Origin of the sequence: Qipengyuania gaetbuli, assembly GCF_009827315.1 — a bacterium.
In the GTDB taxonomy this organism is placed as follows: domain Bacteria; phylum Pseudomonadota; class Alphaproteobacteria; order Sphingomonadales; family Sphingomonadaceae; genus Qipengyuania; species Qipengyuania gaetbuli.
This window is the reverse complement of sequence record NZ_WTYF01000004.1, coordinates 840,122-1,063,744: the sequence shown is the minus strand read 5'-3', so window position 1 is coordinate 1,063,744 and position 223,623 is coordinate 840,122. Positions and strand designations below refer to the sequence as shown.

231 protein-coding genes, 5 tRNA genes, 1 other RNA gene and 1 pseudogene (2 of these 238 only partly in view) are annotated in these 223,623 nt (G+C 64.5%); 128 read left to right on the top strand and 110 right to left on the bottom strand.

Going from position 1 to position 223,623, the window contains the following annotated elements; genetic code table 11:
- Together purQ and purS are read right to left on the bottom strand one after the other, a co-directional pair.
- Positions 1-167: the 5' portion of a phosphoribosylformylglycinamidine synthase subunit PurQ gene (purQ, locus tag GRI42_RS07655; RefSeq protein ID WP_160607735.1), read on the bottom strand. Its footprint begins 511 nt before the window's first position; only the first 167 of its 678 coding nucleotides appear in the window; it begins with the start codon at positions 165-167; its stop codon lies off the left edge, out of view.
- A complete protein-coding gene (gene purS / locus GRI42_RS07650) occupies positions 167-400 on the bottom strand; it encodes a phosphoribosylformylglycinamidine synthase subunit PurS (RefSeq protein ID WP_160607733.1) in 234 nt (77 codons plus the stop codon). Before purS ends, purQ begins: the two co-directional genes overlap by 1 nt.
- Positions 401-684: 284 nt before the next feature.
- Here purS and GRI42_RS07645 point away from each other — a divergent pair, with 284 nt between their 5' ends.
- The gene (locus tag GRI42_RS07645; protein ID WP_160607731.1) at positions 685-2,919 is read left to right on the top strand and encodes a TonB-dependent receptor; all 2,235 of its coding nucleotides are present in this window, start codon (positions 685-687) and stop codon (positions 2,917-2,919) included.
- 85 nt (positions 2,920-3,004) lie between these two features.
- Positions 3,005-3,898, top strand: coding sequence for a diacylglycerol/lipid kinase family protein (locus GRI42_RS07640; protein WP_234033901.1), 894 nt, complete (start codon positions 3,005-3,007; stop codon positions 3,896-3,898).
- A gap of 4 nt (positions 3,899-3,902) precedes the next feature.
- Here GRI42_RS07640 and purC read toward each other — a convergent pair whose 3' ends face one another.
- Positions 3,903-4,709: a phosphoribosylaminoimidazolesuccinocarboxamide synthase gene (purC, locus tag GRI42_RS07635; RefSeq protein ID WP_160607729.1), complete on the bottom strand. Its 807-nt coding sequence runs from the start codon at positions 4,707-4,709 to the stop codon at positions 3,903-3,905.
- A 148-nt stretch (positions 4,710-4,857) separates the two neighbouring features.
- Here purC and GRI42_RS07630 point away from each other — a divergent pair, with 148 nt between their 5' ends.
- Positions 4,858-5,445: a GNAT family N-acetyltransferase gene (locus GRI42_RS07630; protein WP_160607727.1), complete on the top strand. Its 588-nt coding sequence runs from the start codon at positions 4,858-4,860 to the stop codon at positions 5,443-5,445.
- Here the strand turns inward: GRI42_RS07630 and GRI42_RS07625 are convergent.
- Entirely contained in the window at positions 5,442-6,749 is a 1,308-nt protein-coding gene (locus GRI42_RS07625) for a cation:proton antiporter (protein WP_160607725.1), read from the bottom strand. The genes GRI42_RS07630 and GRI42_RS07625 overlap by 4 nt on opposite strands.
- A gap of 76 nt (positions 6,750-6,825) precedes the next feature.
- Between GRI42_RS07625 and GRI42_RS07620 the strand changes: the two genes are divergently transcribed.
- Positions 6,826-7,707 carry a hypothetical protein gene (locus GRI42_RS07620; protein WP_160607723.1) on the top strand — a complete coding sequence of 294 codons (882 nt, stop codon included), beginning with the start codon at positions 6,826-6,828 and terminating at the stop codon, positions 7,705-7,707.
- Positions 7,708-7,715: 8 nt separating this feature from the next.
- On the opposite strand, the gene GRI42_RS07615 is transcribed toward GRI42_RS07620, so the two are convergent.
- The 5 genes from GRI42_RS07615 to infA (GRI42_RS07595) form a co-directional block, all read right to left on the bottom strand.
- A tRNA-Phe gene (locus GRI42_RS07615) sits at positions 7,716-7,791 on the bottom strand.
- 88 nt (positions 7,792-7,879) lie between these two features.
- Entirely contained in the window at positions 7,880-8,068 is a 189-nt protein-coding gene (gene yacG / locus GRI42_RS07610) for a DNA gyrase inhibitor YacG (RefSeq protein ID WP_160607721.1), read from the bottom strand.
- A complete protein-coding gene (locus GRI42_RS07605) occupies positions 8,061-9,011 on the bottom strand; it encodes a ribonuclease E/G family protein (protein WP_160607719.1) in 951 nt (316 codons plus the stop codon). Before GRI42_RS07605 ends, yacG begins: the two co-directional genes overlap by 8 nt.
- Positions 9,004-9,579, bottom strand: a complete 576-nt coding sequence (locus tag GRI42_RS07600) for a Maf family protein (RefSeq protein ID WP_160607717.1) — start codon at positions 9,577-9,579, stop codon at positions 9,004-9,006. Before GRI42_RS07600 ends, GRI42_RS07605 begins: the two co-directional genes overlap by 8 nt.
- A gap of 6 nt (positions 9,580-9,585) precedes the next feature.
- Complete coding sequence (infA, locus tag GRI42_RS07595; RefSeq protein ID WP_047806247.1) at positions 9,586-9,831, bottom strand: translation initiation factor IF-1; 246 nt, start codon at positions 9,829-9,831, stop codon at positions 9,586-9,588.
- A gap of 269 nt (positions 9,832-10,100) precedes the next feature.
- On the opposite strand from infA (GRI42_RS07595), the gene GRI42_RS07590 reads away from it, so the two are divergent.
- A complete protein-coding gene (locus GRI42_RS07590; RefSeq protein WP_160607715.1) occupies positions 10,101-12,785 on the top strand; it encodes a TonB-dependent receptor plug domain-containing protein in 2,685 nt (894 codons plus the stop codon).
- Between the two features lie 19 nt (positions 12,786-12,804).
- Here GRI42_RS07590 and GRI42_RS07585 read toward each other — a convergent pair whose 3' ends face one another.
- The 4 genes from GRI42_RS07585 to GRI42_RS07570 all read right to left on the bottom strand — a co-directional run bounded on the left by GRI42_RS07585 (position 12,805) and on the right by GRI42_RS07570 (position 17,796).
- Entirely contained in the window at positions 12,805-13,593 is a 789-nt protein-coding gene (locus tag GRI42_RS07585; RefSeq protein ID WP_325065310.1) for an esterase/lipase family protein, read from the bottom strand.
- Positions 13,590-15,179: a WS/DGAT/MGAT family O-acyltransferase gene (locus tag GRI42_RS07580; protein WP_160607713.1), complete on the bottom strand. Its 1,590-nt coding sequence runs from the start codon at positions 15,177-15,179 to the stop codon at positions 13,590-13,592. The genes GRI42_RS07585 and GRI42_RS07580 overlap by 4 nt, the downstream gene beginning before the upstream one ends.
- Positions 15,180-15,336: 157 nt before the next feature.
- The gene (locus GRI42_RS07575; RefSeq protein WP_199800532.1) at positions 15,337-16,461 is read right to left on the bottom strand and encodes a BaiN/RdsA family NAD(P)/FAD-dependent oxidoreductase; all 1,125 of its coding nucleotides are present in this window, start codon (positions 16,459-16,461) and stop codon (positions 15,337-15,339) included.
- 51 nt (positions 16,462-16,512) lie between these two features.
- Entirely contained in the window at positions 16,513-17,796 is a 1,284-nt protein-coding gene (locus tag GRI42_RS07570; protein ID WP_160607709.1) for an APC family permease, read from the bottom strand.
- Positions 17,797-17,876: 80 nt separating this feature from the next.
- Here GRI42_RS07570 and uvrC point away from each other — a divergent pair, with 80 nt between their 5' ends.
- The 3 genes from uvrC (at position 17,877) to GRI42_RS07555 (ending at position 21,410) form a co-directional block, all read left to right on the top strand.
- Positions 17,877-19,835, top strand: coding sequence for an excinuclease ABC subunit UvrC (gene uvrC / locus GRI42_RS07565; RefSeq protein WP_160607707.1), 1,959 nt, complete (start codon positions 17,877-17,879; stop codon positions 19,833-19,835).
- Entirely contained in the window at positions 19,822-20,505 is a 684-nt protein-coding gene (locus GRI42_RS07560) for a VTT domain-containing protein (RefSeq protein WP_160607705.1), read from the top strand. The genes uvrC and GRI42_RS07560 overlap by 14 nt, the downstream gene beginning before the upstream one ends.
- 86 nt (positions 20,506-20,591) lie before the next feature.
- The gene (locus tag GRI42_RS07555) at positions 20,592-21,410 is read left to right on the top strand and encodes a universal stress protein (protein WP_160607703.1); all 819 of its coding nucleotides are present in this window, start codon (positions 20,592-20,594) and stop codon (positions 21,408-21,410) included.
- 30 nt (positions 21,411-21,440) lie between these two features.
- Here the strand turns inward: GRI42_RS07555 and GRI42_RS07550 are convergent, their stop codons facing one another.
- From GRI42_RS07550 to hisG, 7 genes are all read right to left on the bottom strand, one after another.
- A complete protein-coding gene (locus GRI42_RS07550) occupies positions 21,441-23,270 on the bottom strand; it encodes a DEAD/DEAH box helicase (protein ID WP_160607701.1) in 1,830 nt (609 codons plus the stop codon).
- A gap of 324 nt (positions 23,271-23,594) precedes the next feature.
- The gene (locus tag GRI42_RS07545) at positions 23,595-24,509 is read right to left on the bottom strand and encodes an acyl-CoA thioesterase (RefSeq protein ID WP_160607699.1); all 915 of its coding nucleotides are present in this window, start codon (positions 24,507-24,509) and stop codon (positions 23,595-23,597) included.
- A gap of 112 nt (positions 24,510-24,621) precedes the next feature.
- Positions 24,622-26,778 carry a sodium-translocating pyrophosphatase gene (locus GRI42_RS07540; RefSeq protein WP_160607697.1) on the bottom strand — a complete coding sequence of 719 codons (2,157 nt, stop codon included), beginning with the start codon at positions 26,776-26,778 and terminating at the stop codon, positions 24,622-24,624.
- A 145-nt stretch (positions 26,779-26,923) separates the two neighbouring features.
- On the bottom strand, positions 26,924-27,760 hold the full coding sequence (gene thiL / locus GRI42_RS07535; RefSeq protein WP_160609133.1) for a thiamine-phosphate kinase: 837 nt from the start codon (positions 27,758-27,760) through the stop codon (positions 26,924-26,926).
- Positions 27,761-27,783: 23 nt separating this feature from the next.
- Positions 27,784-28,236, bottom strand: a complete 453-nt coding sequence (gene nusB, locus GRI42_RS07530) for a transcription antitermination factor NusB (protein WP_160607695.1) — start codon at positions 28,234-28,236, stop codon at positions 27,784-27,786.
- The gene (gene hisD / locus GRI42_RS07525) at positions 28,233-29,522 is read right to left on the bottom strand and encodes a histidinol dehydrogenase (RefSeq protein ID WP_160607693.1); all 1,290 of its coding nucleotides are present in this window, start codon (positions 29,520-29,522) and stop codon (positions 28,233-28,235) included. The genes nusB and hisD overlap by 4 nt, the downstream gene beginning before the upstream one ends.
- Positions 29,522-30,175 (bottom strand): ATP phosphoribosyltransferase, encoded by a 654-nt coding sequence (hisG, locus tag GRI42_RS07520; RefSeq protein ID WP_160607691.1) that lies wholly within the window; start codon positions 30,173-30,175, stop codon positions 29,522-29,524. Before hisG ends, hisD begins: the two co-directional genes overlap by 1 nt.
- A 44-nt stretch (positions 30,176-30,219) precedes the next feature.
- Between hisG and GRI42_RS07515 the strand changes: the two genes are divergently transcribed.
- Entirely contained in the window at positions 30,220-31,287 is a 1,068-nt protein-coding gene (locus tag GRI42_RS07515; RefSeq protein ID WP_160607689.1) for a DUF2332 domain-containing protein, read from the top strand.
- Here the strand turns inward: GRI42_RS07515 and GRI42_RS07510 are convergent.
- From GRI42_RS07510 to GRI42_RS07495, 4 genes are read right to left on the bottom strand one after another with little or no spacing between them, the layout of a single operon-like run.
- A complete protein-coding gene (locus GRI42_RS07510) occupies positions 31,284-32,186 on the bottom strand; it encodes an alpha/beta fold hydrolase (RefSeq protein ID WP_160607687.1) in 903 nt (300 codons plus the stop codon). The genes GRI42_RS07515 and GRI42_RS07510 overlap by 4 nt on opposite strands.
- Positions 32,186-33,001, bottom strand: coding sequence for an SDR family NAD(P)-dependent oxidoreductase (locus GRI42_RS07505; RefSeq protein ID WP_160607685.1), 816 nt, complete (start codon positions 32,999-33,001; stop codon positions 32,186-32,188). The genes GRI42_RS07510 and GRI42_RS07505 overlap by 1 nt, the downstream gene beginning before the upstream one ends.
- Positions 33,002-33,011: 10 nt before the next feature.
- Positions 33,012-33,902: a pirin family protein gene (locus GRI42_RS07500; protein ID WP_160607683.1), complete on the bottom strand. Its 891-nt coding sequence runs from the start codon at positions 33,900-33,902 to the stop codon at positions 33,012-33,014.
- A 9-nt stretch (positions 33,903-33,911) separates the two neighbouring features.
- A complete protein-coding gene (locus GRI42_RS07495) occupies positions 33,912-34,184 on the bottom strand; it encodes a BolA family protein (protein ID WP_160607681.1) in 273 nt (90 codons plus the stop codon).
- Positions 34,185-34,244: 60 nt separating this feature from the next.
- On the opposite strand from GRI42_RS07495, the gene GRI42_RS07490 reads away from it, so the two are divergent.
- Complete coding sequence (locus GRI42_RS07490) at positions 34,245-34,838, top strand: DnaJ domain-containing protein (protein ID WP_160607679.1); 594 nt, start codon at positions 34,245-34,247, stop codon at positions 34,836-34,838.
- Here the strand turns inward: GRI42_RS07490 and GRI42_RS07485 are convergent, their stop codons facing one another.
- From GRI42_RS07485 to GRI42_RS07465, 5 genes are read right to left on the bottom strand one after another with little or no spacing between them, the layout of a single operon-like run.
- On the bottom strand, positions 34,839-35,279 hold the full coding sequence (locus tag GRI42_RS07485; protein ID WP_160607677.1) for an SRPBCC family protein: 441 nt from the start codon (positions 35,277-35,279) through the stop codon (positions 34,839-34,841).
- Position 35,280: 1 nt separating this feature from the next.
- Entirely contained in the window at positions 35,281-35,766 is a 486-nt protein-coding gene (locus GRI42_RS07480) for a VOC family protein (protein WP_160607675.1), read from the bottom strand.
- Positions 35,759-36,397, bottom strand: coding sequence for a glutathione S-transferase family protein (locus GRI42_RS07475; RefSeq protein WP_160607673.1), 639 nt, complete (start codon positions 36,395-36,397; stop codon positions 35,759-35,761). Before GRI42_RS07475 ends, GRI42_RS07480 begins: the two co-directional genes overlap by 8 nt.
- Positions 36,398-36,400: 3 nt before the next feature.
- A complete protein-coding gene (locus GRI42_RS07470; RefSeq protein ID WP_160607671.1) occupies positions 36,401-37,186 on the bottom strand; it encodes a VOC family protein in 786 nt (261 codons plus the stop codon).
- A 1-nt stretch (position 37,187) separates the two neighbouring features.
- Complete coding sequence (locus tag GRI42_RS07465) at positions 37,188-37,559, bottom strand: DUF1428 domain-containing protein (RefSeq protein ID WP_160607669.1); 372 nt, start codon at positions 37,557-37,559, stop codon at positions 37,188-37,190.
- A 76-nt stretch (positions 37,560-37,635) separates the two neighbouring features.
- On the opposite strand from GRI42_RS07465, the gene GRI42_RS07460 reads away from it, so the two are divergent.
- Positions 37,636-38,319 (top strand): winged helix-turn-helix transcriptional regulator, encoded by a 684-nt coding sequence (locus GRI42_RS07460; RefSeq protein ID WP_160607667.1) that lies wholly within the window; start codon positions 37,636-37,638, stop codon positions 38,317-38,319.
- A 9-nt stretch (positions 38,320-38,328) separates the two neighbouring features.
- On the opposite strand, the gene GRI42_RS07455 is transcribed toward GRI42_RS07460, so the two are convergent.
- Positions 38,329-39,174 (bottom strand): oxygenase MpaB family protein, encoded by an 846-nt coding sequence (locus tag GRI42_RS07455; RefSeq protein WP_160607665.1) that lies wholly within the window; start codon positions 39,172-39,174, stop codon positions 38,329-38,331.
- A 55-nt stretch (positions 39,175-39,229) separates the two neighbouring features.
- Between GRI42_RS07455 and cobS the strand changes: the two genes are divergently transcribed.
- Together cobS and GRI42_RS07445 are read left to right on the top strand one after the other, a co-directional pair.
- On the top strand, positions 39,230-40,222 hold the full coding sequence (gene cobS, locus GRI42_RS07450) for a cobaltochelatase subunit CobS (RefSeq protein ID WP_199800441.1): 993 nt from the start codon (positions 39,230-39,232) through the stop codon (positions 40,220-40,222).
- Between the two features lie 49 nt (positions 40,223-40,271).
- Entirely contained in the window at positions 40,272-42,461 is a 2,190-nt protein-coding gene (locus tag GRI42_RS07445; protein ID WP_160607663.1) for a transglycosylase domain-containing protein, read from the top strand.
- Here GRI42_RS07445 and GRI42_RS07440 read toward each other — a convergent pair.
- Positions 42,458-42,874: a PaaI family thioesterase gene (locus tag GRI42_RS07440; RefSeq protein ID WP_160607661.1), complete on the bottom strand. Its 417-nt coding sequence runs from the start codon at positions 42,872-42,874 to the stop codon at positions 42,458-42,460. The genes GRI42_RS07445 and GRI42_RS07440 overlap by 4 nt on opposite strands.
- Positions 42,864-43,325: a PaaI family thioesterase gene (locus tag GRI42_RS07435; protein ID WP_160609131.1), complete on the bottom strand. Its 462-nt coding sequence runs from the start codon at positions 43,323-43,325 to the stop codon at positions 42,864-42,866. Before GRI42_RS07435 ends, GRI42_RS07440 begins: the two co-directional genes overlap by 11 nt.
- 138 nt (positions 43,326-43,463) lie before the next feature.
- Here GRI42_RS07435 and GRI42_RS13830 point away from each other — a divergent pair, with 138 nt between their 5' ends.
- From GRI42_RS13830 to GRI42_RS07425, 3 genes are read left to right on the top strand one after another with little or no spacing between them, the layout of a single operon-like run.
- The gene (locus GRI42_RS13830) at positions 43,464-43,625 is read left to right on the top strand and encodes a hypothetical protein (protein ID WP_170290007.1); all 162 of its coding nucleotides are present in this window, start codon (positions 43,464-43,466) and stop codon (positions 43,623-43,625) included.
- Between the two features lie 15 nt (positions 43,626-43,640).
- Positions 43,641-44,426: a hypothetical protein gene (locus GRI42_RS07430; RefSeq protein ID WP_160607659.1), complete on the top strand. Its 786-nt coding sequence runs from the start codon at positions 43,641-43,643 to the stop codon at positions 44,424-44,426.
- Positions 44,426-44,842 carry a hypothetical protein gene (locus GRI42_RS07425; protein ID WP_160607657.1) on the top strand — a complete coding sequence of 139 codons (417 nt, stop codon included), beginning with the start codon at positions 44,426-44,428 and terminating at the stop codon, positions 44,840-44,842. The genes GRI42_RS07430 and GRI42_RS07425 overlap by 1 nt, the downstream gene beginning before the upstream one ends.
- Here GRI42_RS07425 and GRI42_RS07420 read toward each other — a convergent pair.
- From GRI42_RS07420 to pyrE, 9 genes are read right to left on the bottom strand one after another with little or no spacing between them, the layout of a single operon-like run.
- The gene (locus GRI42_RS07420; RefSeq protein ID WP_160607656.1) at positions 44,820-44,960 is read right to left on the bottom strand and encodes a hypothetical protein; all 141 of its coding nucleotides are present in this window, start codon (positions 44,958-44,960) and stop codon (positions 44,820-44,822) included. The genes GRI42_RS07425 and GRI42_RS07420 overlap by 23 nt on opposite strands.
- An 18-nt stretch (positions 44,961-44,978) precedes the next feature.
- Entirely contained in the window at positions 44,979-45,464 is a 486-nt protein-coding gene (gene ruvX / locus GRI42_RS07415; RefSeq protein WP_160607655.1) for a Holliday junction resolvase RuvX, read from the bottom strand.
- Positions 45,443-46,684, bottom strand: coding sequence for a DUF3089 domain-containing protein (locus tag GRI42_RS07410; RefSeq protein WP_160607654.1), 1,242 nt, complete (start codon positions 46,682-46,684; stop codon positions 45,443-45,445). The genes ruvX and GRI42_RS07410 overlap by 22 nt, the downstream gene beginning before the upstream one ends.
- A 1-nt stretch (position 46,685) precedes the next feature.
- The gene (locus GRI42_RS07405; RefSeq protein ID WP_160607653.1) at positions 46,686-47,801 is read right to left on the bottom strand and encodes an AI-2E family transporter; all 1,116 of its coding nucleotides are present in this window, start codon (positions 47,799-47,801) and stop codon (positions 46,686-46,688) included.
- Positions 47,802-48,674 carry a signal peptidase I gene (gene lepB / locus GRI42_RS07400; RefSeq protein ID WP_234033899.1) on the bottom strand — a complete coding sequence of 291 codons (873 nt, stop codon included), beginning with the start codon at positions 48,672-48,674 and terminating at the stop codon, positions 47,802-47,804.
- Positions 48,671-49,072 carry a holo-ACP synthase gene (gene acpS, locus GRI42_RS07395; protein WP_160607651.1) on the bottom strand — a complete coding sequence of 134 codons (402 nt, stop codon included), beginning with the start codon at positions 49,070-49,072 and terminating at the stop codon, positions 48,671-48,673. Before acpS ends, lepB begins: the two co-directional genes overlap by 4 nt.
- Positions 49,069-49,341: a hypothetical protein gene (locus GRI42_RS07390; protein WP_160607650.1), complete on the bottom strand. Its 273-nt coding sequence runs from the start codon at positions 49,339-49,341 to the stop codon at positions 49,069-49,071. The genes acpS and GRI42_RS07390 overlap by 4 nt, the downstream gene beginning before the upstream one ends.
- Positions 49,338-50,078, bottom strand: a complete 741-nt coding sequence (locus GRI42_RS07385) for a pyridoxine 5'-phosphate synthase (protein ID WP_160607649.1) — start codon at positions 50,076-50,078, stop codon at positions 49,338-49,340. The genes GRI42_RS07390 and GRI42_RS07385 overlap by 4 nt, the downstream gene beginning before the upstream one ends.
- On the bottom strand, positions 50,075-50,656 hold the full coding sequence (gene pyrE / locus GRI42_RS07380; protein WP_160607648.1) for an orotate phosphoribosyltransferase: 582 nt from the start codon (positions 50,654-50,656) through the stop codon (positions 50,075-50,077). Before pyrE ends, GRI42_RS07385 begins: the two co-directional genes overlap by 4 nt.
- 200 nt (positions 50,657-50,856) lie before the next feature.
- Here pyrE and coxB point away from each other — a divergent pair, with 200 nt between their 5' ends.
- From coxB to GRI42_RS07310, 14 genes are all read left to right on the top strand, one after another.
- On the top strand, positions 50,857-51,936 hold the full coding sequence (coxB, locus tag GRI42_RS07375; RefSeq protein WP_234033897.1) for a cytochrome c oxidase subunit II: 1,080 nt from the start codon (positions 50,857-50,859) through the stop codon (positions 51,934-51,936).
- Positions 51,937-51,989: 53 nt separating this feature from the next.
- Entirely contained in the window at positions 51,990-53,705 is a 1,716-nt protein-coding gene (gene ctaD, locus GRI42_RS07370; protein ID WP_160607647.1) for a cytochrome c oxidase subunit I, read from the top strand.
- 76 nt (positions 53,706-53,781) lie between these two features.
- Positions 53,782-54,747 (top strand): alpha/beta fold hydrolase, encoded by a 966-nt coding sequence (locus GRI42_RS07365; RefSeq protein WP_234033895.1) that lies wholly within the window; start codon positions 53,782-53,784, stop codon positions 54,745-54,747.
- A 48-nt stretch (positions 54,748-54,795) separates the two neighbouring features.
- Entirely contained in the window at positions 54,796-55,713 is a 918-nt protein-coding gene (locus tag GRI42_RS07360; RefSeq protein ID WP_160607646.1) for a heme o synthase, read from the top strand.
- Between the two features lie 124 nt (positions 55,714-55,837).
- Positions 55,838-56,410 carry a cytochrome c oxidase assembly protein gene (locus tag GRI42_RS07355; RefSeq protein WP_160607645.1) on the top strand — a complete coding sequence of 191 codons (573 nt, stop codon included), beginning with the start codon at positions 55,838-55,840 and terminating at the stop codon, positions 56,408-56,410.
- Between the two features lie 66 nt (positions 56,411-56,476).
- Positions 56,477-57,298, top strand: a complete 822-nt coding sequence (locus GRI42_RS07350) for a cytochrome c oxidase subunit 3 (RefSeq protein WP_160607644.1) — start codon at positions 56,477-56,479, stop codon at positions 57,296-57,298.
- A gap of 83 nt (positions 57,299-57,381) precedes the next feature.
- A complete protein-coding gene (locus GRI42_RS07345; protein ID WP_160607643.1) occupies positions 57,382-57,969 on the top strand; it encodes an SURF1 family cytochrome oxidase biogenesis protein in 588 nt (195 codons plus the stop codon).
- Positions 57,970-58,020: 51 nt separating this feature from the next.
- Positions 58,021-59,412, top strand: coding sequence for a threonine synthase (gene thrC / locus GRI42_RS07340; protein WP_160607642.1), 1,392 nt, complete (start codon positions 58,021-58,023; stop codon positions 59,410-59,412).
- Complete coding sequence (locus GRI42_RS07335; RefSeq protein ID WP_160607641.1) at positions 59,412-60,302, top strand: class I SAM-dependent methyltransferase; 891 nt, start codon at positions 59,412-59,414, stop codon at positions 60,300-60,302. The genes thrC and GRI42_RS07335 overlap by 1 nt, the downstream gene beginning before the upstream one ends.
- A gap of 9 nt (positions 60,303-60,311) precedes the next feature.
- Complete coding sequence (locus tag GRI42_RS07330) at positions 60,312-60,686, top strand: dihydroneopterin aldolase (protein ID WP_160607640.1); 375 nt, start codon at positions 60,312-60,314, stop codon at positions 60,684-60,686.
- Positions 60,683-60,988 carry a Rossmann fold domain-containing protein gene (locus GRI42_RS07325; RefSeq protein WP_160607639.1) on the top strand — a complete coding sequence of 102 codons (306 nt, stop codon included), beginning with the start codon at positions 60,683-60,685 and terminating at the stop codon, positions 60,986-60,988. The genes GRI42_RS07330 and GRI42_RS07325 overlap by 4 nt, the downstream gene beginning before the upstream one ends.
- Positions 60,985-61,227: a MoaD/ThiS family protein gene (locus GRI42_RS07320; RefSeq protein WP_160607638.1), complete on the top strand. Its 243-nt coding sequence runs from the start codon at positions 60,985-60,987 to the stop codon at positions 61,225-61,227. The genes GRI42_RS07325 and GRI42_RS07320 overlap by 4 nt, the downstream gene beginning before the upstream one ends.
- A complete protein-coding gene (locus GRI42_RS07315) occupies positions 61,220-61,687 on the top strand; it encodes a molybdenum cofactor biosynthesis protein MoaE (protein WP_325065309.1) in 468 nt (155 codons plus the stop codon). The genes GRI42_RS07320 and GRI42_RS07315 overlap by 8 nt, the downstream gene beginning before the upstream one ends.
- A 76-nt stretch (positions 61,688-61,763) precedes the next feature.
- Entirely contained in the window at positions 61,764-62,189 is a 426-nt protein-coding gene (locus GRI42_RS07310) for a hypothetical protein (RefSeq protein WP_160607637.1), read from the top strand.
- A gap of 57 nt (positions 62,190-62,246) precedes the next feature.
- On the opposite strand, the gene GRI42_RS07305 is transcribed toward GRI42_RS07310, so the two are convergent.
- Entirely contained in the window at positions 62,247-62,753 is a 507-nt protein-coding gene (locus GRI42_RS07305; protein WP_160607636.1) for a hypothetical protein, read from the bottom strand.
- A 189-nt stretch (positions 62,754-62,942) separates the two neighbouring features.
- Here GRI42_RS07305 and rplU point away from each other — a divergent pair, with 189 nt between their 5' ends.
- The 3 genes from rplU (at position 62,943) to GRI42_RS07290 (ending at position 64,466) form a co-directional block, all read left to right on the top strand.
- Entirely contained in the window at positions 62,943-63,437 is a 495-nt protein-coding gene (gene rplU / locus GRI42_RS07300) for a 50S ribosomal protein L21 (RefSeq protein WP_160607635.1), read from the top strand.
- A gap of 12 nt (positions 63,438-63,449) precedes the next feature.
- Positions 63,450-63,719 carry a 50S ribosomal protein L27 gene (gene rpmA, locus GRI42_RS07295; RefSeq protein ID WP_160607634.1) on the top strand — a complete coding sequence of 90 codons (270 nt, stop codon included), beginning with the start codon at positions 63,450-63,452 and terminating at the stop codon, positions 63,717-63,719.
- 207 nt (positions 63,720-63,926) lie between these two features.
- Positions 63,927-64,466, top strand: coding sequence for a GNAT family N-acetyltransferase (locus GRI42_RS07290; protein ID WP_160607633.1), 540 nt, complete (start codon positions 63,927-63,929; stop codon positions 64,464-64,466).
- A gap of 58 nt (positions 64,467-64,524) precedes the next feature.
- Here GRI42_RS07290 and GRI42_RS07285 read toward each other — a convergent pair whose 3' ends face one another.
- Complete coding sequence (locus GRI42_RS07285) at positions 64,525-65,403, bottom strand: metal-dependent hydrolase (RefSeq protein WP_199800440.1); 879 nt, start codon at positions 65,401-65,403, stop codon at positions 64,525-64,527.
- A gap of 115 nt (positions 65,404-65,518) precedes the next feature.
- On the opposite strand from GRI42_RS07285, the gene GRI42_RS07280 reads away from it, so the two are divergent.
- Positions 65,519-66,118, top strand: coding sequence for a TetR/AcrR family transcriptional regulator (locus GRI42_RS07280; RefSeq protein ID WP_160607632.1), 600 nt, complete (start codon positions 65,519-65,521; stop codon positions 66,116-66,118).
- On the opposite strand, the gene GRI42_RS07275 is transcribed toward GRI42_RS07280, so the two are convergent.
- Positions 66,119-67,213, bottom strand: a complete 1,095-nt coding sequence (locus GRI42_RS07275; RefSeq protein WP_160607631.1) for a S41 family peptidase — start codon at positions 67,211-67,213, stop codon at positions 66,119-66,121.
- Between the two features lie 69 nt (positions 67,214-67,282).
- Entirely contained in the window at positions 67,283-68,020 is a 738-nt protein-coding gene (gene ygfZ / locus GRI42_RS07270) for a CAF17-like 4Fe-4S cluster assembly/insertion protein YgfZ (protein ID WP_160607630.1), read from the bottom strand.
- Positions 68,021-68,058: 38 nt separating this feature from the next.
- On the opposite strand from ygfZ, the gene pyrC reads away from it, so the two are divergent.
- Positions 68,059-69,096, top strand: a complete 1,038-nt coding sequence (gene pyrC, locus GRI42_RS07265; protein ID WP_160609126.1) for a dihydroorotase — start codon at positions 68,059-68,061, stop codon at positions 69,094-69,096.
- Here the strand turns inward: pyrC and rarD are convergent.
- Positions 69,074-69,976, bottom strand: a complete 903-nt coding sequence (rarD, locus tag GRI42_RS07260; protein WP_160607629.1) for an EamA family transporter RarD — start codon at positions 69,974-69,976, stop codon at positions 69,074-69,076. The two genes, pyrC and rarD, sit on opposite strands and share 23 nt — an antisense overlap.
- 193 nt (positions 69,977-70,169) lie before the next feature.
- Between rarD and GRI42_RS07255 the strand changes: the two genes are divergently transcribed.
- Positions 70,170-70,655, top strand: coding sequence for a glycine zipper 2TM domain-containing protein (locus GRI42_RS07255; RefSeq protein ID WP_170290006.1), 486 nt, complete (start codon positions 70,170-70,172; stop codon positions 70,653-70,655).
- Positions 70,656-70,878: 223 nt separating this feature from the next.
- Positions 70,879-71,604, top strand: a complete 726-nt coding sequence (locus GRI42_RS07250; protein ID WP_160607628.1) for a hypothetical protein — start codon at positions 70,879-70,881, stop codon at positions 71,602-71,604.
- Positions 71,605-71,614: 10 nt separating this feature from the next.
- On the opposite strand, the gene astD is transcribed toward GRI42_RS07250, so the two are convergent.
- The gene (gene astD, locus GRI42_RS07245) at positions 71,615-73,030 is read right to left on the bottom strand and encodes a succinylglutamate-semialdehyde dehydrogenase (RefSeq protein WP_407692156.1); all 1,416 of its coding nucleotides are present in this window, start codon (positions 73,028-73,030) and stop codon (positions 71,615-71,617) included.
- Between the two features lie 76 nt (positions 73,031-73,106).
- Positions 73,107-74,519, bottom strand: coding sequence for a protein adenylyltransferase SelO family protein (locus GRI42_RS07240; RefSeq protein ID WP_160607627.1), 1,413 nt, complete (start codon positions 74,517-74,519; stop codon positions 73,107-73,109).
- An 80-nt stretch (positions 74,520-74,599) separates the two neighbouring features.
- Between GRI42_RS07240 and GRI42_RS07235 the strand changes: the two genes are divergently transcribed.
- The 5 genes from GRI42_RS07235 to GRI42_RS07215 all read left to right on the top strand — a co-directional run bounded on the left by GRI42_RS07235 (position 74,600) and on the right by GRI42_RS07215 (position 80,312).
- Positions 74,600-75,466: an alpha/beta fold hydrolase gene (locus GRI42_RS07235; RefSeq protein WP_160607626.1), complete on the top strand. Its 867-nt coding sequence runs from the start codon at positions 74,600-74,602 to the stop codon at positions 75,464-75,466.
- Complete coding sequence (locus GRI42_RS07230) at positions 75,463-76,608, top strand: glycosyltransferase family 4 protein (protein WP_160607625.1); 1,146 nt, start codon at positions 75,463-75,465, stop codon at positions 76,606-76,608. Before GRI42_RS07235 ends, GRI42_RS07230 begins: the two co-directional genes overlap by 4 nt.
- A gap of 136 nt (positions 76,609-76,744) precedes the next feature.
- The gene (locus GRI42_RS07225) at positions 76,745-77,530 is read left to right on the top strand and encodes a tetratricopeptide repeat protein (RefSeq protein WP_160607624.1); all 786 of its coding nucleotides are present in this window, start codon (positions 76,745-76,747) and stop codon (positions 77,528-77,530) included.
- A 13-nt stretch (positions 77,531-77,543) separates the two neighbouring features.
- The gene (locus GRI42_RS07220; RefSeq protein WP_407692155.1) at positions 77,544-78,902 is read left to right on the top strand and encodes an outer membrane protein assembly factor BamB family protein; all 1,359 of its coding nucleotides are present in this window, start codon (positions 77,544-77,546) and stop codon (positions 78,900-78,902) included.
- 51 nt (positions 78,903-78,953) lie between these two features.
- On the top strand, positions 78,954-80,312 hold the full coding sequence (locus GRI42_RS07215) for a methyltransferase family protein (RefSeq protein ID WP_160607622.1): 1,359 nt from the start codon (positions 78,954-78,956) through the stop codon (positions 80,310-80,312).
- Position 80,313: 1 nt separating this feature from the next.
- Here the strand turns inward: GRI42_RS07215 and GRI42_RS07210 are convergent, their stop codons facing one another.
- Genes GRI42_RS07210 through GRI42_RS07200 form a run of 3 tightly spaced genes read right to left on the bottom strand, consistent with a single transcriptional unit; the run spans position 80,314 to position 82,799 of the window.
- Positions 80,314-80,616 (bottom strand): putative quinol monooxygenase, encoded by a 303-nt coding sequence (locus tag GRI42_RS07210; RefSeq protein ID WP_160607621.1) that lies wholly within the window; start codon positions 80,614-80,616, stop codon positions 80,314-80,316.
- Between the two features lie 16 nt (positions 80,617-80,632).
- Positions 80,633-82,003, bottom strand: a complete 1,371-nt coding sequence (locus tag GRI42_RS07205) for a glutamate--cysteine ligase (protein ID WP_160607620.1) — start codon at positions 82,001-82,003, stop codon at positions 80,633-80,635.
- Between the two features lie 40 nt (positions 82,004-82,043).
- Positions 82,044-82,799, bottom strand: coding sequence for a 16S rRNA (uracil(1498)-N(3))-methyltransferase (locus GRI42_RS07200; protein ID WP_160607619.1), 756 nt, complete (start codon positions 82,797-82,799; stop codon positions 82,044-82,046).
- A 39-nt stretch (positions 82,800-82,838) separates the two neighbouring features.
- On the opposite strand from GRI42_RS07200, the gene ubiA reads away from it, so the two are divergent.
- From ubiA to GRI42_RS07165, 7 genes are all read left to right on the top strand, one after another.
- Positions 82,839-83,759, top strand: coding sequence for a 4-hydroxybenzoate octaprenyltransferase (ubiA, locus tag GRI42_RS07195; RefSeq protein WP_160607618.1), 921 nt, complete (start codon positions 82,839-82,841; stop codon positions 83,757-83,759).
- 80 nt (positions 83,760-83,839) lie between these two features.
- A complete protein-coding gene (gene fsa / locus GRI42_RS07190) occupies positions 83,840-84,499 on the top strand; it encodes a fructose-6-phosphate aldolase (RefSeq protein ID WP_160607617.1) in 660 nt (219 codons plus the stop codon).
- A gap of 10 nt (positions 84,500-84,509) precedes the next feature.
- Positions 84,510-86,336 (top strand): cobaltochelatase subunit CobT, encoded by a 1,827-nt coding sequence (cobT, locus tag GRI42_RS07185; RefSeq protein ID WP_160607616.1) that lies wholly within the window; start codon positions 84,510-84,512, stop codon positions 86,334-86,336.
- On the top strand, positions 86,337-86,609 hold the full coding sequence (locus GRI42_RS07180; protein WP_160607615.1) for a hypothetical protein: 273 nt from the start codon (positions 86,337-86,339) through the stop codon (positions 86,607-86,609).
- The gene (locus GRI42_RS07175; RefSeq protein WP_160607614.1) at positions 86,606-87,280 is read left to right on the top strand and encodes a nitroreductase; all 675 of its coding nucleotides are present in this window, start codon (positions 86,606-86,608) and stop codon (positions 87,278-87,280) included. Before GRI42_RS07180 ends, GRI42_RS07175 begins: the two co-directional genes overlap by 4 nt.
- Positions 87,281-87,306: 26 nt before the next feature.
- A complete protein-coding gene (gene cysS / locus GRI42_RS07170; protein WP_160607613.1) occupies positions 87,307-88,806 on the top strand; it encodes a cysteine--tRNA ligase in 1,500 nt (499 codons plus the stop codon).
- 41 nt (positions 88,807-88,847) lie between these two features.
- A complete protein-coding gene (locus tag GRI42_RS07165; RefSeq protein ID WP_160607612.1) occupies positions 88,848-89,786 on the top strand; it encodes a D-2-hydroxyacid dehydrogenase in 939 nt (312 codons plus the stop codon).
- Here GRI42_RS07165 and GRI42_RS07160 read toward each other — a convergent pair whose 3' ends face one another.
- Both GRI42_RS07160 and GRI42_RS07155 read right to left on the bottom strand, forming a co-directional pair.
- The gene (locus tag GRI42_RS07160) at positions 89,787-90,146 is read right to left on the bottom strand and encodes a hypothetical protein (protein WP_226698998.1); all 360 of its coding nucleotides are present in this window, start codon (positions 90,144-90,146) and stop codon (positions 89,787-89,789) included.
- Positions 90,136-90,348: a hypothetical protein gene (locus GRI42_RS07155; RefSeq protein WP_160607611.1), complete on the bottom strand. Its 213-nt coding sequence runs from the start codon at positions 90,346-90,348 to the stop codon at positions 90,136-90,138. The genes GRI42_RS07160 and GRI42_RS07155 overlap by 11 nt, the downstream gene beginning before the upstream one ends.
- Before the next feature lie 188 nt (positions 90,349-90,536).
- Here GRI42_RS07155 and GRI42_RS07150 point away from each other — a divergent pair, with 188 nt between their 5' ends.
- From GRI42_RS07150 to GRI42_RS07140, 3 genes are all read left to right on the top strand, one after another.
- Positions 90,537-91,166, top strand: coding sequence for a S24 family peptidase (locus GRI42_RS07150; protein WP_160607610.1), 630 nt, complete (start codon positions 90,537-90,539; stop codon positions 91,164-91,166).
- A gap of 69 nt (positions 91,167-91,235) precedes the next feature.
- Complete coding sequence (locus GRI42_RS07145) at positions 91,236-91,907, top strand: hypothetical protein (protein WP_160607609.1); 672 nt, start codon at positions 91,236-91,238, stop codon at positions 91,905-91,907.
- Between the two features lie 229 nt (positions 91,908-92,136).
- The gene (locus GRI42_RS07140; RefSeq protein ID WP_160607608.1) at positions 92,137-92,565 is read left to right on the top strand and encodes a hypothetical protein; all 429 of its coding nucleotides are present in this window, start codon (positions 92,137-92,139) and stop codon (positions 92,563-92,565) included.
- A 6-nt stretch (positions 92,566-92,571) separates the two neighbouring features.
- Here GRI42_RS07140 and GRI42_RS07135 read toward each other — a convergent pair whose 3' ends face one another.
- Positions 92,572-93,102, bottom strand: a complete 531-nt coding sequence (locus GRI42_RS07135; protein ID WP_160607607.1) for a hypothetical protein — start codon at positions 93,100-93,102, stop codon at positions 92,572-92,574.
- A 165-nt stretch (positions 93,103-93,267) separates the two neighbouring features.
- Here GRI42_RS07135 and GRI42_RS07130 point away from each other — a divergent pair, with 165 nt between their 5' ends.
- The gene (locus GRI42_RS07130; RefSeq protein ID WP_160609122.1) at positions 93,268-93,909 is read left to right on the top strand and encodes an MBL fold metallo-hydrolase; all 642 of its coding nucleotides are present in this window, start codon (positions 93,268-93,270) and stop codon (positions 93,907-93,909) included.
- On the opposite strand, the gene GRI42_RS07125 is transcribed toward GRI42_RS07130, so the two are convergent.
- On the bottom strand, positions 93,906-94,304 hold the full coding sequence (locus GRI42_RS07125) for an MAPEG family protein (RefSeq protein WP_199800439.1): 399 nt from the start codon (positions 94,302-94,304) through the stop codon (positions 93,906-93,908). The two genes, GRI42_RS07130 and GRI42_RS07125, sit on opposite strands and share 4 nt — an antisense overlap.
- Before the next feature lie 243 nt (positions 94,305-94,547).
- Here GRI42_RS07125 and rpmF point away from each other — a divergent pair, with 243 nt between their 5' ends.
- The 5 genes from rpmF to GRI42_RS07100 all read left to right on the top strand — a co-directional run bounded on the left by rpmF (position 94,548) and on the right by GRI42_RS07100 (position 97,540).
- On the top strand, positions 94,548-94,727 hold the full coding sequence (rpmF, locus tag GRI42_RS07120) for a 50S ribosomal protein L32 (protein WP_160607606.1): 180 nt from the start codon (positions 94,548-94,550) through the stop codon (positions 94,725-94,727).
- 27 nt (positions 94,728-94,754) lie between these two features.
- Positions 94,755-95,792 carry a phosphate acyltransferase PlsX gene (plsX, locus tag GRI42_RS07115; RefSeq protein WP_160607605.1) on the top strand — a complete coding sequence of 346 codons (1,038 nt, stop codon included), beginning with the start codon at positions 94,755-94,757 and terminating at the stop codon, positions 95,790-95,792.
- On the top strand, positions 95,789-96,754 hold the full coding sequence (locus GRI42_RS07110) for a beta-ketoacyl-ACP synthase III (RefSeq protein ID WP_160607604.1): 966 nt from the start codon (positions 95,789-95,791) through the stop codon (positions 96,752-96,754). The genes plsX and GRI42_RS07110 overlap by 4 nt, the downstream gene beginning before the upstream one ends.
- Positions 96,755-96,858: 104 nt before the next feature.
- Positions 96,859-97,158 (top strand): integration host factor subunit alpha, encoded by a 300-nt coding sequence (locus GRI42_RS07105; RefSeq protein WP_199800526.1) that lies wholly within the window; start codon positions 96,859-96,861, stop codon positions 97,156-97,158.
- A 16-nt stretch (positions 97,159-97,174) separates the two neighbouring features.
- A complete protein-coding gene (locus GRI42_RS07100; RefSeq protein WP_160607603.1) occupies positions 97,175-97,540 on the top strand; it encodes a MerR family transcriptional regulator in 366 nt (121 codons plus the stop codon).
- 9 nt (positions 97,541-97,549) lie between these two features.
- On the opposite strand, the gene chrA is transcribed toward GRI42_RS07100, so the two are convergent.
- The 7 genes from chrA to GRI42_RS07065 all read right to left on the bottom strand — a co-directional run bounded on the left by chrA (position 97,550) and on the right by GRI42_RS07065 (position 106,639).
- A complete protein-coding gene (gene chrA / locus GRI42_RS07095) occupies positions 97,550-98,857 on the bottom strand; it encodes a chromate efflux transporter (RefSeq protein ID WP_160607602.1) in 1,308 nt (435 codons plus the stop codon).
- A 24-nt stretch (positions 98,858-98,881) separates the two neighbouring features.
- Positions 98,882-100,255 (bottom strand): M24 family metallopeptidase, encoded by a 1,374-nt coding sequence (locus tag GRI42_RS07090; RefSeq protein WP_234033892.1) that lies wholly within the window; start codon positions 100,253-100,255, stop codon positions 98,882-98,884.
- A 53-nt stretch (positions 100,256-100,308) separates the two neighbouring features.
- Positions 100,309-101,013, bottom strand: a complete 705-nt coding sequence (locus GRI42_RS07085) for a VIT1/CCC1 transporter family protein (RefSeq protein WP_160607601.1) — start codon at positions 101,011-101,013, stop codon at positions 100,309-100,311.
- A gap of 37 nt (positions 101,014-101,050) precedes the next feature.
- Entirely contained in the window at positions 101,051-104,473 is a 3,423-nt protein-coding gene (locus GRI42_RS07080; RefSeq protein WP_160607600.1) for a chromosome segregation SMC family protein, read from the bottom strand.
- 27 nt (positions 104,474-104,500) lie between these two features.
- On the bottom strand, positions 104,501-105,244 hold the full coding sequence (locus tag GRI42_RS07075; protein ID WP_160607599.1) for a thioredoxin domain-containing protein: 744 nt from the start codon (positions 105,242-105,244) through the stop codon (positions 104,501-104,503).
- A 116-nt stretch (positions 105,245-105,360) separates the two neighbouring features.
- Positions 105,361-106,083 carry a thioredoxin domain-containing protein gene (locus GRI42_RS07070; protein WP_160607598.1) on the bottom strand — a complete coding sequence of 241 codons (723 nt, stop codon included), beginning with the start codon at positions 106,081-106,083 and terminating at the stop codon, positions 105,361-105,363.
- Between the two features lies 1 nt (position 106,084).
- Positions 106,085-106,639: a DUF721 domain-containing protein gene (locus tag GRI42_RS07065; protein ID WP_160607597.1), complete on the bottom strand. Its 555-nt coding sequence runs from the start codon at positions 106,637-106,639 to the stop codon at positions 106,085-106,087.
- A gap of 14 nt (positions 106,640-106,653) precedes the next feature.
- Between GRI42_RS07065 and GRI42_RS07060 the strand changes: the two genes are divergently transcribed.
- Complete coding sequence (locus GRI42_RS07060; protein ID WP_160607596.1) at positions 106,654-107,652, top strand: A/G-specific adenine glycosylase; 999 nt, start codon at positions 106,654-106,656, stop codon at positions 107,650-107,652.
- On the opposite strand, the gene GRI42_RS07055 is transcribed toward GRI42_RS07060, so the two are convergent.
- On the bottom strand, positions 107,649-107,870 hold the full coding sequence (locus GRI42_RS07055) for a hypothetical protein (RefSeq protein ID WP_160607595.1): 222 nt from the start codon (positions 107,868-107,870) through the stop codon (positions 107,649-107,651). The genes GRI42_RS07060 and GRI42_RS07055 overlap by 4 nt on opposite strands.
- Positions 107,871-107,981: 111 nt before the next feature.
- Between GRI42_RS07055 and GRI42_RS07050 the strand changes: the two genes are divergently transcribed.
- The 9 genes from GRI42_RS07050 to GRI42_RS07010 all read left to right on the top strand — a co-directional run bounded on the left by GRI42_RS07050 (position 107,982) and on the right by GRI42_RS07010 (position 118,229).
- Complete coding sequence (locus tag GRI42_RS07050; protein ID WP_160607594.1) at positions 107,982-109,286, top strand: serine hydrolase domain-containing protein; 1,305 nt, start codon at positions 107,982-107,984, stop codon at positions 109,284-109,286.
- A gap of 6 nt (positions 109,287-109,292) precedes the next feature.
- Positions 109,293-110,150: an NAD(+) diphosphatase gene (gene nudC, locus GRI42_RS07045; RefSeq protein ID WP_160607593.1), complete on the top strand. Its 858-nt coding sequence runs from the start codon at positions 109,293-109,295 to the stop codon at positions 110,148-110,150.
- A complete protein-coding gene (locus GRI42_RS07040; RefSeq protein WP_160607592.1) occupies positions 110,147-110,833 on the top strand; it encodes a DsbA family oxidoreductase in 687 nt (228 codons plus the stop codon). Before nudC ends, GRI42_RS07040 begins: the two co-directional genes overlap by 4 nt.
- 173 nt (positions 110,834-111,006) lie before the next feature.
- On the top strand, positions 111,007-111,546 hold the full coding sequence (locus GRI42_RS07035) for a DUF4402 domain-containing protein (protein WP_160607591.1): 540 nt from the start codon (positions 111,007-111,009) through the stop codon (positions 111,544-111,546).
- 40 nt (positions 111,547-111,586) lie between these two features.
- Complete coding sequence (locus tag GRI42_RS07030) at positions 111,587-112,075, top strand: DUF4402 domain-containing protein (protein ID WP_160607590.1); 489 nt, start codon at positions 111,587-111,589, stop codon at positions 112,073-112,075.
- Positions 112,076-112,215: 140 nt separating this feature from the next.
- Positions 112,216-112,716 carry a DUF4402 domain-containing protein gene (locus GRI42_RS07025; RefSeq protein WP_160607589.1) on the top strand — a complete coding sequence of 167 codons (501 nt, stop codon included), beginning with the start codon at positions 112,216-112,218 and terminating at the stop codon, positions 112,714-112,716.
- A 63-nt stretch (positions 112,717-112,779) separates the two neighbouring features.
- Positions 112,780-113,304, top strand: a complete 525-nt coding sequence (locus GRI42_RS07020) for a DUF4402 domain-containing protein (protein ID WP_160607588.1) — start codon at positions 112,780-112,782, stop codon at positions 113,302-113,304.
- Positions 113,305-113,364: 60 nt separating this feature from the next.
- A complete protein-coding gene (locus GRI42_RS07015; protein ID WP_160607587.1) occupies positions 113,365-114,297 on the top strand; it encodes a fimbrial biogenesis chaperone in 933 nt (310 codons plus the stop codon).
- Positions 114,294-118,229: a carboxypeptidase-like regulatory domain-containing protein gene (locus GRI42_RS07010; RefSeq protein ID WP_160607586.1), complete on the top strand. Its 3,936-nt coding sequence runs from the start codon at positions 114,294-114,296 to the stop codon at positions 118,227-118,229. Before GRI42_RS07015 ends, GRI42_RS07010 begins: the two co-directional genes overlap by 4 nt.
- Before the next feature lie 183 nt (positions 118,230-118,412).
- On the opposite strand, the gene GRI42_RS14195 is transcribed toward GRI42_RS07010, so the two are convergent.
- The 5 genes from GRI42_RS14195 to mgtE form a co-directional block, all read right to left on the bottom strand.
- The gene (locus GRI42_RS14195; protein ID WP_160607585.1) at positions 118,413-118,577 is read right to left on the bottom strand and encodes an MbcA/ParS/Xre antitoxin family protein; all 165 of its coding nucleotides are present in this window, start codon (positions 118,575-118,577) and stop codon (positions 118,413-118,415) included.
- Between the two features lie 300 nt (positions 118,578-118,877).
- Positions 118,878-119,108 (bottom strand): hypothetical protein, encoded by a 231-nt coding sequence (locus tag GRI42_RS07000; RefSeq protein ID WP_160607584.1) that lies wholly within the window; start codon positions 119,106-119,108, stop codon positions 118,878-118,880.
- Between the two features lie 252 nt (positions 119,109-119,360).
- The gene (gene infA / locus GRI42_RS06995; RefSeq protein WP_160607583.1) at positions 119,361-119,627 is read right to left on the bottom strand and encodes a translation initiation factor IF-1; all 267 of its coding nucleotides are present in this window, start codon (positions 119,625-119,627) and stop codon (positions 119,361-119,363) included.
- A 239-nt stretch (positions 119,628-119,866) separates the two neighbouring features.
- The gene (locus tag GRI42_RS06990; protein WP_160607582.1) at positions 119,867-120,256 is read right to left on the bottom strand and encodes a DUF1489 family protein; all 390 of its coding nucleotides are present in this window, start codon (positions 120,254-120,256) and stop codon (positions 119,867-119,869) included.
- 207 nt (positions 120,257-120,463) lie between these two features.
- Positions 120,464-121,912 (bottom strand): magnesium transporter, encoded by a 1,449-nt coding sequence (gene mgtE / locus GRI42_RS06985; protein ID WP_160607581.1) that lies wholly within the window; start codon positions 121,910-121,912, stop codon positions 120,464-120,466.
- Positions 121,913-122,013: 101 nt separating this feature from the next.
- On the opposite strand from mgtE, the gene GRI42_RS06980 reads away from it, so the two are divergent.
- The 3 genes from GRI42_RS06980 (at position 122,014) to miaB (ending at position 124,856) form a co-directional block, all read left to right on the top strand.
- Complete coding sequence (locus tag GRI42_RS06980) at positions 122,014-122,475, top strand: peptidylprolyl isomerase (protein WP_160607580.1); 462 nt, start codon at positions 122,014-122,016, stop codon at positions 122,473-122,475.
- A 193-nt stretch (positions 122,476-122,668) separates the two neighbouring features.
- Positions 122,669-123,445, top strand: a complete 777-nt coding sequence (locus tag GRI42_RS14140) for a GNAT family N-acetyltransferase (RefSeq protein ID WP_160607579.1) — start codon at positions 122,669-122,671, stop codon at positions 123,443-123,445.
- Positions 123,446-123,515: 70 nt separating this feature from the next.
- Positions 123,516-124,856, top strand: coding sequence for a tRNA (N6-isopentenyl adenosine(37)-C2)-methylthiotransferase MiaB (gene miaB, locus GRI42_RS06970; RefSeq protein ID WP_160607578.1), 1,341 nt, complete (start codon positions 123,516-123,518; stop codon positions 124,854-124,856).
- Here miaB and GRI42_RS06965 read toward each other — a convergent pair.
- The gene (locus GRI42_RS06965; RefSeq protein ID WP_160607577.1) at positions 124,845-125,411 is read right to left on the bottom strand and encodes a hypothetical protein; all 567 of its coding nucleotides are present in this window, start codon (positions 125,409-125,411) and stop codon (positions 124,845-124,847) included. The two genes, miaB and GRI42_RS06965, sit on opposite strands and share 12 nt — an antisense overlap.
- Before the next feature lie 145 nt (positions 125,412-125,556).
- Here GRI42_RS06965 and GRI42_RS06960 point away from each other — a divergent pair, with 145 nt between their 5' ends.
- The 4 genes from GRI42_RS06960 to GRI42_RS06945 all read left to right on the top strand — a co-directional run bounded on the left by GRI42_RS06960 (position 125,557) and on the right by GRI42_RS06945 (position 129,037).
- Positions 125,557-126,588 carry a PhoH family protein gene (locus GRI42_RS06960; protein WP_234033890.1) on the top strand — a complete coding sequence of 344 codons (1,032 nt, stop codon included), beginning with the start codon at positions 125,557-125,559 and terminating at the stop codon, positions 126,586-126,588.
- A gap of 67 nt (positions 126,589-126,655) precedes the next feature.
- Positions 126,656-127,144 (top strand): rRNA maturation RNase YbeY, encoded by a 489-nt coding sequence (ybeY, locus tag GRI42_RS06955; RefSeq protein ID WP_160609117.1) that lies wholly within the window; start codon positions 126,656-126,658, stop codon positions 127,142-127,144.
- 17 nt (positions 127,145-127,161) lie between these two features.
- On the top strand, positions 127,162-128,082 hold the full coding sequence (locus tag GRI42_RS06950) for a hemolysin family protein (protein ID WP_160607576.1): 921 nt from the start codon (positions 127,162-127,164) through the stop codon (positions 128,080-128,082).
- Positions 128,083-128,152: 70 nt separating this feature from the next.
- Positions 128,153-129,037 carry a LysR substrate-binding domain-containing protein gene (locus tag GRI42_RS06945; RefSeq protein WP_160607575.1) on the top strand — a complete coding sequence of 295 codons (885 nt, stop codon included), beginning with the start codon at positions 128,153-128,155 and terminating at the stop codon, positions 129,035-129,037.
- Here the strand turns inward: GRI42_RS06945 and GRI42_RS06940 are convergent.
- The 7 genes from GRI42_RS06940 to GRI42_RS06910 all read right to left on the bottom strand — a co-directional run bounded on the left by GRI42_RS06940 (position 129,034) and on the right by GRI42_RS06910 (position 133,283).
- Entirely contained in the window at positions 129,034-129,936 is a 903-nt protein-coding gene (locus GRI42_RS06940; protein WP_160607574.1) for a lysophospholipid acyltransferase family protein, read from the bottom strand. The two genes, GRI42_RS06945 and GRI42_RS06940, sit on opposite strands and share 4 nt — an antisense overlap.
- Positions 129,908-130,330 (bottom strand): Fur family transcriptional regulator, encoded by a 423-nt coding sequence (locus GRI42_RS06935; RefSeq protein WP_090482542.1) that lies wholly within the window; start codon positions 130,328-130,330, stop codon positions 129,908-129,910. The genes GRI42_RS06940 and GRI42_RS06935 overlap by 29 nt, the downstream gene beginning before the upstream one ends.
- A 72-nt stretch (positions 130,331-130,402) precedes the next feature.
- Positions 130,403-130,840, bottom strand: coding sequence for a MucR family transcriptional regulator (locus GRI42_RS06930; protein ID WP_160607573.1), 438 nt, complete (start codon positions 130,838-130,840; stop codon positions 130,403-130,405).
- Between the two features lie 119 nt (positions 130,841-130,959).
- Positions 130,960-131,412, bottom strand: coding sequence for a GNAT family N-acetyltransferase (locus GRI42_RS06925; protein ID WP_234033889.1), 453 nt, complete (start codon positions 131,410-131,412; stop codon positions 130,960-130,962).
- On the bottom strand, positions 131,409-132,023 hold the full coding sequence (tsaB, locus tag GRI42_RS06920) for a tRNA (adenosine(37)-N6)-threonylcarbamoyltransferase complex dimerization subunit type 1 TsaB (RefSeq protein WP_160607572.1): 615 nt from the start codon (positions 132,021-132,023) through the stop codon (positions 131,409-131,411). The genes GRI42_RS06925 and tsaB overlap by 4 nt, the downstream gene beginning before the upstream one ends.
- Positions 132,024-132,060: 37 nt before the next feature.
- On the bottom strand, positions 132,061-132,669 hold the full coding sequence (locus tag GRI42_RS06915; protein ID WP_160607571.1) for a malonic semialdehyde reductase: 609 nt from the start codon (positions 132,667-132,669) through the stop codon (positions 132,061-132,063).
- Between the two features lie 32 nt (positions 132,670-132,701).
- Entirely contained in the window at positions 132,702-133,283 is a 582-nt protein-coding gene (locus tag GRI42_RS06910; protein ID WP_160609115.1) for a NifU family protein, read from the bottom strand.
- A gap of 98 nt (positions 133,284-133,381) precedes the next feature.
- On the opposite strand from GRI42_RS06910, the gene GRI42_RS06905 reads away from it, so the two are divergent.
- The 9 genes from GRI42_RS06905 (at position 133,382) to GRI42_RS06865 (ending at position 146,044) form a co-directional block, all read left to right on the top strand.
- On the top strand, positions 133,382-136,312 hold the full coding sequence (locus GRI42_RS06905) for a M16 family metallopeptidase (RefSeq protein WP_160607570.1): 2,931 nt from the start codon (positions 133,382-133,384) through the stop codon (positions 136,310-136,312).
- Positions 136,313-136,422: 110 nt separating this feature from the next.
- A complete protein-coding gene (locus GRI42_RS06900; RefSeq protein ID WP_160607569.1) occupies positions 136,423-137,796 on the top strand; it encodes a class II 3-deoxy-7-phosphoheptulonate synthase in 1,374 nt (457 codons plus the stop codon).
- Between the two features lie 227 nt (positions 137,797-138,023).
- Positions 138,024-138,995: a GGDEF domain-containing protein gene (locus tag GRI42_RS06895; RefSeq protein WP_160607568.1), complete on the top strand. Its 972-nt coding sequence runs from the start codon at positions 138,024-138,026 to the stop codon at positions 138,993-138,995.
- Between the two features lie 153 nt (positions 138,996-139,148).
- Positions 139,149-140,378, top strand: a complete 1,230-nt coding sequence (gene egtB, locus GRI42_RS06890) for an ergothioneine biosynthesis protein EgtB (protein WP_325065342.1) — start codon at positions 139,149-139,151, stop codon at positions 140,376-140,378.
- Positions 140,375-141,373, top strand: coding sequence for an L-histidine N(alpha)-methyltransferase (egtD, locus tag GRI42_RS06885; protein ID WP_160607567.1), 999 nt, complete (start codon positions 140,375-140,377; stop codon positions 141,371-141,373). Before egtB ends, egtD begins: the two co-directional genes overlap by 4 nt.
- A gap of 41 nt (positions 141,374-141,414) precedes the next feature.
- Complete coding sequence (locus tag GRI42_RS06880; protein ID WP_160607566.1) at positions 141,415-142,074, top strand: retropepsin-like aspartic protease family protein; 660 nt, start codon at positions 141,415-141,417, stop codon at positions 142,072-142,074.
- A gap of 40 nt (positions 142,075-142,114) precedes the next feature.
- On the top strand, positions 142,115-142,864 hold the full coding sequence (gene otsB / locus GRI42_RS06875; protein ID WP_160607565.1) for a trehalose-phosphatase: 750 nt from the start codon (positions 142,115-142,117) through the stop codon (positions 142,862-142,864).
- Positions 142,843-144,645, top strand: coding sequence for a glycoside hydrolase family 15 protein (locus tag GRI42_RS06870; RefSeq protein ID WP_325065308.1), 1,803 nt, complete (start codon positions 142,843-142,845; stop codon positions 144,643-144,645). Before otsB ends, GRI42_RS06870 begins: the two co-directional genes overlap by 22 nt.
- Before the next feature lies 1 nt (position 144,646).
- The gene (locus GRI42_RS06865; RefSeq protein ID WP_160607563.1) at positions 144,647-146,044 is read left to right on the top strand and encodes an alpha,alpha-trehalose-phosphate synthase (UDP-forming); all 1,398 of its coding nucleotides are present in this window, start codon (positions 144,647-144,649) and stop codon (positions 146,042-146,044) included.
- Here the strand turns inward: GRI42_RS06865 and GRI42_RS06860 are convergent.
- Positions 146,041-146,499, bottom strand: a complete 459-nt coding sequence (locus GRI42_RS06860; RefSeq protein ID WP_160607562.1) for a response regulator — start codon at positions 146,497-146,499, stop codon at positions 146,041-146,043. The two genes, GRI42_RS06865 and GRI42_RS06860, sit on opposite strands and share 4 nt — an antisense overlap.
- A 138-nt stretch (positions 146,500-146,637) precedes the next feature.
- On the opposite strand from GRI42_RS06860, the gene GRI42_RS06855 reads away from it, so the two are divergent.
- Positions 146,638-147,417: a tyrosine-protein phosphatase gene (locus GRI42_RS06855; protein WP_160607561.1), complete on the top strand. Its 780-nt coding sequence runs from the start codon at positions 146,638-146,640 to the stop codon at positions 147,415-147,417.
- A 65-nt stretch (positions 147,418-147,482) separates the two neighbouring features.
- Positions 147,483-148,448 (top strand): thioredoxin-disulfide reductase, encoded by a 966-nt coding sequence (gene trxB, locus GRI42_RS06850; RefSeq protein WP_160607560.1) that lies wholly within the window; start codon positions 147,483-147,485, stop codon positions 148,446-148,448.
- 24 nt (positions 148,449-148,472) lie between these two features.
- Here trxB and GRI42_RS06845 read toward each other — a convergent pair whose 3' ends face one another.
- The 3 genes from GRI42_RS06845 to GRI42_RS06835 are packed head-to-tail and all read right to left on the bottom strand — an operon-like array spanning position 148,473 to position 150,419.
- Positions 148,473-148,925 carry an MAPEG family protein gene (locus GRI42_RS06845; RefSeq protein WP_160607559.1) on the bottom strand — a complete coding sequence of 151 codons (453 nt, stop codon included), beginning with the start codon at positions 148,923-148,925 and terminating at the stop codon, positions 148,473-148,475.
- Positions 148,926-148,936: 11 nt separating this feature from the next.
- Positions 148,937-149,368, bottom strand: a complete 432-nt coding sequence (locus GRI42_RS06840; protein ID WP_160607558.1) for an MAPEG family protein — start codon at positions 149,366-149,368, stop codon at positions 148,937-148,939.
- A 55-nt stretch (positions 149,369-149,423) separates the two neighbouring features.
- Entirely contained in the window at positions 149,424-150,419 is a 996-nt protein-coding gene (locus tag GRI42_RS06835) for a threonine ammonia-lyase (protein ID WP_160607557.1), read from the bottom strand.
- Between the two features lie 204 nt (positions 150,420-150,623).
- On the opposite strand from GRI42_RS06835, the gene GRI42_RS06830 reads away from it, so the two are divergent.
- From GRI42_RS06830 to GRI42_RS06810, 5 genes are all read left to right on the top strand, one after another.
- Positions 150,624-151,835: a saccharopine dehydrogenase family protein gene (locus GRI42_RS06830; RefSeq protein WP_160607556.1), complete on the top strand. Its 1,212-nt coding sequence runs from the start codon at positions 150,624-150,626 to the stop codon at positions 151,833-151,835.
- 190 nt (positions 151,836-152,025) lie between these two features.
- Positions 152,026-152,721 carry a hypothetical protein gene (locus GRI42_RS06825; RefSeq protein WP_160607555.1) on the top strand — a complete coding sequence of 232 codons (696 nt, stop codon included), beginning with the start codon at positions 152,026-152,028 and terminating at the stop codon, positions 152,719-152,721.
- 11 nt (positions 152,722-152,732) lie between these two features.
- The gene (locus tag GRI42_RS06820) at positions 152,733-153,365 is read left to right on the top strand and encodes a hypothetical protein (protein ID WP_160607554.1); all 633 of its coding nucleotides are present in this window, start codon (positions 152,733-152,735) and stop codon (positions 153,363-153,365) included.
- Positions 153,366-153,469: 104 nt separating this feature from the next.
- Positions 153,470-154,450, top strand: coding sequence for a peptidyl-alpha-hydroxyglycine alpha-amidating lyase family protein (locus tag GRI42_RS06815; RefSeq protein ID WP_160607553.1), 981 nt, complete (start codon positions 153,470-153,472; stop codon positions 154,448-154,450).
- 40 nt (positions 154,451-154,490) lie between these two features.
- Positions 154,491-155,669 (top strand): carboxynorspermidine decarboxylase, encoded by a 1,179-nt coding sequence (locus tag GRI42_RS06810; protein ID WP_160607552.1) that lies wholly within the window; start codon positions 154,491-154,493, stop codon positions 155,667-155,669.
- Positions 155,670-155,756: 87 nt separating this feature from the next.
- Here the strand turns inward: GRI42_RS06810 and GRI42_RS06805 are convergent, their stop codons facing one another.
- Positions 155,757-156,314, bottom strand: coding sequence for a hypothetical protein (locus GRI42_RS06805; RefSeq protein ID WP_160607551.1), 558 nt, complete (start codon positions 156,312-156,314; stop codon positions 155,757-155,759).
- A 446-nt stretch (positions 156,315-156,760) separates the two neighbouring features.
- Here GRI42_RS06805 and GRI42_RS06800 point away from each other — a divergent pair, with 446 nt between their 5' ends.
- The 3 genes from GRI42_RS06800 (at position 156,761) to GRI42_RS06790 (ending at position 162,505) form a co-directional block, all read left to right on the top strand.
- On the top strand, positions 156,761-158,035 hold the full coding sequence (locus GRI42_RS06800; RefSeq protein WP_234033887.1) for a surface lipoprotein assembly modifier: 1,275 nt from the start codon (positions 156,761-156,763) through the stop codon (positions 158,033-158,035).
- 36 nt (positions 158,036-158,071) lie between these two features.
- Positions 158,072-160,789, top strand: a complete 2,718-nt coding sequence (locus GRI42_RS06795; RefSeq protein WP_160607550.1) for a transferrin-binding protein-like solute binding protein — start codon at positions 158,072-158,074, stop codon at positions 160,787-160,789.
- A gap of 87 nt (positions 160,790-160,876) precedes the next feature.
- Complete coding sequence (locus GRI42_RS06790; RefSeq protein ID WP_160607549.1) at positions 160,877-162,505, top strand: lysine--tRNA ligase; 1,629 nt, start codon at positions 160,877-160,879, stop codon at positions 162,503-162,505.
- A 4-nt stretch (positions 162,506-162,509) separates the two neighbouring features.
- On the opposite strand, the gene GRI42_RS06785 is transcribed toward GRI42_RS06790, so the two are convergent.
- Positions 162,510-163,178 carry a prolyl hydroxylase family protein gene (locus tag GRI42_RS06785; protein WP_160607548.1) on the bottom strand — a complete coding sequence of 223 codons (669 nt, stop codon included), beginning with the start codon at positions 163,176-163,178 and terminating at the stop codon, positions 162,510-162,512.
- A gap of 98 nt (positions 163,179-163,276) precedes the next feature.
- Here GRI42_RS06785 and GRI42_RS06780 point away from each other — a divergent pair, with 98 nt between their 5' ends.
- On the top strand, positions 163,277-163,834 hold the full coding sequence (locus tag GRI42_RS06780) for a cytochrome b (RefSeq protein WP_160607547.1): 558 nt from the start codon (positions 163,277-163,279) through the stop codon (positions 163,832-163,834).
- A gap of 88 nt (positions 163,835-163,922) precedes the next feature.
- Here GRI42_RS06780 and GRI42_RS06775 read toward each other — a convergent pair whose 3' ends face one another.
- Entirely contained in the window at positions 163,923-164,900 is a 978-nt protein-coding gene (locus GRI42_RS06775) for an RcnB family protein (RefSeq protein WP_234033885.1), read from the bottom strand.
- A 187-nt stretch (positions 164,901-165,087) separates the two neighbouring features.
- On the opposite strand from GRI42_RS06775, the gene GRI42_RS06770 reads away from it, so the two are divergent.
- Positions 165,088-165,657, top strand: coding sequence for a PNPOx family protein (locus GRI42_RS06770; protein WP_234033884.1), 570 nt, complete (start codon positions 165,088-165,090; stop codon positions 165,655-165,657).
- Here the strand turns inward: GRI42_RS06770 and GRI42_RS06765 are convergent.
- Together GRI42_RS06765 and ettA are read right to left on the bottom strand one after the other, a co-directional pair.
- Positions 165,647-167,455, bottom strand: coding sequence for a sensor domain-containing diguanylate cyclase (locus tag GRI42_RS06765; RefSeq protein ID WP_160607546.1), 1,809 nt, complete (start codon positions 167,453-167,455; stop codon positions 165,647-165,649). The genes GRI42_RS06770 and GRI42_RS06765 overlap by 11 nt on opposite strands.
- 49 nt (positions 167,456-167,504) lie before the next feature.
- On the bottom strand, positions 167,505-169,178 hold the full coding sequence (ettA, locus tag GRI42_RS06760; RefSeq protein ID WP_160607545.1) for an energy-dependent translational throttle protein EttA: 1,674 nt from the start codon (positions 169,176-169,178) through the stop codon (positions 167,505-167,507).
- 125 nt (positions 169,179-169,303) lie between these two features.
- Between ettA and GRI42_RS06755 the strand changes: the two genes are divergently transcribed.
- The 4 genes from GRI42_RS06755 (at position 169,304) to GRI42_RS06740 (ending at position 174,182) form a co-directional block, all read left to right on the top strand.
- Positions 169,304-170,479 carry a glycosyltransferase gene (locus tag GRI42_RS06755; RefSeq protein WP_160607544.1) on the top strand — a complete coding sequence of 392 codons (1,176 nt, stop codon included), beginning with the start codon at positions 169,304-169,306 and terminating at the stop codon, positions 170,477-170,479.
- A complete protein-coding gene (locus tag GRI42_RS06750) occupies positions 170,476-171,474 on the top strand; it encodes a UDP-glucuronic acid decarboxylase family protein (protein WP_160607543.1) in 999 nt (332 codons plus the stop codon). Before GRI42_RS06755 ends, GRI42_RS06750 begins: the two co-directional genes overlap by 4 nt.
- 38 nt (positions 171,475-171,512) lie before the next feature.
- Positions 171,513-172,868 (top strand): M20/M25/M40 family metallo-hydrolase, encoded by a 1,356-nt coding sequence (locus GRI42_RS06745; RefSeq protein WP_160607542.1) that lies wholly within the window; start codon positions 171,513-171,515, stop codon positions 172,866-172,868.
- A 105-nt stretch (positions 172,869-172,973) separates the two neighbouring features.
- Positions 172,974-174,182, top strand: a complete 1,209-nt coding sequence (locus tag GRI42_RS06740; RefSeq protein WP_160607541.1) for a GGDEF domain-containing protein — start codon at positions 172,974-172,976, stop codon at positions 174,180-174,182.
- Here the strand turns inward: GRI42_RS06740 and GRI42_RS06735 are convergent.
- The 5 genes from GRI42_RS06735 to GRI42_RS06715 form a co-directional block, all read right to left on the bottom strand.
- On the bottom strand, positions 174,179-175,459 hold the full coding sequence (locus GRI42_RS06735; protein WP_234033882.1) for an MATE family efflux transporter: 1,281 nt from the start codon (positions 175,457-175,459) through the stop codon (positions 174,179-174,181). The two genes, GRI42_RS06740 and GRI42_RS06735, sit on opposite strands and share 4 nt — an antisense overlap.
- Positions 175,460-175,553: 94 nt before the next feature.
- Positions 175,554-175,630, bottom strand: a tRNA-Pro gene (locus GRI42_RS06730).
- A 34-nt stretch (positions 175,631-175,664) separates the two neighbouring features.
- A tRNA-Ile gene (locus GRI42_RS06725) sits at positions 175,665-175,741 on the bottom strand.
- Between the two features lie 60 nt (positions 175,742-175,801).
- Entirely contained in the window at positions 175,802-176,803 is a 1,002-nt protein-coding gene (locus tag GRI42_RS06720) for a polysaccharide deacetylase family protein (RefSeq protein WP_160607539.1), read from the bottom strand.
- Positions 176,804-176,859: 56 nt separating this feature from the next.
- Entirely contained in the window at positions 176,860-178,632 is a 1,773-nt protein-coding gene (locus GRI42_RS06715; protein WP_160607538.1) for a sensor histidine kinase, read from the bottom strand.
- Positions 178,633-178,853: 221 nt separating this feature from the next.
- Here GRI42_RS06715 and GRI42_RS06710 point away from each other — a divergent pair, with 221 nt between their 5' ends.
- Together GRI42_RS06710 and GRI42_RS06705 are read left to right on the top strand one after the other, a co-directional pair.
- Positions 178,854-179,318 carry an Lrp/AsnC family transcriptional regulator gene (locus GRI42_RS06710; protein WP_160607537.1) on the top strand — a complete coding sequence of 155 codons (465 nt, stop codon included), beginning with the start codon at positions 178,854-178,856 and terminating at the stop codon, positions 179,316-179,318.
- A complete protein-coding gene (locus GRI42_RS06705) occupies positions 179,315-179,734 on the top strand; it encodes a GFA family protein (RefSeq protein ID WP_160607536.1) in 420 nt (139 codons plus the stop codon). The genes GRI42_RS06710 and GRI42_RS06705 overlap by 4 nt, the downstream gene beginning before the upstream one ends.
- Here the strand turns inward: GRI42_RS06705 and GRI42_RS06700 are convergent.
- From GRI42_RS06700 to GRI42_RS06680, 5 genes are all read right to left on the bottom strand, one after another.
- Positions 179,721-180,137, bottom strand: a complete 417-nt coding sequence (locus tag GRI42_RS06700; RefSeq protein ID WP_160607535.1) for a DUF7079 family protein — start codon at positions 180,135-180,137, stop codon at positions 179,721-179,723. The two genes, GRI42_RS06705 and GRI42_RS06700, sit on opposite strands and share 14 nt — an antisense overlap.
- Entirely contained in the window at positions 180,113-181,462 is a 1,350-nt protein-coding gene (gene accC / locus GRI42_RS06695) for an acetyl-CoA carboxylase biotin carboxylase subunit (protein ID WP_160607534.1), read from the bottom strand. Before accC ends, GRI42_RS06700 begins: the two co-directional genes overlap by 25 nt.
- A gap of 8 nt (positions 181,463-181,470) precedes the next feature.
- A complete protein-coding gene (gene accB / locus GRI42_RS06690) occupies positions 181,471-181,959 on the bottom strand; it encodes an acetyl-CoA carboxylase biotin carboxyl carrier protein (protein WP_160607533.1) in 489 nt (162 codons plus the stop codon).
- Between the two features lie 75 nt (positions 181,960-182,034).
- Positions 182,035-182,469, bottom strand: coding sequence for a type II 3-dehydroquinate dehydratase (locus GRI42_RS06685; protein ID WP_160607532.1), 435 nt, complete (start codon positions 182,467-182,469; stop codon positions 182,035-182,037).
- A 98-nt stretch (positions 182,470-182,567) separates the two neighbouring features.
- Positions 182,568-182,981: a holin family protein gene (locus tag GRI42_RS06680; RefSeq protein ID WP_160607531.1), complete on the bottom strand. Its 414-nt coding sequence runs from the start codon at positions 182,979-182,981 to the stop codon at positions 182,568-182,570.
- A gap of 350 nt (positions 182,982-183,331) precedes the next feature.
- Here GRI42_RS06680 and GRI42_RS13965 point away from each other — a divergent pair.
- A pseudogene (locus GRI42_RS13965) lies at positions 183,332-183,490 on the top strand (integrase); the annotation flags it as partial.
- Positions 183,491-183,659: 169 nt separating this feature from the next.
- Here the strand turns inward: GRI42_RS13965 and GRI42_RS06670 are convergent.
- Both GRI42_RS06670 and GRI42_RS06665 read right to left on the bottom strand, forming a co-directional pair.
- Complete coding sequence (locus GRI42_RS06670) at positions 183,660-184,697, bottom strand: sensor domain-containing diguanylate cyclase (RefSeq protein ID WP_160607530.1); 1,038 nt, start codon at positions 184,695-184,697, stop codon at positions 183,660-183,662.
- 1 nt (position 184,698) lies between these two features.
- Positions 184,699-184,920, bottom strand: a complete 222-nt coding sequence (locus GRI42_RS06665) for a hypothetical protein (RefSeq protein ID WP_160607529.1) — start codon at positions 184,918-184,920, stop codon at positions 184,699-184,701.
- Positions 184,921-185,447: 527 nt separating this feature from the next.
- Between GRI42_RS06665 and GRI42_RS14135 the strand changes: the two genes are divergently transcribed.
- Positions 185,448-187,277, top strand: coding sequence for an EAL domain-containing protein (locus GRI42_RS14135; RefSeq protein WP_160607528.1), 1,830 nt, complete (start codon positions 185,448-185,450; stop codon positions 187,275-187,277).
- Between the two features lie 16 nt (positions 187,278-187,293).
- Here the strand turns inward: GRI42_RS14135 and GRI42_RS06655 are convergent, their stop codons facing one another.
- Entirely contained in the window at positions 187,294-189,993 is a 2,700-nt protein-coding gene (locus tag GRI42_RS06655; RefSeq protein ID WP_160607527.1) for a hybrid sensor histidine kinase/response regulator, read from the bottom strand.
- Positions 189,994-190,596: 603 nt separating this feature from the next.
- Between GRI42_RS06655 and GRI42_RS06650 the strand changes: the two genes are divergently transcribed.
- From GRI42_RS06650 to GRI42_RS06635, 4 genes are all read left to right on the top strand, one after another.
- Positions 190,597-191,511, top strand: a complete 915-nt coding sequence (locus GRI42_RS06650) for a hypothetical protein (protein WP_160607526.1) — start codon at positions 190,597-190,599, stop codon at positions 191,509-191,511.
- A 203-nt stretch (positions 191,512-191,714) separates the two neighbouring features.
- The gene (locus GRI42_RS06645; protein WP_160607525.1) at positions 191,715-192,353 is read left to right on the top strand and encodes a PilZ domain-containing protein; all 639 of its coding nucleotides are present in this window, start codon (positions 191,715-191,717) and stop codon (positions 192,351-192,353) included.
- A 3-nt stretch (positions 192,354-192,356) separates the two neighbouring features.
- Positions 192,357-192,872: a DUF4402 domain-containing protein gene (locus GRI42_RS06640; RefSeq protein WP_234033880.1), complete on the top strand. Its 516-nt coding sequence runs from the start codon at positions 192,357-192,359 to the stop codon at positions 192,870-192,872.
- A gap of 97 nt (positions 192,873-192,969) precedes the next feature.
- Positions 192,970-193,716 (top strand): trypsin-like peptidase domain-containing protein, encoded by a 747-nt coding sequence (locus GRI42_RS06635; protein WP_160607523.1) that lies wholly within the window; start codon positions 192,970-192,972, stop codon positions 193,714-193,716.
- 1 nt (position 193,717) lies between these two features.
- Here GRI42_RS06635 and GRI42_RS06630 read toward each other — a convergent pair whose 3' ends face one another.
- The 3 genes from GRI42_RS06630 to GRI42_RS06620 all read right to left on the bottom strand — a co-directional run bounded on the left by GRI42_RS06630 (position 193,718) and on the right by GRI42_RS06620 (position 195,124).
- Positions 193,718-194,152, bottom strand: a complete 435-nt coding sequence (locus GRI42_RS06630) for a hypothetical protein (RefSeq protein WP_160607522.1) — start codon at positions 194,150-194,152, stop codon at positions 193,718-193,720.
- Positions 194,153-194,235: 83 nt separating this feature from the next.
- Entirely contained in the window at positions 194,236-194,805 is a 570-nt protein-coding gene (locus GRI42_RS06625) for a hypothetical protein (protein WP_234033878.1), read from the bottom strand.
- Positions 194,806-195,047: 242 nt separating this feature from the next.
- Positions 195,048-195,124 (bottom strand) — tRNA-Pro (locus GRI42_RS06620).
- A gap of 199 nt (positions 195,125-195,323) precedes the next feature.
- On the opposite strand from GRI42_RS06620, the gene yajC reads away from it, so the two are divergent.
- Genes yajC through secF form a run of 3 tightly spaced genes read left to right on the top strand, consistent with a single transcriptional unit; the run spans position 195,324 to position 198,257 of the window.
- Positions 195,324-195,650: a preprotein translocase subunit YajC gene (gene yajC / locus GRI42_RS06615; RefSeq protein ID WP_160607520.1), complete on the top strand. Its 327-nt coding sequence runs from the start codon at positions 195,324-195,326 to the stop codon at positions 195,648-195,650.
- A 25-nt stretch (positions 195,651-195,675) separates the two neighbouring features.
- Positions 195,676-197,268 (top strand): protein translocase subunit SecD, encoded by a 1,593-nt coding sequence (gene secD / locus GRI42_RS06610; RefSeq protein WP_160607519.1) that lies wholly within the window; start codon positions 195,676-195,678, stop codon positions 197,266-197,268.
- An 11-nt stretch (positions 197,269-197,279) separates the two neighbouring features.
- Positions 197,280-198,257 carry a protein translocase subunit SecF gene (gene secF, locus GRI42_RS06605; RefSeq protein ID WP_160607518.1) on the top strand — a complete coding sequence of 326 codons (978 nt, stop codon included), beginning with the start codon at positions 197,280-197,282 and terminating at the stop codon, positions 198,255-198,257.
- On the opposite strand, the gene GRI42_RS06600 is transcribed toward secF, so the two are convergent.
- Complete coding sequence (locus GRI42_RS06600) at positions 198,254-199,450, bottom strand: glycosyltransferase (protein ID WP_160607517.1); 1,197 nt, start codon at positions 199,448-199,450, stop codon at positions 198,254-198,256. The genes secF and GRI42_RS06600 overlap by 4 nt on opposite strands.
- The gene (locus GRI42_RS06595) at positions 199,447-200,019 is read right to left on the bottom strand and encodes a helix-turn-helix transcriptional regulator (RefSeq protein WP_160607516.1); all 573 of its coding nucleotides are present in this window, start codon (positions 200,017-200,019) and stop codon (positions 199,447-199,449) included. Before GRI42_RS06595 ends, GRI42_RS06600 begins: the two co-directional genes overlap by 4 nt.
- Positions 200,020-200,109: 90 nt before the next feature.
- Between GRI42_RS06595 and GRI42_RS06590 the strand changes: the two genes are divergently transcribed.
- Positions 200,110-200,583, top strand: a complete 474-nt coding sequence (locus GRI42_RS06590) for a DUF6456 domain-containing protein (RefSeq protein WP_160607515.1) — start codon at positions 200,110-200,112, stop codon at positions 200,581-200,583.
- On the opposite strand, the gene GRI42_RS06585 is transcribed toward GRI42_RS06590, so the two are convergent.
- Genes GRI42_RS06585 through GRI42_RS06575 form a run of 3 tightly spaced genes read right to left on the bottom strand, consistent with a single transcriptional unit; the run spans position 200,568 to position 204,565 of the window.
- Positions 200,568-201,146 (bottom strand): uracil-DNA glycosylase family protein, encoded by a 579-nt coding sequence (locus GRI42_RS06585; RefSeq protein WP_170290005.1) that lies wholly within the window; start codon positions 201,144-201,146, stop codon positions 200,568-200,570. The two genes, GRI42_RS06590 and GRI42_RS06585, sit on opposite strands and share 16 nt — an antisense overlap.
- Positions 201,143-202,948, bottom strand: coding sequence for an ABC-F family ATP-binding cassette domain-containing protein (locus GRI42_RS06580; RefSeq protein ID WP_160607514.1), 1,806 nt, complete (start codon positions 202,946-202,948; stop codon positions 201,143-201,145). The genes GRI42_RS06585 and GRI42_RS06580 overlap by 4 nt, the downstream gene beginning before the upstream one ends.
- Positions 202,949-202,990: 42 nt before the next feature.
- Positions 202,991-204,565 carry an amidohydrolase family protein gene (locus tag GRI42_RS06575; protein ID WP_160607513.1) on the bottom strand — a complete coding sequence of 525 codons (1,575 nt, stop codon included), beginning with the start codon at positions 204,563-204,565 and terminating at the stop codon, positions 202,991-202,993.
- 130 nt (positions 204,566-204,695) lie between these two features.
- Between GRI42_RS06575 and GRI42_RS06570 the strand changes: the two genes are divergently transcribed.
- The 4 genes from GRI42_RS06570 to GRI42_RS06555 all read left to right on the top strand — a co-directional run bounded on the left by GRI42_RS06570 (position 204,696) and on the right by GRI42_RS06555 (position 208,010).
- The gene (locus GRI42_RS06570; protein ID WP_160607512.1) at positions 204,696-205,421 is read left to right on the top strand and encodes an SIMPL domain-containing protein; all 726 of its coding nucleotides are present in this window, start codon (positions 204,696-204,698) and stop codon (positions 205,419-205,421) included.
- 62 nt (positions 205,422-205,483) lie between these two features.
- A complete protein-coding gene (locus GRI42_RS06565; protein ID WP_160607511.1) occupies positions 205,484-205,789 on the top strand; it encodes a PepSY domain-containing protein in 306 nt (101 codons plus the stop codon).
- A gap of 81 nt (positions 205,790-205,870) precedes the next feature.
- Positions 205,871-206,548 (top strand): response regulator transcription factor, encoded by a 678-nt coding sequence (locus tag GRI42_RS06560; RefSeq protein ID WP_160607510.1) that lies wholly within the window; start codon positions 205,871-205,873, stop codon positions 206,546-206,548.
- A gap of 121 nt (positions 206,549-206,669) precedes the next feature.
- Positions 206,670-208,010 (top strand): sensor histidine kinase, encoded by a 1,341-nt coding sequence (locus GRI42_RS06555; RefSeq protein ID WP_160609109.1) that lies wholly within the window; start codon positions 206,670-206,672, stop codon positions 208,008-208,010.
- On the opposite strand, the gene GRI42_RS06550 is transcribed toward GRI42_RS06555, so the two are convergent.
- Positions 208,007-208,303 carry a chorismate mutase gene (locus GRI42_RS06550; RefSeq protein WP_160607509.1) on the bottom strand — a complete coding sequence of 99 codons (297 nt, stop codon included), beginning with the start codon at positions 208,301-208,303 and terminating at the stop codon, positions 208,007-208,009. The two genes, GRI42_RS06555 and GRI42_RS06550, sit on opposite strands and share 4 nt — an antisense overlap.
- Positions 208,304-208,369: 66 nt before the next feature.
- On the opposite strand from GRI42_RS06550, the gene GRI42_RS06545 reads away from it, so the two are divergent.
- Entirely contained in the window at positions 208,370-209,386 is a 1,017-nt protein-coding gene (locus GRI42_RS06545) for a polyprenyl synthetase family protein (RefSeq protein ID WP_160607508.1), read from the top strand.
- A 63-nt stretch (positions 209,387-209,449) separates the two neighbouring features.
- On the opposite strand, the gene GRI42_RS06540 is transcribed toward GRI42_RS06545, so the two are convergent.
- Positions 209,450-210,256, bottom strand: a complete 807-nt coding sequence (locus tag GRI42_RS06540) for a hypothetical protein (RefSeq protein WP_160607507.1) — start codon at positions 210,254-210,256, stop codon at positions 209,450-209,452.
- A gap of 229 nt (positions 210,257-210,485) precedes the next feature.
- On the opposite strand from GRI42_RS06540, the gene hrpB reads away from it, so the two are divergent.
- From hrpB to GRI42_RS06500, 8 genes are all read left to right on the top strand, one after another.
- Entirely contained in the window at positions 210,486-212,912 is a 2,427-nt protein-coding gene (hrpB, locus tag GRI42_RS06535; RefSeq protein WP_160607506.1) for an ATP-dependent helicase HrpB, read from the top strand.
- 18 nt (positions 212,913-212,930) lie between these two features.
- The gene (locus GRI42_RS06530) at positions 212,931-213,209 is read left to right on the top strand and encodes an ETC complex I subunit (RefSeq protein ID WP_160607505.1); all 279 of its coding nucleotides are present in this window, start codon (positions 212,931-212,933) and stop codon (positions 213,207-213,209) included.
- A 95-nt stretch (positions 213,210-213,304) separates the two neighbouring features.
- Complete coding sequence (locus GRI42_RS06525; RefSeq protein ID WP_160607504.1) at positions 213,305-214,381, top strand: hypothetical protein; 1,077 nt, start codon at positions 213,305-213,307, stop codon at positions 214,379-214,381.
- Between the two features lie 50 nt (positions 214,382-214,431).
- Positions 214,432-214,526, top strand: an RNA gene (ffs, locus tag GRI42_RS06520) — signal recognition particle sRNA small type.
- 61 nt (positions 214,527-214,587) lie between these two features.
- Positions 214,588-216,414, top strand: coding sequence for a DNA polymerase III subunit gamma/tau (locus GRI42_RS06515; RefSeq protein ID WP_160607503.1), 1,827 nt, complete (start codon positions 214,588-214,590; stop codon positions 216,412-216,414).
- Positions 216,411-216,749, top strand: coding sequence for a YbaB/EbfC family nucleoid-associated protein (locus GRI42_RS06510; protein WP_160607502.1), 339 nt, complete (start codon positions 216,411-216,413; stop codon positions 216,747-216,749). Before GRI42_RS06515 ends, GRI42_RS06510 begins: the two co-directional genes overlap by 4 nt.
- A 147-nt stretch (positions 216,750-216,896) precedes the next feature.
- Positions 216,897-219,293 carry an endopeptidase La gene (lon, locus tag GRI42_RS06505; RefSeq protein ID WP_160607501.1) on the top strand — a complete coding sequence of 799 codons (2,397 nt, stop codon included), beginning with the start codon at positions 216,897-216,899 and terminating at the stop codon, positions 219,291-219,293.
- 245 nt (positions 219,294-219,538) lie between these two features.
- Positions 219,539-219,811 (top strand): HU family DNA-binding protein, encoded by a 273-nt coding sequence (locus tag GRI42_RS06500; RefSeq protein WP_061922727.1) that lies wholly within the window; start codon positions 219,539-219,541, stop codon positions 219,809-219,811.
- A gap of 85 nt (positions 219,812-219,896) precedes the next feature.
- Here GRI42_RS06500 and GRI42_RS06495 read toward each other — a convergent pair whose 3' ends face one another.
- Together GRI42_RS06495 and rlmB are read right to left on the bottom strand one after the other, a co-directional pair.
- Positions 219,897-220,757, bottom strand: coding sequence for a hypothetical protein (locus GRI42_RS06495; protein WP_160607500.1), 861 nt, complete (start codon positions 220,755-220,757; stop codon positions 219,897-219,899).
- A 19-nt stretch (positions 220,758-220,776) separates the two neighbouring features.
- The gene (gene rlmB, locus GRI42_RS06490) at positions 220,777-221,568 is read right to left on the bottom strand and encodes a 23S rRNA (guanosine(2251)-2'-O)-methyltransferase RlmB (RefSeq protein WP_160607499.1); all 792 of its coding nucleotides are present in this window, start codon (positions 221,566-221,568) and stop codon (positions 220,777-220,779) included.
- Positions 221,569-221,721: 153 nt separating this feature from the next.
- On the opposite strand from rlmB, the gene GRI42_RS06485 reads away from it, so the two are divergent.
- The 3 genes from GRI42_RS06485 to GRI42_RS06475 form a co-directional block, all read left to right on the top strand.
- Positions 221,722-221,807 (top strand) — tRNA-Tyr (locus GRI42_RS06485).
- Between the two features lie 71 nt (positions 221,808-221,878).
- Positions 221,879-223,021 (top strand): beta-ketoacyl-ACP synthase III, encoded by a 1,143-nt coding sequence (locus tag GRI42_RS06480; protein ID WP_160607498.1) that lies wholly within the window; start codon positions 221,879-221,881, stop codon positions 223,019-223,021.
- A gap of 40 nt (positions 223,022-223,061) precedes the next feature.
- On the top strand, positions 223,062-223,623 hold the 5' portion of the coding sequence (locus GRI42_RS06475) for a phosphatidylserine decarboxylase (RefSeq protein WP_160607497.1). It continues 188 nt past the right edge of the window; 562 of the gene's 750 nt are visible here — the first part of the coding sequence; the start codon lies at positions 223,062-223,064; its stop codon lies beyond the right edge, outside the window.

Genomic DNA, 223,623 nt, shown 5'->3' with positions numbered 1-223,623 from the left:
TAGGAAAAGCCGCCCGGCAGGGCGATGAAGTCCAGCCCGTCGGGCAATTGGGCATCACCGTGCCACACGCGGTGCGGGGCGGTGCCGGAAACCTGTTCGATCGCAACCGCCATGTCGCGGTCGCAGTTGGAACCGGGAAAGGTGATGACGGCTGCGCGGAAGGCCATCAGTCGAGCTTCTCGATGCGGTAATTCTCGATCACCGTGTTGGCGAGCAGCTTCTCGCACATCTCGGTCAGCGCTTCGTCGCTGGTGCCGTCGGCAAGGTCGAGATCGATCGTGCGGCCCACGCGCGCATCTTCGACGCCGGAAAAGCCAAGCCCTTCAAGGGCGTGGTGGACGGCGCGACCCTGCGGGTCGAGCACGCCGGGCTTGAGGCTGACGAGGACACGGACTTTCATGGGCGGCGCCTTTGATAGCTTGGGGTTGAAGCTTGCGCGCGCCTATGCCGCGAGTGCGCGCGAAGGGCAAGCCGCAGACGAAAGGCGAGCGGGGACAGCGGCTTACCTGCAGGTGACCTGAAAACGGACTGTCACCGCATTGCAACATCATTCCAGAACCGCGCAATTCCGCGCCTTTCCGATTCGAAAAGCGCGACATTTCGGCTACAGGGCGCGGGTCAATTCCCCAACTCCATCCCACCAATCCGCGCGCAGGAACGCTTCGGGCCAAAAGGATCATCCCCATGATTGACCGCTCCCTTACTCTCCGCCTCCTTTCTGCCAGCACGCTGGCTCTCGCCCTTGCTCAGCCCGCGATGGCTCAGGACGTCGACAGCTCCGACACCGAAGCGACCGGTGCCGAAGAAGCCGAAAACGGCCAGCTCGACATGATCGTCGTGACCGCCAACCGCCGCGAGGAAAACCTGCAGGACGTCGCCGTTTCGGCTGCCATCCTGTCGGCCGACGCGACCCGCACCATCTTCGACGCCGGCGCCGACGTTACCGCGCTGGCCGGCCGCGTCCCCGGCCTGTTCGTCGAAAGCTCGAACGGCCGTGCGGCTCCGCGCTTCTACATCCGCGGCCTCGGCAACACCGACTTCGACCTTGCTGCCTCGCAGCCGGTTTCGGTCGTCATGGACGACGTCGTCCTTGAAAACGTCACGCTCAAGAGCTTCCCGATCTTCGACGTCGAGCGCGTGGAAGTCCTGCGCGGCCCGCAGGGCACGCTGTTCGGCCGCAACACCCCGGCAGGCATCGTCAAGATCGACACCGTCAAGCCGGGCGACGAATTCACCGTCAACGGATCGGCCAGCGTCGGCAGCTTCGGTTCGGTTTCGATCGACGGCGGCCTGACCATCCCGATCGCACCGGGCCTCGCCTCGCTGCGCCTGTCGGGCATGTGGCAGCAGCGCGACGACTGGGTGGACAACGGCTTCACCGGTGAAGAGGACGCCTACGGCGCCTACGCCGACATCGCCGCACGCGCCCAGCTGCTGATCACCCCGACCGATCGCCTGTCGATCCTCGGCAGCTACTCGATCCGCGATCTCGACGGCACCTCGACGCTGTTCCGCGCCAACATCCTCGGCCCGGGCAACAACGAGCTGAACGACAATTACGACCGCGACACCGTGTTCTTCGACGCGGGCGGCGGCAACCAGGCCGAATACAAGGCCGAGATCATCACCGGCAAGGTAAACTACGAAGCCGATCTCGCCACCTTCACCTCGATCACCAGCTTCGCTTCGAGCGAAGGTTCGAGCCGCGGCGACATCGACGGCGGCTTCGGTGCCAGCTTCCTGCCGGTCATGGGCCCGGGCTTCATCCCGTTCCCGTCGGACACGCGCGATTCGATCGAGCTCGACCAGTTCACGCAGGAAGTCCGCCTTGCCAGCAATGGCGGCGGTGCTTTCGAATGGCAGGTCGGTGGTTTCTACTTCGACAGCGACTTCGACGTGACCACGGTCGGCTTCGACTTCCCGCCGTCCGTCACCGTCAACCACACCAACGAGAGCTGGGCCGTGTTCGGCCAGGTTTCCTCGCAGGTGACCGACACGATCAAGCTGACCGGCGGTCTGCGCTACACCGACGACCAGAAGGACTTCGTCGTCCTCGAAGGTGCCGCACCGCAGCCGCGTTCGGTCCAGGATGACCGGATCAGCTGGGATCTCGCCGCATTCGTCGACGTGAGCGCCGATGCCAGCGTCTTCGCCCGGGTAGCCAGCGGTTTCCGCGCTCCGACGATCCAGGGCCGCGACGTGGCCTTCTTCGCACCGCCGTCGATCGCGACGAGCGAGAAGATCATGAGCTACGAAGTCGGCTTCAAGTCCGAACTGGCCGACCGCCGCGTCCGCCTGAACGGTGCCGCCTACTTCTACAACATCGAGGACCCGCAGTTCTCCGCCGTCGGCGGTGCTGGCAACCTCGTGCAGCTCGTCAATGCGGCGGACGGTCGCGGTTGGGGCTTCGAGCTCGACAGCGCGTTCCAGATCACGCCGAATTTCCTCGTTACGGCCGGTGCCAGCTACAACAACACCGAAATCCGTGACGAGAACCTGGCCGTCGGCATCTGCGCCCAATGCACGGTGCTCGACCCGATCGCGAACATCGGCGGCACCGACCGCGCGCTGGTGGACGGCAACCCGTTCCCCAACGCACCGGAATGGATTGCCGACGTCACCGCACGCTATGCCGTGCCGGTCGGCAGCGTCGGCGAAATCTTCGCCTACACCGACTGGACCTACCAGGGCGAAACCAGCTTCTTCCTCTACGACAGCGCCGAATACGTTGTCGACAACCAGATCGAAGGCGGTCTGCGCATCGGTTACGCCAAGCGTGACGGAACGCTGGAAGTCGCTCTCTTCGCCCGCAACATCACCGACGCGGACAATGTGAAGGGCGGTATCGACTTCAACAACAACACCGGCTTCGTGAACGATCCGCGCGTGATCGGCCTGTCGGTGCGCTTCGAGCACTAAGTTCGGCGCCACACGAAACGAACGGGGCCGGGAGGGGAAACCTTCCCGGCCCTTTTTCGTGGCGGGCCAGAAACTTCGGCCCTAGATGAGAGCGCAGATGACCGCGCTCGACCTCGTCTACAATCCCGTATCGGGCAGCTTCAGCCAAGGGCATCTCGACGCGCTGGCGGCGGCGCTGCAAGCCGAGGGCTTTAGCGTCACGCCGATGCCGACGACCGCGCAGGGAGCCCAGCTATCGGGCAGCGCGGAAGTGATTTGCGTCCATGGCGGTGACGGGACCTTGCGTGACACGGTGCAGGCGCTCGGTGACAAGGCCGGGGATGTGCCGCTCTGCGTTGCGCCATCGGGCACGATCAATCTCGTCGCGCGTGAGCTCGGCTATGCCCGCAAGCCCGGGAAATTTGCCGCCGAACTGCGCGCGGCATGGGATCGCGGAAGCGACAGCTGGGTCCATTCGCCGCTCTACACGCTTGGCGAGATGCCGGTCGTGTCCTGCCTCTCCATCGGGCCCGACAGCCATGCGGTCGCGAGGGTGGACGGCAAGCTGAAGAAGCGTATCGGGCGCTATGCCTATGTCGTCGCGCTGGCCCAGCAGATGCGTGACTGGCCGCGCGATACCATGACCATCAGCGGCGAACTGGCGGGCGGGGAGAGTTTCGAATACGAGGCGGAGGCTGCCATCGTCAGCCATGCAGCGCTCTATGCCGGTCCGTTCAGGGTCAGCCCGCAGGCGGCACTCGCCGCGGATTCGGTGGAGCTGATCACGCTCACCCGCTCCACGCGGCTCGGGACGATCGCTCTCAGCCTGGCGGTCATGCTGCGCCTGCCGGTCGCGCGGCTTGGCATTGCGGAAATCCGGTCCTGCCGCCGCATCGCCTTCGACCGCTGCGTGACCCCCGTGCAGGTCGACGGGGATCACATGCCCGATTGCGCCTTCGCCATCGGGCCCAGCGGCATGACGCTGCGCTACGTGGTGTAGCGGGTTACTTCTTGGCTGGTTTCGGCGGCGTGCGCAGGCGGCCGCGATGCGCGTTCATGTCGAGCACTTCGCCCGGACCGGCATCGTCGTTCTGCAGCAGGCCGAGACGGCGCGCGACTTCCTGGTAGGCTTCGCTCTCGCCGCCAAGGTCGCGGCGGAAGCGGTCCTTGTCGAGCTTTTCGCCGGTGTTGATGTCCCACAGGCGGCAGCCGTCGGGGCTGATTTCGTCGGCGAGGATGACGCGGCTGTAATCGCCGTCCCAGATGCGGCCGAATTCCAGCTTGAAGTCTATCAGGCGGATGTCGATCGCGCTGAACATGCCGCACAGGAAGTCGTTGATGCGGATCGCCATCGACGACATGTCCTGCATTTCTTCATGGCTGCACCAGTTGAAGCAGGCGATTTCCTCTTCGGAAACCTTCGGGTCGCCGAGGCCGTCGTCCTTGTAGCAATATTCGATCAGCGTGTGCGGCAGCAGTTCGCCTTCCTCGATACCGAGGCGCTGACTGAGCGAGCCGGCAGCGACATTGCGCACGACCACTTCGAGCGGAATGATTTCCACCTGGCGGACCAGCTGTTCGCGCATGTTAAGGCGGCGGATGAAGTGGGTCGGGATGCCGATGTGCGACAGGCGCGTGAAGACATACTCGCTGATGCGGTTGTTGATAACGCCCTTGCCGTTGATCGTGCCCTTCTTCTGGGCGTTGAAGGCGGTAGCGTCATCCTTGAAATACTGGATGATCGTGCCCGGTTCCGGACCTTCGTAGAGGATCTTGGCCTTGCCTTCGTAGATCTGGCGGCGACGTGACATGGGCGATTTCCTTCGCGCTCAAAAAACCGTCGCCCCGGCAGCGGAATCGGGTGCGTCCGCTTGGTCCGGGGCGTTCGCTTGGCGCATACAGAAGCGCGCGCGCGAAAGCAATTGCGGGGACGCCCCGGCCCCGATAGCCCCCCGAGACATGACGATCGGGATACGAACCCTTGCCGGTCCGGAACTGGCTGCGGCGCTGGACGCGTTGGCGGACCTGCGGATCGAGGTGTTCGCGGAGTGGCCCTATCTCTACGACGGCGATGCTGCCTACGAACGCGAATACCTCGGGGAATTCGCAGCAGAAAAAGGCTCGGTCCTGGTGGCGGCCATGGACGGGGACCGCATCGTCGGGGCGGCCACCGCTTCCCCGATGACCGGCCAGAAGCCCGAGTTTCGCCGTCCGTTCGAGGCGCTGGGGTACGATACCTCCAACCTGTTCTATTTCGGCGAAAGCGTGCTGTTGCCCGCCTATCGCGGCAAGGGCATCGGTCATGCCTTCTTCGACCGCCGCGAAGCCGCAGCGCGCGACTATGGTGCAACGCATGCGACCTTTTGCGCAGTGGTGCGGAGCGAGGACGATACCCGTCGCCCGCCCGGCCACAGGCCGCTCGACCCTTTCTGGCGGGCCCGCGGTTACGAGAAAGTGGAAGGCCTCACCACCAGCTTCCACTGGAAGGAACCCGGCAGCGCGGGCGAGGTCGCCCACACGATGCAGGTCTGGATGGCAGGGCTCTAGTGGCGGGTCGGCGCGGGCGCGTCCTCTACCGCGGGGGCGTGGTCGGCCTTCAGGTTCTCGATCAGGCGCCCGAGCGTGGCGCGCTGGACGAGCACGCTGAACAGGACTGCGGCAAAGGTCGCGGCAAGGATCAGGTCGCGCGTCTCGCCAGCGGGTAGCGACAGGGCGAGCGCGATCGAAATACCGCCGCGCAGGCCGCCCCACCACAGGACGCGTCCCGCGCCCTTGTCCTGCAGGCGGGCCGCCGGGATCGCCTTGGTCGACACGAAAATCCCGACCGCGCGCGCGGCCAGCGTCAGCGGAATTGCGGCAAGGCCGAAGACCACCGCATCGGCGCCGGCGACCAGTACGATCATCTCCAGCCCGATCAGGAGGAAGAGGATGGAGTTGAGCAGCTCGTCCACCAGCTCCCAAAACTTGAGGACATAGTCTCGTGTCACGTCGCTCATGGCGAAGGTAACGCCCTGGTTGCCGATCAGCAGGCCGGCGACGGCCATCGCCAGCGGTCCGGAAATGTGGAGATAGCTGCACAGCGCATAGCTGCCCATGACCACGGCGAGCGTGATCAGCACCTCAAGCGTGTATTCGTCCATCCCGGCCAGCGCCCGGTATCCGACATAGCCCGCAACCAGCCCGACCAGCACGCCGCCGCCCGCCTCGATCGCGAACAGCCGCGCACCTTCCGCGATGCTGAAATCCGCGCCCGTAACTGCCGCCCCCAGCAGGATGATGAAGACCACGATGCCCACGCCGTCGTTGAAAAGGCTTTCGCCTGCCACCGCGCTTTGCAGCGATTGGGGGACGTTCTCCTCCTTGAGCACGCCGAGGACGGAGACGGGATCGGTGGGGGCAATCAGCGCGCCGAAGACGAAATACCAGATCGGCGCGATGGGCAGGGCGAGCAGGGTCCCCACACCCCACATGGCAAGCCCGACCAGCACGGTCGAGATGATCACGCCCACGGTCGACAGGAGCAGCACCGGCAGCCAAGCAACCTTCAATCGGGCAAGGTCGACGTGAAGCGCGCCGGCGAACAGCAGGAAGCTCAGCATTCCCTGCAGCAACGTATCGGTGAAATTGAGCTGGCGCAGCGTATCGGCCACCCAGTCATCCAGCGTGATGCCCGGGATGAAGGCGTTGGCGACCATCAGCGTTATCGCGGCGAGCGCCCCCATCACCGTCAGTCCGATGACGTGCGGCAGGCGGACAAAGTGGTGGTTGAACCAGCCCAGCAGGGCGCTCGCCACCACGAGGAGGGCGGCGATTTCGAAGGGGTTTAGCGCGGCGCTGGCTGTTTCATGCATGACCGGGGGGATAGCGCGGCGCAAAGCGAAGGTGAAGCTTGCGCGATTTCACGCACTTGGGCAGCTTCGGACGAGAATGACCTATCGCTATCGCCATTCCGGCCTCGCCGTGGCCTCGCAGCTGGAATTGCCTGAATGGGCGGCTTTCCAGGCGGAGTTCGACGCGCCGGACGTGCAAATCGTCATCGACGATGCACCGTGTCCCGACTGCCCTACCGATGGCAGCGCTGCGATTGAGGGGGACACGATGCGTTTCGCCATCGATGGCATCGGGGGCTGGCAGGTCGAGGGCGGACACACCTTGCGCCTCCACCCCGGAATGACCACCGACCCCCGCGAGCTGCGCCTGTTTACTTTGGGCAGCGCATGGGGGGCGCTCGGCTACCAGCGCGAGCTGGCCATGTGGCACGGCAGTGCGGTTGCGTGCAGCGGACGGGCGTTCCTGTTCTGCGGCGAGGCCGGGGCAGGCAAGAGCACCATGGCAGGCGCGCTGCTGGCACGCGGCGCGGCGCTGGTGGCCGACGATCTCAGCCGGGTAGAGCCGGGGGCCATCCACCCTTCCAGCGCGCGTATCAAGCTGTGGGGCGAGGCGATCGAGCGGTTCGGCTGGCAGGAACGCGTGATCCAGCGCGATTACCTGCGCGACGACAAGTTCCATTGTTCCGCTCCCAATCACCTCGCGGGGGAACAGGCCGTGCCGCTTGGCGGGATCGTCGTTCTCGAACGGGCGGACGGTTTAGCACTGGACCGCCTCGTCGGCAGTGCGGCGCTGCGCGAGGTGCTGCGCGGGACGCTCTACCGGCCAGAAATGCTCGAAGCGATGGGCCGCTGGGCCGAGCAGGGATCGCTGGCAGCGCAGATCGTGGCGCAGGTGCCGGTATGGCGGCTACGCAGGCCGAAGGACTACGCCGCGCTGGACGCGGTTTGCGAAGCGGTCGAGGCGCTCTGGCTGGAATAGGGAAGGTGTGGTGCCCGGGGACGGATTCGAACCGCCGACACTGCGATTTTCAGTCGCATGCTCTACCAACTGAGCTACCCGGGCTCCCTTTCGCCGGGGCCACGCATGGGCCGCTCCAGCGGTTGGAGTGCGCGCCTATGGCGAAGGCAGGCGCGCTTGGCAAGGGCCTAAATCAGTCCTTTTCGCCGCCCGTGACCTCGGCAGCGATTTCCTCGGGCAGTGCGGGCCGTCCGGGCACCGCGTAGCCATCGCCGAACCACTGTGCGAGGTCGCGGTCGCGGCAGCGGCTGGAACAGAAGGGTGCGTGTTCCTCGACCCGCGGCTTGCGGCAGATCGGGCAGGGTTTGGCGGCTCTAGTCATGACCCACGATCTGGGCAGCGCCTGCTTCGATGGCAAGGCCGGGATCGGTCTCTATCCGCAGCGGGCGGCCCGTCCGGCGCTCCAGTTCAGTGATCCATTCGTCGCTGATTTTCGCTTTCAGCGCGGGATGCACGGTCAGCAGAGTAACGCCTGCCCCCTCGACTCGCTCTGCCCGGCGCAGCGCCATGCGTGCCGCCATGCCGGTGCGCGAGCTAGCTAAGCGGTGCAGCAGCGAGGGTCCTTCCAGTCGGGCGACGAGCTGGACCAAGCCAAAGCCGTTCATCGCCGTGCGTTCGTGTGGCCGGTCCGCCAGCACGTTTTCGAGCAGGCTGTCCACCGCCTTGCGGTCGGCCTTCGCTTCGAGCGTGGGGAAGTCGATGCCGATTGAGCCGCCGAGGTCGAAGCGCGGCAAGGCCTCGCCAAGCGCCCGTGCGGCGCGCAAGGCGAGTTCCCGTGGAGGCAGATCGCCGTCGACGTCGACCACGGTCATCGCTGGGGTCACGGAGAACAGCAGCGAGCCGCCGTCGAAATCGATCTCGCCGCGCGAAGCCTCTGCCCAGACCTCTTCCCACAGGCCTGCTGGGAAACGATGGACCTTTTTGCCGATGGAGAACGCATCATCGGCCGCAGCGGTGACCGCTTCTGGCGGCCGCGCGGCTGGCAGTTTCAGCCGGCCGCGCTCGGCGATGGCGCCGCGTGTGATGACGGCGGAAAGGCTCGCACCTTCGCTTGCGCTCTGGGGCAGCCGGTCGAGCAGGATCTCGCGGCCGTCAGCCAGCGTCCCGGTCCCGCGGGTGCCGCGTTTCGTGGTGAGCTTTGCCGTGACCTGCTGGCCGGCATGAAGTTCGCCCGGCCAGCGTAGCTTTGCAGCCAGAACCCGGTCGCCTTCGACGAGGATCGCGCGGGTCTCGCCGATCCCGTCCTCGACCAGCCATTCAGGCAATGGGGAACCCCGCGGCCTTCAGCAGCGCACGCGTTTCGTAGAGCGGCAGGCCCACGACACCCGAATGGCTGCCCTGGATGCGGCTGATGAGGCCTTCTGCAATGCCCTGGATGGCATAGCCGCCCGCCTTGCCGTCCCATTCGCCGCTGGCGATGTAGGCGTCGATCTCGTCGGCGGAGAGGCGCTTGAACTGGACGATGGTCTCGCTCAGCCGCTCGCGAACCGCTCCGTCGGGCGCGCGCAGGGCGATCGCGGACAGCACGCGGTGGCGACGCCCGGACAGCAGTTCGAGGCACTGGCGCGCCGTCGCCTCGTCCTCGGCCTTGGGCAGGATCCGCCTGCCGGCCGCGACAACCGTATCTCCGGCAAGCACGAAGCCGTCGGGCGAAGCGGCAGCTTCCGCCTTTTCGCGGGCCATGCGCTTGGCATAGTCGCGGGGCAGTTCGCCCCTGGCAGGCGTCTCGTCGATATCGGCAGGGGCGATGGCATCCGGCGTCACGCCCAGCCGCGCGATCAGTTCGCGGCGGCGCGGGCTGGCGGAGGCTAATATGAGAGTGGGCTGGCCCACGCGGTCTTACTGGGGGCCGGGGCCGCCGCGTCCGGGCATGAAGCGGTAGGTGATACGCGCCTTGGTCAGGTCGTAGGGCGTCAGTTCGCACAGGACCTCGTCACCGACGAGCACGCGGATACGGTTCTTGCGCATCTTGCCGGCGGTGTGGCCGAGCACTTCGTGGCCGTTCTCGAGTTCGACGCGGAACATGGCGTTGGGCAGCAGTTCGACCACCTTGCCGCGCATTTCGAGAAGTTCTTCCTTGGCCATTACTATCCTTAGCTGATGCAGTTCGTCGAGTTGTGTCGCGCGCCCATAGCGTCAGGCGGGATAAAAGGGAAGCTTTAGGCATTGAGCCAAGCATCGCACTCCTGCGACAAACCGATACAGGGTGGCCGCTTGCGCGTCCGCCCTCTTCCGGTAGGTGCCGTAGGGGGGTTGGCTTGGACTGCATACTGGATAAACCCTTGATAACACTTCGCGCACGTACTTCGCTGCCGGCTCTTGCGCTTGCCCTTTCGCTGAGCGGCGTTCCCGCCATGGCGGAAGAACAGGACCCGCGGGCCCAGCCGCAGCCGGACATGGAAGAGATGGCCGTGCCGCCTTCGGCTTCGGACACCATCGTCGTGGAAGGCACGCGAATCCGCGGCCAGCTGTTCGTTGAGGAAAAACCGATCGCGGAATTCAGCGAGCAGGACATCGCCGCATTCGGTGCCAGCTCCATCGCCGACGTGATTGCGGCCATCGAGCCGGCGACCAGCAGCGGGGCGCGCAGCAGCCGCGGCGGCGGCCAGCCGGTCTTCCTCATCAACGGTATCCGCGTGTCCAGCTTCCGCGAATTTCGCAGCTATCCGCCCGAAGCGGTGCAGAAGGTAGAGGTCTTCCCCGAGGAAACGGCGCAGCGCTTCGGCTATTCGGCCGACCAGCGCGTGGTGAACATCATCCTCAAGCCCAATTTCCAGAGCGTGAGCGCGGAAGTCGAATACGAGGGGCCCGATCGCGGCGGCTTCACCCGCAACGAGCAGGAACTGACCTATCTGCGTATCGGCGAGAAAGGTCGCCTCAATTTCAACCTCGACTTCGAGGATTCGAGCCTCCTGACCGAGGCCGAGCGCGGCCTGACCGTCGATGGCGGTTTCCCGGGCGAGGAACAGTTCCGCAGCCTGCGCGCCGACACGATGAGCGGCGAAGGCACGATCAATTACGCCCGCGCTTTCGTCGAGAGCGGTCTGTCGCTGAGCCTCAACGGCACTTACAACCATTCCGAAAGCCTCAGCCTGTCGGGCCTGTCGAATGACGGGACCGTCCCGCTGGAGCGTCGCGGCGACGTCGACACGATCTCGGTCGGCGGCACGCTCTCGCGCCCCATCGGCGACTGGAACGCGGTCTTCACCAACGACACGGTGCGTTCGCTTTCCACGACGGAAATCGATCGCTTCGACGGCAGCGGCTTCGATGTCGCGGAAAGCCGGACCTGGACCATCGCCAACGACCTTACGCTTACCGGCTATCCGATCGCGCTTCCGGCAGGCGATATCAGCGTCACCTTCAAGACTGGCGTCGACTGGCGGCAGATCGCCAGCGAGGACACCCGGTCGGCGACCGATATCGAACTGACCCGTCGCCGGTTCGATGCGAACACCACGTTGTCCGTTCCCATCGCGGAACGCGGCGGCGCATGGGGTGCGATCGGCGGCGTCAGCCTGAGCCTTAGCTCGGGCATCGAAGACCTGTCGGACTTCGGCACGCTGGCGAATTGGAGCGCGGGCATCAACTGGCAGCCGACCGATACGCTGGGCTTCAGCGCCACGCGCATCTGGCGCGAAGTGGCACCCAGCCTGACCTCGCTCGGCAGCCCCCGCATCGACGAATTCAACGTGCCGGTGTTCGATTACGCCACTGGCGACACGGTGCTGGCGACACTGGTCACCGGAGGCAATCCCGACCTTCGTGCCGAAACCCAGGCCGACTGGAAATTCAGCGCCAACTGGGAACTGCCCTTTTGGGAAAATGCCCGCCTGCAGGCCGATTACGGCATCAACCGCTCGCGCGACGTGACGGCGTCACCGGGCTTCAGCGCGGCCTTCGAGGAAGCTTTCCCCGACCGCGTGACCCGCGGCACCGCGGGTGAACTGCTCGCCATCGATCGCCGTCCACTGACGCTTTACGAGACCCGCAGCCGGGTGCTGTCCTTCGGGCTCAACACGCGCGGCGAGATCGGCAAGACGCCCGAACGTCCCGAACGCGGTGCCCAGGGCAATGGCGGTCCGCCGCAGGGTCGCCCGGGCGGCCCGGGCGGCGGCCCGGGCATGGGCTTCGATCCCGCTCGCATGGAAGCGATGCGCGAGACTTTCTGCAAGGCGCCGGAAGGCGAAACGCCCGACCTGTCGGCCATCCCGGAAATGTTCCGCTCGCGCCTGCTCGATGCCAATGGCAATCCGGACCCGGAAAAGATCGCCGCGGCCCGTGCACGCTTCTGCGGGGCGGAGGCCGACCAGCGCAGCCAGCAGTTTACTGCGATGCGCGAGGCGATCTGCGCCGAACCGCCCAAGCTCGACGGCCTGCCCGAAGAGGTTCTCGCCCGCCTGAAGGACGAGAATGGCGAGATCGACCCCGAAAAGGTCAAGGCGATGCGCGAGAGGATGTGTTCGGCACAGGCCGCGCAGGGTGAAGGTCAGCCGCAGCAGGGCGGCCCGCGCCGTGGCGGCGGCGGCTTCGGTCGCTTCGGCGGCGATCCGTCGGATACGCGTCCGCGCTATTTCCTCAGCCTCAACCATAATATCGTGCTCGAAAACGAGGTCCTGCTGGCAGAGAACGGCCCGCTGTTCGACCAGCTGGCTGGCGATGTCCTTGGCGGCGGCGCGATTTCGCAGCATTCCTCGCGTCTCGAAGGAGGCCTGTTCTGGCAGGGCTACGGCCTGCGCCTGACCGGTCGCTATATCGGCGAGGCGGAACTGCTGGGCGGTGACTTGCCCGGTTCGAGCGACCTGTTCTTCTCGGACCTGGCGACCTTCGACATCCGCCTGTTTGCCGACCTCGGCGAAGTCTTCAAGAAAGAGGATGGCTGGATGAAGGGCCTGCGCGTGTCTGTGCTGGCCGACAACGTGTTCGACGCTCGCCGCACCGTGACCGACGAGAACGGCGATACGCCGCGCGCTTACGACCCGCTGCGGATCGACCCTGTCGGCCGCTACCTCGGCGTGGATATCCGCAAGGCCTTCTGACCCGCGGGCGCGTCCTGCCTCATTGCAGGGCGCGCTGCGGGAACAGCAGGCGGGCCCAGAGCGGGGCGGAGAAGGGCTTCCATTCTCCCTCCGCCTGGGCCAGCCGGTCGGCGATGGCGTAGACTGCGGCCGGGTTCACCCCGAGGCCGCAATGGCTGGCGAGCACTTCGATGTTCTCGCAATCCTCGCGCCCGCAGCGCTGGACCGAACCGCGCCAGTGCACCACGCCGTCGCTCCGCGTGAGGATCGAGGTCGTGGGGACGGGCGGAGCCTCTGCCAGTTTCTGGAAATTGCCGCCCTTCATCACTTCGGGCTCGCGCCCGTTCAGATATTCGAACAGGCGGCGGGCATTGGTGTGGTTGCGATCGTCTGAAATCGGGCTGCCGAGGCTGATGACGAGCCGCACCTTGTCGGGCGACAGCTTCGCAAGTTCACGGGCGAAAACGCCGCCAAGGCTCCAGCCGACGATGCTGATCGGGCGGCCGGTGCGATCATGCACCTCGTCGACACAGGCCATCATCGCTTCGATGCGGGCCTGGTCCACGCGGACGTTGCGGCCCAGGTTCCAGCCTGCGCAGTCGTAACCGAGATCGCAAAGCAGCCGGCGCAGCGGCGCGGTCGAATAGTCGGACGCCATGAAGCCCGGCAGTACCAGCACGCCGTGACCGTCGCCGCGGGGCAGCGCGTTCATCAGCGGCCGCAGGGCATAGAAGCTGGCCAGCTCGCTCATCGCGCGGCCAGGTTCGGCTAGCGTCAGCAGGCGGCTGGGCGGACGCGCATCGATCTGCGCGGCGGTTGCAGTGGTCACGATTTGGTTGTTCCTTTCCCCTTAGGGGCAGCCTTCTTACGGCTGGCGACCCCCTTTGTGCCCGTCTTCGCTTTCGAAGCGGGCGCCTTCTTCGTTGCAGTGGCCTTTTTGGCCGGAGCCCGCTTCTTGGCGGCAGGCTTCTTCGCTTCCGCCTTTTTCGGGGCGGGGTTCTTCGCCGCATCGCGCAGTTCCTCGTAGGATGCGCGGATGCATTCGACGTAGAATTCAGGATCGGGCATCATTTCCCGGTCCGCGGTAAAGGCGATCGTCGCCTCGTCGGTATAGGACTGGACGACATGGCCGAGGCCAAGGCCGTCGGTCAGGCACAGGAGCCCCATCATGCTCTGCATCTTTGCGCCGGCCGAATAGATCGGGATCGGCGGTCCCGGCACATTGGTCACCACGGTCGAGAAGATCGGCCCGACACCGCGGTTGGCAAGGCTGAGGCGGCTGTAGAGCTGCGCGCCGAGCGCCATGAACAGCGCGGGGCTGGCCTTGCTCATCTCGGTCATGTTGCGCGCGCCCATGGCGTCGGTCATGGCCTTGGAATTGACCGTGCGGTCATGACAGAACTGCAACCGTTCGATGGGGTCGGCGATATGCGTACCGAGCGGCGCGATCATCGCGGCCACCTGGTTGCCCATCGTGTCCTTCTCGCCCTTGGAACGGACCGAGATCGGCGCCATGGCCGTCAGCGTTTTCTTGGGCAGTTCCTTCTTGTCTTCGAGATAGCGCCGCATCGCGCCGCCGATGATGGCGAGGAACACGTCGTTGACCTTGGCGCCTTCGACCAGCGTGCGGATCGCCTTTACCTCTGCCAGCGGGACGCTGATGCCTTCGACCACGCGGTGGGGCGAGATCTTGCGATTGAAGCGGGTCTTGGGCGCGATCATCTCGGTCGAGACGTCGAATTCCTTGGCTGCCAGCCCTTTCAGCGCCTTGGCGAGGCCGGGCGCGGCCTTGGCGGCGACCTCGATCTGCTTCAGCGGATTGGTGATCGCATTCATGTAGCTGCGGCCGAGCAGTTCAACCGGATTTGGCAGCTTTTCGGGCTTCCATGTGTCGGGCGTGGACGGCGGAGGTTCGTCGGGGCGCAGCGTGTGCGTCGCTTCCATCAGGTCGATCCCGCTCATCCCGTCGATGGCGGCATGATGGACCTTGGTGATGTAGGCATAGCTGCCCTTGGCCAGTCCCTCGATCCCGTCGAGCCCTTCGACCACGGTGAATTCCCACGGCGGGCGGCTGAGGTCGAGCGGGCGGGAGAAGACGCGCGCCGCCTGGATGCACAGCTGCCGCCAGTCGCCCGGCTTGGGGAGGGCAATGTGGCGGACGTGATATTCGAGGTCGAAGTCCGGATCCTCGATCCAGTAGGGGTAATCGAGGTCGAAGGGCACGCGCACGAGGCGCTGGCGCATCGTCTTGGACAGTTGCAGGCGGCTTTCGATGAAGCCGAGGATATCCTTGAAACGCACGAAACCGCCGGGCGCGGTGCTGGGATCGTAAATCAGGATCGAGCCGATGTGCATCGGCGAATTGCGCGTTTCCAGCGCAACGAAACTGGCATCCATGCCCTGCAATTGCTGCATAGGGTCCTTTCCGCGCTACCGCTCCGCCAAATTGGGCGAAGGACAGCATCTCCCACGATCGCCCCGCTTTTTGCGGGTGCGAAGAGAGGAAGCTATCACAAAGCGGGGTCCGGTCAACTTGCCGCCCCGGTCAAACCCTTCCGCTAGGGCAGGAGTGTCACAGTGCCTCGGCTGCGGCCACGCCGCTCGCCCAGGCCCACTGGAAGTTGTAGCCGCCCAGCCAGCCCGTCACATCGACCGCCTCGCCGATGGCGAAGAGGCCGGGAATGCGCTTTGTTTCCATGGTCTTGGAGGACAGTTCCGCAGTCGAGATGCCGCCCACAGTCACTTCTGCCTTGGCGAAGCCCTCGGTGCCGTTGGGGTGGAACGTCCAACGCTTCAGCCGCTCCTGCGCTGCCCTCAGCGCCTTGTCGCTCGCATTGCCGAGTTCGGTTTCGATCCCCAGCTTTTCTGCAAGGATGTCCGCGAGGCGGTCCGGCAATGCATCCCGCAACAGCGAACGCAGGGTCGCGCGCGGCGCATCTCGCTTCGCATCGAGCAGCCAGTCGCCCTGCCGGTCGGGCAGGAAATCGATGACCACAGGATCGCCCGGCTTCCAGTAGGACGAGGCCTGCAGGATCGCCGGACCGGACAACCCGCGGTGGGTAAACAGCGCCGCTTCGGGAAAACTGGCCTTGCCCGCAGTGGCGACGACCGGCGCGGATACGCCCGAAATCTCGCGGAACAGCACTTCCTCACCGCCCAGCGTCAGCGGGACGAGGGCGGGGCGCGGTTCCACCACCTTGAGGCCGAACTGGCGAGCGAGGTCATAGGCAAAGCCGGTCGCACCCATCTTGGGAATGGAGGGGCCGCCCGTCGCAATGACGAGGCTCGGCGCGATGGCCACCTGCCCGCTGGCCATGACCGCGAACCGTTCCCCGTCACGCTCGACCGCGGTCACCTCGGCATTGCAGCGTATGTCGACGAGGCCCTTGGCGCATTCCTCCAGCAGCATCTCGACGATCTGCTTCGACGATCCGTCGCAGAACAGCTGGCCGAGCGTCTTTTCGTGCCAGGCAATGCCGTAGCTTTCGACCAGTTCGAGGAAGTCGCGCGGCGTGTATCGGGCGAGCGCCGACTTGGCGAAATGCGGGTTGGAGGACAGGTAGTTGGCCGGCCCCGCACCGATATTGGTGAAATTGCACCGGCCGCCGCCCGAAATCAGGATCTTCTTGCCGGGCTTCTCCGCCTTCTCGAGCACAAGCACGCGGCGCCCGCGCTGGCCTGCACGCGCGGCGCACATCAGCCCGGCCGCGCCTGCGCCGAGGATTATCGCATCGTAGGTTTCGGACACTCAGGCCTCGTCGAGCGGATATTCCGGCTTCTGGCGCGCGGCGATGAAGTAGAGCAGCGTGCCGGCTGCGAAGAAGCCTCCCAGCACCATCCACGACTGCGCCTGCGCCTGAGAGGCGATGAACAGCGAACTGCCGACAGCCACGATGACGCAGAACAGGTGTAAAGGCACGATCCGCCCCTCGCGATGTTCGAGCGCCGGAAGGGCGAGGCTGGTCACGATATAGGTGATCAGCCGGACAAGCGTGCCGGCCACGGCCAGCACCTCGAAGCCTTCCCAAAGGCCGAACAGCACGGCCAGCGCGCCGTAGAACAGGATCGCGTTGGATGGGGTGAGAAAGCGCGGGTGCACATATTCGAACCAGCGCGGCAGCATGCCCCTTTCGGCCATGCCGTACATCAGGCGCGGCTGCGCGACCCCGCTGGCGAAATTGTTCGCACCGATGCTGAAGCTGGCGGCAATCACGATGGCAAGCGATCCGGCCTGCCCCATCGAAGCCCCGGCAGAACCGGCCAGCGCGTTGTTCTCGCCTGCGAATTCAGGGCCGATCAGGATGAAGGCCCAGATGACCGCCATGTAGATCAGCGTTACGCCCGATACCATGAAGATTATCGAGCGCGGCACGTCGCGCTTGGGGTCCTTGAACTCGCCAGCTGCCTCGACCACGCCTTCGAAGCCGATGAAGGCGTAGAAGGTGAGCAGGATGACGCTTTCCACCGCGCTGAATTCCGGCAGGGTCACCGCGCCCAGCTCGCCCCCGGCAAAGAATGCGGACAGGACAAGCGCGCCCAGCGGCAGCAGCTTGATCGCGGTCATGACGCCCAGCGTACCGACCGATGCGCGCATGCCGTAAAGGTTGATGATGGTGATGATCGCAAGGCCCACCGCCACTGCCAAGGGCGCGATCACCGGATCGTCGAGGCCGGGGAAGAGCGCGGCGAGATAGGCCACCATGACGTGCATGTTGGCTGCAGCGGTCACGATCGCGCTGGCATAGCGCGCCCAGCCGGCCTGGAAGCCGACGAAGCGCCCGAACGCCGCTTCGCCATAAAGGACCGAACCGCCGCTGTGTTCGAACCGGCTCGCCATCCAGGCGTAGCACAGGGCCAGCGGCAGGAAGAGGATCCCGCCGATCAGCATCATCCACGGCGCGAAATTGCCGACCGCGGCGACCAGCACTGCGGGCAGGGCGAAGATGCCCGCCCCGATCATGCCATTGAGGGGAAACAGTGAAGTGCCCCAGAAGCCCACCGTACGCGGCGGCGCGATTTTCTGTCCGTTCATGCCGGGGGGATGGCGCGAAACGCGGCTTTGCACAAGCAGGCCTTTGCCTAAGCGGCAATGGCGCACTATCTGAAGGCCCCATGTCGCGCAGCAAGGCCGGATCCCCCAACGACCCGAGAGGCAAGGAGCGGTTCCACGAGGAACGCGCGACCAAGGTCGTGGCCAGCGCCCAGCCGGACCTCGAAGCGGGGATTACGGCGATCCGCGAAACGGTGAGGACACTCAAGCCGCGGCCGGGCGTCTACCGGATGCTCGATACGCGCGGCGACGTACTTTACGTCGGCAAGGCCCGCAGCCTGAAGGCGCGCGTTGCCAATTACACTCAGGTGAAGGGGCTTTCGAACCGGCTCCAGCGCATGGTCAGCCAGTGCCGCGCGATGGAAATCGTGGTCACCAACTCGGAAGCCGAGGCGCTGCTGCTCGAAGCGCAGCTGATCAAGCGCTACCGTCCGCCGTTCAACGTGCTGCTGCGCGACGACAAGAGCTTCCCCTTCATCCTGCTGCGGGCCGACCATGCCTTCCCGCGCATCCAGAAGCATCGCGGCGCGCGGCGCGCCAAGGGCAATTACTACGGCCCCTTCGCCAGCGCCGGATCGGTCAACAAGACGCTTAACGCGCTGCAGAAACTGTTCCTGCTGAGGAGCTGCACCGACAGCTTCTTCAACAATCGCGACCGGCCCTGCCTGCTCTACCAGATCAAGCGGTGTTCGGCCCCCTGCGTCGGCCGCATCGACGAGAAGGGCTATGACGCCCTCGTGCAGGAAGCGAAGGACTTCCTGTCGGGTAAGTCGGGCGCGGTGCAGGCCAATATCGAAAAGCAGATGGCGAAGGCGGCCGAGGACCTCGATTTCGAGACTGCCGCCATCCTGCGCGACCGGCTGCGCGCGGCGACTTTCATCCAAGGGTCACAGGCGATCAATGCCAGCGGCGTGGGCGATGCCGATGTTTTCGCGCTGGCGGCCAAGGGCGGGCAGATCGGCGTCCAAGCCTTCTTCATCCGCGGCGGGCAGAACTGGGGGCATCGCGCCTTCTTCCCGCGCAACACCGGCGACCTCGACCACGAGGAGGTGCTGGCCGACGTGCTGCTGCAATTTTACGAGGAAGTGCCGCCGCCGCGCACGATCCTCGTCGACCGCGAGCTGGCCGAGCAGGAACTGATCGCCGAGGCGCTGGCGGAAAAGGCGGGCCACGTGGTCGCCATCTCGATCCCGCAGCGCGGCGACCGCCGCAAGCTGATGCAGCAGGCGCAGCGCAATGCGGTCGAGGCGCTCGACCGGCGGCTGGCCGAAAGCGGCACCAAGGCCAAAATCCTGCGCGAACTCGCCGAATTCCTCGAGCTGGACGAGGTGCCGCAGCGCATCGAGGTTTACGACAACAGCCATATCCAGGGCGACAAGGCGCTGGGCGCGATGGTCGTCGCCAGCCCCGAAGGCTTCGAGAAGGGCCAGTACCGCAAGTTCAACATCAAGACCGCGCAGACAAATGACGATTTCGGCATGATGCGCGAGGTCATGGCACGCCGTTTCCGCAACCTGGCCGAAAACCCCGACGGCGATGCGGGCAAAAAGAACAGCCACGAGACGGTCTGGCCCGACCTCGTCCTGATCGACGGCGGCAAGGGGCAGATGTCCTCCGTGCGCGACACGCTGGAAGAGATGGGGATCGAGAACGTTCCGCTGATCGCCATCGCCAAGGGCCCGCACCACGGGCGCGAAGGGCGCGAGGTGTTCCATTTCCCCGACGGGCGCGAGAAGACGCTGCCGGTCAATTCGCAGCTGCTGTTCTACCTCCAGACCCTGCGCGACGAGGTCCACCGCTATGCCATCGGGGCCCACCGCGCCAAGCGCAGCCGCGCGATTACCGCATCGCCGCTGGACGAGATCCCGGGCATCGGCCCGTCGCGCAAGCGGGCGCTGCTGCTGCACTTCGGAACTGCGGGCAAGGTCCGTGCCGCCGCGCTCGACGATCTGAAGCGCGCGCCCGGCATTTCGGACAGCGTCGCGCGGCAGATCTACGATTTCTACCATGCCGGCGGATAGGGACGGGGGCACGGGCACGCTGCGCCGCTGGTTGCGGCTGGTCGGCCTAGCCTTTGTGCTGTTCGTCCTGCCGATGCTGCTGGTCTGGCCGCTGGCAAGCTTCCTCGTCGAACAGGCCGCCGAACTCGGTTCGGTCAGCCCTGCGGCCGCCTTTTCTCTGGTCGTAGGTTTACTGGGCCTCGATGCCGTCGCGATGATTCCGCACGGGCTTATCGGCGCACTCGCGGGAACGGCGCTGTCGTGGCCGCTCGCGGCCTTCGCCACGTGGTGCGGCATCATGCTGGCAAGCTGCATCAACTACGCCATCGGCCGCTTTGCCGGTCGTCCCCTAGCCCGCCGGGTGGTGGGCGAGGCCGACCTTGCCGCAGCAGAGGCGCGCGCCGGCAGCCTGTCCGGCCTGATCCTCTTCGGAACGCGGCCCGTGCCGGTGGTCGGCGAGGTGGTGCTGGTCGCGGCAGGCATCGCGCGTTTTCCGTTCCGCCGGTTCCTGCTGTCGGTCGGTCTTGCCAATGCGCTGCTGGCACCGCTCTACGCGGGTCTGCCCGTCCTGCTGGCCGATGCGGACCCCGAGCGACTGCTTACCGTGGCGACGCTCGGCATCCCGCTGTTGTCGCTCGCTGCCTATGGCGTGATACGGCTGGTGCGGCGCCAGATTGATGCAGGTCAATGAGGCTGCGGCACTCCATGCTATAATAAAGTCATCAAGCCCGGATATCCCCCCCTTCCGGGACGATGCACCGCATTGGGAGACGTGCCATGAAATCGATCCTCTTCAACGCCTATGCCGACAAGGGCCATGCCCGCCGGCTCGACCTCGCGCTCGACCTGGCGCGTGTGTTCGACGGGCACCTGACGCTGCTCAATGCCGTGCCTTACGAGGCCGCAGGCACGATCGATCCCTATGGCGCCGCCTTTGCGGCCATGGTCCCGATCTGGCGCGACGAGGCGAAGAAGCTGCGCGAAAAAACCGAGGCCGATCTCGCCAATGAAGGCGTGCCGTGGGAATTCGTCGAGACGGCGGGGCCGGTCTCGCTCTCGCTCCTGCGGTTCTCGGCGCTGGCGGACCTGGTCGTCATCGGCGAGCGTGAGCCGCGCGGCGGCGGCAAGGCGCCTTCCTTCACCGCGGGCGAGGTCGCGCTGGGCACCGATTGCCCGGTGCTGGTCCTGCCCGACGAATGCGAGCGGATCGATTTCGACAAGCCCGCGATCGTCGCCTGGGACGGTTCGCCCGAAGCCTCGCACGCGCTGCGTTCGGCCGTGCCGCTGCTGGCGAAGATGTCCAACGTCTACCTCGTCATGGTCGGCGAGGGGAAGAAGGAGAAGAAGGAGTTCGACCTGCCGCCGCTGCGCGGGGCCGACTACCTCTCGCGCCACGGCATCTCCTGCGAACTGGTCCAGCTGGCCCCCGACGACAAGGGCGTCGCCCATGCCATCCAGAGCGCGGCCGACACGCGCGGCGCGGGGCTGATCGTGATGGGCGCCTATGGCCGCATGCGCCTCGCCGAGCGCCTGTTCGGCGGCGTGACGCGCGAAATGCTGACCGATGTGAAGATCCCCCTGCTGCTCAAGCACTGAGCAGCGGGAAGCGGCAACACCTGTTAAGCGTCAGTCGCGGGCGGGCTTGCCGCCCTTGAACTTGCCGGCGAACTTCTTGCCCTTGGCAGGACCCTTGCCGGGGCCCTTGCGGAACGGTGCGCCGGGCTTGTGACCCGGACCCTTGCCGGGGCCCTTTCCGGGTCCCTTGCCGAAGGGCTTGGGCCGCACGCGTGGGCCGTCGGCATTGTCGCGATTGCCGAACTTGCGGTTCTGGCGCGCTTCGATGCGGGGGCCTTCGGGTGCTTCCTCGATCGGGATCGCGTCCTGCTCGTCTTCGGCAGAAGCGGTACGTTCCACGGCCTTGGCGAACTTGGGCGCGATGGTGCTGGGCACCTGGAACCAGCTTTCGTGCTGGCCGATGCGGATCGCGCCGATCTCGTTGCGGGTGATGTGGCCGCGGCGGCAGAGCAGCGGCAGGATCCAGCGCGGCTCTGCATTCTGGCGGCGACCCACGCCGATCTTGAACCAGACCACGTCCTCGAAGCCGGGGCGGTGGCGGTCCTGCTTGGCCTTTTCGCGGCCTTCCGGCGTGTTCGAGGCGAGCTCTTCGGGTTCCGGCAGGCTGGCACGCAGCGAGTGGACGAGCGCGGCGGCGATGTCTTCCGGCGGCATCCGGCCGAGGAGGTCGGCGGCCAGTTCGCGGTCGTCGTCCGACACGTCGCGCGGTTCGGTCAGGCGTTCCATCAGGCGCGTCTTGTCCTTGGCGCGGATCGCCTCGGGCGTGGGCGCGTCCATCCATTCGGCAGCGATATTCGCGCCGCGCAGCATGCCTTCGACGCGGCGGCGGCGGTTGTAGGGGACCACGATCGCCGCAGTGCCTTTCTTGCCGGCGCGCCCCGTTCGGCCCGAACGGTGCTGCAGCGTTTCCGCATCGCGCGGGATCTCGACATGGATGACGAGACTGAGCGTGGGCAGGTCGATGCCGCGTGCGGCGACGTCGGTCGCCACGCAGACACGCGCGCGGCGGTCGCGCAGGGCCTGCAGCGCTTGGTTGCGCTCGCTCTGCGAATGCTCGCCCGACAGCGCCACGACGCCGAAGCCGCGTTCCTGCAGGGTCGCATGCATGCGGCGCACATTGTCGCGCGTGGCGCAGAACAGGATGGCGGTTTCCGCCTCGTGGAAGCGCAGCAGGTTGACCACCGCGTTCTCGATCTCGGCCGGGCCGACGGTGATGCACTGGTAGGCGATATCGCCGTGGCCGCGATCCTCGCCGCGTAGCGTCAGCCGCAGGGCATCGGTCTGGTAGCGTTCGGCCAGCCGCTCGATCGGCTTGGGCATGGTGGCGGAGAACAGCAGCGTGCGGCGCGTTTCGGGTGCTGCATCGAGCAGTTCCTCCAGGTCTTCGCGAAAGCCCATGTCGAGCATCTCGTCCGCTTCGTCGAGCACCACGCCGAGCAGGCCGGTAAGGTCGAGCGAACCGCGTTCGAGATGGTCGCGCAGGCGACCGGGCGTGCCGACGACGATGGCCGGACCCGCGCGCAGGTTGCGGCGTTCCTTGCTCGCATCCATCCCGCCGACGCAGGTCGCGATGCGCAGGCCGGCTTCGGCATAGAGCCAGCCGAGTTCGCGGCTGACCTGCAGCGCCAGTTCGCGCGTCGGTGCGACGACGAGGGCGAGCGGGCGCTCGACCAGCGGCAGGGTCGCGGTTTCGGCGAGCAGCGCGTCTGCGAGCGCAAGGCCGAAAGCGACGGTCTTGCCGCTGCCGGTCTGGGCGGAAACGATGAGGTCGCGCCCCTGCGCTTCAGGCTCGACGACGGCGGCCTGGACGGGGGTAAGCGCGGCATATCCGCGCGCGGCGAGAGCATCGCCGATGGGCGCGGGAAGGTGTTCGAAAGACATGGATACTCGTTTCAACGGGGGGGGCGCGGGGCGGCGTTGTGCCTGTCACGGGCGCAGCAAAGCGAGGCCTATAGCGCAAAGCGCAGCGTTTGGCTGCAAATATTTTGCAGGTGCGAAATGAACCCTGCCGAGCGCTTGGTTTTCCTACAGGGCAGCGCATCGCATAGGGGATGGCGCATGGCCCATGCACCGCCCGCCCAGACAGGATTTGCACCGCGTCCCGGCGCTTACGCGGGGACCGGATTTTCCTCCCAGGGCCGTGTTCCATTCGTTCCATCCTGTTGGGGAGTGTGCGGGGCGATCCTCCTCCCGTCCAACAGGCCCTCAACCCGCGCGGCGGATGACGCCTTCTTGCGCGACGCTGGCCACCAGCTGGCCTTCGCGGTTGAAGATCCGGCCCCGGTTGAAGCCGCGCCCGCCGCCGCTCCACGGGCTGTCGGTGGCGTAGAGCAGCCACTCGTCGGCACGGGCCGGACGGTGGAACCAGATGGCGTGGTCGAGGCTGGCGCCCTTCAGCTCGCCGCGTGCCCAGGACAGGCCGTGGGGCAGGGCGCTGGTGCCGAGCAGGGTGAAGTCGCTGGCATAGGCGATGACTGCGCGGTGGATTGCCGGGTCGTCCTTGATCGGCGGCAGCGGTGCCACGGCCTTGAACCAGCTGTGGGCAGCCGGCGGCTTGGGCTCTGCGTTCATCCAGTGCAGTTTGTCGGAGGTGCGCATCTCGATCGGGCGGGGGCGCAGCATCAGCGTGCGCTGCACCTCGGAGACCTCGCCCATTTGTTCGAGGAAACGGCGGCGCAGCTCGGTGTCGGGGACGAGGTCCTCTGGCGGCGCGACGTCGGGCATGGGGCTGTCGGCGTGCTCCAGCCCCTCTTCGGGCCGCTGGAAGCTGGCGGTGAGGTTCAGGATCGCGGACGGTTCGCCTTCGCCGACCTGCTGGCGTGCGACGACCCGCCGGTTGGCGAAGCTGCGGCCGTCGAAGTCGGATGCGACGGTGTAGTCGATGTCCACCCCTTCGCGCCCGCCGCGAAGGAAATAGGCGTGGAGCGAATGCGCCTGCATTCCTTCCGGCGCAGTCGCCTGTGCGGCCTGCAAGGCCTGCGCCACCACCTGTCCGCCGAACACGCGGCCGATGCCGCCGGGCTGCTGGCGGCCGGTAAAGCGGTCCTCGCCCGCAGGGGCCACGGTAAGCAGCCGGACGAGGCCGGCGACGAGCTGTTCGGGAGTCTTGGTGTGGGTCACGCAGGCGCTTTGCGGCGCATCGCGGGGACCGTCAAGCGGGACCGTGCGCCCATGAAAAAGGGCGGCGGCACCCTTGGATGCCGCCGCCTCTGCTGGCCCCTGGGGGCCTTGATCAGCCAGCCGCGAGCGCTGCGAGCAGCAGAAGTGCGACAATGTTGGTGATCTTGATCATCGGGTTCACGGCCGGACCCGCGGTGTCCTTGTAGGGATCGCCCACGGTGTCGCCGGTCACGGCAGCCTTGTGGGCTTCCGAGCCCTTGCCGCCGTGATTGCCGTCTTCGATGTACTTCTTGGCATTGTCCCATGCGCCGCCGCCGGCGGTCATGGAAAGCGCCACGAAGATACCGCCGATGATCACGCCGAGGAGCAGGGCTCCGACGGCGGCAAAGGCGTTCTCCTGGCCTGCAAGGAACAGGATCGCAAAGTAAACCACGATCGGTGCCAGCAGCGGGAGCATCGAAGGCAGGATCATTTCCTTGATCGCGGCCTTGGTCACCAGGTCGACCGTGCGGGCATAGTTGGGCTTACTGGTGCCCGCCATGATGCCCTTGTCGTTTGCGAACTGCTCGCGAACATCGACAACCACGTCACCAGCAGCGCGGCCCACGGCGGTCATGCCCATCGCACCGAAGAGGTACGGTAGCAGTGCACCGAGCAGCAGCCCGACGATGACATACGGATTCTCGAGGCTGAAATCGACGTCAGCATCCGGGAACAGCTTCGCCAGATCAGTCGTGTAGGCGGCGAACAGCACCAGCGCGCCGAGGCCCGCCGATCCGATCGCATAGCCCTTGGTCACGGCCTTGGTTGTGTTGCCCACCGCATCAAGCATGTCGGTCTTTTCACGAACACTGTCGTCGAGACCGGCCATTTCGGCGATGCCGCCCGCGTTGTCCGTCACCGGACCGTAAGCGTCGAGCGCAACGACCATGCCTGCCAGCGCCAGCATTGCAGTGGCGGCATAGGCAATTCCCATGAGCCCTGCGAGCTGGAAGGTGGCGATGATGCCCGCGATAATGACGATCGTCGGAAGCGCGGTCGATTCGAGGCTGATGGCAAGGCCTTGGATCACGTTGGTGCCGTGGCCCGTCTCCGAAGCCTTGGCGATCGAGCGCACCGGACGGTAGTTCGTGCCGGTGTAATACTCGGTAATCCAGATGATGAGACCGGTGATGGCAAGGCCGATCAGCGAGCACCAGAACAGGTCCATGCCGGTGAAGCTGACGACTTGCTCGGCCGTGCCTTCTTCCGCCAGCGGGGCACCCGGGTCGATACCTGCAACGGCACCGCCGATTTCCGTGCCCATGCCGCCCAGCGCATAGCTAATGACGAAATAGATCAGCGGAATGGCGAGTACGGCCGAGACGATGAAGCCCTTGTACATCGCGCCCATCACGTTCGTGCCGCCCTTGGACAGCTTCACGAAATAGGTGCCGATGATGCTGGTCACGATGCACGCGCCGCCGATCAGCAGCGGCAGTGCCATCATCGGCAAGAGCAGGTCGCCCAGCACTTCGCTGAAGAGCAGGGCGGTGAGGACCATGGTGACACCCACGGTGACGACATAGGTCTCGAACAGGTCGGCAGCCATGCCTGCGCAGTCGCCGACGTTGTCACCCACGTTGTCGGCGATCACGGCCGGGTTGCGCGGATCGTCTTCGGGAATGCCAGCTTCGACCTTGCCGACCAGGTCGGCACCGACGTCAGCGGCCTTGGTAAAGATACCACCGCCCAGACGCGCGAAGATCGAGATCAGCGATGCGCCGAAGGCGAGGCCGACGAGGCCGTAGACGACTTCGTCGCTATCGGGAGCAAAGCCGCCCGGGCCGACGAGGTACCAGAAGAACACCGCGATCGAGAGCAGGGCGAGGCCTGCCACGAGCATTCCGGTGATGGCGCCTGCACGGAACGCGAGGGTGAGGCCCTGCTGCAATCCGCTCTGCGCGGCAGCGGCAGTACGCACGTTCGAACGCACCGAGATGTTCATCCCGATGAAGCCTGCAACGCCCGACAGGACCGCGCCGATCACGAAACCAACAGCGGGCCAGAGGCCGAGGAAGACGGCAACAAGCACGGCCACGACCACGCCCACGAAGGCGATCGTGGTGTACTGGCGCTTCAGATAGGCCTGCGCACCCTCCTGGATGGCGCCGGCGATTTCCTGCATCTTTTCATTACCGGCGCCCGAATTGAGCACCTGGCGGCTGGTGAAGATGCCGTACACGACGGCAAGCAGTCCCAGCACGATGGCTATGAGAACTAAGTCCACGAAAATGTCCCCTCCCGTTTTTTGATTATGCAACCCGACATGGGAGACGTCGGGGCACGTGGCCGAGGGGTATAAGGTGCAAACCTTGCCTGACAAGGCCCGAAAAGGCGGCTTTGCGGGGTTTTTGCCCGGCTATCGGGCAATATCAGTGCGTGTAGCCGAGTTTGCCTTCGGGCGGCGATCCGTCGAGCAGCAAGGGTTCGTCGCCGCGCGCCAGCACCGTGCCGATGCGCGTGACCGGGTGGTATGCCTCCAGGCCTTCGGGTCCGGACGCGAGCAGGACATAGTCGTCACCCCAGCGCATGGCTTCCTCGAGCCTGCCTTCAGGTGCCATTGATGCGATGGCATCGCTGTCGAGGTGGAGGGTCACGCCGCTCGCTCGCGCGATGCGTGATGCATCGATCAGGAGGCCGTCCGATACGTCCATCATAGCCGTGACGCTTGGGGCAAGCGCATGCCCGAGTTCCAGCTGCGGGCGCGGGCGGCAATAGGCGCTCTCGTCCCCGCCGGTCCCGTCGCGCAGCGCCTCGAAACCGAGCAGCGCCTGCCCGATCAGGCCGCTTAGATAGACTGCATCGCCGGCCCTCGCACCACTGCGCGAAGGGACCGGTACGTGGGTCGCCCGGCCGATGGCGGTGCAGCCCCAGGCGCGCGTGCCTTCGCTGCGCACAGTGTCGCCGCCGAGCAGGGGCACGCAGTATTCGGTGCAGACCGCCCGCAGCCCCTCGATGAAACGGTGGTCGTCGTCGCCGAGCATGTGCGACACCAGCAGGCCGAGCGGCTCGGCGCCCTTGGCGGCAAGGTCGGACAGGTTCACTGCCACCAGCTTCCACGCCACGTCGGCAGGGTCCTGCCCGTCGAGCGTGTGCACGCCCTCGACCATGGTGTCGTGGGTGAGGACCAGCGTCTCGCTGCCCAGTGGCAGCACGGCAGCATCGTCTTCGAGCCCGCGCGCTGCGGGTGAGGTCGCCAGCGCCTTCAGCGCCTCGATGAAGGCGCCTTCGTTCAGCGTCCGATCTCTTTGGCGACCGCGTCGAGGATGCCGTTCACGAACTTCGCCTCGCGGTCGTCGAAGAAGGCCTTGGCGACATCGACATATTCGCTGATCGCCGCGGCCATGGGCACGTCGGCGCGGGCGAGCAGTTCGTAGCTGCCGGCGCGCAGGATCTGCAGCATGGTCTTATCGAGACGGGCAAGCGTCCAGCCCGAGGCGAGGCGCGCGGCAATCAGGTCGTCGATCTCGCCGCGGCGGGCATCGACGCCCTTCACGATGTCGTCGAAGAACTCGACATCGGCCTCGGCATATTCCTCGTCCTCGATTACCTTGCCGAGGCGATGCTGGTGGAATTCGTCGAGGAGGCGGGCGGTGGCCGTGCCTTCCATCTGCTGCTGGTAAAGCGCCTGGACGGCGCCGAGGCGGGCGGCGCTGCGGGCCTGCGAACGGGGGTTGTTGCTCATGACAGTCTCTTGGAAATCGAAAGGGCGTGCGCGGGGAGGCCTTCCGCCTCGGCAAGGCGCACTGCGGCAGGCCCGATGGCTTCGAGCGCGCCCTGGCTGGCACCGATGAAGCTGGTGCGCTTCATGAAGTCGAGTACCGACAACCCGCTCGCAAAACGCGCGCGGCGGCCGGTGGGAAGGACGTGGTTGGGCCCGGCGATGTAGTCGCCGACGGCTTCGGGCGTGTTGCGGCCGAGGAATACGCTGCCCGCATGGCGCAGCTTCGCGAACAGCGGCTCGGGATCGTCCACGGCGATCTCGACGTGTTCGGCGGCCAGCCGGTCGGCCAGTGGTATCGCGTCTTCGAGGCTGTCGACGATTACGATGAGGCCGTGCGCGTCCCAGCTGGCTCGCGCCGTCTTGGCGGTCGGGAGCTTCATCAGGGCAAGATCGACCGCATCTTCGACCTGCGCGGCAAAGCGCGCATCGTCGGTGATCAGGATCGACTGGCTGGTCGGGTCGTGTTCGGCCTGGCTCAGGAGGTCGGCCGCGATCCACTCGGGATCGTTCTTCCCGTCTGCGATAACGAGGATTTCGCTCGGCCCTGCGACCATGTCGATGCCGACCACGCCGTAAAGCTGGCGCTTGGCTTCCGCGACCCAGGCATTGCCGGGGCCGGTTACGACATCGACGCGCTTGATGCGCTGCGTGCCATAGGCGAGCGCGGCAACGGCCTGCGCGCCGCCGACGCGGTAGATTTCGTCCACCCCGGCGATATGCGCGGCGGCCAGCACCAGCGGGTTCACCTCGCCCTTGGGCGTGGGGGTGGTAACGACAAGACGCCCGACGCCCGCGACCTTGGCGGGAATGGCGTTCATCAGCAGCGAGGAGGGATAGGCCGCCCGCCCGCCGGGCACATAGAGGCCCGCCGCATCGACCGCCGTCCAGCGCGCGCCGAGCCGCATGCCGATGGCATCGGTGTAGTCGCGGTCTTCGGGCAGCTGGCCTTCGTGATAGGCGCGGATACGCTCGGCGGCGGTTTCCAGCGCCTCGCGCAGGTCCGCATCGAGCGACTTGTAGGCTTCCTCGCAGGTTTCCTTCGAGATCGACCAGTCGTCCTCGGTGGAGAGATTGTGGCCGTCGAAGCGGGTGGTGTATTCGACCAGCGCCTTGTCGCCGCGCTCGCGCACCTCGTGGAGGATGGCGGACACGTCGCGGCCGACCTGCGTGTCGCTTTCGCGGCGGTCGCGCACGACCTTGGTGAACTTCGCCTCGAAGCCTTCGTCGCTCGTCTTCAGCAGCAGCATCAGGCGGCGCTCTGCTCTTCGCTGATGGCGCGGAAGGCCTCCACCAGTGCGGCCACGCGCGGGTCGGTCTTCAACGCGGCGCGGTTGACGATCAGGCGCGCGGAAATGTCCATAATGCGGCTGGTTTCGACGAGCCCGTTCTCACGTAGCGTAGTGCCGGTGGAGACGAGGTCGACGATGCGGCCTGCAAGCCCCAGTTCGGGCGCGATTTCCATCGCCCCGTTCAGCTTCACGCATTCGGCCTGGATACCCATCCGCTCGAAATGGCGGCGGGTGATGTTGGGGTACTTGGTCGCAACGCGCAAATGGCTGGCGCTGCCGGTGTCTTGCGCGCCCTTGGGCTCCGCCACGGCAAGGTGGCAGTGGCCGATGTCGAGATCGACCGGCGCGTAGAGTTCGGCATAGTCGAACTCCTCGATCACGTCGGACCCGACGATGCCCAGCTGCGCCGCGCCATGCGCCACGAAAGTCGCCACGTCGAAGGCGCGCACGCGGATCAGCCGCATGTCGTCGCGCGTCGTGGCGAAGGTGAGCGAGCGGTTGGCCTTGTCGTGGAAGCCATCCTCGGGCACCACGCCGGCACGCGCCATCACGGGCAGCGCCTCGTCGAGGATTCGCCCCTTGGGAATGGCAAAGGTCAGGCTGTTGGTCATTGCGTGGCGGCAGATAGTGACACGAGGCAGAAAGGGCAACGCATATGGCTGACGGCGCGGTAATGGAAATCGTATCGGTGCCCGAAGCCATCGAATGGCAGGCCCGCCATGCGGAGAATGCCGGTGCGCCTGGCACGGCGCAGGTCGTGCGCGCGCTGCTGGCGCTGGAGGCAAGCGAGGCAGCCACCGCACGGCGGATTTTCGCTTGGCAGGGGCTTTCGCTGCGCGATGCCATGCCGCTGAGGATAGCAGGCGGCATCCACAACCTCCTGCTGACTGGCGACGAACCTCGACTGGCGGATGTCTATGCCGGGCGCGTTGCCTCGCAGGCCGATGTCGATGCGCTGCTGCTGGAAATCGTGGAGGCGCATGACGCGCGCCTGATGCCGTGGCTCGACGGGCCGCCGCAGACCAACGAGGCGGGCCGGTCGGCCAGCTTTGCCGCCGCATTGCTGTGGCTGGCGGACGGGCGGACGACGCCGCGCTTCGAATTCCTCGAAATCGGGGCCAGCGCGGGCATCAACACGATGATGGGCCGCTACCATTACGATCTCGGCGGGGTCGAGACGGGCCCTTCGGCAAGCCGGATGCGGATTGCCCCCGAATGGCGCGGCAATCCGCCGCCTGCCGCCGCCATGGAATTCGCCGATGCGCGCGGCAGCGACATCGCGCCGGTCGACCTGACCGACGAGGCCGAGGCGCTGCGCCTCAAGAGCTATGTCTGGCCCGAGGCGACCGGCCGCATGGCGCGGATCGACGCCGCGATTGCGCTGGCAAAGCAGATGCCGCCTGAGATCGAGCGCATGGATGCAGGCGACTGGTTGGAGCAGGAGCTGGCGCGCAAGCAAGAGGCGGGCGTCACCCGCGTGCTCGCCCATTCGATCATGTGGCAGTACCTTTCCGACGCGACGCAGGCGCGGATCGAGGCGGCCATGCAGGATGCAGGGGCGCGTGCAGGTGCAGAGCACCCCTTCGCGCATGTCAGCCTCGAAACCAATCGCGAGACTTTCGCGCACGAACTCAAGGTCCGTTACTGGCCCGGCGGGGAGAGCCAGGTGCACCTTGCCAATGCGCATCCCCACGGCGCATGGGTGGAGTGGCTCACTGCCTAACCGGTACGCGCGAAGAATTCCTCCATCGCGGAATTGACCGCATCGGGCGCTTCCCACGGAACGAAGTGGCCGCAATCGGGCACTTTCACCAGCGTCAGGTCGGACACGTGCCTGTCCAGCTCGTCGGTATTCTCCGGCGGCAGGGCGAGGTCGTCCTGCGCCCAGATCACCAGTGTTGGGATAGTGATCGGAGGGAAGGGCGCGGGGGCCCAGCCTTCGGGCACTTCATAGGGCGCATCGAGCGGCGGGATGTCGATCGGGCTGGCGCGGTACCAGTTCAGCATGGCGATCGCGGCATCGCGGTCCTGCCAGTCCTCCAGCAGGCGCATGCGCTCTGCCGGTTCCATCTTGTCGGGCGCGTCCCAGCGGATCTGGTCCTCGAGGATGCCGAACAGGCCTTTCTTCTGCACCAGCGCCTCCTTTGCCGGATCGCGGAAGCCGCGCATGTACTGGCTTGCCTCGCGCTGGACGGGAGAGGTGTAGAGCAGCTTCTGGAAGACCGCGTGGTGCGGCGCGTTGGCGATGACCGCGCGCGTGACCTTGCCGGTCATCTGGCCCGCCATCGCCACGCCCCATGCGATCGCGCCGCCCCAGTCGTGGCCGACGATGGTGAAGGTGTCGACGCCCAGCGCCTCTGCCAGCAGAAAGACGTCGCCCACGATCTTGTCGGGCGTGTAACTGTCCACGCCTTCGGGTTTGGACGAGCCGCGATAGCCGCGCTGGTCGGCGGCAATGCAGCGGTAGCGGTCCTCGAAATGGGCGATCTGGTGGCGCCAGGTGCGGTGGCTTTCGGGAAAGCCGTGTAAGAAGATGAGCACCGGCGCATCGCGCGGGCCGGTGTCGACGGTGTCGAGCTCGATGCCGTTGGCGAGCGTGATGCGGGTCTGGGGCCAGTCCATCAGTCTTCCGCCTGCATCTTTTCCATGTAGCCTGCCGCCACCATGGCGGCGACCTGGTCGAACATGGCATCGGGCGTGCGGCGGCTTTCGCCCATCGCCTGCTCCATGCCCTCGGCTACGATGATCTCGCGCTCGCCTGCCTCGACCGCGTCGATGATGCGGCGAGCGGCCTCTTGCGGGGGAATGCCGTTGTCGATGACCTTATCGCTGCGTCCGCGCTTGCTGCCGTCGGCGGTCAGTGCGTTGCGGCTGACATCGGTGGCGACCGAGCCGGGGCACACGACGTGGACGGCGACGCCGCTCTGCGACAATTCGCCGCGCAGCGCGTCGGCATAGCCGATGAGGCCGTGCTTGGCCGCGCAATAGGCAGTGCGCATGGGCACGCCGACTTTGCCCGCGATGGAGGAGATGAACATCAAATGCCCACTGCCGCGCGCCGTGAAGTGCGGCAGCAGCGCCTGCGTCGCGGCGATCTGCGCGGTAAGGTCGACCTCGATGATGTCGCGGTAGACCTGCATCGCGGTATCGACCGCCGGGCTGCGCTGCGAAATGCCGGCATTGGCGACGAAGATGTCGACATGGCCTATCCAGCCGGTGGCCTTGTCCGTCGCGGCCTCCATCGCGCCCTCGTCGCGCACGTCGAATGGCAGGAGGAGCGTTTCGGTGGGCAGGCTTGCGGCGACTTCGGCAAGGCGCGCCTCGTCGCGGCCAGAGAGGATGATCGCGGCACCGCGCGCGGCCCATTCCTTCGCCAGCGCGGCCCCGATACCGCTCGATGCGCCGGTGATCCAGGCGGTCTTTCCCTCGAAACTCATGTGGTCCCCCTCAAGGATAGGTAACGGTCTTCGGCTCGCCTTCCGGCAGCTCGATGCGCTCCTCGCTGTCGCCCGGGATTTCCGGGAAGCGGTGGTTGCGCCAGTCTTCCTTGGCCTGCTGGATGCGCTCGCAGCGCGAGCTGACGAAGTTCCACCAAGCATGACGCTTGGTCTCGAATGCCTCGCCGCCCAACAGCATGACGCGCGCCCCCGTCTTGCTCTCCAGCGTCATGTCGCGGCCGGGCTGGAGGATGTTGAGCGTGTATTGCTCCAGCTCGTGCCCATCGACGCTCGCCTCGCCGCCGACCAGCATCAGCGCGCGTTCGTCGGCATCCTCCTCGATCGGGATGGCGCCGCCCGCTTCCAGCATGATTTCGGCATAGATGGTATCGGCATAGGTGGTGGTCGGCGCGCGTTCGCCCCACAGCTCGCCCATGATGACGATGGCCCGCGCGCGCCCGTCCTCGACGATGGGAAGCTCGGTCACCGCCTCGAAGGCCGGGTCGATTTCCTCGCGCCCGTCGGGCAGTGCGAGCCAGGTCTGCATGCCGTAGAGCCTCGGCCCCGCCTTGCGCTCTGCCGCTGGCGAGCGTTCGGAATGTACGATGCCGCACCCGGCGGTCATCAGGTTCACCTGACCAGGACGGATGGTCGAGACGCTGCCGATACTGTCGCGGTGCTCGATCGCGCCCTCGAACAGCCAGGTCACTGTGGCGAGGTTGATATGCGGGTGCGGGCGCACGTCCATTCCCGTGCCGAGATCGAGCTGCGCCGGGCCGAACTGGTCGACGAAGATGAAGGGACCGACCATGGTCCGCTTCTTGGCCGGAAGAACCCGTCGGACCTCGAACTGGCCGAGGTCGTGGGTTGTCGGCGTAAGCGTCAGGTCGATCTGGCTCATCTCGGTTCCTTATGGTGTCGGTGCGGATGCCTGGATGGAGAGGGCGTGGACGCGCTCGCCCGGAATGTCGCCCAGCGCGCGGTTGACCATGCGCTGGCGCTCTAGGCGGCTCTTGCCGGCAAAGGCAGGTGCCTCGATTACGACGCTGAAGTGCGATTCGCCGCTGCCGTCGTCGCCGGCATGGCCGTGGTGCTTCGCGCTGTCGTTGATCACTTCGAGGCGCGTAGGCGCGAAGGCCCCGGTCAAAAGCCGTTCCATCTCCTGCTGAACCGGTCCTGCCATGCGTTCGCTTCTCCTTGCTGCCTCTTCCCATACAGCGTTTCGCTCCCCATCCTAGAACGAATGCGTCAGACAAAGTTTCACGGACGGCACGAAGCCGAAGGAAGAACCTGCGATCATCCCGCCTGCACCGAGGCCGGCGAATTCCGCGCTCCGGGCACGGCCGGGCACGGCTTCGACGGACCGGGAAGCTGGCGCTGGATGTGCCTTGAGCACGTGCGCGAATTCAATGCCGGATACGACTGGTTCGAAGGCATGACGGCAGAGGAAATCCTCGAGGCGCAGGCCCCGGCGAGCGGGTGGCGCACCGAAAGCCCGACCTTCCGTCCCACCGCCGGCGTCGACGGAATGCCGCGCTGGGCCGATTACGACGACCCTCTGGAAGCGATCTCGGCGCGCGCCAATGGCATCAAGAGCCGCGCGCGAAGGCAGGCCGAGATGGCGATGGACGGGCGTTTTAGCCGCGAAGAGGCAGAGGCGCTCGACACGATGGGCCTTGGGCTGGATGTTGATCGCACTAGGCTAAGGCGGCGCTATTCGGAACTGGTCCGCCGCTACCACCCCGACCGCAATGGCGGCGACCGCACCCATGAGGCGCGGCTGGGCAAGGTGGTCGAAGCTTACCAGACGCTGCGCAAGAGCCGCGCGATCGCCTGATCAGCCGCCTTCGCACAGCTCCGCGAGCTGGGCGGCACAGGCGCTCCACCCTTCCTCGAAACCCATCTCGGCGTGCTGCCACATGGATTCCTCGGTCCAGTGCCGGGCACTGGCGGTGTAGCGCGTGCCGTCGCCCTCGGGCTCGATTTCCCAGATGCCGACCATGAAGGGACCGGCTGGTCGGAAATCGCTGGTGACAGCATCGGTGGTGACGAAGCGGCGGCCTTCTTCCCACGCGAGGAAGATCCCTTCCTGCGGCATCTCCTCGCCCTCGGGGCCGCGCATGATCATCGCGCTGCGACCACCCGGGCGGCGTTCCTGCGCGATCATCTCGATCGACCAGGGGCGGGGGCACCACCATTCTTCCTGCCGGTTGGCCATCACGTCCCAGACCTTTTCCGGCGAGGCGGCGATGAAGCGGGTGACGGATAATTCGTGCATGTCAGTTCCCGGCAATCGCGGCTTCGATCGCCGCGTGGTCGATCTTCACCATCTGCATCATCGCGCCGAAGACGCGGCCCTTCACCTCGGGGTCCTCGTGCGCCAGTCCTTCCATCAGCACGCGCGGCACGACCTGCCAGCGGATGCCGAAGCGGTCGGTCAGCCAGCTGCAGGCCATGGGCGAACCCGTCTCGCCGAGCAGGGCGTCCCAGTAGCGGTCGGTTTCCTCCTGCGTCTCGGTAAAGACCTGCAGCGAGATGGCGTTGGTGAAGGTGTCGTCGGTGTTGCCGCTCATGGCCATCGTCCTGACACCCAGCAGGGTCAGGTCGGTGGTCAGCACGTCGCCCGCCTTGCCGCCCGGCCAGTCGGTGGGCGAGCGGTTGATCGAGACGATTTCGCTGTCGGGGAAGAGGTCGCAGTAGAAACGCGCGGCTGCTTCCGCGTCCTTCTCGAACCAGAGGCACAGAGCCAGCATTTCGTCAGCCATTGGCCTGCGCCTTGGCTATGAGGTCCATGTCGATGGCCTTGGCCTCCTTGTAGGCAGTGCGTTCGCGCAGCCGCGCCGCATAGTCCTCGAACACGGCGCGCTTGGGGATGGAGCCGAAATTGAGCCCCCAGTCGACCTGGCTGCCGACATAGACGTCGGCCATGGTGAAGCGGTCGCCGCAGACGAAATCGCGGCCCGTCAGCAGCGTGTCGAACGTGTCCATCGCCCGTTCGTAACTGCCGTAGCCGAGCATGCCCTGCTTTTGCGGATCGTCGACCGACCAGCCCATCGCGCGCGAGACCACGGCCTGTTCGACGGGGCCGGCAGCGAAGAAGAAATAGCGGAAGTAATCCGCCTTCTCGTCGGGCAGGGGAAGCAGGCCCCGCTCGGGGTGCATTTCGGCAAGGTAGTGGCAGATTGCCGCGGTTTCGGTGACGACGTGGATATGATCGCCCCCGTGATGGTGGACGAGCGTCGGCACCTTGCCGAGCGGGTTTGCCTCGGTCAGGCCGGCCGGTTTGTTCGTCCAGTCGACCAGCTCGGTGGCATAGTCCGCACCGACCTCGTGCAGCGCCCAGCGTGCGATCTGGCCCCGGCTCATCGGATTGGTGAAGAACGTGTATTGCGCCATGGCTCAGGCCTCCTTCGTGCCGATGAGATCGAATGTCGCGCCCTGCGGATCGACGCCGGTGAAGACATGGTCGCCGCCCGGGATTTCCATCGGGCCGTTGATGATCCGGCCGCCATTGGCCTTCACATAATCCGCGGCCTCGTCGATCGAAGGGACGCGGAAATAGAAGCTCCACTGGCTGATGTGCATCTGCGGGGGTTTTCCCATGATCGCGCCGAGCGTGTAGTCGCCGTTCGAATACATGTCGTAAGGGCCCATCTCGCCCATATCCATCGTGTCCGCCTTCTCCCATCCGAACAGCGCGGTGTAGAAAGCGTCGGCACCCGGCTGGTCGGCCGTCGCCAGCTCGTTCCACGCACAATGACCCTCGCGCGGTTCGTATTTGGAGAAGGAGGTGGTCTCGCCCCCCTCGACGCTGCCCTTCATGATGTAGAAGGGCGCGCCGGAAGGATCGGCTGCGAAAGCAAAGCGGCCCACACCGGGAATGTCCTGCGGCCCCATCATCACCGTACCGCCCAGTTCGTTGATCCTTGCCGCGCTGGCATCGACATCGTCGACGGTGACATATCCTGCCCACATCGGGCGCGCACCGCCTGCCGTCATTTCATCGGTCAGCGGCATGAGGCCGCCGATACCCTCGCCATCCTTGGCGAAGGTCCGGTAATCCATGCCTTCCTGCCCCGCAGACTGGAAGTCCCACCCCAGCAGGCCGCCATAGAACCGCGCCGCACTGTCCGCATCGACGGTCATCAATTCGTACCACAGGAAGTCGCCGTGATTGTTGGGCATGTCAGGCCTCCTTCCACACCAGCGGTTCGAACCCGCCGTAAATCATACGCTTGCCGTCGAAAGGCATGTCGCTGCCGTCGGCTGCGCCGAAATTCTCCGCCATGCGCGGGTCGGCCATCATCTTGTCGTGGCTGGCGTCGGCGGTTTCCTTGTCGTCCCAGGTGACCCACGAAAACACGATCTTTTCGCCTTTTTCGCATTTGACCGCGCGGCGGAAATCGGTGGTGTGCCCGTCAGGCACATCGACCTCCCAGCATTCGACCTGCGACCTCGCGCCATAGTCCTTCGCGATGTCCCAGAATTTCTCGGCGACCTCGCGATAGGCATCCTTCTTGTCAGCTGGGACGGCGAGCAAAAATCCGTTCACATACATCGACTTACTCCCTCTCGAATTCCGATGCGACTCGAAGGCTTGCCTGTGATGGGCGGTTGAGTTACTAAAAGCAACTGTGAAGTTACAAAAAGAAACTATTGGTCACGGTCGCTGGTACAACGATGCCTGCGGGACGGCCTTTGGGCTCGAACTGTTGGGCGAACGCTGGTCCATGCTGGTCGTGCGCGAGCTTATGCTGGGTCCCCGCAGGTTTTCTGGTCTTCGCGCCAGCCTGCCCGGAATTTCGGCCAAAGTGCTGACCGAACGCCTCGGCGCGCTGGAAGAAGCGGGCGTGCTGGCGAAGCGCATGCTGGACGAGCCCGCGCCGGTGCAGGTCTACGAACTGACCGAATGGGGTTATCGCGCCGAGCCTGTGATGCAGGAACTGGGGCGCTGGGCCGCTATGTCGAGCGCGCACGATCCCATGCTGCCGCTCTCGCCCGTATCGATCATGCTGTCGCTGCGCACCATGTTCGATCCCGCCAAGGCCGAGGGAATGGACTTCAAAGCGGGCTTCGACATCGGCGGCGAGCGGTTCGTGGCGCAGCTGCGCGGCGGCGAACTGCCGGTTCGGCGCGGCGATCCGGTGGATGCGGATTTCATCATTCGCGCCCCCAATGCGACTGCGCTTGCCGCGCTGTTCTATGCCGGTGTGCCGCTGGAAGAGCTGGAGCGCGAGATGGGACTGTCGATCGAAGGCGAGAGCAAGGCGGCCATGCGCTTTGCCAGCATCTTCGAACTGCCCGAAAAGCTCGCCTAGCTCGTCGGTCTAACCCTGCCGGAAAGCCCAGCGCAGCGTCTTGCCCATGCCCCAGGTCGCCGCACGTGCGGGGATCGCGGCAAGGCCCGGACGCTCGAGCACCAGCATCGAGCGGGCGAAGGGCGGCAGCAGCGCAACCGCCTCCGCGCCGAGCAGCGCCTGCACTGCAGGTGGCGATCCTTCGGGCTTCTGGGTCAGCACCAGCTGCGCCACCTCGCGCGCTTGCGGAGAGGCGCGCAAGTCGCCGCGCAGTTCGCGGAACAGCACCTCCGCCTCGCGCCGGTCTAGCGGGACGGGGTCCGCGCCCAGCGCGCGGGCGATGACAGCGAACTGGCGGTAATATTCGTCCTGTTCGTGTCCGGGCATGTCGGGGCGCACGTGGCGCAGGTATGCGGCAAGGAAGCTGGTCGCCTCGGCTACGTGGACCCAGGCCAAGGTGCGCGGATCGGACGCCTCGTAGCGCGTGCCGTCGGGCAGGGTCCCGCCGACTGCCGCATGGATGCGGTTGACCCGCTCGATCGCGGCCTGCGCATCGTCGCGGTAGCCGAAAGTGGTGACCGCGATGAAGCGTGCCGTGCGGCGCAGGCGCCCGTGCATGTCCTCGCGGAAATTGGAATGGTCGAGCACGCCCTGCAACGCATGGGGATGGAGCATTTGCAGCAGCAGGCTCCTGATCCCGCCGACCATCATCGCCACGATATCGGCATGGACCATGCGGATGGGCGAATTCTTGTCGAACAGGGCCTCGTCCGACACCGGCACCGGCTGTTCGCCGCCCTCGATATCGTTGAACACGCCGCGCACGCGATCGACCAGTTTCAGGCGAAGGCGCTCGGATAGAGGTTCTTGCGGCATCGCGACCCAATATAGGCTTGGCTCCGCCGAGATAAATCCCTACCTCGCCCATGCGATGAACGAGATGACCGACAAGACCTTCGACGCGGCCGCCAGGACCGTCCTTCCCGCACCCGATACCGAAGTCGACGTCCGCGAGACGTTCGGCATCGACATCGACTGGAAAGTCCCCGCTTTTTCAAAGCCGGACGAGCGCACGCCCGATCTCGACGAAAGCTACGTGTTCGATCCGGACACCACGCTCGCCATCCTTGCCGGCTTCGCGCACGACCGCCGCGTGATGGTGCAGGGCTATCACGGCACGGGCAAGTCTACCCACATCGAACAGGTCGCCGCGCGCCTCAACTGGCCGTGCATCCGCATCAATCTCGATGCCCATATCAGCCGTATCGACCTCGTCGGCCGCGATGCCATCGTGCTTCGCGACGGGCTGCAGGTGACTGAATTCCGCGAGGGCCTGTTGCCCTGGGCGCTGCAGCACCCGGTCGCGCTGGTGTTCGACGAATATGACGCGGGCCGTCCGGACGTGATGTTCGTGATCCAGCGCGTGCTCGAACAGCAGGGCAAGCTGACCCTGCTCGACCAGAACCGCGTGATCCGCCCAGATCCGAACTTCCGCCTCTTCGCCACCGCCAACACGGTCGGCCTCGGCGATACCAGCGGGCTTTACCACGGCACGCAGGCGATCAACCAGGGCCAGATGGACCGCTGGAACATCGTGGTCGGCCTCAACTACCTGCCCGCCGAGACCGAGCAGAAGATCGTGGAGGCGAAGAACCCCGGCATCGATCCCAAGATCCTCGCCGACATGATCAAGGTCGCCGACCTGTCGAGGCAGGGCTTCATCAACGGCGATATCTCGACCGTGATGAGCCCGCGTACGGTGATCACCTGGGCGCAGAACTATGCCATCTTCAAGGACGTGGGTTTTGCCTTCCGCCTTTCCTTCCTCAACAAGTGCGACGAGGAAGAGCGCATGCTGGTGGCCGAATACTACCAGCGCGTGTTCGGCGAAGACCTGCCCGAAAGCGTGGTCGGGAAGAGTTAATCTTCAAGCCACTATGAATAGCTGTGTTGACCTGATAACACAGTAGGCAATGGGCGTTCTCGATTCCATCTTTCGCAGGCGACGGGCAGAACCCGAGGTGCAGGGGCACCGCGGTTTCTATTCGCTGCACGACGGTTTCGACGACGATGCCTGGGAAGCGCGCTGGGACGATCTCGACAGCGCGGTTGCCCGCAAGGAAAAGGAACGCCTGCACCCCTGGCAGCGCGATTACTGGCGCGACCGCCGGAAACGCTGGTGGGCCGTCCGGATCGTTGCCGGGCTGATCGGGCTGTTCATCCTGCTTGTCGGCTGGCTTGCCATCACGGCACCGCTGTCGAAATCGCTTGAACCAATTGCGCCGCCGCAAATCACGCTTCTGGCCGCCGATGGCACGCCGATTGCGCGCAACGGCGCGATTACCGACGAGCCGGTCGATGTCTCGCAATTGCCGCCGCACGTGGTCGAGGCCTTCCTCGCGATCGAGGACCGGCGCTTCTACGATCACTGGGGCGTCGACCCGCGCGGGATCGCCCGCGCTGCCTTCACCGGCACCGGGGGCGGCAGCACGATTACCCAGCAGCTCGCCAAGTTTACCTTCCTCACGCCCGAACGCACGCTGACCCGCAAGGCGCGCGAGGCGATGATCGCCTTCTGGCTGGAGGCATGGCTGACCAAGGACGAGATTCTCGAACGCTACCTGTCGAACGCTTATTTCGGCGACAATGTGTATGGATTGCGGGCGGCAAGCCTGCATTATTTCTATCGCCAGCCGGAAAACCTGCGGCCCAACCAGGCGGCCATGCTCGCCGGCCTGCTGCAGGCCCCCAGCGCCTTTGCCCCGACCAAGCACTACGACCGCGCGGCCAAGCGCATGGGGCTGGTCGTCCAGTCGATGGTTGTAGCCGGTTACATCACCGAGGGAGAGGCGCGCGCCATGCGGCCGCCCGCGCTCGACGTCCGTATGAAGAGCGACCTTCCCACCGGCACCTATTTCGCCGACTGGGCACTGCCCGAGGCGCGCGAGCTGTCTGAAACCGGCTATTCCCGCCAGACGCTGACGACCACGCTCGACAGCCGCCTCCAGAACATCGCCCGCCGCGTGACCTCGCGCGCTCCGCTGGGCGGGGCGCAAGTTGCATTGGTCGCCATGCGTCCCAACGGCGAGGTCGTGGCGATGATCGGCGGCAAGGATTACGAGAAATCGCCGTTCAACCGTGCGACGCAGGCCAAGCGCCAGCCGGGGTCGACGTTCAAGCTGTTCGTCTATCTCGCCGCCCTGCGCGACGGGTGGGAGCCGGGCGACCGGATCGACAATACCGAGATCACGCAAGGCAGCTACCGCCCCAAGAATTCGCGGGGGCGCTATTCGGAAAGCCTGACGCTCGAAGATGCCTTCGCCCAGTCGAGCAACGTCGCCGCCGTCCGCCTGCTGGGCGAGGTCGGCAGCGACAAGGTGATCGAGACAGCGCGCGATTTCGGTATCACCGCACCGCTGGCAGAGGGCGATCCCAGCATGGCGCTCGGCACCTCGACCATGACCCTGCTCGAACTTACCGCTGCCTATGCAGGCGTCGCAGCCAACGCCTATCCGGTCGAACCGCGCGCATTTGCCGCGCCGGAGCAGAGCTGGTTCGAATGGCTCGTCGATGGTCCCTCGACCTTGCCCGGCAGCGTGCACGAGGACATGCAGCGCCTGCTGCGCGCGGCGATCAATCGCGGCACGGGCTCGGCGGCAATGCTGTCGGTCGCCAACTTCGGCAAGACCGGCACCACGCAGGATAACCGCGATGCGCTGTTCGTGGGCTATGCGGGCGACTTGGTAGTCGGCGTGTGGATCGGCAATGACGACAACTCGCCGCTGAACGGCATTTCGGGCGGCGGCCTGCCCGCGCGCATCTGGCGCGACTTCATGACGCAGGCGCTCGGTTCGGGCGCCGGCGGCGACAGGCCGGGGCCGCGTGCCAGCGAAGATCCCGGCGGTCCGGTCGAGCCTCTCGACGTGCCCAATCTCGACGATATCCCGCTGGGCGATGGCAATTCGCGGCTGCGCATCCGCGATGGCGAGGCAGTGTTCTCGACCGAAATCGATGGCGTCCCCGTCGATATCAGGCTTGGCGAGGAAGGCGTCGCAATCTCCGAAGAGGCGATCGAGGAAGCGCGGCGCAGGGCCGAGGAACAGCGCAACGAAGCGGTCCGGCGCGAATTGGAGCGCCAGGGACAGCTGGAACCGGCGAACTAGCTTTCGCTATCCGCCATCAGCACGTTCATGACTGCCGTGGCGATGGGCCGCGCCGGATCGTCCTGCCAGGCTTCCACGGTGATATTCGCGCTGCGGCGCCCGAGCTTGGTAATGCGGCCCCGCGCAAAGCTCTCGCGGCTCTTGCCCGCGGATAGGTACTGCACCGTGATGTTGATCGGCTTGAGCATGGCCTCGCGCCCGCTGCGAGCCAGCTCGGCTCTTAGTGCTGCGTAACCTGCCGTTTCCAGCAGGCCCCCGGTGGCTCCGCCATGGTAATGCTCGGGCCTACCCTCGACCGCTTCGTCGAAGGCGACGCGCATCACGGGCATCCCGCCGTCCCAATGCGCCAGCTCGATGCCGAGCGAGCGGACGTAGGGCGTCAGCACGCCGAGATCGCCGGGCTCATTGGCCATTGGGGACCTCCCGCGCGTCCTTGCCGCCGATCTTCATGAAAACTGCTTGGACATGCGCCACCGGATCGTCCGCATCCCCGTCATGGGCAAGGCCGCGCACGAAAGCTGCGCTGCGGGTCACGCGGTAGCACTGCGAACGGCCGTATACCGCGGCGCCTTCCCGCGCCGGACGCACATAATCGACCCGCAAGTCCAGCGTGGCGATCGGTTCGAACCGGTCCATCGCCTTCCAGATGGCAAGCCCGCTGGCCATGTCCATCAGACTGAGGATCGGGCCGGAAGCCAGCACGTGCTGCCCTTCCTCGCCCAACAGGTCCGTACGCCACGGGAGCTCCAGTTCCACCCAATCTTCACCATGAGTAGAATATTTCAGGCCCAGCCAGCCGGAATGCCCCCGGCTTGTCAGGAAAGGCGTTGCAGCCTTGGGATCGAAACGCGGCGTGTCGCTCATGGTCGGGCGCGCGATAGCCACCGGCTCCCGCCCATTACAATCTTTTAATTCGATCCTTTGCCCCCGAGCCTCCAGCCATGCGGGGTGCGAATGGAGGGAAGGGCAATTCTGCCGGCCCGCGCGCAAGGGGTCACAACAATGGAATTACCCAAGATCGACATCGCCAGCCTGCCTGGCCTCGAGACAGCAACTGGCCTGTTCGGCAGCCTGTCGGCAGGCAGCGGGCCGAGCGTGGATGACCGTATCGTCGTCATCATGGTCTATCTCTACGAACTCGTCCCGCCGGAAGCGCTGGTTTAGGGCCGGGCTGACGCAATGCGGATCAGTCCGGAATTGCGCGCGCTGCGGGGCGATACTGCCTCCCAGCGCAGGGCGCAGGAAGCGCTGGAGGCAGCGCGCGATGCTTGGCACGACGGCCCGGCGGCCGAGGTGCTCGGGGAGCTTGCGCGATATGGCGGTGGCGCTGCCGTGGACGATTGCCCGGCGCTGAGCGCGCTGTTCGATGGGAGTGCCGATGCGACCGAGTTTCTTGGCTCGCTGGTGGATGACCTGCTCGCAGCGCTTCGTCAGCATCCGCTCGGGCAGGTTCCCTTGCGGCACCAGCACTCCGACGGGCTGAGCGTGCTGCAGCTCGCCCAGTCGGGACGCGCCACGCTGACCTTGCTGGCCTACGCCGATACCGGCGCCGAGCCACCCGCATCGGCCTGCTTTGCGGGCGGGGAGCGGCATGAGGCGGTGCTGGCCGGGGCTGCCGACATCGTCTTGCTCGAACTACTGGAGGAGCGGGCCGGGAGAGCGGCGATCGATTGCAGCGCGCGGTGCATTGCTGCTGGAGACGTGCTGCAATTCGCCGGTCCCGCTCGCACGAAATCGGTTCGCAAGGTGCACGGTTCGCTGGTCGTCCTTCGCCTTGCCCGGAGTGATGCAGTGCCCTGCGAGGCACGCGAATATGCGCTCGCCCGGAAGCACGCCTCGTCCTCGCTGGGCCAGGCTACCTTAGCGACTATTACGAGTACGATTACGAGGCCGTGGCGGGCTATTGCGGCGAGAATGCGGGGCTGCGGTTCGTCGAACGGTCTGCGCTGGATACGGGCAAGCTGATGCTTTACCGCGCCCACCTCGACGTCCACGCGCAATTGCCGCCCGAAAGCCTCTCGGTCTCGCTCAACGTCATGCATATCGACCCTGCGCATGGCTGGTATGACGAGTATGGTTTCGACCTCGACAGCAATGCAGTAACTGGCATCCTCAACCCCACCTCGACCGAGTGCTTCCTGCGCTGCGCGGTAGGGATGGGCGGGGAGGACGCGCTGGATTTCGCCGAATGGGCCGGCCGCGCGCATCCGAGCGACCGGATGCGGCTGGCCAGCTACGAAGCGCGAGCGGGACTGCTGGGCTTGGCCGGACGCGACGCGCTGTGGCGCGAGGCGGAAGGCGCGGGCAGCGTGATGGTGGCGAAAGAGGCCGCGCGCAGGCGTGCGGCTCTCGAAGAAGCTACCAGAGCACCAGCAATGTGACGATGAACAGGAAGGCGATGAAGGCAAGGCCGATCAGCCTCGCTGCCCTTTGCACTCTCGTGCGGCGAATTTCCCCACCGCCGACGTAGACGTCAAACACGTCGAACAATCCCAGCATTTGCGACCCTAACCCCTTTCAAAAACCTCCCCCTGCGAGCGCGTCTATGGCGCCCTGCAGGATGACTGCTGCCGCATGGGCATCGATGCGTTCGGCCCTCTTGGACCGGCTCATGTCCTGGCCGATCATCGCTGCCTCCGCACTCGCGGTCGACCAGCGTTCGTCCCACAGCAGCACGGGCAAGTCCAGCGCCGCTGCGATATTTCGGGCATAGGCGCGGCTGGCCTGCGCACGCGGGCCTTCGCTGCCGTCCATGTTGCGCGGCAGGCCGATGACGACGCCCTTGATCGAGCGTTCGCGCACCAGCTCGCGCAGCTTGCCGCTGTCCTGCGTGAATTTGCCCCGCTGGAGCGTCTTGCCGGCCGTGGCAAAGCGCCAGCCGGCATCGCAGGTGGCGACGCCGACGGTTTTGGTCCCGACATCGAGCCCCAGCAGCGCGCCGCCATCGGCCAGCGCATCGCCGAAATCGAGCCGGTTGTCGGTTACGATCGGGCCGTCGACCACGCCTTGACCCGCCTGATCACGTCTTCCTGCAGGTTCTTCCAGAACAGCGGGATATCGTACACGTGGTAATTGCCGCCCGGCAGGACGCCCGGGCCGAGATCGGGCGCCTCTCCGATCCGCAGGATGCCCGAGGCATCGCAGCGGGCACCGACAGCTCCGGGCACCAGCTCCGCCGAACCCATCGTCGCGTCGGGCTTCAGCGTGCCGAGATTGTCGCTTGCGGGGGCGGAGCCGCCGGTCATGCCGGTCAGGGGATTGACGCACAGGATCGGGTCTTCTCCGCCGCGCGGTTCGCCGTCGAGGCCGGGCAGGGCACTGTAGCGCTGCAGCAATTGGCCGGGATCGCCATCATCGGCGAAGCTGGCGAAGGACATCAGGCAACCTGCCTGTCCCGGCGCCGCGCAGGCGGGTATCGGCAGGGCGGGCAGGTCGTGTTCGACCGAGATCGGCCAGCCGGGAGCATAGACGGCGGCGATGCGCGCCTCTGCCGGAGTGCCGGCCAGCTTTTCGCGGAGCAGGCGCAGCACATGCACCGAACCCTGGCTGTGGCCGGCAAGGACGATGGGTTTCTCGTCATCGACGCTTTCGAGGAAGTAATCGAAGGCCTGCGCCACGTCGGCATAGGCGGCGTCGATCGCCATCTCCGCATCGGGTTTGTCGCTGAGGAAAGCGCCGACCGAGGCCTGCCGGTATTTGGGCGCCCAGATTTCGTCCGCCCGGTTGAAAGGGCTGGCCAGTCCGCGCAGGAATGTGCGGGCCAGCGTGTCGGTTTCCGGATCGTCCAGCGGCGCGTTCCAGTCACCCAGCGCGCCCTTGGTGTAGCTGGTCGGCGGCACGAAGAAGACCGCGAAGCCCGGCACTTCGCTGGCGCGCGCCGGATCGCCGCGGCGTGAACCGACCGTCTCGAGATAGTCGGGGCTGCCCACGCTTTGCTCTGCCGCGGGCGCTTCGGGCGAAAGAGTGCGGGTGGCGGGATCGGGCGGGGTTTCTGCCACGGCCGGCTGGTAGCGTGCAGGATCGTCGGTCCCGATGCCGGGCCGCGAATACCACATCGCCGGGTCTTCATATGCATTGGCGGCGAGCGCTTCCTGCTCGACGAACTCGCCCCGCGGAACGAACGCCATGTCGGTCAGTTCGCGGCCATAGATCGCAAGCCCGATCGCGCCGACGACGATAACCGTGATGATTATGGCGATGAGGTAGAGAAACTTACGCGCCATCTCAGGCCGTCGCCTCCTGCGGTTCTGACTCGCCTTCTGCATCGAGCTGCGCGGACCTGCGCTCCAGCGCAACCTTGATCATGGCGAGCATCGGATCGGCCAGCGCGAGGCCAAGGATGCCGAACAGGACGCCGAAGATCAGCTGCGCGGAAAGGACGAGCCCGGGTGCCAGGTCCACCGTCTTCTTCGCGATCATGGGTACGAGGATGTAGCCGTCGAAGTTCTGGACGAGGAAATAGACGAAGATCGTGTAGAGCCCCATGTCGACCCCGCCGGAGAACCCGACCAGCACCATCAGGACGCCCGAGATGATGGCTCCGATATTCGGGATGAAGGCGAGCAGGCCGGTCAGCAGGCCCAGCAGGGCAGCCATGGGCACGCCGTAGACAGCGAGCAGGGCCCAGGTGAATATGCCTTCCGCCACCATGCCGACGAGGCGCCCGGCGAGCAGGCGGCGCAGCGTATAGGCCTGGTAGCTCAGCGTATCGTAGAAAGCCGCGCGCCGGTGCGAAGGCACCATCCAGGCAACGCCGCGCTCGTAGATGCGCGGGTCGATGGCGAAGTAGATGCCGATGATCACGATCAGCAGGACCGTCGTCAGCCCGCCGAAGATGCCGCCGATCGCCTTGGTAACGGTGCCGACGCCGCTGGCCATGCTGCTGGCGAAATTCTCGATATTCTCGGTGTGGATGGCAAAGCCCTGGTCGCGCATATAGGCGATCAGCTTGCCCAGCTGTTCGTTGATGATCGCGGGGAATTGCGCAGCCTGCTGCGAGATCTGCGAGCCTGCGAAATAGCCCAGCCAGAGCAGGAATGCGGTGGCAAGTAAGAGCACGATGGCGACGCGCCAACTGCGTGCGATGGGCAAGAACTTGCCGAGCAGACGCGCGCCGCCGTCGACCATGCAGCCGAATACCATGGCTCCGAAAATGACCAGCAGGGACTGGGAAATGTGGACCGCCAGCGCAATCAGGCCGATGACGAGGCCCCAGACCAGCGCGCGCCCCGCTTCGAAACGCAGGCGCGGATCGCCGATATATGCGGGGCTCTTGCCCGGGTGGTCTTGGGCCGCTGCGATTGTCCGGTCGGGTTCGTAGGAAGGCCCTTTTTCAGACATTTACCGCTGATTCTCCTGCGCGACTGCCGGACGCAGGGTGGTCCAGGCGCGCCCTTCGCGCAAGCTTGTAAACCAGGTGACCGGATTGAGCGAAGTCGTTCCGTCGAGCGAGAAGGTGATGAATTCTGCGCGGCCGCCGATGTTTTCCAGCGGAACCGGGCCCAAGAGCCCGCGCGAGGAATTGAGTTCGCGGCTGTCGGACGAATGGTCGCGGTTGTCGCCCATCACGAAGACGTGGCCTTCGGGGATGGTCATCTCGTCGAAATTGTCGAGTTCGGTATTGGCGTGATCGATCACGAGGTAGTTCGCGCCATTGGGCAGCGTTTCGCGCAGGACGGGAACGCGGCAGACATCATTGCCGCTGTCGTCGGTGACGAGGAAGGTCGGGTCGCCGAAGCCGTAGCAGGTCGAGTTTGCATCGACCGGAAGGTCGCGTGCGCGTTCGACGGCCTGTGGCACGGGGGTCCCGTTGAGGATGATACGTCCGCGGCGGACCTCGATCTTGTCGCCGGGCAGGGCGACCACGCGCTTGATGTAATCCTCGTCCCTTTCGGGGTGCACGGGGATCACGATGTCGCCGTATTCGGGCGTGGATCCCATCAGGCGCCAGTCGCCGCGCGGCGCGAGGTGGAAGCTGACCGAGGACCAGTTCCAGCCATAGGGATACTTGCTGACCACCAGCCGGTCCCCGACCAGCAGGTTCGGCAGCATCGATTCCGACGGGATGTAGAACGGCTTCGCCACGAAGCTGTGAAAGGCGAAGACTGCCAGCAGCATCAGGAACAGGCCGCGTATTTCGGCGAGCCAGTCGACCTTCTCGTCGGTCTTCTCAGTGGTCTTGGGTTCGGTCACGGCGGGGGTATCGGTACTCAAAGGGGATAGGCCTCGATGATGACGAAGGCCTGCGCCCATGGATGATCGTCGGTGAGGGTGAGATGAATGCGCGGCTCATGGCCGTGCGGCACCATTTCGGCAAGCCTTTGCGCAGCGCCGCCTTCGAGCGCGAGCGTAGGGGCCCCCGAAGGCGCGTTGACTACGCCGATATGCTTCATGAAGACGCCGCGGCGAAAGCCCGTGCCGACGGCCTTGGAAAAAGCTTCCTTGGCGGCGAACCGCTTGGCGTAGGTTCCGGCAATGGTAAAGGGGCGTCGCCGCGCCTTGGCGATCTCGATTTCGGTGAAGACGCGCTGTTCGAAGCGGTCGCCGAACCGGTCGAGCGAATTCCGGATACGCTCGATATTGCAGAGGTCGGAACCCATTCCGATGATCATAGAACTCTCATGAGAATAAGGCCCAGCATGGCAATCATCATCCAGTGCAGCCACACCTGAGTCTTCACCAGCGGGTGGTCGATCTGCCCTCCCGAACGCTTGAACGAGCCGGCGTATCCGATGACCTGGATAATCGGCCAGCCGATGGCGAAGGCGAGGAAGGTCTGGCGCGATATCGCGATGCCGAGCAGCGCGAGGCTCAGCAGGAAGGGAGTGACGGCAGCGGCCGCCCAGAATTTCTCTGCGCGGGTCAGGCCGGCCTCGTTCACCGGGCTTCGTCCATGAGTTCGCGCATGTGCCGCACAGCCTGTCCCAACCCGACGAACACCGCCTCGCCGACAAGGTAATGACCGATGTTGAGTTCCGCGATCTGCGGGATGGCGGCGATGGGCTGCACGTTTTCGTAAGTGAGGCCGTGGCCGGCGTGCGGTTCGATGCCGTTCTTGGCGGCAAGGGCGGCCATGTCGGCAATGCGCTTCAACTCGCGCGCGGTCTTTTCGCTGTCGCCGGCAAGATGCGCGTGGGCATATTCGCCGGTGTGGAACTCGACCACGGGCACGCCGAGCTTGAGCGCTGCATCGAGCTGACGTTCGTCCGCCTCGATGAAGAGCGAGACGCGAATGCCGTTGTCTTTCAATTTCCAGACGATCGGGGCGAGCGTGTTGTGCTGGCCGGCCGCGTCCAGCCCGCCTTCGGTCGTGCGCTCTTCCCGTTTTTCGGGGACGATGCAGGCGGCGTGCGGGCGGTGGGAAAGCGCGATTTCGAGCATTTCCTCGGTCGCGGCCATTTCCAGGTTGAGCGGCAAATCTGTCGCTTCCTGGATGCGGCGCAGGTCCGCATCGCGGATGTGGCGCCGGTCTTCGCGCAGATGCGCGGTAATGCCGTCGCCACCTACGCGGGCCACGATTTCCGCAGCGCGCACCGGATCGGGATGGTCCCCTCCGCGCGCGTTGCGGATGGTCGCGACGTGGTCGATATTGACCCCGAGGCGCAAGGGGCGGATCAAGCCGCGCGGCTCCCGGGCTTGGTCACCGGCACTGCGGCGAGTTCGGCAGGCAGTTCGTCCTCGGCATAAGTCGGGAAATTGATGTCGATGAGCGGGAAGAACGGAACGCCGAGGTCGGCCGCGCCGTTGCTGCGGTCGACCAGCGCGACCTCTGCAATCACCTCGCCGCCTTCGCGCGCGACGGCGTCGATCGCCTCGCGGCTGGAAAGACCGGTGGTGACGACGTCTTCGACCATCAGCACCTTTGCGCCTTCATCGATGCGGAAGCCTCGGCGCAGGTGGAACACACCGTCGGGGCGTTCGAGGAACATCGCGTCCTTGCCCAGTGCGCGGCCCATTTCCTGGCCGATGATGATGCCGCCCATCGCCGGGCTGATCACGACATCGATCTGGCTGCGGATTTCGCGCGGTATCTTCTGCGCCAGTGCCAGCGCCAGTCGGCCGGCCCGGTCGGGGTTCATGAGCACGCGCGCGCACTGCAGGTAATGCCCGCTGTGGCGCCCGCTGGAGAGCTTGAAATGGCCTTCGAGCAGGGCTTCGCTGGCACGGAATTCCTGGAGGATGTCGTCTTCGGTCATATGGCAAAGGCTCAAAGCGCCTTGCGGCCGATTGCGCAAGAGGCAAAGCGGCATGCACATTTTTATCGGTCAACCGCTTGAGGACCGCGCCAGTCCTGCCTATAGGGCGGCCCAACCGGGCCCTGCTTGCAGGGTCGCATGCCCCTGTGCCGAATGCGTCCTGAAGGATGGTCGACCGTCGGGGTGGTCCGGAAGATGACATGACACGAAAGAGTGCCAAGACGATGAAAATTCTCGGTTTCCACCGGATTGTCGCCAGCCTTGCAATGGCCTTTGCACTGGTAGTCGGCGTGCAGCCTGCCCTCGCGCAGGAAGCTGCCGAAGCCACGGCGACCACCCAGCTCGAATCTGTCGATCCGGCCGAAGCCGCCGACGTTGCCGATGCCGATGCGGTCGCTGAAGGCGCAGGCGCCTACACGCCGATGAAGCCGACCGAGGGAATCGGGATGCCGGTGGATCGCGGTCTCGACATCCAGCCGCAGTTCTCGGAAACCGGCGAATTCGCCTATGGCCTCCACGTCGGTCTCATCTGGGTAATGGTTGCGATCAGCGCCTTCGTCCTCGTACTGTTGCTCTACACGGTGTTCCGTTTCCGTCGTAAGGCGAACCCGGTTCCGTCCAAGACCAGTCACAACACGCTGATCGAAGTCATCTGGACCGTCGTCCCCGCACTTATTCTGCTCGCAATCGCGATCCCCTCGATCACGCTGATTGCCAAGCAGTACGAGCCGATCCCGAAGGACGCGATCACGGTCAAGGTGACCGGCTACCAGTGGTACTGGGGCTATACCTATCCAGATAACGGCGACTTCGAAATCATCTCGAACATGCTCGACGATGCCGAGGCCGAAGCCCGCGGCGAGCCGCACCAGCTGGCCGTCGACAACCGCATGGTCGTTCCGGTGGGCGTGCCGATCCGCATGCAGATTACCGCTGCCGACGTGATCCACTCGTTCGCCGTGCCGAGCCTGTGGTTCAAGCTCGACGCCGTGCCGGGTCGCCTCAACGAGAAGATCCTGATCATCGAGAAGCCGGGCGTTTACTACGGCCAGTGCTCCGAACTGTGCGGTGCACGCCACGCCTACATGCCCATCGCGGTCGAAGCTCTCCCGCTTGACCAGTACAACGCATGGGTCCTGGCGCAGGGCGGCAAGATCGCCGGCGCCGAAGAGGAAGGTGTCGAAGCCGCTCCCGCAGCCGCACCGGCCCAGCAGCCGGAAAGCGCGGTCGAAGGTGCGGCCGGTGCCGGGGAACTCCCGGTCGAGAACCCGACCACCTGATCGACGTTTAGAACTAGTCCGACCGACGAACACGCATTCGAGAGTATAGCAAGATGGCCACTACCGCCGACAGCTTCCAGGCCCACCACGACGACCACGCGCACGATGCCGATCACAAGCCCGGCTTCTTCGCGCGCTGGTTCATGTCCACCAACCACAAGGACATCGGTACGCTCTACCTGATCTTCGCGATTATCGCGGGTATCGTGGGTGGCGCGATCTCGGGCATCATGCGTATGGAACTGGCCGAACCCGGCATCCAGTACCTCCAGTACTGGGCGCAGCTCATGGGCGGTTCGACCGACATCGATGCAGCGCTCCACATGTGGAACGTGTTCATCACCGCGCACGGCCTGATCATGGTCTTCTTCATGGTCATGCCGGCCATGATCGGCGGCTTCGGCAACTGGTTCGTTCCGCTGATGATCGGTGCGCCGGACATGGCGTTCCCGCGCATGAACAACATCTCGTTCTGGCTGACCGTGGCGGGCTTCTTCTCGCTGCTGTTCTCGCTCTTCGTCCCCGGCGGTATCGGGCCGGGCGCAGGCGTGGGCTGGACGGTGTATGCGCCGCTGTCGACCACCGGTTCGACCGGCCCTGCCGTGGACTTCGCGATCTTCTCGCTGCACCTTGCGGGCGCAGGCTCGATCCTCGGTGCGACCAACTTCATCACCACCATCTTCAACATGCGCGCGCCGGGCATGACCCTGCACAAGATGCCGCTGTTCGTGTGGTCGGTGCTGGTTACTGCATTCCTCCTGCTGCTGGCCCTGCCGGTGCTCGCCGCCGCCATCACCATGCTGCTGACGGACCGTAACTTCGGCACGACCTTCTTCGACCCTGCAGGCGGTGGTGACCCGATCCTTTACCAGCACCTGTTCTGGTTCTTCGGCCACCCCGAAGTTTACATCATGATCTTGCCGGGCTTCGGCATGATCTCGCAGATCGTCGCCACCTTCAGCCGCAAGCCGGTGTTCGGCTACCTCGGCATGGCCTACGCCATGGTCGCGATCGGCGTCGTCGGCTTCGTCGTGTGGGCCCACCACATGTACACCGTCGGCCTCGACGTGAACACGAAGATGTACTTCACCGCGGCCACCATGGTCATCGCGGTTCCGACCGGCGTGAAGATCTTCAGCTGGATCGCCACGATGTGGGGCGGTTCGATCGAGTTCAAGTCGCCCATGGTCTGGGCCCTGGGCTTCATCTTCCTCTTCACCGTCGGCGGCGTGACCGGCGTCTACCTCGCCAATGGCGGCGTGGACGACGTGGTGCACGACACCTACTTCGTGGTGGCGCACTTCCACTACGTGCTGTCGATGGGCGCGGTGTTCTCGATGTTCGCCGGCTTCTACTACTGGTTCCCGAAGATGAGCGGCCGGATGCACTCGGAGCTCCTGTCGCACCTCCACTTCTGGGGCTTCTTCATCGGCGTGAACGTGATCTTCTTCCCCCAGCACTTCCTGGGCTGGCAGGGCATGCCGCGTCGCTATCCCGACTATGCGGATGCCTACACCTACTGGAACGAGATCAGCACGCTGGGCTACATGATCATGGCCGCTTCGATGGTCCTGTTCTTCGTGAACATCCTGTATGCCTTCGTCGCCGGCAAGAAGGCCGAAGACAATTACTGGGGCGAGGGTGCAACCACGCTCGAGTGGAGCCTGTCGAGCCCGCCGCCGTTCCACCAGTTCAGCGAACTGCCGGTGATCGAGGAACACCACGACCACCACGACCACATTGGCGACGGCAAACCTGCAACGGCCTGAGCGTAGCTATAGCTGGACATGACAAAGCGGCCGGTCCCATGAGGGGCCGGCCGTTTTCTTTTGCGCGAGACGAGGAATGACCATGCCCGAAATGCGGACCATCGACGTTGGCGAACTGACCTTGCGCTGCGCTGTCGAGGGCGAGGGACCGCTGGTCATCATGGTCCACGGCTTTCCCGAGAGCTGGTACAGCTGGCGCCACCAGATCGGCCCTGTAGCCGACGCAGGCTACACGGCCTGCGCCATCGACGTTCGCGGCTATGGCGGCTCGGACAAGCCACATCCGGTCGAAGCCTATGCGATGGAGCAAATCGTGGGCGATCTCGTCGGCCTGAAGCAGGCACTCCAGCCCGACAGCCCCGCAATCCTGGTCGGTCACGACTGGGGCGCACCGATCGTGTGGAACACCGCGCTGACTCGGCCGGAGCATTTCTCGGCCGTTGCAGGCCTGTCCGTCCCCTTCGCAGGAGTGCCTAGTCGGCCATTTACCGAGGTGTTCCACGAACACTTCACCTCGCAAGGCAGGTTCTTCTACCAGGAGTATTTCCAGGCAGAGGGCGTGGCCGAGGCGGAGGCCGAGAAGGATCCGCGCGACTGGGTCCAGCGGATGATGTATTCGATCAGCGGCGACGTGCCGCCGGGCGCCTATTGGGACAAGCCCTATGGCGCAACTTTCCTCCAGGGCTTGCCCGATCCGCAGCCGGTCGATTGGCTGACCGAGGCGGACATGGATTTCTACGAAGGCGAGTTCAAAGCCTCGGGCTTTCGAGGCCCCCTCAACCGCTACCGCAACCACGAGCGGGACTACGAATGGCTGCAAGGCTGGCAGGGCAAGCGGATCGAACAGCCCGCGCTGTTCATCGGCGGCACCCGTGATCCGGCGACCTATCTTTTCGGAGCGGTCACCGATCCCGTTGCACTGATGAAGATGTTCGCGCCCAAGGTCGAAGGCCACATCCTCCAAGGTGTCGGTCACTGGACGCAGCAGGAACGGCCCGAAGAGGTCAACCGCCTCCTGCTCGACTGGCTGGAAAGGCTCTGAAAGCCTTTATTGCCGCGGTTTTTGCCCCTATATGCGCAGCCGATTCCCATGACCCAGACTGTCCCTACCCAATTGCCCGCGGAGTGGCGTGATTTCTTCGCGCTGACCAAGCCGGGCGTCATGCGCCTGGTGATCTTCACCGGCCTGTGCGGTTTGCTGGCGGCTCCGGGTAACATCCATCCCATTCTGGGCTTCACCGCGATCCTGTGCATCGCGATGGGGGCCGGCGGTGCGGCTGCGCTCAACCAGTGGTGGGAAAGCGATATCGACGCTATCATGAAGCGCACCAGTGCCCGCCCGCTGCCGTCGGGCCGCATGGCGCGCACCGACGCGCGCGACTTCGGCTTTTTCCTGTCGGGTGCCTCGATCGTAATCATGGGGCTGGCGATCAACTGGCTGTCGGCAGCGATCCTCGCATTCTCGATCTTCTACTATTCGGTCATCTACACGATCTGGCTGAAACCCCGCACGCCGCAGAACATCGTCATCGGCGGCGGCGCAGGCGCGTTCCCGCCGCTGATCGGCTGGGTAGCGGTGACGGGCGACATCACGCTGATGCCGGTGCTGCTGTTCCTGATCATCTTCATGTGGACACCGCCGCATTTCTGGGCGCTCGCCCTGTTCGTGGAAACCGATTACGCCAAGGCCGGCATCCCGATGATGCCGGTGGTCAAGGGGCACCGCTCCACCCGCCGCCAGGTGCTGGTCTATTCGCTGCTCATGCTGCCGACGGTGCTGGCGCCCTGGTACATCGGCGGGACGGGCTGGATCTACGGCGTTTCCGCGCTCGTACTGACGCTGGCTTTCATTGCACTTGCCATCCCGGTTGCAACCCGCACGCCGGTGGAAGGCGATACGATGAAGCCGGAAAAGCGCCTGTTCCTGTTTTCGATCGCCTATCTCTTTGCCCTGTTCGGCGCCCTGGTCGTCGACCGGGTTCTCCACTACCAAGGAATTGTCGCATGACCCCCGAGGAAGAACAGGAATACCGTCGCCGCCAGAAGAGCCGTAACCTCGTGCTCGGCGGGATCCTTCTGGGTGCCGCACTGCTGTTCTACATGATCACCATCGTCAGGATGTGAGGATTGCCATGACTGCCGCCGCGCTGGAGCAACGCAAGACCCGCACCGCGCTGCTGGCCCTGCTGGGCGCAGCCGCGATGCTCGGCCTCGGTTATGCCGCCGTGCCGCTCTACGAACTGTTCTGCCAGGTCACCGGTTTCGGCGGGACCACGCAGCGCGCCACCGAAAGCGAGGCGAATCTCGCCGAACGCATGGGCAAGGCCGCGGGCGGCAAGCAGATCTCGATCCGCTTCGACGGTTCGGTCGCGCCGGGTCTTGGCTGGTCCTTCCGGCCCGAACAGCCGACCGACACGGTCACCATCGGGCAGCGCGACATGGCGATCTATGTCGCGAAGAACAACGGGACGGAGCCGATCACGGGCACGGCGACCTTCAACGTCATGCCGGTCCAGGCGGGTGCCTATTTCAACAAGATCCAGTGTTTCTGTTTCACCGAACAGACGCTGCAGCCGGGCCAGGAAGTCCGGATGCCGGTGCTCTATTTCGTCGATCCGGCGGCGCTGGACGATCCCAATATGGAAGGTGTCGAGCAGATCACACTCTCGTACACTTTCCACCGCGCGGTAGAATCCTCGGACTGACCCCTAGACCAGCGCCCTCTGGCGCATTAAGGGCCTCCGCAAAGCGAAACCCAGGACACGAGTACAATGGCTGGTAACGTCAATCACGAATATCACATCCTCGAACCCGATATCTGGCCGCTGATCGGCTCGATTTCGGCGCTGACCTTCACCAGCGGCATGGTGCTGTTCATGCACGAGATGGCCAGCGCGCACCTCGTGCTCGGCCTCGGCATTGCCGGCCTGATCGCGACTTTCTTCGCCTGGTTCTCGAACATCGTGAAGGAAGCGCAGCGCGGCGACCACACTCCCGTGGTGCAGCTGCACATGCGTTACGGCATGATCCTGTTCATCGCTTCGGAAGTGATGTTCTTCGTCGGCTGGTTCTGGAGCTGGTTCGATTTCGCCCTGTTCCCCTCGGAAATCTCCGAGGTGATCGGCGGCCAGTTCCCGCCTGCAGCGATCGAGGCGGTGATCAATCCGTTCTCGCTGCCGCTGCTCAACACGCTGATCCTGCTGTGCTCGGGCACCACCGTCACCTGGGCACACCACTCGCTGATCCACGGCGACCGTGAAGGCCTGAAGAAGGGCCTGTGGCTGACCATCCTGCTGGGCGCGGTCTTCACCTGCATCCAGGCCTACGAATACGGCGCTGCGCCCTTTGCTTTCGGTGGCAACACCTACAGCTCGGCCTTCTACATGGCGACCGGCTTCCACGGCTTCCACGTCCTGGTCGGCACGATCTTCCTGATCGTCTGCCTCGTGCGCACCTACAAGGGCCACTTCACCCCGCGCCAGCACTTCGGCTTCGAAGCGGCTGCGTGGTACTGGCACTTCGTCGACGTGGTGTGGCTGTTCCTCTTCGCCGTCGTCTACGTCTGGGGCGGCTGGGGTGCCGAATTCCATTGATATCGTCCGGTTCGCCGGACAATGAGAAAGGGCAGCCCGGCCACGCCGCGGCTGCCCTTTTCTTTTGAACCGCAAGGATAGTCATGCGCCTTCCCGTCATCCCCACCATCATCGTCGCCGGAGCGGTTGCCGTTATGATCGCCCTCGGCATCTGGCAGCTGGGGCGCATGGAAGAGGAGCAGCGGCGAGTGGCGAGCTGGCAATCTCTGGGGCCGGAAGAATTCGTGCCTTACCCTCTCGGCGAAGGTGACAAGTCCGCTTCGCTCTATCGAAAATCGAGCATCAGCTGCAATCGGGTGACGAGTATAGCTCCGCGCGCTGGTTATAATGCTGCCGGGGAAACAGGATGGACCTATATGGCCCAATGCCTGACGAGAGGCGGCGAGGCCGCCGAGATTGCATTGGGTTGGAGCCGCGACCCCAACCAAGAACCGGTGTGGAACGGTGGCGAGGTGAGCGGGGTCGTGGGGCGTGGCCTAGGCGAAGACGTCCGGCTGGTTGCTATCCCGCCAATCGCTGGCCTTTCCCCAAACAAGACGCCGGAGCCGGACGCTGAGAAGGTGAAGATGCACTTGAGCTATGCCGGACAATGGTTCTTTTTCGCCCTGACCGCGCTGGTGATCTACTTCCTCGCGCTGCGCCGCAGGTCCACGCGGGCTAGGGGCGATTAAAGACCGGCTTGCTTGCCCGTTTGCGGCGGCATCGCTAACCGCCTTCCCACGATGAAATACGTCTCTACCCGCGGCAGCGCACCGACGCTTGATTTCGCCGGCGTCACGCTGGCCGGCCTCGCTTCGGACGGCGGCCTCTACGTGCCCGAGGAATGGCCACAGTTCAGCCATGACGAGATCGCGGCGATGCGCGGCCTGCCCTATGCGGAGCTGGCGGCGCGGGTGATGGAGCCTTTCGTCGAAGGCAGCCTGACGCCCGAACGCCTGCGCGAACTCACCGAGCGCGCTTATGGCCGCTTCGCGCACAAGGCGGTCACACCGCTGGTACAATTGGATGAACAGCACTGGGTGCTCGAGCTCTTCCATGGCCCGACGCTGGCGTTCAAGGATGTGGCACTTCAATTGCTCGGATTACTGTTCGAGGAATTCCTTTCGCGTGAAGAGGGCAGCCTGACGATCGTCGGGGCGACCAGCGGCGATACCGGCAGCGCGGCCATCGATGCGGTGGCCGGGCTGGAGAATGTCGAGATCTTCATGCTCCACCCCAAGGGCCGGGTGAGCGATGTGCAGCGCCGCCAGATGACGACCGTCCGCGCGCCCAATGTCCACAACCTCGCCATAGAGGGCAGCTTCGACGATGCGCAGGCGATGGTGAAGCGGATCTTCGCCGATGCCGATGTCACGTCGAAGCATCGGATCGGGGCGGTCAATTCGATAAACTGGGCGCGGCTGATGGCGCAGGTGGTCTATTACTTCGCCGCTGCGCTCCAGCTTGGCGGGCCGGAGCGCAAGCTCGCCTTCAGCGTGCCGACCGGCAATTTCGGCGACGTCTTCGCAGGGCACGTCGCAGCGCGAATGGGCCTGCCGATCGAGCAGCTGATCGTCGCCACCAATGTGAACGACATCCTCCACCGCGCGCTGAGTGATGGCGATTATTCGACCGGCAACGTCACGCCGACCGCTGCGCCCAGCATGGACATCCAGGTCAGCTCCAATTTCGAGCGCCTGCTGTTCGACGTGGGCGGGCGCGACGGTGCTGCCATGGCGGAGCAGATGCGCGGTTTCGAGGCCGAGAAGGCCATGCGTCTCACCAATGCACAGCGCGAAGGGGCGGCTTCGCTGTTCACCAGCGCCCGTGCCGATGCAGCCGACATGGCGCAGGCAATGCGCTGGGCCTTCGAGGAGTGCGGCGAGATGCTCGACCCGCACACCGCCATCGGCCTTCACGCCGCGCGCGCCGCAGGTATTGCTGCCGATGTGCCGATCGTGACGCTCGCCACCGCGCATCCGGCCAAGTTCCCCGACGCGGTCGAGCGGGCCACGGGCCTGCGTCCGAACCTGCCGGTGCGCGTGGGCGATTTGTTCTCGCGCGAGGAGCATTACATCGAGCTTCCCGGCACCTATGACGCCGTGCGCGCCCACATCCTCGAGAACGCCGCCTGATGGCCGAGCTGGTTCGCGATCCGTTGCTGATGGTGGGCGAGGGCTGGGATGCCTATCGCCTGCTCGACAGCGGCCATGGCCGCAAGCTCGAGGCCTTCGGCGACTACAGCTTCATCCGCCCCGAACCGCAGGCGATGTGGGCGCCGCGCATGGCCGAGTGGAACGCGCATGGCGAATTCATTCCCGGCGCGGACGAGGATGGCGGCGGACGCTGGCACCTCGAACGCGAGTTGCCCGAAGACGGCTGGACGCTGGGCTATGACGAAGTGCGCTTCACCGCGCAGCCCACGCCGTTCCGTCACCTCCAGTTCTTCCCCGACATGGCGCCGGTGTGGGACTGGATGCGCGAGCAACTGGCCGGGCGCGAGGATGCCGAAACGCTCAACCTCTTCGGCTATACCGGCGTCGGCTCGCTCGCGCTGTCCCGCCATGGGCGCGTGACCCATGTCGATGCGAGCAAGAAATCGGTCGCCCAGGCGCGCGAGAATGCCGCGCTGTCGGGCATGGAAGACCGCCCGATCCGCTGGCTGGTCGACGATGCCAGCAAGTTCGCCGCGCGCGAGGTGCGACGCGCCAATCGCTATGCCGGCATCATCCTCGACCCGCCCAAGTTCGGGCGCGGGCCGAAGAACGAGACATGGCGGCTGGAAGAAAGCTTGCCTGACCTCATCGCCGATTGCCGCCAGCTGCTGGACGAAAACAGCCGCTTCCTGTTCCTGACGGTCTATGCCGTGCGGATGAGCAGCCTCGCGCTGGCAGGATTGCTCGACGAGGTGTTCGAAGGGCTGCCCGGCAAGATCGAGCACGGCGACCTTGCCGTGCGCGAAACGGGCGAGCGTGATCGCCACCTTCCCACCGCGATCTTCGCGCGCTGGTCCAATCCGCGCTAGGGAACGCAGATGAACGATTCGCTGATCCTCGAAGTCTCCGACTTCGAACATGACGTACTGACGGGCATCTATTCCGAAGAGACGGGCAAGCCGCAGCCGCTGCGCTTTACCATCAGCGCGCGGATGAAGCCGCTGGCGCATTACGGGCCCGACACTTCGCTCGACCATTCGAAGAACTACATGGATTTGAAGTTCGCCGCGTCCGAGGCGCTGCCCGAAGGCGTGCATTTCAAGCTGATCGAGGCGGTCGCCGACCATGTCTGCGAAACGCTGTTCCTGCAGGACAATCGCGTGGAGGCGGTGACGGTGAAGATCGTCAAGCTGGCGATTGCCGAGGCGGGCGAGAAGATCGGCATCACGCTCCACCGGGAACGGCGGGGATGAAACGGATCGAGGTCGACGGACTGCCGGAAGAACCGCTCACCGCGGCGGGGCTCTTCCACCAGAACTGGCTCGACCCGATTGAGCGCGCATTGGCCGGCGGGCAGGATGTGCTCGTGGTGCTGGAGCCCGCTTCCTACGAACATGGCGAATGGCGCAGCTCGGCGGCCGCGATGCTGGCGCGCAAGCACGCCCCGCGCCGGATCAATATGGTTTCGGGCGAGGGCGGCAATGTCGACGCGCTGGAGGCCTATCTCGCCAAGGCGCCGGGCGTGACCGGCCAATATCTCGAAGCGGCAGCGTGAGCGTCCGCATCCTCTTCCTCGGACCGCTGCAGGACCTCGCCGGAAAGCAGGCCGCCGAGGTTGCCGGCCCGCTTGACTGGAACGGGCTGCTGGCCGTCGTCGGGAACGAGGTGGCCGAGCAGCTGAGGCAAGAGCGCGTCAATGTCGCCTGCAAGGGCCGCGTGCTAGCCGAGAAGACCGCACTGCTGGCCGAGGACGGGGACGAGGTCGCGTTGCTGCCGCCGGTCAGCGGTGGCTAGGCTGGCGATTTCCTCGCCGGTCGATGTCCGCGTGCTCGACCGGGGGATGTCGGTCGGCGAGGCGCTGGCGGCGTTCGATGCAGCCAACCCGGATGCAGGTGGGACCGCCAGCTTCCTCGGCAAGGTCAGGAGCGGGGACGGGGTGAAGGCGCTCGAACTCAGCCATTACGGACCGCTCACCCTCACTGGGATGGAAGCGCTGGCCGAACAGGCCGCCGCGCGCTTCGGCCTTGCCGGGCTGCTCGTCTGGCACCGCGTCGGCGTCATGACGCCGGGCGAGGTCATCGTGCTCGTCGCTGCCGCCGCGCCCCACCGCCGCGCGGCTTTCGACGCGGTGGACATGGTGATGGACCATCTGAAGTCCGCTGCCTGGTTCTGGAAGCGCGAACGGCGCGAGGACGGCTGGCACTGGATCGAACCGCGCGAACAGGACCGCGTGGACCTCGCCCGCTGGAAATAATCGCCGCGCGCTTGATTTCGATCAAGGAATCGCCTGCCTGCCCGCGTCATCACTGTCTCCAGACAGGAGACGCAGAATGGTAAAGCACTTCAGCCGCGAACTCGTTGCCGAACAGGCCCGCATCGTCGAAACCCCCGTAAAGCATCACGAGGTCGACCGGACCTTCGAACTGCCGCGCGGCCTCTATGTGGCGACCGTCGGTCTCTACCTCGGCTTCATTGCCGTGATGGCAGCGGGCCTGCCCAGTTCCGGCCTCGCCATTCCGATGGTGATCTTCGCCTTCTTCATCGTCGCCGCTTTCGGCGTGCCGACAATCTGGACGCGCCTTTCGCCCGAAACGCGTTCCAAGGCGCTCAGCTTCGGCCAGCTCAAGACCAAAGGCATCATGACCCACACGGGCCGCCTCCCGGCGCGCGATGCTGCGGTGCAGGTGCTGATCCTGCCGGCCATCGTGTTCACCTGGGGGCTGGTGGCAGTCACCGTCGCATCGCTGGTGCGATAGGAGAGGGGGGCGCGGGGGGCGCTGGCAGCTAGTTCCCCGCGTCTTCTCCGGACTTTCTCAACGCTCGCGCAGCTGCGCGAGCGTTTCGTCTTCTTCGGCTATGATCGCGGTAATCCGCGCGCGCGCCGCCTCGATCGCGGCGACATCCCCTGCAGCCACGCGGGCCGCGCTGTAGAGCGTGTCGATATCGCCCAGCGGGATTGCCGCAAGGCTGCGGGCCGAATCGAGTTCCGACAGGGCGACTTCCGCACTGGCCCAGGCTGTGCTTCCTACCTCGCTGCTGCCTGCTGCGGCGACGAGCCTGCGCGCACGCGGCGCGATTTCCATGAAATCGGCATGGGCGGCCTCGGTCGCGGCGACCAGTTGCGCCAGCGTCTGGTCGAGCGGGCCGGTGAGATCGGTTTCCACCGGCGGGACGTCGATCGTCTTGCGCTCGGGCGAGGAAAAGCTTCCCTGCGCGCGCTCGGCATCGCGGATGGCGAGGGAGGGATAGTTGCCGCCGGGGCTGGCGCAGGCGCCAAGACAGAGCGACAGCGGCAGGCAGAGGCTTGCAATTCGCGACATGGCGCTCACATAGCACGCGACCTGATGCGCGCCAGCGCGAATGGCAAAAAATGCCTTATGGCAGCGTTGACTTGGTCCCGCGTTTCGCCTAACGGCACGCTTCTTTCCGGGCCCGCCCTAGGTGGGTCGACGGGTGCGCCGTAGATTCGCAAGGATGCGGCACAGCAATTTGAACGAGAGATAACGACCATGTTCGCAGTAGTGCGCACGGGCGGCAAGCAATACCGGGTTGCCGCCGGAGACAAGATCGCGGTTGAGAAGCTGGCTGGCGAAGCCGGTGACACCATCACGCTGGGCGACGTCCTGCTCGCAGGCGAAGGCGACAAGCTTTCGGACGCCGGCAAGGTGACCGTTTCGGCCGAGATCATCGCGCAGGCGAAGAGCGAAAAGGTCGTCGTCTTCAAGAAGCGTCGTCGTCACAACTACCGCCGCAAGAACGGTCATCGCCAGCAGATGACTCTCCTGCGCATCACTGCGGTTGGCGATTCGAAGGCCGAGAAGAAGGCTGCTCCCAAGAAGGAAGCCGCTCCGAAGGCCGAAACCAAGAAGGCCGCTCCGAAGAAGGACACTTCGGAAGAGAAGGCTGCGCCCAAGGCCAAGAAGGCTGCACCGGCCAAGGCTGCTGCAACCAAGAAGGCTCCCGCCAAGAAGGCGGCTGCCAAGAAGACCGAAGCCAAGAAGTAAGGAGCCCGGACCATGGCACATAAGAAAGCAGGCGGTTCGTCGCGTAACGGTCGTGATTCGGCCGGTCGTCGTCTTGGCGTGAAGAAGTTCGGCAGCCAGTCCGTGGTCGCCGGCAACATTATCGTGCGCCAGCGCGGCACCAAGTTCTACCCGGCCGTCAACGTCGGCATGGGCAAGGACCACACGCTGTTCGCGCTGACCGACGGCGTCGTCCGATTCCACTCGGGCAAGCTTGGCCGCAAATACGTATCGGTCGATGCGATGGCGGAAGCAGCCGAATAACCGGACGTTCCGATAACGGGATCGTCCAAACGGGACGGTCCCAGCCGGGCTAACGATCCGGCAGACGAAGAGGGAGATGGGGCCGACCCGTCTCCCTCTTGTCGTTTCTCCCTCTTCGATTTCGCGGCGAAATATCCTTTCGCCATCACGCAATTGTCACGCGTCCGGCCTAGGAGCCCGGAGCGTGGAGATACGGGGAGAATACCGATGTTCCATATCACGCAGAGGCTGCTGTTGCGGCCCGCATGGCCCGAAGATGCAGACGCGCTGTTCGGCGGCATTGCCGACCAGGGCGTGGTCCGCAATCTTGCCAGTGCGCCGTGGCCCTATCTCCCCGAACACGCGCGCGAATTCGTCATACGAAAGCAGGATGCGCGCTTCCCCCGCTTCCTGATCACGAAGCCGGGGCCGCATGGCTCCGAGCTGATCGGATGCATCGGCATCGACGAAAACGATGGCGAGGTCGAGATCGGCTACTGGATCGCGCGCCCTTTCTGGGGTCAGGGTTTCGCCACGGAAGCCGCGCGCGGCGTGCTCGAAGTGGCGCGGCTGCTCGGCCACAGGCAGATCGTGGCGGGGCATTTCACCGATAATCCCGCCTCGGGCAAGGTGCTGAGGAAGCTGGGCTTCATTCCCACCGGCAAGACGGCCCTGCGCCACAGCTGCGGGCGCGGCGAGAAGGCCGAATGCGTGATGTACCGTCTCGATCTCGACGCCGAGGCAGGCCCGAACCTCGTGGCCGCATGACACAAGAAAGGCCCCGCGAGCGTATCGCGGGGCCTTTTTCTGTTCCGGTCCGGAAAGCTTACTCGGCGGGGAGCAACGCGTCCTCGAACTCGCCCTCGTAGAGGTTGATGAGGTGGCGGTCGTCGTGATCCCACGGGTGGAAGCCCGGCTTGAAGTAGGAGAGCCATGCCGGGAAGATCCGGCGCACTACGCCCGGCGAGACGGTGAGGTACTTGAACAGGCCCCACTTGGCCTTCCAGCCGGTGATGCCGTCCTGTTCGAGCAGGTTCAGCGAATCGACCCAGCGGTTCTTGAAGAACCGCGCGGTGACGGTCAGCATGACGATGCTGCGCACTTTCCAGCGGCGGAACGGCGTCCAGTCCTTCGTCGCGTGGTTCCAGGTGTCATAGGCGACGCCCTTGTGCTCGATCTCCTCGGCCGCGTGCCAGCGCCACATGTCGCGCACTTCCGGATCGGCGTCCTTGAAGTGCTGCGGATTAGCGAGGAATTCGGCGGCCATCATCGCGGTGTAGTGTTCCAGCGCCATGGTCACGGCGAGGTTGGCGATGGCCGGACGGTCCTTGGTGAGCGCCAGCAGTTCGGCCACGCGCTGGTCGATCGCCTTGATGTCGTAGCCGGCATCTTCGGCGAGACGGTTGAAGGCGATGTGTTCGCGCGTGTGGTTGATCTCCTGCTTCACGAAAGCGCGGATTTCGGCCTCGAGCTTGGGATCGGCGCCTTCGCGGTGGGCCTTCACGGCCTCGATGAAGAAGGCCTCGCCGCGCGGGAAGGTGGCCGACAGGGCGTTGTGCCAGGCAGTGCCGAAGGGTTCGCCGGCCCACCAGCGGCGCGGCGTGGTGCCGCGGTTGAAACGCTCGTCACGCACGGTGATGGTGAGGTCTTCGGGCGTCGGCGCAGTGCGGGCGGTGGCGGTATCGATGGGGAGGGGGGCGTTCATGTCCTGCTCCGTGATTAACTTACATCAGTGTAAGTAAGCGATACTGACATAGATGTCAATAAGGGTCGCCGGAGCGCTTCCCCTGCCAGCCGCAATGGTTTACCGCTTCGTGGCAATGACCACCAGGAAACGTCTTTCGCCCGAGGAATCGCGGCTCGCAGCGCTGGAAGCGGCGCGCTCGCTGCTGATCGAAACCGGGCCGCAATCGGTCACGCTCAAGGCCGTGGCGACGCGGATCGGGCGCACGCACGCGAACCTGCTGCACCACTTCGGATCCGCCGCAGGTCTGCAGAAGGCGCTGGCCGGGCACCTTGCCGAGGCGGTCTGCGCGACCATCGCCGATGCCGTGCGCGCCAGCCGCGCAGGGCTGGGCCATCCGCGCGAAGTGGTGGACCTCGCCTTCGACGCCTTCGACAAGGAAGGGGCCGGCGCGCTTGCTAGCTGGATGATCCTGACCGGCAATGAAGACGCGCTGACGCCCATCGTGGAAACCATCCACGAACTGGTCGACGAGATCGCGCCCGAAGAGGCCGTGCACGGTGGTTCGCCGACGCAGGTTCACGAGGAAACGTTGGCGCTGGTCCTGATGGCCATGGGCGATGCGCTGATCGGCAGCGCGCTTTCGCGTTCGCTCGGCCTGCCCGAAACGGCTGCCCGCGACCGCGCCGAGCGGATGCTTGTCCGCTCGCTCGAGGCGGTCGCGACCAAGCCCTAGCTAGCGATCGGCGCTCGGGTCTTTCCAGCCCGGCAGGTCCAGCTTTCCTTCCGCCAGCCTGGCCTCCACGCCCGCGATTTCCTGCGCGCGTTCGGGGCCTGCGCCTTCCTTGATTGCGGCAAGCGCGCGGCCGAAGGCTTCCTTCATCGCCTCGTCCGCATCGACAGCCACTTCGGGCACGACGCCGACGTGCTCCCAATTGGTGCCGGTAACCGGATTGACCGCGCGCCCGGTGGGGATGAAGGCGGCAAAGCCGTGCCCCAACGGCACCATCATGCCGGGATTTGCGCCGCCGCCCGTCGTCTCGCCCACGAGCGTGCCGCGCTTCTGCGTCTGGATGTCGTAGGCGAATTCCTCGCCGCCCGAGAAGGTATAGTCCGAAGTGAGGACGAACAGCGGGCCGGTGAACCGCGTTTCCACGCTCTGGTTGGTCCAGAATTCGCGCGTGCGGTCCTCCAAGCGGTTGTAGATGCTGTTGATATGACGCACGTCGCCCTTGGCGAACAGGTGGCTGGCGAGCTGCGCCACCGCAGCCGGATCGCCGCCGCCATTGGCGCGCAGGTCGATCACCATCGCATCGCTGCCGTGAAGCAATTGCATTGCCGCCTCGTAAGCCGGGGCGACACCTTCGGGCGGGCCGAAGAAGCGGATATCGAGATAGCCGACATTGCCGGGCAGGCGGGCGGTGCGGAAGATCCCGTAGCCGTTGGCTGCCATTTCCCGCTGCATCTCGGCGACCTCCTCCTCGCTGTGGTGGTTGGGGTCGCCCCCTTGGGGCGGAGCGAAGCCGGGTATGTAGCGCACCTGCAGGTGGCGGTCGTTGCCCGCGGCGCGCAGGTCGGTGCGGAGCGCTTCGGCAAAGCTGCCAGCGGTCCCGTGGTCGCGATAGGCACCCGCGCGCGACTTTTCGAGCAGGGCCTGCGCGGCCTGTTCGCCCACATCGGGGAAGACGTATTTGCCGATCAGCGCTTCGCCGAGAGCCTCGACCACTTCGGCGCGGGCGGCTTCGGGGACCGCAGGGTCGTCGGTTTCCTGCGCAGCCGCCAGCTGGGGCGTCAGGGCAAGGGCGATGGCAGGCAGTATCGATATTCGCATTCGCGAACCTCCTCGGTGCATCCCGGTCATCCCCGCCGGATGCCTGCACCGAAGCGGAATGCGCGACTATCAGTCCTCGACGAATGCCTTACCGAGCCAGACCGGAACGAGGGCCGGATCGATGTCCGACACCCGCAAGTGGTCGATGGCGAGCGCGAGTTCCGGATGCGCTGCCTTGCGCCGCTTTTCGTCGGAGTGTTCCAGCGCCACCACAACCAAGCGGCGGTTCACCTTGCTACGCCAGTTCATGCGCGCGGTGTTTTCCTGCCCGATGTAGCAGCCCTTGTCGAAAGCGACGCCGTTCAGCTCGGCCGCATTGGTCTCCAGCCACAGGATATCGCCCAGCTCCGCGCGGCCTTCCGGCACGCCTAGTGCAAGGCGATGGGCGCGGTAGGCATCGTCCGCCGCTTCGTCGCTGTCGCCGACAGGGGCAATCCAGCGCTGGCCGAGCGAGGCAAGGCGCGGGTCGGCGGCCCCGCCATCGCCCGCTTCCTTCTGCCAATGCACGCCGAGGCCGGGATCGACCGCGATGTCGATCTTGCGGCGCAGGCGGTAGAGCGAGAGGCGTTTCACCAGTTCTTCTGCCAGCGTGGCCTCGCAATCGAGCAGCAACTGGCCGTCCGGGGCAGGCCAGACGAACATGTCGAACAGGGTCTTGCCCTGCGGGGTTAGCAGCGCGGCATAGACCGGCAGCGCCTTGGTCACGTCATTGGTCAGCAGCCCCTGCAGGAAGGCGGCAACATCCTCTCCCTCCTCACGCGGGGTGAGGCGGACGAGGGCACGATCGAACAGGCGGCTTGCGGTCATGGGTGACAGATAGGTCGCCCGGCGGCATAGGCAACCGCATGGTCGAATCGCTGACAATCCGCCGCCCTGACGACTGGCACCTGCATTTTCGCGATGGCGACACGATGCGCGCCGTCGTGCCGCATACCGCGCGCCAGTTCGCCCGCGCGATCGTGATGCCGAACCTCTCGCCGCCGGTGACGACCACCGCGCTGGCCGCCGCCTATTGCGAACGCATTATGGGCGCGGTGCCGGAAGGGGTGAGTTTCACCCCGCTGATGACCGCCTATCTCACCGACAATATCGATGCAGGCGACCTGGCCGCCGGTTTTGCCGATGGCGTGCTGACCGCGACCAAGCTCTATCCGGCCGGCGCGACGACCAATTCCGCGCACGGCGTGACCGACATCGCGAATATCGCAGGCGTGCTGGAAAAGATGGCCGAGATCGGGATGCCGCTGTGCGTCCACGGCGAGGTCACCCATGCCGATATCGATATCTTCGACCGCGAGGCCGTGTTCATCGAGCGCGTGCTCCAGCCGCTGGTCGACCGCCTGCCCGAACTGAAGGTGATTTTCGAGCACATCACCACCCGCCAGGCGGTGGAATTCGTCGATGCCGCGGGCCCGAACATCGCTGCGACCATTACGCCGCAGCACCTCCACATCAACCGCAATGCCATGCTGGTCGGCGGTATCCGCCCGCACATGTACTGTCTGCCCGTCGCCAAGCGCGAGGAACACCGGCTGGCGCTGCGCAAGGCGGCCACGGGCGGTTCGGCCAAGTATTTCCTCGGCACAGACAGCGCGCCGCACCATCGCGGCGCCAAGGAAAGCGACTGCGGCTGTGCCGGCATTTTCAACGCGCCCTATGCGCTGGAAAGCTATGTCACCGTGTTCGACGAGGAAGGCGCGCTCGACCACTTCGAGGGTTTTGCCAGCCTCAACGGTCCGGCTTTCTACGGCCTGCCGGTGAACGAAGGCACGGTGACGCTGGAAAAGGTCCCGGTCGAAGTCCCGGCAGAAGTTGATGGCGGCGGCGCGGCCATCGTGCCGTTCCACGCGGGCGAAACGCTCAGCTGGCGGCTGGCGTCCTAGAACGCGACCACAGGTCCCAGACGAAGATCGCCGCTGCCGCCCAAATGCAGGCGAAACAGGCGGCCTGCGCGGGTTTCAGCTGCTCTCCGAAGACGGTCAGGCCCAGCACGAAGACGATGCTGGGCGCCAGGAACTGGATGAAGCCGAGCGTCGAATAGGGCAGCTTGCGCGCGGCGATGGCGAACAGCAGCAGCGGGAAGGCGGTCAGCGCGCCGCCCAGCATGATGGCGGCGGCAAGGCCGTAGCTCTGCGTGAAGGACGAGCCCGCGGGCGTTCCGGCGTAGTACCAGGCGACCCCGGCGGCTGGCACGGTCAGCAGGATGGATTCGATGGTCAGGCCGGGCAGGGCGCCCACGTCCACCTGCTTGCGGATGAGGCCGTAGGTTCCGAAGCTGAGCGCCAGCGTCAGGCTGATCCACAAGGTCGTCAGCGCGCCTGCAAGCAGGAGCGAAACCCCAACGGCGGCAAGGCCGACCGCGATCCACTGCGCGCGGCTCAGCCGTTCGCCCAGCACCAGAGTGCCGAGGAGGACGTTCACCAGCGGGTTGATGTAATAGCCGAGGCTGGCCGCGTAGACATTGCCCTGTTGGATCGCCCAGACATAGACCACCCAGTTGACCGCGATCAGCGTGGCGCTGGCGAGCAGCAGGAGCATGACCTTGGGGGTGGCGAAGGCGCGCACCAGCTGGTCGATTTGCTTGCGCGCGGCCACGATCACGAGGCACAGCGGCAGCGTCCACAGGATGCGCCAGCCGACGAATTCGAAGGCCGGAACTTCGCGCACCAGGATTAGGTAGAGCGGCAGGAAACCCCAGATCAGATAGGCGCTGAAGGCTGACAAAAGCCCCGATCGGCGCTGGTCTGATGCTGTCGTGTCCATGAACGATTTGCGCCTAGGCGCGCCCCATCCGGGCCGCAAGCTTCAATTCGTCCGGCAAAGCTGCACGGCTCGTCGAAACTGTCGTTTGCTGACAGCGCGGTTGCAAACCGTTCAGAATGCGAAGCGTATTCCTGAACGACATCGACGCCCCCGAGTCGAAAATGATCGCCTGATAAGACCAAGGAAACGAACTATGGCACACCTTCTCAAGACTGCTTCGCTGGCCATCGCCGCCACCGGCCTGACCCTGTCCATGCCCGCATCGGCCGCTGTCCCGGCCCATGCCGCGCCGCAGGCCCACGCCCATGCCGCCTCCATCGCAGGCGACATGACCTACGAACACGGCAAGAAGCGCAAGCACTGGAAGCGCCATCACAATGACCGTTATGACGACTATCGCGGCAGCTACCGCGAAGCGCGCCCCTATTACATGGGTTACGACCGCGATTATGGCCAGCCGGTTTACCGCGACACCCGCGTCTGGCGCGGCCGCGACGGGCGCTATTACTGCGAACGCGAGAACGGCACCACCGGCCTGCTGGTCGGCGCAGGGGTCGGCGCGCTGATCGGCCACGAAGTCGCCGGTCGCGGCGATCGCACCCTCGGCGCGATCCTCGGCGGTGCGGCAGGCGCGCTGCTCGGCCGCACCATCGACCGCTCGAACACCCGCTGCGGCTGAGACCAATTTAACCAGCTACCGGTCGTGCCCACCCGCGGCCGATAGCGCGATCCCTCCTGGGTCGTGTCGGGCGCCGTCCGCCTCCTCGCAAAGAAGGAGCGGGCGGCGCCCATTTCACGTGTCGGGTTCCGGTTGTCCCGCAATGGCGCAGCTTGCTGGCGCATATGGCTTTTTGGTGCGCGCGCGGCCATTACGGCGGCAAATACGTGCCGGAGATGCCGAAATGAAACTGCGCCCATTCGCCCCGATCGCCATGGTCGTCGCCCCGATTGCCCTGCTTGCCGCCTGCCAGAACGGTGAGGATGCGGGCGAGGCCGGCGATGACATGAACGCGGCGAGCGAGGCTGCGCTGGGCGACAATCTCGCCACCGATCCCGACATGGCGGGCACCAGCGAAGCCAATGCCGCGCTGTCGGGTACCGGCAACCAGAACGTGCCGAAGATCGACACCTCGCCCCGTGCGATCGAGGCTGCACGCACCCGCGCTGCAGAACTCGTCGGCGGCAGCGCCAACATGGACGCAGCGCCCACGCCGCGCCGCCTGTCAGAAGATGCTGCCGATACCGCTGCCATGGTGAAGGCAGCCCGCGCCATGCAGTCCGCCAATGGCGGCAATTGCTTCGAGGCGGTCAGCTATTCCGCGTCCTGGGCGGCCAAGCTGCCGGCCGAATTCCCGGTCTACCCGCGCGGCAACACGGTCGAGGCGGCGGGGACGGACGAACGCTCCTGCGCGCTGCGCGCCGTCACTTTCCGCACCGGCGTGCCGAAGAACGACGTACTGGCCTTCTATGTCACCCGTGCCAATGACGCGGGCTACAGCGTGGAACACGTGGTGAAAGGCGGCGACAACGTGCTGTCCGCCACCAAGGGCAACAGCGCGATGGTGGTCTATGCCCGCGACCTGCCCGGCGAGGTCACCGAAATCGACCTCGTCACCAGCAAGCGCTGAGCCGAACCTATCAGCCGTCCTTGAGGCCGACGCCGATGCTGGCGCGCGGCTGGTCCATTTCCGTACTCGCCACCGGATAGGCGCAGTAGTCGGCCGCGTAATAGGCGGCCGGGCGATGGTTGCCCGACAGGCCCACGCCGCCGAAGGGTGCTGCAGATGATGCGCCGTTGGTCGGGCGGTTCCAGTTGAGGATGCCCGCGCGCGCTTCGAACCAGAAACGCTCGAAATCTTCCGGCTTGCCCCCGACCAGCGAGGCTGAGAGGCCGTAGCGCGTGTTGTTCGCCTCGGCGATGGCGGCATCGAAATCGGGCACGCGGATGACCTGCAGCAGTGGGCCGAACAGCTCGATATCGGGGCGCTCGGACATCTCGGTCGCATCGATGATCGACGGCGAAAGGAACGGCAGGTTCTCGTCCGGCCGCTTCATGTGCATCAGCGGCTTGCCGCCGCGGCTGATCAGCGCGACGAAGCTTTCGGACAACAGGTCGGCGGTCTGGTTGTCGATGACGCAGCCCATGAAGGGCTGGGGATCGGCAAAGGGCTGGTCGACGATCAGCTTTTCCGCCAGCTGCTTCACTGCCGGGACGATCTTGTCGTACATGCTGTCGACGACCACGAGCCGCCGCGCAGCCGTGCAGCGCTGGCCGGCGGTGGTGAAGGCCGACTGGATGATCGTTGCCGCCGCATCGTCGATCTTGGGCGTATCGAGCATGACGATCGGGTTGTTGCCGCCCATTTCCAGCGCCACGATCTTGGCCGGGTTGCTGGCAAGCTTGCGGTTGATCGCGATGCCTGCGCGTGCGGAACCGGTGAACAGCACCCCGTCGACATGGGCGTGTTCGACCAGCGCCTTGCCTTCTTCGGGACCGCCGATGAGGCACTGCACCACGCCTTCGGGAATGCCCGAGGCGTTGAAGCACTTCACCAGGAATTCGCCCACGGCCGGCGTCTTCTCGCTCGGCTTGAAGATCACGACATTGCCCGCGATCAGCGCCGGGACGATGTGTCCGTTCGGCAGGTGTGCAGGGAAGTTGTAGGGGCCGAGCACGGCCATCACGCCATGCGGCTTGTGACGTAGCGCGGCTGTGCCTTGCAGCGCGCTGTTGAGCTTCTTCTGGCCGGTCCGCTCGGCATAGGCGGTCTTGGAGATTTCGACCTTTGCGATGACGGCCTCGACCTCGGTCTTGGCTTCCCACAGGGGCTTGCCGCTTTCGCGCGCGATCAGTTCGGCAAAGGGTTCGGCCTGCTTGCGGACCTCGTTCGCGAAGCGGCGCATCAGTTCGATGCGCTGGCCCACGGGTTCGCGCGCCCAGCTGTCGCGGACCGACAGGGCCTTTTCGACGGCCTGTTCGACGTTGCCGATCCGGCCGCGCCACAGTTCCTTGCCGGTGGCCGGTTCGGTCGAAATCATTTCGGCTTGCGACACTTCGTTCCCTTCCTGCGCCGACGCGGCGTCTCCGCTGGCGCCTATGTGCCAGCCGCGCTGGCGCGTCAAATCGAGTTTAGCTTTCGCCTCGCGGCAAATGTCCTGCGGCAATCGGGGCGGGCCCGTGCGCATCACCCATGCTGCGCAGCGCGGCGATCTTGTCGTCGAGCGGGCCCCAGTCGTCGTCCCTGTCGATGGCCGACCAGATTTCCTCGACCTCCTCGACCAACATGGACTGGGGGGTATCTGCGGACCAGTATTCGTGGGCGTCTTCGACCGGCTCGTATCCGGCAAAGGCTTGCGCCAGATCGCCTGCCGTGTTCCGGCCACCGCGGTGACGGAAGAAGAAGGCGTCCGGCTGCACGCCGCTTGCGCTCATATGGGCCTCGCAGGCACCGACCAGCCGCGCATCGGCTTCCGCACCCCGGCTTTGGAGACCCAGTCGCCAGCACCAGCGCCGCGCCACCGCTTCCATGTAGAGCGGGCCGAAGCGCTCCATCGCGGCAATCAGCGGCGGTGCATCGGCAATCAGCCGCAGGGCAACCGCGAACTGCCCGCAGTTCCAGTGCAATGCCTCGGGCTGGCGACCGAAGGCATAAAGGCCCGCATGGTCGAAATAGGCGGCGGTGAAGCCCGGCTCCCATTTCGGCAGGAAGCGCCAGGGGCCATAATCGAAGCTTTCGCCCGACACGTTCATATTGTCGGTGTTGAGCACGCCGTGGACGAAACCGGCGACCATCCAGCTTGCCGCGAGATCGGCCAGCCGCTCGACGACGAGGTGCATCAGGCGCACTGCCGGCTCGTCGCGCCCGGGGGCATCGGCAGGTGGCGGCGGGCCGGGGAACTGCGCGAGGCAATAGTCGACCAGCGCTTCCATGTGCTCGCGCTCTTCAAGGGCCAGCAGGCGCTGCAAGGTGCCGATACGCACGTGTCCGTGGCTGAGCCGCGTCATGACGGCAGAGCGCGTCGGAGACGGCTCGTCATTGCGCCACAGCTCCTCGCCCGTCTCGACCACGCTGAAGGTCTTAGAGGTGTTCACGCCGAGCGCCTCGAGCATTTCGGTGGCGAGGATTTCGCGCACCGCGCCCTTCAGCGTCAGGCGCCCGTCGCCGTCGCGGCTCCACGGCGTCTGGCCCGAACCCTTGGTGCCGAGATCGAGGAGGCGGCCGGCCCCGTCGCGCAGCTGGGCGAACAGGAAGCCGCGCCCGTCGCCGATCTGCGGGTTGTAAACGCGGAACTGGTGGCCGTGATAGCGCAGCGCCAACGGCTGCGGCAAATTGTCGGGCAGCGGATCGAATCGCCCGAAATGGCGCGTCCACTCCTCGTCCGACAAATCCGCCAGCCCCACGGCGGCGGCCCAGCGGTCGTTGCGAAAGCGCAGGCGCGCGGCGGGAAAATCGGCTGCCCTGACCGGATCGGCGAGCCAGCCGGCCAGCTCCGTCACGGGGGTGTCGGGGCGGTAGGCGGATGGTTCGGGCGCGCTGGGCATCTCCGACGAGATGAGGGTCCGCAACGACAGGTGCAAGTCGTCTCTCGAAATTTGCTGCACAAGCCGCTACCGCGCTTTCCATGGATAGCGAATTCAGCGAGCGCAGCTGGCAAAGCGCCGAGGGCCTGACCCTCTATTTCCGCGATTACGGCGAGGCGAACGAACGTCCGCCCGTGCTCTGCCTCCACGGCCTGACCCGCAACAGCCGCGATTTCGAAGGCGTTGCCCCCTATATCGCGAGCAAGGGCTGGCGGGTGATCGTCCCCGACATGCGCGGCCGCGGCAAGAGCGATTACGCCGAAGACAGCGCGACCTATGCAGTGCCCAACTATATCGGCGACGTGCTGGGCCTGTTGCAGCAGGAAAAGATCGAGCGTTTCGTGTCGGTCGGCACCTCGATGGGCGGGCTGATGACCATGCTGATCGCGCAGGCCATGCCGCAGCTGATCGCAGGTGCGCTGCTCAACGACATCGGCCCGGTGGTCGATCCCTCGGGCATCGACAAGATCCGGACCTATCTCGGGCAGGGACGCAGCTTCCCGACCTGGATGCACGCTGCCCGCGCGCTGGAGGAAGTGCACGGCGCGGCGCACCCGTCCTTCGATACCGAGGACTGGATCGCCATGGCCAAGCGCGGGATGACCCTGTGCAACAACGGCCGCATCGCCTTCGACTACGACATGAAGATCGCAGAACCCTTCAACGCCGCGGACGAGAACGCCGTGCCGCCGGACCTGTGGCCCGGTTTCGAGGCGCTGGCTGCCAAGCCCCTGCTGCTGGTGCGCGGCGGCCTGTCGAACCTGCTGCCGGAAGAAGCCTTTGCGGAAATGCAGCGCCGTGCGCCTGCCGCCGATGCGGTAACGGTGCCCGATGCGGGCCACGCCCCGACGCTCGACGAGCCGGAAGTCCGTTCGGCCATCGATTCGCTGCTCGCCAGCATCCGATGAGCCGCAGCGCCGGCGGCGGCGTGCCGCGCGTCCTCCACCTGCAGTCGACCTTCGCCGCAGGCGGCAAGGAACGGCGCACGGTCGAACTCATCAACGCCTTCGGGCGCGGCCTGCACCACACGATCGTGTCGGCAGAGCCTGACCGGCTGGAAGCGGCGGAAGGCATCGACCGCAACATTCCTGTCGTCCTCCAGCCTGATTTCCCCAGCCTCAAGGGCACGCCGCTGCCCGGCAGGCTGATGAAGATCGCTCGGGCGATGAAGGATTACGACCTCGTCCTGACCTACAACTGGGGCGCGATGGATGCGGTCATGGCACACACCATGTTCTCCGAAGCGCTGACGCTGCCGCCGCTGATCCATCACGAGGACGGCTTCGACGAGAGCGAGCTGTACAAGCGCAAGCGCAGCCGCACCTGGTACCGCCGCGTTGCGCTGGGCAAGGCGTCGGGCCTCGTGGTCCCGTCGGAAACGCTGGAGGAAATCGCGCTGGTCGACTGGCAGCAGCCGCTCGGCCGCGTGAAGCGCATTCCCAACGGGATCGACACCAAGGCCTTCGCCATGCGGCCCAAGCCCGAAGCTTTCCGCCTGATCAAGCGCAAGGGCGAGAAATGGGTCGGCACGCTCGCCGGGCTGCGCAAGGTCAAGAACCTGCCCGCGCTGGTGCGCGCCTTCGCCCCGATGCGCGAGGAATGGCATCTCGTCATCATCGGCGAGGGGAGCGAGCGCGATGCCATCCAAACGGAAATCGACCGGCTGGGCATCAACCATCGTGTCCATCTGCCGGGTTCCGTGAAGGACCCGTCGCGCGTCATCGGCCTGTTCGACATGTTCGCCCTGTCGAGCTCGTCCGAGCAGTTCCCGCTGTCGGTGATCGAGGCGATGGCCGCAGGCCTGCCCGTGGTGGCCCCTGCAGTGGGCGACATCCCGCATATCGTCTCGGACGAGAATCGCGAATTCCTGAGCGCGCCCGGCAACGAGGACGATCTGTCCGCCCTGATGCGCGCGCTCGCCGATAACGAGAAGGCCCAGAAGGCCATCGGGGAAGCCAACCGTGCCCGTGCGCAGGCGCAGTTCGACCGCGAACGGATGGTCGCCACCTACCGCCGGCTCTACTCCAGCGCGATGCGGCGCGAATTCTGAGCGCGCCTGCGCGTTTCATCACCCGTTCACCCGTCGGGGGACAGGCATGCGCCATGGCCGCTCAAGCATTGCCCTTGCCCCTCGCTATGCCTAAAGACCCGCCTTCACATTTGCCTTGAATGGAGCACGCGCCGCAGTGGCCCGCACACCCAAGACCGACCTGACCCGCGAGGAAAAGAAAGCCCGCGCCGACGCAGCCGAGCAAGAAGCCCTGCTGCGCGAGGTGGACGATGCCGTCCGCCAGGGCGATTTCGAAAGCTTCGCGACCAGCTACGGCAAGCCGCTGCTGGGCGTGCTGATAGCCGGCCTCGCGGCCTTCGGCGGCTATCTTTGGTGGGACAACCAAAACGAGCAGAAGATGGAGGCGCAGTCCGAAGCGCTCGTCGTCGCGCTCGACCAGCTGGAAGCGGGCAACAATGCCGCCGCGCTGGAAAAGCTGAACAGCATGGAAGGCGAAGGCACGGCCGTAATTTCCGCCAAGCTGCTGCGCGCAGGCCTTGCATCGGAAGCGGGCAATGACGCGGAAGCGGTGAAGCTTTTCGGCGAAGTCGCCGACGATGAAAGCGCGCCCAAGGTCATGCGCGACATGGCGCTGCTGCGCCGCGTGACGCTGCAATACGACGATCTCGAACCGGCCGAAGTCATCGCCGCGCTCAAGCCGCTGGCGACGCCCGGCGAGCCGCTGTTTGCCAGCGCGGGCGAAATCGTCGCCCATGCCTATCTCGCGCAGGGCAAGCGCGCCGAAGCCGGCGCCCTGTTCGGCCAGATCGCACGTGCCGAGGGCACGCCCGAAGGTACCCGCTCCCGGGTCCTGAACATGGCAGGCATCCTCGGCGTGGATGCCGTGGACGATGTCGAGAAGCTGCTCGATTCGCAGCGTATCGACCCGCAGGCCGAAGCCCAGCAGCCGGCTGCCGAATAATCGAATAGACGGGATGAAGATGAGCCAGACCAACGCAAAACCCTATCTGCGCGGCGCACTCGTCGCCGCGATCGCCCTCGGCCTGTCGGCCTGCAGCGGCGGACTGTTCGGCGGCGGGGACGGCAAGAAGACCACGCCGACCGTCGGCAAGCGCGAACCCATCCTGTCGCGCATCACCACGGGCGCAGAAGTCGATCCGGCGCTGGCCGGCGTTTCGGTGGTCCTGCCGCCGGCTCAGACCAATGCCGAATGGGGCCAGGCCGGCGGTACTGCCAGCAAGAGCTACGGCCACCTTGCCCTTTCGCAGGCACCCACGCGGGCCTTCACTGTCAGCGTGACCGGCGCGGACAACCGCCGCCGCCTCGGCGCTGCGCCGGTGATCGGCAACGGCAAGCTTTATGCCGTCGGCACCGACGGCCGCGTCTCGGCCTTCGATGCGCAGACCGGCGCACGCAGCTGGAGCTACCAGACCCAGCTGAGCGACGACACGCGCCCCTCCGCATTCGGCGGCGGCGTCAGCTATTCGAACGGCACGGTCTACGGCACCGACGGGGCAGGCAATGTCTTCGCCCTCAACGCCCAGACCGGCGCGGAACTCTGGAAGGTCAAGCCGGGCGGCCCGCTGCGCGGATCGCCGACGCTCGCCTTCGACAACGTCTTCGTCATGACGCAGGACAACCTGCTCTTTGCCCTCAATGCCGCTGACGGCAGCATCCAGTGGGACGAATCGGGTTCGACCACCATGGCCGGCGTCTTCGGTGTTGCCGCGCCTGCCGCAGGGCAGGGCACGGTCGTGGCCGGTTACACCTCGGGCGAACTGATCGCTTACCGTTACGAGAACGGCCGCAGCCTGTGGGCCGACGCCCTTGCGCGCACCTCAATCTCGACGCAGGTCGGTGCGCTGTCGGACATCGACGCCGACCCGATCATCGACAACGGCCGCGTCTATGCGCTCGGCCAGGGCGGTCGCATGGCGGCCTACGAACTGGTGACCGGCCAGCGCCTGTGGGAACTCAACGTCGCAGGTATCTCGACCCCCGCGATCGCCGGTGAATGGATCTTCGCCCTCACCGACGATGCGCGCCTGATCGCCATCCAGCGCGGGACCGGCAAGGTCCGCTGGCTGACGCAGATGGCCCGCTATCGCGACGAAGAGGACAAGAAGGGCCCGATCTTCTGGCAAGGCCCGGTGCTTGCCGGCGGCCAGCTGTGGGCGGTCAATTCGGAAGGCGAAATCTGGCGCATCAGCACGGGCGAAGGTTCGGCCACGCTGTTCACCGAGCTCGACGCCGACATCAGCCTGCCGCCGATCGTGGCGAACAACACGCTCTACGTCCTCGACGACAGCGGCACGATCACCGCTTTCCGGTAAGGCGCGATAGTTTTCGCACCGTTTACCATTGCCGCGCTATAGGGCGGGGCAATGGACAGGAACCTACCCGTACCGGACCGCCGTCCGACCAGCGACGTCTCGCCAGCCGTAGGGCTGGTGGGGCTGTTCGCGCTGCTCGCATGGGTATGGATCGCCCGCGACTGGGCGGGCATCGCCGATTTCTGGAACCTGCCCGGCCCGCGCGAGCCGATGGTCGGCCCCAATGCGGCCATCGCAGGTCTCGTATTCATCACCATCCCGATGGTCGCCTGGTCGGTATTCGTCGACAAGGTGCATCGGCGCCCCTCCACCGGGATCGACTGGTCGCTGGCAAAGACGCGCAAACCGGACCTCGAGGCATCGCTGACCAAGATCGCCGGCCTGTGGGCCACATGGGCGATCCTCGTCGCGCTGTTCTGCCTGTGCCGCTGGTACTGGAGCGGGAACTACGTCTACGCGCTCAAGGTCCTTGCCGTCATGGGCGCGGCCATGGTGGTGCTGTCGGTGCCCTATGTCCTGTGGCTCGATCGCGTGATGAAGAACCCGCGCGACCACGCATGGCATTTCGGTGCGATGCTGTTCATGCGCGACGACTGGGATGCGGGCGAGGTTAAGAAGCACTGGCGTGCCTGGATCATCAAGGGCTTCTTCGGCGCCTTCATGATCTCCATCGTGCCGGTGAACTTCGCCAATGTGGTGAATGCCGACCTCTATGAATTCCTGAGCAATCCGGTCGTCTTCGCGGTCGTGCTGATCAATTTGCTGTTCCTCGTCGACGTGATGGTCGGCGCGGTCGGCTACATCGTGACGCTGCGCCCGCTCGATGCGCATATCCGTTCGGGCAACCCCTTCCTCGGCGGCTGGCTGGCCGCGCTGGTCTGCTATCCGCCGTTCGTCTGGGGCATCCTCGGCAACGGTCAGGTGATGAGCTACGAGCACAATGTCGGGCAGTGGCACTACTGGCTCGATGGCAACCAGGCGGTGCTGTGGATTTGGGCGGGTGTGCTGGTCTTCCTGACCGCGGTCTATGCCTGGGCGACCTTCGCTTTCGGCATCCGCTTTTCCAACCTCACCTATCGCGGTGTGCTGACGAACGGGCCCTACCGCTTCACGCGGCATCCGGCCTATTTGTCGAAAAACCTGTTCTGGTGGTGCAGCGTGATGCCGTTTCTCGTGGTCAACGGCAGCATGACCGATGCCATCCGCAACACCTTCTTCCTGCTGTGCGTGAACGGCATCTACTACTGGCGCGCTCGCACGGAAGAGGCGCACCTGCTGGCAGAGGACGAGAAGTACCGCGAATATTACGCTTGGATGGGGGCAAACGGGCTGATTACCGCGCCGCTGTCACGGCTGACCCGCCTGTTTACTCCGCGCGCCGGTGCTGCGGCGGCCCAGCCGGCGGAATAGGTCAGCCGAGCGGCTCGCCCTCGTCGGTTTCATAGACCCTGAGTTCGCGCGACACGGGCGGGTTGGCCGCCATCACGCCGCGAAATTCGGCCATGTGGGCCGACTGTCCATGGGCGGCCAACGCATCGCGGTCGCGCCAGCGTTCGAACAGGATCAGCGTGTCGGGATCGGCAAGGTCCTCGGCGAAGGCATAGTCGAGGCAGCCATCTTCCGCGCGGCTGGCACGGACCATCTCGACCATCGCCTTGCGGGTGGCGGCGTCCATCGGCTTGCCCAGCTTGATCGTGCCGTTTATCTGGATCATCGCCGTCCTCCTTCGCTCAGAAACTGTATTTGTAGACCCGGGTGATGTCCCCGTTCCATTCGCCATTATAGCGGTCGAGCAGGACCTGCGCAGGCACCTTGCCGCTGCGCACGATCTCGTCGAGCGTTTCGAGGAAGCCGGTCTCGTTATCACCCGAGGTGTTGAGCTTGGCCCGCGCGGTCAGGCCGGCACGCGCCACGGCGAGCACTTCCTTTGCCAGGTCGCGCAGCTTGCCGCCGCCCGGGATGGGTGCGTCGAGCGCCAGTTTGGGCACCGCGTTGCGCAGGTCCTCGCGCTCTTCCATCGTCCAGTGCTTGACGAGGTCCCACGCCGCGTCGAGCGCGCCCTGGTCGTAGAGCAGGCCGACCCAGAAGGCGGGCAGGGCACAGATCCGGCTCCACGGGCCGCCATCCGCGCCCCGCATTTCAAGGAAACTCTTCAGGCGCACTTCGGGGAAGGCGGTCGAAAGGTGGTCCCACCAGTCGCTCTCTGTCGGCTTCTCGCCGGGCAGGACGGAGAGATTACCATCGAGGAAATCGCGGAAGCTGAGGCCGGCGGCATCGATGTATTTCCCTTCGCGGAAGACGAAATACATCGGCACGTCGAGCATATAGTCGACATAGCGTTCGTAGCCGAAGCCGTCCTCGAACACGAAGGGCAGCATGCCGGTGCGATGCGGGTCGGTGTCGCTCCAGATATGGCTGCGATAGGACAGGTAACCGTTCGGTTTCCCTTCGAGGAAGGGCGAATTGGCGAACAGCGCGGTCGCCAGCGGCTGGAGCGCGAGCCCGGTTCGGAATTTCTGCGCCATGTCGGGTTCGGACGAATAGTCGAGGTTCACCTGGATGGTGCAGGTGCGCAGCATCATGTCGAGGCCGAGGCTGCCGACGCGCGGCATGTGGCGCATCATGATTTCGTAGCGGCCCTTGGGCATGATCGGCAGTTCGTCGCGGGTCTTGTCGGGCCACATGCCGAGGCCGAGGAAGCCGACGTCGAAGGCTTCCGCCACTTCCTTCACCTGCGACAGGTGGCGCCCGGTTTCCGCGCAGGTCTGGTGCAGGTTTTCGAGCGGCGCGCCCGACAGCTCCAGCTGTCCGGCCGGTTCGAGGCTGACCGTGCCGTCCTCGCCGCGCATGGCGATGACCTTGCCGCCCTCCTCCACCGGCTCCCAGCCGAACTGGCGCAGGGCCAGCAGGATATCGAGAATGCCGCCTTCCTCGTCATAGGACGGCGCGCGGTGATCCTTGCGCTTGAAGACGAGCTTTTCGTGCTCGGTCCCGATGCGCCAGGCGTCCTTGGGCTTCTCGCCCTTCTGCATCGGCGCGACGAGTTGGTCGCGCGATTCGATGATGGGATCGTCCTTGGCGGATGTGTCGCGCGTGCTCATTGGGTGGCGTTAGAAAACGGAATCTATCAGGGAAAGGAAATTATTCCTCTCCGATCCAATCGCCCGCTTCCGCCATCCACACCGCGATGCCTGCAATAGCCGCCGTTTCGCCCCGCAATATGCGCGGACCGAGGCTGATCGGGCGGGCGTTGGGATGGGCGCGGATCGCCTCGCGCTCGGCATCGTCAAATCCGCCTTCGGGGCCGGTGAGCAGGGCCGCAGGCCCTTCGGTAAGGCAGAAGGCGTCGGCAGCGCTTTCCCCGCCTTCCTCGTCGGCGAAGAACAGCAGGCGGTCTTCGGGCCAGTCGCGCAGCAGGGCGTCGAGCTTCACAGGAGCGAGCACTTCGGGCAGCGCGGTGCGGGCGCATTGTTCGGCCGCCTCTGTCACGATCGTGCCGGCCCGCTCGAGGTTGAGCTTGTCCGCCACGCATCGCCGCGTGACGAGCGGAGCGATACGCGCAACGCCCAGCTCTGTCGCCTTTTCGAGCACGAAATCGAACCGGTCTTTCTTGAGCAGGGCCGGGCAGAGCCAGAAATCGGGCACCGGCTCGCGAGGGCGCAAGTGGTCGCGCGGCTGCAGCAGGACATGGCGCTTGCCCGCCTCCATCACCTCGGCGGCCCATTCGCCGGTCGCGTTGTCGCAAAGTATCACCGCGTCACCGGGCGACACGCGCATCACCTTGGCGAGGTAATGCGCCTGGTTGCCGTCCACCTGCACGGGCGCATCCGCCGAGAGCGGGGTATCGACGAACAGGCGCGGGGCGCTTTTCGGGGGCCAGGCGGGTGTAGCGGGCATGGCTTTGCAGGTGGCACGGCGGCGGGTAGGGAGCAAGTAATGAGCGAGACTGCTTCACCCGAGATCGTCCCCGACACAGAGCACCGCGGCCTCGTCGCGCGCCTGCCGCAAGGCCCACGCGACCTCGCCATGCTCGCCCGGCTCGACCGGCCGATCGGCTGGTGGCTGCTGTTCTGGCCCTGCGCCTGGGGCGTGTGGCTGGCCGGGGCGGGCTGGCAGTTCGCGCTGCTCGGCTGGCTGTTGCTCGGCAGTATCGCCATGCGCGGTGCAGGCTGCGTCTACAACGATATCGTCGACGCGAAGCTCGACCGGCAGGTGGCCCGCACCGCCAGTCGCCCGGTTGCAAGCGGGCGCGTCTCGAAAAAGCTCGCCTGGAGCTGGCTGATCGCGTTGAGCCTCGTCGGCCTGGTCGTGCTGCTGCAACTCGAACCGCTGGCCCAAGTCGTCGCGCTGGCGAGCCTTGCGCTGGTGGCGGCCTATCCCTTCATGAAGCGGATTACCTGGTGGCCGCAGGCATGGCTCGGCATGGTCTTCACCTGGGGGCTGCTGGTCGGTTTCACCCATTTCCGTGCCGACAACCTCGGTGCGCTTGCTGCCATGTACGCAGGTGCAGCGCTGTGGGTGATCGGTTACGACACGATCTACGCCATGCAGGACCGCGAGGACGATGCGCTGGTCGGCATCCGCTCTTCCGCCCTGCGGCTGGGCGCGGGCGTGAAGCGCGGGGTGGCCCTGTTCTACACCGGCGCGGTAGCCTTGTGGGCGCTCGCCTTCTGGCTCTACCGAGAGGACTGGGTGGCGCTGCTGACGCTGATCCCGGCCGCGTGGCATCTTGCGTGGCAGGTCGCGACCCTCGACGGCGAGGATGCAGGCAACCCGCTCGAGCGGTTCCGCGCCAATCGCTGGACCGGCGCGCTGGTCGCCGCGGCCTGTTTCGTCGTCGGCAATGCGGGGGTCTAAGGCCGCGCAAGCCTTGACTCGCGCTGCGCAATCGCCTTGCAGCGAAATACACCAACTCTCGCCTTCCGGAGCGCGCACACATGAAGTTCTTCGTCGACACCGCCGACATCGCCGACATCAAGGAAATGGCCGACACCGGCCTCCTCGACGGGGTCACCACCAATCCTTCGCTGATCGCCAAGTCGGGCCGCGATTTCATCGAGGTGACGCGCGAAATCTGCAGCATCGTCGATGGTCCGGTCAGCGCCGAAGTCGTCGCGCTCGACCACGAGACGATGATGAAAGAGGCCGAAACGCTGCGCAAGATCGCAGACAACGTCTGCATCAAGGTGCCGCTGACGATCGACGGCCTCAAGACCTGCAAGAAGCTGACCTCGGACGGCACACAGGTGAACGTGACCCTGTGCTTCTCCGCCAACCAGGCGCTGCTGGCCGCCAAGGCCGGCGCGACCTTCGTGTCGCCCTTCGTCGGCCGTCATGACGACAACGGCTTCGACGGCATGTCGCTGATCGAGGATATCGTCACGATCTACAGCAATTACGGCTTCGAGACCGAAGTCCTCGTCGCCTCGATCCGCAACCCCGTCCACGTGCTGCAGAGCGCGCTGATCGGTGCCGACGTCGCCACCATGCCGCCCGCCGTCATCAAGGGACTGTTCAAGCACATCCTCACCGACAAGGGCATCGAAGGCTTCGTCGCCGACTGGGAAAAGACTGGCCAAAGCATCCCGACGTCCTAACTAGGCACACGTGACCGACCAGACCCCCCTCGACCGTTTCAAGCAGGCGCTGACTGGGACTGCGCGCGCGCTCGCGCAGGAGCCGGAGGTCGAGGTGGCCTGGAGCGCGGACCAGCCGAGCCAGTCGGGCAAGAACTTCCGCGTCCCCCTGCCGGGCCGCAACCTGCCCCGCGACCAGGCGACCGAGGCGCGTGGCTTTGCCGACAGCTTCGCGCTGAAGCTGCGCCATCACAACGAGGCACTGCACGCCAAGGGCGCGCCGCCCGAACCCATCGCCCGCGCCTGCTACGACGCGATCGAGCGGGTCCGCTACGAGGCGATCGGCAGCAACCGCTACGACGGAATTCGCGGCAATCTCGACGCCGCGCTCGTACTGCGCACCGCGACCGACCCCATCGCCAAGGCGAGCGAGGCGAATGAGGTGCCGCTGCCGACCGCGCTTTCGCTGATGCTGCGCGAGGCGCTGACGGGCGAAGCCGTGCCCGACCGCGCGAAGGCGGGCGTGGACATGGTGCGCGGCGATATCCTCGCCAAGATCGGCACCGACATGGACGGCCTTGCCGAGGCGCTCGACGACCAGCGTGCCTTCCAGAACCTGACGCTCGACATGCTCCGCCATCTCGAGCTGACCCTGCCCGACACGCCGGACGATGGCAGCTCCGACGACGGAGACCAGGACGACGGCGAAACGCCCGAGCAGGACGAGGATACGGACGAACAGGACGAAGGCGAGGCCCAGCCGCAGGAAAGCGATGCGCGCGGCGAAATCACCGACGGCGAGGCCGATGGCGATGCCGAGCAGGACGTCGAGGGCGAGCAGGAAATGTCCGACGGCGATCCTTCGGACGACGATGGCGAGGGCATGCAGCCCGTCCGCCCGAACCGCCCGTGGACCGACCTGCCGGAAGACTTCGACTACCGCGCCTATACCGACAAGTTCGACGAGGTAATCGAAGCGCCCGAACTGTGCGATCACGAGGAGCTGGACCGGCTGCGAGCCTATCTCGACAGCCAGCTGGCCGGATTGCAGGGCATCGTCACGCGGCTTGCCAACCGCCTCCAGCGCCGCCTCATGGCGCAGCAGAACCGCAGCTGGGATTTCGACCAGGAAGAGGGGCTGCTCGATGCCGCGCGCCTGACCCGCGTAGTCGTCAGCCCCGGTCATGCGCTGTCCTACAAGATCGAGCGCGATACCGAGTTCAAGGACACGGTCGTCACCCTGCTGATCGACAATTCGGGCTCGATGCGCGGGCGGCCCATCAGCATCGCCGCGATCAGCGCCGACATCATGGCGCGCACATTGGAGCGCTGCGGCGTGAAGACCGAAATCCTCGGCTTCACTACCCGCGCGTGGAAGGGCGGGCAGTCACGCGAGGCGTGGCTCGCCGATGGCCGCCCCGCCAATCCGGGCCGTCTCAACGATCTGCGCCATATCGTCTACAAGAAGGCCGACGAGCCCTGGCGCCGCGCGCGCCGCAACCTCGGCCTGATGATGCGCGAAGGGCTGCTGAAGGAAAACATCGACGGCGAAGCGCTGCTTTGGGCGCATTCCCGCCTGCTCGCCCGCGCGGAAGACCGCCGCATCCTGCTGGTGATTTCGGACGGCGCGCCGGTCGACGACAGCACGCTGAGCGTGAACCAGGCTGGCTATCTCGAAGGGCACCTTCGCAAGGTGATCGAGTGGATCGAGAAGCAAAGCCCCGTCCAGCTCGCCGCCATCGGCATCGGCCATGACGTGACCCGCTACTACAAGCGCTCGGTCACGATCATGGACGTGGAACAGCTCGGCGGTACGATTATCGAGCAGCTTGCGGGCTTGTTCGAGGTGGAGAAATAAATGGACTGGAGCCTGTTTTTCCTTGGACTCCTGTTCGTCTTCGGTTCGCTGCCAGGCATTCTTCGACCGGATAAAGACGTTCAAAGCGTGGAGGGATGGCAGGGCCGGCTCCAAGAATTGAAAGAGGGCGCCGACGAAGCCTATTTCGAGGAGCGCCGGCAATTAGAGGCATATCCTCCGCCTGCTCATGCCACCGCGAAAAAGGTGCGGGTCCTCAGCATGATGGGAATAGTCTGCGGCATTTTCCTCCTAATCATGGCGTTTTTCTCATGACTCCCACCGAAGCAGTCCAGTCTCGGCGTTCCGTGCGCGCATTCACCGACCGGCCGGTCGACCGTGACACGCTCACCCGCGTGCTCGAGAAGGCGCAACGTGCGCCTTCGGGCGGGAACGTCCAGCCGTGGAATGCCGTGGTGCTGACGGGCGCGCCGATGCAGGCGCTGTTCGACCGCGTGGCGCTGGAGTTTCCCAAGGGCCGTGCGGCGATGCAGCCCGAATACGATATCTACCCCAAGGGCCTCGACGGCGCCTACGAGGAGCGGCGCTTCGGCGTGGGCGAGGACATGTACGCCTCGCTCGGCATCAGCCGCGAGGACAAGGCCAAGCGCCTGATGTGGTTCGCCAATAACTTCCGTGCTTTCGGCGCCCCGGTGCTGATGCTGGTCCACACGCCCAAATACATGGGCCCGCCGCAGTGGAGCGATATCGGCATGTGGCTGCAGACCATCATGTTGCTGCTGCGCGAAGAAGGGCTCGACAGCTGCGCACAGGAAGCCTGGGCGGCCTACAGCCCGCAGGTGCGCGAGGTGGTCGACATTCCGGAAGACCACACCTTCTTCTGCGGCATGGCCATCGGCTATCGCGATGCGGACGCGCCGGTGAACCAGTTCGATGTTAAACGCGCAGGGCTCGACGAATCCGTGCGCTGGGAGGGTTGGCAGTAGCCACCCGCGAACCTATTGCGCACGCCATGACCGACACGCCATTGAAGCTGTTCAACTCGCTCACCCGCGAGATCGAGACGTTCACTCCCCTCCATCCGGGCGAGGCGCGCGTCTATACCTGCGGGCCGACGGTCTACAACTACCCCCATATCGGCAACATGCGCGCCTATGTCTTTGCCGACGTGCTGGGCCGCACGCTGAGCTGGAAGGGCTACGATCTCACCCACATCATCAACATCACCGATGTCGGCCACCTGACCGACGATGCGGACGAGGGTGAGGACAAGATGGAGAAGATGGCTTCGGAGAAAGCGCAGTCGATCTGGGACATAGCGAAGCACTATACGGAGGCCTATTGGGCCGATGTGAAGGCGCTGAATATCCGCCAGCCGGCCAAGTGGTCGGTCGCCACCGATTACATCGACGAGATGATCGAATTCGCGAAAGGCATCGCGGACAAGCACTGCTACGAACTCGATAGCGGGCTCTATTTCGACGTCTCTACCATCCAGGATTATGGCAAGCTCGCCCGCGCTGTCACCGAAGAAGGTGAAGGCCGCATCGATACGGTCGAGGGCAAGCGCAACGCGGCCGACTTCGCCATATGGCGCAAGACGCCCGCAGGCGAGACGCGCCAGATGGAATGGGACAGCCCATGGGGCAAGGGCGCGCCCGGCTGGCATCTCGAATGCTCGGTCATGGGCGAGGCGCTGCTTGGCTTCCCCTTCGACATCCACACCGGCGGGATCGACCACCGCGAGATCCACCACCCGAACGAGATCGCGCAGAACCAGGCCTATTGCTGCACCAATGGCCTCGACAACGCCGAGAACAGCGGCGCACGCATCTGGATGCACAACAACTTCCTCGTCGAAAGGTCGGGGAAGATGAGCAAGAGCGCGGGCGAGTTCCTGCGCCTGCAGCTGCTGGTGGACAAGGGCTATCATCCGTTCGCCTATCGCCTGATGTGCCTGCAGGCGCATTACCGCAGCGAGCTGGAATTCAGCTGGGAGGGTCTGGGCGCTGCGCTGACGCGGTTGAAGCGTCTCGTGATGGGGTTGCGGCAGGCTCAGGATGCCCACTTCCAGGGCGCGGGCGCTACGTCCGTGCCGCCGCCGCCGACCCAGGGCAAGGCTTTGCGCGCGAAAATTACTCACCCCAAGCTTGTCCCGCTGCTCGACAAATTCGAGACGGCGCTGTGCGACGATCTCAATACCGCGGTGGCCTTGACCGCGCTCGAAGAGGTGGTGGCAACAAAGAAGGTGCCGGCCGATCAGAAGGCCGATCTGGCGCTTGCCATGCTGTGGCCGCTGGGTCTTGCAATACTGCCGCGCGAGGAGATGCGGATTCGCCCCTCGGACGCCGAGATCACCGAGGCCGAGATCGAGGCTGAACTGATCCGCCGCAAGGAAGCGAAGATCGCGCAGGATTACGCCACCAGCGACGCCATTCGCGCCACTCTGGCCACCAAGGGTGTCGAGGTCATGGACGGCGATCCGCTCGGCTGGGAGTGGAAGCTGGGCTGAGTTGCGGTTAGGGACTTAATCCGAAGAGGAGAGTCCCACACATGACCAAAGCCGTTATGTCCGCCCTGATCCGCCCGCTGGTGGAGCCGCGCCTGCCCGACTGGGTCGAGCCCCTGTGGTTCATGAGCAAGGAAGAGGCGCTGAAATTCGCGCCCGAAGCGGAAATCGGCTGGTTCGATTTGAACGAGAAGGAGCCGATGGCCGAGATCGCGCGCGCCGCGACGAACCTGAAATGGCTCAATTCGATCTACGCCGGGCTCGATTTCATGCCGCTGGACCTGCTGGCGGAGCGCGGCACGGTGGTGACGAACGGTGTCGGCATCAATGCCATCACCATCGCCGAATATGTCGTCATGCTGATGCTGGCCCATGCCAAGGGTTATCGCGAGGTCGTGCGGGCGCAGGAACGCCACGAATGGCTGCTCGACAGTCCGGGCAAGCGCGAACTGTCGGGTGAGCGCGTGTTGCTGCTGGGCATGGGCGCGATCGGCAGCCTAGTGAAGACCCGGCTCGAGGCCTTCGGCATGACCGTGGTGCCTGTGCGCCGTTCGGGCGGCGAAGGCGCGCTGCGCCCCGGCGAATGGCGCGAAAAGCTGGGCGAATTCGACTGGGTGGTGCTGGCTGTGCCCTCTACCGGCGAGACCAAGGGCATGATCGGCGCCGCCGAACTCGCTGCCATGCGCCCCAATGCCGTGCTGGTGAATATCGCGCGCGGGGACGTCGTCGAACAGGACGCGCTGGTCGAAGCACTCAAGGCAAAGACCATCGAGGCGGCGCTGCTCGACGTGACCGACCCCGAGCCGCTGCCCGAAGACCACCCGCTTTGGGATCTCGAGAATGCGCAGGTCACCATGCACCTGTCGGGCCGCGCGCAGACCAAGATGTTCCAGCGCAGCGCCGACAGGTTCGTCGAAAATCTCGACCGGTGGCAGAAGGGCGAGCCGGTCCAGCCGCAGATGGACCTTGCCGCCGGATACTGATCAGGCGTCTTCGAGCAGCAGGAGCTCACACTGGACCAGCAGGCGCGGGTCTGGGACCATGCGGTGCTCGACCTCGCTCACGCCGGCATCGGCGACCAGCTGGCCCGCAATCGCGAACTCGTGATCGGGCAGTTCGGCGACGAACCGCTCGCCCGCCTCCACCGCCTCGTCGCCTGCGAAGAGCAGGGCGAGGCTGTGGCGCGTGCCTGCAAAGGTGATGCTGGCCCAGGCTTTTTCCGTGTGGGTGAGGACCTGTCCGCGATGGTCGCACAGATCCATCAGCGCATCGCGCAGCCGGTCGGCGGCAGTGCGGCGCGGGCGGATGCGCTGGCGTTTGGGCGGGGCGCACTCAGCCGACATGGGCCATCTCCCGCGCAGCTTCGCCGCGACCGGCCTCGAAACCCGTCATGAAGCCACGGATGCGCGCTTCGGTCCCGCTGCGCGGTTCGCGCCCCATGCGCAGGTCGAGCACGAAGCGCGGATCATGCGCCGCGAGCCGCCCGAACTTGGTCGGCGGCATGTCATGGGCGCGAAGGAATTTCTCGATGGACCAGATCAGCATGCGAAGGCTCCCCAAATAGCTGAACTGACAGGCGATTCGTTCGTCGTATTCCTATTTCGTTCCATTCCAAATCCTACTTGTCTAGGAAAAATCCTATGCTATAGGAATTTTCCCGCATCGCTCTCCGGCGAGGCGCGGAAATCCGCCGGTTGCGAAGGTTGGTAGGGAGTTAAGGAATGGCACGCGGGATGAGCGAAGATCGCGCCAGGCTGGTCGAACTAGCCGAACGCAATCGCACGAGCCTGGCCGCTCTTTCCTCCATGTTGGGCCGTAATCCCAGCTACTTGCAGCAATTCGTGCGCAAGGGCAGCCCGCGCCGTCTCGAAGAACAGGACCGCCGCCGCCTCGCCGAGTTCTTCGGAGTGAGCGAGGTCGAACTGGGGGCCGATCCCGACTTGGCCCGTCCGCGCGAATCGGACGACTTCCTGGCCGTCCCGAGGCTCGCGCTGGACGCCTCTGCGGGTCCCGGAGCGGTATCGGCGGAGGAAATTTCCTTCGACAGCTTCCGCTTCTCGCGCCGGTGGCTGCGCGAAATGGGGCTGGAAGGTGCGGACCTGTCGGCCATCCGCGTGGAAGGCGACAGCATGGAACCGGTCCTCAGGAGCGGCGACGAGATCTTCGTCGACCGCAACAAGCGCGCGGGCGAGGGCATCCATGTCGTGCGCATCGGCGATGCGCTGCACGTCAAACAGGTGCAGGTGAGCGCAGCGGACCGCATCAAGCTGATCAGCGCCAATGATGCCTATGCGCCTGTCGAGCTTGCCCGCGACGAGGTGGAAGTGATCGGCCGCGTGGTGTGGAAGGGCGGGCGAATCTAGCCACTTGGGAGGTCGTGCTGGACCTGCCAGCCGCATCGGTGGCACACTCCCGCGCGGAGGAGGAAGCCCATGCCAACTATCCGGACCATCGCGACCCTGGCTGCGGCCATGACATTCGCCACTCCACTCAGCGCGGCGATCTACATGAAGATTCCCGACATCGACGGCGAGAGCGGGCGGGCAACGCCCGGCGTCGAACCCGACGAGATCGACGTGAAGATGGCGGATGACGGTACGCAGGCAAAGGATTCTGGCGAGGCGCATCTTGACTACCTGACCATCACGCTCAGTCCGCCTGCCAGCGGTCGCGAAATTACCCATGTCGTGCAGCAGGGCGGCACAAGTTCCGCGGATGTGCCCGCCAGCCCCCTGCACTGGAGCGCCGAGGGCGTACCCCTGCGTGCCGGTGTCTCGGAACGCCTGCGCCACAAGGATCGTGCGACGACGGCCGAGCCGGCCCCGCGCGATACCGCCAACGGCATGGCCACGGGCAAGCGCCAGCATCGCCCCGTTACCCTCAAGCCGATCGAGAAGGGCTCACGCATCATGGTGCCGGCGTTTGACGGGCCCGGAACCCTGACTTTTGCAGGCCGCTTCGTCGGCTGCGCCGAACGAGCCAAGTACCCGCATGTGCTGATCGGCGACGACGAAGGCGGCAGCGAAGCAAAGCTGATCGGAGTGACGATCGCCAGCTGCGCGGCGGAAGAGGTCACGCTGAATTACGAGAAGATCACCTATTGATCGCTTGCGGCCCTGCTTGACAGGATCGCGCGCCGGGCGCAGCACTCGGCCATGGCCCGAATGATCGCCACCACTGTCCTGCAAGCAGCCCGCCCGACAACGGCGGCGACTGTTTGCGCGCCTGTGTGCTGATCCTTCCGGTCCCAAGCCACAGACACCAGCCAGACCCCGCCCGACCGGCGGGGTTTTTCGTGCCGGTCGGGCGCAACTCTCGAAAAGGATTGCCCCGATGACTGCCTTCACCACGGAAACCGATTTCGCGCATCTTGCCGACAGCGTGCTGGATACGAGCCTGCCGCGGGCCGAATGGACGCACGAGGCGCATTTCGCGCTGGCGCTGGAGATATTGCGCCATCGCCCCGACCTTGCAGGCGGCGACAGTTTCCGCAGCATCATCACCCGGCTGAACGAGGCGCATGGGACGCCGAACACCGACAGTTCGGGCTATCACCACACGATCACGCTCGCGTCGCTCGGGGCGACGGAGCGCTTGCTGGATGCCCGACGCGGCGCGCCATTGGCCGAGGTCCTGCGCGAGGCGATGGCAGGCCCGCTCGGCCGGTCGGACTGGATCCTCGCCCACTGGTCGCGAGACCGCCTATTCTCGGTCGAGGCGCGGCGGGGCTGGGTGGAGCCCGACCTCGCACCGCTCCTGTAGGGCGCGCTATTCTTCCTCGATCCGCACCATCACATGGGCATAGGGCGTGTCGCGCCACATGACGTAGACCGGGTCCTTCGGATCAGTCGACAGCCCGGCCATCATGGCCGGATCGGGGAAGATCAGCATCATGTGGGGCCCGTCCTTGATCCACTCGTTGTCAGCCGTCGGCTCGGTCGCCATCGGGTCGATATTGCTGGTGCCGGGCGCGGTGCCTTCACCGGCCAGCATATAGGACACACCGAATTTCTTCGGCGTATAGGGTTCGCCCTTCATGAAGCCTGCAATGAAGGCATCCCATTCCGCATCGTTGCAGCGCGGCCCCATGGTGGGCGCTTGCGGATAGCAGGTGTAGCCATTGCGGCCTTCGCGCAGAAGCGTGCCGTCGTTGTTGCGCACGCTCGCATTGTCGGTGACCGAGGCCGGGGCAGCGCTCAGCGCATCGGCAATGAGAGCATCGGTGTCGGGGGATTGGGCAGCCAGCGGCGATGCGCCGGTGACGAGGGCGATGAGTGCCAGTGTCTTGAAATTTCGCATGTCTTGCCTCCTTGGCAGAGGCGACCCGTGCGACCATGTGGGTAGCATACTCCTTGCGGCGTGGAATTGCCACCGGAGGGGCGCGGCAGGCTGTGCCGCGCGCGCTTGCATTCGTGGCGGCACGCCGCCATTTCATGCGCCATGAACGACAAGCCCATGCCCCCGATGAGAGCCGGTATCGTGCCGGTCACCCCGCTCCAGCAGAACTGTTCGCTGATCTGGTGCACCAGGACCAACAAGGGCGCGCTGGTCGATCCGGGCGGCGATCTCGACAAGCTCAAGGCCGCGGTCGCCAAGGCCGGGGTGGAGCTCGAGAAGATCCTCATCACCCACGGCCATATCGACCATTGCGGCGAGGCTGGCATCCTGGCCAAGGAACTCGGCCTGCCGATCGAGGGACCGCACGAAGGCGACCGTTTCTGGATCAGCCGTCTCGACGAGGACGGTGCGCGTTACGGGGTGAACGGGCAGGTGTTCGAGCCCGATCGCTGGCTGGAAGACGGCGACAAGGTGACTGTCGGCGAGCTGGAGCTGGAAGTCATCCACTGCCCCGGCCACACGCCGGGCCACGTGGTTTTCTTCCACCGCCCGAGCAAGTTCGCCATCGTCGGCGACGTCCTGTTCCAGGGCAGCATCGGGCGCACCGATTTCCCGATGGGCAACCACCAGGACCTGATCGACGCCATCACCCAGAAGCTGTGGCCGCTGGGCAATGACGTGACCTTCATTCCCGGCCATGGTCCCACCAGCACCTTCGGGCAGGAACGCAAGACCAACGCTTTCGTCAGCGATTACGCGCTGGGTTAGAGCACCCGCATCGCGATCAGCGCGGCAACCACCGCAAGGCCCAGAAGGGTCAGCATGGTGATGATCACGCCGATGCTGCGACCGCGCGCGAACTTGCCGCCATCCATGCCCAGACCGTGGGCGATTCGGCCAAGCATATAGATGGCGCTGACGATCGAAAGCCAGCTGCCGCCCTTGCCGGCCAGTTCGATGGCCGCGATCAGCACGAGCACGAAGACCGTGTTTTCCACGAAATTGAGCTGTGCCCGCATCCGCGCAGTCAGCGGCCCGCCGGCATCGTCGCCGATCGAAACCTTGTGCTTCACGCGCATCTGCCCGACCCGCATGGCGAGCCAGAAGTTGATGATGGCCGCGGCTGCGGCGGCAGTCAGCGTAACGGGTAGAATAATGCCCATGCGATCCCTCCCTTGCGATCTCTCTGGCGAACCCTATCTCGGGCTATAGAGATGGGCCCCCGGTGGCAATGCGGGCGCGACGATTGCGCACAGCGCTTGCGCGGACGCGAAAAATCGCTATAGCGCGCGCCTTCACCGCCACGGTCGGGAAGTTTCGGGTTCACGCACTCTTGTGCGCTGCCGGACCTTCCACTAGGGCGGCCACCGAAATTGATTGTAATTGTTTGAGGAACAGGTGCCGCCATGGCCGTCCCCAAGAGGAAAGTATCGCCCCACCGCCGCGGCAACCGTCGTGCGCACGATTCGCTCAAGGTCGAGGCTCATCACGAGTGCTCGAACTGTGGTGAACTCAAGCGTCCGCACAACCTGTGCCCGCACTGCGGTTACTACAACGGGCGTGAAGTCATCGCCGTCGGTCTTTAAGACCACAGCTGAAAGCCGGAGAACGTCATGAGTTTGCCGCGTATCGCTATCGACGCGATGGGCGGGGACGAAGGCGTTCGCACCATGATCGAAGGCGCCGCGCTCGCGCGTAGGCGCCACGATCGATTCAAGTTCCTGCTGGTCGGTGACGGAACCCGCATCAAGGCGGCGCTCGAAACGCACCCGGGAATGTCCGGCGCTTCGGAAATCCTGCATTGCGACGACGTGGTGGCCGGTGACGAGCTGCCCAGCCGCGCGCTGCGCCGTGCCAAGACCACCAGCATGGGCCTGGCCGTCGACGCAGTGAAGCGCGGCGAGGCCGGCGCTGCCGTCTCCGCCGGCAACACGGGCGCGCTGATGGCGATGAGCAAGCTGGCCCTGCGCACCATGCCCGGCCTCGACCGCCCGGCGCTGGCCGCATTGCTGCCAACGCTGGGCGACAACGACGTCGTCATGCTGGACCTTGGCGCCAACCGTGAATGCGATGCGCGCAATCTCGTGCAGTTCGCGGTGATGGGCGCAGCCTATTCGCGCATTGTTACCGGACGCGAGCGTCCGCGCGTGCGCCTGCTGAACATCGGCACGGAAGAAAACAAGGGCACCGAGGATATCCAGGCCGCCTACGACCAGCTGCGCGCGGCCGACAATCTCGCTATGAATTTCGAAGGCTACACGGAAGCCGACAAGATCAACCGCGGCGAATGCGACGTGGTCGTGTGCGACGGTTTCTCCGGCAATATTGCGCTCAAGGCGATCGAGGGCGCGGCTCGTTTCGTGACCGACCTGCTGCGCCAGGCGTTCACCTCCAGCATCCGGTCCAAGGTCGGCTTCCTCGTGTCGCGCCCGGCGACCGAACTGCTGAAGCACCATCTCGACCCGAACAACCACAATGGCGCGGTATTCCTCGGCCTCAACGGCGTGGTCGTGAAAAGCCACGGAAGCGCGAATGCCAAGGGCGTCGCCAATGCGGTGGAAGTCGCCGCCCGCCTGCTGGAGGACGACATCACCAACCGCATCGCCAACGATCTGGGCAAGATTGACACGCAGGGCTTCAACGGAAAATGATCCGCGCGGTCATCACCGGCAGCGGAAGCGCGCTGCCCGCGAACTGCGTGACCAATGCCGACCTGGCCGAGCGTGTGGATACCAGCGACGAATGGATCGTCGAACGCACCGGCATCCGCCAGCGCTACATCGCCGCCGAAGGCGAGACGACCTCGACCCTCGCCACGCAGGCCGCACGCCGCGCGCTGGAAGATGCGGGCGTGGACGCGGCGGAGATCGGCCTCATCGTGCTCGCTACCGCGACGCCGGACCACACCTTCCCCGCCACCGCCACGCAGGTGCAGAACGCGCTTGGCTGCAACGGCTGCGTCGCTTTCGACGTGCAGGCCGTGTGTTCGGGCTTTCTCTACGCGCTGGCTACTGCCGAATCGCTCCTGCGGACCGGCATGGCGAAAAAGGCGCTGGTCATCGGCGCGGAAACATTCAGTCGCATCCTCGACTGGGAAGACCGCACGACCTGCGTCCTGTTCGGCGACGGGGCGGGCGCTGTCGTGCTCGAGGCACGCGACGTTCCCGAGGATGGTCCGGGTATCCTGTCGACCAAGCTGCATGCCGACGGTGCGCATTGCGACCTGCTCTATGTCGATGGCGGGCCCTCGACTACGGGCGAGGTCGGCAAGCTGCGCATGAAGGGCCGCGAGGTCTTCCGCCACGCGGTCGTGAACCTTGCCGACGTGCTGCGCGAAGTTCTGGTCGATGCAGGGGCGCAAGCTGCCGATATCGACTGGGTCGTGCCGCACCAGGCCAATGCCCGCATCCTCGATGCGACCGCGCGCAAGCTCGACCTGCCGGCCGAAAAGGTCGTGGTCACGGTCGACCGGCACGCCAACACCTCTGCCGCCTCGGTGCCGCTCGCCTTCGACGTCGCCCGCCGCGACGGCCGTATCAAACAGGGCGATCTGGTCATGTTCGAGGCGATGGGCGGCGGCTTCACATGGGGTGCCTCGCTCGCCCGCATGTAGGTGATGAAACATTTGTTTCATTCGGTTGTGAAACTCGCCGCAATACAGTATGTTGGATATCTAGAATCGAACCCCAGGGTCGCGTCTGGGAGAGTGAGATGGATATGATGCGCTCGGTGGGAACACTGACCCGCGCCGACCTGGCAGAGACTATCAATCGGAAAATGGGACTGAGCCGGGCGGAATCGCTGGACCTTGTCGAACAGGTTCTCGGCAAGATGACCGATGCGCTGGTTCGCGGTGAAAACGTCAAGATTTCCGGTTTCGGCAGCTTCGTGCTGCGCGACAAGAAGGAACGGATCGGCCGTAACCCCAAGACGGGTGTCGAAGTGCCGATCACGCCGCGCCGCGTGATGACTTTCCGGGCAAGTCAGCTCCTGAAGGATCGCGTCGCGAACGGATGACTGCTAAGGGGTCGTGATGGCGGAATTTGACGACCACAAGGACGACGGCGCACTGCGCACCATTGGCGAGGTTGCCAAGGCGACCGGCATCAAGACGCATGTGCTGCGCTATTGGGAACAGCAGTTCCCGAGCCTCAAGCCCCTGAAACGCTCCGGCGGCCGCCGCTACTACCGCGCGGAAGATGTCGCGCTGGTCGAGCGGATCGACCGGCTGGTCAATCGCGAAGGCTACACGCTGAAAGGCGCGAAGGCTGCCTTGCGCGGCGCGCCCGAAGCTGAAAGCGCCCCGGTGGTGCAGGCCCAGCCCCCGGCAGGTGCCGATGCGATCCTGCCGCGCCTCAAGGCCATCCGCGACGACCTGAAGGCCGCGCTTTCCGCCTAGGGGCGCAGTCTAGGTTGCGCAGCCGAGCAGCAGTCCCCCACCGGCGCAGACTGCGAGAGTTCGCGGCACGCTCCAGCCCAGCCTGAAAATCAGCGCGCCTGCGACCAGCGCCAGCGAGCCTGCGCGCCAGTCGAAACTGGCCCATTCCGGCGCTAGCACCCGCACTGGTCCGGCCGCCCCGTCGCCCACGCGCGCGAACAGGACATGGAGAGCGAACCACACGGTGAGATTGGCGATCACCCCGACAATAGCCGCGGTCACGCCCGCCAGCGCGCCTTTCAGCCGCACCGCATCGCGCACCCGCTCGATCCACGGAGCAAAGGCGAAGATCCACAGGAAGCAGGGCGCGAAGGTGACCCAGGTGGTCAGTCCTGCGCCGATCAGCCCTGCGACGAAGGGAGTGAACGGCTCAGGTGCCCTGAAGGCGGCGAGATAGCCGACGAACTGTGTGACGAGGATCAGCGGGCCCGGCGTAGTCTCCGCAAGGCCGAGGCCGTCGGCCATCTCGCCCGGTTGCAGCCAGCCGAAACCGGTCACCGCCTCCTGCGCCATGTAGGCGAGCACCGCATAAGCCCCGCCGAATGTCACCACGGCCAGCTGCGAGAAGAACATCGCTATGTCCCACAGGCGGTGCTCGCGGCCGAGACCGATGGCGATCGCGATGAACGGCGTCGCCCAGATCGCGCCCCAGACCAGCACGGCCTTCAAAGTCGCTTTCCACGGACGGGGGCCACGCTCCCCCGGTGCCGCCGCAGGCTTGAGCGCCAGCCAGCCGGGTCGCTTCCACGCGGCCAGCGCACCGGCAGCACCTGCCAAGAGCACGACCAGCGGGAAGGGCAGCGCAAACAGGAACAGGCTGGCAAAGGCCAGAAGGGCAAGCGCGCGCTTGAACCCAGTATCCAGCGACCGCCCCGCAATCCGCAGCAGCGCCTGCGCCACGATGGCAAGGACCGCGGCCTTGATGCCGAGGAACAGCGCCTCGAACCAGGCAAGGTCGGCCGCTACTGCATAGAGCGCCGAGAGCAGCAGGACGACCAAGGCACCCGGGATGACGAACAGCGCGCCCGCGACTACGCCGCCGCGCCAGCCATGCAGCCGCCAGCCGATCCAGGTCGCCAGCTGCTGAGCCTCGGGACCGGGCAGGAGATGGCAGAAATTGAGCCCATTGAGGAAATCCTCCTCGCCGACCCATTTGCGCTCGTCGACCAGCTCGCGGTGCATCAGCGCGATCTGCCCCGCGGGCCCGCCGAAGCTCAGCAGGCCGATGCGCGCGAACACCCGCACGGTTTCGGCAAAATTCGCGGAGGCCAGTTGCATGAAGCCTCGCTCAATAAGGCTGGATCAATCGAACGGTATTAGCGTCAATTCGGTCTGCCGCCCATCGAGGAAGCGCACACGCTCCCCGTCGAACCAGGCGTCTTCCTCGGACCGGAAATCGACACGCTGGCCGCCCCATTCGGGCACTTTGTGGTAATTCGTCAGCTCGATCGACCATGTAGTCCCGGCCTGCACCGGATAGGCGCCGCGTGGATCGCCGTTCTGGTTGTCCCAGAAGCCAATAGCCGTGCCTGCCCCGTGCCCGTGAAAGCCGATGGGATGCGAATAGATCGACGGGTCCAGCCCTTCGGCCAGCGCCTTTGCCCGGGCGCGGGCGAGTACTTCGTTACCGCTCAGCCCGGCCTCGAAGGATTCGAGCAGCAGGTCCTGCACACGATTGGTCGCCTTCAGCCCCGCCACGAGGCCCGCAGGCGCCCGCGTCTCGCCCGGTTTAAGGACATAGGCGAGGTGCTGGGTGTCGGTGTTGAGACGCAGATAGGCAATGCCGAAATCGGTCCATAGCAGGTCGCCCGGCTGGATGACCTCGCTCCCGCGCAGCATGCCTTCGCGCCCCTGTCGCTGGACGCCGACCGAGGGGTGGAACCACGGCGTGAGGCCCAGTTCGGCGAGCCTTTCGCGGTACCACCATTGCACCTCCTCGACGCTGGTCTTGCCCGGAGTGATGACCTCGCGCGAAAATGCAGTGCCGATGATCGAATGCGCGATCCGCACGATACCGGGATAGATTTCCAGCTCGCGCGGGGTGCGGCTTTCCAGCCAACGGATCGACAGCGCTTCGCCGGACACGATCCGGTCCTCGTAACCCTCCGGCAGCGCTTCGGTGAAAGCGCGGTACTGGCTCAGGGTCATGCCGTCGCCAAAGGCGGTCAGGTCAGAAAAATTCACCGCGATCTTCGCCGGGTCACGATGGGTGATGATGTCGGCCACCGCCTGCCATTGGTCGGGCTGCGCTTCCGGCGACCATGATGCTTCGAAGAGGTCGGCAAGGCCGTAGCGGCTTACCGTCAGGCGCTCGACGGGCTGGCCGTTGCCCGGATCGTGGAAGACGAGGATCGTGCGACGGCGTGCATGCATGCTTTCGGCATCGAGCATGGTGGCGGTGACCGGATCCTCGAAATATTCGCGCGACATCAGCAGCCAGAAATCCACTCCCTGCTCGCGCATGATGGCAGGGATCACCGTCTCCAGCCGCTCGGCGAGGATTTCGTCGATTACTGCGGCCCTGTCTCGTTGGGGAAGGATAACCGGCAGTTCGGGGCGCACGAATTCAGTCTCCGTCATGGGAAGCAGGGGCGGCACGATGCCAGAGGCTGCGGCCGGGCACGCCAATCCGGCACCCGTCACGGCGAGGATCCAGAAGCGATCAATTTTCAGCATATTTCTTCCACCAATAACGGATCGTTTGCCCAAAAGGCGTGTCGGTAAATTACCTAGGCCACAACGGCGCCAAACAGTTTTCCGACCAGTGCGGTGACGACCATCGCCATCGCACCCCAGAACACGACCCTGACAACCGAGGGCACTACCGGCGCCCCGCCTGCCTTGGCACCCAGCGCCCCAAGCACTGCAAGGCACACGAGCGAAGCAGCGGCCACGGCCATCACCATTGATGCAAGCGGCGCGAAGGGCACTACAAGGAGCGGTGCGGCAGCGCCTGCGATGAAGGTGAGAGCGGAAGCTATCGCCGCCTGGAGCGGGCGAGCCGTGCTTACCTCAGAAATACCCAGTTCGTCGCGTGCATGCGCAGTCAAGGCATCATGCGCCATCATCTGCCGCGCGACTTCCTTCGCTGTCGTGGCGTCGACGCCGCGCGCCTCGTAAACCGATGCCAATTCCGCGTGTTCGAATTCCGGGTCGCTTGCCAGTTCTTTCCTTTCTCGGGCGAGGTCGGCCTTCTCCGTGTCGGCCTGCGAACTGACCGAAACATACTCGCCTGCGGCCATCGACATCGCGCCGGCAAACAGCGAAGCCATACCCGCAATAAGGATCTCGCTTCGTCCCGCACTTGCTGCAGCGACGCCGACGATCAGGCTTGCTGTCGATACGATGCCGTCATTGGCGCCCATGACGGCGGCCCGCAGCCAGCCGATGCGAGAAGTCGCGTGGCTCTCGGTATGCGTCTTCAGTCTGGTCATCTCTCTGTCCTCCCACAACGCAGGACGAGCGGGCAGACTACTCCGCCGCCAGCAGTTCCTCTGCCCCGCCCAAGTCCACGCTGACGAGGCGGCTGATGCCTTTCTCGATCATGGTGACGCCGAACAGGCGGTGCATGCGGCTCATCGTGACCGCATTGTGCGTGACGATGAGGTAACGCGTGTCGGTTTCCATCACCATCGCGTCGAGCAGGTCGCAGAAGCGGTCGATATTCGCATCGTCCAGCGGCGCGTCGACTTCGTCCAGCACGCAGATCGGGGCCGGGTTGGTAAGGAACAGCGCGAAGATCAGCGCAGTCGCGGTCAGCGCCTGTTCGCCGCCCGAAAGGAGGGTCAGCGACTGCAGGCGCTTGCCCGGCGGCTGGGCGAAGATTTCGAGGCCGGCTTCCAGTGGATCGTCGCTGTCGATGAGGGCAAGATGCGCCTCGCCACCTTCGAACAGGCGGGTGAAGAGGTGCTTGAAGTGGTCATTCACCCGTTCGAACGCCTCGCGCAGCCGCTCGCGCCCTTCGCGGTTGAGGCTGCCGATCGATCCGCGCAGGCGATTGACCGCCTCGCGCAGTTCTTCCTGTTCGGCCGCGTTGGAGCCGTGCTCGCTCTCGATCCGCTCCAGCTCTTCGGCGGCGACGAGGTTCACCGGGCCGATGCGCTCGCGGCTCGCGGTGAGCCGGTCCATTTCCTCGGCCTCTGCCTCGGCGGATTTGACTGCGGTTTCGTCGAATTCGAACTTCGTCGACAGCAGGGGCGGGGGCGACTGGAAGCGTTCGCCCGAAATCCGCGCCATTTCGATGCGGCGACCGTCCTCGTTCTCGGCCCGTGCAACCAGGCCAGCGCGGTTCTCGCGTGCGGCTGCGAGTGCCTCGTTGGCCGCAGCGAAGCCGCGCTCGGCCTCCTGTGCCTGCTCGTTCGCGGAGGCGACGGCAGCCTCGGCTTCGGCCAGTTCGCGGCCCAGGCGCTCGCGCACCTGGTCGCCCTGTTCGATCTCGCGCATCAGGCCTTCGGGCTTGGCGGCGTAGACGGCACGCTCTTCCTCGATTTCCTCGAACCGGCGAGCCATGTCGGACAGGCGCCGGGCAGCTTCGCCCGAACGCGCCTGCCAGTTCGCCATGTCGGAGCGCTGGGCGCTGGTGCGTTCGCGCGAGACGGCAAGGCCCTGGTCGTGCGCGGCCAGTTCGGCGGCACGGGCTTGCAAGGCCGCGCGGGCCGCCTCGTTCTTCGCGCGGGCGGCTTCGAGCGAGGCGCGGCCTGCTTCAGGATCGGGCAGGGCCTTGCGCTTGGCCTCGGCAGCGGCAAGGTCGGTCTTTGCGGCAGCGACGAGTTCGGCGTGTTCGCCCTCGGCCCGTTCGAGTTCGGCAAGGCGCGCTGCGATGCGTTCGCGCGCGGCTTCCGCTTGGTCGAGAGCGCGCAGTGCCTGCCGTTCCGCATCGGCGGCACCGGCAAGTTCGCGCTCGGCCGCGATCAGGTCTCGCTGGAGGTTCGAGAGTTCCTCGCTCGCGCTTGCCTGAGCGTTTTCGGCGCTTTCCAGCGCGGTCTGCAAAGCGGGCACCTGCGCATCGAGTTCGGCGAAGCGGTTGTCGGCTTCCAGGCGGGCAGCTTCCGCCGCGCCTTCGCCGCGCACGACGAGGCCGTCCCAGCGGCGCAGATGCCCGGCCATGGTGACGAGGCTTTCGCCCGGTGCAAGGCTGCGTCCGTCATCGCTTTCGGCCACGTGGACGAGGGCGAGGCGGGCGCGCAATTCGGCGGGGCAGGCATCGAGATGGTCGGCTAGGCTGTCCGCCACCTTCTTGGGCGCATCGGCCCCGGTCCAGTAGCGCCCTTCCGCGCCATCTTCTGGCAGGCCGAGCAGCGCCTTGCCGTCGCGGCCCAGCGCGGCGGCAGCGGCGCGTTCATAGCCCTTGGCTGCGCGCACGCCGTCGATCGCCTGCTGGCGGCCGGAGCGTTTGGCCGCGGCCCTTTCGCGCGCCTCGCGGTCGCGCAGCAGGGCGGTGTGTTCGCGCTCGACGCCCGAGAGTTCGGCGCGGGCGCTGGAGAGCGCGCTGGCCGCCTCGTCCCTTGCGGCCTGCAATTCCGCCTTGCGGGCCTGCATGGCCTCGAGTGCAGTGCGCTGCTGTTCGAGCGACGTGGTGGCGTTCTGCGCGGCCTTTTTCGCGCGTTCGAGCGCGCCGTCGACGTCTTCTCCGGCGAGGGCACCGCGCTGGTCGGCCATGCGGCGGCCTTCGGCTTCCACGCGGTCGAGCCGCAGCCTTGCCTGAGCGATTTCCGCCTCGACTACGCGCCATTCCGCTTCGACCCCCGCATTGTCTGCGGTGGCCTTGGCGAGAGCGAGTTCGGCAGTCCGGCTGGCGCGCTCTGCGTCCTCGCTTTGCGCGACTAGGGCGGGGCGGCGTTCCTCGTTGGCGGCGAGGTCCTTTTCGCTGGCGGCCAGTTCCTTTTCCAGCCGGGCGAGCGCTTCAGCGGCATCCTTGGTCAGCCGGTCGGCATCGCCGCGATCTTCCTCCAGCCGCCGCTTCTGCCGTTCGAGGTCGGCGAGGCGCTGTTCGGCGGCCTCGAGCTGGCTGGTGAGCGCGGCCATGCGGTGGCCGTGGGCGCTGGCATCATCGCGGCGGTCAGCCTGTTCCTCGCGCGCTTCGGCAAGGGCTTCGGCGGCGGCACGCTGTGCCTTCTGGGCTTCGTCGGCGGCAGCCTGCGCCTGCACGACCCGGGCCTCTGCCTCTCCGGCGGCCTTCTTCGCCGCTTCGGCGGCAGCGGCGGCATCGCGCCAGCGGGCAAAGACCAGCCGGGCTTCTGCCGACTTTATTTCGTCCGACAGCTTCTTGTAGCGTTCCGCCTGCTTGGCCTGGCGCCGCAGCGAGGCGATCTGGCTGTCGAGGCCCGCCATGAGGTCTTCGAGCCGCGCGAGGTTGGTTTCGGTCTGCCGCAGCTTGCTTTCGGCATCCTTGCGCCGGACGTGAAGACCGGCAATGCCCGCCGCCTCTTCCAGCATCATGCGCCGTTCCTGCGGCTTTGCGGCGATGACCTGCGCGATCTTGCCCTGGCTGACGAGTGCCGGGCTGTGCGCACCGGTCGCCGCGTCGGCAAAGGTCAGCGCGACATCCTTGGCGCGCACATCCTTGCCGTTGACGCGGTAGGCGCTGCCCGCGCCGCGTTCGATGCGGCGAATGACTTCGAGCTCGTCGCCGTCGTCACTTTCGGCGGACAGCTGGACTTCGGCGAAGTCGCGCGGCGGGCGGGTGGCGGTGCCGGCGAAAATCACGTCTTCCATCCCGCCCGAGCGCATGGACTTGGGCGAGTTTTCGCCCATCACCCAGCGGATCGCTTCGAGCAGGTTGGACTTGCCGCAGCCGTTCGGGCCGACGACCCCGGTCAGGCCGGGTTCGATGCGCAGGGTGGACGGCTCGACGAAGCTCTTGAAACCGCTCAACCTGAGCTGTTTGATGAGCATCGCCTTATCGCCCCCCTGCCTCGGCCCTTACCTGGCGCCGGCGCGCTGCAGGATGGGTTCGAGCGCTGCCCACTGGTTTTCCTCGATACGGTTGCCGTTGAGGAAGAAGGTGGGCGTGCCGGTTACCTTGGCCGCATCGGCCGCGGCGCGCGAGGTATTGGCCATCTCTTCAATCTTGGCCGTGTCGGCGAGGCAGCTGCGTGCCTGGTCGGCCGACAGTCCGCGCGAGGCGAAGAAGTCGATCAGGCCGGCGCCCTGTGCCAGCAGCAGGAAGCGCTGTTCCGGCGGGGCGGCCATGGCGGATTCGTAAGCACCGCTGGCCTGCAGGGCCTCACCGAAGCTCGGCAGGGCGGCCCATGCCTGGTCGGACAGGGCGTGGAAGCTTTCCGGCGCGCCGCACTGGGCCAGCGCCGAGATGGTCACGTCCAGCGGATCGCGCAGCAGCGGGCGGATTTCGTAGCTGACGACGCCGGTGCTGACGTAGTCTTGCTGGAGCGGGGCCGAACCGGTTTCCGCGAAATAGGCGCAGGCGCCGCAGGTGTGGCTGGCGAATTCGACCAGCTTGATCGGGGCATCGGGGTTGCCGATGACGAAGCCACCTTCCGCGGTCTTGCTGGCAGTTTCGAGCCAGCTCGATCCTTCGGGGGCGGGAATGGCGGCGATGGGTTCGCCTTCGAGGGCGCCGACTTCCGCTTCTCCGGCATCGCCGCCACAGGCGGCAAGCGCGAGTGCGAGGGGGGCTGCAAGGGCGAAACGCAGGCTGGTCTTCATCGGATTCCTCTCGAGTGGATGAAAAAGGCTAGGCTAGGGTCCGGCGCAGGTGAAGCGTCACGGAGGCGGTGTCCACAGGGCTGTCCCCGGTAAAGGCAACCCCGCGGTTGCCCGGTTCACTTGCGGAACAGGGCGTCGAGATGCGGCTGCAGCGATTTCCAGTCATGTGCGTCGAGCTGTTCGCCGCCCATGAAGAAGGTGGGTGTGCCGCGCAGGCCGAATTTCTGGATATCGGCCTGGCTCTGCGCGGCGATTGCCTGCGCCCGGGCCTCGTCGGTCAGGCACTTGTCGACCTCGATACGCGAATAGCCGCGGCCTTCCATGATCTCGTAGAAGTCGAGATCGCTGGCGATGGCCTGCGCGCGCGAGCCGAAGCTGCCGAAATTCCAGCGCGCCATCTGCGCCTGCGTCATGCTGCGCGCCTTGGCCATCCAGTCGGCATACTTGCCGATCAGCGCGGCATGGTTGGCAAAGAAATTGTTCGCCGGACCGCATTGGGCAGCGAGCGCGGCAGTGAGGTCCACGGGGTCGCGGATCAGGTGGCGTACCTCGAAGGCGACCTTGCCGCTGGGCACGTAGAGCAGCTTGATCGCCCCTTCGCCGCTGCGCGCGAAATCGGCGCAATGCGAGCAGGTATAGCTCATGAATTCGACCAGCCGCGCATCCGCTTCCGGATTGCCGAGCAGGTGGCCGCCGGCGGTTTCGGTGATGACGCTGCTCCAGTTGCCGTTCTTCGGCTTGGCGACAGCAGGCTTGTCCTGCGCTGCGGCGGGGGCAGCTGAAAGAGTGGCGGCAATGGCAAGGAATGCGGGCGCTACGAGCCGGGCGGGAATTTTCACGTCAATCGGTTCCGTTCTCATCCTGCGATCCGAGGCCGCGCGCCAGCGATTCGAGCACCGCGCGCAGTTCCGGGTCGCCAATATCGCGCAGGCTGTCACCCAGTTCCATAGGAATCGGCTTCAGCGAAGGCGGGGCCTTGGCCTTCTGCCTGCCCTCGGGAGGCTTAACCGCACCTTGCCGCAGCTTGATGCGGGCAACTGCGCGATAGCCGAAGAACCGGTTCACTCGCTCGATGATCTCGGGCAGCACCTGCTGGATCAGCGGCGCATGGGCGGGCTTCACCACCAGTTCGAGAATGCCTTCCGACTTCTCACCGGGAGGAAAGCGGATCATTTCCGGCGTGCAAACCAGCGAATGCGTATCACCCACGATCTCGGGCCAGCGGCTGACGATGGACGACTGGACAAAGCCGAAACGACGGAAGGCAGGGCGGCCGATCTGCGGCATCAGGTCGGAAATCGCCTTCGCCTGTCCTCCGCGCGGACGTTCATAAGGGCGCGCAGCCTTTTTAGGTTTTGGTTCGGGCTTGTCGCTTTCCATGACGGCGGCGCTCATGCCATAGGCAGGCCGTGGCCGCCAGCATCTCCGACACGCTTCTCGACTGGTACGACGCGCATGCCCGCGACCTGCCGTGGCGCGCGCCGCCCGGTGCGCCGCCGCCCGATCCCTATCGCGTCTGGCTGTCGGAGGTAATGCTGCAGCAGACCACCGTGGCCGCCGTGAAACCCTATTTCGAGGCATTCACCAGCCGATGGCCGGATATGCAGGCGCTGGCCGCCGCTCCGGAAGAGGACGTCATGGCGGCATGGGCGGGACTGGGATACTATTCGCGGGCGCGCAATCTCGTGAAGGCGGCCAAGGCCGTGGCCGAACTGGGTGCTTTCCCTGCGGACGAAGAGGCCCTGCGCAAGCTGCCGGGCCTCGGTGCCTATACGGCCGCCGCGGTCGCCGCGATTGCGTTCGGCCAGCGCGCCGTGGTGGTCGATGCCAATGTCGAGCGGGTGGTGTCGCGCCTCTTCACCATCGCCGATCCCCTGCCGGGCTCGCGCAAGGAGATCCGCGAACGGACCGATGAAATCACGCCGGAAGAACGCGCGGGCGATTTTGCGCAGGCGATGATGGACCTCGGCTCCAGCCTTTGCACCGTGCGTGATCCCAAGTGCCTGCTGTGCCCCTTGTCACATGCCTGCGCCGCGCGGGCCGAGGGCGAACCTGCGCGCTATCCGGTCAAGGCGCCGAAAAAGGCCAAGCCGCTGCGGCAGGGCCAGGCATACTGGATCGAGCGGGAAGGGCAGGTCTGGCTGGTCCGGCGCGAGGGTACCGGAATGCTGGGCGGCATGCGCGCGCTGCCGGACGACGGCTGGTCCGCGCGCGGCGACGGTGTGGGTAATGCCATCGGCGAGGCACTGGGATTAGTGCGGCACGGCTTTACCCATTTCGACCTCGAACTGTCGGTCCTCCGGCAAGAGGAAACTTTGGGCGAGGGTGAATGGTGGCCGCTCGACAGGCTCGAGGATGCGGGCCTGCCGACCCTTTTCGCCAAGGCTGCGCGGCTCGCGCTGGCCTAGATGATCCCGCCGCCCAGCGACAGGCGGACCACTGCGATCAGCATCACCACGATGCAGAAGTTGCGGCCCGCATTGCTCGACGACAGCTGGCCCAGCACCACGCCGATCACGATCAGCGGCAGTGCAATCCAGTTGGCCCAACCGAGGAGGGGGATGGTCGCCGGGATCACGATCACCAGCGAGACGATTCCGAAGATGAATGAGAGGAGGTTCAGCATGTGTCCTATATGGGTAAGTCACCTGCGGATTGCAATAGTTTCGATTCGCAATTGACCGTTCAGGATCGCTTGCCCAAAACGGCGCGCGCACCAGGTTTCGAGAGGAAATACATGGCCTACCGCGATTTCGATACGTCTCCGCTTTCCCGCCGTTCGCTGCTGAGGGGCGGCGCATGGATGACTGCCGGTGCAGCCATGTCCGGCCTGCCGCTGGGCGGCGCGGCGATGGCGCAGGGCGCGGCAGCGCGGTGGCCCTCGGTATCCTCGATGGTCAACAAATACGTGGCCGAAGGCAAGGTCGCCAACATGGCCGCAGCGCTCGGCTGGGGCGACAAGGACCCGCTGCTGATCGCCAAGGGCACGCTGGTGCTGGGCGGCGCGACGCCGGTCGACATGGACAGCCTATATCGCATCTATTCCATGACCAAGCCGGTCACCGGCATGGCAACGATGATGCTGATTGACGAGGGCAAGCTGGGTCTCGACCAGCCGCTCGCCGAAGTGCTGCCGGCCTTCTCCAACATGAAGGTGCAGAAGACCTACGACGGCTCGGTCACCGACCTCGTGCCTGCCGAACGCCCGATCACCATTCGCCAGCTGCTTACCCACACAGCAGGCCTCGGCTATTCGATCATCCAGAAGGGCCCCATCCGCGATCTTTACGTCAAATACGGCGTCGTGCCCGGACAGGTGACCCGTCTGCCGATCCCCGGCCTCGGCCGCGAAGAGGCGATCCGCGGCCTCGACAAGTTCGCCAACAATCTCGCGCAGCTGCCGCTGGTCCTTCAGCCGGGCACCAAGTGGAGCTATTCGGTCAGCCTCGACCTGCTCGGCCGCGTGATCGAGGTCGCCAGCGGCATGTCCTTCGACGAGTACCTTCGCACGCAGATCTTCGAGCCGAGCGGGATGAACAGCACCTTCTTCCGTGTACCGAAGAGCGAAGTGGCCCGATTTACTACCAATTACGGCATCATGGGCGGCATGCCACTGCCGCTCGATCCGGCACCGGCCTCGATCTACCTCGACGATCCGGCCTTCCCCTTCGGCGGGGCAGGCCTGGTCTCCAGCCCGCGCGATTACGACCGCTTCCTCAAGATGCTGCTCGGCTATGGCACCATCGACGGCAAGCGCGTGATGAGCGAAGCGGCGGTCAAGATGGGCACGTCGAACCTGCTGCCCGAAACCGCCTCGACCAAGGGGACCTGGGTCGAAGGGCAGGGCTTCGGCGCCGGTGGCCGCGTGTCGAACGGCGCTTATGGCTGGGGCGGTGCTGCAGGCACGGTTGCCTTCGTCAGCCATCAGGCAAACCTGCGCGCCAGCCTTTATACGCAATACATGCCGTCCGAAGCCTATCCGATCCATGCCGGCTTCCCCGAGGCGGTGATGAAGGATCTTGCCGCGATGATGGGGGCTTAAGCACCCATGCTGTCCTTCACCGGCTCGCGTCTCGACCGCGCCGACCACGTGCGCGCCGATCCCGAGCGGCTGGCCGGTTACATGAACTGGAAGGCGAGGCTGCTCGCGCTCGACGGGCTGATGCCCTCGATCGGCGACGATGGCCGCCTCGTGTGGGGCACGCTGGCAGATGCGGCGGAAGATGCCGAGTTGGTGTTCCTCGGGCTGGACGATGGCAAGGCGTGCTTTGCTGCCGTGCCGCCGCGCGGCGATGCGTCCCCGCGCATGGCCAACCCGGCGCTGTGGTCGCTCATGGCGACGCTGCAACCCGACGACCTGGCGCTCTATGGCGGCGCGCGCAGTATCGTCGACTGGCACGCACGGCACCGTTTCTGCGCCCAGTGCGGCGGCGACACTAAGATCGCCAAGGGCGGCTGGCAGCGTGACTGCACCGCCTGCGGGGGGAGCCATTTCCCGCGTACCGACCCGGTCACGATCATGCTGGTCGAACACGAGGGCCGGTTGATGCTGGGCCGCGGGCTCGGCTGGCCGGAAGGACGCTTTTCCGCGCTTGCAGGCTTCGTCGAGCCGGGCGAGAGCATCGAGGAAGGCGTTGCGCGCGAGGTGCTTGAAGAAAGCGGCGTGCGCGTGCGCGACGTCAGCTACATCGCCAGCCAGCCATGGCCGTTCCCTAGCCAGCTGATGATCGGCTGCCATGCCCATGCCGACGACGATGCGCTGACCATCGACGAGACCGAGATGGCCGAGATCATCTGGTTTACGCGCGACGAAGTTACGGCGGCGCTCAAGGGCGAGGGGCCCTTCGTCGCGCCGCCGCCGCATGCTATTGCGCATCATCTCATGCAGTGGTGGATTTCGCGATGACCCAGCCCCGGAAAATGACCATCGATATCTGGTCCGACGTGATGTGCCCCTGGTGCCTCGTCGGCTGGGGCAATCTTTCGCAGGCGCTGGAGACGCTGCAAGGCGAGATTGAGGCAGAAGTGCGCTGGCACGCTTTCGAGCTCAATCCCGACATGGCCGAGGAAGGGGAGGAGCGCACGGCGCATATCGCCCGCAAGTACGGCCGGACCATCGAACAGTCGAAGGCCGTGCAGGGCCAGATGCGCGCAGCTGCCGAGGCGGCACGCGTTTCGCTCGATTACGAGGGCGAAGAACCCGCGCCCGATGCGATGATGTGGAACACCTTCGCCGCGCACCGGCTGCTCACCTGGGCAGGCGAGACGCTCGGCCCCGAGAAGCAGACGCAGCTCAAGCTTGCCCTGTTCAAGGCACACTTCAACGAGCGCCGCCGCATCGGGGAGCGCGAGATCCTGCTCGACGTTGCCGAAAGCGTCGGGATCGAACGCGAAGCTGCCGCAGCCGCGCTCGACGACGAGGAAGTGGCGCGCAAGACCCGCGCGGAAGAACGAGCCGCCTGGGACATGAACATCTCGGGCGTCCCCGCGATGATCCTCGAAGGCCGGTTCATCGTGCCCGGGGCACAGCCGCCCGAGGCTTATGCCAATGCGCTGCGCCGGGTGGCGGAGAAGACCGCCGCCGCCTGAACTGGCGCAATGCGTTAACACTTGCGGAAATCGCTGTCCCGTCCTGGACTCGCGTTCAGGAAGGCGCGTTTCGGCACGTGCAATCCACTGAAAGATTATGCTAACCATCTTCGCATGAGCCCGGTGCCCCGCATCCAGACTTGCCTCCCCGCCCGCAATTGCCGGGTGCGCCCGTGAAGCTGCCGGGCCGCATCGCTGCAGCCTGCGCGCTGGCGCTGGGCGCCTGGTCGGTTCCGGCTGCAGGCGATAAGCCGCAGCTGTCGGTCATCAACGGGCAGGGCCTGCGCTTCGGCACCTTCGCCGTCCCGACTTCGGGCTATCGCGAAATCTCTCCGTCCGGCGGCGTGACGAGCGGCGGCATTTTTGCTCTCGACCAGAGCGGGGTGGGGCCGGCGCAGTTCGTGGTGCAATACGATCGCGGCAACAACGGCCGGCGCCGGATGGATCTTGTGATCGAGCTGGTGTTTGCAGCACCTGCCACCTTTGCGCAGGGCGGGCTGACCGCGCGGCTGTCGCGCTACCAGATCGATCTGCAGGGTTACGGCATGGTCCAGCCCGGCCAGGTGATCCGCGTAGAGATACCTAATTGTGTGCAGCGCGTCTGCTCGCGTAGCTTCAACCTCGGAGGACGCATCGATGTCGACAGGACATTCGGCGGCGGCCTCGTCGAGATTCCGATTTTCGTCGATGCCGTCCTTGTCTCGAGCAATTAAGGCCCTCGGGCTTGCCGCTGCGGCACTTGCTTCGCCTGCAATGGCGGACGGCGACAGTTCCAGCGTCACCGGTATGGCCCATGCCTCGGTGGTGGAACCTTTGACCGTACGCCAGATCGATCCGCTGCAATTCGGCACGCTGGCTGTCCGGCAGGGTCAATCGGGTGCCATCAAGGTCGATCCCGCGACGGGGGCCGTCTCCTACAGCGGGGCGCTCGGCAATGCCTGCCCCTCGTCTTCTGTCTGCGCGGCCTCTCCGGCGCTGTTCCTTGTTAGCGGAGAAGAAGGGCGCACTTACCGCATCGAGGCTCCTGCCAGCGTCACCGCTTTCCATACCAATACAGGCACCGGATTGCCGGTTGCCGATATCACGGTGGCTGTCGAAAATGCGGCCGGCGAGGCCATGCGCGGCGTGCTGGGCGAGATGGGGCAAGACCGCTTTCGCGTGGGCGGAACCTTGCAGGTTGCAGCCGGAAGTCCGCTCGGAACCTATCGCGCGGACCTCCAGATGGTGGTTTTTTATGATTGATGCGGGGTTAATCTGCTCCGTAAAACCCCGTAGGTGTGCGGTTTCCAGGCAGTAAGACTTCCTTAAAGCCTACGTAGTATCCCCTAGATCAGCACCGGCAATAGCTGGTCGCGCTATTGTTCGAATTCAGGGGACACCAAATGAAGAAGATCGTTCTTGCGGCAGCCATGACCAGCGCCGTTATCGCCGTGCCGGCAGCCGCCGCACCGGGCGACACTGCTAACACCTCGGGCGTAGCGAACGCAGAAATCGTTGCCCCGATCGCCATCGTCCACGACACGGGCGCCGCGCTCGACTTCGGTATCATGACCGCTGGTGGCGGTGGTACTGTCGTCGTCCTCACGGACGGTTCGGGTACCGCAACGGGCGAAGTCACCCTCGTTTCGGGCAGCGCAAACGCTGCCGACTCCTTCACCGTGACCGGTGACGCGAACCGCAGCTTCGACATCGTGACGACCGGCGGTTCGGTCAGCAACGGCACCGGCGGCACCATGAACTTCTCGACCGATGCCGACGCGACCGGCACGCTCGACGAAACCGGCGAAACCTCGTTCAGCGTCGGTGGTACGCTGACCGTGGGCGCGAACCAGGCTGCAGGCAGCTACACCGGTTCGTACACCGCAACGGTGACCTACAACTGATCGACGAGATGATCGCCGGGCTGCAAGCGTAGTCCGGCGAGCATCGACGACAGGCATCGTCCCATGGGCAAGCCATTCTCAAAGACACTGTTTGCGGGAATGCTGGCCATGGCGACGGGCTTGTTCGCCACGCCGCTGGCGGCACAGGCGAACGACACGGACGACACTGCCGGGGTGACCAATGCCCGCGTGGTGGAGCCGCTTTCCATTACCGCGATCGCCGACCTGCGGTTCGGCACGCTGATGCGTCCGGCCACTGCCGGCATCATTGAAGTCGCACCGAACGGTGCGGTGACGGGCAATCTCGATATCTCGGCATTTCCGGGCGGTCGCGGACCGGCCCGTTTCACCGTGCTTGGCGAGCGCAACCGCCGCTTCGTCGTCTTCACGCCGAACCAGATCACCATCTCGAACGGCACGGCCACGATGGTCGTCGACCGCTTCCGCGACAACCGCACGCTCGGTTTCGCGCGGTTCAATGCCGTAGGCAGCTTCGACCTTTATGTCGGCGGGCGCCTCAATGTGACGGCAAACCAACAGGTCGGAACATATTCGGGGACTTTCGACGTAACCGTTCTTTATCTGTAAATGTCGACTGTCTAAGGCTGTCTGTAGGAGCGCGTAGTCGCTACAGGCAGGGAAAATATCATGAATTCAGGGTCGAAACCTTTCGGCGGGATGCGCACCGCCGTATTCGGCGCAGCCGTGTCCCTTGCGTTTGCCATTTCCGGACCCGCTACGGGCCAAGCCAGCCTGTCCCAGGCCGCACCTCCGCCTCCCGCCGGATCGGTTGGCGGCGTCGGCGATGTGAACCTGTTTCCCAAGCGCGTCGTGATCGACGGGCGCCGCTCGATCGCCACGGTCGGCCTCTACAACAAGGCGGTCAATCCGGGCGATTACGAGATCACCATCGTCGACATGGGCATGACGCCTGAAGGCCAGCTGCTCGCCTTTGACAACGGCCTCGATCCTGCCAGCCAGGCGCGGGTCAAGACGGCCAGCCAGATGCTGCGCTATTCGCCCCGCCGGGTCACTCTGCGCGGCACGGAATCACAGATCATCCGAATCATGGCACGCGCCGGGGCAGAACTGCCGGATGGCGAATATCGTTCGCACTTCACCGTGACCTCGGTTCCGGAAGCGGATGGCTTCAGCATCGAGCAGGCGACTACCGGCGGCAGCGATGACGGTATCGGCGTCACCATCCGCCCGCGTTTCGGCATCGCCATCCCGATCATCGTCCGGATCGGCGAAACCACACTCGATGTCGGGATTTCCAATGCCCGCGTGCTGACCGCGCGCGACGGGACGCAGGCAGTTGCCTTCACGCTCAACCGTTCGGGCACGCGCTCGGCCTTTGGCGACATCACCGTGAAAGCCGCGGGTTCTTCGGACCCGATCGCGATTTCCAAGGGTGTCGGCGTCTATCCCGAAGTCGACAGCCGGGAAGTCATAGTGCCGATCGATCCCGAGGCAGACCGCCGGTTGACCGCTTCGGGCGCGAAATTGCGGATAGAATTCGTCGACGATGACTTCTCGCCAGGCTCCAAGCTAGCCGAGCTCGATTTCGTGGTGCCGTGAGCAGGCGGAAAATCGTCGGCGGTGCTGGCACCGCGATACTGATTACCGCTGCCGTCGGGTATGGCCTTGCTCCCGGCGACAAGGCGCAGCGGACCAAGATACCCGCGCCCAAACGCTTTGACCCGCAAGAGGCTGGCCCTTCGGTCAGCTTGCGCCGCCCGCTACCCACGCCCAGCTTCGGTGCGGACGATCCGGCATCGTCGAAGGCGGGGCTGAATGCACGCAAGATCGGCCCGAAAGCCCGGTTTTCCGGTTCGGGCAGCGATGTTCCGGTGCTCGCCCAGGCATCGCTGGAAGAAGCGGCGAAGAAACGCCCGCCCGCCTATACGCCGCTGCTACCGAAGGCCGGAACAGCGCAGGCCCCGGCGGCCGCGCCCGAAGAACCTGCGCCCGCGGTCCAACTTGCCGTTTCGGAGAATGCGCCTTCGCCCGTCCTTGGTGATGCAGAGGCGGAGGAACTGCCTGTTCCTGCGTTCGGGGCAGGACCGGACCCGGTAATCGAGCCGGCAGAGCCGGTACTTGCCGCCGCGCCGAAAGCCGATGAAGCCGTCAACGCTGCGAACGTTGAGGTGCTGGGCGTCCCGCTCGCCCCTGTCCCGCTGGACACCCAGCCGTTACCGGAAACGTCCGATGAGCCGACGGGGGAATTCGCCCAGGCATTCGTTACCGAGCAGCCGGAAGTATCGACCAGTAGCTTCATTACCGAGACCGAGGCGGTTCCGGAAACGGACGAACCGGAAGTCGAGACCTCGCAGCTAGCTCCTGCTCCCGAGGTGGACGCGGCTGGCGAGGCCGTGGCGCGGGACCATGCCGAAGCCGAGGAAAACACATCTTCGCCCTTCAGCGAAGAGCCACTTGTTGGGGGGCTTGAACCAGCCAATCCGGCACCCCCAGCTCCTCCGCCGCCTCAAGTGGAGCCGGAGACCACTCCGCCGGAAGTGACCGAACCAATTACGGCGCCTCCCGCACCGGCGGAAGAGCTCGCACCGGCGGCAGCGGCTACCGCTCCCCTCGCTCCTCCGCCGCAGCCCGCTTCCGCAGAGCAGGTCCCCGAGTACGAGCGGCTGTCCTTCGCTCCTCGATCGCGCCGCGCGGTACCTGCAAGGACACAGGCTGCAGCCACGGCGGCAGAGCCTGCCCCGCAGGTCGATTCTACCAGCTACGTTGCCGCGCCTTCGCCGCCGGTCCGTACGCCGCCTGCCGCAGCAGAAGCGCCTGCCTCCTACGCCTCGCTCACATCGGGCCTGATCAAGCGCGGGAATGCCGCGTCCGCATCCGCGCAGCCTGCCGGGGCTGAACTCACTTCCGCTCCGGGTCTGCGCGGCGCGATCGCGGGTGACGGGCCGCTCATCTCATACCAAGACGAACTGATCCTCGAGGTGAGGGTCAACGGTGCGTCCGAGACGGACACGATCATTGCCTATGGAACGCGCGGCGGCCTATACCTGCCGCTCGGCCCGCTCGTGCGTATCCTCGATCTTGCGATCTCGGTTACCGACGAGGGGCGCTATGCGCATGGCTGGATCCTCGACGAAAGCCGCACGCTGACGATCGACTTGCGCTCGGGCACGATCGAGGCTGGCGGCAAGACCATCAAGACCGACGGCGTGCTGGCGGCCCCGTTCGACGGTGAACTTTACCTGCGTGCCGACCAGTACGAGGCGCTGTTCCCGCTGTCGGTCAAAGCCGACCTCAGGTCACAATCGGTCCAGATTACCACGCTGGAGAAATTCCCGTTCGAGGAACGGCTGGCCCGGATGGTTCGCCGCGCGAAGCTGGAAGCCGCCGCCGGCAACAAGCCGAAGGACGATTTCGAGCGGGTCGTGGCACCCTATCGCCCGCTGTCGATCCCGACTGCCGATGTGGAATTGCGCGCCGTGTCCGACAGCAATTTCGGCACCCGGGCGGAAGGCGATTTCTACGTCGCAGGCGATCTCGGCTACCTGTCGGCGGAAGGCTATTTCAGCGGGGACACGAAGAACGGTCCCACCGCCTCGCTGTTCAAGGTCGGGCGGATAGATCCCGACGCAGACCTGCTCGGACCGCTTGCCGCGACCGCCTTTTCGGCGGGGGATATCAATTCCGCCTCCATGGCGATCGGGCTGCGCAGCGTGGCCGGCCGCGGGGCAATGGTCACCAATGCGCCCTCGCAGGTCGGTTCGGTGTTCGACCGTGTGGACCTGCGCGGCATCCTGCCCGACGGCTACGAGGTCGAGCTTTACCGCAACGATATCCTGGTGGGCTCGACCCGCGATGCGGTCAACGGCCAGTACGAATTCCTGCAGATCCCGGTCGATTTCGGCCTCAACGTCTTCCGCTTCGTCTTCTTCGGCCCGCAGGGCCAGCGTAGCGAGGTTGTGGAGCGGATAAGCGTGGGGGACGGCCGCCTGCCCGAAGGCAAGCTGGTCTACAGCATCGACGCGGCTCAGAAGCAGCAGAACCTGCTGGGCGTCAGGCCGCCGAACTATATCGAGCCTGCCGGTTACGGCGACTGGCGCACCAGCGCACAGCTGTCCTATGGGGTCACCTCCGGCCTTACTGCGCTGGCGGGTGCCGCATGGTTCGAAGACCGGGGGGAGGACCGCTGGCTGGCCACCACGGGGCTGCGCACCGGCATCGCAGGCCTTGCCGTGAAGGTCGATGCGGGCGTTGCCGACGGCGGGTCGTACGCCTTCGGAGGTGGCGTCGGCGGCCGGTTCGGCAGGTCGAGCGTGACGCTCAGCCACATGGAGTATGGCGGGGAATTCCCGGACGAGACGGTGGGGCTGGGCAACCAGTTCCTGCGCCGCGCGACCGAACTCGATTTCAATACCGCGATCAGCCTCGGCGGAGACGGGTCGGGCCTCACCGTCCCCGTCAGCGCACGCATCCGCAATTACGAGGGCATCGACGGGCGCAACACCTTCTCTGCCGGAACGAGGGCATCGGCCCGCACTTCGGGCTTCCTCATTTCCAACACGCTCGACTATTCGCGCACCAGCGGGGGCGGGATCGAGGCGTTCGACCAGCTCTTCGGCAGCTTCGATCTCGCCACGCTCAGCCGATCCGATACCCGCGGACGGCTGTCGCTGGGCTATTCCGTCCTGCCCGAGGCGGACCTGCTCAACGCCTCGCTCGAAGTCGACCACCGGCTGGACGACCGCACCTCGATCCGCGGCTCGGCGGGCTATTTCTTCGAAGCGAAGCAGCCCGCTTTCGGCCTGTCCGCCGCGCGCGAGTTCGATACCTTCACCCTGGCGTTCGACGCCCGTTATTCCTTCGTAGACAAGAGCCATTTCGTCGGCCTGCGGCTCGGCTACAGCCTCGGGCGCGATCCCTTGCGCGGGCGCGTGTTCATGGCGCGTCCTGGCCTCGCGGCGTCGGGTGGGGCAAGCCTGCGCGCCTTCCGTGATCTCGATGGCGACGGAGTATACGGCCCGCCGGACGAGCCGGTGGAAGGAGTCGACTTCATCTCCTTCAACCGCACCGGCACCACGGATGACCAGGGCGTCGCACAGCTATCGGGCCTCGGCGTCGGGAGGGCGGTGACCGTGCAGATGGACCCGACCACGCTGCCCGACATCGACCTCGCCCCGCAGCGCAAGGGCATCGAGATCGTGCCGCGCCCGGGCACGATCCAGGCGATCGATTTCCCGATCGTCGCTCTGTCCGAAGTGGAAGGCACAGCGCGCTTCGCCGATGCGCAGGGTCGAGGCGTGTCGGGCGTGCGCCTGCGCCTGCTGAACCCCAAGGGCGAGGTCATCTCCTTCGCCAAGACCGAGGTCGACGGTTACTTCTTCTTCGAACGTGTGCAGCCCGGCCGCTACACGCTGGCGATCGATCCCGACCAGATATCGCGCCTCGGCCTGTGCGAACTGGACGGCGAGGCCATCGTGATCGACCCGCAAAGCTCGATCGTCACCCGCGACCTGACCATCAGGCAGTGCGATTGATCTGGACCCATTCTTGGCAAGCAGTTGCGTAGGGGTAAGACCATGGACAGAGGCACTTCTCGTTCATCAAAAAAGGCCCCCGCTCTAACGTAGAGCGAGGGCCCTATAGTCGAGGTCGGCATCGAAAATCCGATGCCTCCCTTCGGGTCGCCTGGTTGCAGGTCCTTCTGCGTTCGATTGTCCCTAGTATTCCGTAGCCGCGTTTCGATACTGGATCTCTGCCAGTGCATCTTCGACGAGAGAGCGTCCTTCATCGCTGGCGATGACCAAATCGATCGGTCTTCCGCCAAGAGCCTTGTGCGGCGAATTCATGAATGTGATGGCAGCTTCGCGCCCCAAGACGATCATGGCCAGTCTTGTAGTGTCGGATTGCCGCTGTGCAGCCTCGTTAGTAAGGCGAGGCGCAGCCTTATGCGGTGCCCTCACGGTACGAGCTCTGTTGCCAGATAAAATATTCGAAGTGTCGATCCCATGTTGTCCTCCTCACATCAAGCGGGAGCACAACTTGTCTCTCAGTCGCAGGACGCTAAAGGCTCTGGCTGCGATGGAATTAGAGATAGCAGGCTTCGCCAAGTTTGTATCCAAAAATAAATATCGCTGCCGAGCGTGAATGCCATCGCCAGATTTCTCACTTTGAGATGGAGCGCATCATCTGACGATTTGAGGCGCTTCGTCCGGCTTCCGATGTTTCTTGGGTGTGAGCTGGGCCTTGCTCCAAGCACATGCAGCAGCTGCGCCAAGCCCGTGCTGGAACGCGCTGATCCTTCCGGCAATCCGTGCAGCTTGTTCCAGCTTGGCCAGACGAGCGTCAACATTGGTGGCCGCTGTGGCATTCATCAGGGCTCGCTGATGAGCCGCATATTCGAAATTCAGGTCCATGGGGATTCTCCTGCATTCGCGGAAATGCCTTGGCATGGCCGCAGTTTTGGCGACGGTTTTCAATCCACCATGGCAGCGACGAGGCGTCGAAGCTCGAAAGCAGGGATGATGTTGGCGATAGGCCCACGATCCTTTTCTACGGGGAAATTCGTAGTACCGTGTCGGGGCGAAAGCATGGGGCGCAGCGGACTGCGCGAGGTATTATTGTTCATATTTGTCCGGCAGACGTTTGCTGCCGCCTTCAAGATAATGTCAGCGCCGATATCCGCGCTTTCGGGCTCCTGCGGGCGACTGCCCGGGGGTCCTTTCGCGGAATACGATCCGGCCCTTGGTCAGATCGTAGGGCGTCATCTCGACATGTACGCGGTCTCCAACGACCGATCGGATGCGGTAGCGACGCATCTTACCTGCTGTGTAGCAGATGATCCGGTGCTCATTATCTAGGGTGACGCCAAAGCGACCATCAGGCAGGACCTCGTCGATCGCGCCTTCCATCGTAATGAGTTCTTCTTTCGCCAAATTGCATCCTTCGCGTACGAAAAATCATCCGCACGGACGAATTCCGTCGCGGAGCCAGGGGTGCGTGAAAAGGAAGTGGTGCCGCTCGCGGGTTCGCGTGCTGTGTGGCAATCATAATCCGTCGCAGGCGACGTTAGGCAATTTCGATATAAGGCATTATTAAAAAATTTCAATGCCTGCATCTTCACATCGACGAAAATTGTTCAGCGATCAGGTCTGCCTGCGAGTTCCGTTCCGGATCAGATCAGTCCCAGCCGCTCCAGCTTGCCTGCCAGCTTACCGGGTAGCGCATCGCCTATGTCCTCGCCTTCCGCGAGGTCGCGCGGCGGTTCGCCCTTGAGATAGCGCCAGCCCTGGTGGGCGCGCTTGGGGCGGGGGTGGACGCGGATCAGTTCGGGCTTGAGGTCGATCGACCAGCGCCCGTCGCGCGTCTCGGAAAAGCCGGTAATCTCGCTGCGGGCGACGATGCTGTGTTGGTGGATCCAGTAGAGCGAGCCGCCGATGCACTCTTCCCACTTGGTTGGGCGATAGCGCGTCGTCAGGTTCGGACTGCGCCGCTGGGCATACCAGCTTTCGATATCGGCATAGCTTTGCGCGCCGAAGGCGATCTTGGTCAGGTTGAGCGGCATGGCTTCCTAGATAGAGCGCTGCGCCGGTTCCTCAACCGGCTTGGCTCCCGAAACCGCTTTCCTACTCGATGCCGGGCGTTGCAGGCTTGCCGGATGCATCCAGCCATCGCCCCTCGAGCCGAGCATTTCCGCCGCTTTGCGCACATCGCAACGCCCCAGGATTTTTTCTCCCAAGACCGTGTTCCAAGTGTTCCACCCTGTAGGGTTTCAGACCACTCCGAGTGCCACGGCGAGGCCGAGGAAGGCGAAGAAGCCCATCGAATCGGTGATCATCGTCACGAACACGCTCGATGCGACGGCCGGGTCCTGGTCGAGCCGTTCGAAGGCCACGGGAACGAGCACGCCGGCAAGACCTGCGGTGACCACGTTGATGATCATGGCCAGCGCGATCACCCCGCCCAGCAGGGGGCTGAAGATGGCCGCCGTCGCCGCGCCCACCAGCACCGCGATGGTCGCCCCGTTGAGCAGGGCGACGCGCATCTCGCGCGCGAGGATGCGGCCCGTGTTGGACCTCGTGAGCTGGTTCATGGCAATGGCGCGCACGGTCACGGCCATGGTCTGCGTTCCGGCATTGCCCCCGATGCTGGCGACGATCGGCATGAGCACGGCGAGCGCGACAAGCTGCTCGATAGCGGCGCCGAACAGCGCGATGATGAGGCTGGCGATGAGCGCCGTGCCGAGGTTGGCGACCAGCCAGCGTACGCGGGCCGAATAGGCCTCGCGGATCGGCTCGTTGATGTCGCCTTCACCGGCACCCGACATCAGCAGGGCGTCCTCGCCCGCTTCTTCGGAGATAATGTGGACCACGTCGTCGACGGTCATCTGGCCGACGAGGCGCCCGTCCTCGTCCACCACGGCGGCGCTGATGAGGCCGTACTTCTGGAACATCAGCGCGACCTCTTCCTGGTCGAGCATGGCCGGGACCAGCGTCTGGTCGCGCTTCATCACGTCGGACAGCGCGATGTTGCGCGGCGTGCGCAGGATCCACGAAAGCTGGCAGGTCCCGACCGGGTGATGGCGCTGGTCGACCACGAAGACCTCGAAGAAGTCCTCCGGTAGGTCGTGCTGGTCGCGCAGGAAGTCGATCAGGCCGCCCACCGTGATGTGTTCGGGCACGGCCACGAACTCGCGGCTCATCAGGCGCCCGGCGGTCTCCTCGGGATAGGAGAGGGCGGTCTGGATCGCGATCCGGTCTTCGGGATCGAGTTCGGCGAGGACCGCGCGCTGGTCCTCTTCGTCGAGATCCTCGATCAGCTGGACTGCGTCGTCGGTTTCCAGCTGTTCGGCAATCTGCGCCACCGCGTCGGCGGGCAGGGCCTCCATCATCTCCTCGCGGACGTAGTCGTTGAGCTCGGCAACGACGTCGGAGGTCATGAGGTCGGTGATGGCCGAGGCGAGCTGGGTACGCTCGTCCTTCTCGAGCAGTTCGAGAAGGTCGGCCACGTCGGCCGGGTGGAGCGGTTCGACGAGGTCGTAGACCTCGCCTTCGTCGCCCGCTTCGAGGGCATCCTCCACCGCCTGAACGAACTCGCGCTTGAGCGTGTTCTCCTCGTCCATGCGTTCGTCGTCGATACGGTCGTCCGGGCGCGCGCCTTCATCCGGCGTTTCGGCCAGCATCACGTCGTCGTCTTCGAGGGGCCGTTCGTCCTCCGCCATGCTGCCCCGTCTAGGCACCCGGGCGTCGATTGCAAGCAGAGGGTGACATCGGCGGGCGAGCGCCTATGTAGGCGGCAACCAACTCACAGGAGACCAGCCAGATGGCAGACAAACTGACCTTCACCCTCGACACCGGCAATGGAGAAGGCGGCGACGTCGTCATCAAGCTGCGCCCCGACCTTGCACCGGGCCATGTCGAGCGCATCACGACGCTGGCTGGCGAAGGCTTCTACGACGGCGTGGTCTTTCACCGCGTGATCCCCGGCTTCATGGCGCAGGGCGGCGATCCGACCGGCACCGGCATGGGCGGCAGCGACAAGCCCGACCTGAAGGCCGAATTCAACGCCGAACCGCACGTGCGCGGCACCTGCTCGATGGCCCGCACCCAAGTGCCGGACAGCGCCAACAGCCAGTTCTTCATCTGCTTCGACGATGCCCACTTCCTCGACGGCCAGTACACCGTCTGGGGCCAGGTCGAGAGCGGCATGGAGCACATCGACGCACTGCCCAAGGGCGAACCGCCGCGCGAGCCGGGCAAGATCGTCAAGGCGACCGTCAGCTAACCCACACTGCGGGTAAGGAGGCGCGAGCAGGCGGGTTTTCGCCGCTTTGCGCCTCCTCCCGTTCCTATCGGTGCGCAGCCCCGAACGGGCATGGCGCACACTGCACAAAGGCCCCAAAATCCGCACTGGCGCAAATGCGAAACCGGCCCTAGCCTGCGCCCATCATCAGGTGCGCAACTTTGGGGGAAGTACTGTGGCCGGACATTCATTTCACGACGAGGCATGGCACATCGAGCACATGGGTGCCGAGGTCATGCGCCTGTTCGGCCATGCGCCGAACCGCCTGCTCGAAACCGGCAAGGATTTCTGGATCGGCCTGAGCGGAGAGCCCGGCTGTGCCGACCTCAACATGGCGGGGTTGGGTGCCTCTGTCTCCGACGACGACCTCGACCGTGTCGTGCAGATCATTCGCGATACGCAGATCGACACGATCATCGTCGCGCCCAGCGAAAATTCGGACCTCAAGGCCCGGCTGGAACAGCGCGGGATCGAAACGGTGGGGCAGGTGCCCTGCATGGAGCGTCCCGCGGGCCCGTTCGACAGGCCCGCTCCGTTCAATGCTCGCATGGCGACGACTGCCGAAATGGCGCAGGTAATGGACGTCTCGGCACAGGCCTTTTCGCTCGATATCGAGAAAACCAGCCGGTCCATGCCTGCGGAATTCCTTCAGGATGAGGGGAACGAGATCTGGCTCGTGGAAGAGGACGGAAAGATCCTGGGGACCGGTGTCTTCATGCGGACCGATGACCACCTCGGGGTCTATGTCATGGCGACTCCGGAAGAGCATCGCGGACGGGGCGTCGGCACAGCCGTGCTCCAATCGGCCATCGAGCATCACCAAGAAAGCGGCCTGGAGTTCGCCACGCTGGGCGCGACCGAAATGGGCTATCCCGTCTACGAAAAGCTGGGCTTCAGAACGGTCGCGCAGCCATACGTGGCCGTGATCGGTGCCTCGACGCAGTTCTCGTAATGCCAAGGCCCCTCGGCTGCCGCAGGGGTGATTGAACCTTGGGCAGCTTCGGGCTAGGGCCGCGGTCCGCATGAAACCGACTACCGCCCCCAGGACCTACAGGGTCAAGAGCTTCGGCTGCCAGATGAACGTCTATGACGGCGAGCGCATGGCCGAGATGCTGGCGACGCGCGGCATCAAACCTGCGCCCGAAGGCGAGGAAGCGGACCTCGTGGTCCTCAACACCTGCCACATCCGCGAAAAGGCAGCGGAGAAGGTCTACTCCGACATCGGCCGCCTGCAGAAAGCGGACGGCACCAAGCCGCTGATCGCGGTCGCAGGCTGCGTTGCTCAGGCCGAGGGTGAAGAGATCATGGCCCGCGCCCCGGCGGTCAGCATGGTCGTCGGCCCGCAGGCCTATCACCGCCTGCCCGAAATGCTCGACAAGGCAGTCCAGGGCGAACGGGCGACCGATACCGACATGCCCGCGATCGCCAAGTTCGCGGCGCTGCCCGAGCGGCGCAAGATCGGTCCTGCCGCCTTCCTCACCGTACAGGAAGGCTGCGACAAGTTCTGCACCTATTGCGTGGTACCCTATACCCGCGGCGCGGAAATCAGCCGACCTTACAGCGATGTCTTGACTGAAGCTCGCAAGCTGGTCGAAGCCGGCGCCCGCGAAATCACCCTGCTCGGCCAGAACGTCAGTGCATGGAGCGGGGAGAACGAGAGGGGCCACCGTGTCGGCCTTGCCGGCCTGATCCGCGATCTTGCGGATATCGATGGCCTCGCCCGCATCCGCTATACCACGAGCCATCCTGCCGACATGGATGACGAGCTGATCGCCGCCCATGGCGAGGTCGACAAGCTCATGCCCTTCCTGCACCTGCCGGTTCAGGCCGGTAGCGACCGCGTGCTTAAGGCGATGAATCGCAGCCACACGGCGGAAAGCTATCTGAAGCTGCTCGAACGCTTCCGTGCAGCACGGCCGGACCTTGCGCTGAGCGGCGACTTCATCGTCGGTTTCCCGGGCGAAACCGATGCAGAGTTCGAGGAAACGCTGAGGTTGGTGGACGAGGTCCGCTACGCGCAGGCGTTCAGCTTCAAATACAGTCCGCGCCCCGGTACTCCTGCCGCGAGCATGGACGGCCAGATCGCGAAGGAAGTCATGGACGAGCGCCTGCAGCGCCTGCAGGCGGCCCTCAACCGTGACCAGCTTGCCTTCAACGAGGGCACCGTTGGCAGGACCTGCGAAGTGCTGGTCGAACGCAAGGGCAAGCATCCCGGCCAGTGGCTGGGCAAGACGCCCTGGCTGCAAAGCGCCTGGTTCGACGGCGATTATGCCATCGGCGACCTGGTCGAAGTGGACCTGATCGAGGCAGGCCCCAACTCGCTCAGGGCATCGGTTCGCGAAGGTGCCCTGTCACTCGCCTGATTTGGCTTCGGCCTCCAGCGTCTTCATTTCGGGTTCTTCGGGGAGCAGCACCGTGCCGGCTTCCTCGGTCGGTTCGGCCGGGGCAACCGTCGGGTTCGACGGATAGCTCTCGCCATCGAAGGCAAGGCGCATCATGCCCGACGGGCCGCCGCCGCCCGACACGCTGATGGCAAGATCCTTCCACCCGTTGGTCTCACTATCGAGCACCGAGATCGGCGTGCGGGAGACCGAGATTTCGGTGACCTTGCTCCACATCGGGCCGGCCGGCGTCAGGACCAGCGTGTTGCAGCCACCAGTTCCGCAGAAATAGGGCGTGATGATGTGGACGATGGCTTCGTCCGCGCCGTCGCCATTAAGGTCGGACCAGGCGAGGGCGTACTGCATGGGTGCCGCATCGGGGTATTCCTGAAGCAGGAAGTGACGGATGTCCTCTTCCGCATTGGCAGGGGCAGGCGAGACCTCTTCAACGACTGTTGTTTCCGGAGCCTCCGCTTCCGGCGCTTCGGCACAGGCGGCAATCGAAAGGGCGACGATCGGCAGGAACTCAAAGCGCATGGGTCAGGCTCCTTTGGTCTGGTCCGGGCAGGATGCCTCGCAACTCCAAGTCTTGCAACTGCATGACTTTCCACCGCCATGATCGCGGTGCTCTTGCGTGGCGGGGGACAAGGCCTAGATTCCGAATCGGAAACGAAAGGAGCGCATGGCTCGCAAACCCGCATCGAAGGCCCCTCAGGCTTTCACTCCGCCGCCCAGTCCGCAGCGTGAAATACGCCGCGCCCAGCTCGACCTGACCTTCGACAACCAGAGCCTGCTCGGCGCGCTGTTCGGACAGTTCGATGCGAATATTGTGCAGGTCGAAAACCGGCTTGGCGTCTTTATCGCGGCGAGGGGCAATGCCCTCCATATCGAAGGGCCCGAAGACAGCGTGGCCCGGGCCCGCGACGTCCTCAACGAAATGTACGACCGGCTCGCCATGGGACAGGATCTCGACCAGGGAGCGATCGAATCGCTGATCGCCATGTCGAACGAACCCACTCTGGACGGCATCATGGACGGCAAGCCGGAAGGTCCGCCGATCATGATCCGTACCCGGCGCAAGACCATCGTGCCGCGCAGCGCAATGCAGGCGACCTATATGCGCAGCCTCGTGCGCGACGACATCATCTTCGCGCTGGGTCCGGCGGGGACAGGCAAGACCTATCTCGCCGTGGCGCAGGCGGTGGCGCAGCTGATTACCGGCAGCGTCCAGCGCCTGATCCTCAGCCGTCCTGCGGTGGAAGCGGGCGAGAAGCTCGGCTTCCTTCCTGGCGACATGAAGGACAAGGTCGATCCGTACCTGCGCCCGCTGTACGATGCGCTCTACGATTGCATGCCGCCCGAACAGGTCGAGCGGCGCTTGGCCAGTGGCGAGATCGAGATTGCGCCCATCGCCTTCATGCGCGGGCGCACGCTAGCCGATGCCTTCGTTATCCTCGACGAGGCGCAGAACACCACGCGCGAGCAGATGAAGATGTTCCTTACCCGCTTCGGTCAGAACAGCCGGATGGTGGTCTGCGGGGACCCGCGCCAGGTCGATATTCCGGGCGGCGACCGCATGAGCGGGCTTGCCGATGCGGTCGAGAAGCTGGAGGGCGTCGAAGGCTTCGGCACCATCCGCTTCACTGCCGCCGACGTCGTGCGCCACCCGATCGTGGGGCGGATTGTGGAGGCCTACGAGGGGCCAACAGTCTAGCCGACGCAAATCGCAGGGACCTATTGCTGCTTACGTGGACCCGCGTTTCGGGCAGGGATTGAATTGGGTGAATCTGGACATCGACATCGACGGTTGGCCCGAGGGCGATTGGGAGGCGCTTGCCGGCAATGTGCTGGACGCCGCCGCGCAGATAGAGCCGGGCCTAGCAAATCCGCGCCTGACTGCCTCGCTGCTGTTCACCAGCGATGAAGAGGTCCACGAACTCAATCGCGAATGGCGCGGCAAGGACAAGCCGACAAACGTGCTGTCCTTTCCCATGCTGGAGCGCGAGGAACTGCTGGGACTTGCGCACGATGGTCCTCCTGAATTGCTCGGCGACTTGGCGCTCGCATACGGTACCTGCGAGCGGGAAGCGGCGGAGAAGGGCATCGCTCTGGCGGATCACGCGGCCCATCTTATCGTGCACGGCTTGCTGCACCTTGCCGGTCATGATCACGTCGATTCCGACGAGCAGGCCGAGGCAATGGAAAAACTCGAGATCGAAGCGCTTGCAAAACTGGGTATTGCGGACCCATATGGGGACCGCGACAAATAGGAGCACGCACCCGGCCCATGGCCAATTCTTCCACCCCCGCCGGAGACGCGGAGAGTAGCAGCGGGCTGTGGCCCGCAATTCGCAAATTGTTCGACCCCGAAAGCGGCGAGCGGTCCCTCCGCGCGCAGCTCGAAGAGGCTATCGACGAGCACGAGGGCGAGAACGGCGACGGTGCCGAAGGCGAACCGGCCAAGGGCGACTTGTCGCCGGTCGAACGCCAGATGCTGCGCAACCTGCTGCATTTCTCCGAACACGATGCCGACGATGTGGCAATCCCGCGCGGCGAGATCATCGCCGTGTCGGCCGATGCCAGCTGGGACGAACTGGTCGCCCAGTTCTCCGAACACGGCCATTCGCGCATGCCGGTCTACCGCGGACAGCTAGATGACGTGATCGGCATGATCCACATCAAAGATGTCTTTCCTTTCCTCGCGGAAAAGAAGGCGCCGCCGGCCGACTGGACGGTGCTGATGCGCCAGCCGCTTTATGTGCCGCAGACGCGCAACGCGCTGGACGTCCTCGCCGACATGCGCTCGCAGCGGATGCACCTCGCGGTGGTCATCGACGAGTTTTCCGGCACGGACGGTCTCATCACGATCGAGGATCTGGTCGAGGAAATCGTCGGCGATATCGAAGACGAGCACGACGATGCGCCCGAGGAATGGATCGTGTCGATCGGCGAAGGCATGTGGGACTGCGACGCGCGCGCGGAACTCGACGACGTGGCCGAGAAGGTCGATCCGCGTCTTGCCGAGGTCGAGGAAGCGGTCGATACGCTAGGCGGGCTGGCTTTCGTCCTGGCGGAACAGGTGCCGCCGGTCGGCAAGGTTCTCGAGCATCCGAGCGGCTGGCGGATCGAAATCCTCGACGGGGATGAAACCCACGTGACCCGCATGCGCCTGCACGAACCGGCCAGCGAGGAAAAAGCTTCCGACTGATACGACTGTTGCGTGAAATCGCACATTCGCGCTCGACACGGGTGCGCGTGCGCAATAGGTCGGTTGCATCATGGCTGTCCGCCGACTTCCCCCGCTGCGCGCCCTCGAGGCCTTTGTCCGTACCGTCCGACTAGGCTCTGCGCGTGCGGCAGCGGACGAACTCGGCCTCAGCCCGTCCGCGCTTTCGCGGCGCATCGGCAATCTGGAAGACTTCGTAGGGAAGAAGCTGTTCACCCGTGCGCGGCAGTCGATGCAACTGACCGATGACGGCCACGCCTTCTTCGAAGCGGTGCATCCCCAGCTCGAAGCGCTGGCCCGTGCGGTCGAAAGCCAGTCGGAGAACCTGTCGGTCCTGCGGCTTCACCTTGGTGTGTTGCCGCTGTTCGGTTCGCAGCGCCTGTTCCCGCGTTTGGCGGAACTGCGGGCGCGACATCCGCTGCTGCATATCGATATCGATACAGGTCCGCACCTTGAAGACCGGGTGGGCGACACGCTGGATGCAGCCATCATCCTGTCGCGAGGGCCCGCCAGCGGCCTGCACGCGGTGCGGCTGGACTACAACATGGTCCACGCCATCGCGAGCAAGGAACTGGCGGAGAAGCTGGGCGACAAGCCGGATATCGAGGCGCTCTCGCGCCAGACATTCCTCATCCACAACGGCCTTCCCGAAAGCTTCGTCGCCTGGAAGGACGAGCTGGGCCTGCGCGAGCTTGAACCTGCAGCGATTGACCACTTCGATTCCGGCCAGTTGATGCTGGAAGCTGCCGCACAGGGCCTCGGTATCGCCATCATGCATGACGACCACCTGCGCCGTGCTGCCGACACAAGGCTGACCGACCTCTACGGGGTCGAGGTCGAAAGCCCCTACAGCTACTGGTTCGTGTGCAAGCCGACCGCGCTCGAGGAACGGCCCGTGCGATTGTTCCACGACTGGCTGGTGAACGCCGCTCTTTAACTCTCGGTTTCGCTGGCCGGCGGCTTGTAGCGCACGGCGTCGACTACATGCTGATAGTCGCGCAGCGGCTTCCCGAGGTTCGCCTCCAGCCGCTCGACAATCTCGGCTCTCGACTTGGCGGCAATCGCCTTGCGCCCGTGGAACTCCTCGGGGCTGAACGGCTCGAGATAGTGGATGCGCAGCTTGAAAGTTCCGCGACGTGCCATGATGCGCATGGCGTTGTGGAGGCCAGTCTCGTCACCGATCCAGGCGATCTCTTCCGAATTCTCGCCGTAGTCGACCACCGCAGGCTGTACGAGGACACCCGGCGGTGGCGGCTCGAGCACGGAGATCATGCTGGATTTGAACGGGAGCAGGGAGTGCCCATCGGTTACAGTGCCTTCCGGGAAGACCGTGACCGACCAGTTGTCGGCCAGCGCTTCCTTGAGGGCATTGATCTGTTCGGCCACGCCCATCCGGTTCTCGCGCTTCACGAAGACGGTCCGGTTGAGGCTGCACAGCCAGCCGATCACAGGGACCTGGCTCAGTTCCCACTTGGCCACGAAGGCCGTCCCGCTCGCGCCTGCCATGGCGAGGATGTCGATCCACGACACGTGGTTGGCGATAAAGAAGACGTCCCGCCGCAGCGGAGTGCCCACGATCTCGACCCGCGCGCCCACGACCCTGGCTGTGTAGCGCAGGAACAGCATGGGAAAGGGCGAGCCGTATGCCAGGATGCGGAAGGCATAGTGCAGCGGCACGAAGAGCAGCAGCAGCAGGACAATGGCAATGGTGCGTGCAATGAAGCGCACCCAACCGGCAATGGTCAGCGGTACTTTCTCGCCCCGCGCTGCTGCCAGCCTTTTCTCCGTGTAGCGCGCGAGGCGACGCTCAGCTTTCGCGGTCGAGGCGGACGCCATAGAGTTCCATGCGATGGTCGACGAGGCGGTAGCCCAGCTTTTCGGCGATCTGCTTTTGGAGAGCTTCGAGTTCGGGGTCGACGAATTCCACGACTTTGCCGCTTTCGACATCGATCAGGTGATCGTGATGTGCTTCGGGTGCGGCCTCGTAGCGGGCGCGGCCATCGCCGAAATCGTGGCGGTCCAGGATGCCCGCTTCCTCGAACAGCCGGACCGTGCGGTAGACGGTGGCGATCGAGATGCCGGGATCGATCTTGTTCGCCCGTTCGTGGAGCATTTCCACGTCGGGATGGTCGTCGCTTTCCGACAGCACCTTGGCGATGACGCGCCGCTGTTCGGTAATGCGCAGGCCCTTGTCAGCGCAAAGCTGTTCGAGATCGATCTTCTGGTGCAAAGGGGCTCCCCAATGAAAAACGCCCCGCACCCTTATCGGGCCGGGGCGCTGTTCTCAAGCGAGGGATGCGGATTACGCCGCTTTCTTGCGTCCGCGCTTCTGGCCGGGCTTGCGACCGAGGCCGATCTTCTTCGCCAAGTCACGGCGGGTGTCCGCATAGTCGGGGGCGACCATCGGATAGTCACCGGGCAAGTCCCAGCGCTGACGATATTCGTCAGGGGTCATGCCGTGTTCGGTGGAAAGGTGCCGTTTAAGCATTTTCATCTTCTTGCCGCAGTCGAGGCAGACAACGTGGTCTCTTTTGACTGACGCGCGGACAGAAACGGCAGGATCCGGACGCGCTTCTTCGGTGACCGAAGTGCCATCGAGACCGGCGAGCGCTGCATAGACATTCGAAATCAGGGCCGGGACATCGTCGACGGCCACGCTGTTATTACTCACATGCGCGGCAACGATATCCGAGGTAAGCGTAATCAACGTTTCGGCTATATCGGTTTCGAAGTGGTCCATAGTCATATTTCTCCCTTTTCTATGGGATACGCCGACCATTAGGGACTGTCTACATGAGATTGTATAAAACCGACAATTTTGTCGCGTCCATACAACTGGACGTTACTTGGGTCATGAAATTACAATGACTTGGCAAATGTGACCGCGTCGATTGGGGTGCCATCGAGCGTGCGGTAATAGTCCCGCCGACGACCGATCGGCTCGAATCCGGCGGCCAGATAGACCCTTTCGGCATCATTGTTCGCGCGCATTTCAAGGAAGACCCGGGCTGCTCCCGCCTCTCGGGATGCTTCGAAGAACCGGTCGAGCAACAGGCGGCCGATGCCCCGTCCGCGCATGTCAGGTGATACTCCGATCAACAGGAGTTCGACTTCGTCCAATACCTTGCGGGCAAGAACAAATCCCGCTGCATCTGCCGCTTCACTTGGTACCTCGCCGTTTTGATCGGCCAGCAACATGAAGCCCGAAGAAAGTGAAAGCGAATCCTCGACTTGCCGGCGCGTCCACGCCTCGCGCCAATAGGGATCGAAGGCGCTCTCCATCACGGCCATCAGCTTGTCGATGTCGCTCATGCGCCGGGAAGCTTCGCGTCCGGCGGCCGGCCGTAGATCGGGGATAGCTGGTCCATCAGCAGGCGTTCGCCCATTGAGCCGACCCCGCGTGCATCGGGCAGGATATCGAGAGCGCGACGGGGGCCATCCAGTCCTTCGGCCAGCTGCGCCGCGCGATTGCCTGCAACAACCGGATGGCGGGCCGCCAGCCTTGCCTCCTCGGGGTCAAGCGAGCGGACCTCCGTTTCCGGCAAGCCGTCTGCCGCGAATTCCTGCAAGAACCACTCGCCATGCCCGCCGTTCATGCTGACTGTAACTGGTCCGGCAGTCTCGGCCTGTGCGATCGCGGCGACCAGAGCCAGCGTCGGATACCCGCGAACGGGCGTCCCCCATGCAACGCCAAGTGCGCGCGCTGTGGCAAGCCCGATGCGAACGCCCGTGAAGCTGCCAGGACCCAGCGAGACGCGGATTTCGTCTGCGCGGCCCTTGCCGGGAAGCTCTGCAATCATCGGGACCAGACGTTCGGCATGGCCCCGCCCGATCGTCTCGTGGAACGAGCCGATGACGTCCCCGTCCTCGAACAGGGCTACCGAACAGGCTTCGGTCGCAGTCTCGATTGCCAGCATTCGCATGCCGTGCGCCCTGCCTCAGCCTGCGGTTCGCTTCAAGTCAGGCGATGGTATTGAACTTGCCGAAATCGGGGCGCGGGCTGCGATCGAAGATCGTCGTGCGGTCGCCATAGCCGATGCTGCAGATGAAGTTGCTCTTGTGGCGCGGGTTGTCGCCGAAGAACGCCTTGTCCACCGCCGCATTGTCGAAACCCGACATGGGACCGCAGTCAAGGCCGACGGCGCGTGCGGCCAGCATGAGGTACGCGCCCTGCAGCGAGGAATTGCGGAATGCACCCTGTTCGCGGCCCTTTTCGTCGCCTTCGAACCAGCTCTTCGCGTCTGTATGCGGGAACAGCCAAGGCAGTTCTTCGTGGAAGTCGATGTCGTAGCCGATGATCACGGTGACGGGGGCGGCCAGCACCTTGGCTTCATTGCCTTCCGAAACGCAGGCCGCGAGCTTCTGCTTGGCCTCGTCCGACTTCACCCAGACGAAACGGCCCGGCTGCATGTTTGCAGAGGTCGGCGCCATCTTCAGCAGTTCGTAGATAGAGCGGATCTGGTCGTCCGACACGTCTTTGGGCAGCCAGCCATTGTAGCTGCGGGCTTTGCGGAAAAGCTGGTCGAGCGCTTCGGCGCCAAGGACGGTGTCGTGGAACTGTTTGGTCATGAAGTGAACTCGCGTCAGGAAACAGGAACAGGTCAGGCGGCGCGGACTTCAACCACTTCGGGCACGTAATGTTTCAGCAGGCCTTCGATGCCGTGCTTGAGCGTCGCCGAAGAAGACGGGCATCCCGAACAGGCTCCCTGCATCTGAAGATAGACGACGCCGTCGCGATAGCCGCGATACTGGATGTCGCCGCCGTCACCGGCAACCGCCGGGCGCACGCGGGTTTCGAGCAGTTCGTTGATCTGCGCGACGATGTCGGCATCTTCGGCCCGTTCCTCGACCATCAGGTCCGCGTCCTCGGCAGGAACGCTGATCCCGCCCGCGCTGCCCGGCGCAAAAAGCGGGGCCTGCGAGACGAAATGGTCGAGCAGGATGGAAAGCACCTGCGGCTTGAGATCGGTCCAGCTCGAACCCGGTGCAGCGGTCACAGTCACGAAATCGCTTCCGAAGAAGACGTTGGTGACCTCGCCGGTGTCGAAAATGGCCTGGGCGAGCGGGCTTGCCTCGGCTGCTTCGGGGGTGGCGAATTCGCGGGTGCCTTGTCCCATGACAGCCTCGCCCGGAAGGAACTTCAGGCTAGACGGATTGGGAGTCGTTTCGGTCTCTATGAACATGGCCGCGATGTAGGAGGCCGAGGGGCCAACGGCAAGCGAAGCTGCGAAAATGCCGGTGTTCACTGGTCCTTCACTTCCCCGCCCCCTATATGCCCGGCATGACCGATTTCCCGCGCGCCGCCGGGCGTTTCGCGCTCGTCCTTCCCCTCGCGTTTCTCGCCGCCCAACCGTTGGTGGCGCAGGATGCGCCAAGGCCCGCCTCGCTGCAGGCCGAAGGGGAGGTCCCGTGGATTTACGAGGGCAGCGACGTCCCTCGCGACAAGGAATGGCTGTTCGGCGAGCTTGATAACGGACTTCGGTATGGCGTGCGCGAGAACGGTGTTCCGCCGGGCCAGGTGTCCATCCGCGTCCGCATCGATGCGGGTTCCCTCCACGAGGAGGACAGCGAGCTCGGCTATGCCCACCTGCTCGAACACCTCCTGTTCCGCGAGAGCAAGTATCTCGGCATTTCCGAGGCTATTCCCACGTGGCAGCGGCTCGGCGCGACCTTCGGCAGCGACACCAATGCCGAGACCAGCTCGACGCACACGGTCTACAAGCTGGACCTCCCCAACATCGATCCGGCCAAGCTCGACGAGAGCATGAAACTGCTGTCAGGCATGGTGCGAGCACCGGTCCTGTCAGACGGGAATGTCCGTACAGAAGTGCCGATCGTCCTTGCCGAGAAGCGCGAGCGCGGCGGCGTGGGCGAGCGTGTCTCCGAGGCCTCGATGAAGACGTTGTTCGCCGGCCAGCGACTGGCGGAACGCCTGACGATCGGGACCGAGGAAAGCCTGCGCAACGCAAACGGCAAATCGGTCAAGGCATTCTACGACCGCTGGTATCGACCGGAAAACACCGTGATCTCGGTCGTCGGCGATCTCGACCCTGTCCTGTTCGCTTCGCTGATCGAGAAGTACTTCGGGGAATGGAAAGCGACCGGCAAGGCGGCACCTGCCCCCGATTTCGGCGATCCGGTCGCGCCTGCTGGCGCGGACGCGGAAAATCCGGTCGGCGAAGTGGCGGTCATCGTAGAGCCGACCCTGCCGCGCGCCTTCACCTACGGCTATTTCCGTCCGTGGCGGCAGGTGCAGGACACCATCGTTTACAACGAGGGGCGCCTGCGCGAGCAGCTTGCTCTCCAGCTCATCAATCGCCGTCTTGAGGCGCGCGCGCGTGCGGGTGGCAGCTTCCTCTACGCGCAGGCCAGCGAGGCGAAGATCAGCCGGTCGACCCATGCCACGCTGGTCCAGTTCGCGCCGCTGACGGAGGACTGGGAGGCTGCCCTTGCGGATGTGCGCTCGGTCATCGCGGACGCGCTCGCCAACCCGCCCACGCGCGAGGAGATGGAGCGCGAACTCGACGAGATGGAGGTCGGCTATGCCAACCTCGTCGAACAGCGCTCGGTTCTCGCGGGATCGGGCTATGCCGACGACCTCGTGAACGCGGTCGATATTCGCGAAGCGATCGCGGCGCCCGAAACCTTCCTGATGGTCTTCAAGTCGATGCGCCGGAAGTCGGATCCTGCAAACGTGCTGGAGGCGACCCGCAAGCTCTTCGATGGCGATGTCATCCGCGCCACCTACATCACGCCGGATGCGAACGAAGCCAGCAAGGCGGGCGTCGTGGCGGCACTGTCCAAGCCCGTCGAAAGCGCAGGCGATGCGCGGCTTGCTGCGCAGTCCATTTCCTTCGACGACCTGCCGCCCGTGGGCGAACCGGGGACTATCGTCGCACGGGCACCGCACACGCTGGGCGATGTCGAGCGGATCGAATTTGCCAATGGCGTGAATGCGCTCCTGCTGGCCAATGAGAACGAGCCCGGACGCATCGCGGTGAAGGTCCGCTTCGGCGCGGGGCTACGCGCTTTCGGTCCGGAGGATGCAGCCCTGATCCAGCTGGGCGAAGGCGCTCTCATCCAGTCCGGCCTCGGTGAACTGGACCAGGAAGATCTCGACCGGCTCGCGACGGGCCGCAAGCTAGGGTTCGAATTCGGCATCGGTGAAGGTGCGTTCACTTTCGCGGCCCAGACCCGCAAGCAGGACCTTGCCGACCAGCTTTACCTGTTTGCTGCCAAGCTCGGCATGCCGCGCTGGGATGCGGCACCGCTGGCACGGGCCAAGGCCGCCGGAAGGCTCGCTTACCAGAGCTACGAATCGAACCCTGCAGGCGTCATCAACCGCGACCTCGAATATTACCTCTACGGGCAGGACCGTCGCTTCCTGACGCCGACGCCGGACATGCTGGAAGGCGTGACGCTCGACCAGTTCCGCGAGGGCTGGACGAAGGCCTTGGGGCAAGGGCCCGTCGAGGTGCTGATCTTCGGCGATTACGACAAGGAAGATGCGGTCGAGACGCTGCGCCGGACTTTCGGCGCGCTGCCGCCTCGCGAAGCGATCCCCGCGACCGCACTGGCCCGCGAAATCGGTTTTGCCCAGCCGGGTGCGACGCAGGTGCGCTACCACCAGGGCGAAGCCGACCAGGCTGCGGCTGTGATGGCGTGGCCGGCAGGTGCCGGGCCGGGTGAAATCCGCAAGTCCCGGCAGCTTGCGATCCTGACCGAGGTGTTCAACAACCGTTTGCGCGATGCCATGCGCGAGCGGGCTGGTGCCAGCTATGCACCGGTCGTGCGGCTCGACTGGCCGACCGATGTAGAGAGCGGCGGGACGATTACCGCGCTGGCCCAACTGCGTCCGGGCGACGTGCCGGCCTTCTTCGCGGAAACCGACCGCATCGCGCGCGAGCTCACCCAGACCCCGCCGACGGCGGCCGAACTGGCCGAAGCGGCCGAACCGCTGCGCAACTATTACGAGCGGATTTCGAGCGGGAACTACTTCTTCCTGCTGGAGCTGGAGAATTCCACGGTCGATCCCCGGCGAATGCAGGCACTGCGCGGGTTCCTGAACGACTATTCGCAGACCAGCCCGGACATCATGCTGGCGCTGGCGCAGGAATATTTTGGTGGCACTTCCGGCTGGCGCATGGCCGTCATTCCGCAGGGCCAGGAACTGGCGACCGCCACCGCCATGACGACTGTCACCGGCCGCTAGGGACCGATCACGGCAATCGCGCTTTTGCGCTGGCCAAGTTTATGCTGCTTGCGCGAAAAGGGCCGATGCGGCTCTGTCACCGGCCGCAAGTAACGAAGAATGGATGAGTAATGGCACGCGAATGGGCACCCGATAGCTGGCAGGCGTTCGAAGCACGGCACCTGCCGCGCTACGAAGACCCCGCCGCGCTGGAGGAAGCGACGACTGCTCTGTCGAGCCACCCGCCGCTGGTCTTCGCCGGCGAGGCGCGTGCACTGAAGGCAGATCTCGCCGAAGTGGCCGAAGGCAAGGCCTTCCTGCTGCAAGGCGGCGACTGTGCCGAAAGCTTTGCGGAATTCCACCCGAACAACATCCGCGACACCTTCCGCGTGCTGCTGCAGATGGCGGTCGTCATGACTTTCGCCAGCAAGAAGCCGGTCGTGAAGGTCGGTCGCATGGCAGGCCAGTTCGCCAAGCCGCGTAGCTCCGACACGGAGACGCAGGGCGATATGACCCTGCCGAGCTACTTCGGCGACAATATCAACGGTATCGATTTCGATCCTGCCAGCCGGACGAACGACCCGCAGCGCATGGTCCGCGCTTATTTCCAGGCCTCGTCCACGCTCAACCTGCTGCGCGCTTTCGCCGGCGGTGGCTATGCGAACCTGCGGCAGGTCCACCAGTGGACGCTCGATTTCATGGGCCGTAGCCCCTGGGCCGACAAATTCGCCGACCTTGCCGACCGGATCGGCGAAGCGCTCGACTTCATGGAGGCCTGCGGGATCGATCCCGCAACCGTCCCGCAGTTGCAGGGCACCAGCTTCTACACCAGTCACGAGGCGCTGCTGCTCCCCTACGAGCAGGCACTGACCCGCCGCGACAGCCTGACGGGCGATTGGTACGACACCAGCGCGCACATGGTCTGGATCGGCGATCGCACACGTTTCGAAGGCAGCGCCCACGTCGAATTCGCGCGCGGCATCGGCAATCCGCTCGGCATGAAGTGTGGACCCAGCCTCGAAACCGATGCGATGCTGCGCCTGCTCGACACGCTCAACCCGGCGCGCGAGCCTGGGCGGATCACGCTGATCAGCCGCTTCGGCCACGACAAGGTGGAAGACGGCCTGCCGCGCCTCGTCCGCGCGGTGAAGGCGGAAGGCCATCCGGTCGTGTGGAGCTGCGACCCGATGCACGGCAACGTCGTGAAGTCGGACAGCGGCTACAAGACGCGGCCCTTCGATCGCATCCTCACCGAAGTGAAAGGCTTCTTCGCAGTGCACCGCGCCGAAGGGACGCATCCCGGCGGCATCCATGTCGAGATGACCGGCCAGGACGTGACCGAGTGCGTGGGCGGGGCCATCGCCATCACGGACGAGGCGCTGAAGGACCGTTATCACACGCATTGCGATCCGCGGCTCAACGCTGCCCAGTCGCTGGAGCTGGCGTTCCTGATCGCCGAAACTCTCAACGCGGAACAGGACCAACTGAAGGCCGACGCTGCTTGAGGGTTTGGGACTAGGTAGTCCTACCTAGCGACTCTTCGCCCACCATTATCGGGGCCCGTGCCATGCATCATGCCATGGCACGGACCAACGGATCATACAAAACACCAATTGCCTCTCGCTCCGCCATGGCGCTGCTCGTGGTCGGCTGGACCACAGGAATTCTGGCTCTGGCATTGTATCTGCGATCCGCGCCTGCAGGGCTCATCCTGGCATGCTGCGGCATGTGATTGCTGGTTACGAGGCACTTGCGCCGCACTTGCCGCCTCGACCGCCGCAACCGTGCACTCGAACGCGACGTCCGGCATCTGGAGGCTGTCGAGGGCCTCGCCGGAATCGGGCGCTGGTGTATCGAATGGCCTGACCGAAGGCATCTCTGGTCGCAGGAAATGTGCCAGATCGCGGGGGTGCCCACGGATGTAGCACCGAACGATGAGTTACTCGCGCACCTGATGCCTGACGGAATGGTCCAGCTGGAGGTGACGCTGGCCGCGCACGCTCCCGATCGGGAGCCCTATGCTGCCGAGTTCGAACTGCTGCTCCCGGACGGTGAGGCCCGCATTTTGAGGGCCCGCGCACGCAATGTGTTTTCTCCGGAAGGAGAGCTTGAACGCGTCCTGATGGTCGTTCGCGATGTCACCGAGGATTACGCGATGGTCCAACAGGTCGAGGAGGAAAAGGCGCGCGCATTGCGGCTTGCGGAAGAGGCCCGGCGCGAAGCAAATACCGATGCCCTCACCGGGCTTGCGAGCAGGAGGGCGATCATGGCAGCGCTCGACCGCGCCCTTCTCGATGCCGCGAGATCTGGCAAGCCGCTCTCAATGGTCATGTTCGATATCGACCACTTCAAGGAGGTGAATGACCAGAATGGCCATGCAAGTGGCGACAAGGTGCTTGTCAGGGTAGCCCAGATCGCGCTGCGCCATGCGCGGGACGGGGATCTTGTCGGCCGGATCGGTGGCGAGGAGTTCCTGTGGCTGCTTTCCGATTGCGATGACAGGGAAGCGCTCGATGCTGCCGAACGCCTGCGCTGGGCCGTCGAGGCGGGCACCCATTCGCAGCCCATTCCCGACGTAACCATCAGTGCAGGCCACGCCACCCACGAAGTGGGCGAGGGCGCTCTTTCTCTTTTCGCCCGGGCCGACGCAGCCCTCTACGGGGCGAAACGCGCAGGCCGCAACCTGGTCGCCCGTGCAGCTTGAAAGCTCATAAGTTATCATAGGTTAGCTGCGAGAGCGTTTATCGGGACTAACCCTTTAAACTGTCATCGAAATGCGTCATGGTACCTATATCTGCCGATTTCCGGCATCCAATCTGATGGAGGGAGGGGCCAGATTCCGTCCCATGCTGCCAGTATTGCGCGCGACCCGTTCGCGCTCGCCGCCCACTTTGCAGAAACCCGCAGGCTGAGCGAAGCGCTGGTTGCGCCCCTGTCCGAAGCCGACGTCACGCTGCAGTCGATGGAGGATGCCTCGCCGGCAAAGTGGCATTTGGCGCATACAACATGGTTCTGGGAAACCTTTCTCCTGCGCGATCACCTGGACAGCTACCGCCTGTTCGACGAGAGTTGGCCCTTCATCTTCAACTCCTATTACGAGGCCGAGGGAGAGCGGATAAACCGCTTCTCGCGAGGCATGCTGTCTCGGCCAACGCTGGCACAGGTTATCGAGTGGCGGGCCATTGTAGACGAGGCGATGGAGCCGCTTTTCGGCCGCGAAGAGCTGGTCCCGCTCATCGAACTGGGCATCGCGCATGAGCAGCAGCACCAGGAATTGCTGCTGACCGACATCAAGCACGCTTTCTTCCAGAACCCGCTGGGCCCGGCGATGTGGTCCGAACCAGTTCAGGGGGCGACAAAAGTCGAGGATGGATGGCATTCCTATCCGGGCGGTGTCGCGCGGATCGGCTTCCAGGCAGATAGCTTCGCATTCGACAACGAGGGGCCCGCGCACCGCGTACTGCTCCAACCGTTCGAATTGTCGGCGCACCTGGTGACGAACCGCGAATGGGCCGAGTTCATGGAAGACGGCGGCTACCGCACGGCAAGCCTGTGGCTGTCGGACGGTTGGGCCTGGGTGCGCGAGAACGGCATCGCTGCGCCGCTGTACTGGTCTGACGACCGGCATTTCACGCATTGCGGCTGGCAGGATCGCAATCCTGCCGCGCCTGTCACCCATATCTCCTATTTCGAGGCCGACGCCTTTGCGACCTGGTCCGGTAACCGTTTGCCGACCGAATTCGAATGGGAAGCCATCGCCCGAGGCCAGGAAGGGGAGGAGCCCGCACATGATCCGGAAGGTGGAAACCAGCTCGATGCCGCTGTCCCCCCGCTACCTCGCGGAGAGCGCGGTCTCTTCGGTGATTGCTGGCAATTCACCCGCTCGGCCTATCTTCCCTATCCGCGCTTCCGGCCGGCGTCGGGGGCGGTGGGTGAATACAATGGCAAGTTCATGAGCGGGCAGTTCGTCCTCAAGGGCGCGAGTTGTGCGACCGTGCGCGGCCATTCGCGGGCGAGTTATCGTAACTTCTTCTATCCGCACCAGCGCTGGCAGTTCACCGGCCTCAGGCTCGCGAGGGACATATGACGCCGACACAGGGAATTGCGCTCGTCGACCTGGACGAGGATGGCGTCGACCGCGCGTTTCGCGCCGACGTTCTGAACGGCCTTCGCCAGCGCCAGAAAGCGGTTCCCGCACGCTGGTTCTATGACGATGCGGGCTCTGCCCTGTTCGAGGAAATCACACGGCTGGAGGAATATTACCCCACCCGCGCCGAAACGGAGATCCTGCGCAACCATAGCGCGGACTTCCATCGCCTGATCGGGCCGGGAAGGGCGGTGGTCGAATTCGGGTCGGGAAGTTCGGTGAAAACGCCGCTGCTGCTGTCGGCTATCGAGCCGGGCGCCTACGTCCCGCTCGACATATCCGGCGATTTCCTGCGCGCTTCTTCCGCTGCCCTCGCGCGCAAGTTTACGGGCTTGCCGGTACACCCCGTCGAAGCGGATTTCATGCGCGAGGTGGAATTGCCCGATGCCATCGTGCCGCTGAAGAAGCTCGGTTTCTTTCCGGGTTCCACGATCGGAAACATGGTGCCGCGAACGGCGGTCGACCTCCTGCGTTCGATGCGTGCGACCCTTCGCGGCAGCCGGGGCGAAAGACCGATGCTGCTGATCGGGATGGACCTGGTAAAGGACCAGGCGGTGCTCGAGGCGGCCTATGACGACGCGAAGGGCGTGACAGCCCGCTTCAACCTCAATCTTGCCGAGCGTATCAATCGCGAACTCGACGGGACTATTCCAACTGGAGACCTAGCCCACCGCGCCATCTGGAACAATGATTTTGCCCGCATCGAGATGCATCTCGAGGCTATGAAAGACATTGTGTTTTCCGTGTCCGGCGAAAAGTTCATGATGGATAAGGGCGAAACGATCCATACGGAGAACAGCCACAAGTTCACGCGGCGCAGTGCCAACCTCATGCTGCTCGCAGGCGGATGGACCCCGCTCCAGCAATGGACCGACGAAGAAGGCCGTTTTTCGGTGACCCTGGCCGAGGCGAGCGAGCAGCGCGAAGCACCGTAACAGTGATCGCGGCGCAAGCAATTCTGCGCTAGGGTAGAGCCATGGAGCCACAGGCAATAATCGACGCAGGTGCGGAACTCATCAGAGCCATTCCGCGCTCCGGCCTGCTCGTTGCGACCATCGCCGCGCTGCTGCTGGGCTGGATCGGTTCGGCCATGCTCAGGCGGGAAGTCGCCGGCGGTCGCGCCGTGCGCACGCTCAGCACGCTGGCGCTTGTCGGCATACTTGTAACCGTATTTCTGCAAATCGCCCGCTTCGATCCCCGTCTCGACACGATGACCGAAATCGGCTTGCCCGAGCAGAGCATCGTCGGGGCGGAAACGGTCATACCCATGGCGCCGGACGGCCATTTCTGGCTCAGCGCCGAAGTGAACGGGGTGCCGACCCGGCTGATGGTCGACACCGGAGCAACGCTGACGGCGTTCTCGACCGAGTCTGCCGAAGCGGCGGGCCTCCAGCCTCGGCCGGGCGGACTGCCCGTCATGCTCGGCACCGCCAACGGCACAGTGACCGCAGAACTGACCACTGTCCCCAGCCTCTCATTCGGGAATATCCGCGCCGAAGGGCTCGACGCGGTCATCGCACCCAATCTCGGGCGCACCAACGTGCTCGGTATGAACTTCCTCTCGCGCTTGAAGGGCTGGCGGGTGGAGGATGGCAACCTCATCCTTTCTCCCGATACGGCAGATACGCAGCAGTGAGCATTTGACCCGGGCGCGCCAACCGCTAAGTCGGGTGGCGATGGCCAGCCAATCCTCGCTTCCATCCCCGCCGCCCCTTGCGGACCTGCTGGTGCAGGCCCCTGCGGCACTCTTTCTAGATTTCGATGGTACGCTGGTAGAACTGGCCCCCGAGCCGGGCCTGATCCACATTCCGGAAACGCTGGTTGGCTCGCTCCACGACCTGCGCGACCGGCTGGAGGGGAGGCTGGCGCTGGTTTCCGGGCGTGCGCTGGACGATCTCGAGCGCCATCTGGGCGATGTGCGCCTGTATCGCGCGGGGTCACACGGAGTGGCACGGCGGCGGGCGGACGGTTCGCTTGTCGGACCCGAGCCGGAAGGGCTTCCGCCGGGCGCGGTGGCGCAGCTCCGCGCCTTCGCTTCGACGCACGACCTTCTCTACGAAGAGAAGACCCATGGCGGCGCACTCCATTTCCGGCGGAACCCCGAGATGGGTGAGGCGGTTCTGGATTTCGCACGGCAAGTCGCCGCGCAGTTCGATCTCGAAGTCACGACCGGCAAGGCCATAGCCGAACTGGTCAGGCCCGGGGCAAACAAGGCAGGGGCTGTGCGCGCCTTCCTTTCCGAAGCGACTTTTGCAGGAGCACGCCCCATCTTCATTGGAGATGATGTGACCGACGAGGACGGGATGGCCGCCGCAATCGAATGCGGAGGTTTCGGCATTGCGGTAGGCGAACGGGCCAGCAAGAATGCACGCTATCACCTGGGCAGCGTGACTGCTGTCCACCAGTGGCTGGAGTTGTGGAAATAGGAAGCTCGCTCGAACTGTCACCCATCGGCAATTGCCAGGTCAGCGCCCTCGTCGACGAGACGGGTGGTTTCGTCTGGGGATGCATCCCGCGGGTCGATGGCGATCCGGCCTTTTGCGCACTCCTCAACGGCGACCGGCAGGATCAGGGCGTCTGGCGGTTCGAACTGGAAGGGCAGGTTTCCGCCGCCCAGCATTACGTGCGCAACACGCCGGTCCTCGTGACCCGGCTGGAGGCCGAGGACGGCAGCGCCCTGGAAATCACCGATTTTGCCCCGCGTTTCGAAGGTTCGGGCCGGATGTACCGCCCCGTGGCGTTCATTCGCATCATCCGGCCCGTCGCCGGCGCACCGCGGGTCCGTGTCAGGCTGGCCCCCATGCACGGCTACGGGGCTGGCGAGGCGACGACGACCAACGGCACCAATCACGTGCGCTATCGCATCGGCGACGAAACGCTGCGCCTCTCGACCGATGCACCGGTCGGCTACGTGCTTGAGGGGCGAAGCTATCGCGTGGAAAGTGACCAGCATTTCTTCCTTGGCCCGGACGAGCCGTTCGTGGGCAACCTCCGAAGCGAATTGCGGCGAATGGAGGCCAATACCCGCAAGTACTGGCAACATTGGGTCCGCGGCCTGCACATACCGCTCGAATGGCAGGAAGAGGTCATCCGCTCTGCCATCACGCTCAAGCTGTGCCAGCACGAGGAAACCGGCGCGATCGTGGCCGCGCTGACCACCTCGGTGCCCGAAGCGCCCGGCAGCGAGCGCAACTGGGACTACCGGTACTGCTGGATCCGCGACAGCTATTACACCGTGCAGGCATTGAACCGCCTGGGCGCGCTCGATGTGCTGGAGAAGTATCTCTCCTACCTGCGCAACATCATCGACCAGGCCCGCGGCGGACAGATCCAGCCGCTCTACTCGGTCATGGGCGAGGCGGAACTGCACGAAAGCTTCGCGCCGCATCTCCAGGGGTACCGCGGCATGGGGCCCGTGCGAGTGGGCAATGCGGCCTACAAGCAGGTCCAGTACGACTGCTATGGCCAGATCGTCATGCCAACCGCGCAGGCATTCTTCGATACGCGATTGCTGCGAATGGCGGACGAGACCGACTTCGAGCACCTCGAAGAGGTGGGCGAGGCAGCCTGGGCCAAGCATGACAAACCGGATGCCGGCCTGTGGGAATTCCGGACCCGGCAAGAGGTGCACACCTATTCTGCGGTCATGTGCTGGGCTGCCTGCGACCGGCTTGCCAACGTGGCCTTGCAGCTGGGCAAGAACGACCGCGCCGCCTTGTGGAAAGAGCGCGCGGAGGCCATTCGCACCAAGATCGAAGCCAACGCATGGAGCGAGGAAGGCCAGCACTACGGCGCGAGCTTCGAAAGCGACTATCTCGATGCAAGCCTGCTCCAGATGGTCGAGTTGCGATTTCTGAAGCCCGACGACGAGCGGTTCCTGAAGACCTTTGCCGCGGTCGAACGGGACTTGCGGCGTGGCGACCACATGCTGCGCTATGCTGCGGAAGACGATTTCGGGGCGCCGGAAACGGCGTTCAATGTGTGCACTTTCTGGCTGATCGAGGCTCTCTACCTGACCGGCCGCAGCCAGGAAGCACGACAATTGTTCTGCGCCATGCTGAGCCACACGACCCGCTCGGGCCTGCTGAGCGAGGATCTCGACTACGAGACGGGCGAACTCTGGGGCAACTTTCCCCAGACCTACTCGCTGGTCGGTATTATCAATTCGGCAGGCCTGCTGTCCAAATCCTGGAGCGAGGTGAGATGACTTGAGGGAGACTTCGCGCCTGGTGGTGGTATCGAACCGCGTGGCTGTCCCCAAGGCTCGCGGGGCGGCAGGGGCGCAAGGTGGTCTGGCTGGGGCTCTGAATGCTGCCCTGAAAAAGCGCAGCGGCGTATGGTTCGGCTGGAGCGGACAGGAAGTCGAACAGCAGACGGGCGAAATTTCCACCCAGACCACTGACGGGGTCACCACCGCCACGATCGACCTGTCGAAACGCGATGTCGACGAATACTACAATGGCTATGCGAATTCGACGCTCTGGCCGCTGTTCCATTATCGCCTCGACCTTGCCGAATACGAACGCGAGACGGGCAAGGGATACGAGCGTGTCAACGAACGCTTCGCGCAGATGCTGGAACCGCTGGTGGAGCCGGAGGATGTGGTCTGGATCCACGACTACCACCTCATCCCGCTCGGAGAGCGCCTGCGCGCGCGGGGCCTAAAGAACCGGATCGGCTTCTTCCTTCATATTCCGTGGCCGCCGACCCGGCTGTTCGTGTCTCTGCCCTTTCACGAGCGGCTGGTGCGCACGATGCTGCACTACGACCTGCTCGGTTTCCAGACCAAGGAATGGCTCGAAAGCTTCCTGCATTATTGTCGCACCGAGCTCGGGGCAGAGGTCGACGACGACAGCGGCGCGGTGACCCTCGAGGGCCGCACGACTGTGGCGCGGGCCTATCCCATCGGTATCGACTGGGATCACTTCAGCGCTCTTGGTGAAACGGGTGAGGCGCGCCAGGCGCAGCAGCGCCTGATGAGTTCGACACGCCACCGCACTGCCATGATCGGCGTCGACCGGCTGGATTATTCCAAGGGGCTACCGGAAAGGCTCGACGGAATCTCGCGCTTCTTCGACCGCCATCCCGACCGGGTGCGCGATCTTGTTTTCGTACAGGTGGCGCCACCCAGCCGCGAGGACGTCGAGAGCTACAAGGAAATACGCGCCCTGCTCGAACGCAAGGCCGGCCAGATCAACGGCGCTCGCAGCGAAGTCGACCTCGTCCCGGTGCGCTACGTGAACCGCGGCTACAGCCATGCGCAACTGTTCGGATTCTTTCGGGCATCGAAGATCGGACTCGTCACCCCGCTACGTGACGGGATGAACTTGGTGGCCAAGGAATATCTCGCCGCTCAGGATCCCAAAGATCCGGGCGTCCTGATCCTGTCGCGTTTTGCCGGGGCGGCCGCGCAGTTGGGTGATGCCGTCCTCGTCAATCCGCACAGTCCGGATGATTTGTCACACGCGATCCGCATCGCGCTGGACATGCCCTTGGCGGAGCGCCGGGAGCGGTACGAGAAATTGATCGGCACGGTGCGCGACGACAACGTTCAGTCCTGGACGGAGGACTTCCTGCGCGATCTCGACGCAGCAGGCGCGCGCTAGAGCATTATCCGCTTTTCGGGCGAGTCCCGCCAGCGACCTGCTGCCTGTTCGAGATGTTCGCTGAGCGAGCGATGTTGCGGCCGCTCGGCCCGCGCCTTGAGGACGAGATTGACCTCGTGCAGCAGCATCTTCGCGTTGAAGGGCTTGCGGATGAAGGCCTGTGCACCGTTGTAATAGGCGTGCTGTTCGTCCTCCGCCCCGGTCAGGCCGGTAAACATGATCACGGGCAGGTCGTAGGTCTCCACCGAACTGCGCAGCGAGCGCAGAACCTGTGCCCCGGTAAGGCCCGGCATGTCATGGTCGTGCAGCAGCAGGTCGGGCCTGCGCCACCTGAGGATTTCGAGCGCGCGTTCACCATCGGCAACCCAGCCGCAGACATGGCCTGCATCGAACAAGAGCTTGCTCGCCATGTCGGCCACGATTTCATCGTCGTCTACTATCAGGATGCGCGCCATTCAAAATTCTCCAGCTTCCCTGTTCCCGGTCCGCCGCCGCGATAACCCTGCAAGCCCCAAATCATCCCTTCCGCGCGCTTACGCGTTTGCCACTAGCCCGCATTGCGAGGCGGGCCTGCGCCTGCCACACCCGCCGGCATGATTCGCGATCCTTTCATCAGCACCGACGGCATTCACAACTTCCGCGACTACGGCGGGTGGGTGACCGGCGAGGGTGCGCGGGTGAAGACCGGCCTGCTGTGGCGTTCGGGCCAGCACGTGGATGCGAGCGATGGCGACCTGCGGGCGATCGCAGAACTCCATATCCGCACCGTCATCGACCTTCGCGGCGAGAGCGAGCGTGACCGCCATCCCTGCCGCCGGGTGGAAGGCTTTGACGGCGAGGTCGTGTTTTACGAGGGCGAAACCAGCTCGAGCCCGCCGCACATGGATGTCGACGAACACACGACCACGGCCGAATTCGCCCGCCAGCGGATGATGGCAGTCTACACGCGCATGCCGCGCAACCCGGCCATGATCGACATGTTCGGCCGCTATTTGCGCGTCCTTGCAGAACGGGAAGGGGCAAGCCTTGTGCATTGCTTCGCGGGCAAGGATCGTACGGGCGTCGCCGCCATGCTTCTCCTGCATATCCTGGGTGTCGACAGGGACCGGCAGATGGCCGAATTCCTGCGCACTAACGAGGCACCCAGCATGGAGGTGCTTGCCGCCCAATCCGTGCCAGGCATCGAGGAAAGGCTCGGCCGTAAGCTCGACGATGCCGCGGTCAGGGCGCTGCTCGGGGTGCATGAGGACTACCTTCACACCTTCTGGCGAGAGGTCGAAGCGGATCACGGCTCGCTCGATGCCTTCATCACCGGCGTCTTAGGTGTGGATGAGCCTGTGCGTGAACGCCTCCGCATCGCGTACCTGGCGTGACTCCGGGGCCATCACTCCCCATATAGCGCCTTCGATTTCTACCCAGACCAACCAGAGACTGAACCATGGCTACCCACCGCACCAAGATGCTCATCATCGGCTCCGGCCCTGCCGGCTATTCTGCCGCCATCTACGGCGCGCGCGCGATGATGGAGCCGATCGTGGTGCAGGGTCTCCAGCCCGGCGGCCAGCTGACGATCACCACCGATGTCGAGAACTACCCCGGCTTCCGCGACGTCATCCAGGGCCCCTGGCTCATGGAAGAGATGAAGGCGCAGGCCGAGCATGTCGGCACGCGCATGATGTGGGATACGATCGTCGAAGTGGACCTTGCCAACGGTTCGCCCTTCCGCGCGATCGGTGACAGCGGCGACGAATACATCGGCGACGTGCTCGTCATCGCCACGGGGGCCCAGGCCAAGTGGCTCGGCGTGCCGGGCGAGATGGAACTGGGCGGCAAGGGCGTATCGGCCTGTGCGACTTGCGACGGGTTCTTCTACCGCGGCAAGAAGGTTGCGGTGATTGGCGGCGGCAACACCGCGGTCGAGGAAGCGCTCTACCTTACGAACCATTCCGACGACGTTACGCTGATCCACCGCCGCGACGAGCTGCGGGCGGAGAAGATCCTGCAGGACCGCTTGCTCAACCACCCCAAAATCTCGGTCCTGTGGAACAAGACGGTCGAGAGCTTCGAAGCAGGCGAGAACGGCGCTCTGTCGTACCTGCGGCTCCGCGATACGGTGACGGGCGAGGACAGCAACTTCTCCTGTGACGGGGCCTTTGTCGCCATCGGCCATGCGCCGGCGACCGAACTGTTCAAGGGCAAGCTGCCGATGGACGATAGTGGCTACCTTGTCGTCGAGCCGGGCACGCCCAAGACCTCGATCCCCGGCGTCTTCGCAGCTGGCGACGTAATGGATCACACCTATCGCCAGGCAGTAACTGCAGCCGGAACGGGCTGCATGGCGGCGCTCGATGCGGAACGCTTCCTCGCCACGCTGGAAGTCGCGGAGCGCGAAGCGGCGGAGTAAGCCCCGCCGCCCCGCTTTCCGGCGTCAGAAGTGGATGTCGAAGGTGACGATGGCGGCGTGGAAGATCAGCGCCATCAGCACCACGCTCGACAGGGCGAACAGCACGAAGCGCACCAGCACCCTGTTGCTCGTCGCCTGGACGAGCGAGTGGATGATGCGCAGCCCGACGTAAATCCACGCCAGCAGTGCGTTCATCCCGTCGCCCCAGCCGGTAATCGCCAGCACCAGCGCGACCGCGTAGAACACGGTGGGCGCCTCGTGCAGGTGGTTGTAGTTGTCGGCCTTCCAATTGACCTTGTCCGGCAGTTCGGCGCGCAATCCTGCACCGGTGGAGCCAACCATGTTCGCCGGGTCGAGCTTGGGATTGCGGCTCATCGCCGGAATGCGGGTGGCGTACATCCAGATCCACATCACCATGGTCCAGGCAAGCAGGATCACGACGGGCTGGAGGATGGGCGAATGGGCGATATCCATCATGCTTCTCCCGATCAGGCGAAGAGGGTGAGCACGAGCGCGCGATAGGCGAGGTAGAGCAGCGCCAGCGTCGATGCGATGAACAGCATGAAGCGCACCGACACCACGTTGACGGTTGCCTGCCAGATCGAGTGGATGACCCTGAGGCCCACGTAGATCCATGCCGCAGTCACGTCACCGGCGGCGGCTCCCATCAGCGCGATGATCATGGTCACCGCGTAGAACAGTGTCGGCTGTTCCATCAGGTGGGCGTAGTTGTGCGATTTCCACTGGACCTTGTCCGGAACGACGCCTTCGAGGTCCTGTCCGCGACCGCCCGGCTTGGCGTTGGCGAGGTCCATCCCGCTCTTCTTCATGGCGGGAAAGCGCGTAAACGCCGTCCAGAACAGCATTGCCAGCGACCATACGACGAGCACCGCAGCCGGTGCGAGCATTTGAGCCTGCATCAGTGAAACTCCCTCCCTGTAAGGCCGCCAGAGGTGCTTTGCCTGCTGCCGGTTGTCAATCGCCACCTATAGTGGCGGCAAAGCTGGCGGCATCGGTATTGCCGCCCGTCACCATGATGACCGTGTCCTCATCCACCGGCACTTTGCCCGACAGCGCTGCTGCCAGCGCTGCCGCGCCGCCCGGTTCGACCACGAGGTTGAGCTTTGCAAAGGCGAAGCGCTGGGCTGCGCGCACTTCCTTGTCGGTGACGGCAACGCCGGGCTCTGCGCGTCCTTGCAGCACGGCTAGGTTGATCGTCTTCGTCGCATCGGGCTGCAGCGCATCGCAGATGGTGGAGGGCGGGTTCGGCCCCGCCCGCACGATCTCTCCTGCTGCCAGCGAGCGGCCGACCATGTCCCAGCCTTCCGGCTCGACCACGTGGATCGCGCTGTCCGGGCAGGCGAGGGCGAGCCCCGCTGCAAGCCCCCCGCCGCCGCAGCACACGACCAAACGCGAAGGCGCATGGCCGAGCTGCGTCTCGATTTCCACGCCTGCGCTGCCCTGTCCCTCGATCACCCACGGATCGCCAAAAGCGTGCACCAGCACGCTGCCGCGTTCCGCCACGAGCTTGGCGGCTACTTCATCGCGGTCTTCGCCGGGGCGTTCGTAGAGCACAACTTCGGCCCCCAGCGCGCGGGTCGCTTCCAGTTTCACCTTGGGCGCATTGCGCGGCATCACGATGGTCGCGGAAATCCCCAGCCGACGCGCCGCCCAGGCAACGCCCTGCGCATGGTTGCCGGACGACACGGCGACCACGCCGCGCTCCCGCTCTTCCTCGGTAAGGTTGGACAGGCGCCACCAGCCGCCCCTGATCTTGAAGGCGCCGACGGGTTGCAGGCTCTCTGCTTTCACATGGGCCATGACGCCCCCGATCTCGACCGGCAGCAGCGGCGCCGGCGGCAGGATCGCGGCGATGGATTGGGCGGCTGCCAGCACGCCTTCACGGGTCGGTTCGCGCTGCTCGGTCAAAGTCGGATACTCCCTCGGCGTGGCATACAGGATGGAACACATGGAACACGGTCCTGGAGAAGAAAAGCGGGTGCCTGCGCAAAGCGGTGCATCATCGCGGGCGGGGCAGGATTTCGCGGTTTCACCATGGCGCGACTATCGCTGCGCCGCACGCGGTAGGAAACAGGTTTCGCGGATCGTTTGGCGCATCACGGGCATTGCGTTAGAGGGCGCGCGAGAATCGAATTCATCCAAGAGGTTTCCATCATGTCGACAGTACTGGTCATCGGGGCAGGCGGCGTAAGCTCGGTCTGCGTTCACAAGATGGCGATGAACAAGGATATCTTCACCGATATCCACCTGGCCAGCCGCACCAAGAGCAAGTGCGATGCGATCGCCGCCTCGGTGAAGGACCGCACGGGCGTCGACGTGGCGACCTACGAGATCGATGCCGAGGAAGTGCCGGCAATGGTGAACCTGATCCGCAAGGTGCAGCCCAGCCTCGTCGTGAACCTCGCGCTGCCGTACCAGGACCTGCCGATCATGGACGCCTGTCTCGAGGCGGGTGTGTCCTATCTCGACACGGCGAACTACGAGCCCAAGGACGAGGCCAAGTTCGAATACCACTGGCAGTGGGCCTATCACGACCGCTTCAAGGAAGCTGGACTGATGGCGTTGCTGGGTTCGGGCTTCGATCCGGGTGTCACATCCGTTTTCACCATGTGGCTGAAGAAGCACAAGCTGAAGACCATCCGCCAGCTCGACATCCTTGACTGCAACGGCGGCGACCACGGCCAGGCCTTTGCCACCAACTTCAATCCCGAAATCAACATCCGCGAAGTGACCGCGCCCGCGCGTCACTGGGAAAACGGTGATTTCGTCGAAACCCCGGCGATGGCGAAGAAGGTCGAATTCGACTTCGAAGGCGTCGGGCCGAAGAACATGTACATGATGTATCACGAGGAGCTGGAAAGCCTCGCCAAGTTCAATCCGGAGATGGAGCGCGCGCGCTTCTGGATGACCTTCGGCGATGAATACATCAAGCACCTGACCGTGCTGCAGAACGTCGGCATGACTCGGATCGATCCGATCAAGTACAAGGGCAAGGAAATCATCCCGCTGCAGTTCCTTGCCGCCGTCCTGCCCAAGCCCGAAACGCTGGGCGAAACGACCAAGGGCAACACCAATATCGGTGTCATCGCCACCGGCGAGGCGCTCGACGGATCGGGCGAGAAGACCTTCTACATCAACAATATCTGCAGCCACGAAGCGGCTTACGAGGAAACCGGCAACCAGGCGGTGTCCTATACAACCGGTGTACCCGCCATGATCGGTTCGGCCATGATGGTCACCGGCAAGTGGGCCGGCGACGGCGTGTTCAACATGGAAGAAATGGACCCCGATCCGTTCATGGACATGCTCAACGCCCATGGTCTGCCGTGGCAGGTAAAGGAACTGGACGGACCGGTCGATTTCTAGCCCTATCCGTATTTCCGGAACTTAACCCAAGTTAAAGCCGGCGTATCCTTGCGGTCACGCCGGCTTTTTTCTGCCCCGAATACTCGCGTGAATACGATTGACCGGATTTGGCGAATATATATACCTGCGCGCGTCTAACAGGGACACCGGGACGGAATAATTCGCCCGGTCTAGAGGGGTACGTATTTCCATGAAAGAATCGATTGCAGCCCTCGGGCTGCTGAGCCTTGGCGCCTGCGCGTCGCCCTATGTCGGCACGCCCTACACTGCGCCCGCCGTTCCGGTGACTTCGGTCGGTATCGTCGACGACACGCTTCCCGATGAAGCGATCGCTTACGAAGCGGCCTCCACCATGGGCAACTTCGGCCTGCTCGGTGCGCTGATTGACGCCGGTGTGCAGGATTCGCGCAAGGACCGCGTGAACGAAGCGCTCGCCAGCGTGAACCACACGCCCGAAGCCACTTTCGAAGCCCACCTGATCGGCGCGCTTGCCGATGCCGGCATCAAGGGCGCGATGCTCCAGGGTCCGGACCGCGAAAAGCGCGCTTTCCTTGAAAAATATCCGGCGGCACCCGCCGGTACGCAGGCTCTGATCGACTTCAACGTGACCGGCTACGGCTATGTCAACGCCGGTAACCAGCTGTGGCGTCCGACCGTCGCGGCCGACGTGAAGATGATCGATGCAGCGACCGGCAAGACGCTGATGGAAAACCGCATCGTCTACAATCCGGTCGACGCGCAGGCAGGCATCGTCACGCTCGCGCCGAACCCGGAATTCGTGTTCCAGAACCGCGAGGACATGATCTCGCAGCCCGAACGTCTCGCCGAAGGTATCGACGATGCGCTCAAGCAGGTTGCAGACGCCGCTGTCCGCCTAATGAAGTAAGGGAGGCCGCGATGCGGACCAAACTGCTTCTTCTTGCAGCAGCTTCGGCCATGCTGGCCGGCTGTGCGACCACGGTGCCGAGCTATCCGGCAACGCTGTCGTTCGACCGGGCGGACTGCGTGACTACGCCGGAAACGGTGACGGCAGTCAGCCTGACGCCGGACAAGGACAAGAAGATCTGGGTGCTTGACAGCCAGCTCTCCGCGTCGGGTCCGTGCCTCGAACGCAACGGCGTTTCCGCGCCCTATATGGTCTTTGCCCTGCCGGATGACGGCAGGACCAAGATGGTGGAACTGGGTGCGGGGCTGGAACTGGCCCGCGTGCTCTCGCCGCGGGTGGTGCTGCTCGATGCCGAAGGCGCGGAAACCCGTGCCTTCACGCGCGACCAGTACATGTTCCGTCCGGGCCTCCTGTCGGTACAGTTCGTGCCGCAGGAGAACGAGCGTTACGCGCTAGTGACGGTCGATCCCGAACCCATCGGGCAGAGCCACGACACCATCGTGGCCGGTACGTCGGTCACCACCATCTACACCGGTTTCGGTGCGTCCAACTGGCGCAGCGGGCACGAGGCGATGATGTCGCGCGGTTTCTCCTACGAGGGAGCCGTGCGGGCGCTGGTCTACCGGGCGGACGAAGAGAAGTAATCCTTTTCGCCAGGGCAAAAGGGGGCGGGGCGGCGAAGGCCGTTCCCGCCCTTCTTCGTGTTCGGGCTTGCGGCAGGGCGGCAGGCGCGTAATCCTCCCCTCCCATGAGGGGATTTCACGTTATCATCGGCGCCGCGTTGCTGGCGTCCTGCAGCAGCGCCCCGCGCGAGGAAGCGCCGCGGGCCGAGGTGGATGCCGACTGGCCGGTGGTTCCGGCCGATGTGGTGTTCGGCCAGCCGAGCGCGGTCGATATCGACAGCCACGGCCATGTCTTCGTCCTCCACCGCGCGGGCCGCGAATGGGAAGAACCTTTCACCACCGAGCCGATCGCCGAGGACGCGGTCTTCATGTTCTCGCAGGACGGGCAGTTGCTGGCGCGCTGGGGCGCGGGGCAGTTCATCATGCCGCACGGCCTGTCGGTGGATGCAGAGGATGACATCTGGATCACCGATGTCGCGCGCGAGCAGGTGCTGCGCTTCTCGCACGACGGCGAGGAAGAGCTGGTCATGGGCGTGCGCGGCGAAAGCGGGGAGGATGGCAATCACTTCGGACGGCCCGCCGACATCGCTTTCCTCGGTGACAGGGTGCTTGTCGCAGACGGTTATGTGAACACCCGCCTCGCGCTGTTCGACCGCGAGGGCAAGTACCTCGGCGAATGGGGCGGTCCGGGAGAGGATGCGGGCGAACTCGACCTGCCCCACGCGGTCTCCACCGATGGCGAGCTGGTCTATGTCGCGGATCGCGAGAATGCGCGGATTTCCGTCTTCTCGACCGAAGGCGAACCGCTCGGCCAGTGGCGCGGGCTGGAGCGCGGCCATACCTACAGCGTCAAACCGCTCGGCGGGGGCTGGGTGCTGGCGGTGGAAGGGCGCGACATGCTCGACCGCACCGGCGCCATGGTCCGCGTCTACCGGCCCGACGGCACGGTGGAGCGCAGCTTCGACCTCGCGCTGGAGGGCGAGGGTGCGAGCCTCGGCCACGACATCGCGCTCGACAGTGCGGGGCGCGCCTACATGATCGACGTTTACGGCAACCGCGTGATCCGTTTCGGTGTGGATGCGCCTGCGGGCGGAGCGAGCGACTAGCCTCTTCCCCTCGGCCCCTGCGCACCCTAAGTCGCGCCCCATGGAAACCAAAGCCGGCGATCCGGGGGCCCTTGCCCATTTCGACCTCTCCCGCGTGGACAGCCCCGCATTCGTGGTGGATGCGGCCAAGCTGCGCGCCAATTGCCAGGTGCTCGCCGACATCCGCGATGCCGCCGACATCAAGGTGCTCGCCGCGCTGAAGGCATTCTCCATGTGGGCCACCGCGCCCATCATCGGCGAGTATCTCGACGGCGTGTGCACCTCGGGCCTGTGGGAAGCGCGGCTAGCTAGCGAATTCTACGACGGCGAGATCGCCACCTATTCCGCCGCCTACAAGCCGGAGGAACTGGAAGAGGTCTGCCGCCTGTCCGACCACGTCATCTTCAATTCCCCCGGCCAGCTCGAACGCGCCTCGCTGATCCTCGAAGCGGCGCGCGCGGCGGGGCAGAGCTTCGACGTGGGCTTGCGCATCAATCCGCAGCATCCCACCGGCGAAGTGCCGCGCTACGATCCCTCCAGCCCCGGCAGCCGGCTCGGCTTTCCGATCGACCAGCTGACGCCCGAGATCATGGAGCATGTCGACGGCATCCACTTTCACAATCTGTGCGAACAGGATTTCGAGCCGCTGCATGAGACCTGGGACAAGGTGTTCGACGCGATCGAGCCGTGGTTCGGGCAGCTCAAGTGGATCAACATGGGCGGCGGCCACCACATCACACGCGCCGACTACCAGCGCGAGGAACTCGTCGAGTTCCTGCGTGACGCCAAGGAAGACACGGGCGCGGAAATCTATTTAGAACCGGGCGAGGCGGTGGCGCTGGATGCCGGCATCCTCGTCGGCACGATCCTCGACACCGGATACAACGGCCTGCCGGTCGCGGTGGCGGACATTTCCGCCACCTGCCACATGCCCGACGTGATCGAGGCGCCCTATCGCCCGGCCATGCTTGGCGAGGCGACCGACCAAGAGACGCCCGAAGTGCGCATCGGCGGCCCTTCGTGCCTCGCAGGCGACGTGATCGGCGACTACCGCATCCCGGGCGGCGCGGAGATCGGCAAGCGCTTCGCCTTCCTCGACCAGGCGCATTATTCGATGGTCAAGACCAACACCTTCAATGGCGTGCAGCTGCCCAGTATCTGGCTGTGGGACAGCGACACCGACCAGCTCGAGCTGGTGAAGGAGTTCGGCTACGAGACCTTCCGCGACCGGCTGAGCTGAGGGACTGCCGCCGGACGGCAGGATTCAGTGGAAACACATCGGCGCACGAATATCTGGTTTTGGGTGGTTAGCGGACATATGATGTGACTATGTCTGCCACCAATTCCGTTCTTCTTGGACGATCCATTCGTCACCATCTCTGATCAACTCGATTTCCCCCGCCCAGCCATGGACGCTGGATGAGTTTTCAACGTAGACGACGGATCTGTCGCCCTGAATGATGGGATTGCCAATGCGCAGCACGCCACTTGGGCAAAAGGATAGAGTTGCGTCCCAACGAAGATGTTCGGGTAGCACGTCGCCAGGGATGTTTTGGCGCGAGTGCGACTCCTCCCAACGATCGCTGTAGATCGCGAAATCAGGTGGCGGCTCGCCCGCTTTCCATTCGGTGCGTTCAAAATCATCGTCGGTGCCTGCGGTCTCACGAGCAACGCAAAGCCGATAATCGAGAAACCTATCCAGCCAGCTGGCTTCGTCGGGATATTCAGCAACGAACTCGCGGTGCTGCGTCGCTACATCGGGCTGTGCGATCAGAACGGCGCGGACTATTTTCTCGTGATCTCGCGAAACGCCTTGCTCTGCTCCAGCGTCGGAACAGGCACTCACAAATATCAATGCAATCGTGAGAAAAAATTGGCGCGACATCGCGTTAGACTAACGGTTCCACGAACGTCTGCAATCGGGTCGCTAGCGGAATGTCCGCAATTCGCTCCGCTCATGCGATAGCAGACCCTGTCCTACACCGAGCCGTGGGCTTTCTCTCACCAGATGGCCAGTGCACGGACTTTGACCGAATTCCTCCGCGCGGCAGTGCGTTGCACGCCTTTGGCCGTTTTAGCAGCAAGACCCTGTGCGATTTTTCCCATCCTGCGAGAGCCCGGTACTTCGGTCGGTGAGATGCCTGCATCAAATATTACCACGCGAAGCCTTTCTCAAAGGCGGGTCTGGTTGATGTAAAACTGCATCAATCCCGCCGATTATGTGCAGGATAAACGAATATGTTCGGTGATAGCCACGCGCCCCGCTAATTGCAGCGCGTGCGTCGCGTCTTTCTTCTTGGTCCGGTCCTGTCCTGCCTTGTCGGTGCGCCCTTGCACGCACAAGACGCCGTCGCCGGTGCGCAAAGCGTCGAGCTGACCAATGCCGAACTCTTCGCCGTGGCCGACGCCGCGCGCGATCGCGGCGAACTGGACCTTGCCGCGCAGGCCTACGAGGCACTGGCGGAGAATGAGGAAGGCCCGCTGAAACGCGAAGCGCTGTTCCGCCTCGCCATGCTGCGCGCGGACCTGCAGCAGCGCTATGCGGATGCCGCCGTCCTGTTCCGCCAGATCCTCGACGAAGAACCCGGCAATGCACGCGTCCGCATCGAACTGGCGCGGATGCAGGCCATGATGGGCAACCTTGGCGAAGCGAGCCGCGAATTGCGTGCGGCGCAGGCAGCCGGCCTGCCGCCCGAGGTAGAGCAGATGGTGCGCTTCTATGCGCAGGCGCTCACCGCGCAGCGACCGTTCGGCGCCAGCTTCCGTGTCGCGCTGGCGCCCGACAGCAATATCAACCGCGCCACGCGTTCCGACACGCTCGATACGATCCTGGGCGATTTCACTCTCGACGAGGATGCGCAGGAAACCTCCGGCGTCGGCCTGTCGCTGCAGGGGCAGCTGTTCGGCAAGGTCGGGATCGACAGGCGGTCCGACCTGCTGCTGCGCCTGTCGGCGAGCGGCGATGTCTACAGGGAAAGCCAGTTCGACGATTACATCGTCGCCCTGCAGGCAGGACCGCAATACCGGCTGTGGGGCGGAACGCTGGATGTGGCCGCCACCGCGTCGCACCGCTGGTTCGGGCAGGAAAGCTATTCGCTGACTGTCGGGGCGACCGCCGATTACCGTCTGCCGGTTTCAGACACCGCGCAGCTGCGCGTTTCCGCCACGGTCACGGACAATGACAACCGCCGCAACGATCTGCAGGACGGCACGCGGCTGGCGCTGCGGAGCGGTGTGGACCTCGCGCTCGATGCGCGCAGCGGGCTGGGCGCGAACCTGATGGCGGTGCGTACCGGCGCGCGCGATCCGGGATATGCCAATGTCACGGGCGGTATCGACGGATACCTCTACCGCGAATTCGGCTCGGTCACCGCCGTGCTCGATCTGGGCTATTCGCACCTCGAGGCGGACCGGCGACTACTGCTGTTTCCCGAGCGGCGCGTAGACGACCGCTTCTCGGTTGCTTTGTCCGGAACGCTGAGGACTTTGCGCCTCGGGAACTTCGCGCCGGTCGTTAAGGTCGAATACGAAAAAAATCTTTCAACCGTCGGTATATATAAATACAATCGTCTTGCCGGAGAGATCGGAGTCGCTGCGGCGTTTTAGGGTCACGCTTCGGCGTCTTGGGGGCATAACCAAATCATGAAGTCGACTGTTGTTGCGAAGGCCTCTTCGGCCTCCGCCCTTGCGCTTGCCATGTCTCTTGCAGCTTGCGGTGGAGGGTCGAGCCCGCCGCGTAGCACGCCTCCGCCGACCGGGACGCCGTCGCCTTCGCCGACACCCACCCCGACACCTACGCCTACACCGTCGCCGACGCCTACACCGTCGCCGACCCCCACTCCGACGCCTACGCCGACACCTACTCCCACGCCCACGCCCACGCCGACGCCCACTCCGCCGCCCACCACTGCGAATGCGGACCTTCTCGGGCCGCTGAAGTCGGAGACGTTCCAGGGCGTTTCGTCGCGTATCGCTGCCAATTTCAACGCGAGCGGCACCACCGGCACGGCGACGACCGGGACCACGGCCACCATCGCCTTCAACGAGACGACGAGCAGCTATTCGCTCGTCACGCCGACCGGCACGATCACCTTCTCGCCGAGCGATATCGACACCGCGCAGTCAAGCGCCGGAGCGGTGGTCTACATCAAGCGGTCAGGCGACCGGACCGACTCGCTCACGCTGACGCGGCCGGGCACTTCGGGCCCGCTCACTTACCGCTATGTCGGCAGCGCCTTCTGGCAGCGCACCGATATCGGCACCACCACCGCTTCGGGCTCGATCGATGCCTTCGTATACGGCATCCCGACCAAGGACGCGGACGTGCCGCGCACCGGCTCGGCCAATTACGACATCGACCTGATCGGGGCGATGACCGATTTCAGCGCCATCCGCGGCCTTGCCGGCGGGGGCACGGCCTCGGTCGATTTCGGGTCCGGCAACATCATCATCATCGGCAAGATGGACCTGATCGCTGATGGCAGGTCGATCGAGACGATCGACTTCTCCAGCAATGCCACCCTGTCCTCTTCCGCCAACAGCTTCTCGGGCGATTTCGTCTTCACCCAGTTCCAGCATTTCAACGGAACATTGCAGGGCAAGCTGTTTGGTCCGGCAGGCGAGGAAATCGGCGCGTCCTGGTCCGCCAGCGATTCGACCGGACGTGTAGCGACGGGCACCATCATGGGCCGCCGCGGCGCAGCCGACACCAGCAACGGCACCTTCGCCACGCCGCTGACCAAGAGCGAGACGTTCTCGACCACCGAAGCGGTCATGACGTTCAAGTTCGACAACCAGCTCGGCTCGAATTTCGAGAGGGGTGACTTCCGCGACATCGCGGTCACGAACGGTCCGTTCACGATCCGCTACGATGCCGACACGAACCGCTACATCTACCGGGGCGACGGTCTGGCCGAGACCTATGATGCGAACATCGCGCAGTTCATCAACCTCGGAGCGACCAAGCAGGTCGAATTCAGCCGGTCGGCCACGGAAAACCAGATCCTGGGCAATGCGTTCAACTATGTCGCGTCGAATTACCTGCTGGTACGCGAAGGTGACAATTTCCGCCTGAACGCCTTCATCTTCGGTTTCCCGACCGTCTTCAACGACATCCCGACCACCGGCACCGCGAGCTACCTCGTGCGCGTGGACGGGCAGGCGGCCGACAATGCCTATCGCAACCCGATGGTGATTTCCGGCACCGGCGAACTGCTGGTGGAATTCGGCACCGGCAAGCTGACGGCCAACGTTCCCATCAATTACGCCGAATGGGCGACCGCCTCGGGCATCTTCTCCGAAACCGCGACGGGCAACTGGATCTGGGACGGCCAGATCGCTGCCGGCCGCAACGAGTTCAACGGGACGGTCACGATGACCGGGATCGGCGACTATACCGGCAGCGGCAAGGGCCAGTTCTTCGGCCCCGGCGCACGCGAGCTGGGCGGCAGCTTCACTGCGACCCGCGATGCCGACGGCATGGCGATCGGCACGTTCAAGGGCGTGCTCGACCCGGCCAAGATCCCGCCGCCGGCAGGCTCCATCGCCAGCCTGACGACGCGCACATCGCTTACCGCGGTGGACGATTCCAAGACATCGGATGTCGGGGCGATCACAGGCATCGTCTACGATCCCGCGACCAAGGGTTATATCCTCAGCTTCGCAAACTTCCCGGACGTAACGCTGGACGATACGACCGCGGATTCGCGCAACAACGAAGCCGACAGATTCTTCAACTATTCGCAGACCTTGCAGGATTCCACCGGCACCTTCCGCGATTGGGTGAGCCAGGTGAACAACGCACAGGGCACCAACCCGCTGGTGGCACTGACCTATTCGAATTTCGGCCGGGTGTTCTTCACCTCGCGTGCGGTCTCCGGCAGCGCAGGGTGGGACTACAACGTATTCTCTACCGGCCTGCCGACGAGGGACATGCCGACCACCGGCACGGCGTCCTATACCGGCGCGACGATGGGTTACATCCAGGTCGATCGCGATACGACGACCGGCGGCAACCTGATATACCTTTACTACGGCACCGTCGGGTTGAACGCCGACTTCGGACGAGGATCGATCACCGCCAATTTCGCCGATTTCAACGGCAACCTCTCCCTGCAGGAGAACGGCAGCGGTGCGCCGATGAACCGGATCTTCGAAGGCTTCACCCTTGGCGGCCTCATCACCGGCTCGACCTTCGCCGGGCAGGAACAGCAGGGCGACTGGCTGCGGCGGATGAACGGTGCCTTCTACGGACCCGGCGCTGCCGAGGCAGGCGGGACGTTCCGCGCCGAACGCGGCAACCCGTCGGGTACCGGTGAAGTCATCCGCATCGACGGCAGCTTCGGGGCAGGGAAGGACTAGGGGCACTACGCCCATCCTTCCTGCCTCCGGGCAGCCCACAACACTTCGCACTTGCGAAAGCGCGCGCCAGCGGCAAGAGGGTGCGCCATGAGCATGAACGATCTGATCGCCGCCGCGCGCGTGTCCAAGGCCTGGCCGTTCCAGGAGGCGCAGCGCCTGCTCAAACGCTATCCCGACGGCACCAAGCCCGACGGCAGCCCCGTGCTGTTCGAAACCGGCTACGGCCCCAGCGGCCTGCCGCATATCGGCACGTTCCAGGAAGTGCTGCGCACCACGCTGGTGCGCCGCGCTTTCGAGGCGATGATCGGTGCGAAGCCGGAAGACGGCAAGACGCGCCTCGTCGCCTTTTCCGACGACATGGACGGCCTGCGCAAGGTGCCCGACAACGTCCCCAACCAGGCGCTGCTCGAGGCGAATTTGCACCTGCCGCTGTCCCGCGTGCCCGACCCGTTCGAAAAGGGCCACGAAAGCTTCGCTGCGCACAACAACGCCAAGCTGCGCGAGTTCCTCGACCGCTTCGGCTTCCAGTACGAATTCATCGCCGCGAACGACATGTACAATTCCGGGCGCTTCGACGATGCGTTGCGGCAGGTCTTGCGCAAGAACCAGGCGATCCTCGACATCATGCTGCCTACGCTGCGCGAAGAGCGGCGGCAGACCTATTCGCCGGTCCTGCCGATCAGCCCGTTGACGGGCCGCGTGCTGCAAGTCCCGGTAGAGGTGGTCGATGCCGAAGCCGGCACCATCCGCTTCACCGACGAAGACGGCAGCACGGTCGAACAGTCTGCGCTTGGCGGCATGTCCAAGCTGCAGTGGAAGGTCGACTGGGCGATGCGCTGGTACGCCCTGGGCGTCGATTACGAGATGTACGGCAAGGACCTGACCGACAGCGGCGTGCAGTCGGGCAAGATCGTGCAGGTGCTCGGCGGTCGCAAGCCGGAAGGCCTGATCTACGAGATGTTCCTCGACCAGAACGGCGAGAAGATTTCCAAGTCCAAGGGCAACGGCCTGTCGATCGAGGAATGGCTGCAATACGGCAGCGAGGAGAGCCTCGGCTTCTACATCTTCCCCAATCCCAAGAGCGCCAAGCAGCTGCACGTGGGCGTGATCCCGCGCGCGGTCGACGATTACTGGCAGTTCCGCGAGCGATTGAGCGAACAGGACCTCGACAAGCAGCTCGGCAATCCGGTGTGGCACCTGCTGCGCGCCAATGGCGGGTTCGACGCGGAAGAGGCTCCCGGCGGCGGCGACAGCCTGCCGGTGACCTATGGCCTGCTGCTGAACCTCGCCAGCGTGCTGGGCGCGGAAGCGACTGTCCCGAACCTGCGCGAATATCTCGAAAGCTATATCGGTGAGGGCAAGGTGACGTCCGAACTGGAAGTGCTGATCGAGACGGCGGTGAACTACACGCGAGACTACATCGCGCCGACGCTGGAAAAGCGCGCTCCGGCAGCGAACGAGGCTGCGGCGCTGAAGACGCTCGACGCCTATCTCGCCACGGCCGATGCCGATACCAGCGCGGAAGATCTGCAGACCGAAGTCTACGAGATCGGCAAGCGCGAGGAATTCGGGTTCGAGAACCTGCGCGACTGGTTCAAGGCGCTCTACCAGACGCTGCTCGGCAGCGACCAGGGGCCGCGCATGGGCAGCTTCATCGCCCTCTACGGGATCGAAAACAGCCGCAAGCTCATCGCCGAGGCGCTCGCGCGCGGCTGACCCGTCAGACGTGCTTGCGCGTCCGGTACCACTTGGTCAGGACGTATTTCGCACCCTTTATGACCGGTGTGCCCGCGTGCATCGTGCCTTCGTTGGGCACCCCGTCAGGCGTGGCATTGTTCCACACTAAGAGGACGCCGGGCTTGGGTTCGATCGACGCGCCGACCTCGGTGAAATGCGTGTGCCCGCCTTCTTCCACCACGTTGAGGAAGGCCATGGCCGTCCAGCACCGCTGGCCGCCGCGCTTGCGTTCAAGCTGCCAGTATTCCTGGTCTGTATAGAACCAGTCGTTGTGCGGCTTGAATTCCTGCCCCGGCAGGTAGCGCTGGCCCTGGATGGATTCGCCGCACATCGGGTTCATGCCGAGCAAATCGTCGATCCGGCGCGAGATGCCCTTCACGAAGGGATCGCGCGGATCAAAATTGCCCGAATAGGAGGTGCGGAACTTCTCGATATAGGCGGTCTCGTGCAGTTCGCTGGGTCGCGCGACGACATCGATCATGGTGATGAAGCGGCGGCATTCCTCGCGAGAGAGGAAGTTCGGCACGGCGAAGATTTCCGCCTTTTCGGTCGGCACCTTGTAGATGTCCGGATCGGCCTCGAGGCGCGCACGCACCTGCTTGCCGATGCGCTTCAGCGCGTCCTGGTCGGGAATGATTGCGGTCTTGGTCATGGCCCGACTGTTACCAATCGGGGCGCGCCCCGCAAGGCGGCATCTTGTGCCGCACACGCAAACGTCTAGTTTCTCCGCAAACTTCGGGGAGACAAACTATGGATACCACCACCAGCGGCCGCCGCTATTCGGTCGGCGCGATGATATTTCACTGGGTTATCGCGGTCGCGGTGATCGTGAACTGGCGCATCGTCGAGGCGGCAGAGCACCTGGGCGATGCAGAAAAGGCGCCGCTGATGGCCAATCACAAGGCGCTGGGCATCACCATCCTGCTGCTGACGATCGGCCGCCTGCTGTGGCGCTGGACCCATCCGGTCCCGCCGCTGCCGAGCAATCTCGCGAACTGGGAGCGGGTGCTGGCGCGCACGGTCCACGTGATCTTCTACGTCCTGCTCATCGGCCTGCCGATCGGCGGCTGGCTGGCCGGCTCCTTCTTCGGGATGGGCGTCGATGTCTTCGGTATCTTCTCGCTGCCGGCGCTGCCGGTGGGCGAAAACCCCGATGCCGGCAAGGCCATCATCGGCTTCCACAAGACCGGCGGCGAGGTCTTCATCTACCTCATCGCGCTGCATATCCTTGGGGCCCTGAAGCACACCTTCTTCGACAAGAACGGCGGCGTCTTCCGTATGCTGCCCTTCGGCAAGGTGCCGGGCTGAGGCAAAGAAAAACCCCCGCCGATCGCTCGGCGGGGGTATCTTGCCCGAAGGGCCACTCTTCTCCCTTCGGGCAGGAGCTTCGAAGGGCTTACCAGAAGAAGTCGTAAATCACGTCGACCACTTCGCCGCTGTAGATATCGACCAGCAGCACGTCGTCGTAATACCGGACCCAGCGATAGGGGCCGTAGACTTCCGGCAGGCGATAACGCCAGGGATCGTTGATCCAGTAGCGGCTGCCGAAGAACAGGTCCCCGAGATAGAAACCGATGTTCAGGCGGCGATAGCTGTATCCGCGATAGGGCGCATAATAGCGGCCGAGACGGAAGATGCTGTGGTTGTGATTGCGATAGCGGTACCAGTCGTAGCGCGTGTTCGAGCGCCAGTGACGGTGGTCCCACCGGTCGTAATCGTGCCAGCGGCGTCCGTCGTAATAGCGGGCGCGGCGATCGTTCCGGTCGCTCCGGCGAGCGTCGCGGTAGCCGTCACGATAGGCATCGCGGCGGATCTCGCGGTTCTCGCGGTAATCGCCCCGGCGCTCGTCACGGCGGCCGTCGCGATAGGCTTCGCGACGCGCATCCTCGACGCGTTCACGGCGGATGATGCGCGCGGCATCGCGATTGCCGTCGCGGCGCTCGGCGCGGCGGTCGTCACGACGATCGTCGCGGCTTTCCGAGCGGTTCCAGTTGCGACCTTGGCGTTCCTGGGCCACCTCCGCGCGACGCTGCGACTGGTTCCAGTCACGGCCGCGACGCTCCTCGCCACGCGACTGCGCGGTGGCGACGGTCTGGCGACGGTCGATCTGGCGCTCGCGCATGCTTTCGACAGGGGCGGTGCGCTCGATACGCGGGCCGGGTTCTGCGCGGCGTTCCTGGCGCACCTCGCGGCGCTCCTGGCGAACTTCACGGCGTTCGCTGCGGCGTTCCTGGCGGCGTTCGCCGCGTTCGCGGTCGGGGCGTTCCTGCGCGGTGGCTTCGGCAGCCGACGCCTGGGCGGGCAGGACGGTGGTCGCCATCGCAATCGCGAGAGCACCCAGGGCACTGCCTTTCATCAGCTTGGTCACAGTCATTGAGCTATCCTTTTTCGCTCGTGAGACCGCTCCACCACCCGCGGCTCCTACTTCGATGTAACACGATGTAGCAGAACGTCCTGTCTTGTAACTGAACCGGCCTGCCTGCCTCCCGTTCATGTTCAAGCGGTCCAACCTGAACATCGACGTCTTGACACCAAGCCGCCTCTGGTGCGTTTGCAACGCCATGTACGACACGCTCGACAAGGTCCGCGCCGATATCGCCGATCGCCTCACCATGGCCGCATCGGGCCGCAAGTCGGCGATGCACACGCCGGTCGTGATAACCCCCGATGCAGACGCACGGATCATGGTGCTGCGCGAATTCGACATCGACAGTTCCACCTTGCGGTTCCACACCGATATCCGCTCGCCCAAGGTGCAGGTGATCGGCGAGGGAGCCGACATGGCGGTGCTGTTCTACGATCCCGATGCGAAGGTGCAACTGCGCTGCCGGGGGCGGGGCCGGATCGAGACCGATACGCCGCTGGCCGATGCAGCCTGGGCCTCGAGCACGAAATTCGCGCGCAGGTGCTACCTCGGCGCAGCGCCGGGCGAGGAAAGCGATGGCCCGTCCAGCGGGCTTCCCGACTGGGCGCAGGGCGAACAGCCGACCGATGAACAGCTGGTGCCCGCGCGGGCCAATTTCGCCGTCTTGCTGGTGACGCTGTCGGAAGTGGACTGGTACTGGTTGTCCCACGAAGGCCATCGCCGCGCGCTGATCGGCGACACAGGCGACCGCTGGCTTACACCCTGATGAGATTGCCTTCGAACACGACCGAGCGGTTCCGCCCGCCGCGCTTGGCGAAATAAAGCGCCTTGTCGGCAGCGTTGAGGAGGTCGGTCTCGCTCGCCCCTTCGCCCAGTTCGGCGATCCCTATGCTGAGGGTCAGTTCGCTCAGCCCCTCGACCGGCCAGGCATAGGTGCACAGGAAATCGCGCAGCGCGGTGCAGCGCGTATCCAGTTCGCTGGCGCCGAGACCGCGGGTCACGATAAGGAATTCCTCGCCCCCGAAACGCCCGACCATTCCTGCATCGGCGAACCGGTCCGACAGGATCGAGCTAAGCTGCTGCAGTGTGCGGTCGCCCGCTTCATGACCGAAACGATCGTTGATCGACTTGAAGTGATCGACGTCGACCATGGCGATGGCCACCTTTTCAGAGCGCGCGCGCCCGTCGAGCACGGTGCGTTCGAGATCGGACAGGATCTTGCGGCGGTTTGCGATGCCCGTGAGGTGGTCGGTTTCGGCCAGCAGGCGGGTTTCCTCGGCCTCGCGCTCGGCATGGGCGCGGGCGTTGGCCAGTTCGCGCATGGTGTTTGCGCGGTCGGTGATGTCCATCATCGTGCCGAAGATGGCGATCTTCTGGGGGTCGTCGGCCCATTCGACTTCGCCGCGGCATTCGGTATCGAACATCTCGCCCTGCGGGCCCGGTATGCGCGCCTCAAACACGAAGGGCACGCCCGTGGCAAGCGATTGCAGCAGAACGTGCGCCACGCGCTTGCGATCGTCGTCATGGAAGAGATCGGCGATGTCGGCGACGGTATGCGGGCGCGCATCCTCACCCAGCATCCGGCGCGCTTCCGACGAGAGATAGACCGCGCCGTCCGACGGAGCGTAACGCCAGTGCCCGACCTTGGCAGCCTTTTCGGCGGAAGTAAGGAAGCGGTTGCTGGTCGACAGCTTGACCAGGTCGCGCTGGCGCTGCGCCAGCATCAGGGCGACCGGCATGGCGCTGACGAGCAGGCCGAGGAAATAGACCTGCAGGAACAGGACCTGCTGGCCCTGCAGCGGGAAATAGCCGCTGACCGGTCCGGTATCGTAGACCGTCAGCACCGATCCGATGACCGCCACCACCAGCAGGGCAAGCGCCGCGCCGCTGAGGCCCAGCGCAGCCGTGGCGATGGAGATTGCCAGCACCGGCAGGAAAAGGAGCGGGACCTGGGCCTGCCCGAAGGCGGCGAGCGATGCGACCGCCACCAGCATCAGCGCCCAGACCGTCCGCACGCTGACCAGCCGCTTGCGCCCCTCGTCGCTCTGGACGAGGAAGAGGATGAACGGCGCCACGATCAGCATGCCGAGGCCGACAGTCGTCGCCCACGAGGTCAGGAAGTCGAGATCGAACTTGGCCGACAGCACGCCGGCGACGCCTGCGCTGAGCATGGCGACGAAGATGGCTGAGGCGGCAAAGCGGATGAGGTTCATCGGCCGCGCCAGCAGCTTGCCGCGGCTCTTTTCGCCGCCCATCAGGTAGAAGACCAGCCAGCCTTCGGCGAGGTTTGCGACCGTGTAGCCGAAGCAGGCAAGGAGCGAGAGGCCGCCGACATAGTTCGCCAGCAGGCTCGCGATACCGACGCCCACGGTCGTCGCGAGGCGTCCGGACCGTCCTAGGTGGAGAAGCGAGGCGACGAAAATGCCGCTCGACGGCCAGACGGCCGCGATCCCGTCCTCGCCTTGCGTCAGTTCCAGCGCGATATAGGCGCAGACAAGCCAAGCCAGGCTGTAGACCAGCGGCCAGACATATCTCTCGCTATGGATTGCAGTCCCCCGGCTCAAGATTATCCCCCTTGAAAGTCCTCCTGGCCGGTCGACTGTGACGCCAGCCTTAACGCGTCAGTTTCTTGTAGGCGAGACGCGTCGGACGGTCGGCTGCATCGCCGAGGCGGCGGCGCTTGTCTTCTTCGTAAGCCTCGAAGTTGCCTTCGAACCATTCGACGTGGCTGTTGCCCTCGAAAGCGAGGATATGCGTGGCCAATCGGTCGAGGAAGAAGCGGTCGTGCGAGATGACCACGGCGCAGCCGGCGAAATTCTCGATCGCGTCTTCCAGCGCGGCGAGCGTTTCGACGTCCAGGTCGTTGGTCGGTTCGTCCAGGAGGAGGACGTTGCCGCCCGCCTTGAGCATCTTGGCCATGTGGACGCGGTTGCGTTCACCGCCCGACAGCTTGCCGACGTTCTTCTGCTGGTCCGGGCCCTTGAAGTTGAAGGCGCCGACATAGGCGCGCGTCGACATGTCCTGGCCGTTGACCTTCATGTAATCGAGGCCGTCGGAGATTTCTTCCCAGACATTGTTCTGCGGGTTCAGGTGGTCGCGGCTCTGGTCGACATAGCCGAGGCGCACGGTCGAACCGATCTCGATCGTGCCGCTGTCCGGCTCTTCCTTGCCGGTCAGGATCTTGAACAGCGTGGACTTGCCCGCGCCGTTGGGGCCGATCACGCCGACGATGCCGCCCGGGGGCAGGGTGAAGCTGAGATCTTCGAACAGCAGCTTGTCGCCATAGGCCTTGGAAATGCCCTTGGCCTCGATGACCTTGCCGCCGAGGCGTTCGGGAACCTGGATGACGATCTGGGCCTTGCCGACGGCACGGTTGTCCTGGCTGTTCTGCAGTTCCTCGAACTTGCGGATACGCGCCTTGGACTTGGTCTGGCGGGCGGCGGGCGTCTGCCGGATCCATTCGAGTTCGCGCTGCAGGGCCTTCTGCTTGCCGCTTTCCTCACGGCTCTCCTGCTCGAGACGCTTGGCCTTCTTCTCGAGGTAGGTCGAGTAGTTGCCTTCGTACGGGTAGTAGCTGCCGCGGTCGAGTTCGAGGATCCACTCCACCACATTGTCGAGGAAGTAGCGGTCGTGGGTGATCATCAGCACCGCACCGGCGTATTCCTTGAGGTGGTTTTCGAGCCATTGGACGGATTCCGCGTCGAGGTGGTTGGTCGGTTCGTCCAGCAGCAGGATCGACGGCTTCTGGATGAGCAGGCGGGTGAGTGCGACGCGGCGCTTTTCACCGCCAGACAGGTCCTTCACCGGCCAGTCGCCCGGAGGGCACCGCAGTGCTTCCATCGCGACTTCGAGCTGGTTGTCGAGCGTCCAGCCGTCGACCGCGTCGATCTTGTCCTGCAGTTCGCCCATTTCCGCGCCCAGCGCGTCGAAATCGGCGTCTGGTTCGCACATCAGCGCGCTGACTTCGTTGAAGCGCGCGACAAGATCGGCCGTTTCCTTCGCGCCTTCACGCACGTTTTCGAGCACGGTCTTGGTCGGGTCGAGCTCGGGCTCCTGCTCGAGATAGCCGACGGTGATGTTCTCGCCCGGCCACGCCTCGCCGGTGAAATCCTTGTCGATGCCGGCCATGATCTTGATCAGCGTCGACTTGCCCGCGCCGTTGGGACCCACGATGCCGATCTTGGCGCCCTGGTAGAACTGCAGGTTGATGTTGTTCAGCACCGGCTTGTTTGCACCGGGGAAGGTCTTGGTCATGTCCTTCATGACAAAGGCGTATTGGGCGGCCATCGGGCGTGTCCTTCGAGCGATTCTGTTCGGGAATGGAAAGGTTGCGCGCCAGATAGTCGTAGCTGTGGCTGGGGGCAAGCCGGAGGGTGGCATTACGGCCTGCCTTGGCCTAGCGCTTGGCGGCAATGGACGAAGGGTCAGCCAACACGGGCAAGCTGCCGCAGGTCGCGATCCTGTTTTCGCAGTTCGCCGCCTATCACGTCGACCGGGTCGAGGCGGCCGCGCGCCGGCTGGCCGGGCGGGCCGAGGTGCTGGCGGTCGAATATGCCACCACCAGCGCGACCTATGCGTGGGAGCCGGCCGAGGGCATCGAACATGCCCGCCACGTCACGCTGTTTCCCGGCAAGTCCTATGACGAGGTCGGCCACCTTGCGCGCTACCGCGCGGCGATGAAGGCAGTGCGCGATGCCGAGATGGTCTGCATCGGCGTGCCCTATTCGGAACGCGACATCATCGCCCTTTCGTGGCGGCTGGCAGCTGCGGGCAAGCGCGTGGTCATGATGACCGAAAGCAAGTTCGACGACTTTCCCCGCAGCCTGCCGCGCGAACAGGCCAAGGCACGGCTGCTGTCATCCTATCGCGCAGCCATCGTGGGCGGCCTCAGGCAGCGCGAATACCTGCGCTTCCTCGGCTTCGGCGACAAGCCGGTCCTGCCGGGATACGACAGCGTGGGCCTTGATCGCATCAGCGCGCAAGGCGCGGGCGAAGCGGTGCGCTGGGAAGATAGGGACTTCCTGTTCGTCGGGCGCTTCGTGGAGAAGAAGAACCTGTCGGTCCTGCTCGCGGGATACGCACGCTATCGCGAACTTGCCGGTTCCGCTGCGCGCCGCCTCGTCCTTGCCGGCGACGGCGAGTTGGCCGGCGCGCTGAAGGAACAGGCGGGCGAGGGCGTCGTATTCACCGGTTTCCTGCGGGCCGAAGAGGTGTCGCGGCGGCTCGCCCGCGCGCTGGCCCTGTGCCTCGTCAGCACCGAGGAACAATGGGGGCTGGTGGTCAACGAGGCCGCGGCCTTCGGCGTGCCCGCGATCGTTTCCACTGCCGTGGGTTCGCGCGATGCGCTCGTGCGCAGCGGCGTCACGGGTCACGTGGTCGAACCGCAATCGGCAGAAGGCATCGCCCATGCCATGCTGGCGCTGTCGAAGGACAAAGCGGACTGGCAGAGATACTCGCAGGCGACTACCGCACGGGCCCACATGGGTGATACCGAGCGCTTCGCCGATGCGGTTGAGGCGCTGTTCGACCCCGACAGCAAGGGCGCTGAGCGGGCAGTTCAATTCTGGGAGGACATGGCCGGCACATGAGCGGCTCCGACAAACCGAGCGCCCTGTCGCGCTATTCGCTGACCAAGCGCGTCATGGTGACGGGCGGGGCGGGCTTCCTCGGTTCGCACCTCGTCGACCGGCTGCTCGCCGACGGCCACGAGGTGCTGTGCGTCGACAATTTCTTCACCGGCGCGCGCGCCAATGTCGCGCACCTGTTCGACCATCCGCGTTTCGAGCTGCTGCGCCACGACATCACCATGTCGCTGTCGGTGGAGGTGGACGAGATCTACAATTTTGCCTGCCCCGCATCGCCGATCCACTACCAGTTCGACCCCGTCCAGACGACCAAGACCAGCGTCATCGGCGCGATCAACATGCTCGGCCTTGCCAAGCGGCTGCGCGTGCCAATCCTGCAGGCATCGACCAGCGAGGTGTACGGCGATCCCGACGTGCACCCCCAGCCGGAGACCTATTGGGGCAACGTCAACCCGATCGGCCCGCGGTCCTGCTATGACGAGGGCAAGCGCTGCGCGGAAACGCTGTTCTTCGACTATCGCCGCCAGCACGACCTGCCGATCAAGGTTGTGCGCATCTTCAATACCTATGGCCCGCGCATGCATCCCAATGATGGGCGCGTGGTGTCGAACTTCATCCTGCAGGCGCTGCGGGGCGAGGACATCACCATCTTCGGCGACGGAGAACAGACGCGCAGCTTCTGCTATGTCGACGACCTGGTCAACGGCTGCGTGCGGATGATGGCGACGGATGCCGATACGACCGGCCCGGTGAACCTTGGCAACGAGGCCGAGTTCTCGATGCTGGAACTGGCGCAGACCGTGCTCGACATCGTCGGCGGCAGCTCGAAGCTGGTCCACAAGCAGCTGCCGCAGGACGATCCGCGCCGCCGCCGTCCGGACACGACGCTGGCCCGGGAAATGCTCGGCTGGGAGGCAACCACGCGGTTGCGCGAAGGGCTCGAAAAGACCGTGCGCTATTTCGACCAGAGCGGTTTCGCTACGCGCGCGCCCGATTGACGCTTGGCACGGCGGCTGCGGCTGCTAGCAAGCGCGCCATGAAAAAACAGATCGTTGCGCTCGCCGCGCTCGCCTTCGCCGTTCCGGCCCTTGCAAACACCGCCGACGAGGCCCTGACCGGCGATATCATCGCGTGGGATTTCGTGGAGAGCATTACCACCGAAGTCGGCCCGCGCATGCCGGGCACCGAGCAAGAGGCGCGTGGCCGCACCTGGGCGATGGCCTGGCTGAAGCGCAACGGCTTTGCCAATGTGGCGGACGAACCGTTCGAAATGGAAACCTGGGTGCGCGGACAGGAACTTGCCTGGGTCACCGCGCCCTTCGCCCAGCCGATGGCGATCACGGCCCTCTCGACTACCAGCTCGACCGGCCCAGAGGGGATCGAAGCGGAGGTGGTCTATTTCCCCAGCTTCGCCGATCTGCGTGACGCGGAAGCAGGCAGCCTTGCAGGCAAGATCGCCTTCGTGAGCCACGACATGCGTCCCGCACAGGACGGCTCGGGCTACGGCTTTGCCGGACCGGCGCGATGGACCGCGCCTTCGCTGGCGGCGAGCAAGGGGGCGGTTGCAACCGTCATCCGATCGGTCGGAACCGACAATCACCGTGTGCCGCATACGGGGACGACCACTTTTGCCGAAGGGGTGGAGCCCATCCCGGCAGGCGCGCTGTCCAATCCCGATGCCGACAATCTGGAGCGCATGTTCGCGCGCGGCCAGACGGTGCGCATGAAGCTGCTGCTGACGCCGCGCGATCTCGGCACGACCACCAGCGGCAACGTCGTGGGCGAGATCACCGGGCGTGACCCCTCGCTCCCGCCGGTGCTGCTTGCCTGCCATCTCGACAGCTGGGACCTCGGCACGGGCGCAATCGACGACGGGGCGGGCTGCGGCATCATCGCGGCGGCGGCAAAGCATGTCGCGGCACAGGGCAGGCCCCTGCGCACCATCCGCCTGCTGTTCGCAGGGGCCGAGGAAACGGGCCTGTGGGGCAGCGCTGCCTATGCCAAGGCCCATGCGGACGAGCCGGTCTATGTCGGTCTCGAAAGCGATTTCGGCGCCGACCGCATCTGGAAATTCGATACGAACTTCACCGCCAGCGATCCGGCGCTGTTCGGCCAGATCGCGCGCGCCGTCGCGCGCTTCGGCGTTGCGCCGTCGCGCGGCGTGGCCAGCGGCGGGGCGGACCTCAACCTGGTTCGCGAGCAGGGCGGGGCGCTGATCGACCTGCGGCAGGACGGCACCCGCTATTTCGACCTGCACCACACGGCCGACGATACGCTCGACAAGATCGACCCCGTGCAGCTGCGCCAGAATGTCGCCGTCTGGACCGAGGTTGTGGGAATCCTCGCCAATCGGGAGGGGCCGATATTGCGCAGTGCCGCCCCCGGTAACTAAGGGCGCTAGCCGATAAAGGGCGAAAATCACTCGATAATCGCGCTTTTCCTCAACAACAAATTAACCTTCGCGGGTTAGCTGGGGGCTTTCGGGGGGAAACCACGCATGCGCGAACAGATAATCGGACTGATTACTCCGCTTTCGGCGGTGATCTTCTGCGTCCTGTTCCTCGTGATCTGGAGGCGCGGGAAGATGGACAATTACGTCCTCGCTTTTGCCGCGACCTATTTCTTCTTCACCGTAGGCTTCACGGTGACGCACCTGCTCGACACCGCATCGAGCTACGTGTTCCACCTCACGCAATTCTTCTATTCGCTCAGCGTCGCATCGGCGATCTGGGGCCTGACGCGCCGCGTCGGCCAGCCGCCCTATCTCGGCGCGCTGCTGCTGGTTTACGGACTGTCGGCAGCCACGCTTGCCGTGGCCGTGGCGGTCTCGGCGGACATTTCGTCGCGCCTGATCATCGTGAACACCGGATACGGCGTGATGTATGTGATCGGCCTGATGTCGCTGCTCAATGCGCACCGGCGCGAAGCGATCGACCGCTTCGTGATTTTCATGCACGTGCTGCTGGCCGCGCAATTCCTGATCCGCCCCGTCGTCACGCTGATGTTCGAGGGCAGCATCATCGCCAGCGAATACCGCGAATCGATCTATTATTCGGTCGTGAACCTCTCGCTCTCGATCATCTCGCTTTCCAGCGCGCTGGTCCTGCTGGGGGCCTGCATCTACGACCAGATGGTTGCCGTGCGCGAGAAAGCCGAACTCGACATGCTGACCGGTCTCAGGACGCGCCGCGCCTTCGAACAGGACGTGATTGCCTGGCTCGAAAAGGCGAAGCAGGAAGCCGTGCCCGTATCGCTCGTCGTCGCCGACATCGACCACTTCAAGGCGGTCAACGACGTCTACGGCCACCAGACTGGTGACAATGCGATTGCCGAATTCGGCGAAGTCATCCGCTCCACCATTCGCGACACCGACATTGCCGGCCGCATCGGCGGCGAGGAATTCTGCGTGCTCGCATGGAATTGTGACGGCGCGGCAGCCATGGCCATGGCCGAACGTGTGCGCCGCCGCTTCGGTGACCGCGCCATCGAAGGCATGCCCGAAGACCACCGTCTCACGGCAAGCTTCGGCGTTGCCGGGCGTGACGAGGGCGAAGGCTACGGCAGGCTCTTCGCACGCTGCGACGCGGCGCTCTATGCCGCCAAGCAGGGCGGGCGGAACCGCATCGTCCACGACGGCAAGATGGACAAGAACAACGTCGTCACAGAATGGCGCGGCGAGGACGAACTGCGCGCAGCGCGCGCCTAGGCGGACGGCCTCGCGCCAAACTCCCGGTCCAGCAGTCGCGGCATCAGCAAGAGCTGGAAACCGGCTCGCGCCACCAGGAACACGGTGAACGACAGCCACAACCCATGCGCGCCGAGCGGCCAGCTGAGCCATAGCGTTGCGGCGTAGACGGCAGACGCCAAGGCCATCGAAACGAGCAGTGCCCGCGTCCAGCTGGCACCCACAAATATACCGTCGAGGACGAAGCTGGCGACGCCAGCAAAAGGGATGACGATCAGCCACGGGGCAAGCGCCAGCGCTGTGGCTTCCACGTCCGCCGTCGCCGCAAAGCTCGCCAGCACAGGACCCGAGAACAGGGCGAAGGCCAGCGCGACAACCGCCGCGGCGCCCGTTCCGCGCAGCAGGATCGCGCGTGCATAGGCGACAAAGCCCCTCCGGTCGCTTGCGCCCGCCCGCTCGCCATTGAGGACCTGCGCCGCGTTCTCGAACCCGTCGAGCAGCAGGGCGGTGAAGATAAACATCTGGTAGAGGATGCCGTTCGCCGCGAGCAGCACTGCGCCGCGCTCTGCCGAAAGGCGCGTCAGCGCGGCAAGCGATACGGTCAGCACCAGCGTGCGCAGGAACAGGTCGCGATTGACCGACAGGAAGGGACGCAGCGAGTGCCACTCCAGCGTCGAATGTTCCCTGAGCGCGCCAGCCACCTGACGCAGCAATTCGCCGCGGGCGAGGAACAGCGCAAGCGCGGCCAGCTTGCCGTATTCGGCTATAAGGCTTGACCAGCCGATACCCGCAATGCCCCAGTCCAGCGCGAAGACGAACCACAGGCCAAGCAGGATGTTTGCAAGGTTGTAGGCCACTTCGAACAGCAGCACGGCCTTCATCTGTCGCCGACCGACCATGAATCCGATAAGCGCGAGATTGGCCATCACCGCCGGCGCGGACCAGTAGCGGATTTCTGCATAGACCCGTGCGGCGTCGAGCACCGCGCCCTCGGCGCCCAGCGCCTCCAGCGAGAGCGGCAGCAGCAGCGGCTGTGCAACCAGCAACATGGCCGCAATGGCAAGGCCCACGACCAGTCCGCGCACAAGCACCGAGACCTGTGCATCCATGCCGGACCGCGTGCCTGCCTGTGCGACGAGTCCGGTGGTGCCGGTCTTGAGGAAGTTCATTACCGTGAACAGCACGGCGAAGAGACGTGCCCCCACGTCAACCGCGCCCTGCGTCGGAGCATCGCCCAGCTGGCCCACGATCCACATGTCGCCGATGCCGATCAGGGCGGTCGCGACATTGGTCACCATGGCAGGCAGGGCGATCGCCCATATAGCGCGCCGGTCGGGGATTGCGGGAGAGGCGGAGGCGGTCAGTCTGTCCTCCTTCCCTCTGCTTGCCGTGTGGTCGGGGAGACAGGATTCGAACCTGCGACCCTCTGTTCCCAAAACAGATGCGCTACCAGGCTGCGCTACTCCCCGACACGGGCAAACACGACCGGATGGACGGACTGGCTGGTGGGCCCGGCAGGACTCGAACCCGCGACCTAGCCGTTATGAGCGGCCAGCTCTAACCAACTGAGCTACAGGCCCACGCCATCCGCCGATCTGGCGAATGCCGCGACTAGCCGCGCCTTCGCATATGCGCAAGCGTCAGACCTCCACCGATTGGACGATTTCCCGCACCGTAGTGGGCCGCACGCCGCGCATGGCGAAATAGGCATAGACCCCGCGCAACCAGTCGTAGAGATCGTCGAGGTCGTCTTCGGTGCGGACATAGGGCGTATGGCCGGGCACGAGCGAGGGGCTGTGGAAGCTGATGACGAGCAATTCCGTCCCGTCGTCCAGCGCCATGTCGATGCAGCGCAGCGCCTCTTCCTTGCTGGTGCCCTCCGGCGTCAGCGGTATGCGCTCGAACAGGCCCAGCCGGTTGAGCACGCCGCCCAGCTTCGGGAAACTGCGGAGCAGCGGCTGGACGAGCGCGCCTTGCCGGCGAAGCATGCCCCAGAAGCTGGTCGTAAGCGGCAGTTCGACTAGCCGCCGCTCCTCGTCGGACCAGTAAGGATGATCGGGATGACGGCGGAAGTCCGGCCCGCCTTGTGCGGAATAATCGTGATGCGGCCGGACGGAACTGTCGATGGCGATGCCGCGCTCCTTCAGCATGCGCGCGGTGGCAGGACCGACCCCGTATCGTCCCGCACGGTAGATTTGCGGCAAGATGCCGAAGCTGTCCTCGATCGCGTCGACCAGCCGGTTGAACTTGTCGCGTTCCAGGTCCGGCGGGAGGTTGCCGGCGAAGCTGTTGTGCACGCTGGTTTCCTCGATGAGCGGCGGATTGACCCACGGGTGCAGCTGCACGCCGATCTCGGCCTTGCCCTGCTGTACCAGCGGGACGAGGATATCGCGGGCCCGCTGCGAAGTGGCGACCGGCCAGTCCACGAGGTAGACCGGCACCACGCCCATGCCCTCACAGAATTGCTGGAATTTGGCGATGCGCAGCACGTGGCCGATGCCGTGGCCTTCGGACGAGAAAGGCTTGGACCAGTCGAATTCCTCTTCGGTATCGACCGTCAGCAGGACGCGCTGGCCGAAACCCGGCGCAAATCGCACCTTGAGCGAGGCTGGCGGCGGATCGAGCAGGCTGCGGTCGGCCAAGCGAAACTTCCCCTCAAGCGTTGTATCGCGAGCCCCCGGGAGTTTTGCCCCCCTTTTCAGCCGGCTGCACTGTCCGGCTGGTTTTCAGGGCTAGGCAGGCCGCTGGCGGCGGTCAAGAGCGGCAGGCTCAGCACCAGCGCATCGTCCACCCTTGCCAGTTCCCCGCCCGCCGCGCGCGCCTCTGCCCGCGCGAGCCTCAATGAGAAGCCGGCACCGAAAATGCCCGCACTCAGCGCGCCGGTCTGCGCGCGCGTATCGACCGAGAAGATGTCCGCCGCCTTGCGCAGGGCAGCGGGTAGGGTGAGAGCGAACTCCACCTGTTCGAGCCCTGTCCGCATCTTGAGCGATACCGTCTCACCAGCGGCCAAAGTGCCAGCGAGCGTGGCGAGTAGGCGCCACGCCAACCGTTCCGCCTCGCCCTGCGACAGGCCGATGGGCGCGCGCCCTTCGCCAAGATCGGCATCGAAGCGCGCAACGCGCGGGCTGAGCACCGGCTGCAACTGTGTCACCTGCTTGCGGGCGATGGCGGCGAAATCGGCATCGCCCTTTTCGAGGTCGAGATCGCCGGTTTCCAGCTTGGCCAGCCGGTCGAGCTCGTCGAAGCCGGCAAGGATATGCGCGGCATCTCCGGCGATGGTCGCGGCAATGGCGCGATATTCGTGGGGCACTGGGCCGATCATCTGCTGCTGGATGATCTCGGCATAGCCCTGCATGGCGTTCACCGGCGTGCGCAGTTCGTGGAGCAACTGACGCAGGCGGTCCGCCTCGGCCTCGCGGCGGTCCTCGATACCGGAAACCGCCCGACGGAAACGTCCGACGTAGCCATAAAAGCGGCCTTCGGAGCGGGTGAAGCGCGGCGTCGCATCGACCACCCAATCGCCTTCCAGCCGGACCGCGCCGCGAATGTTGACGGCCAGCGCCGCCATGGGCTGGCGCATGCGGATCGTACGCGCTGCCTCTTCGCTATCCTTCGCCATGGAAGCCATGTCCATGCCGGTCACCATCGGAGCGATAGCGGGTTCGGCCCAGTCGATGCGGCCTTCCGTGTCGCAGCCGAACAGGAACTGGTCGACGGGCTTCGCCGCGACTTGTTCGTCATCTTCGCCCAGCGGTAGGCGCGGGTCATCGCTGTCGCCGGAGCGTTCCGAACGGGTGCGCTGGAATGCCTCGATCCGGTCGACGAGTGCGCGAATACCTTCCGAACCGCCCATGGCCGGTTGGGGTTTTGGTTGCGAGACGGGTTCAGGTTCCGGCTCTGGTTCCGGCACCAGTCGTTCGGGCGAAAGCGAAAGCGGTTCCGGCTCTTCGGGCAGGATTTCGGGTTCGCTTAGCTCCGGCACCCCCTCGATATCCGGCGTTGCGAATTCTTCGACCAGGTCGAACGGTTCGGGCAGCGGCAGCGCGCGGTCGGACACGCCGAGTGCGTCGAGTGCCCGGACAGCCTCGTCCGGCAGGTCCCGGCGATGGCGCAGGAAACCGCGGGCCCGGATGGGCAGCTGCGGGATGAGCTGCTCCCACTCATCGCCCGTCAGGCGGGCGCGATAGAGCGCGGCAGCCGCGATATGGGGATGCGCCTCGCCGAACCACTTGACCAGTTCCGGATTGCGGAAACGCCAGCCGCTTTCGCCCACGATCGCGGCTCGGTCCTTGACCGGAATGATCTCGCCCAGTGCGATCAGGCGCAGGTAGGCGGCAGCCTTCAGCGCCTTGTCGCCGGCCTGCGGACGCTCTCCCAACAGGTCCAGCAGCTGGCGGAACTGTGTACGCGCCGCACGCTCGCCCGCCGCGCGATTGCGCAGGACTGTGGCAAGGCGGTCGTCAAAATGCATTGCAGCTCCGGTACAGGGAAGGTTTGCGGGCCGGTAACCATGGCGCGCCTACCCCTTCTACCGCTCCAACAAACGTGATGAACGAGATGTTTCCGCCACGTTGCAAAGCGGGACGATTGCTGGCAAAGATAATAATGTTAGCCAATCCGATGGTTGCGCCTTTTCAACATTTCTTAAGTGCGCATCGTCTTTCTGGCGTGGCGTTGTATCGAGGATATTTCATGGCGAATCTCGACGAAATCGATCGTCGTCTGCTTTCCGAACTGCAGGACGAGGGCAGAATCACCAATGTGGAACTGGCGCACCGCGTCGGTCTGACCGCCCCGCCGTGCCTGCGCCGCGTGCGTGCGCTGGAGGAAGAAGGCGTGATTCGCGGCTACCACGCGGAGCTTGATCCTTCGAAGCTGGGCTTCTCGATCACGGTCTTCGCCATGGTCAGCCTGAAGAGCCAGGCGGAAGACGCGCTGCGCGAATTCGAAAGCGCGATGAAGGACCTACCCGAAGTGCGCGAGGTCCACATGCTCAATGGCGAGATCGATTTCATCATCAAGATCGTCAGCCGCGACCTGCAGAGCTTCCAGGAATTCCTGACCAGCAAGCTGACGCCTGCACCCAATGTGGCAAGCGTGAAGACTTCTCTGACGATCCGCACCAGCAAGAACGAGCCGGGTGTCCCGCTGGGATGATCGAGGGACGCTGCCTCTGCTCGGCCGTCCGGATCGAACTGGACGAGCCTGCGGGGCAGGTCGAAATCTGCCAGTGTTCCATGTGCCGCCGCTGGGGCGGGGCGTTCTACAGCGCCCTGTCGGGGAGCGGTTTCACGATCCACGGCGAGGATCAGATCGCCGTCTACCAGTCCAGCGCCTGGGCCGAACGCGCGTTCTGCAAGACCTGCGGGTCTAACCTGTGGTTCAAGTTCCTGCCGACCGGGAACCGCAGTTTTTCTGCCGGACTGTTCGACGATGCCAGCGGCGCGGAGATCGAAAAGGAGATATTCGTCGACGAGGCGGCAAGCTGGGCCTGCGTGTCAGGCGAGCATCCGCGCATGACCGGCGAAGAGATCATCGCCGAAGCCAAGGCGGCCGGATTCAATTTCGACTAGGCTCATCATGAGCAATGATGCCCGCGATCCGGTTCCATTCGGTCGCTGCTAGCGGATAGGCCAGCCGCCCCTTGAGCCATTGTCCGAACGTCAGCCGCGAGCGCCCTAGGAAATCGCGGCGCATGATCGGCTCGATCTCGTCCTCGCCCCACAAGGCCCACTCGCCGGCCATCGACAGGAGATTGCCGCCGAATACCGGCGCGATTTCATTGCGCAGGATCGCTTCCAGCTCGGCAAGCGAATAGCCCGTCTCGCGCAAGTCACGCGCAAGGCAGTGGCGGATTTCCTCGGTGTGCTCAGTGTCGAGAAACAAATTGGCCAGCGCGGTCCAGGCCGTCAGGCGACGCGGCTCGATTTGCCCGGACCGGCGCGGATCGCTCAGCCCTCGCGCTCCTTCAGCCATTCCTCGAGCCACTTGATCGAGTAGTCGCCGCTCTTCACGTCGTCCTGCAGCAGCAATTCCTGGTGGAGCGGGATGTTGGTCTTCACGCCTTCGACGACCATCTCTTCCAGCGCGCGCTTGAGGCGCATCATGCAGCCTTGGCGCGTGCGGCCGTAGACGATCAGCTTGGCGATCATGCTGTCGTAATAGGGCGGGATTCGGTAGCCGGCGTAAAGGCCGCTATCGACGCGAACGTGCATGCCGCCTGCCGCGTGATAATAGCTCACCTGGCCGGGGCTGGGCGCGAAGGTCCAGGGATCCTCGGCATTGATGCGGCACTCGATGGCGTGGCCGTGGAACTCGATCTCGTCCTGCGAGACCGACAGCGGATGACCCGCCGCGATGCGTATCTGTTCGCGCACGAGATCGACGCCGGTGATCGCTTCGGTGACGGGGTGCTCGACCTGCAGGCGGGTGTTCATCTCGATGAAGTAGAACTCGCCGTTTTCCCACAGGAACTCGATCGTACCAGCACCGCGATAACCCATGTCGCGCATGGCCGAGGCGCAGATTTCGCCCATCCGCATGCGCTCTTCGTGGCTGATCACGGGCGAGGGCGCTTCTTCGAGCACCTTCTGGTGGCGGCGCTGGAGCGAGCAGTCGCGTTCGCCGAGGTGGATGGCATTGCCTTCACCGTCGCCGAAGACCTGGAATTCGATGTGGCGCGGATTGCCGAGATATTTCTCGATATAGACCGTGGCGTCGCCGAAGGCGGCCTTCGCCTCACTGCCGGCCTGCTGCATCAGCGTCTCGAGCTGGTCTTCGCTTTCACAGACCTTCATGCCGCGGCCGCCGCCGCCGCTCGCCGCCTTGATGATGACCGGATAGCCGATCTCGGCCGCGATCGCGCGCGCTTCCTCGATTTCGGAAACGGCACCGTCGGAACCGGGCACCAGCGGCAGGCCGAGCTTGCCGGCGGTGCGCTTGGCCTCGACCTTGTCGCCCATCGTGCGGATGTGTTCGGGCTTGGGGCCGATCCACTTGATGTCGTGCGCTTCGACGATCTCGGCGAACTTGGCGTTCTCCGAAAGGAAGCCATAGCCCGGGTGGATCGCATCGGCGTGGCTCACCTCTGCGGCAGAGATGATGTTGGCGATGTTGAGATAGCTGTCGGTGGCTGCAGGCGGGCCGATGCACACGGCATGGTCAGCAAGGCGCACATGCATGGCATCGGCGTCGGCGGTGGAGTGCACCGCAACCGTCTCGATGCCCATTTCATGCGCTGCGCGGTGGATGCGCAGCGCGATTTCGCCGCGATTGGCGATGAGGATACGCGAAATCGTCATGGCCTGCCTCAGCCGATGACGATCAGCGGCTGGTCGAATTCGACCGGCTGGGCGTTCTCGACGAGAATCGCCTTGACCGTCCCGGCCTTGTCGGCGGTGATCGGGTTCATGACCTTCATCGCCTCCACGATGACGAGGGTCTGGCCTTCCTTCACGCTGTCGCCGACCGATACGAAGTCCTTCGCACCCGGTTCGGGAGCGAGATAGACCGTGCCGACCATGGGCGACTTGATCGCGCCTTCGGCCGCGGCTGCGGGAGCCGCTTCGGGGGCAGGTGCGGCTGCTGCGGGTGCTGCGGAAGGCGCTGCGGCCATCATCGGGGCGGGGGCTGCCGCCATAGCAATGCCGCCGCCGCGCGAAACGCGAATCTTGCGGTCGCCGTCTTCGACCTCGATTTCGACGAGGCCCGTTTCACCGAGCATTTCCGCGAGTTCGCGGACCAGCGCGGTATCGACGTTCATGCCGGATTTGCCGGCGGAGGACTTGTGGTCGGACATGGGTATCCCTGAGATTGTTTGAACGGGCCTATGCGCGTCTGTCATCAAACTGACAAGGGGGAGGGGGCAAGCTGTTTACAGCGCGGCGGCCTTGTCCAACGCTACGGCATAGCTGCGCGCACCCAGCCCTTTCACCTCGTCGACGGCGGCCATCCCCACGTAGGAAACGTGCCGGAAAGCCTCGCGCCGGGCAGGATCGGACAGGTGAACCTCGATCACCGGCACTCCGATTGCGCGGATCGCATCGAGCAGCGCAATCGAGGTGTGGGTGTAGGCGCCGGCATTGAGAAGCACCGCCTTCGCGCCGCTGGCCCGCGCTTCGTGGAGCCAGTCGACCAGCACGCCCTCGTGGTTGGTCTGGCGGAAGTCGACTGCAAGCCCTAGGCCGCGCGCCTGTTCGACGAGGCTCGCCTCGATATCGGCCAGCGTGTCGGAGCCGTAGATCTCCGGCTCGCGCGTGCCGAGCAGGTTGAGATTGGGGCCGTTGAGGACGAAGACGGTGTCGGTCATGAGGCCCGTCCTAGCCCAGTCGGGACGCAAGGCAAAAGCCGGATTGCGTCCCGCCGGTCCCTACAGGATGGAACGGATGGAACACACTCCTGGCGGAATTACCGTTCCACCCCCTTGGCCTTCCCCCACTGGCGCGCGGCGGTATAACCGAGATAGCCCGTGCCGAAGAGCGCGTAGAGCTCGTCCGGCAAGCCGCGCAGGTAACGCGTGATGCCGTCGCCGATGTCGCCTGCCGCCTGCGGCGAGAAGGCGGCCAGCATCCCCATGGGGATGACGAACAGGATGATCGCATACATCACGTAGAGGAAGCTGGGCCGCGCGCGGCTGGTCCACGGATCGGCCGAATTGGCTTCGGCGACGATGGCGGAAAGGCGGGCTTCGATGGACTTGAGTTCATGCGTGCCTTCCAGCGCGAGCAGTTCGAGCTTCGCCTTCGCACGGGCTTCCTTGTCGGGGATGATCTTGTCGATGATCGAGGCGATGGGGCCGATAAGCGATTCGATAAGTGCCATTTGGTTTCTCCTTCGTGAGAAAAATAACCATATCGGCACATATAGGAAATCGGAGCGAAGCTCGTCGGTGATCGCTGCTAGCCCATTCGATGAATTACAGGCATTTCGGCGGTTTCGCGAGACAAGGTGAAGGTGCCTGGAGCACCGGACGAAACGCGCATTTCCAACCCTTGCCGTCCCTACCGCATCTACTGTGCTGGTCGGTGGCAGCTCGCTGGCGCGGTGCCAGCAGGCCGATCGCATTCCAAGCGCAATGCGCGATCGAAGCGCACCTATAGTGTGTTTGTGACCGTATCCGCCCGGACAATTCCTCATAGCTTGAGGCGAATAACGCGCCCGAAAGCGTCCGCGTCGGCGAGTGGGAGACAGCCATAGGACTTCGTCGAGAGGAATACGGGACGCACTCGATGCGACGAACGAAGGCTTCGATTATCTATCAGGGAACAGGCAACCTGAGCGCAGTCAAGATGTTGATTGGTTATTCCAAGATCGAGAACAGTGTCAGGTAACTCGGTGTCGATATCGAAGATACCCTAGTGCTCGCTGGGGGAACAGAGATCTGAGATCGAGGCGGCCGCTTCCTAAAGCGGAAGGGCCGATTCTAAAGCGGAAGGGCCGATTTCGAGTCGACCAGGTGGTTATGAATTTCTGATGCGGGGACAGTAGCCACTCGTAGACCTATGCTAAGTTTGCCTGCGGGACGCGCTTTACTGCGCGATCGGCCATCTCCACGCGGTTGCGGCCACCGTTCTTCGCAAGATACAGACGTTTGTCAGCTGCCGCTATCCACTCCGAGATATCCGAGCCTGGATCGTAGATTGCCCCTCCCACACTTATCGTACATTCGAGGCCCGAGACCTCCTCAAATCGCAACCGCTGAACAGCATGACGTACTTTCTCTGCGATCAGACCAGCCTTCGACAAGTCCGTATCCGGCAAGGTGATTGCAAATTCCTCGCCGCCCACTCTTCCGAAAATATCACTCCGTCGGATCGTTTTTTGGACGGTGGCCGCTGCGGCTCTGAGCACTAGGTCGCCTACCAGATGACCATGCGTATCATTGATGGTCTTGAAGTGGTCCAGATCGAACAGCAATAGTGCAGTAGGGGTTCCGTCGCGCTTGCCCTGTGCGAGAGCCTTCTCGGTCGCTGTGCGCCAAGCTTGGCGCGATGCAATTCTGGTCAACGCGTCGACAGAAGCGGCCTCGCGCAGTTCAATTTCGCCGACAACCAATCGCGCAAAATTAGCCAGGACAGCGATCTCAGCATTTGAAAACGCGCGCGGTTTTTTATCGATCGCGCAAAGGGTCCCGATTAAGTAACCGTCAGGCATGCGTAGCGGGATACCGGCATAAGCCCTTATGTAGGGCTCGCCGGTGACGAAAGGGTTTTTTGCAAAGCGAGCATCGAGCGTTGCATCCTCAACAATAAAAGGCGCGTCTGCTTTAATGGCATGATCGCAAATTGCCGCAGAGCGGCAGGTTTGCTGAATGCCCAGCCCTTGCGATGACTTGAACCACTGGCGATCCTCATCCAGGAGAGAAACGGCGCAGATTGGTACGCCCAACGTCATCGAGACCAATTTTGTTATCTCTTCGAACGGTTTCTCGGATGGAGAGTCTAGGATCTGGAGGCGTTCGAGCGCCTTTTGCCGACCATATTCGTCGGAAGGCTTTGCAATTGAAAGAACTCCACAATTGCTCATTTTGATGTCCATCTCACATTAGATTTTGAAGTTCGCTATTGAAGCTCTCCGCCGCGCGCTCGATCAGCTCTACGACCTCGGACTCTGACTTGCCCAAGGCGAGCAAGGAAGTCGCCAGGGTGAGTAAATTCTCTCGCTGACGGTCGGCAACTTCTGCGATGCGCGGGGGGACATCAGCATGGAGCCAGTTCGCACTAGCTCTTTCCACAATCATTTCGCCGACGTCTGTTGTCACTTATTGGTACTCGATAAGCCTCCACCTGTTGAACCAGGCCCGAGAAATTTTGGTTAACGTGGTTCTACGCCGCTTCACCTATCATCACCGAATATCCGCATTTCACCGTCAAAAAACCCAGCTCTGATGGCTCAAGGTGCCGTCTACCGCGCCATCTCTAAGGTCCGGGTTTCGCGGAAATTTCTATCTGTAGGACGGGCTGAATTGCATTCAATTTCTTATGCCGATGAGTAACCTCGCTTGCATCCGCAATCAGGTCGTGAGCGGCAAGCCAGCGCGTCGTACATCCCGATCTCGGTAAAACTGGTGCGAGGCCGCTGTCAGGTGCAAACATTTGGCCCACATGCGAGTGAGACGGACGAGGCGAGCACGAGTAAGCAATTCGTGATCGATTGGGCTCGGCAGTCCGCTGCTCACTTGGGCCCTTTTGAGATTTTCTCGAACGGATCGAGACGTGCTTCTAGGCTCTTGCAAACAGACCAACGCGAAAGCATACCTTTCCACCGAGGGCGGTTTCGGGTGGTCGAATGACTTCTCTATTAATTCTTGATGACGATCCGGACTGCGGCGCCTTGATCGCGAAGTTTGCCGCTCGCCTCGGCAAATCCGCCGCCTATTTCTCCGACCCAACAGCTTTCGTTGCTGCTGCCATTGCAGGAGGCCGGGACGTCGATGTGATTGTCGATATGCAAATGCCCAGATTGGACGGCATCGATGTTATCGAGCAATTGTTTGAGAAGAATTTTGACGGCCGAATTTTCCTGATGAGTGGAGGCGGTCGCTCCATGCTCGAGGCCGGTCGGCGGGTGCTGGGCGGCAGCGAAGGGCTGATTTCCGGCGTATTGCCTAAGCCGTTCGGTCAAAACGACCTTAAGCGCCTTCTTGAAGGGGAAGGAAAGGTCAGACCCACACTATGGGAAACGCCCGTTTTTTCAAAGGCTGATCCTGAGCCCCAATTCGACGTTGATTCCTTGTTCGAAAATCTTTGTCCTGCGTTCCAGCCCAAGATCGCTGCAGGCAGCCGGCGTATTGTCGGCTACGAGGTACTAGCTAGATTGGACAAGGCTGATGGAAGCGCGCTCGGAGCGGAGGAACTCTTGGGGCGCCTCAAGATGGCCGGAAGGTCGGACGATGCCACTTGGCAACTCAGCCGAAAGGCAATTGATTGGTCGATCGAAAACTTGGCCTCGGACCAGAGCTTGGCGATCAATTTTGAGCCGGATACGATTTCGAATATCGACCTGGTCGACCAGGTATGTGCTTACGCCTTGGACAGCGGGCTCGAACCCGAACAGTTCGTCTTCGAAATTACCGAGCATCAGAACCTGCCGCGACGATTGGATATCTTGCGGAAAATCACGAAGCTTCGAACCAAAGGCTTCGGTGTAGCGATCGATGATTTCGGAGTGGGCTTTTCCTCCCTCCAGCAGCTTTCGAGTTTCCCGTTCTCGGAAATCAAGATTGATCGCGAGTTTGTATCGAGAATGCTCGAGGATCCAATCGCGCTCAGCGTTGTGCGCGCAGCAATCCAGATGGGCTCGAGCGCTGGCATGAGTTGCACGGCCGAGGGGGTTGAGGACGAGGAAACTGCGCTTGCACTGGAAGCCATGGGTTGCAGTGCCCTGCAAGGCTTCTGGGTTTCCAAGCCGCTGATGTCTGAAGAGGCATCTGCGTTCGCGATGTCCTATCAGCCTCCGGCTAACGTTTGCGAAGCTGAACAAGGGGACGGCGGTCCCGACAAGGCAGCCGGAGGCTATCACGTCGCAATAGTCGATGACGAAGCGGCTGTGAGGCAGACCCTGGTTCGGGGTCTATCGAGGCTTGGCTTTTCCTGCAGGCCCTTCTGCAGTGGGAAGGATTTTCTAGAGAGCCTCGAAAGCGAACATTTCGATTGTTGCCTCTTGGATTTCAGGATGCCTCAGATCGATGGGCTGGATACATTGAAAGCCATTCCAAGCAACCATCGAGGGATGCCGGTTCTCATCTTCACGTCGCATGCCGATCTTAAGCTTGCAGTCGATGTTATGTCAGAGGGCGCCGTCGACCTGATCGAGAAACCCAGCACGATGAAAGCCATTGCCGAGCGGATAAATGAAAGAGTTATTGCGTCGCGCGGCCTGCGGTTCAAACTGCGGCTGGCGACGGAAAGCAAGAAATCGCTAGAGAATTTGACGCCGCGCGAACGGGAAGTTGCGGCACTCACGGCCGAAGGAAAGAGCAGCAAGGAAGTAGCACTGGTTCTAGGACTTAGCCACAGAACCGTGGAGGTTCACAGAGCCAACATACTGAAAAAAACGAACACCCGGAATGCTACCGAACTGACCAGGTTGTATGAGCAGGCTTCGTTCAGCGACTAGTCTGTGGTCATTGGCGTCAGTTTTCCCTTCGTTTCGCTGCATTGGCATTGCCTGCCTGTACTTCCATCAATGCCTTGAGCAGCTGGTCCTTGGTGTAGGGCTTTTGTAGAAAGCAGTCCGTGCCAACCCTGAATTTCTGCGCCCAAACAGGCCCCGGCGGATAACCGGACGTGAAGATGATCTTCAGCTCTTTGAGCGACATCCTGAGTGCTTCGGCCAGATCGAAGCCATCCATTGTGCCCGGCATCACGACATCTGTCAGCAGGACATCGAAATCGATACCTTCGCTCGCCAGCTCGAGCGCATGGTCCGCGTTTTCAGCTCCAATTGCATGAAGCCCGAATTTTTCTAGTCGTCTTATCACGCTCTCGCGCACCGGCTCTTCATCTTCCACGACCAGAACCGTGGTCAAGTCCGCGGGTGCTCGATCGTCTTGCCCGACTACCGTAGGGCTCGATTTGGCCAATAGCTCGGGAAGAATTATGCTTACCTTGGTGCCTTTTCCGACTTCGCTCTCAATGGACAGGTCGCCGCCCGACTGCTTCGCGAACCCGTAAACCATGCTCAGACCAAGGCCGCTGCCTTCGCCGACCGGCTTGGTCGTAAAAAAGGGTTCGAGAACGTGCGAAAGATCGTCGTCGGCTATACCTTGGCCCGTATCGCTAACACTGATGACGACATAGCGACCGGGCTCAAGCCCGATGGAATTGACCGTGTCATTCCGCGATACGACCTTGCGAGTGACGCTCAAGGAGACCTTGCCACCCGTCGGCATCGCATCCCGCGCATTGATCGCCAAGTTGATGAGGGCATTGTCCAATTGGCTGGGATCGACTTCGACCGAGACCGGATTTTTCGGTAGTTCGACCTCCAGTTCGATATTTTCTGTAAGGCCATGGCGGATGAGTTTCCGCGTTTTATCCAGATGATCGCGCAGAACGATCGGCTGCGGCAGCATGGGCTGCTTACGGGAAAATGACAGAAGCCGGCTTGTAAGTTCGGCGCCATTGCTAGCCGCGGTCAGAATGAGTTCGACCATCGAATGCAGCTCCGGGTCTTGCAGATCCTCGCCCAGCATCTCTGCATTGCCCAATATGACCATGAGCATGTTGTTGAAGTCGTGCGCTACACCGCCGGTCAATTTGCCAAGAGCTTCAAGCCGCTCGCTTTGCCTGTCCCGCTCCTCCTGGCTGCGAAGAGCCGTCACGTCGCGAAGATACCCGACGACCTTCACAGCGTTCTGATCGTCGTCCCGCATGATGGCGGAATGGTCCTCAATGATCACATAACCGGAGGAGCCGCGGACTCGATACTCCGCGTACCTGCGACGTGCGGTGCTATGTAGCGCTTCGAACCACTGCTTGCGGATGCGTGGCTGGTCTTCAGGAACGATGATGTCGAGCCAGTCGTTTAGACTCGATATCTTCAGATCCGATGAAAGCCCGAGACGTTCGCGCCACTCCGGCGCCAGCCATAGCTCCTCGGTTTCGAGATCAACCTCCCAGACAACGTCATTGGAAAGCTTTGCAAGCCGCTGGAATCGCTCTTCGGACCGCCGCAGCTGCATTGTTCTTTGATAATCTTCGGTGAGGTCGCTTTTCGACCCTACTATGCGGTGAAGATCCCCTGACTTGTTGTAGTGCAGGAGATATTCGGAACGGGCATACCCCACATCGCCTGTCGGTCGCCGATACCGGAAGTTCCTGACCAGGAAACCTTGGTGTTCGCCGATCGCAGCGAGAAGCTCGTTCTGATACTTCTGCCTGTCTTCCTCCAGAACATAATCAGGGATTATATCAAGAGTTCGTTTGGACGGAGGTGCAATACCGAACATCACGGAGTATGTGTCGCTCGCCCAGAAGTCGCCTGACTTTATCTGCCAATCGAAGACGATGGTGTTCGATGCCACGGAAGCGAGAGCGAAACGCTCGCGGTCTCGCTCAGCCTTGAGTTGCAGGCTGCGGATTTTCGAAATGTCGCTAAATGTGATGAGTACCCGATCCACTTTTCCTTGCGGGTCGAACTCGGGATAACCATCACATCGCAGCCACACCGTTGCTCCTGTTTCCGCAACCCTGCTGCCGAGAATCATATCGCGAACCGCTGTTTTCATTCGCATCACGACAACGAATGGGAACTCCGCTTCGGGCATGCGGGATCCGTCCTCGCGGACGAAATACCATCGCTCCGACGTGGTATCTTCACCGGTCGGGTCATCCGAAATGTGCAGGATAGCTTTTGCCGCCGGGTTCATTGCGAGAATTTTTCCGTCGGGCGCATGAATGACCATGCCCGCGCCTGCACGGTCAAAGATCCATTCGTTGGTCTTTGCATAGTCCTGCAAAGTACCTTCCAAGTCTTTGTAGGCCGTCAGGTCGCGGGTTATGCCAATGTACCCTGTCAGTTCTCCTGCTTCGTCGAACGTCGGAGAAATCGAGAGGTCATTCCAAAATGGGGTACCACATTTCTTGTAGTTCAGGATTTCTCCTGAAAATTCTTTGCGTTCAGCCAGGGCCGCCTTAATTGCCGCAATTGTTTCTTCGCTGGTTTCCGGGCCCTGAAGAAAATCGCATCTGCCGCCGATGATTTCCCGCAGGCTGTATCCGGTGATGGCTGTGAAGGCATCATTCGCATCGGTTATCTTCCGATCGACGTCTGCGATGAGCACGCCCTGGCTAATCGAACGGAGAACATCCTTCAGGATTCCATCGCGCATGACCGACCCCTTCAGCCCCGGCATTCTTTGGCCGGCGGCAGTGCACGTTTAATAGCATGTAATTAATATAAGACCAAAATTTTCGAGGCTCAAAAGCTGCGCTAGGGGTCGCTACGCTGACCCTGACGGATCAAGGACAACCTTAATAAAGCCCATTACGCAATCAGCTTTCTGAAACTTTCTTACCGCTCTTCGATCTTCCGCGCAATTAAGAAATATGATTAATTTCTAATGAAGGGAGTGCGTGTCGAAGCCCCCCTTCAGCCACGAGTGGAGCCCTCGATCACCGCTTGTAGAAAGAGTAATTGCAGGAAGTCGCTGCCCTAAAACCGAGGGTGACACTTTGCCGGAAAATGCAACGTAAGCACCCGTCCGAAGAGCCGACATGAATTTCGCAAAGGTTAACGATTAAATCGGTAGTCACTACTAGGAGATGGAAAATTCGGTTGGTATTGCAGATATTTACCACCCATGTTCGCGTCAAATTTGCGATCCCCTAACGGTCCTTAACCATGAAGATTTACGCGTGAGAGAGGGGCGGCTGGCGAAACGGGGCCCATGCTTCGACTCGTTGCGCCACTTTGTGTCCTCGTTGGATGCCTCATGGGCGGGTCCGTTTCTGCACAGTCGTCAGAGCCTGTTGCTGATGCCTCTTCGGGCTGGCGTGTGGCCGACCACTTGGCTTTTGTGTCTTTCGAAAACGCCAATGTGTTTCTTGGCAAGGGGGCCGAAAAAGCAACTTCCCCAGTTGCCGAGGTATCCACTTGGATCGAGTCGCGAACGACAACCACCTTGCGTTGGTCAGTGGTGCTGAACCCTGGCATTCCCGCACGAACGTCGAAGGCTGCTGCTCCGCAATCGTGGCGCCCCATCCGAAACTCGCCCGTCCTTGAGGCGGCAAGCCCATCCAATTTTCCTCTCCGCCAGGCCCATCCGATCGACCGGAGCGAGCGCGACTATTCGAAGGCTATCGCAACCTACGGCCCTTTCCGCGTTATTGATCGATTCCGTGTCGCCTTGGTCGGCGAAACCGACACGACAACCCCTGCACTGTTTCAGGTCATGATGCGTCGGCATCCGCAATTAACCCAGATAGATATGGTTGAATGCCCTGGGACGCGAGATGATACGGCAAATCTCAAACTGGGGCGCTTGATCCGTGCCCATGGTCTGATGACATTTGTCCCTCGGCGAGGGTCGGTTCGCTCCGGAGCGGTTGACCTGTTTCTCTCGGGAGTGGTCAAAGAGATTGCCGACGGAGCTGAGTTTGCGGTGCATAGTTGGCTCGATGAAACCGGGCGAGAGCCGAATGACTACGCCGCGGATGCGCCGGAGAATCGGCGGTACCTGACCTATTATCGTGAGATGGGCATGGCGGATGCCCAAGCGCGCGCATTCTATGCTTTTACAAACTCGGTCCCGCATCGCTCGGCGAAGTGGATTGGCGCGGGCGACATGCGTAGATGGATTGGAGGTGCCCCCACTCCCTCCAAACCCACCTACTTGGCCAGGAACTAGGGGTCCGCTCGTCCTCCTATTGGCGCCATACGAGGTGTATCGGCTGCAAGAGGCGTCAAGCAGTCAACACGGCATGACAAACAAGGAGTTAACGCGAACTCCGTAGTTGGGTGCATATCCGCGTTCTGCTTCGAGTGAGATGCTACGCATACATCCAGTCTCCATTCGGATCGCAAGATCCTGGCCGCTGATGGAGAGCAAAAATGCAGCAGTCTTTGGTTCGAAGCCATCTCGACCGGTCATCCTCATACGGGATGCCCAACCTCTCGCTCCGCCCCGATCCGCAGCATTCCTGGGGGCTGACGGAGCGCCGTCATGCAACCCGCAAGATCCGGACTTTCATGCCTGCCTGCGTGGAGACCGACAGCGGTACCATCATCGCCCTCTTGAAGGATTTTTCCGGGCACGGAGCCGGTTTCGAGAGTGACCAGTCCTTCTCGGTTGGTCAGCGCGTTCGATATCGCTGGGGTGACGAAGCATTTCGCGAAGCGAAGGTCATCTGGATCGATGGCAATCGTTTCGGCGTGGAAAATACGGAGCCCTCCGACGCTGTAGCGCTCAATCCCAAGAATTACCGATCTGTTCGGGTCGATCTGAACGTGCCCGCAGTCGTGTTCGTGGGCGAAAAACGCTATGAAGGTGAAGTCATCAATTTCGCGCAAAAGGGTCTGTGCGTTCGAATTAACGGCAGGATCGAACGAGGAAGCCTGGCCACGGTCAAGGTGGGGCGGCGCTACTTCGAGAACGTGACGGCTCGCTGGGTCGAAGGCGATCGTGTCGGCTTCGCCTTATCGTCCTCGCTGCCGATTCAGGAGATGTCGAAGCTTGCTAGCGGAGATTGATCGATGCCCGCTCGATACGGCAAGCTTTGCCGAGAGGTCTTGGCTGTCCTCCTGTGGAGCTCCGCTAGTGCGGCTCTCGCAGAGCCCGGTAACTCTGCGTTTTCTTCAGGGAAAGCATCTGCTGAAGTAATCGAGCCGCTGTCAGTTCGCGCTGAGAGGGACCTCAACTTCGGCAAAATCCAGCACCCATCGGCTGCGACTAGAACTGTAATCCCGAACGAAAGCACCCAGTCCGGCGGATCATCCGCTGCCAGATTTCGGGTAACTGGTGCGGCGCTACGGCATTACGGTATAATGATCCCCTCGCAGGTGGATGCGGAAGGGCTTGCGTCAGGTGCCAAGATCCCGGTTCGGGACATCCAGGCATACAGCAAATTTCTGAATGCGACCGGGGAGAGGGGAAGGCTCGACGCGCACGGCAGGGATGTCGTCTATGTGGGTGGGACTATCGACATAGAGGGAAGTCTGCCGGAAGATGTGTATTCTGCCGAAATCTTGATCTCGGTTGCTTACGACTGAGCGCAATTGACAGTGGTCACCCAGCTTACGCCAACTAAGTGATTGTGCGGACCCCAAATTACAGAACTAGTCTACCGGGCGTTGGCAAGGTGTGCGCATGCACAATCCTTCCTTCAAACCAAAATCACCTTGGCACCTTGCCCGCACTGCCGCGCTCAGCCTTGGCTGCTTCTTTTCGTTGGCAGCTGCGGTACCAGCCGAGAGTGTGTTTGCGCCTTTGGCAGCACAAGGCTCCATCGGAACTATCGTCTGTAAAGGCAGGGGCGGGCCCTTCGTGACGAATGCCAGCCTCGTGGAAAAAAGCGATTTGGTTCTCGCCGTTTCGCACTTCAATTACCGTCGTGCGACAGGGCGGGAATTGCCAGCCGAAAACTGTGAATTCCAAACGCGCGATAATGAAGGAAGGGTAATCTTCACGAGTTCATTTTCGGTGATCGAGAGGGGAGGTCGGGGCCGCGAGCTGAACGAAAGCTTCGCAATCGATTGGGCTGTCCTCCGGCTGGATCGAGCCGCGCCAGGCGTGCCGCTAAAGCTTGCAGGGAATAAGGCCTACAATTGGAATAACGCCGCTCTCGCCTCTTACCGACCTGTAGTAAGAGGAAATAGCACCTTCCAAATGGACGTGGGCTGCCGCCCGAAGCGCCAGCGACACGGATCGATTGTCTTGTTACACGATTGCACTACGAAACCAGGATGGAGCGGTGCCCCGCTTCTTGTCCCGATGGGTGATCGGTACGGGCTCATAGCGATCCACGCTAAGCGCACGAAATCTTCTGGAGTGGCAATCGCTTTGGAAGGTGCTCTAAGGAAGGCGATCGAAGCTCGCGCCAAGACTGCGGCATGAGTCAGCCGGGACTTGCGGTTCCAACTTGGCTTGCAACTACCGGAGCACCAGCTGCAGCTACGCCGTAAATGAGTTGCTGCATAACCGGCACGACGAGTTCATCCTTTGCGAACACTACGCCAGGACAATCGGCCTTTGATAACCAAAGCCGCCACTGAGCAGCCGTATATTTCTCGCCAGTGTCGACGTCGCGATAGGACTTTCCGGCGTATTGCCAATCCGCAAATCGATTGCCTGCATCAAGCCAATCTCGGTATTCCTGCACGTATAAATCGCAATTCCATTGGCTTGGAGGCGCCATGGCGCCCTCGGCATCGGAGGGTATCGATGCAGGAGACACGCTGCCAGCGCTGGGCCTTTCCTGTGCGAAACTTATGCCGCCAATGACGACGGTCGCTGCAGCGAAAGCCATTATTTTAGCGTTGAATTTCGGCATAGGACCTCCAGGGAAGACGATACTTTAATCCGGAGCAGCGGTAAAGTTGCACGGGCAGGAAGGGTTTGTTCGCCGGAGCGCGCTTAAAGCGTCAGCATGGCACTCCTGCATGCTGAAGCCTGTTCTGAAGCCTGTCGGAACCTGTTTGCGGCACTCCTGAGGGAGTTGTCATCATCCTCAGCTGCCACCGAGCTTGCCGCGAGGGTTCCCGCCAATTTGGCCTGAACGTGAAGGGCGAGTTTGCAGTCGCGAAAAGCGCGATCAATTCGGCTCTGGGCCACAACGTCGGTGAACACTGGCTTGTGAAGTTCACCGAATTCTCTCCATTCATTCCAGCAAAGCTGTTCTGTCATCTCCATTCGGCGTTTCAAAGGTTCGCCTTCGAGGTCGTTCGTATTTTTCGAGATGAAACTATCCGCAAGAGCGTCCATCATATCACTGCATCGATCGTTTGATGAGAGGCCGGCATCCCGCCAGATCGCTACATCCCGTCGATCGGAAATCCCCAGCGCGGCGGTTTTCCTGACATCGGTGCTTTCATTTGCAGAATAGGCTTTCAGTATAAAGGACACCGCGAGCATCAATGCGATTACTATGAGGCTGCCATTGGCGGCCACCCTCAGCGTGGCGCGAAGATGTCTCGAACTCAACATGACCCCGATTTTCTAACGATCAGATCTTGGTGACGCCTTTTAACGTTCGGGATGATAAATCCAAACCATACGGTCACGGCCCAAGTCCAGCCATCGTTCGAGGTCAGGGGTGCCTGTAAGATCTGCAAGTGCGAGCGAACGAGCTTGCGGTCTCTTAATGTGGGAATTCAAGCGCGCGCTTACTCGGTCGTCACTCACCTTCGAGTGAGTTGAGCGAGGCTTCCTTAAAGGCTTGAAACCACTGGTCGGGACGACTGGATTCGAACCAGCGACCCCTACACCCCCAGTATAGTGCGCTACCAGACTGCGCCACGTCCCGATACCAGTGGAGGCGGCCCTATAGGCCCCGCTCCTGTGCATGGCAAGCGTCTAGCGCGGGCAATTCATTGCCCTGCAATCGCGATCCTGCTAGCTGCGCGCCACATCGAGGGAGAGGTGCGCCTGTCGCTGCTTGATTGCGGCGAAAGCGGACCTACCTCGCACGGATCAACTTACGAACGGACACAGGCAATTCCCGCATGATCGACCTTCTCGCCACCGCCGGCTCCGCCGCAGCCCAGCCGCCCGTGTGGCTCCAGATCCTTCCGTGGGTGGCGATCTTCGCCGTCTTCTGGTTCCTGATGATCCGCCCGCAGATGCGCCAGCAGAAAGCGCACCAGGAAAAGATCGCCGGGCTCAAGCGCGGTGACGAAGTGGTGACCGCAGGCGGTCTCGTGGGCCGCATCACCAAGGTCGAAGACCAGTTCGTCGAAGTCGAACTCGCCAAGGGGATGAAGGTCCGCGCGGTCCGCAACACCATCGGCGAAGTGCTCTCGGGCACTGCGACCAAGCCCGCCAACGACTGACCCGGCAAAAGGCATAATCCAAGCCATGCTCGAATTTCCAACCTGGAGGAAAGCGTTCCTGTGGGGCGTTGCCATCGTCGGCATGCTCCTGTCGCTGCCCTCCCTCTTCTCGCTCGCCAATCTCGACTGGCCCGAGCAGCTTCCCGAGCCGACGATCAATCTGGGCCTCGACCTTGCCGGCGGTAGCCACATCCTGCTCGAAGCCGATCGCGCCGATGTGGCCGCGACGCGGCTCGAGGACCTGGAAGAAAGCGTCCGCAATGCCATGCGCCGCGCAGAACCGCGCATCCGCATCGGTGATGTCTCGACCGCCGACGGCCAGCTGAGCTTCCTGCTCGACGACGTGACCGAAGTGGACCGTGCGCGCGCTGAACTCGAAACCATCATGAATGGCACCGGGCCGGTGCGCGAATGGGACCTCCAGGTCGTCGACGGTCAGCGGTTCGTCCTCACGCCGACCCAAGCGGGCCTCGACAATGCGGTCGATGCCGCGATGGAAGGCGCGCTGCGCACCGTCGGCATCCGTATCGACGGCCTTGGCACGCGCGAACCGACCATCCTGCGTCAGGGCGACACCCGTATCGTGGTGCAGGTGCCGGGCCTGCAGGATCCCGAACAGCTCAAGGAACTGCTCGGCAAGACCGCCAAGCTCGAATTCAAGCTAGTCGAACGCCAGGCGAGCGCGGAAGAAGTGCAGCGCGGCTTCGTCGCGGGCGGCGAAGTGGTGCCCTATGCCGAAGGCGAAGGCTTCCCCAACGGCGTCGTGGTCCAGCGTATCGGCGGCATCGACGGCGAAACGTTGACGAGCGCGCAGCAGAGCTTCGACCCCCGCACTAACGAACCGGTCGTCTCGATCACCTTCAACCCCGATGGCGGCCGCCGCTTTGCGCGCATGACGACGCAGTACACCGGCCGCCAGTTTGCGATCATCCTCGACGGCGAGGTTATCTCGGCCCCGCGGATGCAGGAACCGATCCAGAACGGCCAGTCGCAGATTTCGGGCAGCTTCACTGTCGAAAGCGCGAACAACCTCGCCATCCAGCTGCGTTCGGGCGCACTGCCGGTCGATCTCAGCGTGGTCGAGGAACGTACCGTCGGCCCCGACCTCGGCGCCGATTCGATCAAGCAGGGCATGTTCGCAATCCTCATCGGCACGCTGCTGGTGATGGGGCTGATGATCGTGACTTACGGCCGCTTCGGCATCTATGCGACCGTGGCGCTGGTCATCAACGTGTTCATGCTGCTGGGCATCATGGCCGCGCTCAACATGACGCTGACCTTGCCCGGCCTTGCCGGCTTCGTGCTGACCATCGGCGCGGCGGTCGACGCCAATGTGCTGATCAACGAACGCATCCGCGAGGAACGCAAGCGCGGGCGGCGGGTCGTGGCCGCGGTGGAGAACGGCTACAAGGAAGCCAGCCGCGCGATTTACGACGCCAACGTCACGAACTTCATCGCCGGCGTTCTGCTGTTCAATTTCGGTTCGGGCCCGATCAAGGGCTTCGCGGTCGTGCTCGTGGTGGGTCTCTTCACCAGCGTGTTCACCGCTGTGCCGCTCACCCGCATGTGGGTTGCCGGCTGGCTGCGCAAGACGCGCCCCACCGACATCAATCTTTGAGGTAACGGACGATGAAACTTCTCAAGCTCGTCCCCGACGACACCAACATCAAGTTCCTCAAGTGGCGCTTTCCCTTCTTCATCGTCAGCATCCTGCTGATCGCCGGAAGCTGGGCGATGGTCTTCACCAAGGGGCTAAACTACGGCGTCGATTTCGCCGGCGGCCTCGAAGTGCGCGCGACTTTCACCGAACGTGCGGAAGCGCCGGTCGCGGAGCTGCGCGAGGATGTCGAGAACCTCGGCTACCAGAGCCCGGTGGTCCAGCGTTTCGGCGAGGACAACCAGGTTTCGATCCGTGTCCGCCTGCCCGACGAGGTGGCGGCCGATAACGAGGCCGCACAGGCAGCCGCGAACGAGGTCGTGGCCGAACTGCAGGGCAATTACCCCGACTTCCGCCTGGACGGGAACGACAACGTGTCGGGCAAGGTCTCGGGCGAATTCCGCGAGGACGCGATCTTCGCGCTGGTCGCCGCAATGCTGGCGGTTGCGCTCTACATCTGGATACGCTTCGAATGGCAATTCGGCGTGGGTGCGCTCTTCGCGCTGTTCCACGACGTGTCGCTGGCTCTGGGCATGTTCGCGCTGTTCCAGATGGAATTCAGCCTCCAGATCATCGCGGCAATCCTGGCCATCATCGGCTATTCGCTGAACGATACGATCGTCGTCTACGACCGCATCCGCGAGAATTTGAAGAAATATCGCAAGATGCCGCTCCCCGAACTGCTAGACCTGTCGGTCAACGAGACGCTGGCGCGTACCGTGATGACCTCGCTGACGCTGCTGCTGGCGCTGCTGCCGCTGCTGTTCGTCGGCCCGGCGAGCCTGTTCGGCCTCACCGCCGCGATCACGCTCGGCCTGTTCGTGGGTACCTACAGCTCGGTCTACATGGCAGCGCCGCTGCTGGTGTGGATGGGCGTGACCTCGGACAGCTTCGTTCCCGAAGAAACGGTGGCCGACCGGCAGGAAAAGGTCGCTCGCGGCGAAGTCTAACCTTCGAACAGGCGATCGTAATGGGCGCCCAGCGCCCGTCCGTTCGCCTCCCAGCTGTATTCCTTTACGCAGGCGGCTACCTCTTCGGGTGGCCGCCTGTTTTGCAATACCAACCGGATACCTTCGCGCACAGCCTCGGTCCGGCGGGCGACGATCACGCCGGCAACCGGCGTATCGATCACTTCGCGTGCGCCGCCGGCATCGGTGATGACGATGGGCGTGCCGCAGGCGAGCGCCTCGATCCAGGCGTTGGCAAGGCCCTCGCTGGCAGAGGGCAGCACCATCGCGTCCGCCGCCGACAGGACCAGCGGCAAGAGATCGTGGTCGAGCGAGCCGAGGAAGTGCACGCGGTCCGTCACGCCTTCCGAACGGGCGAGGGCGCGCAGGCTCGCCTCGTCCTCGCCTTTGCCGACCAGCAGAAGGCGGGCCTCCGGCAAGTCGCCCAGCGCCTTGATGACCAGCGCCTGTCCCTTGCGCTCGATCAGCGCGCCCACCGTGGCGAGCAACTGGTCGTCCTTGGATAGGGGTATGCCCAGTTCCTCCGCCAGCCGCGTGCGCAGCTGTGTATGGCCGAGGGGGCGGAACCTGTCGCGATCGAGGCCGGTCCGGTGGATCGTGATCTTCTCGCGCTGCATTCCGAGCGCGGCCATGTCGTCTGCCAGCGCGTCGGACACGGCGAGCACGCCCGCCGCCTTGTCCGCCGTTTCGCGCAGCGCTGCGAGGCCATAGCTGCGTGCGCCCCAGTAATGGATGTCCGCCCCGCGCGCCTTAACCGAAAAGGGCAGGCCCAGCTCGCCCGCGATACGCATGGCGGCCGGTCCGTCCGGGTAGAAGAACTGTGCATCGACCAGGTCGAAGGGCGCCGCCTCATGGAGCGTTCGGGCGAGCGGCATCACGGACGAGGCGATAAGTGCGGGATTGAGCCTGCCGCCCACTTTCGGCAGCAGGCGGAAAACGGGCCGGTGGACCTCGACGCCCTTTTCCGGTCCGCTCACCGCCGCATCGCGCACGGTCTTGTAGCGGCCGAAGACCACGGGCGGCAGGCCGATGGGATTGATGACCACGGGTTGCCAGCTGGTTTCGCGTGCGAGCGCCTCGATCGAGCGGGCGACGAAAGTACCGAAGCGCGGGTGCGCCTCGTTCGGCCAGAGCGTCGAAAGGACGAGAACCCGGCGTTTCGGCGTATCGCTCACAGCCGGCGGACCAGCATTTCGGCGACCCCGATCCAGGCAGGTCCATCGACGACCTGCTGCTTTTCGCCATGTCCCGGCGGAAGGATGCCGACGAGGCTGCCCTGCCGGTCGATAAGCCGACCGAAGGCGAAGCGGCCCGCCTTCTTCGGTACCAGCACGTCGCGGTTGACGGCGCGGGCGGCGTCTTCGGGCGCGATCTGTCGTAGCCATAGCTGGTCGCCAGGCCGGTATTCGCCGTGGGGATAATCGATCGTCAGCACCATCAGCGAACCGCTGCCGCCGAGGTCGGTGGCAAGGATCGCATCGCGCGTCGTCTCCAGCGCTTCTGGCCCGTCACGACCGAGGCTGGCGACCACTTGCGGGTGTTCGGCATTTTCCGAACGCACCAGCACTTCGGGCTCCACCTCCAGCGCGGCGGCGATCCGGTCCATCCACTTGAGCGACAGGTTGCGCATTCCGGTTTCCAGGCGTCCGACCGTCTGCGGGGTGGTCGGGGGCACGCAGGCTTCGGCGAGGTCGGCCAGCGTCCAGCCCTTCTGCTTGCGGATATCGCGGATGCGGTTGATCACTCGGGTTCTCCTTTAACCGGAATGGTTTTTCTTCTTTCCTACACTAACCGGAACTTTGCAAGGGCTTCCCCCGAACAAAGGAGATTGCCGATGCCCCGCGAACTGGTCGAACGAGAATTGACGGAAACCGGCGTCTGTGATCGAGGCTCGGAAAAGCCCGTAAAACGAACCGTAACGGTAAATCTCGCGGAGAGCCCTCTTTCCTGGCTCCATACTCGGGGACATCTGGACGACCGGCTCTTCGATGCCGGGGAGCGACTGAGGCTAGATTACGAGCGGGCCCAGCTTTCGCCTGGCGTTACCATGCGCTGGGATCCGGTGCGCGTGGACGGCGGCGGCGGTGACGGCATGACGCCAACCGAGCGCCAGATCGCGGCCAAGGCGCGGTTCGACGGGGCGATGGCCGAAGCGGGCAGCGGCCTGTCCGATGTCCTGTGGCGCGTGGTCTGCGGCTGCGAGAGCCTGCCCGAAGCGGAGAAGGGCCTCGGCTGGCCGGTGCGCAGCGGGAAGCTGGTGCTGAAGCTGGCGCTCGACCGCGTGGCGGGCTTCTACCGGATCCGCTGAGCCACAGCCTCGCGCAGGGCGGGCACGAGCTCTGCCTCGAACCAAGGATTGGCGCGCATGAACATCGTGCTGCGCCACGAGGGGTGGGGCAGGGGGAGATATTCCGGAAGATAGTCGCGGTAATTCCGAACGCGCTCTGCCAGCGAGAGCTTGCGCGTTTCGGGAAGGTAACGCGCCTGCGCATAAGTGCCGACGAGCAAGGTCAGCCGGGCGTCGGGCAAGACCTCCAGCACGCGGTCGTGCCATTGCGGCGCGCATTCGGGGCGCGGGGGATTGTCCCCGCCGCTGGCCTTGCCTGGGTAGCAGAAACCCATCGGCACGAGCGCGACCTGCGCAGGATCGTACATCTGCTTGCGGGTCAGGCCGGTCCATTCGCGAAGGCGGTCGCCGCTCGCATCGTCCCACGGGATGCCGCTTGCATGGACCTTCGAACCCGGCGCCTGCCCGATGATCAGCAGCCTTGCCGTCGGGGAGAAACTCGCCACCGGCCGGACACCGTGCGGCAGGTGCCGCTCGCACAGCCGGCAGGCGGCGATCTCTTCGGCCAGCCGCTCTGCGCTCAAAGCGCCTCGACCATTTCCGCCAGCATCAGCCAGCGTTCTTCCGCTGCGTCCTTTTCGGCGCGGGCATTCTCGATGCCCTTGCTGATGGTCGCGAACTTCTGCGGGTCGGAGGTGTAAAGATCGGGGTCGGACAGGATCGTCTCGCCCTTGGCGATGGCCGCTTCCAGTTCCTCTATCCGCGCAGGCAGCAGCTCGAAATCGCGCTGGTCCTTGTACGACAGCTTGGTCGGTTTTGTCGGCGGCGGAGCAGGGGTGGGTGCAGGGGCCTTGTCTTCCTTCTTCGCCTTGCCTGCCACCGGCTGGCGGCGCTTGGCCTCCCAATCTTCGTAACCGCCCGCGACCACGTCCACCTTGCCGGTCCCGTCGAGGCCGAGCGTGATCGTGACCGTGCGGTCGAGGAAGTCGCGATCGTGGCTGACGATGAGGACCGTGCCTTCGTAATCGGCAATCACTTCCTGCAGCAGGTCGAGCGTTTCGAGGTCGAGATCGTTGGTCGGCTCGTCCAGCACCAAGAGGTTCGATGCCTTGGCGAATTCGCGGGCCAGCAGCAGGCGGCTGCGTTCACCGCCCGACAGCACCGCGACCTTCATGTCGACGATCTTGGGGTCGAACAGGAACTCCTTGAGATAGCCCTGCACGTGTTTGCGCGACCCCCGCACGTCGATCCAGTCGCCACCTTCGGCCAGAACCTGCCGCACGGTCTTGTCCTCGCCGAGCAGTTGGCGCTGCTGGTCGATCATCACGCCGGTCAGCGTCTTGGCGATGTCCACGGTGCCGCTGTCGGGCTGCATTTCGCCGGTCAGCATCTTGAGCAGCGTGGTCTTGCCGGCCCCGTTCGCACCGACGATGCCGATCCGGTCGCCGCGCTGGATGCGCAGCGAGAAAGGCTTGATGATCGGGCGATCACCATAGGATTTCGTGATGTTCTCGGCGACGATGACCGACTTCGACTTGAAGTCTTCTTCCGTGGCGAGCTTGAGCTTGGCCGTGCCTGCGCTGGCGATCATCGAGGCGCGCTGGGCGCGCATCTGCCACAGCTTTTCGAGGCGTCCCTGGTTGCGCTTGCGCCGCGCGGTCACGCCCCGTTCGAGCCAGTGGGCCTCGATCTTCAGCTTGGCATCAAGCTTTTCCGCCGCGCGCGCTTCCTCGGCATAGACCTGTTCTTCCCACGCTTCGTAGCCGCCGAAGCCCACTTCCTTGCGCCGCAGGATGCCGCGGTCGAGCCAGATGGTCGCGCGGGTCAGGCGCTTCAAGAAGGTGCGGTCGTGGCTAATGACCACGAAGGCGCCGCGATAGCGTTCGAGCCAGCCTTCCAGCCAGTCGATCGCGCCGAGGTCGAGGTGGTTGGTCGGCTCGTCCATGAGCAGCAGGTCGGGGTCCTGCGCCAGCGCGCGGGCGATGGCGGCGCGGCGTTTTTCGCCCCCGCTGGCTCCCTTGGTCTCGCGGCTCATGTCGATGCCGAGCTGGCCGGCGATGGCCTCCACCTCGTGTTCCTGCGGCGCGTGCTCGCCGGCGAGCGCCCAGTCGAGCAGGGTCTTGTAACCCGAGAGGTCCGGGTCCTGTTCAAGCAGCACGATCTTGGCGTGCGGCTTCACCTTGCGCGTGCCCGCATCGGTTTCGATGCGCCCGTCGATCATGCGGAAGAGCGTGGTCTTGCCGACGCCGTTGCGGCCGATCAGCGCCAGCCGGTCGCGCGGGCCGATGTGGAGGTCCAGCGGGTCGTGATCGGGACCGCCGAACAGCCATTTGCCGCCCTGCTGCAGGGCCATGCCTTCGAGGCTGAGGATGGGGGGCTGTGCCATGTCGGGCCGCGAGGTAGTCGCGCGGCCCGCAAGCTGCAAGCGCTACTCGCCCGAAGGTTGCGCCCCCTTCTGCGCTTCTACCATGGCGGCCACGCTTTCGAGCAGTTTCGGCGCGTCGTAGACCACGCCGTCCTTGATGGTCCAGCGCACGCCGCCGACCTGCTCGATCTCTCCGCTCTCGTAATTGAGCTTCGTATGGCCGGTGCCGTAGAGCAGCTTCAGATTGTCGAGCGGATTGCCCGGCACGATGACGAGATCGGCCAGCTTGCCGACCTGGATCGTGCCCATGGGCGGTTCTTCCCCGCGCGGCTCGTAGATTTCCTCCGCGCCCGAGACGGTCGCGGCGCGGATCACCTCCAGCGGGGAAAGGCCCGCCTCGCGCAGCATTTCGAGCTCACCGATATAGGCGAAGCCCCAGGTCTGGTAGATGTAGCCCGGGTCGCTGCCTGCCGTGACGCGCCCTCCGCGGCGGTGGAACTCCGCCGTCAGGTCGAACCAGTAACGGTAGAACTTGCGCCAGGCGACCTCGTCCTCGGTGCTCCAGTCCTTGTAATAGCTGCCGTGATTGGTTGCGCTGGGGGCGTAGAAATCCATCAGCGAAGGCAGCGAATAACGCGCGTGCCAGTCGCGGTTCTTGGCCGCCATTACGTCGCGGCTGGCGGAATAGATGTTGAAGGTGGGGCTGAGCGTCACGCCGCTTTCGACCAGGAAGTCGATATATTCGTCCCATTCCTCGCTGCCCGGCTCAACCACCTGGTCGGCAAGCCGCGCGACCCAGCCGAAGCGCGATTGCTCGTCGAAATAATTGTATCCTTCCGGATAGCGGACCAGCGCATTGCCGCTGAGCAGGCTTTCGAAGTGGCCGTAGAAATGGGTCACACCGTCGAGGCCCAGTTCAACCGCCTTCTTCGCATTGACGCGCTGCACGCCCGGCTGGGCGAGGTGGGCGACCGTGCCCATGCCCTGCTTTTCCGCCTCGTCGAGCGCGGCGGCGAAGACATCGGGCATCAGCGAGTTGAAGAACTTGATCCCCCAGAAGCCCTGCGCCTTGGCCCAGCGCACCCATTCGCGCGCGCCGGCTTGGGTCGTGGGGGCGGGGCGGCCCCATTTGTCGCCGAACACGGCGTAGGGGTAGAGGCGCGGCGCGACGATGGTGTTCGCCGCGCTGCGCTGGGCATCGGTCAGGTCGGGCTGGCCTGGGCCGAAATAGAACGAGACTCCGCGCACGCTGGTGACACCGTGGGCGAGCCACAGGCGATAGCCATAGGAGGGCTGGGCAGCCTTGCCGGGGTCGCCATTGTGGCCGTGGACGTCGACGAATCCGGGCATGACGGTCATGCCGCGCGCATCGAGCACTCGCGATGCACCCGCCTTCACCGCGTCCGGCGCGCCGCCGCCGTGGATCGCGGCAATACGGTTGCCTTCGATGACGATATCGACCGGTCCCATGGGCGGGGCGCCCGATCCCTCGATCATGGTCGCGCCGGAAACGATGAGGGTCTCGAAAGGACCTTCCGCCTCGCCCGGCTGGCGGTCGGGGACGGGCAGCATCTGCGCCGACGCGCTGCTCGCCATCACGACCATTGCCATGCCGGCCAGGAATTTGCGGATACCCATTCTCGTCCCCCTGATTTCGCTTCGGGCTGGCTAACGGCTTAACGGCAACAAGGGAAGCGGGGAACCGAACCGTTCAGCCATCGGTAAAGCGGGAATGCCGAAAAGGTACCGAGGTTTAAGGAGTTACGCCATGTCCCGCATTACCGTTACCGCTGCCGCCATCGCCGCGATTGCCGCCGCTTCACCTGCCCTGGGTGCCGAGATCCAGATTGCCGCCACCGGTCCGGTAGTGGAACTCAATGTTGCCGAGGTGGTGCGGACGGCGCCCGATGTGGCGCAGGTCGGGGCAGGGGTGACCACGCGGGCCGCCACCGCGCAGGAAGCCGTGCGCCTCAACGCGCAGCAGATGGAGCGGCTGATCGACAAACTCCGTTCGCTCGGCATTGCGCGCAAGGACATCCAGACCTCGAACTTCAATTTGAACGCCCAATACCAGTACAACAACGATGGCCGCCAGCCGACCTTCGTCGGTTATGACGTGACCAACCAGCTCAATGTGAAGTTGCGCGACCTGAAGCGTGCAGGCGAAGTGCTCGACGCGCTGGTCGGCGCGGGCGCGAACAACATTTACGGCCCGAACTTTATGCTGGAGGACGACAAGGAAGCGAAGCAGGCCGCGCGCAAGGCGGCTTTCGCCAGCGGGCGCGCAATGGCTGAGGAATATGCTCGCATGAGCGGCTATTCCGGCGTGCGCCTGCTCGAAGTGTCGGAAAGCTACCAGAGCTATGGCCCGATGATGCGCGGCGAGGGCGCTATCGCGGTCACTTCCGTCTCGGCCGATGCGACGACCCAGATCGAGCCGGGCGAGGTCGGGACGGGCGTTTCGGTGCTGGTGAAATACGAGATGACCCGCTGAACGGGCGCGAAAGGCGGTATTCACACCTTGTTCAATGGATCGCGATTAGTCACACAGACACCATGAAACGCCTGCTCTCCTCCATGCTCGCCGTTGGCCTCGTCGCCGGCCCGATTGCCGCAGCTCCGCTCGCGGCGCAGAGCCGTTCCGACCAGGGCGAAGCACGCAAGGAAATGAGCGCGGGCCGCACGCTTTCGCTTCGCCAGATCGAGGCGCGTATCCTGCCGACCATGGGTGATGCCGAATATCTCGGCCCCGCCTATGACAGCGTGGCCGTGGCCTATCGCCTCAAGTTCATCCGCAACGGCCGCGTGCTGTTCGTGGATGTCGATGCGCGCACCGGCCGGGTAATCCGGCGCAGCAACTGACCGTCGGAGAAACTCCGTTCATCTTGACGCGTTCATCTACATGAACGACACGCGTCACAAAGGTTACAAGGACGGAAATTCATGCGGATCCTGATTGTCGAGGACGAGCCCACGCTCGGCCTCCAGCTCAAAACCACCCTCGAACAGAACGGCTATGCGGTCGATCTGTCGACCGATGGCGAGGACGGCCATTTCCTCGGCTCGACCGAGGATTACGATGCCGTCATCCTCGATCTCGGCCTGCCCGAAATCGACGGGCTGACCGTGCTGGGCATGTGGCGCAAGGAAGGCCGCAAGTTCCCCGTGCTGGTCCTGACCGCGCGTGACAGCTGGTCGGACAAGGTTGCCGGCCTCGATGCAGGCGCCGACGATTACCTCGCCAAGCCGTTCCAGACCGAAGAACTGATCGCTCGCCTGCGCGCGTTGATCCGCCGCGCTTCGGGCAATACTTCCAGCGAACTGACCGCAGGGCAGGTGCGTCTCGACACGCGTTCGGGCCGCGTCACGTTGGCAGGCGAGCCGGTCAAGCTGACCGCGCAGGAATACAAGCTGCTGAGCTACCTCATGCACCACAAGGGCAAGGTGGTCAGCCGCACCGAACTGATCGAGCACATCTACGATCAGGATTTCGACCGCGATTCCAACACGATCGAGGTCTTCGTCACGCGCATCCGCAAGAAGCTGGGCGCGGAAGTGATCACGACCATCCGTGGACTTGGGTACAGCCTCGACGACCCCGCAGACGCACCCCGGGCCTGAGGATACTCCGGCTGCCGAGGCGCGTCGCGCGGCGGTGACCCCGCCCGCTGATACGCCTGCGCCCGACGGCGGGGCGGTGACGGTTCCGGCCGGTACGCCCCGCCGCAGCCTTGCCAAGCGCATGATGGCGATCGCCGCGGTGTGGATCGCGGTGCTGTTGCTGGGCGGCGGCTTCGCGCTCGACCGCACGCTGACGCGCATGGTCGAGAAGAATTTCGACGACCAGCTGGAATATCTCCTCAACGCCATGCTGGTGGTGGCCGAAGTCGGCCCGGACGGTGAAATCTACTTCAATCGCCCGGTCGGCGAGCCGCGCTTCCTCGAACCCAACAGCGGGCTCTACTACCAGATCAGCGCGGAAGGGCAGGAAGGCTACACCTCGGATTCGCTCGAACCCTCGCTGTCCCGTTCGCTGTGGGACAGTCCGCTCAAGCTGCGTCAGGACCATTTCGACGACGATCCGCATTTCTACGACAGCTACCAGTTTGCAGGCGAACCCCTGCGCATCGTCGAGCGCAGCGTCATCCTGCCCGACAGCGATGCGCGCTGGACCTTCGCCGTTGCCTCGGCGCGCGAGGAGCTGGATTTCCAGATCTCGCGCATCCGCTCCATCCTCGTGTGGAGCTTTGCCGCGCTTGCCCTGGGCCTTCTCATCATGGCCGCGCTGCAGAGCTATTACGGCCTTTCGCCGCTACGCCGCGTGCGAGCGGCCATCCAGTCCATGCGTTCCGAAGGGGCGAACCGGATTACCGAACCGCTGCCGCTGGAAGTCGAACCGCTGGTGGAAGAAATCAACGGCTTGCTCGCTCATAGCGAGAAACAGGCTGAAGAGGCGCGGATGCATGCGGGCAACCTTGCCCACGCGTTGAAAACCCCGCTGACCGTGCTGACCAATGCCGCGACGGCCAACGATCCGCAATTGTCCGACCTCGTCTTCCGCGAGACCAAGACGATGCAGCGTCACGTCGAGCATCACCTTGCGCGTGCACGGGCAGTGGGCCGCAGGGCGTCGGGCCATTCGCGCGCCGATGTATGGCCGAGCGCGGAAAGCGTGCTGCGGGCAGTCACGCGCATCTACGAGGACACGCGCTTCGACGTGGACGGCAACAGGCAGGCCGCCGTGTCGATCGAGCGGCAGGACCTCGACGAAATTCTCGGAAACCTGATCGAGAACGCGGCGAAATACGGCGGCGGCAGCGTCTTCGTCACCATCGATGCCGACCGCGAGGCCAAGGACTGCACCATCTGGGTCGAGGATGACGGCGAGGGCATCCCGGCGAGCGAGCGAACCCGTATCTTCGACCGCGGCGCACGGCTCGACACGGGCAAGCCGGGCACGGGCCTTGGCCTTGCCATCGTGCGCGATGTCGCCGAAATTTACGGCGGATCGGTCGAACTCGGCGAAAGCGAGGATTTGGGCGGGCTGCTGGTCAGCCTCACCCTGCCGCGCGCCGGAGGCTAAGCCTCGCGCGCCCGTTCGTGGTGACGGATCACCTCGTCGATGATGAAGCGCAGGAACTTCTCGCTGAATTCGGGGTCCAGCTCGCTTTCCTCGGCCAGCCTGCGCAGGCGCGCGATCTGTTCCTGTTCGCGCGAGAGGTCGGCCGCAGGCAGCGTTGCCTTGGCCTTGTATGCGCCGACGGCCTGCGTGATGCGGAACCGCTCGGCAAGCATGTGCACGATGGCCGCGTCGATGTTGTCGATGCTCTTGCGATACCCGGCGAGGACCGGATCTTGGGCTGGCGCGTTGGTCATGTGAAGCACGCTATCATCAATTCCCCGCTTGCCAAGAAAGCAAGTGCAGACCATGGCCAAGCCGAAATGACAGCCGACGTCGTACCTCTCCCGCGCAAAGGGCCCGAGCCCTCGATCGAGCCTATGCTGGCGCTGACCGCGTCGGGCATGAACCAAGTCAACCAGGTCATCCTCGACCGGATGCAGAGCGAAGTGCCCCTCATCCCGGCGCTGGCCGGCCACCTGATTTCGGGCGGGGGCAAGCGCCTGCGCCCCATGCTTACGCTCGCCGGGGCGGAACTGGTCGGATACAGCGGCACGCGCCACTACAAGCTGGCTGCGGCGGTTGAATTCATCCACACCGCCACGCTGCTGCACGACGACGTGGTCGACGGCAGCGACCTGCGCCGCGGCAAGGCGGCGGCCAACATCATCTTCGGGAATCCGGCGACCGTGCTGGTGGGCGATTTCCTGTTCAGCCGCAGCTTCGAACTGATGACCGAGGACGGCAGCCTGAAGGTGCTCAGGATCCTGTCGGGCGCCTCGGCGATCATCGCGGAAGGCGAGGTCGACCAGCTTACTGCCCAGCGCAAGATCGACACTTCGGAAGAACGCTACCTCCACATCATCCGTGCCAAGACCGCGGCGCTGTTTGCGGCCGCCAGCCGGATCGCCGCCGTGGTGGCGGAGTGCAACGAGGAAGAGGAACGCGCGCTCGACGAATACGGCCGCAACCTCGGCGTTGCCTTCCAGCTGGTCGACGACGCGCTCGATTACGATGCCGATGCGGCGCAGATGGGCAAGGATCGCGGCGACGACTTCCGCGAAGGCAAGATGACCCTGCCGGTCATCCTCGCCTATGCGCGCGGCAACGAGGAGGAACGCACTTTCTGGAAGGCTGCCATCGGCGGTTTCCGGACCAGCGATGCCGATCTTGAAGAGGCGATCCGCCTGATCGATAGCCACAATGCCGTGGCCGACACCAAGGCGCGGGCGCGGCACTTTGCCCAGCGCGCGATCGACGCGCTCTCGATCTTCCCCGACGGCAAGGCGCGCCAGGCCATGACGCAGGCGGCCCTCTTCGCCGTGTCGCGCGGCTACTGATCCCAAGCAAAACCCCGGCACTGCGCAATGCAGGGCCGGGGCTTCGTTTACAGGCCCTAAGGCTTACTGGCGCGTTGCGGTCCAGGTCACCTTGCTGCCGTCGCGCGAATCCGTGCTCACGCCCTTGAGCTTGTCGCCCTCGACCGTCAGTTCGGTGACGGAAAGCGTTTCACCGTCACGCGAATAGGTTTCGCGGTAGCTGTTGTCGCCGGTCTTCTCGACCGCGACCATGGTGCCCGAATTGTCACCTTCGATCGCCACCGGTTCACCGCCGAGCGTTGCGGTCCAGCTGCTGCCATTGCCGCTGTTGCTCAGCGTATCGCCGTCGAGCGCGAAGGTGAACTTGAGGCCGGCCTCGTCGATGGAATCGATGGCTGCCGTCGTCCACTTGCCCGACATGGCGTGCGAGCCCTCCGGACCGGCTGCGGTGCGCGTGAAGGTCGACTTGCCGTTGACCGGAGTGTCGCCGGACAGGTCGGTCCATTCGACCGTTGCGGTCTGCCCGTCTTCGCTGATGGTCATCGTCGAACTGCCGGTGTCCTCGCCCTTGAAGCGGCTGGAGAACTTGACTGTGCGTTCGTCGACCACCTCGATCATCTGGCTGTCCGTGCCGGGACGGTCGACCGTCTGCCACTTGCCATCGGCGGCGAAGCCGTAGGGCGGCAGGCAGCTGTTGCACTGGTACTGCCCGTCGGCGAGCACCCAGTCGCGGTTGTCGTTTTCGAAACTGGCCGATTCGATATCGGCCTTCCATTCGCCGGCGATGGAGCCTGCTTCCGTGCTGGCCGCCTCCGTATCCGCAGTTTCGGAACAGGCGGTTGCCCCCGCCACGAGGGTAAATGCCGCCAGGGCGGTCATCATCTTCTTCATGGTTTTCTCCCTTGCTTTATCGGTGTCCCGCCGTGCGCTTTTGCGCTGATCAATCCCCGGGACCACCTCACCCCCTCCACCCGAATGAAAGAGCAAGGAGCGGGGGAAATACCAGCATTTGCGCCATTTCTCCAAACGCCTTGGTGTTCCTCAAGGATTTCAACCCCATGTGAGAAAAAGCGGGCGGGAAGGGCTGCACAAAACCCGCCGCTGTGCAAAGAGCCGCTTCGTGGCTGACGATCTTCCCATCCATGCTGTCTTGCCGGACCTGCTCGCGGCACTGCGCAGCGGCACCGGTGCCGTGCTCGTCGCTCCGCCGGGGGCGGGCAAAACGACTGTCGTGGCGCCCGCCCTGCTGGGCGAGGACTGGTGCGAGGGGACAGTCATCCTGACCTCGCCCCGCCGCGTTGCCGCGCGTGCAGCGGCTGAACGCATGGCCGAATTGCTGGGCGAGAAGGCAGGCCAGACGATCGGCTACCTGACGCGCCTCGACAGCAAGCGCAGCTCCACGACCCGCGTGCTGGTCGTGACGGAGGCGATCTTCGTCAACATGATCCTCGACGATCCCGAGCTCTCCGGCGTTTCGGCCGTGCTGTTCGACGAGGCGCACGAGCGGCATCTCGACAGCGATCTCGGCCTTGCGCTCGCGCTGGAAAGCCGCGCCGTACTGCGCGAGGATTTGCGCGTGCTGGTCATGTCGGCGACGATCGATGGTGCGCGGTTCGCCGCGCTGGTCGGCGACGGCACGCCGGTCGTCGAGAGCGAGGGGCGGGCCTACCCGCTGCGGACCGTCTGGCTCGGCTCTTCCCCGCAGGAACGGGTCGAAGACGCCATGGCGGCAGCGATCTCGCAGGCCTGGCGCGAGGAGGAGGGGGATATCCTCGCCTTCCTGCCGGGCGTGGGGGAAATCGAACGCACGCGGGAACGGCTGGAAGTCCGGCTCCCCTCCGCACTGGTCCTGCCGTTGCACGGGCAGGTCCAGCCCGCCGAACAGCGCGCCGCAATCCGCCGCGATCCCGAGGGGCGCCGACGCATCGTGCTTGCCACCGCGATTGCGGAGACATCGCTGACGCTCGACGGGGTATCCGTCGTTGTCGATTCAGGCCTTTTACGCCGTGCGGAATTCGACCGGGCTGCGGGGACCACGCACCTCGTCACTCACCGCGCGAGCCAGGCCGCCGCAGTACAGCGCGCAGGCCGCGCGGCGCGGCAAGGGCCGGGTGTCGCCTATCGCCTGTGGGAAGAGGGTGGCCATGCGGGGCGTCCCGCATTCGACCCTCCGGAAATGGCAACGTCGGACCTCGCCCCGCTGGTGCTGACGCTGGCGAAATGGGGGTCGAGCGATCCTGCATCGCTGCCGTGGCTCGACGTGCCCCCCGCGCCCTCTGTCGCCGCGGCGAGGGTGACGTTGAAGGAGCTCGGCGCTTTGGACGGTGACGGGAAGATCACGGCGCGTGGGCAGCAGATGGCCGCGCTCCCGCTCGACCCGGCCTCTGCCGCCATGCTGCTCTTCGGGGCGGAGCACGGCTGCGAGGGCGAGGCGGCGCGGCTCGCCCTGCTGTTGCAGGAACGCGGGCTGGGCGGACGCGGCGATGACCTCGAAGCGCGACTTTCGCGCTGGAACACCGACCGCTCCGGCCGCGCCGATGCAAGCCGCAAGCTAGCCGCGCGCTGGGCGGAACGTGCCCGCGAACTGGTCGGCGAGCATCGGCGCGAGGTTGTCCCGCTCGCCATCCTGCTGGCTGCAGGCAGGCCGGAATTCATCGTCAAGCGCCGCGACGGGTCCGGCGAAAGCTGGATCGCGGCGGGAGGTCGCGGCTTCGCGCTCGACCCGGCATCCCCGTTCGCCCGGGCGGATTTCCTCGTCATCGGCGATGCGCAAGGGCAGGCGAAGGGCGCGCGGATCACTGCGGCCATCGCGGTCGACGAAAGGGAACTCGAACGCTGGTTGCCCGAGCGGATCGAGCGCAAATCGGTCGCCCGCTGGAACGGCAACCGGATCGAGGCGCGGATCGAACGCAGGCTTGGCGCGATAACACTTGCCACCGGCCCCGATCCTGCGCCCGACGAGGCGGCGATTGTGGACAGCCTTCTGGAAAAAGCGTTGGAAGACGCGGGAAAGCTGGTCCCGCGCGAACTGGCGGCACGGGCCCGCTATGCCGGGATCAAGGCCTTGGACCCCGCGTCGCTGGCCGGGCAGGCCGACCTCTGGCTCGCACCGCTGCTGGCGGGGCGCCGCGATCTCGACATTCCCAAGGGCAGGCTGGTCGATGCCTTGCTCGGTCTTCTCGACTGGGACGAGCGCCAGCGCCTCGACAGGGAAGCGCCGCGCGAATTCACCTCGCCTGCCGGCACCACCCACGCCATCGACTACACCGGCGACGATGCGCCTTGTACCGAAGTCCGGGTGCAGGCGCTGTTCGGCCTCGAGCGTCATCCGATGGTCGGCGACACGCCGCTGCTGCTCAAGCTGACCAGTCCCGCAGGCCGCCCCATACAGGCCACGCGCGACCTGCCGGGCTTCTGGCGCGGCAGCTGGGCGGACGTGCGCAAGGATATGAGGGGCCGCTATCCCAAGCACCGCTGGCCGGAGGAACCGTGGACCGAAAAGCCGAGTTTGAAGACCAAGAACGCCTTTTCAAAAAGCGAGGGCTGAATTAGGGGAGCGGCCACTATGGCGGCACGAATCTACCAGCGACCGAAAAACGCGATGCAGTCCGGCAAGGCCCGGACCGACGAGTGGGTGCTCGAATTCGAGCAGTCCGAAGCGCGCAAGGCTGACCCCCTGATGGGCTGGACCGGCAGCGGCGACACGCAGGTGCAGGTGCAGCTGACGTTCCCGACGAAGGATGCGGCCAAGGTCTATGCCGGAAAATACGGGATTGTCGCCCGCGTTCACGCAACGCCGCCCAAGAGCCTCAAGCTGCAGGCCTACGCCGACAATTTCCGTTAAGGTCAGGGGCACGCGAAACCGCTTGGCGGGTTTGCGCTTCTTTGGCAGATGATCGCACCGGGGCCGGCATCGTGCTGGCCGAGGGATCGTACTGCATGACATCACCATTTCGCCGGGCCGGTATTGCGGCCCGTATCGCAGGCACCTTCGCCTTGGGCGTGAGTGCATTGGTGCCGGCACCTGCGCTCGCACAATCGGCGCCGCAGGTTTCGGCGGCTTGGATCGATAGCCTCTGTCCTGCACCGGCTTCCAATGGCTTCGCGCTCGACAAGACCGAAGAAGAGCAGGCGGCCTCTGCTCTGGCCTTGTTCGAGTCTCCGGGCGAAGCGCGGGCGCCTTTCTCCTCCGGTTCGGGCGTCTACACGCCATGGTCGGGGCGGCTTGCCGGACTGAGCTGGGAAAGCGAACTGGAATACGGCGACCACATGGAAGACTGGCGCGTGGCGCTTGCCAAGACGCTCGCCGCGAACGGCTGGGAGCAGCGCGAGGATACCATGTTCGGCACCAGTCCGGGATGGTCGGCCCTGGCCTTCGAAAAGACCGAAATTGTCGACGGGAGTGAGCGAATGCTCGTCTTCCGCTTCGATACGTTCGACAAATATTCGGTCGACTGCGGGGAAGCGGACATGCTTGCCCTCTACCAGCGCGAGGTGGGGGGCGAACTCGAACCCGGCTCGCCGCGGCCGGTCGATCCCGGCCCGCCTGCCAGCGAAACCGAATACCTTGCCCGCTTCGACTGCGCCGATCCCGAAGTCGTCGCAAGGTTCGCGGCGGCAGGCTCCACCGAGGTCGCCGGTCCCTACGCGGAATCACTGATCTCGGGCGACATGCCCTATGATGCCCAGGAGCAATACGAACAGCGGCTGGGAACCTGGCTCGGCTGGATGTTGCTCGCCTCGGGCAAGATTTCCGATGAAGACTTTTATGAATTGACCCGGCAAGCCGACGACGTTGTCGAATTCGACTACGAGGCCGACCTGATGGGCATGATCGGTAGCCTGGAAAACAGCTTCAAGGGGCTGGAGGAAAATGACGGTGCCCGCGCCTGCACCGGCTACCGGACCATGCTTGAGAGCGGGATCGCTGCGACCAAGGCGAGCTACAACCGCCACCGCCGTATCAACGCAGCGATGATCGCCGAGGCGGAGCGGCTGGGCATCGACATCGACTAGTCGGCCGTATCTTGGCTTGCATCGGGGCGTCCTCGTTGCCATATGCGCCTCCGGGAGTCGGTCGGACGTTTGCGTTCGCTCACCGGGTCAGGTCCGGAAGGAAGCAGCCCAGGTGGATTGCGGCGGGTCGGCCGGCTCCTTTTTCACCCACAATTCGCATTGCTCACGGTGTGACATTTGGCGCGCCAGTGCCTACCTAGTCATGCATGGGTGATTCACCGGAGAATACCGACTCGCTCCCTTGGGAAAGCGAGGCCGAAGAGGCCGCACCGAGCGCTGCCGAGCTAGAGGCGGCAGGGCAGGAATCGATGTTCGGCGCGCCTGCCGAACCGCCGGCGCCCGCTCCGGCGCCCGAGCCCTCAGCAGAACCCAAAGCAGCGGAGGAAGCGCCAAAGGCCGCCGAAGCGCCTGCCGCCTCGCAGCCCTACCGCGTGCTGGCACGCAAGTACCGCCCGCAGACCTTTGCCGAACTCATCGGCCAGGACGCGATGGTCCGCACGCTGGCCAATGCGATCGCGCGCGACCGGCTGGCCCACGCCTTCCTGATGACCGGCGTGCGCGGGGTCGGGAAGACCTCGACCGCGCGCCTCATCGCCAAGGCGCTGAACTGCATCGGGCCGGACGGGCAGGGCGGTCCGACGATCAGCCCCTGCGGCGAATGCGAACCCTGCCGCGCCATCGCGGAAGGCCGCCATATCGACGTGATCGAGATGGACGCCGCCTCGCACACCGGCGTCGACGACGTGCGCGAGATCATCGAGGCGGTGCGCTATGCCGCTGTCTCCGCGCGCTACAAGATTTACATCATCGACGAAGTCCACATGCTGTCGCGCAATGCTTTCAACGCCTTGCTGAAGACTCTTGAGGAACCGCCTGCGCATGTGAAGTTCCTCTTCGCCACGACTGAAGTGGACAAGCTGCCGGTCACTGTCCTCAGCCGCACGCAGCGTTTCGACTTGCGCCGTATCCCGGTGGAACTGCTCGAGGCGCATTTCGCGGAGATCTGCCGCAAGGAAGGCGTCGAGGCCGACGGCGAAGCGCTGCACATCATCGCCAATGCCGCCGAAGGTTCGGTGCGCGACGGGCTGTCCATCCTCGACCAGGCGATTGCCCACGCCGACATGGATACCGGCGGCCGCGTCACTGCGGAACGCGTGCGCGACATGCTCGGCCTTGCCGACCGCGGGGCGCAGCGCAAGCTGTTCGCGCACCTGCTCGAAGGCGAAGCCAAGGCCGCTCTGACCGCGGTGGACGACCAGTATGCGCTGGGGGTCGAACCGCTTGCACTGATGCGCTCGCTCATGGACATCACCCACCGCATCGCGCTGGCGCAGGTCGCGGGCGAAGCGGATGCGCCAACCGTCGAAGAGCGCGAGCAGTTGCAGGACTGGGCCCAGCGGCTCGAGGTCGGCCAGGTCCACCGCCTATGGCAATTGTTGCTCAAGGGCCATGACGAGGTCCGGCAGGCACCCGATCCGCTGGTTTCCGCGCGCATGGCATTGCTGCGCGTACTGCACGCTTCCCACCTGCCCGATCCTGGCAAGCTGGCGAAGAAGCTGGACGAACTGGCACAGCGCGGTCCGGCACCGGCCGCACCGTCGGAAGGCGGGGCGGGCGCAGCTGCGCCGACTGCCGCGCTCGACTGGGAAGAACTGGTCGAGAAGGTCGACCATGCCGGGCACCTGCAGGCTGCGAGCATCATGCGGCTGCAAATTCGCCCGATTTCGGTCGAACAGGGCAAGCTGGTCTACGACCGCCCCGACAATTTCAGCGATGCGATCGAGCCGGTGCTCAAGGACGCGCTCTATGCCGTCAGCGGCGAACGCTGGCTGCTCGAAGCGGGCGATCCCGCCAAGGCGCAGCCGTCGCTGGTCGAACGCGACAAGGCGGCGCGCGAGGAAGCGAAGGTGAAACTGCGCGAACACCCGCTGGTAAAGGCCACTTTCGCGGCATTTCCCGATGCCGAACTGATTGAAGACGGCGCCGAACTCCCCCCGATGCGGCGCGAAATACCCTGGAGCAGAAACGCATGAAATCGATGGAAGAAATGATCGCCGCCGCCCAGAAGGCGGCCGAGACGATCCAGACCCAGATGGGCGAAGCACAGGCCAAGCTCGACAATATCGAAGTCGAAGGCACTGCCGGTGGCGGCCTGGTCAAGGTTCGCGCCACCGCGCGTGGCCGGATCATCGGCGTCCAGATCGACGAAAGCCTGATGAAGCCGGAAGAAAAGCAGATCGTGGAAGACCTCGTCACGGCTGCCTTCAACGATGCGCGCGACAAGGCCGACCGCAAGTCTGCCGAGGAAATGCAGGCCATCCAGAGCGGTATGGGCCTGCCCCCGGGCTTCAACCTGCCCGGAATGTAATCGCGCCGGCACCGGCCTGCGGGCCCCGCTGCCCGCCAATCCCCAAGATGTTGCGCCCCCCGCGTTGCGAAGCGCGGGGGGCGCACCCATATTCAGCTCCAAGCACGGTCCTGCTGAACCGATGGGACCGCAAACGGACGCATGAATATGACCAAGAGTTTTCCCCTCCTTCCCCTGCGCGACATTGTCGTCTTTCCCGGCATGGTCGTCCCGCTCTTCGTGGGACGCGACAAGTCGGTCGCGGCGCTCGAAGCGGCGATGGAAGGATCGAAGGACATCTTCCTCCTCTCGCAGCTCGATCCGGGCTGCGACGACCCGGAAGGCAGCGACCTCTACGACCTCGGCGTCGTGGCGCAGGTCCTCCAGCTGCTTAAGCTTCCCGACGGCACGGTGCGCGTGCTGGTCGAAGGGCAGGAGCGCGCGAAGCTCGACACCTTGCGCGAAGAAGGCGATTACGTGATCGCCGATGTCGCGATCATCGACGAGCCGACCGCTTCGGGCAGCGAAGTAACCGCCATGATGCGGCAGGTCGTCGACCAGTTCGCCGAATATGCCAAGCTCAACAAGAAGGTCGGCGACGACGCGGCCGAACAGCTGCGCGAAATCGACGATGCCGGCGAGCTGGCCGACACGATCGCCGCTGCCATCAATGCTAAGGTGTCCGACAAGCAGTCGCTGCTGGTCGAGCCCGATCCGCTGAAGCGGCTCGAAATGGTCATGTCCTTCATGGAAGGCGAACTTTCGGTCCTGCAGGTCGAGCGCCGCATCCGTGGCCGCGTGAAGCGGCAGATGGAGAAGACGCAGCGCGAATATTACCTCAACGAACAATTGAAGGCGATCCAGAACGAGCTGGGCGGCGACGACGAGGACGGCGGCAACGAGATTGCCGAACTGACCGAGAAGATCGCCAAGACCAAGCTGTCGAAGGAAGCGCGCGAAAAGGCCGAGAGCGAGCTCAAGAAGCTGCGCACCATGCAGCCGATGAGCGCGGAAGCGACTGTCATCCGCAACTATCTCGACGTGCTGCTCGGCCTGCCCTGGGGCAAGAAGAGCAAGGTCAAGAAGGACATCGGCAAGGCGCAGGAAATCCTCGATGCCGACCACTACGGCCTCGAAAAGGTCAAGGACCGCATCATCGAATACCTCGCCGTGCAGGCGCGCACCCGCAAGCTGAAGGGGCCGATCCTGTGCCTCGTCGGCCCGCCCGGTGTCGGCAAGACCAGCCTCGGCAAGTCGATCGCCAAGGCGACGGGCCGCGAATTCGTGCGCCAGTCGCTGGGCGGCGTGCGTGACGAGGCGGAAATCCGCGGCCACCGCCGCACCTACATCGGCTCGCTGCCGGGCAAGATCGTCACCAACCTCAAGAAGGCTGGCAAGTCGAACCCGTTGTTCCTGCTCGACGAGATCGACAAGCTGGGACAGGACTTCCGCGGCGATCCGGCCTCGGCGCTGCTGGAGGTGCTCGACCCCGAACAGAACAACAAGTTCCAAGACCACTACCTCGAACTCGACCTCGACCTGTCGGACATCATGTTCGTGACGACTGCGAACAGCCTGAACCTTCCGCAGCCGCTGCTCGACCGCATGGAGATCATCCGGCTCGAAGGCTACACGGAAGACGAGAAGGTCGAGATCGCGACGCGGCACCTGCTGCCCAAACAGGTGAAGGACCATGGCCTCAAGAAAGGCGAGTTCGAGCTGACGCGGGACGCGCTGCGCGACCTGATCCGCTATTACACCCGCGAAGCCGGCGTCCGCACGTTGGAGCGTGAGCTCGCGCGCCTCGCTCGCAAGAGCCTGCGCCAGATCCTCGAAGGCAAGGCGACCAGCGTCACGATCACGCCGGAAAACCTCAGCGACTTCGCCGGCGTGCGCAAGTTCAAGCACGGCATGAGCGAAGACGAGCCGCAGGTGGGGGCCGTGACCGGTCTTGCCTGGACGGAAGTGGGCGGCGAACTGCTGACCATCGAAAGCGTCACCACGCCGGGCAAGGGCGAGATCAAGACCACCGGCAAGCTGGGCGAGGTCATGAACGAAAGCGTCGCGGCGGCCTTCAGCTTCGTGAAGGCGCGGGCGCCTGCCTATGGCATCAAGCCCAGCATCTTCCAGCGCAAGAACATCCACATCCACCTGCCCGAAGGCGCGGTGCCCAAGGATGGTCCGAGCGCGGGCGTGGGCATGGTCACCTCGATCGTCTCGACCCTGTCGGGCGTTCCGGTGCGGGCGGACGTGGCGATGACCGGCGAAGTCACGCTGCGCGGCCGCGTTCTGGCGATCGGCGGGCTGAAGGAAAAACTGCTCGCGGCCCTGCGCGGCGGGATCAAGAAGGTCCTCATCCCGGAAGAGAACGTCAAGGACCTGGCGGAGATTCCGGCCAATGTGAAGGAAGGCCTCGAAATCGTCGCGGTGAGCCATGTCGACGAGGTGCTGAAGCACGCGCTGACCGCGCTGCCGGCCCCGATCGAATGGACCGAAGCCGACGACATCGCCAGCCAGCCGGGCCATCCCGCAGCGGGCGGATCACCTTCGCCGACGGCCCACTAACAAAGGATAAGTTGCACTGCAGCGACTCGGAGAGGCGTCCGGACCCGTGTCCGGGCGCCTTTCCCGTTGTGGGACAGACGCTCGCAACGGTTCGTCGCAGAAATCGAATTCGCAGGCCAAAAACCGCACTTTTTAGCCGAATTTGCCTTTGACAGCGGGGGGAAAAGTCTCTCAATTCCCAGCCCTTCGGTGGCCCCGAGTCACCGGCACTATTTCAAAACACCAATGAGGGGGTTTCCACTAAAATGAACAAGAACGACCTGATCAGCGCGGTTGCGGATTCGAGCGGCCTTTCGAAGAGCGACGCCTCGAGCGCCGTCGAAGGCGTGTTCGACGCAATCACCAAGTCGCTTTCGAACGGCGACGAAGTCCGCCTGGTCGGCTTCGGCACGTTCTCGGTCGCCAAGCGCAAGGCATCCACCGGTCGCAACCCCCGCACCGGCGAGCCGATGACGATCAAGGCATCGAACCAGCCGAAGTTCAAGGCCGGCAAGGGTCTCAAGGACGCCGTCAACTAAGACGGTTTCTCCGCCATTTCGGTGGAGACAAAACAGCCCTGCGGCCCTGGTGGGCTGCGGGGCTTTTCTTTGGCGGAAACGCGGCTCAGTCGAATGCGATCAGTGCGGTCGGGGCTTGTTCGGTCTGCTGGTCGATTTCCCAGACCAGCGCCTGTCCGCGCGCATTGGCGACCGGCCCTTCGTCGGTGTTGTTGGCAAGGATGCGGCCATCGGTGACGATGGTGAAGGTCCCCTTCGGCAGCACGATACGCGGCATCTTGGCGCCCTCGGCCTTACCCTCCTCAAGGCCGAGCGACGCCAGCCCCATCATGCCGGCCATCATGCCCTGCATCGGATTGCCGCCGCCCTGTGCGGCAAAGCCGGGCGCATCCACGCGGACCTGCCCGCCATCGCGCAGCATCATGGTGACGAACATGTTCGCCATCGGCATCTTTTCGACCATGGGAAAGGCAAAGTCGTGGGTCATCCGGCCCGACACGCGGAAATCGACGTCGAAGATGCCGTCGCCCATGTAGTCGACCTTCTCCCAGCCGCGCTGGCGTTCGAGAGTTTCGGCCAGCTTGTTCGCCGCTTCGGGATCGGACGGGTCGAAACCGCCCAGCATTTGCTTGGCCTGTTCGGCCTTGCGCTCCGCCTCGGCGCGGCGTTCGCTCGCCCCGGCCTGCCATTCGGCCCGCTGTTCGCTGACTTCCGCCAGCGAGCATTCGCGTTCCTCGTAGGTTTCCTCGTCGATGCACTCCGCCTTGAAGGTGTCGTCACCCTTCGCGCCCATCTCGGCCAGCTTGCTGAGCGCCAGCATCTGGATTTCGCCGTCATAGGAATAGGCGAAGCTGCCGTCCTTCATCATGTGGAGTTCGCTGGTGAAGGTGCCCGGCGAAAGCAGGCAGCCCGTCAGGGCAAGCGAACTGGCAGCGGCAAGCGCCGCGGTGCGGATCGGTTTCGTCATATTCCCCCCGTTTCGAGAATCAGCTTCGGGTAGCTACCGCATAGAGTGCCACGGCAGCGGCGTTGGAAACGTTAAGGCTCTCGATCTCGGACGAGATCGGCAGCTTGGCGAGAGCGTCGCAATGCGTCTGGATATTGTGCCGCATCCCGTCGCCCTCCGCGCCCAGCACGATGGCAACCGGGCCAGCGGGCAGGGCTTCGGCCAGCGTCGTATCGGTGTGACCGGTGAGGCCGATGCGCCAGTATCCGGCCTCCGCCATCTCCTCCAGCGCGCGGGCGAGATTGACCACGCGGATCCACGGAAGCGTTTCGAGCGCACCTGATGCAGTCTTGCCGATCACGCCGCCTTCGGGCGGGGCGTGACGGTCTTGCGTCACCAGCGCGGCCGCACCGAACGCCACGGCCGAGCGCATGATCGCCCCGACGTTGTGCGGGTCGGTAACCTGGTCGAGCACCACGATGGGGCGCGCCGGATCGCCGTCCAGCACTTCGTCGAGGAAGCGGTCTTCCAGCGCCATGCATTCGAGCACCAGCCCCTGGTGCGGGGCGTCCTTGGCCACCAGGCGGGCAAGGTCGGCCACGTCGGCATATTCGACCGGGAAATCGGCCGGCAGTTCGCCGTCGAGCGATTCGATGCCTTCGCGCGTCGCCCACAGCTTGCGGTGCACGCGGTCGGGGTTCTTGAGCGCGGCCTCGACCGCGTGGCGCCCCCACAGGCGCACCGCGCCCGCGCTGGCCCGGCCGCTACCACGCCCGCCCTTCATGCGGCCTGCACGGCCCCTCAATGCGCGTTTGCGTTCGCCCTTTGCCATCAAATCCATCCTGTAATTCGTCTTCGGGGCCGCTCCTGCCAGCGAGGCCATTGACAGGCAAGCGCCGCTTCGCCAAAGGGGCGCCTCTCGGCGCGGGACCCCAAGCGGTTCCGCACGTTTTATCTCTATACGAGATAGCAGGCGAGCCCGTGTGGACAGGTGGCCGAGTGGTTAAAGGCAGCAGACTGTAAATCTGCCCGCGCAAGCGTACGCTGGTTCGAATCCAGCCCTGTCCACCACCGGGTTCCCTCATGCATTTCGAACAGCAACTCTCTTGCAGGCGGTCGGCCTCGCGCCTAGTCACGCCCGCATGACACAGCATCCCCAGATGACCGGCCGGCCCGTCATTTCCTCGACCGGTCTGTTCACGCCCGACGAAAGCATCACAAACGAAGAGCTGGTCGCCAGCTTCAACGAGTATGTGCGCCGCCACAATGCCGCCAATGCCGACGCGATCGCGGCGGGCGAGATGGAGCCGCTGGCGGAAAGCTCGGTCGAGTTCATCGAGAAGGCGAGCGGGATCAAGGCCCGTCACGTCATGGCGAAAGCGCCGGTTCTCGATCCCGACATCATGGCGCCGCGCTGGCCGCAGCGTTCCAACGAGGAAGTTTCGATCCTGGCCGAGATCGGTGTCAAGGCCGCTCGGCAGGCGCTCGAACGCGCGGGCCGCGACCCTGCGGATGTCGATGCGGTCCTGTGCGCCGCCTCCAACATGGAACGGCCCTATCCGGCGATGGCGATCGAGATCCAGAAGGAGCTGGGCATCGACGGCTTCGGCTTCGACATGAATGTCGCCTGCTCGTCCGCGACCTTCGGTATCCAGACCGCCGCCGATTATATCCGTGCGGGCAATGCGAAAAGCGTGCTTGTCGTCAGTCCCGAGATCACCAGCGGCCACCTCAACTGGCGCGACCGTGACAGCCACTTCATCTTCGGCGACGTGGCGACCGCCGTGCTGGTGGAAGATGCGGCCATCGCCCCGGCACAGCACTGGGACATCCTCGGAACCAAGCTGAAGACGGTCTTCTCCAACAACATCCGCAATAATTTCGGCTTCCTCAACCGCGCTTATCCGGAAGACGCGGGCGGGCCGGACAAGCTGTTCGTCCAGGAAGGGCGCAAGGTCTTCAAGGAAGTCGTGCCCATGGTCGCGCAGATGATCTGCGAAGAAGCGGAGCGGCTCGACATCGATCCCAAGGCGCTTCGCCGGATGTGGTTGCACCAGGCGAACACGGGCATGAACCGCCTGATCGCGCACAAGGTGCTGGGCCACGAGGCGAACGAGGACGAGAGCCCGACCGTGCTCGATACCTACGGAAATACCTCCAGCGCCGGCTCGATCATCGCCTTCCACCTGCACAGTGACGACCTTGCCGCAGGCGACCCGGGCCTCATCTGCAGCTTCGGCGCAGGCTATTCCGCAGGCACGGTTTTCGTGCGCAAGGTGGGCTGAGCGACTTGTGAGGCGCGCCGTCAGCGCCTAGGCCAAGGCTATGGCAGGTGATCTACTCGACAGCCGGGGTCGCGGCGAGGCGCAGTGGGGGCTGCCCGCGATCCATCCCGAAGGACGCAAGTTCGGCATCGCGGCGCTGGGCATCTCGCTCGTCTTTGCGCTATTTGCGTGGGAGACGCTGGCATGGCCGATGGCGTTCCTTTCGCTGGGCGTCTTCGCGTTCTTCCGCGATCCCGAACGCGTCGTCCCGCAGGACGAAACCTCGATCGTTTCGCCCGCAGACGGCAAGATCGTGCAGATCGCCGAGGTCGCTCCGCCGCGCGAACTGGTGATAGCCGACGGCAGCGGCACGCGCGGCCTTGGCGAAGAGCCGGTCACGCGCATCTCGATTTTCATGTCGGTGTTCGACGTGCACATCAACCGCACGCCGATTGCGGGGATGGTGCAGCGCGTCGTCTATATTCCGGGCCAGTTCCTCAATGCGGAACTCGACAAGGCGAGCGAGGACAACGAGCGCCAGCACATCTTAGTAGAGCGCAGTGACGGCGTGCAGATCGGTTTCACGCAGATTGCAGGGCTCATCGCGCGCCGTATCGTGCCGT

Coding starts and splice junctions, on each gene's coding strand:
- purS (WP_160607733.1), bottom strand. CDS start 400: ATGAAAGTCCGTGTCCTCGTCAGCCTCAAGCCCGGCGTGCTCGACCCG.
- GRI42_RS07645 (WP_160607731.1), top strand. CDS start 685: ATGATTGACCGCTCCCTTACTCTCCGCCTCCTTTCTGCCAGCACGCTG.
- GRI42_RS07640 (WP_234033901.1), top strand. CDS start 3,005: ATGAGAGCGCAGATGACCGCGCTCGACCTCGTCTACAATCCCGTATCG.
- purC (WP_160607729.1), bottom strand. CDS start 4,709: ATGTCACGTCGCCGCCAGATCTACGAAGGCAAGGCCAAGATCCTCTAC.
- GRI42_RS07630 (WP_160607727.1), top strand. CDS start 4,858: ATGACGATCGGGATACGAACCCTTGCCGGTCCGGAACTGGCTGCGGCG.
- GRI42_RS07625 (WP_160607725.1), bottom strand. CDS start 6,749: ATGCATGAAACAGCCAGCGCCGCGCTAAACCCCTTCGAAATCGCCGCC.
- GRI42_RS07620 (WP_160607723.1), top strand. CDS start 6,826: ATGACCTATCGCTATCGCCATTCCGGCCTCGCCGTGGCCTCGCAGCTG.
- yacG (WP_160607721.1), bottom strand. CDS start 8,068: ATGACTAGAGCCGCCAAACCCTGCCCGATCTGCCGCAAGCCGCGGGTC.
- infA (WP_047806247.1), bottom strand. CDS start 9,831: ATGGCCAAGGAAGAACTTCTCGAAATGCGCGGCAAGGTGGTCGAACTG.
- GRI42_RS07590 (WP_160607715.1), top strand. CDS start 10,101: ATGGCGGAAGAACAGGACCCGCGGGCCCAGCCGCAGCCGGACATGGAA.
- GRI42_RS07580 (WP_160607713.1), bottom strand. CDS start 15,179: ATGCAGCAATTGCAGGGCATGGATGCCAGTTTCGTTGCGCTGGAAACG.
- GRI42_RS07575 (WP_199800532.1), bottom strand. CDS start 16,461: ATGTGCGCCGCGCGTGCAGGCCAGCGCGGGCGCCGCGTGCTTGTGCTC.
- GRI42_RS07570 (WP_160607709.1), bottom strand. CDS start 17,796: ATGAACGGACAGAAAATCGCGCCGCCGCGTACGGTGGGCTTCTGGGGC.
- uvrC (WP_160607707.1), top strand. CDS start 17,877: ATGTCGCGCAGCAAGGCCGGATCCCCCAACGACCCGAGAGGCAAGGAG.
- GRI42_RS07560 (WP_160607705.1), top strand. CDS start 19,822: ATGCCGGCGGATAGGGACGGGGGCACGGGCACGCTGCGCCGCTGGTTG.
- GRI42_RS07555 (WP_160607703.1), top strand. CDS start 20,592: ATGAAATCGATCCTCTTCAACGCCTATGCCGACAAGGGCCATGCCCGC.
- GRI42_RS07550 (WP_160607701.1), bottom strand. CDS start 23,270: ATGTCTTTCGAACACCTTCCCGCGCCCATCGGCGATGCTCTCGCCGCG.
- nusB (WP_160607695.1), bottom strand. CDS start 28,236: ATGAGCAACAACCCCCGTTCGCAGGCCCGCAGCGCCGCCCGCCTCGGC.
- hisD (WP_160607693.1), bottom strand. CDS start 29,522: ATGCTGCTGCTGAAGACGAGCGACGAAGGCTTCGAGGCGAAGTTCACC.
- hisG (WP_160607691.1), bottom strand. CDS start 30,175: ATGACCAACAGCCTGACCTTTGCCATTCCCAAGGGGCGAATCCTCGAC.
- GRI42_RS07515 (WP_160607689.1), top strand. CDS start 30,220: ATGGCTGACGGCGCGGTAATGGAAATCGTATCGGTGCCCGAAGCCATC.
- GRI42_RS07510 (WP_160607687.1), bottom strand. CDS start 32,186: ATGGACTGGCCCCAGACCCGCATCACGCTCGCCAACGGCATCGAGCTC.
- GRI42_RS07505 (WP_160607685.1), bottom strand. CDS start 33,001: ATGAGTTTCGAGGGAAAGACCGCCTGGATCACCGGCGCATCGAGCGGT.
- GRI42_RS07500 (WP_160607683.1), bottom strand. CDS start 33,902: ATGAGCCAGATCGACCTGACGCTTACGCCGACAACCCACGACCTCGGC.
- GRI42_RS07495 (WP_160607681.1), bottom strand. CDS start 34,184: ATGGCAGGACCGGTTCAGCAGGAGATGGAACGGCTTTTGACCGGGGCC.
- GRI42_RS07490 (WP_160607679.1), top strand. CDS start 34,245: ATGCGTCAGACAAAGTTTCACGGACGGCACGAAGCCGAAGGAAGAACC.
- GRI42_RS07485 (WP_160607677.1), bottom strand. CDS start 35,279: ATGCACGAATTATCCGTCACCCGCTTCATCGCCGCCTCGCCGGAAAAG.
- GRI42_RS07480 (WP_160607675.1), bottom strand. CDS start 35,766: ATGGCTGACGAAATGCTGGCTCTGTGCCTCTGGTTCGAGAAGGACGCG.
- GRI42_RS07475 (WP_160607673.1), bottom strand. CDS start 36,397: ATGGCGCAATACACGTTCTTCACCAATCCGATGAGCCGGGGCCAGATC.
- GRI42_RS07470 (WP_160607671.1), bottom strand. CDS start 37,186: ATGCCCAACAATCACGGCGACTTCCTGTGGTACGAATTGATGACCGTC.
- GRI42_RS07465 (WP_160607669.1), bottom strand. CDS start 37,559: ATGTATGTGAACGGATTTTTGCTCGCCGTCCCAGCTGACAAGAAGGAT.
- GRI42_RS07455 (WP_160607665.1), bottom strand. CDS start 39,174: ATGCCGCAAGAACCTCTATCCGAGCGCCTTCGCCTGAAACTGGTCGAT.
- cobS (WP_199800441.1), top strand. CDS start 39,230: ATGAACGAGATGACCGACAAGACCTTCGACGCGGCCGCCAGGACCGTC.
- GRI42_RS07445 (WP_160607663.1), top strand. CDS start 40,272: ATGGGCGTTCTCGATTCCATCTTTCGCAGGCGACGGGCAGAACCCGAG.
- GRI42_RS07440 (WP_160607661.1), bottom strand. CDS start 42,874: ATGGCCAATGAGCCCGGCGATCTCGGCGTGCTGACGCCCTACGTCCGC.
- GRI42_RS07435 (WP_160609131.1), bottom strand. CDS start 43,325: ATGAGCGACACGCCGCGTTTCGATCCCAAGGCTGCAACGCCTTTCCTG.
- GRI42_RS13830 (WP_170290007.1), top strand. CDS start 43,464: ATGGAATTACCCAAGATCGACATCGCCAGCCTGCCTGGCCTCGAGACA.
- GRI42_RS07430 (WP_160607659.1), top strand. CDS start 43,641: ATGCGGATCAGTCCGGAATTGCGCGCGCTGCGGGGCGATACTGCCTCC.
- GRI42_RS07425 (WP_160607657.1), top strand. CDS start 44,426: ATGCTTTACCGCGCCCACCTCGACGTCCACGCGCAATTGCCGCCCGAA.
- GRI42_RS07420 (WP_160607656.1), bottom strand. CDS start 44,960: ATGCTGGGATTGTTCGACGTGTTTGACGTCTACGTCGGCGGTGGGGAA.
- GRI42_RS07410 (WP_160607654.1), bottom strand. CDS start 46,684: ATGGCGCGTAAGTTTCTCTACCTCATCGCCATAATCATCACGGTTATC.
- GRI42_RS07405 (WP_160607653.1), bottom strand. CDS start 47,801: ATGTCTGAAAAAGGGCCTTCCTACGAACCCGACCGGACAATCGCAGCG.
- acpS (WP_160607651.1), bottom strand. CDS start 49,072: ATGATCATCGGAATGGGTTCCGACCTCTGCAATATCGAGCGTATCCGG.
- pyrE (WP_160607648.1), bottom strand. CDS start 50,656: ATGACCGAAGACGACATCCTCCAGGAATTCCGTGCCAGCGAAGCCCTG.
- coxB (WP_234033897.1), top strand. CDS start 50,857: ATGACACGAAAGAGTGCCAAGACGATGAAAATTCTCGGTTTCCACCGG.
- ctaD (WP_160607647.1), top strand. CDS start 51,990: ATGGCCACTACCGCCGACAGCTTCCAGGCCCACCACGACGACCACGCG.
- GRI42_RS07365 (WP_234033895.1), top strand. CDS start 53,782: ATGACCATGCCCGAAATGCGGACCATCGACGTTGGCGAACTGACCTTG.
- GRI42_RS07360 (WP_160607646.1), top strand. CDS start 54,796: ATGACCCAGACTGTCCCTACCCAATTGCCCGCGGAGTGGCGTGATTTC.
- GRI42_RS07355 (WP_160607645.1), top strand. CDS start 55,838: ATGACTGCCGCCGCGCTGGAGCAACGCAAGACCCGCACCGCGCTGCTG.
- GRI42_RS07350 (WP_160607644.1), top strand. CDS start 56,477: ATGGCTGGTAACGTCAATCACGAATATCACATCCTCGAACCCGATATC.
- GRI42_RS07345 (WP_160607643.1), top strand. CDS start 57,382: ATGCGCCTTCCCGTCATCCCCACCATCATCGTCGCCGGAGCGGTTGCC.
- thrC (WP_160607642.1), top strand. CDS start 58,021: ATGAAATACGTCTCTACCCGCGGCAGCGCACCGACGCTTGATTTCGCC.
- GRI42_RS07335 (WP_160607641.1), top strand. CDS start 59,412: ATGGCCGAGCTGGTTCGCGATCCGTTGCTGATGGTGGGCGAGGGCTGG.
- GRI42_RS07330 (WP_160607640.1), top strand. CDS start 60,312: ATGAACGATTCGCTGATCCTCGAAGTCTCCGACTTCGAACATGACGTA.
- GRI42_RS07325 (WP_160607639.1), top strand. CDS start 60,683: ATGAAACGGATCGAGGTCGACGGACTGCCGGAAGAACCGCTCACCGCG.
- GRI42_RS07310 (WP_160607637.1), top strand. CDS start 61,764: ATGGTAAAGCACTTCAGCCGCGAACTCGTTGCCGAACAGGCCCGCATC.
- GRI42_RS07305 (WP_160607636.1), bottom strand. CDS start 62,753: ATGTCGCGAATTGCAAGCCTCTGCCTGCCGCTGTCGCTCTGTCTTGGC.
- rplU (WP_160607635.1), top strand. CDS start 62,943: ATGTTCGCAGTAGTGCGCACGGGCGGCAAGCAATACCGGGTTGCCGCC.
- rpmA (WP_160607634.1), top strand. CDS start 63,450: ATGGCACATAAGAAAGCAGGCGGTTCGTCGCGTAACGGTCGTGATTCG.
- GRI42_RS07290 (WP_160607633.1), top strand. CDS start 63,927: ATGTTCCATATCACGCAGAGGCTGCTGTTGCGGCCCGCATGGCCCGAA.
- GRI42_RS07285 (WP_199800440.1), bottom strand. CDS start 65,403: ATGAACGCCCCCCTCCCCATCGATACCGCCACCGCCCGCACTGCGCCG.
- GRI42_RS07280 (WP_160607632.1), top strand. CDS start 65,519: ATGACCACCAGGAAACGTCTTTCGCCCGAGGAATCGCGGCTCGCAGCG.
- GRI42_RS07275 (WP_160607631.1), bottom strand. CDS start 67,213: ATGCGAATATCGATACTGCCTGCCATCGCCCTTGCCCTGACGCCCCAG.
- ygfZ (WP_160607630.1), bottom strand. CDS start 68,020: ATGACCGCAAGCCGCCTGTTCGATCGTGCCCTCGTCCGCCTCACCCCG.
- pyrC (WP_160609126.1), top strand. CDS start 68,059: ATGGTCGAATCGCTGACAATCCGCCGCCCTGACGACTGGCACCTGCAT.
- rarD (WP_160607629.1), bottom strand. CDS start 69,976: ATGGACACGACAGCATCAGACCAGCGCCGATCGGGGCTTTTGTCAGCC.
- GRI42_RS07255 (WP_170290006.1), top strand. CDS start 70,170: ATGGCACACCTTCTCAAGACTGCTTCGCTGGCCATCGCCGCCACCGGC.
- GRI42_RS07250 (WP_160607628.1), top strand. CDS start 70,879: ATGAAACTGCGCCCATTCGCCCCGATCGCCATGGTCGTCGCCCCGATT.
- GRI42_RS07240 (WP_160607627.1), bottom strand. CDS start 74,519: ATGCCCAGCGCGCCCGAACCATCCGCCTACCGCCCCGACACCCCCGTG.
- GRI42_RS07235 (WP_160607626.1), top strand. CDS start 74,600: ATGGATAGCGAATTCAGCGAGCGCAGCTGGCAAAGCGCCGAGGGCCTG.
- GRI42_RS07230 (WP_160607625.1), top strand. CDS start 75,463: ATGAGCCGCAGCGCCGGCGGCGGCGTGCCGCGCGTCCTCCACCTGCAG.
- GRI42_RS07220 (WP_407692155.1), top strand. CDS start 77,544: ATGAAGATGAGCCAGACCAACGCAAAACCCTATCTGCGCGGCGCACTC.
- GRI42_RS07215 (WP_160607622.1), top strand. CDS start 78,954: ATGGACAGGAACCTACCCGTACCGGACCGCCGTCCGACCAGCGACGTC.
- GRI42_RS07210 (WP_160607621.1), bottom strand. CDS start 80,616: ATGATCCAGATAAACGGCACGATCAAGCTGGGCAAGCCGATGGACGCC.
- GRI42_RS07205 (WP_160607620.1), bottom strand. CDS start 82,003: ATGAGCACGCGCGACACATCCGCCAAGGACGATCCCATCATCGAATCG.
- GRI42_RS07200 (WP_160607619.1), bottom strand. CDS start 82,799: ATGCCCGCTACACCCGCCTGGCCCCCGAAAAGCGCCCCGCGCCTGTTC.
- ubiA (WP_160607618.1), top strand. CDS start 82,839: ATGAGCGAGACTGCTTCACCCGAGATCGTCCCCGACACAGAGCACCGC.
- fsa (WP_160607617.1), top strand. CDS start 83,840: ATGAAGTTCTTCGTCGACACCGCCGACATCGCCGACATCAAGGAAATG.
- GRI42_RS07180 (WP_160607615.1), top strand. CDS start 86,337: ATGGACTGGAGCCTGTTTTTCCTTGGACTCCTGTTCGTCTTCGGTTCG.
- GRI42_RS07175 (WP_160607614.1), top strand. CDS start 86,606: ATGACTCCCACCGAAGCAGTCCAGTCTCGGCGTTCCGTGCGCGCATTC.
- cysS (WP_160607613.1), top strand. CDS start 87,307: ATGACCGACACGCCATTGAAGCTGTTCAACTCGCTCACCCGCGAGATC.
- GRI42_RS07165 (WP_160607612.1), top strand. CDS start 88,848: ATGACCAAAGCCGTTATGTCCGCCCTGATCCGCCCGCTGGTGGAGCCG.
- GRI42_RS07160 (WP_226698998.1), bottom strand. CDS start 90,146: ATGTCGGCTGAGTGCGCCCCGCCCAAACGCCAGCGCATCCGCCCGCGC.
- GRI42_RS07155 (WP_160607611.1), bottom strand. CDS start 90,348: ATGCTGATCTGGTCCATCGAGAAATTCCTTCGCGCCCATGACATGCCG.
- GRI42_RS07150 (WP_160607610.1), top strand. CDS start 90,537: ATGAGCGAAGATCGCGCCAGGCTGGTCGAACTAGCCGAACGCAATCGC.
- GRI42_RS07145 (WP_160607609.1), top strand. CDS start 91,236: ATGCCAACTATCCGGACCATCGCGACCCTGGCTGCGGCCATGACATTC.
- GRI42_RS07140 (WP_160607608.1), top strand. CDS start 92,137: ATGACTGCCTTCACCACGGAAACCGATTTCGCGCATCTTGCCGACAGC.
- GRI42_RS07135 (WP_160607607.1), bottom strand. CDS start 93,102: ATGCGAAATTTCAAGACACTGGCACTCATCGCCCTCGTCACCGGCGCA.
- GRI42_RS07130 (WP_160609122.1), top strand. CDS start 93,268: ATGAGAGCCGGTATCGTGCCGGTCACCCCGCTCCAGCAGAACTGTTCG.
- GRI42_RS07125 (WP_199800439.1), bottom strand. CDS start 94,304: ATGGGCATTATTCTACCCGTTACGCTGACTGCCGCCGCAGCCGCGGCC.
- rpmF (WP_160607606.1), top strand. CDS start 94,548: ATGGCCGTCCCCAAGAGGAAAGTATCGCCCCACCGCCGCGGCAACCGT.
- plsX (WP_160607605.1), top strand. CDS start 94,755: ATGAGTTTGCCGCGTATCGCTATCGACGCGATGGGCGGGGACGAAGGC.
- GRI42_RS07110 (WP_160607604.1), top strand. CDS start 95,789: ATGATCCGCGCGGTCATCACCGGCAGCGGAAGCGCGCTGCCCGCGAAC.
- GRI42_RS07105 (WP_199800526.1), top strand. CDS start 96,859: ATGATGCGCTCGGTGGGAACACTGACCCGCGCCGACCTGGCAGAGACT.
- GRI42_RS07100 (WP_160607603.1), top strand. CDS start 97,175: ATGGCGGAATTTGACGACCACAAGGACGACGGCGCACTGCGCACCATT.
- chrA (WP_160607602.1), bottom strand. CDS start 98,857: ATGCAACTGGCCTCCGCGAATTTTGCCGAAACCGTGCGGGTGTTCGCG.
- GRI42_RS07090 (WP_234033892.1), bottom strand. CDS start 100,255: ATGCTGAAAATTGATCGCTTCTGGATCCTCGCCGTGACGGGTGCCGGA.
- GRI42_RS07085 (WP_160607601.1), bottom strand. CDS start 101,013: ATGACCAGACTGAAGACGCATACCGAGAGCCACGCGACTTCTCGCATC.
- GRI42_RS07080 (WP_160607600.1), bottom strand. CDS start 104,473: ATGCTCATCAAACAGCTCAGGTTGAGCGGTTTCAAGAGCTTCGTCGAG.
- GRI42_RS07075 (WP_160607599.1), bottom strand. CDS start 105,244: ATGAAGACCAGCCTGCGTTTCGCCCTTGCAGCCCCCCTCGCACTCGCG.
- GRI42_RS07065 (WP_160607597.1), bottom strand. CDS start 106,639: ATGAGCGCCGCCGTCATGGAAAGCGACAAGCCCGAACCAAAACCTAAA.
- GRI42_RS07055 (WP_160607595.1), bottom strand. CDS start 107,870: ATGCTGAACCTCCTCTCATTCATCTTCGGAATCGTCTCGCTGGTGATC.
- GRI42_RS07050 (WP_160607594.1), top strand. CDS start 107,982: ATGGCCTACCGCGATTTCGATACGTCTCCGCTTTCCCGCCGTTCGCTG.
- nudC (WP_160607593.1), top strand. CDS start 109,293: ATGCTGTCCTTCACCGGCTCGCGTCTCGACCGCGCCGACCACGTGCGC.
- GRI42_RS07040 (WP_160607592.1), top strand. CDS start 110,147: ATGACCCAGCCCCGGAAAATGACCATCGATATCTGGTCCGACGTGATG.
- GRI42_RS07030 (WP_160607590.1), top strand. CDS start 111,587: ATGGCGGACGGCGACAGTTCCAGCGTCACCGGTATGGCCCATGCCTCG.
- GRI42_RS07025 (WP_160607589.1), top strand. CDS start 112,216: ATGAAGAAGATCGTTCTTGCGGCAGCCATGACCAGCGCCGTTATCGCC.
- GRI42_RS07020 (WP_160607588.1), top strand. CDS start 112,780: ATGGGCAAGCCATTCTCAAAGACACTGTTTGCGGGAATGCTGGCCATG.
- GRI42_RS07015 (WP_160607587.1), top strand. CDS start 113,365: ATGAATTCAGGGTCGAAACCTTTCGGCGGGATGCGCACCGCCGTATTC.
- GRI42_RS14195 (WP_160607585.1), bottom strand. CDS start 118,577: ATGATCGTCTTGGGGCGCGAAGCTGCCATCACATTCATGAATTCGCCG.
- GRI42_RS07000 (WP_160607584.1), bottom strand. CDS start 119,108: ATGGACCTGAATTTCGAATATGCGGCTCATCAGCGAGCCCTGATGAAT.
- GRI42_RS06990 (WP_160607582.1), bottom strand. CDS start 120,256: ATGCCGCTCAACCTGACCAAGATCGCCTTCGGCGCGCAAAGCTATGCC.
- mgtE (WP_160607581.1), bottom strand. CDS start 121,912: ATGGCGGAGGACGAACGGCCCCTCGAAGACGACGACGTGATGCTGGCC.
- GRI42_RS06980 (WP_160607580.1), top strand. CDS start 122,014: ATGGCAGACAAACTGACCTTCACCCTCGACACCGGCAATGGAGAAGGC.
- miaB (WP_160607578.1), top strand. CDS start 123,516: ATGAAACCGACTACCGCCCCCAGGACCTACAGGGTCAAGAGCTTCGGC.
- GRI42_RS06965 (WP_160607577.1), bottom strand. CDS start 125,411: ATGCGCTTTGAGTTCCTGCCGATCGTCGCCCTTTCGATTGCCGCCTGT.
- GRI42_RS06960 (WP_234033890.1), top strand. CDS start 125,557: ATGGCTCGCAAACCCGCATCGAAGGCCCCTCAGGCTTTCACTCCGCCG.
- GRI42_RS06950 (WP_160607576.1), top strand. CDS start 127,162: ATGGCCAATTCTTCCACCCCCGCCGGAGACGCGGAGAGTAGCAGCGGG.
- GRI42_RS06945 (WP_160607575.1), top strand. CDS start 128,153: ATGGCTGTCCGCCGACTTCCCCCGCTGCGCGCCCTCGAGGCCTTTGTC.
- GRI42_RS06940 (WP_160607574.1), bottom strand. CDS start 129,936: ATGGCGTCCGCCTCGACCGCGAAAGCTGAGCGTCGCCTCGCGCGCTAC.
- GRI42_RS06930 (WP_160607573.1), bottom strand. CDS start 130,840: ATGGACCACTTCGAAACCGATATAGCCGAAACGTTGATTACGCTTACC.
- GRI42_RS06925 (WP_234033889.1), bottom strand. CDS start 131,412: ATGAGCGACATCGACAAGCTGATGGCCGTGATGGAGAGCGCCTTCGAT.
- tsaB (WP_160607572.1), bottom strand. CDS start 132,023: ATGCGAATGCTGGCAATCGAGACTGCGACCGAAGCCTGTTCGGTAGCC.
- GRI42_RS06915 (WP_160607571.1), bottom strand. CDS start 132,669: ATGACCAAACAGTTCCACGACACCGTCCTTGGCGCCGAAGCGCTCGAC.
- GRI42_RS06910 (WP_160609115.1), bottom strand. CDS start 133,283: ATGTTCATAGAGACCGAAACGACTCCCAATCCGTCTAGCCTGAAGTTC.
- GRI42_RS06905 (WP_160607570.1), top strand. CDS start 133,382: ATGACCGATTTCCCGCGCGCCGCCGGGCGTTTCGCGCTCGTCCTTCCC.
- GRI42_RS06900 (WP_160607569.1), top strand. CDS start 136,423: ATGGCACGCGAATGGGCACCCGATAGCTGGCAGGCGTTCGAAGCACGG.
- egtD (WP_160607567.1), top strand. CDS start 140,375: ATGACGCCGACACAGGGAATTGCGCTCGTCGACCTGGACGAGGATGGC.
- GRI42_RS06880 (WP_160607566.1), top strand. CDS start 141,415: ATGGAGCCACAGGCAATAATCGACGCAGGTGCGGAACTCATCAGAGCC.
- otsB (WP_160607565.1), top strand. CDS start 142,115: ATGGCCAGCCAATCCTCGCTTCCATCCCCGCCGCCCCTTGCGGACCTG.
- GRI42_RS06860 (WP_160607562.1), bottom strand. CDS start 146,499: ATGGCGCGCATCCTGATAGTAGACGACGATGAAATCGTGGCCGACATG.
- GRI42_RS06855 (WP_160607561.1), top strand. CDS start 146,638: ATGATTCGCGATCCTTTCATCAGCACCGACGGCATTCACAACTTCCGC.
- trxB (WP_160607560.1), top strand. CDS start 147,483: ATGGCTACCCACCGCACCAAGATGCTCATCATCGGCTCCGGCCCTGCC.
- GRI42_RS06845 (WP_160607559.1), bottom strand. CDS start 148,925: ATGATGGATATCGCCCATTCGCCCATCCTCCAGCCCGTCGTGATCCTG.
- GRI42_RS06840 (WP_160607558.1), bottom strand. CDS start 149,368: ATGCAGGCTCAAATGCTCGCACCGGCTGCGGTGCTCGTCGTATGGTCG.
- GRI42_RS06835 (WP_160607557.1), bottom strand. CDS start 150,419: ATGTGTTCCATCCTGTATGCCACGCCGAGGGAGTATCCGACTTTGACC.
- GRI42_RS06830 (WP_160607556.1), top strand. CDS start 150,624: ATGTCGACAGTACTGGTCATCGGGGCAGGCGGCGTAAGCTCGGTCTGC.
- GRI42_RS06825 (WP_160607555.1), top strand. CDS start 152,026: ATGAAAGAATCGATTGCAGCCCTCGGGCTGCTGAGCCTTGGCGCCTGC.
- GRI42_RS06820 (WP_160607554.1), top strand. CDS start 152,733: ATGCGGACCAAACTGCTTCTTCTTGCAGCAGCTTCGGCCATGCTGGCC.
- GRI42_RS06815 (WP_160607553.1), top strand. CDS start 153,470: ATGAGGGGATTTCACGTTATCATCGGCGCCGCGTTGCTGGCGTCCTGC.
- GRI42_RS06810 (WP_160607552.1), top strand. CDS start 154,491: ATGGAAACCAAAGCCGGCGATCCGGGGGCCCTTGCCCATTTCGACCTC.
- GRI42_RS06805 (WP_160607551.1), bottom strand. CDS start 156,314: ATGTCGCGCCAATTTTTTCTCACGATTGCATTGATATTTGTGAGTGCC.
- GRI42_RS06795 (WP_160607550.1), top strand. CDS start 158,072: ATGAAGTCGACTGTTGTTGCGAAGGCCTCTTCGGCCTCCGCCCTTGCG.
- GRI42_RS06790 (WP_160607549.1), top strand. CDS start 160,877: ATGAGCATGAACGATCTGATCGCCGCCGCGCGCGTGTCCAAGGCCTGG.
- GRI42_RS06785 (WP_160607548.1), bottom strand. CDS start 163,178: ATGACCAAGACCGCAATCATTCCCGACCAGGACGCGCTGAAGCGCATC.
- GRI42_RS06780 (WP_160607547.1), top strand. CDS start 163,277: ATGGATACCACCACCAGCGGCCGCCGCTATTCGGTCGGCGCGATGATA.
- GRI42_RS06775 (WP_234033885.1), bottom strand. CDS start 164,900: ATGACTGTGACCAAGCTGATGAAAGGCAGTGCCCTGGGTGCTCTCGCG.
- GRI42_RS06770 (WP_234033884.1), top strand. CDS start 165,088: ATGTACGACACGCTCGACAAGGTCCGCGCCGATATCGCCGATCGCCTC.
- ettA (WP_160607545.1), bottom strand. CDS start 169,178: ATGGCCGCCCAATACGCCTTTGTCATGAAGGACATGACCAAGACCTTC.
- GRI42_RS06755 (WP_160607544.1), top strand. CDS start 169,304: ATGGACGAAGGGTCAGCCAACACGGGCAAGCTGCCGCAGGTCGCGATC.
- GRI42_RS06750 (WP_160607543.1), top strand. CDS start 170,476: ATGAGCGGCTCCGACAAACCGAGCGCCCTGTCGCGCTATTCGCTGACC.
- GRI42_RS06745 (WP_160607542.1), top strand. CDS start 171,513: ATGAAAAAACAGATCGTTGCGCTCGCCGCGCTCGCCTTCGCCGTTCCG.
- GRI42_RS06740 (WP_160607541.1), top strand. CDS start 172,974: ATGCGCGAACAGATAATCGGACTGATTACTCCGCTTTCGGCGGTGATC.
- GRI42_RS06735 (WP_234033882.1), bottom strand. CDS start 175,459: ATGGTGACCAATGTCGCGACCGCCCTGATCGGCATCGGCGACATGTGG.
- GRI42_RS06715 (WP_160607538.1), bottom strand. CDS start 178,632: ATGCATTTTGACGACCGCCTTGCCACAGTCCTGCGCAATCGCGCGGCG.
- GRI42_RS06710 (WP_160607537.1), top strand. CDS start 178,854: ATGGCGAATCTCGACGAAATCGATCGTCGTCTGCTTTCCGAACTGCAG.
- GRI42_RS06705 (WP_160607536.1), top strand. CDS start 179,315: ATGATCGAGGGACGCTGCCTCTGCTCGGCCGTCCGGATCGAACTGGAC.
- GRI42_RS06700 (WP_160607535.1), bottom strand. CDS start 180,137: ATGGCTGAAGGAGCGCGAGGGCTGAGCGATCCGCGCCGGTCCGGGCAA.
- accC (WP_160607534.1), bottom strand. CDS start 181,462: ATGACGATTTCGCGTATCCTCATCGCCAATCGCGGCGAAATCGCGCTG.
- accB (WP_160607533.1), bottom strand. CDS start 181,959: ATGTCCGACCACAAGTCCTCCGCCGGCAAATCCGGCATGAACGTCGAT.
- GRI42_RS06685 (WP_160607532.1), bottom strand. CDS start 182,469: ATGACCGACACCGTCTTCGTCCTCAACGGCCCCAATCTCAACCTGCTC.
- GRI42_RS06680 (WP_160607531.1), bottom strand. CDS start 182,981: ATGGCACTTATCGAATCGCTTATCGGCCCCATCGCCTCGATCATCGAC.
- GRI42_RS06670 (WP_160607530.1), bottom strand. CDS start 184,697: ATGGACATCAAAATGAGCAATTGTGGAGTTCTTTCAATTGCAAAGCCT.
- GRI42_RS14135 (WP_160607528.1), top strand. CDS start 185,448: ATGACTTCTCTATTAATTCTTGATGACGATCCGGACTGCGGCGCCTTG.
- GRI42_RS06655 (WP_160607527.1), bottom strand. CDS start 189,993: ATGCGCGATGGAATCCTGAAGGATGTTCTCCGTTCGATTAGCCAGGGC.
- GRI42_RS06650 (WP_160607526.1), top strand. CDS start 190,597: ATGGGCGGGTCCGTTTCTGCACAGTCGTCAGAGCCTGTTGCTGATGCC.
- GRI42_RS06645 (WP_160607525.1), top strand. CDS start 191,715: ATGCAGCAGTCTTTGGTTCGAAGCCATCTCGACCGGTCATCCTCATAC.
- GRI42_RS06640 (WP_234033880.1), top strand. CDS start 192,357: ATGCCCGCTCGATACGGCAAGCTTTGCCGAGAGGTCTTGGCTGTCCTC.
- GRI42_RS06635 (WP_160607523.1), top strand. CDS start 192,970: ATGCACAATCCTTCCTTCAAACCAAAATCACCTTGGCACCTTGCCCGC.
- GRI42_RS06630 (WP_160607522.1), bottom strand. CDS start 194,152: ATGCCGAAATTCAACGCTAAAATAATGGCTTTCGCTGCAGCGACCGTC.
- GRI42_RS06625 (WP_234033878.1), bottom strand. CDS start 194,805: ATGTTGAGTTCGAGACATCTTCGCGCCACGCTGAGGGTGGCCGCCAAT.
- yajC (WP_160607520.1), top strand. CDS start 195,324: ATGATCGACCTTCTCGCCACCGCCGGCTCCGCCGCAGCCCAGCCGCCC.
- secD (WP_160607519.1), top strand. CDS start 195,676: ATGCTCGAATTTCCAACCTGGAGGAAAGCGTTCCTGTGGGGCGTTGCC.
- secF (WP_160607518.1), top strand. CDS start 197,280: ATGAAACTTCTCAAGCTCGTCCCCGACGACACCAACATCAAGTTCCTC.
- GRI42_RS06590 (WP_160607515.1), top strand. CDS start 200,110: ATGCCCCGCGAACTGGTCGAACGAGAATTGACGGAAACCGGCGTCTGT.
- GRI42_RS06580 (WP_160607514.1), bottom strand. CDS start 202,948: ATGGCACAGCCCCCCATCCTCAGCCTCGAAGGCATGGCCCTGCAGCAG.
- GRI42_RS06575 (WP_160607513.1), bottom strand. CDS start 204,565: ATGGGTATCCGCAAATTCCTGGCCGGCATGGCAATGGTCGTGATGGCG.
- GRI42_RS06570 (WP_160607512.1), top strand. CDS start 204,696: ATGTCCCGCATTACCGTTACCGCTGCCGCCATCGCCGCGATTGCCGCC.
- GRI42_RS06565 (WP_160607511.1), top strand. CDS start 205,484: ATGAAACGCCTGCTCTCCTCCATGCTCGCCGTTGGCCTCGTCGCCGGC.
- GRI42_RS06560 (WP_160607510.1), top strand. CDS start 205,871: ATGCGGATCCTGATTGTCGAGGACGAGCCCACGCTCGGCCTCCAGCTC.
- GRI42_RS06555 (WP_160609109.1), top strand. CDS start 206,670: ATGATGGCGATCGCCGCGGTGTGGATCGCGGTGCTGTTGCTGGGCGGC.
- GRI42_RS06550 (WP_160607509.1), bottom strand. CDS start 208,303: ATGACCAACGCGCCAGCCCAAGATCCGGTCCTCGCCGGGTATCGCAAG.
- GRI42_RS06545 (WP_160607508.1), top strand. CDS start 208,370: ATGACAGCCGACGTCGTACCTCTCCCGCGCAAAGGGCCCGAGCCCTCG.
- GRI42_RS06540 (WP_160607507.1), bottom strand. CDS start 210,256: ATGAAGAAGATGATGACCGCCCTGGCGGCATTTACCCTCGTGGCGGGG.
- GRI42_RS06530 (WP_160607505.1), top strand. CDS start 212,931: ATGGCGGCACGAATCTACCAGCGACCGAAAAACGCGATGCAGTCCGGC.
- GRI42_RS06525 (WP_160607504.1), top strand. CDS start 213,305: ATGACATCACCATTTCGCCGGGCCGGTATTGCGGCCCGTATCGCAGGC.
- GRI42_RS06515 (WP_160607503.1), top strand. CDS start 214,588: ATGGGTGATTCACCGGAGAATACCGACTCGCTCCCTTGGGAAAGCGAG.
- GRI42_RS06510 (WP_160607502.1), top strand. CDS start 216,411: ATGAAATCGATGGAAGAAATGATCGCCGCCGCCCAGAAGGCGGCCGAG.
- lon (WP_160607501.1), top strand. CDS start 216,897: ATGACCAAGAGTTTTCCCCTCCTTCCCCTGCGCGACATTGTCGTCTTT.
- GRI42_RS06500 (WP_061922727.1), top strand. CDS start 219,539: ATGAACAAGAACGACCTGATCAGCGCGGTTGCGGATTCGAGCGGCCTT.
- GRI42_RS06495 (WP_160607500.1), bottom strand. CDS start 220,757: ATGACGAAACCGATCCGCACCGCGGCGCTTGCCGCTGCCAGTTCGCTT.
- rlmB (WP_160607499.1), bottom strand. CDS start 221,568: ATGGCAAAGGGCGAACGCAAACGCGCATTGAGGGGCCGTGCAGGCCGC.
- GRI42_RS06480 (WP_160607498.1), top strand. CDS start 221,879: ATGACACAGCATCCCCAGATGACCGGCCGGCCCGTCATTTCCTCGACC.